The sequence below is a fragment of the Roseiflexus sp. RS-1 genome (genome assembly GCF_000016665.1).
Taxonomy (GTDB): domain Bacteria; phylum Chloroflexota; class Chloroflexia; order Chloroflexales; family Roseiflexaceae; genus Roseiflexus.
This window is the reverse complement of record NC_009523.1, coordinates 5,077,643-5,308,328: the sequence shown is the minus strand read 5'-3', so window position 1 is coordinate 5,308,328 and position 230,686 is coordinate 5,077,643. Positions and strand designations below refer to the sequence as shown.

At 58.6% G+C, this 230,686-nt stretch carries 185 protein-coding genes, 2 tRNA genes and 2 pseudogenes (2 of these 189 cut by a window edge); 74 read left to right on the top strand and 115 right to left on the bottom strand.

Translation table 11 applies throughout. The features are described from left to right. The 20 genes from ROSERS_RS21855 to ROSERS_RS21755 all read right to left on the bottom strand — a co-directional run. Positions 1-991, bottom strand: the 5' portion of a protein-coding gene (locus tag ROSERS_RS21855; RefSeq protein ID WP_011958916.1) for a BNR repeat-containing glycosyl hydrolase. Its footprint begins 722 nt before the window's first position; 991 of the gene's 1,713 nt are visible here — the first part of the coding sequence; it begins with the start codon at positions 989-991; its stop codon lies off the left edge, out of view. A 4-nt stretch (positions 992-995) separates the two neighbouring features. Then, positions 996-2,411: an O-antigen ligase family protein gene (locus ROSERS_RS21850; protein WP_332249103.1), complete on the bottom strand. Its 1,416-nt coding sequence runs from the start codon at positions 2,409-2,411 to the stop codon at positions 996-998. A 31-nt stretch (positions 2,412-2,442) separates the two neighbouring features. Beyond that, positions 2,443-3,375, bottom strand: coding sequence for a glycosyltransferase family 2 protein (locus tag ROSERS_RS21845; RefSeq protein ID WP_011958914.1), 933 nt, complete (start codon positions 3,373-3,375; stop codon positions 2,443-2,445). 33 nt (positions 3,376-3,408) lie between these two features. Continuing rightward, positions 3,409-4,626 carry a glycosyltransferase family 4 protein gene (locus tag ROSERS_RS21840; protein WP_011958913.1) on the bottom strand — a complete coding sequence of 406 codons (1,218 nt, stop codon included), beginning with the start codon at positions 4,624-4,626 and terminating at the stop codon, positions 3,409-3,411. A 10-nt stretch (positions 4,627-4,636) separates the two neighbouring features. Further along, positions 4,637-5,809 (bottom strand): glycosyltransferase family 4 protein, encoded by a 1,173-nt coding sequence (locus ROSERS_RS21835; protein ID WP_011958912.1) that lies wholly within the window; start codon positions 5,807-5,809, stop codon positions 4,637-4,639. 9 nt (positions 5,810-5,818) lie between these two features. Beyond that, positions 5,819-7,363 (bottom strand): efflux RND transporter periplasmic adaptor subunit, encoded by a 1,545-nt coding sequence (locus ROSERS_RS21830; protein WP_011958911.1) that lies wholly within the window; start codon positions 7,361-7,363, stop codon positions 5,819-5,821. 238 nt (positions 7,364-7,601) lie between these two features. Beyond that, positions 7,602-8,504: a glycosyltransferase family 2 protein gene (locus ROSERS_RS21825; protein ID WP_011958910.1), complete on the bottom strand. Its 903-nt coding sequence runs from the start codon at positions 8,502-8,504 to the stop codon at positions 7,602-7,604. After that, positions 8,504-9,841, bottom strand: coding sequence for a glycosyltransferase family 4 protein (locus ROSERS_RS21820; RefSeq protein WP_011958909.1), 1,338 nt, complete (start codon positions 9,839-9,841; stop codon positions 8,504-8,506). The genes ROSERS_RS21825 and ROSERS_RS21820 overlap by 1 nt, the downstream gene beginning before the upstream one ends. Positions 9,842-9,862: 21 nt before the next feature. After that, positions 9,863-11,323 carry a flippase gene (locus ROSERS_RS21815; protein ID WP_011958908.1) on the bottom strand — a complete coding sequence of 487 codons (1,461 nt, stop codon included), beginning with the start codon at positions 11,321-11,323 and terminating at the stop codon, positions 9,863-9,865. 29 nt (positions 11,324-11,352) lie between these two features. Beyond that, positions 11,353-12,474, bottom strand: coding sequence for a glycosyltransferase family 4 protein (locus ROSERS_RS21810; RefSeq protein WP_011958907.1), 1,122 nt, complete (start codon positions 12,472-12,474; stop codon positions 11,353-11,355). 84 nt (positions 12,475-12,558) lie between these two features. Next, a complete protein-coding gene (locus ROSERS_RS21805; RefSeq protein WP_011958906.1) occupies positions 12,559-13,728 on the bottom strand; it encodes a DUF1624 domain-containing protein in 1,170 nt (389 codons plus the stop codon). Positions 13,729-14,103: 375 nt separating this feature from the next. After that, positions 14,104-15,834, bottom strand: coding sequence for a B12-binding domain-containing radical SAM protein (locus ROSERS_RS21800; RefSeq protein ID WP_011958905.1), 1,731 nt, complete (start codon positions 15,832-15,834; stop codon positions 14,104-14,106). Positions 15,835-15,996: 162 nt separating this feature from the next. Further along, positions 15,997-18,462, bottom strand: coding sequence for a hypothetical protein (locus ROSERS_RS21795; protein WP_011958904.1), 2,466 nt, complete (start codon positions 18,460-18,462; stop codon positions 15,997-15,999). 585 nt (positions 18,463-19,047) lie between these two features. Beyond that, entirely contained in the window at positions 19,048-21,069 is a 2,022-nt protein-coding gene (locus tag ROSERS_RS21785) for a twin-arginine translocation signal domain-containing protein (protein ID WP_011958903.1), read from the bottom strand. Between the two features lie 27 nt (positions 21,070-21,096). Next, positions 21,097-22,341 carry a glycosyltransferase gene (locus ROSERS_RS21780; protein ID WP_041336022.1) on the bottom strand — a complete coding sequence of 415 codons (1,245 nt, stop codon included), beginning with the start codon at positions 22,339-22,341 and terminating at the stop codon, positions 21,097-21,099. A gap of 163 nt (positions 22,342-22,504) precedes the next feature. Continuing rightward, the gene (locus ROSERS_RS21775) at positions 22,505-24,010 is read right to left on the bottom strand and encodes an ArnT family glycosyltransferase (RefSeq protein ID WP_011958901.1); all 1,506 of its coding nucleotides are present in this window, start codon (positions 24,008-24,010) and stop codon (positions 22,505-22,507) included. A gap of 51 nt (positions 24,011-24,061) precedes the next feature. Beyond that, positions 24,062-24,787 carry an acyltransferase gene (locus ROSERS_RS21770; protein ID WP_011958900.1) on the bottom strand — a complete coding sequence of 242 codons (726 nt, stop codon included), beginning with the start codon at positions 24,785-24,787 and terminating at the stop codon, positions 24,062-24,064. Continuing rightward, positions 24,784-26,841, bottom strand: coding sequence for a CpsD/CapB family tyrosine-protein kinase (locus tag ROSERS_RS21765; protein ID WP_011958899.1), 2,058 nt, complete (start codon positions 26,839-26,841; stop codon positions 24,784-24,786). The genes ROSERS_RS21770 and ROSERS_RS21765 overlap by 4 nt, the downstream gene beginning before the upstream one ends. A gap of 136 nt (positions 26,842-26,977) precedes the next feature. After that, the gene (locus ROSERS_RS21760; protein ID WP_011958898.1) at positions 26,978-27,601 is read right to left on the bottom strand and encodes a D-glycero-alpha-D-manno-heptose-1,7-bisphosphate 7-phosphatase; all 624 of its coding nucleotides are present in this window, start codon (positions 27,599-27,601) and stop codon (positions 26,978-26,980) included. A 69-nt stretch (positions 27,602-27,670) separates the two neighbouring features. Next, complete coding sequence (locus ROSERS_RS21755; protein ID WP_011958897.1) at positions 27,671-28,714, bottom strand: GHMP family kinase ATP-binding protein; 1,044 nt, start codon at positions 28,712-28,714, stop codon at positions 27,671-27,673. Between the two features lie 228 nt (positions 28,715-28,942). Between ROSERS_RS21755 and ROSERS_RS21750 the strand changes: the two genes are divergently transcribed. Both ROSERS_RS21750 and ROSERS_RS21745 read left to right on the top strand, forming a co-directional pair. Beyond that, a complete protein-coding gene (locus ROSERS_RS21750; protein WP_041336020.1) occupies positions 28,943-29,893 on the top strand; it encodes a ParA family protein in 951 nt (316 codons plus the stop codon). A gap of 103 nt (positions 29,894-29,996) precedes the next feature. Further along, positions 29,997-30,287 carry a hypothetical protein gene (locus ROSERS_RS21745; protein ID WP_011958895.1) on the top strand — a complete coding sequence of 97 codons (291 nt, stop codon included), beginning with the start codon at positions 29,997-29,999 and terminating at the stop codon, positions 30,285-30,287. Positions 30,288-30,355: 68 nt separating this feature from the next. On the opposite strand, the gene ROSERS_RS21740 is transcribed toward ROSERS_RS21745, so the two are convergent. Next, complete coding sequence (locus ROSERS_RS21740) at positions 30,356-31,648, bottom strand: adenylosuccinate synthase (protein WP_011958894.1); 1,293 nt, start codon at positions 31,646-31,648, stop codon at positions 30,356-30,358. Positions 31,649-31,867: 219 nt separating this feature from the next. Here ROSERS_RS21740 and ROSERS_RS21735 point away from each other — a divergent pair, with 219 nt between their 5' ends. Further along, on the top strand, positions 31,868-32,725 hold the full coding sequence (locus tag ROSERS_RS21735) for a TerC family protein (RefSeq protein WP_011958893.1): 858 nt from the start codon (positions 31,868-31,870) through the stop codon (positions 32,723-32,725). Here the strand turns inward: ROSERS_RS21735 and ROSERS_RS21730 are convergent. Together ROSERS_RS21730 and ROSERS_RS21725 are read right to left on the bottom strand one after the other, a co-directional pair. Continuing rightward, entirely contained in the window at positions 32,702-34,900 is a 2,199-nt protein-coding gene (locus ROSERS_RS21730; RefSeq protein ID WP_011958892.1) for a hypothetical protein, read from the bottom strand. The two genes, ROSERS_RS21735 and ROSERS_RS21730, sit on opposite strands and share 24 nt — an antisense overlap. A gap of 145 nt (positions 34,901-35,045) precedes the next feature. Next, on the bottom strand, positions 35,046-36,194 hold the full coding sequence (locus ROSERS_RS21725) for an FAD-dependent monooxygenase (protein WP_011958891.1): 1,149 nt from the start codon (positions 36,192-36,194) through the stop codon (positions 35,046-35,048). A 362-nt stretch (positions 36,195-36,556) separates the two neighbouring features. On the opposite strand from ROSERS_RS21725, the gene ROSERS_RS21720 reads away from it, so the two are divergent. Further along, complete coding sequence (locus tag ROSERS_RS21720) at positions 36,557-36,991, top strand: ester cyclase (protein WP_011958890.1); 435 nt, start codon at positions 36,557-36,559, stop codon at positions 36,989-36,991. Positions 36,992-37,065: 74 nt separating this feature from the next. On the opposite strand, the gene ROSERS_RS21715 is transcribed toward ROSERS_RS21720, so the two are convergent. Together ROSERS_RS21715 and ROSERS_RS21710 are read right to left on the bottom strand one after the other, a co-directional pair. After that, positions 37,066-39,132: a glycosyltransferase family 87 protein gene (locus ROSERS_RS21715; protein WP_011958889.1), complete on the bottom strand. Its 2,067-nt coding sequence runs from the start codon at positions 39,130-39,132 to the stop codon at positions 37,066-37,068. Positions 39,133-39,142: 10 nt separating this feature from the next. Further along, positions 39,143-40,144 (bottom strand): fumarylacetoacetate hydrolase family protein, encoded by a 1,002-nt coding sequence (locus ROSERS_RS21710; RefSeq protein ID WP_011958888.1) that lies wholly within the window; start codon positions 40,142-40,144, stop codon positions 39,143-39,145. A 120-nt stretch (positions 40,145-40,264) separates the two neighbouring features. Here ROSERS_RS21710 and ROSERS_RS21705 point away from each other — a divergent pair, with 120 nt between their 5' ends. After that, positions 40,265-41,161, top strand: a complete 897-nt coding sequence (locus tag ROSERS_RS21705) for a gamma-glutamyl-gamma-aminobutyrate hydrolase family protein (RefSeq protein WP_011958887.1) — start codon at positions 40,265-40,267, stop codon at positions 41,159-41,161. Here ROSERS_RS21705 and ROSERS_RS21700 read toward each other — a convergent pair. Both ROSERS_RS21700 and ROSERS_RS21695 read right to left on the bottom strand, forming a co-directional pair. Beyond that, positions 41,158-42,099: a TlpA family protein disulfide reductase gene (locus ROSERS_RS21700; RefSeq protein ID WP_011958886.1), complete on the bottom strand. Its 942-nt coding sequence runs from the start codon at positions 42,097-42,099 to the stop codon at positions 41,158-41,160. The two genes, ROSERS_RS21705 and ROSERS_RS21700, sit on opposite strands and share 4 nt — an antisense overlap. Before the next feature lie 13 nt (positions 42,100-42,112). Further along, positions 42,113-42,727 (bottom strand): Uma2 family endonuclease, encoded by a 615-nt coding sequence (locus ROSERS_RS21695; RefSeq protein WP_011958885.1) that lies wholly within the window; start codon positions 42,725-42,727, stop codon positions 42,113-42,115. Between the two features lie 240 nt (positions 42,728-42,967). Between ROSERS_RS21695 and ROSERS_RS21690 the strand changes: the two genes are divergently transcribed. From ROSERS_RS21690 to ROSERS_RS21680, 3 genes are read left to right on the top strand one after another with little or no spacing between them, the layout of a single operon-like run. Continuing rightward, positions 42,968-44,008 carry an NAD(P)/FAD-dependent oxidoreductase gene (locus ROSERS_RS21690; protein ID WP_011958884.1) on the top strand — a complete coding sequence of 347 codons (1,041 nt, stop codon included), beginning with the start codon at positions 42,968-42,970 and terminating at the stop codon, positions 44,006-44,008. A gap of 20 nt (positions 44,009-44,028) precedes the next feature. Then, entirely contained in the window at positions 44,029-44,946 is a 918-nt protein-coding gene (locus ROSERS_RS21685; RefSeq protein ID WP_011958883.1) for a cytochrome c biogenesis CcdA family protein, read from the top strand. A 24-nt stretch (positions 44,947-44,970) separates the two neighbouring features. Continuing rightward, complete coding sequence (locus tag ROSERS_RS21680; RefSeq protein WP_011958882.1) at positions 44,971-45,408, top strand: NUDIX hydrolase; 438 nt, start codon at positions 44,971-44,973, stop codon at positions 45,406-45,408. A gap of 9 nt (positions 45,409-45,417) precedes the next feature. Here the strand turns inward: ROSERS_RS21680 and dcd are convergent, their stop codons facing one another. Then, positions 45,418-45,972 carry a dCTP deaminase gene (gene dcd / locus ROSERS_RS21675; RefSeq protein ID WP_041334294.1) on the bottom strand — a complete coding sequence of 185 codons (555 nt, stop codon included), beginning with the start codon at positions 45,970-45,972 and terminating at the stop codon, positions 45,418-45,420. 274 nt (positions 45,973-46,246) lie between these two features. On the opposite strand from dcd, the gene ROSERS_RS21670 reads away from it, so the two are divergent. Both ROSERS_RS21670 and ROSERS_RS21665 read left to right on the top strand, forming a co-directional pair. Then, a complete protein-coding gene (locus ROSERS_RS21670) occupies positions 46,247-46,846 on the top strand; it encodes a DICT sensory domain-containing protein (protein WP_011958880.1) in 600 nt (199 codons plus the stop codon). A gap of 339 nt (positions 46,847-47,185) precedes the next feature. Next, positions 47,186-48,874 carry a PAS domain S-box protein gene (locus tag ROSERS_RS21665; RefSeq protein ID WP_011958879.1) on the top strand — a complete coding sequence of 563 codons (1,689 nt, stop codon included), beginning with the start codon at positions 47,186-47,188 and terminating at the stop codon, positions 48,872-48,874. Between the two features lie 84 nt (positions 48,875-48,958). Here ROSERS_RS21665 and ROSERS_RS21660 read toward each other — a convergent pair whose 3' ends face one another. Next, positions 48,959-49,609 (bottom strand): hypothetical protein, encoded by a 651-nt coding sequence (locus ROSERS_RS21660; RefSeq protein WP_011958878.1) that lies wholly within the window; start codon positions 49,607-49,609, stop codon positions 48,959-48,961. 425 nt (positions 49,610-50,034) lie between these two features. Here ROSERS_RS21660 and ROSERS_RS21650 point away from each other — a divergent pair, with 425 nt between their 5' ends. From ROSERS_RS21650 to ROSERS_RS21640, 3 genes are all read left to right on the top strand, one after another. Continuing rightward, entirely contained in the window at positions 50,035-52,284 is a 2,250-nt protein-coding gene (locus tag ROSERS_RS21650) for a hypothetical protein (protein WP_011958877.1), read from the top strand. A gap of 1 nt (position 52,285) precedes the next feature. Next, complete coding sequence (locus ROSERS_RS21645; RefSeq protein WP_011958876.1) at positions 52,286-52,546, top strand: hypothetical protein; 261 nt, start codon at positions 52,286-52,288, stop codon at positions 52,544-52,546. Positions 52,547-52,816: 270 nt separating this feature from the next. Next, positions 52,817-53,533, top strand: a complete 717-nt coding sequence (locus ROSERS_RS21640; RefSeq protein WP_011958875.1) for a hypothetical protein — start codon at positions 52,817-52,819, stop codon at positions 53,531-53,533. 220 nt (positions 53,534-53,753) lie between these two features. Here the strand turns inward: ROSERS_RS21640 and ROSERS_RS21635 are convergent. Continuing rightward, positions 53,754-53,829, bottom strand: a tRNA-Arg gene (locus tag ROSERS_RS21635). Positions 53,830-53,887: 58 nt separating this feature from the next. Here ROSERS_RS21635 and ROSERS_RS21630 point away from each other — a divergent pair. Both ROSERS_RS21630 and ROSERS_RS21625 read left to right on the top strand, forming a co-directional pair. Continuing rightward, complete coding sequence (locus ROSERS_RS21630; RefSeq protein WP_011958874.1) at positions 53,888-54,433, top strand: O-acetyl-ADP-ribose deacetylase; 546 nt, start codon at positions 53,888-53,890, stop codon at positions 54,431-54,433. A gap of 188 nt (positions 54,434-54,621) precedes the next feature. Further along, complete coding sequence (locus ROSERS_RS21625) at positions 54,622-56,085, top strand: aldehyde dehydrogenase family protein (RefSeq protein WP_011958873.1); 1,464 nt, start codon at positions 54,622-54,624, stop codon at positions 56,083-56,085. A 21-nt stretch (positions 56,086-56,106) separates the two neighbouring features. On the opposite strand, the gene ROSERS_RS21620 is transcribed toward ROSERS_RS21625, so the two are convergent. The 11 genes and pseudogenes from ROSERS_RS21620 to ROSERS_RS21575 all read right to left on the bottom strand — a co-directional run bounded on the left by ROSERS_RS21620 (position 56,107) and on the right by ROSERS_RS21575 (position 69,121). After that, a complete protein-coding gene (locus ROSERS_RS21620) occupies positions 56,107-56,943 on the bottom strand; it encodes a SirB1 family protein (RefSeq protein ID WP_011958872.1) in 837 nt (278 codons plus the stop codon). A gap of 238 nt (positions 56,944-57,181) precedes the next feature. After that, positions 57,182-57,595 carry a glycerate kinase gene (locus ROSERS_RS21615; RefSeq protein ID WP_232282864.1) on the bottom strand — a complete coding sequence of 138 codons (414 nt, stop codon included), beginning with the start codon at positions 57,593-57,595 and terminating at the stop codon, positions 57,182-57,184. After that, on the bottom strand, positions 57,595-59,241 hold the full coding sequence (locus tag ROSERS_RS24490) for an IS66 family transposase (RefSeq protein ID WP_011958871.1): 1,647 nt from the start codon (positions 59,239-59,241) through the stop codon (positions 57,595-57,597). Before ROSERS_RS24490 ends, ROSERS_RS21615 begins: the two co-directional genes overlap by 1 nt. A gap of 62 nt (positions 59,242-59,303) precedes the next feature. Next, positions 59,304-59,543 (bottom strand): annotated as a pseudogene (locus ROSERS_RS27460) (glycerate kinase); the annotation flags it as partial. Between the two features lie 229 nt (positions 59,544-59,772). Next, entirely contained in the window at positions 59,773-61,059 is a 1,287-nt protein-coding gene (locus ROSERS_RS24480) for a PAS domain S-box protein (protein ID WP_011958870.1), read from the bottom strand. Positions 61,060-61,318: 259 nt separating this feature from the next. Continuing rightward, the gene (locus ROSERS_RS21600) at positions 61,319-62,725 is read right to left on the bottom strand and encodes a hypothetical protein (protein WP_011958869.1); all 1,407 of its coding nucleotides are present in this window, start codon (positions 62,723-62,725) and stop codon (positions 61,319-61,321) included. Beyond that, positions 62,722-63,717, bottom strand: coding sequence for a class II fructose-bisphosphatase (glpX, locus tag ROSERS_RS21595; protein ID WP_011958868.1), 996 nt, complete (start codon positions 63,715-63,717; stop codon positions 62,722-62,724). The genes ROSERS_RS21600 and glpX (ROSERS_RS21595) overlap by 4 nt, the downstream gene beginning before the upstream one ends. Positions 63,718-64,153: 436 nt before the next feature. Continuing rightward, positions 64,154-66,289, bottom strand: coding sequence for a SulP family inorganic anion transporter (locus ROSERS_RS21590; RefSeq protein WP_011958867.1), 2,136 nt, complete (start codon positions 66,287-66,289; stop codon positions 64,154-64,156). Between the two features lie 148 nt (positions 66,290-66,437). Next, a complete protein-coding gene (locus ROSERS_RS21585) occupies positions 66,438-67,148 on the bottom strand; it encodes a BglI family type II restriction endonuclease (RefSeq protein ID WP_011958866.1) in 711 nt (236 codons plus the stop codon). Positions 67,149-67,150: 2 nt separating this feature from the next. Next, the gene (locus ROSERS_RS21580) at positions 67,151-68,203 is read right to left on the bottom strand and encodes a DNA-methyltransferase (RefSeq protein ID WP_011958865.1); all 1,053 of its coding nucleotides are present in this window, start codon (positions 68,201-68,203) and stop codon (positions 67,151-67,153) included. 102 nt (positions 68,204-68,305) lie between these two features. Further along, positions 68,306-69,121 (bottom strand): hypothetical protein, encoded by an 816-nt coding sequence (locus tag ROSERS_RS21575; protein ID WP_011958864.1) that lies wholly within the window; start codon positions 69,119-69,121, stop codon positions 68,306-68,308. 211 nt (positions 69,122-69,332) lie between these two features. Between ROSERS_RS21575 and ROSERS_RS21570 the strand changes: the two genes are divergently transcribed. After that, positions 69,333-69,995 carry a PspA/IM30 family protein gene (locus ROSERS_RS21570; protein ID WP_011958863.1) on the top strand — a complete coding sequence of 221 codons (663 nt, stop codon included), beginning with the start codon at positions 69,333-69,335 and terminating at the stop codon, positions 69,993-69,995. 109 nt (positions 69,996-70,104) lie between these two features. Here the strand turns inward: ROSERS_RS21570 and glgP are convergent, their stop codons facing one another. The 5 genes from glgP to ROSERS_RS21545 form a co-directional block, all read right to left on the bottom strand. Beyond that, on the bottom strand, positions 70,105-72,264 hold the full coding sequence (gene glgP / locus ROSERS_RS21565) for an alpha-glucan family phosphorylase (RefSeq protein ID WP_011958862.1): 2,160 nt from the start codon (positions 72,262-72,264) through the stop codon (positions 70,105-70,107). Between the two features lie 257 nt (positions 72,265-72,521). Then, positions 72,522-73,346 (bottom strand): hypothetical protein, encoded by an 825-nt coding sequence (locus ROSERS_RS21560; RefSeq protein ID WP_011958861.1) that lies wholly within the window; start codon positions 73,344-73,346, stop codon positions 72,522-72,524. Positions 73,347-73,376: 30 nt separating this feature from the next. Further along, on the bottom strand, positions 73,377-74,924 hold the full coding sequence (locus ROSERS_RS21555) for a (Fe-S)-binding protein (protein WP_011958860.1): 1,548 nt from the start codon (positions 74,922-74,924) through the stop codon (positions 73,377-73,379). A gap of 359 nt (positions 74,925-75,283) precedes the next feature. Continuing rightward, positions 75,284-75,772, bottom strand: coding sequence for a hypothetical protein (locus ROSERS_RS21550; protein ID WP_011958859.1), 489 nt, complete (start codon positions 75,770-75,772; stop codon positions 75,284-75,286). 349 nt (positions 75,773-76,121) lie between these two features. Continuing rightward, the gene (locus tag ROSERS_RS21545; protein WP_011958858.1) at positions 76,122-76,970 is read right to left on the bottom strand and encodes a hypothetical protein; all 849 of its coding nucleotides are present in this window, start codon (positions 76,968-76,970) and stop codon (positions 76,122-76,124) included. A gap of 359 nt (positions 76,971-77,329) precedes the next feature. On the opposite strand from ROSERS_RS21545, the gene ROSERS_RS21540 reads away from it, so the two are divergent. The 6 genes from ROSERS_RS21540 (at position 77,330) to ROSERS_RS21515 (ending at position 84,441) form a co-directional block, all read left to right on the top strand. After that, positions 77,330-77,617, top strand: a complete 288-nt coding sequence (locus tag ROSERS_RS21540) for a hypothetical protein (protein ID WP_157041186.1) — start codon at positions 77,330-77,332, stop codon at positions 77,615-77,617. 595 nt (positions 77,618-78,212) lie between these two features. Further along, on the top strand, positions 78,213-79,493 hold the full coding sequence (locus tag ROSERS_RS21535) for a CaiB/BaiF CoA transferase family protein (protein WP_011958857.1): 1,281 nt from the start codon (positions 78,213-78,215) through the stop codon (positions 79,491-79,493). Positions 79,494-79,529: 36 nt separating this feature from the next. Further along, complete coding sequence (locus tag ROSERS_RS21530) at positions 79,530-80,750, top strand: CaiB/BaiF CoA transferase family protein (protein ID WP_011958856.1); 1,221 nt, start codon at positions 79,530-79,532, stop codon at positions 80,748-80,750. A 334-nt stretch (positions 80,751-81,084) separates the two neighbouring features. After that, positions 81,085-82,311 (top strand): 2-methylfumaryl-CoA isomerase, encoded by a 1,227-nt coding sequence (locus tag ROSERS_RS21525; RefSeq protein WP_011958855.1) that lies wholly within the window; start codon positions 81,085-81,087, stop codon positions 82,309-82,311. 9 nt (positions 82,312-82,320) lie between these two features. Then, positions 82,321-83,364, top strand: a complete 1,044-nt coding sequence (locus tag ROSERS_RS21520) for an HpcH/HpaI aldolase/citrate lyase family protein (RefSeq protein WP_011958854.1) — start codon at positions 82,321-82,323, stop codon at positions 83,362-83,364. A 15-nt stretch (positions 83,365-83,379) separates the two neighbouring features. Next, on the top strand, positions 83,380-84,441 hold the full coding sequence (locus ROSERS_RS21515) for a MaoC family dehydratase (protein WP_011958853.1): 1,062 nt from the start codon (positions 83,380-83,382) through the stop codon (positions 84,439-84,441). 131 nt (positions 84,442-84,572) lie between these two features. Here the strand turns inward: ROSERS_RS21515 and ROSERS_RS21510 are convergent, their stop codons facing one another. From ROSERS_RS21510 to ROSERS_RS21485, 6 genes are all read right to left on the bottom strand, one after another. Continuing rightward, positions 84,573-85,223: a flavodoxin domain-containing protein gene (locus ROSERS_RS21510; RefSeq protein ID WP_011958852.1), complete on the bottom strand. Its 651-nt coding sequence runs from the start codon at positions 85,221-85,223 to the stop codon at positions 84,573-84,575. A 493-nt stretch (positions 85,224-85,716) separates the two neighbouring features. Further along, positions 85,717-86,433 carry a sortase gene (locus ROSERS_RS21505; RefSeq protein ID WP_011958851.1) on the bottom strand — a complete coding sequence of 239 codons (717 nt, stop codon included), beginning with the start codon at positions 86,431-86,433 and terminating at the stop codon, positions 85,717-85,719. Next, a complete protein-coding gene (locus ROSERS_RS21500) occupies positions 86,430-86,978 on the bottom strand; it encodes a hypothetical protein (RefSeq protein WP_011958850.1) in 549 nt (182 codons plus the stop codon). The genes ROSERS_RS21505 and ROSERS_RS21500 overlap by 4 nt, the downstream gene beginning before the upstream one ends. Then, a complete protein-coding gene (locus ROSERS_RS21495; protein ID WP_232282702.1) occupies positions 86,975-87,943 on the bottom strand; it encodes a tetratricopeptide repeat protein in 969 nt (322 codons plus the stop codon). Before ROSERS_RS21495 ends, ROSERS_RS21500 begins: the two co-directional genes overlap by 4 nt. Positions 87,944-87,951: 8 nt before the next feature. Further along, positions 87,952-89,898 (bottom strand): nucleoside-diphosphate sugar epimerase/dehydratase, encoded by a 1,947-nt coding sequence (locus ROSERS_RS21490; RefSeq protein ID WP_011958848.1) that lies wholly within the window; start codon positions 89,896-89,898, stop codon positions 87,952-87,954. Further along, a complete protein-coding gene (locus tag ROSERS_RS21485; RefSeq protein WP_011958847.1) occupies positions 89,895-91,118 on the bottom strand; it encodes a DegT/DnrJ/EryC1/StrS family aminotransferase in 1,224 nt (407 codons plus the stop codon). The genes ROSERS_RS21490 and ROSERS_RS21485 overlap by 4 nt, the downstream gene beginning before the upstream one ends. Before the next feature lie 310 nt (positions 91,119-91,428). Here ROSERS_RS21485 and aceB point away from each other — a divergent pair, with 310 nt between their 5' ends. Continuing rightward, positions 91,429-93,000 carry a malate synthase A gene (gene aceB / locus ROSERS_RS21480; protein ID WP_011958846.1) on the top strand — a complete coding sequence of 524 codons (1,572 nt, stop codon included), beginning with the start codon at positions 91,429-91,431 and terminating at the stop codon, positions 92,998-93,000. A gap of 21 nt (positions 93,001-93,021) precedes the next feature. Beyond that, on the top strand, positions 93,022-94,308 hold the full coding sequence (aceA, locus tag ROSERS_RS21475; protein ID WP_011958845.1) for an isocitrate lyase: 1,287 nt from the start codon (positions 93,022-93,024) through the stop codon (positions 94,306-94,308). A gap of 129 nt (positions 94,309-94,437) precedes the next feature. Here the strand turns inward: aceA and ROSERS_RS21470 are convergent, their stop codons facing one another. The 6 genes from ROSERS_RS21470 to ROSERS_RS24475 form a co-directional block, all read right to left on the bottom strand. After that, positions 94,438-95,907 (bottom strand): DNRLRE domain-containing protein, encoded by a 1,470-nt coding sequence (locus ROSERS_RS21470; protein ID WP_011958844.1) that lies wholly within the window; start codon positions 95,905-95,907, stop codon positions 94,438-94,440. 503 nt (positions 95,908-96,410) lie between these two features. After that, positions 96,411-97,352: a hydroxymethylglutaryl-CoA lyase gene (locus ROSERS_RS21465; RefSeq protein WP_041334277.1), complete on the bottom strand. Its 942-nt coding sequence runs from the start codon at positions 97,350-97,352 to the stop codon at positions 96,411-96,413. Positions 97,353-97,397: 45 nt separating this feature from the next. After that, positions 97,398-98,213: a response regulator transcription factor gene (locus ROSERS_RS21460; RefSeq protein ID WP_011958842.1), complete on the bottom strand. Its 816-nt coding sequence runs from the start codon at positions 98,211-98,213 to the stop codon at positions 97,398-97,400. Next, positions 98,182-99,732: a two-component system sensor histidine kinase NtrB gene (locus ROSERS_RS21455; RefSeq protein WP_011958841.1), complete on the bottom strand. Its 1,551-nt coding sequence runs from the start codon at positions 99,730-99,732 to the stop codon at positions 98,182-98,184. Before ROSERS_RS21455 ends, ROSERS_RS21460 begins: the two co-directional genes overlap by 32 nt. A 120-nt stretch (positions 99,733-99,852) precedes the next feature. After that, a complete protein-coding gene (locus ROSERS_RS21450) occupies positions 99,853-100,191 on the bottom strand; it encodes a hypothetical protein (protein WP_157041185.1) in 339 nt (112 codons plus the stop codon). Positions 100,192-100,287: 96 nt separating this feature from the next. Further along, positions 100,288-101,958 carry an STAS domain-containing protein gene (locus ROSERS_RS24475; RefSeq protein WP_011958839.1) on the bottom strand — a complete coding sequence of 557 codons (1,671 nt, stop codon included), beginning with the start codon at positions 101,956-101,958 and terminating at the stop codon, positions 100,288-100,290. A gap of 309 nt (positions 101,959-102,267) precedes the next feature. On the opposite strand from ROSERS_RS24475, the gene ROSERS_RS21440 reads away from it, so the two are divergent. The 10 genes from ROSERS_RS21440 to pstB (ROSERS_RS21395) all read left to right on the top strand — a co-directional run bounded on the left by ROSERS_RS21440 (position 102,268) and on the right by pstB (ROSERS_RS21395) (position 113,986). Beyond that, entirely contained in the window at positions 102,268-104,268 is a 2,001-nt protein-coding gene (locus tag ROSERS_RS21440; protein WP_011958838.1) for a PstS family phosphate ABC transporter substrate-binding protein, read from the top strand. A 207-nt stretch (positions 104,269-104,475) separates the two neighbouring features. Further along, complete coding sequence (gene pstC / locus ROSERS_RS21435; protein WP_011958837.1) at positions 104,476-105,435, top strand: phosphate ABC transporter permease subunit PstC; 960 nt, start codon at positions 104,476-104,478, stop codon at positions 105,433-105,435. Next, positions 105,432-106,706: a phosphate ABC transporter permease PstA gene (gene pstA, locus ROSERS_RS21430; protein ID WP_011958836.1), complete on the top strand. Its 1,275-nt coding sequence runs from the start codon at positions 105,432-105,434 to the stop codon at positions 106,704-106,706. The genes pstC (ROSERS_RS21435) and pstA (ROSERS_RS21430) overlap by 4 nt, the downstream gene beginning before the upstream one ends. Beyond that, positions 106,706-107,524 (top strand): phosphate ABC transporter ATP-binding protein PstB, encoded by an 819-nt coding sequence (gene pstB, locus ROSERS_RS21425; protein WP_011958835.1) that lies wholly within the window; start codon positions 106,706-106,708, stop codon positions 107,522-107,524. Before pstA (ROSERS_RS21430) ends, pstB (ROSERS_RS21425) begins: the two co-directional genes overlap by 1 nt. Before the next feature lie 39 nt (positions 107,525-107,563). Next, positions 107,564-108,220 carry a phosphate signaling complex protein PhoU gene (gene phoU, locus ROSERS_RS21420; protein ID WP_232282701.1) on the top strand — a complete coding sequence of 219 codons (657 nt, stop codon included), beginning with the start codon at positions 107,564-107,566 and terminating at the stop codon, positions 108,218-108,220. Between the two features lie 689 nt (positions 108,221-108,909). Further along, on the top strand, positions 108,910-110,151 hold the full coding sequence (pstS, locus tag ROSERS_RS21415; protein ID WP_198136330.1) for a phosphate ABC transporter substrate-binding protein PstS: 1,242 nt from the start codon (positions 108,910-108,912) through the stop codon (positions 110,149-110,151). Positions 110,152-110,247: 96 nt separating this feature from the next. Next, complete coding sequence (gene pstC, locus ROSERS_RS21410) at positions 110,248-111,243, top strand: phosphate ABC transporter permease subunit PstC (protein WP_011958832.1); 996 nt, start codon at positions 110,248-110,250, stop codon at positions 111,241-111,243. Then, entirely contained in the window at positions 111,240-112,262 is a 1,023-nt protein-coding gene (pstA, locus tag ROSERS_RS21405) for a phosphate ABC transporter permease PstA (protein ID WP_011958831.1), read from the top strand. Before pstC (ROSERS_RS21410) ends, pstA (ROSERS_RS21405) begins: the two co-directional genes overlap by 4 nt. A gap of 39 nt (positions 112,263-112,301) precedes the next feature. Further along, a complete protein-coding gene (gene pstB, locus ROSERS_RS21400) occupies positions 112,302-113,105 on the top strand; it encodes a phosphate ABC transporter ATP-binding protein PstB (RefSeq protein WP_011958830.1) in 804 nt (267 codons plus the stop codon). 20 nt (positions 113,106-113,125) lie between these two features. Then, on the top strand, positions 113,126-113,986 hold the full coding sequence (pstB, locus tag ROSERS_RS21395) for a phosphate ABC transporter ATP-binding protein PstB (RefSeq protein WP_011958829.1): 861 nt from the start codon (positions 113,126-113,128) through the stop codon (positions 113,984-113,986). A gap of 817 nt (positions 113,987-114,803) precedes the next feature. On the opposite strand, the gene ROSERS_RS21385 is transcribed toward pstB (ROSERS_RS21395), so the two are convergent. Continuing rightward, on the bottom strand, positions 114,804-115,421 hold the full coding sequence (locus tag ROSERS_RS21385) for a hypothetical protein (protein ID WP_011958828.1): 618 nt from the start codon (positions 115,419-115,421) through the stop codon (positions 114,804-114,806). Positions 115,422-115,428: 7 nt separating this feature from the next. Then, entirely contained in the window at positions 115,429-116,568 is a 1,140-nt protein-coding gene (locus tag ROSERS_RS21380; RefSeq protein ID WP_041334267.1) for an acyl-CoA dehydrogenase, read from the bottom strand. Between the two features lie 237 nt (positions 116,569-116,805). Between ROSERS_RS21380 and ROSERS_RS21375 the strand changes: the two genes are divergently transcribed. Further along, positions 116,806-117,051, top strand: a complete 246-nt coding sequence (locus ROSERS_RS21375; protein ID WP_011958826.1) for a hypothetical protein — start codon at positions 116,806-116,808, stop codon at positions 117,049-117,051. 310 nt (positions 117,052-117,361) lie between these two features. On the opposite strand, the gene ROSERS_RS21365 is transcribed toward ROSERS_RS21375, so the two are convergent. The 7 genes from ROSERS_RS21365 to rocF form a co-directional block, all read right to left on the bottom strand. After that, on the bottom strand, positions 117,362-118,606 hold the full coding sequence (locus ROSERS_RS21365) for a hypothetical protein (RefSeq protein WP_011958825.1): 1,245 nt from the start codon (positions 118,604-118,606) through the stop codon (positions 117,362-117,364). A gap of 157 nt (positions 118,607-118,763) precedes the next feature. Next, entirely contained in the window at positions 118,764-119,348 is a 585-nt protein-coding gene (locus ROSERS_RS21360) for a c-type cytochrome (protein ID WP_011958824.1), read from the bottom strand. Positions 119,349-119,358: 10 nt separating this feature from the next. Beyond that, positions 119,359-119,937 carry a DUF3341 domain-containing protein gene (locus tag ROSERS_RS21355; protein WP_011958823.1) on the bottom strand — a complete coding sequence of 193 codons (579 nt, stop codon included), beginning with the start codon at positions 119,935-119,937 and terminating at the stop codon, positions 119,359-119,361. 5 nt (positions 119,938-119,942) lie between these two features. Next, positions 119,943-121,373 (bottom strand): NrfD/PsrC family molybdoenzyme membrane anchor subunit, encoded by a 1,431-nt coding sequence (gene nrfD / locus ROSERS_RS21350; protein ID WP_011958822.1) that lies wholly within the window; start codon positions 121,371-121,373, stop codon positions 119,943-119,945. A gap of 68 nt (positions 121,374-121,441) precedes the next feature. Continuing rightward, positions 121,442-124,468 (bottom strand): TAT-variant-translocated molybdopterin oxidoreductase, encoded by a 3,027-nt coding sequence (locus ROSERS_RS21345; RefSeq protein ID WP_041334260.1) that lies wholly within the window; start codon positions 124,466-124,468, stop codon positions 121,442-121,444. Between the two features lie 15 nt (positions 124,469-124,483). Next, the gene (locus tag ROSERS_RS21340) at positions 124,484-125,146 is read right to left on the bottom strand and encodes a cytochrome c3 family protein (protein WP_011958820.1); all 663 of its coding nucleotides are present in this window, start codon (positions 125,144-125,146) and stop codon (positions 124,484-124,486) included. A gap of 584 nt (positions 125,147-125,730) precedes the next feature. Beyond that, a complete protein-coding gene (gene rocF, locus ROSERS_RS21335) occupies positions 125,731-126,630 on the bottom strand; it encodes an arginase (protein WP_011958818.1) in 900 nt (299 codons plus the stop codon). A gap of 19 nt (positions 126,631-126,649) precedes the next feature. Here rocF and ROSERS_RS21330 point away from each other — a divergent pair, with 19 nt between their 5' ends. Then, entirely contained in the window at positions 126,650-127,096 is a 447-nt protein-coding gene (locus tag ROSERS_RS21330; protein WP_011958817.1) for an ABA4-like family protein, read from the top strand. A gap of 92 nt (positions 127,097-127,188) precedes the next feature. On the opposite strand, the gene ROSERS_RS21325 is transcribed toward ROSERS_RS21330, so the two are convergent. Beyond that, positions 127,189-128,058, bottom strand: coding sequence for a Uma2 family endonuclease (locus ROSERS_RS21325; protein WP_011958816.1), 870 nt, complete (start codon positions 128,056-128,058; stop codon positions 127,189-127,191). A gap of 42 nt (positions 128,059-128,100) precedes the next feature. Next, on the bottom strand, positions 128,101-129,057 hold the full coding sequence (locus ROSERS_RS21320; protein ID WP_011958815.1) for a COX15/CtaA family protein: 957 nt from the start codon (positions 129,055-129,057) through the stop codon (positions 128,101-128,103). Positions 129,058-129,246: 189 nt separating this feature from the next. Between ROSERS_RS21320 and ROSERS_RS21315 the strand changes: the two genes are divergently transcribed. Continuing rightward, on the top strand, positions 129,247-130,434 hold the full coding sequence (locus tag ROSERS_RS21315) for an aminotransferase class I/II-fold pyridoxal phosphate-dependent enzyme (protein ID WP_011958814.1): 1,188 nt from the start codon (positions 129,247-129,249) through the stop codon (positions 130,432-130,434). Between the two features lie 95 nt (positions 130,435-130,529). After that, positions 130,530-131,720, top strand: coding sequence for an MGDG synthase family glycosyltransferase (locus ROSERS_RS21310; RefSeq protein WP_011958813.1), 1,191 nt, complete (start codon positions 130,530-130,532; stop codon positions 131,718-131,720). 103 nt (positions 131,721-131,823) lie between these two features. On the opposite strand, the gene groL is transcribed toward ROSERS_RS21310, so the two are convergent. Then, positions 131,824-133,458, bottom strand: coding sequence for a chaperonin GroEL (gene groL / locus ROSERS_RS21305; RefSeq protein WP_011958812.1), 1,635 nt, complete (start codon positions 133,456-133,458; stop codon positions 131,824-131,826). A gap of 61 nt (positions 133,459-133,519) precedes the next feature. Further along, positions 133,520-133,825, bottom strand: coding sequence for a co-chaperone GroES (groES, locus tag ROSERS_RS21300; RefSeq protein ID WP_011958811.1), 306 nt, complete (start codon positions 133,823-133,825; stop codon positions 133,520-133,522). Positions 133,826-134,114: 289 nt separating this feature from the next. Between groES and glpX (ROSERS_RS21295) the strand changes: the two genes are divergently transcribed. Continuing rightward, positions 134,115-135,104: a class II fructose-bisphosphatase gene (gene glpX / locus ROSERS_RS21295; RefSeq protein ID WP_011958810.1), complete on the top strand. Its 990-nt coding sequence runs from the start codon at positions 134,115-134,117 to the stop codon at positions 135,102-135,104. Positions 135,105-135,148: 44 nt separating this feature from the next. Here the strand turns inward: glpX (ROSERS_RS21295) and ROSERS_RS21290 are convergent, their stop codons facing one another. The 12 genes from ROSERS_RS21290 to ROSERS_RS21230 form a co-directional block, all read right to left on the bottom strand. Next, positions 135,149-136,216 carry a glucose-1-phosphate thymidylyltransferase gene (locus tag ROSERS_RS21290; RefSeq protein ID WP_011958809.1) on the bottom strand — a complete coding sequence of 356 codons (1,068 nt, stop codon included), beginning with the start codon at positions 136,214-136,216 and terminating at the stop codon, positions 135,149-135,151. 219 nt (positions 136,217-136,435) lie between these two features. Further along, a complete protein-coding gene (locus tag ROSERS_RS21285; RefSeq protein WP_011958808.1) occupies positions 136,436-138,034 on the bottom strand; it encodes a C40 family peptidase in 1,599 nt (532 codons plus the stop codon). A 246-nt stretch (positions 138,035-138,280) separates the two neighbouring features. Continuing rightward, positions 138,281-138,997, bottom strand: coding sequence for a glycerophosphodiester phosphodiesterase (locus tag ROSERS_RS21280; RefSeq protein WP_011958807.1), 717 nt, complete (start codon positions 138,995-138,997; stop codon positions 138,281-138,283). A 67-nt stretch (positions 138,998-139,064) separates the two neighbouring features. Next, positions 139,065-139,607: a hypothetical protein gene (locus ROSERS_RS21275; RefSeq protein WP_011958806.1), complete on the bottom strand. Its 543-nt coding sequence runs from the start codon at positions 139,605-139,607 to the stop codon at positions 139,065-139,067. Positions 139,608-139,949: 342 nt separating this feature from the next. After that, a tRNA-Leu gene (locus ROSERS_RS21270) sits at positions 139,950-140,034 on the bottom strand. Between the two features lie 290 nt (positions 140,035-140,324). Next, a complete protein-coding gene (locus ROSERS_RS21265) occupies positions 140,325-141,671 on the bottom strand; it encodes a phosphomannomutase/phosphoglucomutase (RefSeq protein ID WP_011958805.1) in 1,347 nt (448 codons plus the stop codon). A gap of 72 nt (positions 141,672-141,743) precedes the next feature. Then, positions 141,744-142,340, bottom strand: coding sequence for a DUF305 domain-containing protein (locus ROSERS_RS21260; protein ID WP_011958804.1), 597 nt, complete (start codon positions 142,338-142,340; stop codon positions 141,744-141,746). A gap of 97 nt (positions 142,341-142,437) precedes the next feature. Beyond that, positions 142,438-144,762 (bottom strand): RelA/SpoT family protein, encoded by a 2,325-nt coding sequence (locus ROSERS_RS21255; RefSeq protein ID WP_011958803.1) that lies wholly within the window; start codon positions 144,760-144,762, stop codon positions 142,438-142,440. A 94-nt stretch (positions 144,763-144,856) separates the two neighbouring features. Further along, a complete protein-coding gene (locus tag ROSERS_RS21250; protein ID WP_157041184.1) occupies positions 144,857-146,080 on the bottom strand; it encodes a L,D-transpeptidase in 1,224 nt (407 codons plus the stop codon). A gap of 207 nt (positions 146,081-146,287) precedes the next feature. After that, the gene (locus ROSERS_RS21245) at positions 146,288-147,412 is read right to left on the bottom strand and encodes a hypothetical protein (protein WP_011958801.1); all 1,125 of its coding nucleotides are present in this window, start codon (positions 147,410-147,412) and stop codon (positions 146,288-146,290) included. 547 nt (positions 147,413-147,959) lie between these two features. Further along, entirely contained in the window at positions 147,960-149,126 is a 1,167-nt protein-coding gene (locus tag ROSERS_RS21235; RefSeq protein WP_157041183.1) for a baeRF7 domain-containing protein, read from the bottom strand. A gap of 62 nt (positions 149,127-149,188) precedes the next feature. Continuing rightward, the gene (locus ROSERS_RS21230) at positions 149,189-149,905 is read right to left on the bottom strand and encodes a phosphoribosyltransferase (RefSeq protein ID WP_011958798.1); all 717 of its coding nucleotides are present in this window, start codon (positions 149,903-149,905) and stop codon (positions 149,189-149,191) included. A gap of 459 nt (positions 149,906-150,364) precedes the next feature. On the opposite strand from ROSERS_RS21230, the gene ROSERS_RS21225 reads away from it, so the two are divergent. Both ROSERS_RS21225 and menH read left to right on the top strand, forming a co-directional pair. Beyond that, entirely contained in the window at positions 150,365-151,543 is a 1,179-nt protein-coding gene (locus ROSERS_RS21225) for a CAP domain-containing protein (protein ID WP_232282700.1), read from the top strand. Beyond that, positions 151,519-152,361: a 2-succinyl-6-hydroxy-2,4-cyclohexadiene-1-carboxylate synthase gene (gene menH / locus ROSERS_RS21220; RefSeq protein ID WP_011958796.1), complete on the top strand. Its 843-nt coding sequence runs from the start codon at positions 151,519-151,521 to the stop codon at positions 152,359-152,361. Before ROSERS_RS21225 ends, menH begins: the two co-directional genes overlap by 25 nt. Before the next feature lie 43 nt (positions 152,362-152,404). Here menH and ROSERS_RS21215 read toward each other — a convergent pair whose 3' ends face one another. From ROSERS_RS21215 to ROSERS_RS21160, 12 genes are all read right to left on the bottom strand, one after another. Then, positions 152,405-153,604 (bottom strand): hypothetical protein, encoded by a 1,200-nt coding sequence (locus ROSERS_RS21215; protein ID WP_011958795.1) that lies wholly within the window; start codon positions 153,602-153,604, stop codon positions 152,405-152,407. Between the two features lie 3 nt (positions 153,605-153,607). Continuing rightward, entirely contained in the window at positions 153,608-154,882 is a 1,275-nt protein-coding gene (locus tag ROSERS_RS21210; RefSeq protein WP_011958794.1) for a 6-phospho-beta-glucosidase, read from the bottom strand. A 56-nt stretch (positions 154,883-154,938) separates the two neighbouring features. Then, positions 154,939-155,904: an iron-containing alcohol dehydrogenase gene (locus ROSERS_RS21205; RefSeq protein ID WP_011958793.1), complete on the bottom strand. Its 966-nt coding sequence runs from the start codon at positions 155,902-155,904 to the stop codon at positions 154,939-154,941. Then, on the bottom strand, positions 155,904-156,314 hold the full coding sequence (locus ROSERS_RS21200) for a very short patch repair endonuclease (protein WP_011958792.1): 411 nt from the start codon (positions 156,312-156,314) through the stop codon (positions 155,904-155,906). Before ROSERS_RS21200 ends, ROSERS_RS21205 begins: the two co-directional genes overlap by 1 nt. Before the next feature lie 3 nt (positions 156,315-156,317). Then, positions 156,318-157,181, bottom strand: a complete 864-nt coding sequence (locus ROSERS_RS25380) for a hypothetical protein (RefSeq protein WP_011958791.1) — start codon at positions 157,179-157,181, stop codon at positions 156,318-156,320. After that, on the bottom strand, positions 157,144-158,331 hold the full coding sequence (locus ROSERS_RS21190; RefSeq protein ID WP_011958790.1) for a DNA cytosine methyltransferase: 1,188 nt from the start codon (positions 158,329-158,331) through the stop codon (positions 157,144-157,146). The genes ROSERS_RS25380 and ROSERS_RS21190 overlap by 38 nt, the downstream gene beginning before the upstream one ends. A 258-nt stretch (positions 158,332-158,589) precedes the next feature. Then, positions 158,590-159,675, bottom strand: coding sequence for a branched-chain amino acid ABC transporter permease (locus ROSERS_RS21185; protein ID WP_011958789.1), 1,086 nt, complete (start codon positions 159,673-159,675; stop codon positions 158,590-158,592). A 3-nt stretch (positions 159,676-159,678) separates the two neighbouring features. Continuing rightward, the gene (locus ROSERS_RS26530) at positions 159,679-161,238 is read right to left on the bottom strand and encodes a branched-chain amino acid ABC transporter permease (RefSeq protein WP_011958788.1); all 1,560 of its coding nucleotides are present in this window, start codon (positions 161,236-161,238) and stop codon (positions 159,679-159,681) included. Positions 161,239-161,248: 10 nt separating this feature from the next. After that, positions 161,249-161,953 (bottom strand): ABC transporter ATP-binding protein, encoded by a 705-nt coding sequence (locus ROSERS_RS21175; protein ID WP_011958787.1) that lies wholly within the window; start codon positions 161,951-161,953, stop codon positions 161,249-161,251. 9 nt (positions 161,954-161,962) lie between these two features. Beyond that, entirely contained in the window at positions 161,963-162,733 is a 771-nt protein-coding gene (locus ROSERS_RS21170; RefSeq protein WP_011958786.1) for an ABC transporter ATP-binding protein, read from the bottom strand. A 194-nt stretch (positions 162,734-162,927) separates the two neighbouring features. Beyond that, a complete protein-coding gene (locus ROSERS_RS21165; protein ID WP_011958785.1) occupies positions 162,928-164,340 on the bottom strand; it encodes a substrate-binding domain-containing protein in 1,413 nt (470 codons plus the stop codon). Between the two features lie 729 nt (positions 164,341-165,069). Next, positions 165,070-165,723, bottom strand: coding sequence for a redox-sensing transcriptional repressor Rex (locus tag ROSERS_RS21160; RefSeq protein WP_442969659.1), 654 nt, complete (start codon positions 165,721-165,723; stop codon positions 165,070-165,072). Positions 165,724-166,048: 325 nt separating this feature from the next. Here ROSERS_RS21160 and ROSERS_RS21150 point away from each other — a divergent pair, with 325 nt between their 5' ends. The 8 genes from ROSERS_RS21150 to ROSERS_RS21120 all read left to right on the top strand — a co-directional run bounded on the left by ROSERS_RS21150 (position 166,049) and on the right by ROSERS_RS21120 (position 171,280). Beyond that, a complete protein-coding gene (locus tag ROSERS_RS21150; protein ID WP_011958783.1) occupies positions 166,049-166,633 on the top strand; it encodes an ANTAR domain-containing response regulator in 585 nt (194 codons plus the stop codon). Between the two features lie 12 nt (positions 166,634-166,645). Further along, positions 166,646-167,266: a hypothetical protein gene (locus tag ROSERS_RS21145; RefSeq protein ID WP_232282699.1), complete on the top strand. Its 621-nt coding sequence runs from the start codon at positions 166,646-166,648 to the stop codon at positions 167,264-167,266. A gap of 213 nt (positions 167,267-167,479) precedes the next feature. Continuing rightward, positions 167,480-168,457 carry a GDP-mannose 4,6-dehydratase gene (locus ROSERS_RS21140; RefSeq protein ID WP_011958781.1) on the top strand — a complete coding sequence of 326 codons (978 nt, stop codon included), beginning with the start codon at positions 167,480-167,482 and terminating at the stop codon, positions 168,455-168,457. A gap of 41 nt (positions 168,458-168,498) precedes the next feature. Then, positions 168,499-168,627 carry a hypothetical protein gene (locus tag ROSERS_RS27220; RefSeq protein ID WP_269626513.1) on the top strand — a complete coding sequence of 43 codons (129 nt, stop codon included), beginning with the start codon at positions 168,499-168,501 and terminating at the stop codon, positions 168,625-168,627. A gap of 66 nt (positions 168,628-168,693) precedes the next feature. After that, the gene (locus ROSERS_RS21135; RefSeq protein WP_442969648.1) at positions 168,694-169,041 is read left to right on the top strand and encodes a nucleotidyltransferase family protein; all 348 of its coding nucleotides are present in this window, start codon (positions 168,694-168,696) and stop codon (positions 169,039-169,041) included. Further along, positions 169,031-169,438 (top strand): type VII toxin-antitoxin system HepT family RNase toxin, encoded by a 408-nt coding sequence (hepT, locus tag ROSERS_RS21130; protein ID WP_011958779.1) that lies wholly within the window; start codon positions 169,031-169,033, stop codon positions 169,436-169,438. Before ROSERS_RS21135 ends, hepT begins: the two co-directional genes overlap by 11 nt. A gap of 70 nt (positions 169,439-169,508) precedes the next feature. Next, positions 169,509-170,090 carry a dTDP-4-dehydrorhamnose 3,5-epimerase gene (gene rfbC, locus ROSERS_RS21125; RefSeq protein WP_011958778.1) on the top strand — a complete coding sequence of 194 codons (582 nt, stop codon included), beginning with the start codon at positions 169,509-169,511 and terminating at the stop codon, positions 170,088-170,090. Between the two features lie 338 nt (positions 170,091-170,428). Beyond that, positions 170,429-171,280, top strand: a complete 852-nt coding sequence (locus ROSERS_RS21120) for an ABC transporter permease (RefSeq protein WP_011958777.1) — start codon at positions 170,429-170,431, stop codon at positions 171,278-171,280. A 116-nt stretch (positions 171,281-171,396) separates the two neighbouring features. Here the strand turns inward: ROSERS_RS21120 and ROSERS_RS25375 are convergent. Further along, positions 171,397-172,454, bottom strand: a protein-coding gene (locus ROSERS_RS25375) for an IS5-like element ISRfsp3 family transposase (RefSeq protein ID WP_085979421.1) whose coding sequence is annotated in 2 segments (ribosomal slippage) — positions 171,397-171,923 and positions 171,923-172,454 — 1,059 coding nt in all. Because the reading frame shifts where the segments join, the coding sequence is not laid out codon by codon here. A gap of 184 nt (positions 172,455-172,638) precedes the next feature. On the opposite strand from ROSERS_RS25375, the gene ROSERS_RS26280 reads away from it, so the two are divergent. The 13 genes and pseudogenes from ROSERS_RS26280 (at position 172,639) to ROSERS_RS21060 (ending at position 187,558) form a co-directional block, all read left to right on the top strand. Further along, complete coding sequence (locus ROSERS_RS26280; protein ID WP_157041181.1) at positions 172,639-172,776, top strand: hypothetical protein; 138 nt, start codon at positions 172,639-172,641, stop codon at positions 172,774-172,776. Positions 172,777-172,963: 187 nt separating this feature from the next. Next, positions 172,964-174,370 (top strand): glycosyltransferase family 4 protein, encoded by a 1,407-nt coding sequence (locus ROSERS_RS21105; protein WP_011958776.1) that lies wholly within the window; start codon positions 172,964-172,966, stop codon positions 174,368-174,370. Positions 174,371-174,459: 89 nt separating this feature from the next. Next, positions 174,460-174,894, top strand: a complete 435-nt coding sequence (locus ROSERS_RS21100; protein ID WP_011958775.1) for a nucleotidyltransferase domain-containing protein — start codon at positions 174,460-174,462, stop codon at positions 174,892-174,894. Further along, positions 174,833-175,312, top strand: coding sequence for a hypothetical protein (locus tag ROSERS_RS21095; RefSeq protein ID WP_011958774.1), 480 nt, complete (start codon positions 174,833-174,835; stop codon positions 175,310-175,312). The genes ROSERS_RS21100 and ROSERS_RS21095 overlap by 62 nt, the downstream gene beginning before the upstream one ends. Before the next feature lie 623 nt (positions 175,313-175,935). Next, positions 175,936-176,301: a nucleotidyltransferase family protein gene (locus ROSERS_RS26525; protein WP_011958773.1), complete on the top strand. Its 366-nt coding sequence runs from the start codon at positions 175,936-175,938 to the stop codon at positions 176,299-176,301. Beyond that, on the top strand, positions 176,291-176,719 hold the full coding sequence (locus ROSERS_RS21085) for a HEPN domain-containing protein (RefSeq protein ID WP_011958772.1): 429 nt from the start codon (positions 176,291-176,293) through the stop codon (positions 176,717-176,719). The genes ROSERS_RS26525 and ROSERS_RS21085 overlap by 11 nt, the downstream gene beginning before the upstream one ends. A 649-nt stretch (positions 176,720-177,368) precedes the next feature. Then, positions 177,369-178,115 (top strand): annotated as a pseudogene (locus ROSERS_RS27455) (ABC transporter ATP-binding protein); the annotation flags it as partial. Beyond that, positions 178,095-179,981, top strand: a complete 1,887-nt coding sequence (locus ROSERS_RS24465) for a methyltransferase domain-containing protein (RefSeq protein ID WP_442969658.1) — start codon at positions 178,095-178,097, stop codon at positions 179,979-179,981. The pseudogene ROSERS_RS27455 and the gene ROSERS_RS24465, both read left to right, overlap by 21 nt. Positions 179,982-179,985: 4 nt before the next feature. Beyond that, positions 179,986-183,084 (top strand): glycosyltransferase, encoded by a 3,099-nt coding sequence (locus ROSERS_RS27215; RefSeq protein ID WP_011958770.1) that lies wholly within the window; start codon positions 179,986-179,988, stop codon positions 183,082-183,084. Beyond that, positions 183,081-184,091, top strand: coding sequence for a glycosyltransferase family 2 protein (locus ROSERS_RS24455; RefSeq protein ID WP_011958769.1), 1,011 nt, complete (start codon positions 183,081-183,083; stop codon positions 184,089-184,091). Before ROSERS_RS27215 ends, ROSERS_RS24455 begins: the two co-directional genes overlap by 4 nt. 38 nt (positions 184,092-184,129) lie before the next feature. Beyond that, positions 184,130-184,879 carry a class I SAM-dependent methyltransferase gene (locus ROSERS_RS25365; RefSeq protein ID WP_011958768.1) on the top strand — a complete coding sequence of 250 codons (750 nt, stop codon included), beginning with the start codon at positions 184,130-184,132 and terminating at the stop codon, positions 184,877-184,879. A gap of 15 nt (positions 184,880-184,894) precedes the next feature. Further along, a complete protein-coding gene (locus ROSERS_RS21065) occupies positions 184,895-185,668 on the top strand; it encodes a glycosyltransferase family 2 protein (protein ID WP_011958767.1) in 774 nt (257 codons plus the stop codon). 24 nt (positions 185,669-185,692) lie between these two features. Further along, positions 185,693-187,558, top strand: coding sequence for an ArnT family glycosyltransferase (locus tag ROSERS_RS21060; protein WP_011958766.1), 1,866 nt, complete (start codon positions 185,693-185,695; stop codon positions 187,556-187,558). Between the two features lie 164 nt (positions 187,559-187,722). On the opposite strand, the gene ROSERS_RS25360 is transcribed toward ROSERS_RS21060, so the two are convergent. Then, positions 187,723-188,780 (bottom strand): IS5-like element ISRfsp3 family transposase gene (locus ROSERS_RS25360; protein ID WP_085979421.1). Its coding sequence is split into 2 segments (ribosomal slippage): positions 187,723-188,249 and positions 188,249-188,780, totalling 1,059 coding nucleotides; the frame shifts between segments, so codons are not numbered across the junction. 82 nt (positions 188,781-188,862) lie between these two features. Here ROSERS_RS25360 and ROSERS_RS21045 point away from each other — a divergent pair. From ROSERS_RS21045 to ROSERS_RS20995, 10 genes are all read left to right on the top strand, one after another. After that, on the top strand, positions 188,863-191,322 hold the full coding sequence (locus ROSERS_RS21045; protein ID WP_157041180.1) for a hypothetical protein: 2,460 nt from the start codon (positions 188,863-188,865) through the stop codon (positions 191,320-191,322). Beyond that, on the top strand, positions 191,319-192,278 hold the full coding sequence (locus ROSERS_RS21040) for a glycosyltransferase family 2 protein (RefSeq protein ID WP_011958764.1): 960 nt from the start codon (positions 191,319-191,321) through the stop codon (positions 192,276-192,278). The genes ROSERS_RS21045 and ROSERS_RS21040 overlap by 4 nt, the downstream gene beginning before the upstream one ends. A gap of 35 nt (positions 192,279-192,313) precedes the next feature. Continuing rightward, complete coding sequence (locus tag ROSERS_RS25355) at positions 192,314-193,138, top strand: class I SAM-dependent methyltransferase (protein ID WP_011958763.1); 825 nt, start codon at positions 192,314-192,316, stop codon at positions 193,136-193,138. Positions 193,139-193,148: 10 nt separating this feature from the next. Beyond that, positions 193,149-194,192, top strand: a complete 1,044-nt coding sequence (locus ROSERS_RS21030) for a lysylphosphatidylglycerol synthase transmembrane domain-containing protein (RefSeq protein ID WP_011958762.1) — start codon at positions 193,149-193,151, stop codon at positions 194,190-194,192. A 51-nt stretch (positions 194,193-194,243) separates the two neighbouring features. Next, a complete protein-coding gene (locus ROSERS_RS21025) occupies positions 194,244-195,230 on the top strand; it encodes a GDP-mannose 4,6-dehydratase (protein ID WP_011958761.1) in 987 nt (328 codons plus the stop codon). A gap of 2 nt (positions 195,231-195,232) precedes the next feature. Then, positions 195,233-195,949 (top strand): nucleotidyltransferase family protein, encoded by a 717-nt coding sequence (locus tag ROSERS_RS21020; RefSeq protein WP_011958760.1) that lies wholly within the window; start codon positions 195,233-195,235, stop codon positions 195,947-195,949. Beyond that, positions 195,949-196,869 (top strand): NAD-dependent epimerase/dehydratase family protein, encoded by a 921-nt coding sequence (locus ROSERS_RS21015; protein ID WP_011958759.1) that lies wholly within the window; start codon positions 195,949-195,951, stop codon positions 196,867-196,869. Before ROSERS_RS21020 ends, ROSERS_RS21015 begins: the two co-directional genes overlap by 1 nt. 8 nt (positions 196,870-196,877) lie before the next feature. Further along, the gene (locus tag ROSERS_RS24445) at positions 196,878-199,112 is read left to right on the top strand and encodes a glycosyltransferase family 4 protein (protein WP_011958758.1); all 2,235 of its coding nucleotides are present in this window, start codon (positions 196,878-196,880) and stop codon (positions 199,110-199,112) included. Positions 199,113-199,314: 202 nt separating this feature from the next. Then, positions 199,315-201,636: a glycosyltransferase gene (locus tag ROSERS_RS21005; RefSeq protein WP_011958757.1), complete on the top strand. Its 2,322-nt coding sequence runs from the start codon at positions 199,315-199,317 to the stop codon at positions 201,634-201,636. Positions 201,637-202,047: 411 nt separating this feature from the next. Next, on the top strand, positions 202,048-203,022 hold the full coding sequence (locus ROSERS_RS20995; RefSeq protein WP_157041179.1) for a glycosyltransferase family 2 protein: 975 nt from the start codon (positions 202,048-202,050) through the stop codon (positions 203,020-203,022). 81 nt (positions 203,023-203,103) lie between these two features. Here the strand turns inward: ROSERS_RS20995 and ROSERS_RS20990 are convergent, their stop codons facing one another. From ROSERS_RS20990 to ROSERS_RS20980, 3 genes are all read right to left on the bottom strand, one after another. Next, entirely contained in the window at positions 203,104-203,916 is an 813-nt protein-coding gene (locus ROSERS_RS20990) for an alpha/beta fold hydrolase (RefSeq protein WP_011958755.1), read from the bottom strand. A gap of 75 nt (positions 203,917-203,991) precedes the next feature. Further along, positions 203,992-204,729, bottom strand: coding sequence for an SURF1 family cytochrome oxidase biogenesis protein (locus ROSERS_RS20985; protein ID WP_011958754.1), 738 nt, complete (start codon positions 204,727-204,729; stop codon positions 203,992-203,994). 517 nt (positions 204,730-205,246) lie between these two features. Further along, positions 205,247-207,724 carry an ATP-dependent Clp protease ATP-binding subunit gene (locus ROSERS_RS20980; RefSeq protein ID WP_011958753.1) on the bottom strand — a complete coding sequence of 826 codons (2,478 nt, stop codon included), beginning with the start codon at positions 207,722-207,724 and terminating at the stop codon, positions 205,247-205,249. A 1,047-nt stretch (positions 207,725-208,771) separates the two neighbouring features. On the opposite strand from ROSERS_RS20980, the gene ROSERS_RS20975 reads away from it, so the two are divergent. After that, on the top strand, positions 208,772-209,230 hold the full coding sequence (locus tag ROSERS_RS20975) for a hypothetical protein (protein WP_011958752.1): 459 nt from the start codon (positions 208,772-208,774) through the stop codon (positions 209,228-209,230). A 72-nt stretch (positions 209,231-209,302) separates the two neighbouring features. Here ROSERS_RS20975 and ROSERS_RS20970 read toward each other — a convergent pair whose 3' ends face one another. Continuing rightward, positions 209,303-210,064 carry a TIGR00266 family protein gene (locus ROSERS_RS20970; protein ID WP_011958751.1) on the bottom strand — a complete coding sequence of 254 codons (762 nt, stop codon included), beginning with the start codon at positions 210,062-210,064 and terminating at the stop codon, positions 209,303-209,305. 130 nt (positions 210,065-210,194) lie between these two features. Beyond that, complete coding sequence (locus ROSERS_RS20965; protein ID WP_011958750.1) at positions 210,195-212,060, bottom strand: efflux RND transporter periplasmic adaptor subunit; 1,866 nt, start codon at positions 212,058-212,060, stop codon at positions 210,195-210,197. Positions 212,061-212,648: 588 nt separating this feature from the next. Between ROSERS_RS20965 and ROSERS_RS20960 the strand changes: the two genes are divergently transcribed. Further along, positions 212,649-213,263: a hypothetical protein gene (locus ROSERS_RS20960; protein WP_049767554.1), complete on the top strand. Its 615-nt coding sequence runs from the start codon at positions 212,649-212,651 to the stop codon at positions 213,261-213,263. Position 213,264: 1 nt separating this feature from the next. On the opposite strand, the gene ROSERS_RS20955 is transcribed toward ROSERS_RS20960, so the two are convergent. The 13 genes from ROSERS_RS20955 to carA all read right to left on the bottom strand — a co-directional run. After that, entirely contained in the window at positions 213,265-213,954 is a 690-nt protein-coding gene (locus ROSERS_RS20955) for a DNA methyltransferase (protein ID WP_157041178.1), read from the bottom strand. Between the two features lie 365 nt (positions 213,955-214,319). Then, a complete protein-coding gene (locus ROSERS_RS20950) occupies positions 214,320-215,264 on the bottom strand; it encodes a ferrochelatase (RefSeq protein WP_011958748.1) in 945 nt (314 codons plus the stop codon). 25 nt (positions 215,265-215,289) lie between these two features. Beyond that, positions 215,290-217,134 (bottom strand): glutamine--fructose-6-phosphate transaminase (isomerizing), encoded by a 1,845-nt coding sequence (glmS, locus tag ROSERS_RS20945; RefSeq protein WP_011958747.1) that lies wholly within the window; start codon positions 217,132-217,134, stop codon positions 215,290-215,292. A 937-nt stretch (positions 217,135-218,071) separates the two neighbouring features. Continuing rightward, the gene (locus ROSERS_RS20940; RefSeq protein ID WP_011958746.1) at positions 218,072-220,216 is read right to left on the bottom strand and encodes an SHOCT-like domain-containing protein; all 2,145 of its coding nucleotides are present in this window, start codon (positions 220,214-220,216) and stop codon (positions 218,072-218,074) included. A gap of 12 nt (positions 220,217-220,228) precedes the next feature. Then, complete coding sequence (locus ROSERS_RS20935; protein WP_011958745.1) at positions 220,229-220,594, bottom strand: SHOCT-like domain-containing protein; 366 nt, start codon at positions 220,592-220,594, stop codon at positions 220,229-220,231. A 10-nt stretch (positions 220,595-220,604) separates the two neighbouring features. Next, complete coding sequence (locus ROSERS_RS20930) at positions 220,605-220,967, bottom strand: DUF2089 domain-containing protein (protein ID WP_011958744.1); 363 nt, start codon at positions 220,965-220,967, stop codon at positions 220,605-220,607. A 36-nt stretch (positions 220,968-221,003) separates the two neighbouring features. Next, positions 221,004-221,195, bottom strand: coding sequence for a hypothetical protein (locus ROSERS_RS20925; RefSeq protein WP_041334242.1), 192 nt, complete (start codon positions 221,193-221,195; stop codon positions 221,004-221,006). Positions 221,196-221,433: 238 nt separating this feature from the next. Continuing rightward, positions 221,434-223,902, bottom strand: coding sequence for a YfhO family protein (locus tag ROSERS_RS20920; RefSeq protein ID WP_011958743.1), 2,469 nt, complete (start codon positions 223,900-223,902; stop codon positions 221,434-221,436). After that, positions 223,883-225,106, bottom strand: coding sequence for a bifunctional glutamate N-acetyltransferase/amino-acid acetyltransferase ArgJ (gene argJ / locus ROSERS_RS20915; protein WP_011958742.1), 1,224 nt, complete (start codon positions 225,104-225,106; stop codon positions 223,883-223,885). Before argJ ends, ROSERS_RS20920 begins: the two co-directional genes overlap by 20 nt. 386 nt (positions 225,107-225,492) lie before the next feature. Further along, positions 225,493-226,716, bottom strand: coding sequence for an argininosuccinate synthase (locus tag ROSERS_RS20910; RefSeq protein WP_011958741.1), 1,224 nt, complete (start codon positions 226,714-226,716; stop codon positions 225,493-225,495). Beyond that, entirely contained in the window at positions 226,713-230,054 is a 3,342-nt protein-coding gene (carB, locus tag ROSERS_RS20905; RefSeq protein ID WP_011958740.1) for a carbamoyl-phosphate synthase large subunit, read from the bottom strand. The genes ROSERS_RS20910 and carB overlap by 4 nt, the downstream gene beginning before the upstream one ends. Positions 230,055-230,125: 71 nt before the next feature. Continuing rightward, on the bottom strand, positions 230,126-230,584 hold the full coding sequence (locus ROSERS_RS20900; RefSeq protein ID WP_011958739.1) for a hypothetical protein: 459 nt from the start codon (positions 230,582-230,584) through the stop codon (positions 230,126-230,128). A 42-nt stretch (positions 230,585-230,626) separates the two neighbouring features. Next, positions 230,627-230,686: the final stretch of a glutamine-hydrolyzing carbamoyl-phosphate synthase small subunit gene (gene carA / locus ROSERS_RS20895; RefSeq protein WP_011958738.1), read on the bottom strand. The gene runs 1,101 nt beyond the window's last position; only the last 60 of its 1,161 coding nucleotides appear in the window; the start codon falls outside the window, past its right edge — the gene reads right to left on this strand; its stop codon occupies positions 230,627-230,629.

The following is a 230,686-nucleotide window of genomic DNA, read 5'->3' as shown; positions in this document are numbered from 1 at the left end:
GCGCATCGCTGAGCGATTCAATGAGTGGATTCGCGGGAGTTTCTGTAGAGGGTGGAGTGACTGTTTGGGTTGGCAACGCAACTGACGTTGAAAGCAGGGTCGGCTGAAGGGAAGATTGCCCTTCGGCGAGTGTAAAACGCACTACAGTATTCCACGTGATACCGCCATCGCTTGAATAGCGATACCCGCCAGCAAGAGGGGCGCCTTTGCCAGTTATATTATCAAAGCCAATATCCCATACGACATGAATCCCATCCTGCAGATCAATAGCAATGTGCGGTTTGGTCGTTCCATCAAACGAATCCGCCAGATTGACAGGCGCCGACCAGGTCAGCCCGCCATCTTGCGAATTGCGATAGAAGAGGTTAGCGCAGTACGGGCACAAGGTATACCGTGATCGTTCTTCCGAAACTACGACCTCCGTCCATACCACGTGCAATGTTCCTTTACTATCAACCGCCAGTTCAACATAGTACGGTCCGCTCGAGCCATTTATCCTTCTCGGATCGCGCCAGGCAAACGGGCGAAATGCCTGCACAGGATCCGCGCTGCTGAAAAAGATGCGTTCGCTGCTCCGGAAAGCAACGTGGAGATTCCCATCATGACCAGTTACAATACTGTTTCGGACAGCCGCTCCGCCCAAACCGGAAAAAAGAATATCATTTGCTGGCGACCACTTGCCATTTCGATACACGGCATACATCAACAGATCCATAACATTGGCAAGATTTGAACCAGCACTAAATCCACTATCCTCGGTGAGCGGTCGACCGCTAGCCCACACGACATGCACACTGCCATCCGCCGCAACAGTCAGGCTTGGAAACCATGAGGACCTCGCCCCAACCGAAAGATCTACCGGTTGTGACCAACGTGTCGTCTGCCCATGTACAGTTGTGTGCAAGCCGATAAAAGCGCCTATCAACCCAATAAGCAGGGTTGCAGCGATCAAAAACTTACGATAGTAGCGGATAGTGTGATGTCTATTCATACCATCATCTCTGGGTATTCGAGACGTTCTCCTGTGCTTGCTGCCTGGTCAGGATCGTTCGTATGCTGATCAACATTCCTAACCATATCCATGTGTACACTGTGTATTTGAAGCCTGTAATGGTTTGATTATAGACGAACGGCAGCACCCAATCGCCGAAAAACATCGCAACCTGAGCGCAGATCCACCCGGTAGTGATCGTCACTGCGAGAACATGGAGCAATCCAGGAGGAGTTTGTTTGATAAGACGCCAACCCTCGCGAAGACCTGCCAAACTCAACCAAAACCACACGATGGCACCTAAAATACCGAACTGAGCGATAATATCTAAATGATTGTTATGAGTGGAACGAGCATCATGCGGAAAGTACGTCATGTAATATGCTGCATATCCCCCTGGACCGGTACCGAACAACCAGTGATCACCAACTACACGTAAATTTATCTCCCACATGCTAATTCGCCCATCACTACCCTCTTCAAGTTCATCATTAACAACCTGCATCACCAGTTCACTGTTGAGAACGAGAGCAATAATTACAGTCATTAGTAGAATAAAAAATGCGTGCCTTGAACGCAACCATGTCACGATGAATAAACCAATAGTTGTCGGAACCCATCCTGACTTCCAGGTTATATTAATGACAATTGCTAAGTACATTTGTATCAAAACCAATCCAATCAGAAGAATTCGCCACCGTAAACGAAGTCTTGGGTGGAATAGAGCCAGAGCATAAGCCGATATAGTCGACCATAAACCACCCAAGCCGTGTGGGTTTAAGGGAAAAGGAGATATCTTGAATATTAACAACATCGTCGAGATTCCACCAAGGACAAGAAACAATCCCAAGATAAACTTCAGACGCCCGCTCGTCTGGACAAAGTTACCGATCAACAGAGCTGATCCAATAGATCCTAGAAATGAAAGCAAAGATGCAAATTGAACGATTAGAAATCGATCACCGCCAACACGTTCCATAAGCAGAATAGGATCGCGCCAGATAATACCCCACACCAATGAGACAATACAGATGATCCCGAAAACGATCAATGGTCGATTGAGCGGCGTCGATGCCAGTCGCCACTGATGACGAATAATCATTGACGTTATCCAGATCGCGCAGAGACCAAGGGTAGCGATAAGAGAGACGGGAACTCTTGAATAGTTGCCCGCAGGTATATCATAAACTGCAATCCATGCCGTCAGTGGAATCGACAGGACAGCTATATCGAAACGCCGAAGCACAAAGATTATTGCCGCTACAATGATCGGTAAGCTTCCAATTATGAGCACACGATAATTATGGCCCAATCCAGCCATAACACCTATCGCAAGGCTTAGGGTCATCACAATCGTAATCGTGATACCAATGATCACCATCGAGCGTTGTGAAATGGTTGTTGTGAGCCGCGTAATCATGGAATACACGCAAATTCAATACTTATACAACTTAGAATACCCTTACCAGACACAGCAGCGAACCATAATCTCGTACAATATCTCGCATATCATCCCTACGCTGAAGAAAAAACAAAATCATCCCCAGAGAAATACGCATGAAAGCCGAGAAATGTAAAACGGTCTTATATCTCTTTACCACCTCTTCTCCGTAATGTTTGCGAAAAAATTTTACTCTACTTTGATAAAGTCTCAGGAACGACTCACGTCGTATTCTTCGGGAACTCCCGCCCCATAGATGTATTGCCGAAAAATGAGGAAGATAATAGTTTTTCAATCCCTCTTTCTGAATACGGTAACAAAGATCGATTTCCTCTGAATACATAAAAAATTGCTCATCAAAAAGTCCAATACGTCTGACAACATCGCTTCTTACCATCAGACATGCACCCATGAGCGAGTCAACAGCTCGTGTGTCGTTCATGTCCCAATAGGTCATCTGATATTTACCAAAATAACGACTCCTCGAAAAGAGTCGGTCGAGGAATAAAGCACTCCACAATTCTGTTACCAGCGTGGGAAACGCGAAGCATGAACGCTGCAATGTTCCATCTTCGTAGTAGAGACGACATCCAACTGACCCTGCATCCGGATGGGCATCCATAAACGCGACCATGCCATCGACTGTGCCTTCGTGAACAAATGCGTCGGTGTTCAAGAGCAGAATATAGCGTCCTTCGACCAGTTCCAGCGCCTGGTTATTCGCCCGTGCAAAGCCAACATTTTTGCTATTGACCAGCAGCGTTGTCTGAGGAAACTGCTGGCGCACCATTGCAACACTGCCATCCGAAGAGGCATTGTCAACAACGATGACCTGCATTGCCACCTTATGCGTCGTTGTAAATAAGGCGCTGAGCGCTCTCTCAAGCAGAGCGCATCCGTTCCAATTGACAAGAATGACCGATACATCCGTCTGATGACTCATAGAAACTATCTCTCAATGATCCGCAACACCTTTTCAGGCATGCGTGCTATAAACAGATCGTCTACCCGAATGCTGGCGAATGATTTCCTCGATTAACTCATTCATCTGTTGACCGATGATTCGCCAGTCGTACAACTCTGCCACGCGACGACGCCCGGCTTCCGCCAGACGCGCGCGCAATTCCGGTTGATCAAGAATGCGCAGCGTTGCGTCTACAAATTCATCGGTAGTTGGCGCAACCAGGACATGAATATCATCATCAAGCGCCAGACCCTCGATGCCTTTTGGCGTTGAAACGACCGGAACGCCGAGTGCGAGCGCTTCGAGCACCTTGAGTCGCGTCCCGCCGCCTGATCGCAGGGGCACGACTTCACACCAGGAACGCGCGATAACCGGGCGAACATCAGGAACGTAGCCGGTAAACTCGACGCCCTCTATCTGTGGCAGCGCCGTTCTGAGCGTCGGCGGGGCATTGCCGGTCACCACAAATCGCACTTCCGGTCGCTGCGCCTTTACGCGTGGAAAAATATCACGCAGAAAATAATCAACGGCATCAAAATTGGCGTCGAATGTTAGTGCACCGGGATAGATCAGCGTATCCGGTTGGGGCGCGCCCCAATCCTGATCACCGACACTCACATCGGTTCCGTTCGGCAGAACGTAAACCGTCGCACCCGGCGCGATTGCATGGGTCAATCGTTGCTCATTCACAGAAACAACAGTACAGGCATCGAAGTGACCAAGCAAACGGCGGATGTATGCCGTCTGTTTGCGCCACGTTAACCATGCGCGCAACCGATGGTGCGGCATTTTCTGAAGATGCACGTGGGTGTAGAAATTTCCAACTTCGAGTTCTTCGAGCAACCGCGGAACGCCCGGTACGCTTAGAGCATACCGCGCGACGCCGGTTTGAAAGGCGATCACCATATCAGGCGCATCGGTTGCAGCACGTCGCACACACGCATCGAATGCCGCGCTCCAGGTGGCACGAAAAGAACTTGGTTCCGGGTGCCACAGGCTCAGGATTTGTTCTCCCGGACGCGGTCGCCATACCGGTTGAGGGATTGCCTCGACTGCGGTGCATATCTCGCGCATTCTTCGGATCTGCGCTTCGGTAACCGGCTCCTGAAAGAACGAAATGAGGTGAATATCGTGGCGCTGCGCCATTGCGCGCAGTAAACTGGCAATACGCAGCCGCGAGCCGTTGTCTGCCGGTTCGGGCCACCAGGATGTGAGTGCAAGGATGCGCATCGTTGTTCCTTCAACGCCCCGCTTTCACGGCGGCAGAAGCGCGATACGCCATCTGTGCCGCCTGTTCATAACTCTCCAGAATGCGCTGTGCGGTCTTGCGCCAGCTGAACCGCGCCGCATGAGCGAAACCACGTTCGCGCCAATGGGATGCTTCCGCCGGATTGGTCAGCAATCGCTCCAGGTATCCCGCAAGGGTGGTATCGTCCTCGGCATCCATCACCAGCGCTGCTCCCCCGGAAACCTCTGGCAGTGGTCCTCGATCCGAGACAATCACCGGCGCGCCGCAGATCATTGCTTCCAGCACAGGAATGCCGAAACCCTCAAACCACGAAGGGAAGACGAACACTTCTGCCATGCTGTACAGGGCGATCAGGTCGGGGCGCGGCGGGTTGATCAGCAGTGCTGCGCCATCACGTTCGACCGCCTCGAAGACCACCGGCAGCGGCGCAGGATGGCGCGAAAAGAAGACGATCCGATGGCTCTGGCGCAGCGACGCTGGCAATCGCCGCCAGGCGCGCACCAGCACACCGGGATTCTTCAGCGCATCCGCGAGAACGAACGGCTGATCGATCCCATAACGCTGGCGGACAGCGGTAAGGACGGCTTCGTCACTCATCCGGCGCATATCCGGCGTCGGTGCGTGCGGAATGGGGATGATGCGCTGCGGATCAAATCGGCAGTACCGCAGAATATCCTGTTTCGCGTGCTCCGAAACGGTCAGGATCATATCGGCATCACGCAGCATCAACCGCGAACCGACATACAGATAGACTGTCATCGCCATTGAACGGAGTGTGCGCCGCGAACCGGAACTGAACAATGTCTCCCGGAGCGGCATGATCGTCAGCGCATCGTGGAGCGTCACCACCACCCGCGCGCCGGGAACGCGAAAACCATAGTTTGCCGGATAATGCACCACATCGAGGCGGTCACGCGCCATTGCGCGCCGCAGACCAATGTAGTCCAGATACACGCTCGATTGCGGACCTCGATACGGGAGCAATCGCAGCGTCACATGGGGCGGCAGATCGTTCAGTTCAAAAGGACGCTTGGTGTCGGCGTAGAGAACGATCTGGTGATCGGCAGCGATCGCGCACAATTCTGCGACGAAATGTTTGATATAGGTATGAACGCCGCCAACCAAACCGTGCGACAGATAGCGCACATCGATGCCGATCCGCATATCTCGCTCCTACTGCCCGATGACAACGTCGCCTTCGTTCAGACCGCTGAGGATTTCCACCTGATCCGCCGTTGTCAATCCTGTTTGAATATCGACCCGCTCCGGGCGATCCCCGCGCTGCACCAGCACGTAACTGCGCGAGTCGGCGCGAATGGCTTTTGGCGGCAACCAGAGCACGCCTTCGCGCCGCGCCAGAACGACCGTCACCGTTGCTGCGTCTCCCGTCTCGAGTTGCAGGTCGGCTGGCTCATAGGCGATGTGGTAGCCGCTCAGGGCCGCAGCGCTGTTCGAGCTGCCGCCGGGAATGCTGGTGACCGTACCCTGGTATGTCACACCCGGATAGCGGGCGAAGGAGATCGACACCGGTTGCCCGGCAACCAGCGGCGCCGAACTGCTCGTGACCAGCACTTCCAGTGCATCGGATGCGACCGACGGATCCAGCGCGATGAAGGCCGGTTCTCCGGCGCGAATGACCGATCCGGGCGCAACATTCACTGCCAGAATGCGCCCATTGAAACCGGCGACCAGTTTGAGCGCCTCGATCTGGCGCCGAATATCATCAACCCCCTGTTTCGCTTCTTCGACTGCGCGCTCAAGTTGGGGATCGACACGAATATTGCTGCGTGCCTGCTCGACCGCCAGTTCCGCCACGGCGACGGCGCGCCGCGCTTCGGCGACTTTGAGCGGGTCAGGACCTTTGAGCAACTCATCGAGCGTGGTTTGCGCCAGCATCACCTGCGCTTCGGCTGCCTGCACCGCAGCGATTTCGTTGTTGCGCGCAGTATCGTACTCGATCTGGAGCCGCGCGACTTCTTCTTCCGCCGCGCGCAGCGCATCACCCGCTCTGGCGAGACGTTCCTGCGCCCTGTTGTCGGTTTTGTCCTGCTCTGCGGCGTATGAAGCGGCGCTAAACTCCGCCTGGGCGGCGATCAGGCGTTTCTGCGCCTGCTGGAGAGCAAGTTCGGCGCGCGTTTTGACTGCCGATGCATCGTTGCGCGCACGGTCGCGCGCTGCCTCAGCCTGCTGAAGCGCGGCGCGGGCTGCGGCAATTTTGGTGGCGTCGGGCGGGGCGAGCAGTTGCGCCAGCGCCGTGCGCGCCACTTCCAGGTCGATCTCAGCGCGTCGCAGCGGAAAGCGCATCTCACCGAGCGCGCGGTCGAGTTGCTGTTGCGCCAGTGTGTATTGCTGCTTCGCCTGCGCCAGGCGATCCTCCAGTTCACCCGCCTCCAGTTCCGCCAGCACCTGACCTCTGGTGATTTCGGTATCGGGCGTCACATAGACCGCTTTGACCACGCCATCGACGGCGAAGAAGAGTTCACGCTCACCAACGGCTGCAACTCGTCCCTGCAACTCTACGCTTCGCTCGATGGTCCCGCGCTGAACGGTATACGTCGTCAACGCCGGGCGCGTTGGCGTCGGGATTGCAGTGGGGACAGGGGTCGCCGTCGCCGGAGGCGTCCAGGTCTCGGGGGTTGCCGGCGCCGATGCCAGCGGGCCGCATGCAGCCAGGACAATGCTCCCAATCAGTGCTAAGCCAACAATAATCTTCCGCATAACCGCGCTCTCCTTCCACGGATGCCGTGCCTGCATTCCCGACAGGCGAACCTGAAAAGACTATAGCACGCAGGGGTGACGGCGCACTAAATGGGCGGGGAGGATGACTAACGAAATTGTCATTGTCAGGCGTTGAACGTTAAAACGTTGAACGTTGAACGTTCCAACCTTCAACCTTCCAACCTTCAACCTTCAACCTTCCAACCTTCAACCTTCCAACCTTCAACCTTCAACACTCTCACACCATCTCCCACTTCCCAAACCGTCCACGCCAGAAGTCCATCCAGGCATGGCGCATACCGACGCGTCCGGGGCGTGTGCGCCATTTCGGGCGCACCACCAGGCTCAGGTAGGTGCGCAGATCCTGAACGAACAGCGCGTGCAGCCATGCACTGAGCGGCGCACCGGTTGCCCGCAGGAACAGGAGCCGGTTGCGGGTCATATAGTACGCCAGATACTCTTTGTCAAAACGCGCATTGAGCGGTATTTTATGCAGCACGCGCGATTGTGGGACGTGGACGATCCGGAAACCGGCGCGCCGGATGCGGACACACCATTCCGTTTCTTCGAAGTACATAAAGAAGCGTTCATCGAGTAATCCGGCGCGTTGCAGCGCGGCGCGTTTCACCAGCAGTGCGCATCCGGTCACGAAATCGACGTCGGCTGGCTCGCAGTACTGTCCGCTATCGACTTCATTCGTGCGCATTCGCGCAATACCATGTCTCCAGTCAATCATCCCGCCAGCCGACCAGATCAGGTCGGGACGTTCATAGTAGGTGATCGTCGGTCCTGCCGCGCCGATGTCCGGATCTGACCCGGCGACATCAATCAGGCGCGTCAGGAAATCAGGCGCAACTTCGGTGTCGTTGTTGAGCAGCAGCGCATAGTCGTACCCGTGACGGAGCGCATAGCGCAAACCGACGTTATTTCCTGCGGCGAATCCCAGATTCGCGCCGTTCTCTATCACCGTCACCTGTGGAAACTGCGCGCGCACCGCCTGCGGCGTGCCATCGCTCGAAGCGTTATCGACGACCAGCAGATCAAATGACGGGTACTCCACGCGCTGCAACGACTCCAGGCATGCCAGGGTGTCGGCGATTCCGTTGTAGCAGAGGATGATGATCACAACATCGGGAGACATTACACCACCTTGCTGGACGGACTGTTGCGTTGCTGACAGAGACGTTCATAGATACCGAGCAGATCCTCTGCCTCTTGATCGATGCTCCGCGGCGGTCGGACGCCTCTGCGCAACTTTGGTAAAAGGTCAGTATCATCGATTAACAACTGCATCTGTCGTGCCAGATCTCTGGCGTCTGCCGCCTTGAAGTGTAGCCCGTTCTCCGCATGGTTCACCAACTCCTTCATCCCTGCCATCGCCGCAGTTATCACCGGTTTTCCAGCAGCGTAAGACTCCAAAATCACAAGTGGATTGTTCTCGTAGCAGAGCGATGGTAGCACGGTGACATCGAAGCCAGCGAACACTTCTGCAACGCGGGATGGCTCGAAACGACCGTGGAAGTGAATGCGATCATCACCTCGCGCTTTTTGGCGTAACTCTCTGACATAAGCAGGATACGCATCAGTATTACCGTATATGTGTAACTCAACAGGTCTTTCCCGGTTATTCAACAGGCGGAACGCTTCAATAAGCAGATGCACCCCTTTATGAGGAGCAACCAGGCCAATAAATCCAAAACGCAGTATACCATCATGCTGCGCTGATAGCACTTTCTGGAAAGGAGCAAGATCGATCCCTCCGCGTAAAACGATCATTCGCCCGGCCTGGAAATATTCGGCAAAGCGACTGGCAAGATACATTGATGGCGCAATCACGATATCTGGTAAACTCAGGGACTCCATTAGAGTTGAACGGCGCTCTGCAATAGCCTCCCTTTGGGGAATAAGCATTAACAACTGCGCAAGACGACCCGCAAGACCACCGGTCAGGTGATCGGCAATGTGATAGCGTCGTTTTTCAAGGAGCATACACCATGCGCAACCGGCTGGATCGTCAGGGATCGCGGTGCAGATGCTGCCATCACCACGTTGTAGCATAATACGCGGGCAAAGAAACCAGTGGTCATGGAGTGTGAGCACTGTTGGTATACCCGCGCTGACAGCAGCGCGGAGTGGCGCTACTCCGATCAGATAGCCCGCCTGAAAGTGAACAACATCGGGATGCTCCCGCTGCACATAGTCGGCAAACCACGCTCCAAGCGGAGCATAGTCATAGAGCATGCCCAAGCCCTCGGAGACGCAGTCACGCGGCAACCTGAGGCGCCACACGGGAACATCATGGTAGAAATCTCTTTCCGCCTCGACCTGGATAGCGTGATCTCCATCTAGCGACTCGACGCATACGATTTCGACGCTATGCCCCCGAGCACGAAACAGGTTGGACAGCCTCAAGGTATAGAGTTCAGCCCCCCCAACGTGTTTCGGCAAAAAGTGGTGTACTGGCAGAACGATTTTCATCTTTCACCATAACCTTTAGCATCATATTTGCTTGACCGCCCGCCGCGCCGCCAGCATGCTCCGCACAAATGCCGCTTCATCCGGACCGACAACCCGCATTGCCAGCAGCAACCCGCCGTAGAGCGCCCCACCGACAGCAATTGTCGCCAGCACCGGCAGGTTGCGCGTCAGATAGACCAGCGCCGCCATTGCGACGACCGCCAGCGCTGAGCGCAGAAGTGCGCTCCATTGCATTCGCCCCAGCAGGTCGCGCGTCAACCAGATATACTGGAGCACCAGCACTGCCTCGGTTGCGACTGTGACGGTCGCCGCAGCCACAACACCGAACATCGGAATAAACAGAAGGTTGGCGACGACATTGAGGCTGCTGCTGACAATGATCGAGCGCGCGACCAGCGCCTCGCGCCCGGCAATGACGACCACATAACCGAGGAATTCGGAGAGGAACATCAACGGCAGCACCCAGATCAGGATGGCGAAGAGCGGAGCGGACGGTGCGTAAGCCGCACCGAACAAGAGTTCTACCAGCGGACCGGCGACGATGAAACCACCGACTGCAATCGGCAGCGCCACCACCATCAGGTAGCGCAACACACGCTCGTATACCAGCGGCAACGTCTCCGGCGCCGTTACCGACTGCCGCGAGAGCGAGGGGTAGAGCGCGGTGTTGAGAACATTCGACAGCGTCACCAGCGAGAAGATCAGATTGTATGCAGCATTGTAATAGCCGGTCGTCGTATCGCCCTCGTAAATGTTGAGCAGCACCGTATCGAAGCGGTATGAAATCCCCAGGGTCAGACCGATGACGCCGAACGGAAATGCAGCGCGTAACAGCGGCAGCCAGCGTCGCCAGGTCACGCGACCGGGACGCACCCCCAGTCGCCAGACTGCGCGAACGACCAGCGCTGTCATAAGGGTCACCCCGATCATCGTTGCGATGATCAGACCGTAGTAGCCGAACCCCAGCCAGAGCGCCAGCCCGCCGATCAGCACAAACGCGAGTTGATTGACAACCTGCATGCCTGACACCAGATCGAGGCGCTCATACCCGGAGAGCACTGCTTCGCTGCTGCCGTGGACGGCGTAGATCAGCACGGTGAACGAGTTGATCGCAATCGCTCCAATCATCAGAAGCGGTCGTCCAGTCAGGATTGCAGCGCTGACTACCAGAATCCCCGCAATGACCGACAGGATCAGGCGCATGGTCAGCACATCGGCATACAGCGCCTGAATGCGCTCTTTGCCGTCGGGCTGGTCGCGCAGGCGCGCCACTTCGCGCACCGTGTACGGGCTTAACCCAAGATCGGCAATGAACAGGAAGACGCTGCCAAAACCGAGCACGGCGGCATACTGTCCGAAATCGGTCGCGCCCAGGTTGCGGATGATCAGCACCGAGAACGCGAACGAGAGAAGTTTCATACTGATATGCGCCGCCATACCGACGATCGAGTTGCGGAGCACAGTGGTTGCGAGTTGGTTCATAGCAATGTGTGTTGCTGGCAAGAATTCGGTTATTTCGTCAATCGCTCGTGCAGCGAAGGCGCCGTTTTTGCGGATCGATTGCCAGATTCCGACTGCTCAGGATGCACCATCTGTTTAACCAGCGTCACGACCCGATCCAGCCACTGATCGAGCGAATGGCGACTTGCGATCCACTCGCGTGCATTGCGTCCCATACGCACCACCCGCTGCGGGTCGTTCCACAGCATGTCAATTGCTTCTGCCATGCCCCGGTCATCACCCGGCTCGACCAGTATGCCGGTCTCACCATCGACGAGATATTCGCTCAGACCCGGTCGGCGCGTGGCAATGACCGGTTTGCCCATCGCCTGGGCTGCCTGGACGGACGTACAACCTGCGCTCCACTGCGTCGATGCCTTAATCGGCACAACGATAAAGCGACTCTCTGCGTAGCACCGCCGCAGTTCGTTGGGATGAACGAAGGGTTGGAGCGTCACATTTGGCGGCAACGTTTCATCCTCATGACCGCCACGCCGCTGAACCCATGTGCTGCCCACCCGCAGGTGACAGGGAATGTGCGGCAGGCGCCGCATGGCGCGAATGAGTGTTGGATAGTTGCGGTACGACAACCCCAGGCTCTGGATGAACGCCTCACGCCCGGTTGATGGTTGCGCTGGCTTGTAGAAATCGACATCGACCGGCGTATGGAGCGCTACCACTTGCGACGCTCGAAGCCCAAGCGCCACCCGCATCCCTTCCGCTTCGGCGCGGCTGATGGCGGCGACAATATCCCAGCGATCCTGTAAACGCAATGCCCTGATCAACCCCAACTTGAACCGCGACATACCGTGATGAACGATCACCAGGTGACGGATGCGCCGGTCGAGCAGACGCGCAAGTGGGATGCCAACCCGCTCCGAAAGACTCATCACTGCATCATATCCGCCACGTTTCGCCAGATGCGCCACCGCCAGCGCCTGACGAATGTCAAGACGACACATGTCCTCGACCCGGCGGCACAGGCGGCGTGACGGCAGCGCGTTATAGTCGTGGTACACCGTCCTGAAGCGCTGCGCCAGTTCCAGATAATCGACACGCTGATGGCGCCCGGCGCGCACCTCATCATTGAGTCCCGACGGCGTTGCGTTGGTTGCAACTATTAGAACGCGCATTCCTGCGCTCCATCGTCTCTGATTTGCATCGTCGTGTCACAACGGCTTGCGCACTGCAATCGCAACAGGCAACACAGCCGGGCACTACAAATATCTGAGCACACTCTCCGGATATCGCTTCCGCAGCGCGCGGTAGCGCTCGCAGAGTGGAACCAGCGCCATCATTCCCAGCGCCCACACCGCATATCCGTACACAATGCCCGGCAATTCGGGCGGATCGAACAGAAAGAAGCACTGCGCCAGGGCGTGATAGATAACGATGTGCATCACGTAGAAGAACAACGAGGTCTGCCCGATAAGCGTCAATATGCGCAACAGACCGGCGTCAATCAGGGTTGGGAAGGCGACCAGCGCCGCAAAGATCAGCGCCGCGATGCCCAGTTTGAACGCCAGATAGCTCAGGCTCGGCGGCGCCTTGCTCATCACCAGAACATACTGGATCGGTTCGCCAGCCCGGTATGCTCCCAGATCACCGTAGCCGCCGATCAGCCGCAATGCCGCCCAGATCAGCAACAGTCCCCCCCCGATCACGATCCACGTGCGTGGTTGACGCAACATCGGCTGGCTCAGATTCCGCCCCAGCACAAATCCCAGCCACATCACCGGACCCCATCCCAGCACCGGGAACCCGACCGGCGGATGCGTCTCATAACTGTAGGTCAGAAAGAGCGCCTGCGCCAGGCTCTGCGGCGCTCCCGCTTCGAGTTGCGGACGAAGGACCTCGATCATGCCCTGGTGAACGAGCAATGTTGCAATCGCAACCGCCAGAATCGCGCGGGTCGGCAACAGGCGCAACCCGGACAGGATGATCATCCCCAGCCCCATGGCAGTCAGCACGTGGATGTACGGCATCTTCCCCAGCCACAACCAGGCGCAGATCGTCAGATCGAGCGCCATGATGACCCCAGCGCGCGCCAGAATGAAGCGGCTCACTGCCCACGGTGACGCGCTTTTGCGCACCCGCGACTGTTCGAGCAGCGCCAGGCTGACGCCCGCCAGGCAGAAAAAGATCGGCGATGCCAGGGTGGTGAGCAGGCCGGAGATCCAGTAGGGCGGGCTTTGCAGATACACGCGCTGCCCGCCATACGACTCGGCCTGCATGCCGACGCCGATGAAAAACGCCGCGTGGGTCAGCGCCATGAGCGCCAGCGCCACGCCGCGCAGCGCGTCGATGGCGGTGATGCGACTACCGGCGCCGACCTGCATTGTCACTTCGGTCTGCGTCAGAACACCCGCAGTACTGTGAAGCGCCATTCTTTCTCACTTCCTGGATCAACACCGGTGCAGCACCGGCGAACATGCAGGAGGCCAATACCGGCAAACGATGGGGAAACACATAAGCCTGACCTCAACGTTGCCCGGATGACTGCACTCATCATCACCTGTCGCTATGAAGGAGTGATGAACCCGCGAAACACTCCGGGATGACAATTCTGCAAGTGGAGCGGCTTTTTTGAGAACCTGTTCTCGCTGAACGTCAGGATACGGATCAACGACACACCGATAAACAGGCGCGCCAGGACGTACAGCGTCCCGGCGCACCGGATTGATCCCGCAGAAAGGTTACTCCGCCTTTCACGTGCGCCAATTGTGCAGGCGGCGCCCTTCTTGCAATGTTCGTGTGAAGCGCTATGCGCCGCTTCCCGTCAGGCTGCCGCTCATCCAGCGGATGTGGTTCGTGCCGATCTTCCACAGATGACCGAGCGTCTCGCGGTTGCTGGCTGCTTTGAGGAAGGTCATGATCGGACCAGGGCGCAGCGACCATTCGCGAGCGGCCCGCTTCGCCCAGTACTCCAGATCCTTCGAGCTCAGGTGCGGGTAGTTCAGCACGGTGTGGTTGTACATGTCGTAGTCTTCCCAGCGATCCATCTGAATCCAGCCGTTCTCGACCGCTTCGTAGTAGAAAGGCGTGCCGGGATAGGGCGTGGCGATATGGAAGAGTGCAATGTCCAGCGGCAACCGCTTCGACAACGCAATCGTCTGCTGGATGGTCTCGACCGTCTCACCGGGCAGACCGATGATGAAGTACCCCCAGTTCTTGATGCCGACTTTGCGGCTGGCGTGGATCGTTTCTTCGATGCGCTTGACCGTCGTGCCTTTGCGCGCGCGCTTCAGCACCGCCTCGCTGCCGCTCTCCAACCCCCAGGCGATCATGAAACAGCCGGCTTTCTTCATCAGCGCCAGTTCTTCTTCGTCGACGAAATCCACGCGGCTGTTGCACGACCATTGCAGTTTGATGCCGTCCTTGATGATCGCGTTGCACAGGTCGTAGACGAACTCTTTCTTGACGGTGAACAGGTCTGCCTCGAAGTGGATGTGGTGCATGCCCATCTCTTTGAGCATGTACATTTCTTCGAGCACGTGCTGCGGGCTGCGATGCCGCACACTCGCCTGATAGGTGACGTGCTTGATGCAGTAGCGGCATCCGGCCGGGCATCCGCGGCTCGTCAGCACAAACGTGTATGGTCCGCCGACAATCGGCACCTTGTACTTCTTCCAGGGGAGCATGTGGTGCAGCGGCAGCGGCAGGCTGTCCAGGTTCTCGATGAATGGGCGGTCGGGGTTGATCTGAACCTCGCCGTGCTCATTGCGAAAGGCAACGCCGCGCGTCTCGCGCAAAGCGCGGGCAATGACCTGCGGATAGACCCCCAGAAAGCGTCCGCGGGTCGTCAGGTACGACGCATCCGGGAAGGGAAGTTTGCGCCACGGCGCCGTCAGGTCGGGGTTGCCGACCGGCACGGTGTCGGTTGCTTTCTCCAGTTCCACCTGACGGTCGATGGTCTGAATGACATCCAGGATGGTCATTTCCGGTTCGCCGCGCACCACGATGTCGAGCGTCGGGTATGACTCGAGCGTCTCACGGCTCATCGGCGTGACGTGGGTGCCGATTGCCATCGTGATCGTACCAACCGACTTGCCGAGGAAGGTGGTGCGCATATCGTTGGTCAGCGTCGGCGCGGTGGCGTGGATGACCATGTAGCGCGGCTTGTGCCGGTACATGTAGCGCTCGAACTCTTCCCAGGTCATGCCCAGACCGATGGCATCGACTACATCGACGCTGTAGCCTGCCTCCTTGACCACGGCGCCGATCTGCGCCAGCGCCGTCTGGGGCCAGATGATGCCATCACGGGTGCGGCGTCCTACACGCGCAATGTCGCGCAGGAACAGGTCACCGTCAGGTGATGGCGGGTTGAGCACCAGAACGTCGAGGCGCGGCTGCTTCTCGCGCGGCATCTCGACGAACTTGATTTCGCCAGCGCGCTCATCGGCGCGGGCGGGGGCGACCAGTTTGATGCCCTGCTTTTTGTCGCCAGGGGCAAGATGCTTCCCATTCGTTGCGTTCGTCTCGTGATCCGTCATGTGTCTTCTTCCTCCCACGTGGGTCAACACGCTGCGGGCGTCGGGGGTCGCGGGGTCTGCTGCCGCGAGGTTCCCCTGCTCACGCTGCGCGCTGGACTGATAGTACACCGTTACGGTATCATTCCAGGGTGAATGGCGGCTGAACCAGGGGTTGAAGCCAGGTTACAGAGGTGACATATTGACCGCCGCCGCCGTCTGAACCGCCTCGCGCCGGTAGAGACCGGCGGCAACGAATGCTGATATCGCATAGAACAGTGCTGCGCACGCCATTGCTACCGTAAATGTGCTCGCCATGCTGATAATAATCACCAGGGTTGAGCCAACCACCGAGAACACGCCGTTCATCCCCCATGCCCATGGCACCAGGGTTGCGCCGTGCATACCAAGCTGTCGCAGTCCCGTGGGGAACGGCATCCCCATGATCAACGCCAGCGGCGCGATCATCAGAACGCTCAACGCCACGCGCACACCATCCGACAGGTGCAGGAACGATTGAAAGAGTGACGGCAACGTCACAATGTAGATGCCGATTGCAACCGCCACACCGATCAACACCGCGCGCAACCGCGCCGCGCTATCGATCAGGCGGCGGCTGAGCAGGCTTCCTGCCGCAGAGAAGATCAGCATACTGAAAATCGTCGTTGTAATGGCGCTGGTAGGATAGCCGATGAACAGGGTGAAACGCTGGATCAGCACAATCTGCACAAAAATGTAGCCGACTCCCAGCGCACTGAAATACACCAGCATCGGGCGTGCCAGCGGCAGTTGCAGACCCCGCCGGTTGTGGCGCCAGAGAGGTGCAATGATAAAAATAGCCGCGCTTGCCAGCGAAAAGCCAGCCATGGTGATCAGAATGAGATTGCCGATCGGAAAACGGTTGATCTTGCCGCTGAATGCCTGATTGAAGGCGACATGATCCCATCTGAAGTAGTTGTAAAAGAACGGATTGTCGTCTGTCACCGGAAAGATGTTGAACTGATACGCTGCTTCAAAAGCGCGCGGATCGGGCGCATGCAGGTATGCTGCATAGGTGGTGTCGAGACGTTCCAGTGGATCGTGCAGCATGATGAACGCATTGGTGCGCGCCCATGCCCGCAGTCGCTCAATCGCCTGCGGCGAAAACGGAGACGGCGAGACCAGCAGCGTCGCCTGGGTGTTGGTGTCGTTCGCAACAATTGCAATGTGCGCCGCAGGATCGGCGACGCCGCGCTGTCGCAACGCCTCCGCAGCCAGACCGGTGATCCGCAGCATTTCGCGCGGCGGCTGATCGACGTTGCGTGTCCAGGCAAACACCCCTTCCGGGTTGAGCCGGTTCAGCACCAAAGCAAACGAGTCGACAGTATAGAGGTACGACTCCGAAAGCACATACGCACCACCCGAAAGAGCAACCAGATTATCGAGACCGATCCCCTGAATGAGGTCATAGGTGCTGGTATCGCGGGTCAGGAAACTCCGTCCTTCTGCAACGATGATGCGTGTCGAGGGGTGCCCTGCGAGATTGCCGCTGAACTCGCGGTAGGGTCCTTCCAGCAACTTCACGACATCGGCGTTCAGTTCGATAGCGGTGATCTGCCTGGCGCCGTACAATCGCGCCAGCAGAATGTCAAGCCCGCCCCCAACACCGATCTTCAGCGTTGTGTCGTGTTTCAGCCCCAGATGGTACGGCGCGCTGATGATGGCGTGGTCGAGAAAGCGAAAGCGTTGCAGATCCTGGTCGGTTCCATCAAAACGGTACATGCCGGTCATTGAGGTCCCATCAAGCGTGACCAGTTTCAGGTCGTACAATGGCGCCTGCTGAAATGCGTCGCTCTCCAGATAGACCCGGCTGATGCCGCCAACGATCATCGGTTCTTTGACCTGAATGGTCGGCAGCACATCCACGCGCCCGACCGGATTCCAGCGGGTGTACTCCGGGCGAGCGTCGAAGTGTTGCTGCGCCCATCCGAGTTCCTTCGATCCCGGAACCGGCAGGTGCAGCGGCGAACCGAGGATCAACCACAGGATCAGCCCGCCCTGCCCGACGCCGAGCGCCGCTGCGCCGATGCGCCAGGGGCGCGTGAGACCGACGCCGAACAGAAGACTGCCTGCCAGCGTGAGCAGCGCCGTTGCTGCAATCGTCGCGGGACCGCCAATCGCCTGGATCACCCACACCACTGCCAGCGTCGCCGCGCCTGCGCCGAGCATATCGGCGAAGTAGAGGCGGTGCGCTTCTTTGTGCCAGATGGTGAAAACGCCGGAAACGATCACACCGCCGAGAAAAAAGGTCGTGAACAGCCCGACAAAGTAGATTGCCAGCCCGATGAGGGTTTGAACAATCTGACTGCCCCGCAGCGGATCGATAGCGATGCCGCCGATGATCGCCAGGTTGAGCAGGACCATCAGGCTATACCCAATGACAAGCCTGCCCAATCGACGTTCGAGCGTTGCAGCGCTCCAGCCGCGCACTGCCAGAAATGTGCCGGATGCGCCGCCACCCAGGAGCGCTACACCAATGATCAGGTAGGTGAAATGGTGCCAGATCATGATCGAAAACACGCGGGTGAACGTGATCTGCAACGCCAGTATGCTTGCTGTTACCAGCGCCAGCCCGACATACCTGCGCCAGGAGTGGACGTGAACGACTGCCATGATGACTCCCTGTTCTCAGTTATTCGTGCACGGAAACTCTGTCTCTGTCCTTCCGAGGCTGCAATGATGTACGTCCAGCATGCACACAGCACGCCCTGTGCCGAGGTGGGTGCTGGTGCGGGGAATAGAAACTGCGTATTCTTATTCGCTATACCCTGTGAGGATACCGACTCAAACGGCTTAAACGTAACGATACACGGTTGCTCTCTGGTTTGATGTCAAATCTGGTAGAACACGATGCGCGGTGTACTGGTGTTTGTTTACCATCTGCGCGGTTTGCCACGGAGCGAGAGCGTCCCGCTCTCGCAGGGCGACTGAGGGCAAGATGCCCTCGCTCCCGTGATGGATCACACGGCTGCATGCGGGCGCGACGCCCGCACGTGCGGAGACGCGCCCGCCGGAGGCGCGCGCACCCAGGACATCTCCACGCGACGCCTGCGCATGCGGGGACCCACCCAGACGCCATTGCAGGTTTGCCAGACCGCCGTCGCGACGCCCACGCATGCGGGGACGCGCACCGTTCCAGCGCACCAGGAACATCCCGGAACGACCAAGTGGCGCGCCGGAAGGAATGCTTCGTATCAATCAAGATTTGGCATAATACGCCCGTACCCGACGCTGCCCGCGAGCGAGCGGCACTGCGCCATAGGTCACACCACCGACCTGCCTGCGCACGGCGCTCGTTAGCATGCCATCGATCATCACCTGGCGCAGTGGGCGTTGCCGGTGTTCCACCGGCAGTAACAGCAGCAGATGATGCTGCGCTGTCCCTCCCGTCTCTGCCTCGAACGTCAGCATCCCTTCGGCGTCATTCCAGGTCAGGTCGCGCATCGCGGCGCCATGACGCATCTCTGTAAACGCCAGCCACTGTTCAGCAGACATGATGGCAACACCACGACTGGCGGCATGATGCAGGATACCATCGAGCCAGTCGCGTTCCAGGGCAGCCTTTTCGGGCGAAAATGCATATGGATCGAAGTGGCTCTGGAGGCCGAGCGCCGATGGAAACCGTTCGACCGCCTGATCGATCTGTTGTCGCGATAACGCCACAGCATCCGCCGCACTCAGATTCATCTCATATCCATGGTCGAATGCAGCAATCTGGTGCTCATCAACAATATGTGTGTGCTGCTGGTAGACGCGCAGCAGGCGACCCTGTTCGTCGACAAACGGCAACGGCAGGCCGCTGCCGGTCAGGTAACCATTGACATAACGACCATCGGGTCGGCGCATTGCCGGGCCGGCATGGTAATAATCGAGGCTCATATGAATGCCGTACTGCGCCTGCACTTTCGCGGTATCAACCCAACCCGACCAGAGCACGCGGTGGGTACGCACCGTCGGAGCTGCGGGACCGTAGCCATGTTTCACAAAATCGTTCCAGGCACGGTTATAGCCGTATGCCACACCTTCCTCAACCCATGGATGCAGGCCGAACCCATGGCCCTGTTCGCGCCAGCTTTCAACAAGGCGGGGCGTCGGGTAGCCTGAATGTTCTTCGAAAACATGCCCGACGACTGGAAGGGTTTCGGCCCACCACTGGATTCGCCGTGCCGTGCGCCGTGCGGCGCTGACCCTGGGGGTCGTGTAATAGACCGAGATCGTTCCACCATAGCGTTCGACAATTTCAAGCCCTGGTGTAATATGTCCCACCTGAATCCCGTGCGCGTCACCTGTCGCAACAAGCACCGCCGTCGCCCCTTGCGGCAGGTACCAGATTCGTGGGAGCGGCATCGCGTCAGTGAGGGCGTGGATCATGTTGGCGAGCAGGCGCTGCAGTTCATCGGCCTGCGGTACGTCTATCACCTCCGGATCGATCCAGTCGACGAACAGATCCATGGTGCGAATCCCGTCGAGTCCGTCGCGCTCCTGATTGGCGGCGCCGGGATTTCCCTGCCGTATCAGGGCGATATTGTGTGGGAGATCGAAGGACCAGAGAGCAGCAATACCTTTACCGGCGCGGTTGACCACTGCAGCCGGATAACGTGTGGCGCTTCCGTAAGGCTGACTGGCCCAGGCAATCGGTTCAGCGCCAGCCAGTTGATACTGCTCCACCGGCGTGTGAATCTGGAAGGCGTGTCGGTCAATACCTCGCGCCAGTGGATGATCGGCGGCGGAGAGGTACGCGCGCGCCAACACGCCCCCGGTATGGCGTACACCCATAAGATCGGCCAGTTGCGGATCGGGACGCATCGCAATGAGCCTGCCGCCGGATAGAACGTATGATCTGAACATCTCAGCTTCAGGCGAGGTCAACTTGCCAGCAGCCAGGATCACCAGCGGGAAACGACCGATCAATGCGCTGTCGAGATCATCGATCCGGGCTGTACGGAATGCGGCGAACCCTTCAGCGCGCAAGATGGCGCCGAGATACGCTCCAAACGACGGCATCGCCCGCTGATTGGTGACCAGCAGGATCGGCGCATCTGGTTGCGGGCGACCCGTAGCCTGCGCCAGCAACGCCGCCGACTCTGGCTGCGGCGCCGGAAGCGGCGCATTGACCGCAACATACCCGGTTGCGCCAAGCGCGCCAGCTGCGACGGTGCACGCACACGCCTGAAGGAAACGGCGACGAGTGATGATTGGGCGCTGTGCAGGCTGCTTCATACATTTAGAGTTGATGAATATCGCACCTTACGACACCACCGCCGGATGCACACTTTCGGGGTTCGTCACCGCTGATGGGATGGCATTGCCATTCAGGTCACGCGCCGCCAGCCCCTCGCGCACGCTCAGTTCCGCAAGAACACGCGCCAGGCTCCACGCACTCACCAGCTGCACCCCGGTCAGCACCATCAGCGCACTGACCACCGGCGCAAACCACGAGATCTGCAACGCAGGGTTGGTCAGGTCAAACGCGACGGCGGCGATGTACAGAACGACTCCCAGCACGATTGCCAGGATGCCCAGCCACCAGTAATGTTTTTCGATCTTGCGTCCATTGCCGCGTGGACCGAACATTCCCTGCCGGATGGGGCGCTTGTGGAACAGGGCGACGATATAACTGAACGATGTACCGGTGGTGTACAGCGTCACTCCGGCGACCGCCAGCACCAGCGCCCCGAAGAGGCGTGGGAAAGCGACGGCGCTATCGACGCCGAACGCCTGCATGCCGAACGCCAGCGCCATCACCAGCACGCTGGCGAGCAGCAGGAGCGCGCCGATGCCGCCGAAGATCCGCACCGGATTGTAGGTGAGCGCCGTCCACACAATACTCTTGAAGAAGCGCAGCCCATCGCGCACGACGCTGAGTTTGCTGCGACCCGAGCGTTCCTTGTACGGGATCGGCATCTCGACCATGCGCAGGTTTTCGTGCAGCGCGCGTGTGCTCATTGCCGGCGTGAAATCGAGCGTATCGGGGAGGGGGTAGAGGATTGGCAGCACCTCGCGGCGGATGACCCGCTGACCGCTGGCGCTATCGCTGATGCGCACTCCTGCCACCAGCGAGAGCAAACTGGCAAAAATGAAATTTCCGATACGTCGCACCAGCGGCATCTCGCTGGTTGCCCCCGCCATCCGACTGCCGATCACCAGATCGGCGCCGTCGAGCGCAATTTTGCACATCTGCGGGAAGTATTCTGGCGGATACGTGCTATCCGCATCAAGGAATCCGAGCAGTTCGCCCGTCGCTGCCTGGAACCCGGTCTTGAGCGCCCCGCCATACCCCTTGTTCGGCTGCTGGATCAGGCGCACCCGTGGCACATAGCGCCGCACAATCTCCGCCGTGCGGTCGCGTGAGCCATCATCGACTACGATACATTCCAGCGTATCGACGCCATACTTCGGCAGTTCAGACTCGATAGCCAGCACCCGTTCCACGATTGCTGCAATGCCATCTTCTTCGTTGTACGCCGGGATCACGACCGATAGTGTTGTCATACCGCTTGATTCCTCCATCTCATACGCACCTGTCGCGCAGCGCCCGTCAGGCGCCCGACGCAGGAACGGATCCGCCATATCACTGCTGGAGATCGTGGCATGGAGATATGACAATCGGATGACGTAACGGGGAATCAAGGGTGAGGGGTGCGTCAGGAGTCGGCTATTTCACGACCCGATAGAGGCTGTAGACGCCATGCCTGGCGACCAGTTGAAGATTGCGAGAGGTGATGTATCTGTCGTATATCTTTGTCCACGAGCCAAAACTGCCTATGAGGATATAATCCGGATCTGAAGGAACGACATCGCGCATATCGTCAGGCAATCGTTGGCGAAGCATAAGGTGACGAGTATAGACATTCGCCGCATGAGTAGACGGATAGGTGATGCGCCGATCAGACTCGATGCTAAACTCCCATTCCCAGGATGCAACGATTGCATCTTCAGGAACGATACGTTGTAAAACTGTCACCATGTGCCGGTAGCCGTTGTCGGAAGGATGGAGGACGTTATAGACTTTGTCTGGCAGACCCTGATACACCACATACGTACCACATAAAAGAACGACTATTGCTTTCCGGGGGATAGAGGGGATCGCAGCGTAGTTCCAGAGCGCGATGAGAGCGCCTGCGAGCGGGATCGTCGTCAGAACAAGAAAGTAAAAAGCGTACCGCGCCCACCCGATCGACAGCGCAGCAAACCATACCAGGTTGACCCCCAGAAAGATCAGCAATACGGCGTGGATAAATCCGTGAAAGGTTGGCCGGCGCGCCTGATAGACGCCCCATACGATTGCGAGGACTCCCCACAGCCACCATCCGGTTCGCCAGAGGACGCTCAAGGCATTGCGCCAGCGTTCTGGATCGAGCGCTGCGATATGGAGCCAGAATCCGTCACGCAACACCGAAGCATTGTCCTGGAATCGATCACTACCGACAAGAGCGATCTGAGCCGCATACCAGCCAGCGACACATGCCATAGCGCAGATGCCAGGAACAATCACTGCCAGCCAGCTGGCCTTACGGTAGTACAGTCTGTCCAACACCAGGATAACCCCCAGTGCGACAGGCACGAGAATGAGCACCTGCGATTTGGTGACCATGGCAATGCCCCAGGCAATCCCGCTGAATACCCAGGCGACCGGAGCATACGTTTTGCGTTCCAGCGAGCGGAACCAGATCGAAAGACCAATCAGCAGATAGGCGAGCGCAGGAACTTCGCCCAATGCCTGGCGTGCCATCGGCACAAAACTGGCATAGATATCATATGTGCCTGCCAGCAAAAAGAGGAACGCCAGACCGGCGCCGCCATCTCCGATGAGCCGTCGCGCTATGAGAATAAATCCAACACACGCCAGCACCGCAAATGGAAGGACAACCATCCGCGCCAGCCAGACGCCTGGACTGAATATGCGGTACGCAAGGGCAATCGGAACAATGACCGTTGGACCGGTCTGGATCGCTGGATCGAGAACTCGGGGCTTTTCGGGGTCTGGCAATGCATACAAGCCGCTACGAGCCAGCGTAGCGGCTGTGCCTGCGTTTAATCCTTCATCAAACCAGGGGGGAGGATACAGGGGTTGATGAGCGTACAGAAGATATCCAATCGCCAGTACGCTAACAACCAGCGCGATGAAACGATACGATGAGATGTGAAGACGAAGCGTCATTTCAGCGATAATGGGAGTAAATCATCTCATTTTACAATCCGACGAATCACATCAATACACGGTCAGGTTCACCGGTGCCATCGGTTGCTCACGCAGATTGCGCACAACGCGCGCCGGGTTGCCGACGGCGACGCAATAATCGGGTACATCACGGGTGACGACGGCGCCAGCGCCAACGACGGCATTTTTGCCGATGCGAACTCCATCGAGGATAATCGCGCCGCCCCCAATCCATGCGCCGTCCTCGACGATGATGCCCTGACAGGTGATCCCCTGCAGACTGATCGGTCTGGTCGTATCGTGATAGATATGGTTCACCGCCAGCATCTGCACCATCGGCGCGAGAAAGACGTCATCACCTATCCTGATGCCGCCCTGACCCCGCAAAATACACGCTTCGCCGATCAGCGACCGCGCGCCGATATGAATGCCAGCGTGCGGCAGATTGCGGAAATTGTAGACGTGCAGGATGGCGTTCTTCATCACATAACTTTCGCGACCGATGGAGATGCCGCCAGGACAGGCATGGAGGTAGACGCCGTGATCGAGGTACACGCCCCGTTCGAGACGCACATGATCGGCAAAACGAATGCGCACCCCGTCCTCAATCGCTGCCACGCCCTCCATGTGCAGGATCGCGCGATACGCAACCGCGCGCACGCCAATGCCGACGATACCCGGAATCCATCCGACCGCCGCCTGGACAACCTGCTCCCATACATATCGGCGTATCGACGATGACTGACGCGAGAGATAGAGGTTTACCTGGTCGATCATGGCTGTTTGCTGTGTCTGCGGTTTCTGGTGCGCCCCGGTCGATGCGCTTTTGCAGTCGAAGAAGGCGTTCTTGTTTCTCTGAGCACATTGGAGCGTTGTGATGAGCCGGGTTGCTGATCCGAAGATACCTGCGCCGGGTGCAGTGGTGCGCCAGATTCTGGCATCTCCTGGCCATTGACGCTCTCTTCTGGAACGCGAACGTCCTGGCGCTGATCGACCTGTCCGATCAGCGCTGCATCAGACGCATCCGACACATGCGCACCAGCATCTGGCGGTGGCGGTACGATCACGCGGCGCTCGTCGTTGTGGGGCATATCATCGGGAGGCGGCGTGATGATGACGTGCTCGGCTTCCGGGATCTGCGACGTATCGATATCGGAAATCACCGATGCCTGCGGCGCTGACGACCAGCCATCACCTTGCGACTCGCCGGTGTGCGCTGTCGCATCCGCGCCGTTCTCCGACAGGTCGGGGAGAGCCGGTTTACGATGCCAGGGCCACGCGCCGATCAACGGGCGGCGAGGCGACTCGAGAGCAGACGGTTCGAGCAGCACTGCACCCATCAGATGCGTGCGCTGATCCTTCTGGAGACGCTGCCTGCTCTGCGCGATCATATCCTGTTCGTCAACCGCCGGATCAATCACCACGACAACCCCGTCTACGTGCGGCGCCAGTAACGCCGCATCCGGTCCCGTCATCACTGCCGGACCATCAAAGATAACGACATCGGCGACGCTGCCGAACAGATGGGTCAATTCGTGCCAGCGACGCGAACTCAGCATCGCCGGTTGCGCATCGAGCGTCGGCGCTGCCGGGAGGAACGCCACATTCTGGATCGCGGAAGGAAGAAGACGCGCTCGCAATTCCTGACGATCCCCCGCGCCCAACTTCGTCCACGGGCGACCGGGATCAGGCTCAGCACTGAACAGGCGGGTCAGGTGCGGTTGAGTCGGCTCTGCATCCACCAGCAACACCCGGTGCCCGGAGCGGGCGAACAGATCGGCAAGATCGACGCTGACTGCGCTGCGTGCCTCGTTTGGTTGCGTTCCGGTGACCAGCAACGCACGCACACCTTCTTCACGCGCCGCCAGCATCAGATTGGTCTGCACCTGCCGCATCGCCTCCAATCGGCGCTCCGCAAGGGTTTCCGGCACAAATCGTAACGGGGGACCTTTCGGAATATTCCCAAGAACCGACAGATCGAGGCGATCACGAATATCACCCGGACCGCGCAGCCGTGGATCGATCCGATCCAGCACATACGCCGCCGCTACCGCGATGGCGAACCCGCCGAGACCGGCAAAGAGGATCGTGAGATTACGGCGCGATGGCAACGGACTGCCTGGCGGCTCCGCTGGCTCAAAGGGGGTCAGGACATTCACAACACTGCTGTTCTTGAATGACAGCAGGCGATTGTACGTCTCCTGTTCCTTGCTCAGGCTCGCTTCGAGCTGCATCAGCGTCTGGTTGATCTCCGCAAGGTCGCTGGCGGACACCACCTGCTGACGGCGAAAGGTCGTCTCCTCGATACGCGCCCGCAGATCGTTCAACCGCGCCTCACTCTCGCGCAGTTGCTGTTCGATGGTCATCTGCTCGGCAGCAATTTTGTCAGGCGATGTCGGACTATAGGCGATCAACTGATCGGCGATGGCATTGGCGATAGCGGCGGCACGCACCGGGTTCGAGTCGGTCACGTAGATTTCGAGCAGGTTTGCACTTGGCACCACCGATGTCCGCAGCATATAGGTGGCGATCACATCCCAGGAGAAGGGGAGATTCAGTTTTTCCTGCACCGGGCGAAGGATGCGCTCACGCTTCGCCAGTTCGCCATAGAAACGTCCAAGCGACGATCCCAACTGCAACTGGATCGGATCGGGGCGCTGGCTTTCGAGCGTGTTGCCGATCATGAGGGTTGCGCGCGCGACGTAATAGCGCGTTTCGGTTCGACTGATGGCGAAAGCGACGCCGGAAGAGAGCGCAACCGCAATAGGAATAATCCACCACCAGCGCACAATCGGGCGTGTCAGGCGGATCAGTTCATTCAGGGTAATCATCACTGGCGGTTTCTCCTGCAAGCCGTTCGACATCACCATCATTCATTCGTGGATCGAACTGCCGGCGCGTAAGGCGCGGCAGCCGTGGGACAGCAACATGGCGTCTTCTGGCTGATACGTCAATCGGTTGATCCTGTCACTGCCACGAGATCAATGACGCCCCGGCGTAGCGTTCATAGAGCGGATGATCCGCTTCGCGCCGCGCCAGCGCAACGTTTTCCTCGCGCATCACCCAGGCGACCGCGCCCAGGAGGTCGTTCGCAATATACGCTGGCGGATATTTCTGGATCTCCGGCAGCAGCGCATGGTGCGCTCCTCTTCCGGTACGTACCAGTATACTACGTATTCCCATCGCATGCCCGGCGGCGATGTCGGTCCAGGCGTCGCCAACCAGGTAGGCGTGCGAGAGATCGACGTTCCACCGGCGCGCAAGATCGCGCAGCATGCCGGGGTGGGGCTTGCGACAGTCACACCTGACATGGTCGTCGTGCGGGCAGTAGCGAATATCGTGGATCTGTCCGCCATACCGCGCTATCTGAACCTGCATGCGCGCATGAATGTCTTCGACAACATCCGCCGAAACGACGCCCCTGCCGACGATCGCCTGATTGGTGACCACGAAGACGCGAAACCCGGCAAGGTTGAGCCAGCGTAGCGCTGCCAGCGTACCCGGAAGGAACACGAACTCCTGCCATGATTTGACGTGATCGACACGATTTTCGTTGATCACGCCGTCGCGATCCAGAAATATCGTCCGCATCGGAGCACCTTTCCATCTGAGCGAGGTTCGGAAACGCGAACTACGGCGCTGCAACCGCAGCGGGGACGATCATTCGTTCCAGTTGTACGGCGAGTCGAGCAGGTTGGTATGCAACAGGATGCGCGCCCCCTCGAACTCGAAGGCGAAGCGCATCTGGATCAGCCCCAGGCGTGTCAGTGCGGCATGCACCGCTTCCTGCCGATCTTCGCGGCAGTAGAGCATGAGAAAACCGCCGCCGCCAGCGCCGGTAATCTTGCCACCGCCAGCGCCAGCAGCGATCGCTGCGGCATACGCTTCATCGATTGCACTGTTGGAAATGCCGCTCGCAAGTTGTTTCTTGTGCCGCCAGCTTTCATCGAGCAGCGCGCCAAAGTCATCGAGTCGCCCATCTTCGAGCGCTGCCTTGATCTGCCAGCCCAGTTCTTTGATGCGGTGCAACGATTCGACCGTTTTGCCCGCACCCTGCCCGCTGCGTTCGCGCTGCTCGCTCAGGATATCGCGCGCCTGCCGCGTGGCGCCGGTGTAGAAGAGCATCAAACGACGTTCGAGCGCACGGACGTTGCTCGCGCTCATATTGAGCGGCGTCACGCGCACGCCGTCGGCGCTGAACTCGAAACAGTTGAGACCGCCAAACGCTGCGGCGTACTGATCCTGCTTGCCGATCGGCGCTTCGAGACGCCTGGTTTCGATTTCATACGCCGTCTCAGCCAGCTGGCGCTTGTTCATCGCGTTGCCCGCCAGCGTGCTGCAAATATTGCAGAGGGTCACCGATACGGCGCTCGATGATCCCAGCCCTGTTCCGGGCGGCACTTCCGATGCGATGAAGATATTGACCGGCACACGCAGGTTGAAGTGTTCGTAGATCACCTGACCCATGCGCATTTCCAGGTTGCTGTTCACAACCCGACCATCCACCGGCACCTGAAGAATACTGCTGCGATAATCGGCGGAAATGACCTGGAAGGTCGTATCGAAATTCCTGGTCACGATGCCGTAGATGTACTTGTTGATCGACGCGCTGACGACCATGCCGCCAAAACGCTCATAGTATGCAGCGAGATCGGTTCCGCCGCCCCCAAAACTGATCCGTACCGGTGAGCGTGCAATAAGCATGCTTCATCTCCTTACGCACAGGGCGCTGGTCGCTGCCGGTGAACGTGAATGACGGCGGCACAACACCGCCGTTGTCACTGCTGACGCTACTCTAGCACGCGGCAATGAAGCGGCGGTAAACTGAGGAAGTAGCGACTATGACATTTTTCTTACGAACCGGTCGTTTGTCGCCCATCCACCGATGTGCTACACTGAATAAACAAATCGCAGATGGGTCCGGAGGGGGATGTGGCACGGGTCATTGCAGTTGCAAACCTCAAGGGCGGCATCGGCAAAACCACAACGGTGGTCAATGTGGGTGCGGGTCTGGCATTGAAGGGCGCGCGCGTTCTGCTGGTCGATACTGATGCCCAGGGGAACCTGGCAATGGCTTTGGGGATACATCCCCGCCGCACGCTCTACGATGTCCTGGTTGATGGCGCCCCTGCTGAACGTTGCATCGTCGAAGCCCGTCCCGGACTCGATCTTCTGCCGGCTGATGCAACCCTGCTCGGCGCACAACCGATCATTGCCCGCCGACCGGATTGGAGCCGCGTACTGGCGCAGGCGCTTCAGCCGGTCGCCAGCGCCTATGATTTTGTGCTGATCGACTCCGCCGGTTCGCTGACGCCCTTGAATGTCAATGCGCTGGTCTGCGCCCACGATGTGATCGCCCCCACCACGGTCGAGCATTTTTCGGTCAAAAGCCTGGAATTGCTGACGCTCCAGATCGGGCGGATCAAAGGCGCTGCCGGGCAGGTGCGCATGATTATTCCGACAATGTACGACCCGCGGGTGCGGCAGTCCGGCGAGTTGCTTGCGCAGCTCCGCACCCGCTATGGCGACCGGGTGACGCCGCCGGTGCGCGTGAATGTGCGCCTCTCCGAGGCGCCTGCGCTGGGCAAAACGATCTATGAGTACGACCCGCGCTCACGCGGTGCGATCGATTATGCCATGCTGGTTGAACACATCAGTCGATCGTTTGGTTTTACTGCGCGTCCACAACCCGCTCGCCCGCCATCGGTCGCGCCGCAACACCCGGCGCCGCCCGCTGCACCGCCCGTTCCGACACGGTCTGACGCACCGGAGACCTGCCCTCACTGCGGGCAAACGCTGCACCATACCCATCTGGCTGGTTATCGCATCAGTTATTGTGTGCAGTGTCGCTATAAGAAACAGGAACTGATCCGGGGACGATGAGCGCCGGGAATGACCCGTCGTTTTTGCGTCCTTGCGAAGGCGCAACCAATCGCCGAACCCGCTCAGTGGCATATGTGGAATGTTACGTGAACAGGAGTGATCCATGGGAGTCGATGATTTTCGCGCTGAAGCGCGCCGCCTGCTCGAGCGGATGCTTGCCGACGCGCAGCAGACCGATGAACGCGACGTGCTGATCGCGCAGTACACCGACGAATTGACAATGCTGTACGGGCGGCATGCCCATGCGCTGCTGACAGAGGTGATCGAAGACGCGCGCACACGCCTCGACGCGCGTCTCTCGCCCGATCCTATCCGCCAGACCATCGCTACCGTCCAGACAACCGTTCAGGACCTGTGGAACGCCCTGTGGGGACCCGGCGACATCCGGAGATGATACAGACTTTCAGGATGCGAGACCGTAGAAGATGCCGGTGAGCAAAGCCGTCACTCACGCACAGTGCATCACATCACCCGGTGCACCTCGATGATCTGGTCGTGCCCTGGTCCAACCGATACCATCCCCAGGCGCGCGCCGACCAACTCGCACAGTCGCGCGACATAGGCGCGCGCTTCAGCAGGAAGTTGCGCAAAATGGCGCACGCCCGACGTTGAGGTTTGCCAGCCGGGAAGTTCCTCGTAGATCGGTTCGACCTGCCCGAGAATGAACGGGTTGGCTGGCGGATAATCGAGTTCGGTGTCGTGACGCCGGTAGCCGACGCATACCTTGATACGCGGCAGTGTATCGAGCACATCGAGTTTGGTGATCGCCAGGGTATCGATACCGTTCACCCGCACAGCATACCGCACCATCACCGCATCGAACCAGCCAACCCGACGCAGGCGACCGGTCGTGGTGCCGACCTCAGCCCACGGGGTGCCGAGCTGACGCAGGACGGTCGCCGTTTCGTCCTCGATTTCGGTCGGGAAGGGACCCTCACCGACACGGGTGGCGTATGCCTTGCAGACGCCGATAACCGAAGAGAGGCGGGCAGGCGGGATCCCGCTCCCCTGACAGGCGCCAGCTGCACCGGGCGGCGACGATGTGACATACGGATAGGAGCCGTGGTCGATGTCGAGCAGCGCTCCCTGCGCCCCTTCGAGCAGGATCGGCAAATCACGATCCAACGCGCGCTGAATGATCGGATGCACGTCGGCTACATGACGCTCGAGTTTGTTGCCGTACTCCAGGTACTTCAGGAATGTTTCGTGCAGTGAAAGCGGCTGTGCGCCATACCACGCCGTCAGCATTTTATTCTTGACTTCCAGCGCCTGACGGAGGCGACGTAGCAACGTTTCCTCGTGCAGCAGATCTCCCATCCGAATGCCAATTCGCATCATTTTGTCGGCGTAAGCCGGTCCGATGCCGCGTCCGGTGGTGCCAATCTTCGCATCGCCGCGGAGCGACTCATCAAACTGATCCTGAAGCACGTGGTACGGCATAATCACGTGCGCCCGGTCGCTGACGAACAGTTTGGCTGTGGTGATGCCACGCGCTTCCAGATCGGCGACCTCCTGCAACAGCACGGCAGGATCGACAACAACACCGCTGCCGATGATATTGACAATCCCGGGATCGAAGACTCCTGACGGAACAATATGGAGTTTGAACGTCCCGTGGCGATTGACAACGGTATGACCGGCGTTGTTGCCGCCGCCATAACGAATGACCAGCCGCGACCGTTCGGCGAGCACGTCTACGATATGCCCCTTGCCTTCGTCGCCCCACTGGGCGCCAATTACTGCGACGACCGGCATATGCGGGCTCCCTTCTGCTCTGCAACCCGAAAACTGTGATATGATACGCGAGAAAGCATCTTTCTCCGTTGCGTGTGGTATTATAGCCGAGTTTCAATCCTGCGCGCATTTCTGCATCGAAAAGCTACCTTACAGATTCAACCGCCATACCACGGACGCTCATGAGCGGACGCCGCACCAGCCAGGCGCGTCTGAACACACAGAAAGCGCAAGGTGACCATGGACATCGCTGCGGTAACGATTATCATTCAGCTCATCTTTCTGGAAGGCATTCTGTCGATCGACAATGCTGCTGTGCTGGGGGCAATGGTGGCGCACCTCCCCCACGATGAGCCGATTCCCTGGCCCCAGCCGCTCCGTTTTCTGACAGAGTGGTCTCAGCATGTATTGGGGTATCAGCGGGAGGCAGCGCTCAAGGTCGGTCTGCTCGGCGCGTATATCGGGCGCGGGTTGATGCTGGCGCTGGCGAGCATCATTATCCATGTGCCCTGGTTGCGCATTATCGGTGCGGCGTACCTGGTCTACCTGGCAATTCACCATTTTGCCGAACTTTACCATGCACACCGCGCCGAAACAGGGCAGGAGGAACTGTCTCGCGTGCGTGGCGGGTTCTGGTCGACCGTGCTGGCAATCGAACTTGCCGACCTGGCATTCAGTATCGATAATGTGATTGCAGCCGTGGCGCTGTCGGACGAGTTCTGGGTGGTGATGCTGGGGGTGGCGATCGGTATTCTGGTGATGCGGTTCGCTGCCACGATCTTTACCCGTATGATCTCGTGGGAGCCGGCGTTGCAGACAGGCGCATTTCTGCTTCTCATGGCGATCGGCGCGGAGTTGCTGGCGGAAGAGGTCTGGCATATTCACATCGAAGAGATGACGCAGTTCGCCATCTCCGCCGGGGTTCTGATCCTGACGGTGATTGTAGCGCGCACACCGTTGCGCGGTCCGGCGCAACTGATGGCGCGTCCGTTTATCTGGATGTCGGCAATGGTTCAGTTGCGTCTCGAGGCGGCGACTGCGGTGGTAACCAGTCCGTTCCGCCGGAAAGAGCGCTCACCCGAGACGGATAGGCTGTAGGCTCCCGGTTGCCCACAACACCTGTACCTTCCCAAACGGCGCCGTCAGATCAAACACGACGTAGCGGCTGCCGTTCGCATCTTCAATCGCGTAGTCCTGCGGCACGGCGTTCAACATAACCAGGGATGGCGCAGTGACGTGTTCGGGAAGCGGCACACGGAGATGGATGCGCTCGCCTGACCCGGTCACGTGGATCTCGACGCCGCTCTCCAGCCGACGCCACCGGTAGGCGACATATCCGTCGGAGGCGGCATAGCGCGCCGTCACCTGCGCCTGATCCACGTCACCGGTGAAGATCCAGCGCGGGCTGAGCGTTACCTCCCGATACAGCGCGCCACGGTCTTCAATGCCTGCTGCACCCTCGATCAACGCGCCGAGCATCGCCGATGCGCCCCATCCATCGGTTGGCAGCGTGTCCTCGCCGGAGATGCCTGGATTACCGGCGGGGTAGTACCAGAGGTAGGACGCGCCGGTGGTGCTGATCAGAAAATAGTAGCGGTGCAGGATCTCGAAAGCGTAGCGCTCCGCGCCATAGCGGAACGCGCCGCGCGCCAGTTCGCCGCCGACCAGCGGCATCAATCCGCCGTTGACGTATTCGCCGGGACGCTCGCCAGGACGCCCGGCAAGCCCGAAACTGCCTGGCGGAAACGGCGGATCGATGCTGTACCATTCGGCAAACGTCTCGCCGCGCCGCAACCCGCGCCTGAAATATTCGTCAACAATCGCCCGCCCCTGGTTGCGACTCAGAACCTGACGGTTTAGCGCATATGCATTTGAAAGGCTGAGTTGAGCGGCTTCATCAACGCCAGGCACATCGAACGGTTCCAGCGGCACAAAGTGGGTGTAGAATCGTCCGTTCCAGCTCAGCGCGTTCAGGCGCTCCATGATTCCATCCGCTTCGGCACGCCACTGGTGCGCCAGCGCCGGGTCGCCGACCCGCGCTTCGATCCGCGCCAGTAATTCAAGCGCGTGCGCCAGACCGGTGTTATCGCCATGGAAAATGCCCCAGATCGTCTGATCGTCGATCCAGTGCCGCGGCGCCGGTTTTCCGGTGGTTGGATCGGTCGTGGTTGGACCGTAGGCGAAATCCCAGGTGTCAATGGTATAGGGGCGCCTGACCAATCGGTGTTGTACGTCCCATCGAAGCGGATCGTTCATGGTATAACGCACAGCCCGGCGCATAGCATCGAGATTGGTTCGCAGCCAGGCGTCATCGCCGGTTGCCTGCCAGGCTTCGTACACCGCCTGGATGAACAGGTACTCAACATCCGCCTCGACCTCTTTGCGCAGTGGATGCAGCACGCCGATTGATGGGCGCGCAAGAAAATCCGGGAAACTGCCATCGGGTCGCTGAGCGCGACGAAAGGCATCGATCAGGCTGGTGACATCCTTCTCGAAATAGCGAAATCCGCGCGCCTGGTAGGTGTGATCGCGCAACCAGAGCAACGGGTTGTCGGGCGACCGATACCCGCGCACCGGTATGCCGTCGAGGTCGTATTCGAGCACACACTGTTCCATGAAGCGACGAATCATGGGGTAGAGGGCATCAAAGCGCTCCTGACCGGTTATCAGCGTCGTTTCGGCATCGAGCGTGTAGAGATGGCTTGAACCGCCTGCAATTGCGCCATCGATGATCAGCAGGGCGCTGTGTGCGCCGGTTGCGCCGCCCGGCTGTACGGCAACTGTCCCAACTCCGTTGACGATGTCGATCGCCCGGCGTTCGATCCGGCGCGCCCGTCCATCGTAGAGATACAGAACCGCACGACCATGGTAGCCCGGCGCTGCAATCCGAATCTCGACAGGGGTCAGCGGTAGCGCACCGGCTGGCGCCGTCAGCGTTGCGCGCCATGGTGAGGCGGGCAACTGTCCGAGTTCGGCGGGAGGACCATGCGCCCAACCAGACGGCAGGGGAAGCGCAGTCAATCCATCGGGACGCACTGCGATCAAGCCGCGACGGTATACTCTTGTCGGCGTCCCGTCGAGGAAAATCGGCGCACTGACGGGTTCACCGAGGGTAGCCGCGCCATCGGAGCGCGTCCAGTAGTCGGTGAAGACATCGGCGGTGGGTGATGCAGGGATCGGCGATGGAGACCATGGCGTCGGCGGATCGACGGGTGCGGCGGAACAGGCGGCGACCACAAGCAGCGCAACGAGGAGCGAGAGATGATGTTTCACGGTGGTGGAGAACTGAGAACCGAGAACCAGGAACCGAGAACCAGGAACCGAGAACTGAGAACCGAGAACTGAGAACCTGGGTTTTTGCAGGTACAACAACAGGAGCGATTCGTTTCCAGGCATTGTACCACACTCGCCGATCATTCTATGACGCTGTGACATCGTATCCAGCCGCACGCCACAGGAGTGATTGGAACATGCTGGCTGGCAGCGACCTGACCAGCCAGTTGCGCAACAGACACAAGGCGGGATGATCTATTTGTGCGCCTCTACCGATGGACCACGATGTGTTCGTCACCCACCTCGTGCGAGCGCGGCGTTCGGCTTCATAACGATGGAGAGCGGATGGGAGACCGGGTTCTTGCGCCAATGCGCGCGCCAGTACATACGCCGACTCAATTGCCATACATGCACCCTGTCCCATATTGGGGGTCGTGGGATGTGCAGCATCCCCCAGCAGCGTAACCTGTTCCCGGCTCCACGGTGCAAAGGATCGGATATCGTAGATATCGTTGTGCAGGATCGCTGCTGCAGGGGTGGCTTCCAGCAGATGTGGAACAGGAGCGCACCAGGTTCTGAATATACTGAGCAGTTTTGCTTTGCGCTCTTCTGGAGAGGAGATTTCGCCAGCTGGCTGGTTATACGTCGCAAACCAGTAGACGCGGCTTCGGTCGACACGCACAATTCCAAAACGCGCACCCATTCCCCATATCTCAGTTGTCACACCCAGCGCGGCTTCATCGGTTGTCTCCACAACGCCGCGCCAGGCGGTATATCCCGAATAACGCAGCTGAATGTGGGGAAACATCTGCCTGCGCACAGCCGAGCGAATCCCATCTGCGCCAACAAGGAGATCTGCGCTGTCGGATGCGCCGTTTGCAAACTGAACGGTGACCGAATCGGCGTGCTGTACGACATTGACACAGGGCATCGCAAACCTGAGCATGCCGGTTTCCAATGCTTCTGCGAGGATGCGGTGCAGGGCGGCGCGATGGATTGCGACAACCGGCGTACCAACCCGGGTCTCCAGTTCGTCGAGACGCCCTTCGTAGAGCGTTTTGCCATTCGCCGTACAGAGCCGGGAGTGGATCAGTCGCGCTCCCGCTGCGATAACTGCGGCGCCTGCGCCGAGTGCAGACAAGACCTTCATTGCATTGGGCCAGAGCATCAATCCGGCGCCGACGTCGCCCGGCTCAGGGGCGCGTTCGTAGATGACCGCATCTATGCCCTGGGTTCTCATAGCCAGGGCGGTACACAACCCGCCGATGCCGCCGCCGATGATGATCACTTTCATGCTTCAGGCGCTCCTCACAGCACACGCGCTGTCGTTCTCTGGCGAGCCTCGCGTTCTGCACCACGGCAGCACGCGCTGCGTTCCCGGTTCAATATGGTTACGAAATGATTACATTCTATCATCATAACTCTACCCACGCCCCGCGATCATGCAGTATCATACAATGGTAGAGGGATGACTCCGCCCAGAATGCGGCCAGTCATCCCTCACGCATATATGCCTCTGACGTAACCCGAGATGGGTGATGCCGCAGAGTTAGAGAACACCATACTCTGGCGGTTGACAGAGTTGCAATGACGCGCCTGCGGAGCACCGGCAACGTCGCTGGTGTGCAATGTCAGCACAAAAAGGAGGCCCTGCCAATGTATGTCGAAGCCCATCGCGCGATTGCGCGATATGCCGCCGAAGCGGTGTGGAATCAGGGACGCCTGGAGGTCATCGACGACGTTTTTGATCACAACTTCATCAACCACGATCCATCGGCGCAACAGGTGCGCAGCGCGAAAGCGCTCAAGCGCTGGATCGAGCGGTTGCGCATCGCGTTCCCGGATATGCACATGACGATCGAGGACCTGATTGCTGAAGGTGATCGGGTTGTGATTCGCTGGAAATGGACGGGGACGCACACCGGGTTCTTCGGGTCGATCCCTCCCAGCTACAATGCCGTCACCCTGCACGGTATCACGATTGAGCGATTTGCCAATGGCAAGATTGCCGAGGCCTGGTGGAGTTACGATGGCTCGGCGATGATGTTGCAGATTGGGGCATTTCCGATGGCGCTGGAGGTTGGACGCTGAAGGTGGTCGGTGGAAGGTGACAGGTGGAAGGCAGCTTTCGTTCTTCCCTTTCTATTGCCCGGCGCGCCGCCGCTTCAATCGGCGGCGCGTCCCTTTCGCACCGTCATGACCGTAAGCCACGCCAGCGCCGCCAGAGCAACCGCAAACAGCACCGCCGACGGCAGGGGCCACCACGGAACCGTGTTGGGCCAGATCAGCAGATTGGCTGCCTGGGCAATGGTCAACAGCACAACAATTCCGCGCGTGTGGCGTGGCGATTGACCAACGATGGTACAGGCGATCAGCAGCGCCGCCGTGATGGTCACCATGTATTGCGGACTGAATACCCGGTTCAGCAGCAGGAATGCCGCTGGTGTCAGCGCCGCCAATGCTGCCGGACGCCATGCCAATGATGGAAAACGCAGTGCGCTCAGGGTCAGGCTCGCAAGGACAATACCCTGCACGCCAATGGCGATCCCCATCATCGTCCCGCCGGTTTCCACCGATCCCCACGGCGCCGGAAGACGCGCCCAATGATCTGGTGCAGTTATCAACACTGCCAGAAACCATACGCTTTCACCGGTAATGGCGCGCCCGCCTTGCAGGGTGTATGGCGCCAGAAAGCGATCCCAGTCGATCAGCGCAAATGGGATCGAGGTCGCTGCCACTGCCATCATACCGCCCGCTGCAAATGCCCACAACGATGCAGGAGCGCGCGAAGAACGCGAGCGGAGCATCCCCAGCGCCAGCGTTGCCGCCGCCAGCCAGGGCGTCCACTTCAGCGCGCCGCCGATACCGAGCGCCGCACCGCTCCACACCATGCGACCATACGTGTATGCCATCAGCCCAAGTGCCAGAAACGCCGTTGGCAACGGATCATATTTGCCGTGCCAGAAGGGGAGCAACAGCGGCGAGAGCGCATAGAAACATGCCAGCCCGGTATTCCCGCTGGCTGAAGAACGCCGCTCACTCATGCTCCAGATCGCCAAGACGATAACCAGGTCGGCGATTGTGTTGCAGAGCGGCAGTGCCAGGGCAAACAGTTCACGGCTCGCGGGCAGCGCCAGAATCGCCCAGGGGATCAACGCGCCGGAAGGGTACTCGACCACCGGCAGTCCCAACTCCAGTGTCGCGCGTCCGTAGTTGTAGAAAAGTTCAACATCCGGATCGCTGCCGATCTCCCCACTGAGCAACCGCGTTGTCAGCGCCGTCAGACGAACGACCAGTGCGATCCGCAGCACCCCGGAAAGCGTCAGGGTTCGTCCGATACTGTGCCACATGCCCCACACGACGCACGCCGCCTGCGCTGCAATCACTGGCACGCTCCACTCCCCCCGCGCAACGCCTGCCACCAGGAGCGCATCGAGCGCCACGCCGCCGGACGCTGCCAGGAGCGCAGGTCGAAGATCCGCCGTCGGCACATGGCGCGGTTCCCGACGTTCCAGCCAGGCAAACAGGAGCGCCACACTCCCCAACAGCACCGCATAGAACGGGAAAAACGGAACGGTGCGCGCCGGCAGCCAGACCCATAGCACGCCACACCCCCCAATGACTGTCAGCGCAACCGTGGTTCGCCCTATCAGGCTTATGGCATTGCGCCCAACCAGACTGACGCTCAGACCGATCGCCAGCAATGCGAGGATATGCTGCACCGATGGAAGCGCCAGCGACCGGGAAGATGCCACGCCAGCATGATAGACAAGCACGCCGAGATTGCGGCGGTCGTTGGGCGGTTTCCATGTATCACTCCGAATCGTGATGTGGAAGGCCTCACCCGCGAGCGGATCAGGGCGAAGCAGCAGCAGGTAACGGCGAGGGGCATCCGACGGCGTAACCGCGACCGATGTTGTGGCCACCGACAGCGTAATCGATGGGGACGGCGTTTCAGGAGGACGAGGCGCTGCCATGACGATCTCGACGATGCCCGGCGCACCATAACCAGAAGCGATCAACGTCACACGTGCATCGCCGTCTGTCCAGCGAAACGAACCGTACCCGTCGCGCTCGCGCGTCTCGAAGCCACGGGCGCACCCGACATCCTCGCCAGCGCCGACGTCGCACATTGGCGGATGGGTGATGGCGGTTGCGACGGTAGCCGTCAGCAGCGCCGCCAGGATCAGCGTAATGCCATGGAACCAGACGTATCGCTGCACGTTGTTCACAAGGGGGATCTCAGGCGACAATGCGGTTGCGGAGAATACCCAGCCCGCCAGCCTCAAGCTCGACCAGATCATCAGGTTCGAGCCAGGGTCCCTGTCCATTGGTCGCCTCGAGCAGTGAACCGCCAATCGCGCCGCAGGCGATCATGTCGCCGGGGAACAGGGTGCACCCTTCGGAAGCAATCGCAATCATTTGGGCAAAAGAGTACGTCAGATCGCGAAGGTTGCCACGCGACTGTTCGACGCCGTTGACGCGAGCGATCAGGGTCAGATTGAACTGACCATCGTCGAGGGCATATTCCTGGAGTTCGTCCGGCGTGGCAAGCCAGGGACCGATGGAGGTCGCTGCATCTTTACTCTTGCTGAAGGCGAACCCGGCGATCAGTTCCTCGCGCTGGACGTCACGCGCCGTCCAGTCGTTGAGCAGCAGATACCCGGCAATGTAATCGCCCGCCTCTTCAGGGGAAATGTCGCGTCCGCTGCGACCGATAACGCACGCCACCTCGAGTTCATAATCGAAAGCGACGGTGCGTGGGAGTGGCACATATGCTTCGGAACCATACATGGCTGCGTGATTGCCAAAGGCAAAGAGTGGTCGTTCATACCAGAAATAGGGGATCCCGCCGCCGTGCAGACGGGCAAGCGCCGCCATGTGCTGTTCGCTGGATTCAAAGCAGCGCAGGCTGGAAGGGCGCGGCAATGGCGGCAACAGGCGCGCCTCGTCGAGCGGGATAAGCATCTCGACGCCGCCGATCATCAGAGAACCGGACTGTAGAACGAGATGCTCATCATCCACACCGCCGATCTGATCGATCACCGCCGCTACGATCTCCGCCGCGCCATCGAGCCCCATACCGTCCGGCACGCCACCCAGCACATCGAGCAGACTCCAGGGCGGCTGGGGCGGATCTTCAAAGACGAGCGGCGCCGCTGCCGCCAGATCGATAACGGCACTGCCGAGCAGCACGCCAACCCGCGGCTGACGATCAACGAACTGAAAGGTGACCAGACGCATGGCTCACTCCTTCGGGTGCACTGCGCGCGGATCATAGTCGCTGCTGGCACGGGTGTCAAATCCGAATGCAGAACGAGATGGTACAATATATCTAATAAAAAACTGCTCAAGGAGTTTCACGTGTCTCACGCGCACCGCCCGATCATCGGCGTTCCATGCCTGGTTGGTATCGCCCACTTTGCCCGAGACGACGCCTGGTTTCCCAAAATCTACGGGAACGTTATTGATTATCTCCAGGCAGTCGAAGCAGCCGGAGGCGCCCCGATGCTCATCCATCTCACCACAAATGATGATGTGCTGAACACGCTCTACCAGCAGATCGACGGATTGCTCCTGGCTGGCGGTGAAGATATCGATCCCGCATCCTACGGCGCCCCGCGCCATCCGCGACTGGGCAACCCCGATCCGTTGCAGGACGATGTCGAGATCAAACTGACCCGACGTGCGCTCCAGGATGGGAAGCCGATCCTGGCGATCTGTCGCGGTATTCAACTCCTGAATGTCGCGTGTGGCGGCACGTTATACCAGGACATCCCTTCAGAAATTCCAGGCGCTCTGAACCATAATGAGTCGACCGACCGGCAGGACATGCGATACCTGGCGCATCCGGTCCTTATCGATTCCGACTCACGGCTGGCGGATCTGCTCGGTGCAACCGAAGCGATGGTCAATACGCTGCACCACCAGGCGCTGCGCGACGTCGCGTCAGCGTTGCGCGTCACTGCTCGCGCTCCGGATGGCGTCATCGAAGCGGTCGAAGCAGGATCATCGGCATGGGTCGTAGGCGTGCAATGCCACCCGGAGATGCTATGGAACGGCGCCGATCCACGCTGGTCGCGGGTGTTCCAGGCATTTGTGCAGGCAGCGGGGGGGGTGAACGTTGAACGTTCAACGTTCAACCTTCAACGTTCAACGTTCCTACCTTCAACCCTCAACCTTCAACGTTCCAACTTTCAACCTTCAACCTTACAACCTTCAACCTTACAACCTTCAACCTTACAACCTTACAACCTTTAACTCCCGCCCCGCGGCGGTCTGCCAGCGATCAGGTTCTCCAGTGCTGGGGTCATTTCCTCACGGGTGATGCCCCCCTCATACCGGGCGACAATCGTGCCATTCGCGTCGATCAGGAACAACCACGGTTCCGATTGCAATCCCCAGGCGATCATTGGATCGGAAAGCCCTACGTTGCGCTCTTCGAGTGTGGGGGCGCGCCCTTCCTGCGCCAGTTTCTGGAAGACTGCGGATTGCGCCTCGAACGACTCACGGAACGGATGGCGGAAAACCTCGACATGGATGAAGTTGATGCGATCGCCGTAGGTTTTCTGCAACTCCTGCATCACACCCAGGCTGGGAGCGCACACTGCCGTGCGACAGAACGCTGGCGTCGCAAACAGCAGCGCCGTCGGCTTGCCGTTCTGCAACGCTGCATCCAGGCTGATCTGGTACATCGAAAGATCGTCGACCCGACCAGACGAAAGATATGACGGATCGGGCACATCACGCACAGTCAACGTTTTGACAGGTATCGCCTTATCGCCGACATTCGGTACATCCGAACGTTCTTTGACTTCGAGACGCAGGCGTGCGACCGTCGGTTCTGATTGACCGCTGAGGGTTGTTTGCACCTCGATCCCCCAACTCCCCGCCCGGTCGAACGTCGGATAGGCGACGTAGATGGCTGCGGGAAGCCCCTGACCGTAGTAGATCGCATCGGTCTCGAATCTGACCGGTGAACTGGTATCGTTCAGATCGAAGAAGCGCAGGTGAATCTTCGCACCCGGATCATTGACCGGCGAACCATCGCGAATCAGACCCAGCGCAATGCGGTTCGGACCCACAACCGCTTCGGTGAAGGCAAAGACCGGCGTCACCTGACCGGAACGTGTCGGCTGCTGCGCGCATGCGACGAGGAGTAGCGCCAGCAGAAGAAATATCAGCAATCTGAAACGCATAGACATATCCTTGCTATTGTGCATCGAAAATCTCATCAACCTCGATGCCGAATCCGTCGAGCAGTTTTGAGATTGCGCGCTGACCCCGGTGAAAGATGCCATGCAGCGCATACGCCTGGTCTTCTAGCGTAAGAACCGTTACCGTCTCATCGAGCGGATTGACGATCCAGTATTCGGGAATGCCTGCTTCGGCGTAGTCGCGCACCTTTTCCTCAGTATCGCGCTCCGGTCGGTCAGGGCTGACAACCTCAATGACGAGATCGGCGCCGAGCCAGAAGGCGTCCTGATACCGGGGATCACCGGCAGAGCGCAACAAGAGAATGTCGGGTTCGCGGAACTTGCCTGGACGCAGCCGCAGACGCAGCGGCGCCACCAGCACTTTCCCGCCTGTCGGCTGCACTGCCGTCTTGAAACGTTCGTACAGCAGCAACAGAATCGTCTGATGGCGACTGGTCGGCATCGGCAGCACCTCGATGGCGCCGTCGGTAAACTCGATCAGATGGTTGGTCTGTTCGGTCAATCGCAGGTACTGCTGCTCGGTCCAGAGTCCCTGAAGCGGCACCAGATCGACTTCCAGCCCGTCGCTGCGCGTGATTTTCAATGAATTGGCGTGCGCTTCGACCGTCATGCGCCTTCCTCACATACCGACCGGATTCCTGCATCAGTATAGTACCACCTTAACGTTCAACCTTCCAACCTTCAACGTTCAACCTTCCAACCTTCAACGTTCCAACCTTCAACCTTCAACGTTCAACGTCTGCACAGCAAACATTCTTGTGGTAGGATTCTCAGAGAGCATATCACGCTTTTCGGACATCACCCGCCAGATCGATAACCCTCGGATATCCGGTTATAAGAGGAGAAGATCATGCACCTGGCAATCGTTGGCGCCGGGATGGCCGGTCTCAGCGCAGCGCGTGAGATGCGTCGGCGACGACCCGATCTGATGATCACCATCTATGAGAAGAGCCGCGGCTTCGGCGGGCGCGTTGCCACACGGCGTCGCGATGGGTTTGTCTTTGACCACGGTGCACAGGTCATCAAGGCACCGGATGCCAGTATGGAACATCTGTTGACCGCCGAACTTCCCATCGAAGAGTTGCGACGCATGGATCGCCCGGTCTATGTCTTCCACACCGATGGGACAATCGCTGAGGGCGACCTGACACTCAATGCCGAACCATCCTGGTTTTATGCCAGTGGTCTCAACCGGTTGGGAAAGTTACTCGCTGCCGACCTCGACGTGCGCCTGGACACGCGTGTTACTGCGCTGCGTCGGGAAGCGGGAAGCGCGCGTTGGATGCTGTTCGACGCGCAGGGTGCGCACGTCGGAACCGCTGATGCAGTGTTGTTGACACCGCCGGCGCCGCAGACCGCAGAAATCCTGGCGATGAGCGATTTTGACCCGCCGCTGCGCGATATGCTGGTGCGCGAACTGATTCACGTGCCGTATCGACGCTGCCTGACAATGACCCTGGCGTACAATCGACCGATCGAGCGGCCGTTTTACGCCCTGGTCAATGTTGATCGGCAGCATCCCATGGCCTGGCTGGCGCTTGAGCACACGAAAGGATCAGAGCGCTGTCCACCCGGTCACAGTCTGCTGATCGCGCAAATGGCAGGACCCTTCAGCATGCAGCAGTGGGATGCGCCTGCTGAGGAACTGGCGTCGGCGGTGATCGAGATCGTCAGTATGGCGCTTGGGGAGGATCTGCGCCAGCCGCTGTGGTATGATCGTCAGGGATGGCGCTACGCCCTGCCGGATGGAATGGCTAACCCGGCGGTGTTGAACACGACCCAAACCGGGCTATTCTTTGCTGGCGACTATACTGTTGGGCTTGGACGCATTCACCTGGCGATCAGGAGTGGGCAGGAGGTCGCCGACACAATTGCCAATTGGCTCCGATGACATAATGTAAAGGTAGAGAGATGTCTGTTCACAACACAAACCCGGCAACCACATCTTCAGAAGCGCGTTTCCCGTGGCGCGCATTGTTGATCGGTCTCGGCATTGCGCTGGCGCTGGCAGCGATTGCGCTGTTGAGCCAGGGGAGCAGCAACCCGGTTGCGCCGCGTGGCGCCAGCATGCTCATTCTGGCGCCGGCTGCATTCCTGGCGGGCGTGTTCAGTTTTCTTTCGCCCTGCACGCTGCCGATACTGCCCGCCTATTTCGCGTTCACGTTTCAGGCGCAACGCGAGCGCATTGTGATGATGACCGTCGCCTTCTTTCTGGGGCTGGCGACGACAATGGTGCTGCTGGGCGCGACGGCGACGGCGCTCAGTCAGTTGCTGTTTCGCAACCTGGAGACATTGACCTTCATCGGCGGGGTGATCATCATCATCTTCGGAGTCCTCAGCATGCTGGGCAAAGGGTTCAGCGGCGTTCAGATCCTGTCGCGTCCATCGGCGAGCATCGCCGGATCGTATCTGTACGGCGCAACCTTTGCACTGGGATGGACCGCGTGCGTCGGTCCGATCCTGGGAGCGCTGCTCACCCTGCTGGCAACACAGGGGATCGCCATCCTCCAGGGTGCGGTGCTGTCGTTCATCTATGCGCTGGGGCTGGGATCGCCATTGATCATCGTAGCGACCTTCTTCAGTCGCCTGGGGACTGGCTCGCCTGTCTGGAAAGCGCTGCGCGGGCGCGGATTCACCCTGAGCATCGGCGGGTACACCCTCCACCTGCACACCACCAGCCTGATCAGCGGGGCGCTGCTCGTTCTCATGGGGTTACTGCTGGCAACCGGGCAACTGACGGCGCTGAGCGAATGGACCCAGCGCACCCCGCTGGCGCAGTGGGCGCTCAGCCTGGAGCAGTGGGTGCAACGCATCTTCTTTGGGCAGTAGACAATCTCGCAGAAGGAACAACGCATGAACAATCATCCCGACGCGGCAGGGTGCGTCGTCTATCGCTACGATGAGCACGGTCAACTGCTCATTCTGCTGATCCACGACCAGTATGGCAAATGGACGTTGCCCAAGGGTCACCTGGAAGCAGGCGAGAGCGCCGAAGCAGCGGCAGTGCGCGAGGTGCGCGAAGAGACCGGAATGGGTGGCAAGTCAGGCGCATTTGTCGGTACGATCACCTACCCGGTGCAGAAGAAGGGGGCGTCGTACCTGAAGCGCGTCGATTTCTTTCTCCTGCACGCCGATGGCAGCGACGCCGTCCCCGAAGCCGCCGAGGGGATCACAGCCGTGGGATGGTTTCCGCCCCACGAGGCGGAAGAGCGCGTCGGTTATGAGCAAATCCGTCACATCATCGCGCGCGCCGTTGCATTGATCCCATCGCAGTCATCATCCTGCTCATAAGGAAAGTTGCTACAACCGCGGCGGCACAACCCCCGTCTGGTTCTGGTATTTGCCCGCTTTGTCGGCATACGACACGAGCGGCGGCTCGTCGCTCTCTAGAAACAGCACCTGAGCGATCCCCTCATTGGCGTAGATCCGCGCCGGCAACGGCGTTGTGTTCGAGATCTCGATGGTCACATACCCGCACCACTCCGGCTCCAGCGGCGTCACATTCACAATAATGCCGCAGCGGGCGATGGTGCTCTTTCCGAGCACGATGCAGAGCACATTGCGCGGAATGCGAAAATATTCGACCGAACGCGCCAGAGCGAACGAATTGGGCGGAATATCGCAATAATCACCGCGCACATCGACGAATGAACGCGGATCGAAATGCTTCGGGTCTACCAGCGTGTTGAAGACATTGGTGAACACTTTGAACTCATCGGCGACGCGCATATCATAGCCATAGGAGGACAGCCCATATGAAATGATGCCGCCGCGCACCTGTTCGGCAACAAATGGTTCGATCATGCCGCGCTCACGCGCCATCGCCTGTATCCAGCGGTCGGATTTAATCGTCACAGACACCTCCCGTGTCCAGCAGTCCACAGCCATATTCTGCTGATGGATGGGGCATTATACCAGAGGGGAACCGCAGCGCTGCACGACACGCGGTCGTTTCTCATCCAGGCATAATGTTTTTGGTAATGCTCCGGCGCCCCACATGGGTATAATAGATATGCAGATCAATAGCCAGCGAAGTCAATGCACAACGATGGACGTCCCGGCAAGCCCTGACGCTGCCCGGAACATCTGCACGTCCACGACCGACATCTACCCGATAGGAGACGCCTCAATGCAACCTCTCGCTCTATCAGATCGGCCACGCTCCGACGCCCTTGACCGCTTCAGTTTCGCATCGTTCGTCGAGGAACAGCGGAAGACGCTCCACAGCCGCAGCATGATGCTGGCGTTGAGTTTCCTGATCGAAGATTACGCCGCTCAATCCCCAGGGACGCACCTGATCGCGGCATTCCAGCGTTTCTCGAACTATCGCCGCCAGATCCGACGCTACCGGAACATAGCGCCGCGCCTGGCGCAGGCGTTTGTGCTGGGCTTCCCGGATGAAACACCTCCTGAATTGCCCAATGTCACCCCGGTTGCGCTGGAAGCAGAGTGGCCCCTGGTGCACGAGTGGATCGTGATCGCCTGGGGACCGACATGCGCCGCCGCGCTGGTGGCATACGATGAGGAACAGTGTGCGCCGCATCGCGTCTCACGCCGGTTCCAGGCAATCTGGACAACCAGCGTCGCGCAGATCGAACCGATGGTGACGGCATTCTACCGCACGGTCGGGCAACCGGCGCCGGTCTTCACACGCGACCTGCCCGCTATGCAGCGCACGACCGTGGCGATGCAGAAAGACCTGACCGCGCGGTTGCGCGCGATCAGGTGACCTTTGTCGCCTGACTTTCCATATCTTATAGCGATCTGCAGAATGATCGCACCACGTGCATCCTGGGTGCGCGGGCGTCCCCGCCCGCATGCAGAGACTGCGGGCTGATGAAGATTGAGCGTTTCATCCGATATACGCCGCGTGCCGTGGGGCTCATGAAGATTGAGCGTTTATAGCGGTTCTCACAAGCGAGAACACACATCACGATAGTCTCTCGTGTGCAGCGGCAGCATGCTTGCGAAACTTTCTAAAATCGATTCTATAATAATGCCGTGAATGTTCTTTCTGGCGTATGCGCCGAAGTATGACCCTGTGACGTCTGAGAGGAGAGGTTAAGGAATGAACATCGCCGATAGCGTCCCCGATCCGGCTAACCCTGTTGCTCTCACCGACTGCCTGGCGCAGATGGAACGTTTGCAGCGTATTGTGGAGACCAGTAATCAACTTATGTTCGAAGTTGATCCTGGCGGTCGCTTTACCTGCGTGAATCAGGCAGCCTCCACCTACTTTGGGGTGGCGCCAGCCGCGTGTCCTGGTCAACCGGTGACAGCGTTCGTCCATCCTGATGATCATGAAAAAGTGCGGCAATGGTTTTCGGAACGGAGCGCGAACCAACAGCGACATCTTTCGGAGGAGATTCGAGTCGTTCATCGTCACGGCGCTCTCTTCCATATGCTCTGGAGAATGACATTCCACAGGGATGATACAGGACGCCTCCAATCGATAACTGTCATCACGCACGACATCACTGAAATGAAACGGCAGGAAGAGACGCAGCGCGCTTTTCGGCTGTTCATTGAGAACTCGCCTGACGGCTTTGCGATCGTCGACCAGAATCTTCGACTGACGTATACCAATCATGCATTCAATGCCATGCTCGACGAGCCGTCGCTGGTCGGGCGGTCGGTTGTCGAACTGGTGTGCGCAGACGATCACGCGACGCTGGTAACAGCCGCCAGAACAGCAGAGCGTGGTCAGGCGGCATGGGACATTGTTCGCTACGTGCGCAGTGACGGAACGTTGATAACAGTCCATACGGGAATAATCGGGTTGTGCGATCACCAGGGCAACCTCATCGCCTATGCTCTGGTCAACCGTGATATGACTTCCCAATTGCAAGCCGAAACAGAATTGCGCCGGAGCGAGCAACGGAATCGCGCTCTGCTGGCGGCAATACCCGATCTGATGTTCGTGCTGAGCGCTGATGGCATCTTTCTTGATTACAAGGCTGATAAGCTGCTCTTGCCGCCAGAGGCGTTTCTCAACCGCCACGTCAATGAGGTGCTTCCACCGCCGCTTGCAGCCCAGGCGCTTTCCCATCTCGAGTGTCTCAAACGCACCGGCGAAATGCAGGTGTATGAGTATCAAATTGAGTTTATGGGACAGATCGAAGAGTACGAAGCGCGGATGGTACCGCTCCAGGATAGCGCCCTTGTGCTGGCTCGCGACGTCACGGCTCATCGTCGCGCCGAGCGCGAACGGGTGGCGATGCAGGAGCAGATTATTCAAGCTCAGCAGGCCGCCCTCCGCGAACTGAGCACGCCGTTGATGCCAATCGCCGACGGGGTGGTGGTGATGCCATTGATTGGGGTGATCGACTCGGCTCGTGCGCAACAGATTATGGAGAGTTTGCTGAACGGCGTGTCCGAGTATAAGGCGCACGTCGCTCTGATAGACATCACTGGCGTGAAAGTCGTTGACACCCAGGTCGCCGGAGTGCTCCTGCGCGCTGCTCAGGCAGTCCGCATGCTGGGCGCACAGGTGGTTTTGACCGGTATCAGCCCGGAGATCGCCCAGACACTGGTGCATATCGGCGCCGAGATCCGTGACGTTAAAACAAAGGCGACCCTCCAGGAGGGAATTCGCTATGCCATGACGGTCGGGAACCGAATCATGAGCGCCAGTAAGTGGTTCACCCTCCGCCATGCAGCAGCGCCCGTGCAGGCGTTTGCGTGCCAGAAGATGAACTCGTCAGAAGCGCAAGGACGGACGAAGGTGCGACCTTCGCCCGTCCAGGATGCAGGATGATCAATTGTTCCGTCAACCCGACTGTACAGCGGTGAGGTGTCTTCAGGCGACACCGATTGCCGCCAATTCGTCCACATTCAAGCGCTAGCGATAGACCTCTCGATGGCGACTGCCGTACAGCAGTGCGATGCCGATGATGATCAGCGCCAGTGGACCGAGGAAGCCGATCAGGTGTGGCGCCGGGGTCATCAGCAACACGCCCATCACGCCAAGCACTGCTGCTGGAACGAACATCCAGCGCAGGGCGGGGGTCTCACGCAGGATTGCCAGGATCGCAAAGGTCGCCGCCAGACCGAGGAACAATACACTGCCGACTGTTGCTTCGGGTAATACATCGGCGAGCGCTGCGGTTGCAGCAACACTCAGCAGCGCACCGCCGGGAATGATCGCCCACCAGCGCGACCGATTCATCAGGACGATTGCCAGGAATCCCAGACCCAGCATAGCGAGGAAGATCGACCCGACGATGCCGTCCGGGAGCCACGGCAGGAGTTTCTCTGCTCCAATCGTCATTGCGATGCCCAGCAGCGCACCCGCAGGAATGGAAGCCCACCAGTATGCGTCGCGCTTCAGGAAGAAGTAGAGGAAGACAGCGCCGCCAGCGCCGAATGCCGCTCCCCACACCAACTCTCCCACGAAACCGGCCATACCCAGGTTCTGCAGCAGGCTCAGCACACCAAAAAGCACCAGAAGAATGCCGATAATCATCGCATTCTTTGAAGATCGCGTTTCCATTGCGCACTCCTTTTCGCGTGATTTTCTTTGCCATGGCTACCATAGCACAAAGCGGCATACAGCACATCTATCGAATCGCCAGCGTTGGTTCCGACTTTTGGCAGAGGCGGAAGGATGACCTTTTGCAAGAGACGACAGTCATCCTCTTCCGAGGTGAACAATACTCAACCATCAAGGGCTTGATCCCATCCAGCGAAGTGTGATAGAGTCTCAACGCATTGCAGAAGAACATCCCGCTGCGCATCACCTGCAACCCCTGCGTTCCCTTTGGGAGTGGACGAAGTTGCAGATAATCGACAATCGAACTGACAGTATATGCTGCATTCCTGCAACGTCATTCGCTGCTTCGCCGCCCCTCTGTGCGCTGCATGCACCCATCTCGACCTCCACCCAGGCGAATGACTCACGTTTGAGGAGGTAGATGCATGAACCTGAAACGGTTCACTTCCTTTGTGATGGTTCTCCTGTTGCTTGTGACCACTGCCTGTACCAGTCTCTCTTCCCCTGACGCTCAAACTGCCACACCGCCTGTTGCAGCACTCCAGCCATCGCCATTGCCGTCTCCTGCCACGCCGCCGACCGTCATTCCCACCAGAGCGCAGCCGACGGTCGCGCCAGTTGCAGCGGAGGGGGTCTATCTCATCAACCGACGCGCCACGAGTACTCGTAGCGCATTTGAGGAAATCAATCTGGTGCTCTACCGTGCGACGCTGAGCGGTGATCGCCTGATCCTGCGTGTGGGATTCCACAACGTCAGCGACAAAAGCTTCTACCTGACGGCGGCAGTGGACGTCAGCGATCTGCGCCTGGTCGATGCCGCTGGCAATGAGTATGAGCCGGTCACATTCAGCGAGAATCTGAAACGCATCAATCCGCCGGGTGATTTCCTGCCCGGTCAGGCGAATGTCGGCGATGTCGTATTTCCTGTGCCGACAGGACCCGCGCCTTACGAACTCCGCTTCCCGACCCATAATCCGATCGCGTTTCAACTCGACCAACCGGCGCCATCGGCGACACAATCGGTTCCTGAGGGAACATATCCGCTTGCTGTCGAACTGTACAGCGGACGGAGCGCGCTCGTGCCGATCCGTCTACGCCTGGATTCCATCACGGTGACGCAGCAGGAGGTGATCGTTCAAGTCGCTTTTGTGAACACCCTGCGTCGGGGGTACGATCTGGGCAAGGGTCTGAAAGGAAGCGATGCGCGCCTGCTCGATGCCGAGTTTGCGGCGTATGAGCCGATCAGGGTGAGCGATACCCTGGCGGAGAACATTGCGCCGCCGAAAGGATGGCTGCCAGGACAGGCGTATGTTGGGGAGGTGACATTCCCTCGACCGGAACGTATGGAAGAGGTGCGGTTCTTCTTCCCTGAGTATGCCGCTGCCACGCTGCGCTTCAATGCGACCGGGCTTGCGAGCGCTGAGGTCACCTCGGCAACCGGCGGTGCGCCGCCGCCAACCGCGACGCCGACGGCGGAACAGGCAGCGCTGCGTGAACTGGAGAACCTGCTGGAACGGCAGGCGAAGGCGCTGGTAACCGGCGACCTGACCGCATACCTGGCAACATTCGCGGAAGGGTTGCGTCAGGAACAGCAGACGATCTTCGAGCGCAGTCGCATGCTGCCGTTGAGCGACTATCAACTGAGCGTCTCGCCCTCAGCGGTGCTGGTGCTTTCCGATCTGGAACGAGGACGTGTCAGCAACATCGCCGTCCTCATACGGTATCGGTTGCGTGGCGCTCCGGAGGACAACCCATTCGAGCATACGGTGCGCGCTACCTTCGAGCGACAGAACGCAGAATGGATGGTCAGCGCATATGAACCGGAAAAACCGCCGCCGTTCTGGTGGTCTGGCGATATTGTTGTGCAGGAAACGCCGCACTTCCTGATCATCACGCGACCGGATGCTGGCGATATGTTGACGAAAGTGGCGCAGGAATGCGAACAGGCGTACCGCGACATTCAGGCTGCCGGGCTTGAACCGGAGGAGCGGTTTGTTGCCTACCTCACGACCACCCAGGAGGATTTCACGGCGCAGACCGGCATGGGATCGCGCACCCTCGGCGCTGCCCTGTCGCTGTACGAACTTGCCAGCGAGGAGATACAGACGCTGGGACGGGCATTCTACATCAACGGCGAGGCGTTCAAGGATCAACCCGATGACGGCGGACCCCTCGGACGACTGGCGACGATCAGGCACGAACTGGTGCACCTGGCGCTGGCGCGCGAGAGTCGACCATTCACACCGATCTGGCTCGTCGAGGGTGCGGCAATGTACTACGCCGGGCAACTCCCGCCCGAGTTCCGGCGTCGCCTGGTTGCAGATGGAAGACTGGACTCCCTGAGCCTGGAGCGACTCACCGGCGCCGAGAGCCTTGGCGCTTACGACATGCTCGGTCAGAGCGTCGGGTACGAATATATCTTCTCAGGCGAAACGGTGCGCTACCTGATCGACACCTATGGCGCCGATTCGTTCCGGGAGTTCTACCGGTCTTTCAGTCGCGTACCGCTGGAAAAAGTGATCGAAGAGATGCCGCTTTTTTCGGTTGGCTTCGGCTCGCGGTTTGGCAACCTCAGCCGGAAAGTGACGCCTGAAGCGCTCGCGAGCGTCTACGGAGTGACCATTGCCGACCTCGATGCAGCGGTCAAACAGCGGTTACGGGAACAGAAGCCATGATGTGAAGCACACCTCCAATAATCAGGACTGGCGGCGTGAATTCATCACGCTCGCCAGCCTCCTCATCATGACACGAGTGCTGGATGGGTTGATCACCTATGCCATCACGCCCGATCTGAGCCGGGAGACAAATCCTCTGGTGAGCATCTTCGGCTTGGGATGGGCGGGGCCGATCACGATGACCGCTATTCTGCCCGGCGCCGTGATCTGGCTGAACTATCAGAGTCTCAGCAGTCCCTGCGACAATTTTCCGCACACCTGAGCAGGTTATGATTGACGTGTGACCAGACTCTGGCAAGAAACCATCACATTGAGCGAGGAGTTCTTCCCGCACACGGCGACCTGATCGAGGTATAATAGGGGGACATAACACGCAGGGAGGACTGCAACGGCGCAGGACATTCCTCCACATTGTGGCGTACCCGGCAGGTCCCCATCGTTCCAGCCCGCACGGTTTTGCTGCACCACCCGGATACACCACCCTGAGCACGATTGCCGCAGTTGCGGTCTGCCTCGAAGGAGGTGGCGATCTATGGCAACCTGGCTCGAACGATACCGCAGAGGCGAGCACGAACGGGTATGGGCGGAGATGATGGCTGCAGGCGAGCATATTCGCTATGAGCCGCTCTTCTCTGACGCACTGGCAGTTGCGCGTGAAACGATGAGTCGCGCCAGAGAGAACATCGCAGTGCTGCACGCTCGTCTGGAACGCATCGGATACCGGTTTGCTTATCCCGATGAGGCAGTTCAACCGCCGCGACCGGATGTTCAGCATTGCATCGAAGAACTCGAGCGTCGCGTCGGACCAATGCCACTTGCGCTGCGCGCCTGGTACGAAATTGTCGGGTCGGTCAACTTCATCGGCTATCATCCAAAGTGGAACAACAGCGCGTACAGCGATCCGCTGGTCGTTGATCCGATCGATATGGCGCTCGAAGAGTACAGCATATGGCGCGAGGAATGCCGGAAATACGGTAGCGAGGCGATGGGACCGTACCAGGCACCGCTTGCACCAGATTACTACCACAAAACGGACATCGCCAGCGCCCCCCATCGCGCAGTTGTCGTGTATCGCATTGTGTTGCCGAACCCGGCAGCCGATGCACCGGTGCGCGATGAACCACACCAGACCACGTTTGTCAACTATCTGCGCACCTGCTTCCGTTGGGGCGGCTTCCCGGGTTTCGAGTATGCTGAAGAGCGCCCCGCCGAGCTTGCGCACCTGGTGAGAGGATTGAAGGCGATCTGATCGGTGAGGTTGTGGGGCGGGAGAGAGATGAACGGCAGTGCGCCGTGATATCCGTTCCGCCCCCGGCGCCTCTGTAATGCACACCCGCTGCGGGGCGCGATGCACGTCACAACCGGAAAGACAAAAGGCAACCCCGCTGCGTTCTCCGCACTCTGGCGGTGAACATCCGCAGCGGGGCATAATGTTGCGACCGGAAAGATGGAAGGCAACTACCGCAATCTGGCGCGGGCGGGGCGACTCGAACGCCCGACCAACGGTTTAGAAGACCGCTGCTCTATCCACTGAGCTACGCCCGCATCACTATCACTATAGCACACGTCCGATATGGCGACAAGCGTCAAAGGAGTGAGAACAATGCGCTTTGCTATCGGCAATGCTGTACTGGAACTGATCCGCGGCAATATCGTCGAACAGGACGTTGACGCCATCGTCAATGCCGCAAACGAAACACTGGCGCCCGGCGGCGGCGTGTCAGGGGCGATCCATCGCGCGGCTGGACCAGAACTGGCAGACGAATGCGCACGTATCGGCGGTTGCCCCACGGGAGAGGCGCGCATCACTGCGGGCTACCGTCTCAAGGCGCGCCACGTCATTCACGCTGTGGGACCGCGCTACAGCGGCAACCCGCGTGACGCGGAATTGCTCGCGTCAGCCTACCGCTCGGCGCTGATGCTGGCAGCCAGCCACGGCTTGCAGAGCATTGCCTTTCCATCGATCAGCACCGGCATCTACGGTTACCCGCTCGATCAGGCAGCGCCGATTGCCCTGGCGACCTGCCGTGATGTGCTGCTGAATCACCCCGGCGTCGCGCTGGTGCGATTCGTGCTTTTCGACGAGGAAACGTACCGCGCATACGAGCAGGCAGCGCAGACGATCGGGTTGACCTCCATTGAAACATGATCTCCTGAACGATAGCGCGCCGATCATCGCGGTCCGCCTTCACGTTCGCGCTTAGCCCGGCGCAACGATTGGTAAAACAGCGCCTGTCGTGGTATCATCCCTGAGGAACAGCGCTACGACCTGAATTAACGACGGAGCAGCTATTGCATCATCGTGAATATGCTGCTCACGTATTCACCAGAGTATCTATGTCTGAAAGCAGCGCCCGAATCTACCGCAACTATATCGGGGGTGCATGGTTAGCATCGCTGGCGCGTCGCCACGCACCAAATATCAATCCAGCCAATGCTGAAGACTACATCGGTGACGTGCCGCTCTCGATTAACGATGAAGCCATCGCCGCCGCCGAAGTCGCCGCGCACGCCCTCCGTTCCTGGCGTCGCACTCCTGCACCGGCACGGGGTGCGCTGGTGCTTCGCGCCGCGCAGCTGCTGGCGGAACGGGCGGAACCGATCGCGCGCGCGATCGTTCGTGAGCAGGGGAAGACGCTTGCTGAGGCGCGCGCGGAAGTGCGGCACGCCATCGCCTATGCAGAGTTCTGTGGCGCTGCCGCTGCCATGCCCGAAGGCGCAACCGTGCCGTTGTCCAGCGCCGGACGCTTCGGCTACACGCGCCGTCGTCCGCTGGGAGTGGTTGCACTGCTGACACCGGACTGGTCGCCGCTGGCGTTGCCGCTCGAACGCCTGGCGCAGGCGCTCATCACCGGCAATACTGTTGTTGTGAAACCAGCCCTGGCAACGCCGGAAACCGCAGAGTGGCTGGTTCGCTGCTTCGCCGATGCTGGCGCACCCTCCGGCGTGGTGAACCTGGTTCACGGCGCCAGCGACGAAACCGGCGCAACCCTGATCGATCATCCAGCAGTTCGCGCCGTATGGATCGGTGGTCCGCATGCCGATATTGCTGGCGTGCGTCGTCAGGCGGATATGCGCGACATTCGCTTCATGGGCGAACACCGTGATGTCAATCCGGTCATCGTCCTGGAGGACGCCGACCTCGATCTGGCGCTATCGGGTGTCATCGCTGGCGCGTTTGGCAACGCCGGTCAGACGCACACTGCCACCAAACGGGTCGTGCTGGTGCATCCCGTCGCCGATGCGTTTCTGGAAGCGCTGGTTGCGCGCGTCTGTGCGATGCGCCTGGGCAACGGTCTTAACGAGCAGGTTTCGCTGGGACCATGCACCGACGAGGCGCAGATTCAGCAGGCGCTCGACCTGATCGAGCAGGCGCGGGCGGAAGGCGCTGAGGTGCTGTGTGGCGGCGTGCGCGCCCACGACGGAGAACTGGCGCACGGTTTCTTTCTCCGCCCGACGATTGTTGATCGGGTGCGTCCAGATATGCGCATTGCCCAGGAAGCGGCGCCAGGACCGGTGCTGGCGGTCACCCGCGTCGAGAGTTTTGCAGAGGCGCTAACGCTTGTCCATCAACCGCAGCAACTCGTTGCGGCGAGCCTCTACACCCGCGACGGCGCACGTATGCTGCGGTTCACCGACGACATTCGCGCCCGGTCGATCCACATTAATGCGCCGACGACCGGCAATGAGCCACATCTGCCGGTTCACCACAACACACTGCTTGACTTCTTCACGGAAACGAGTGCGGTTTACATCGAGTACGGCGCAGAGCGCGGCAGATTGCAGGACGAGGGAATATAGTCATCCGCTGCAGAACAGCCGCTAGTTCAGCGGTATCATTGCTTCTGCCAGCGCCCGCACCTGACGGCGGATGGTCTCCAGATCGCTCGCCTGTGGCGCCATATGCGCATACCGTTCAAGGTCCGCCAGCGCGCCTGACCAGTGCCCCAGGCGCGCGCGTAGCAACCCGCGGTCGCGCAATTCGGCGGCATCGAACGAGAGCAGCAGCATCCGATCAACCGCCGCCAGCGCGCGTTCGAACTGCTCGCGCTGAATATAGGCGCCTTTCAGATTACGCAATATGCGCAGCAGAATTGAGCGCGGCGACGGCGGCGCCATGATCTGCTGCACCAGGGCTGGATTGATTGTGCCCGCAAACGAGGCGATCTGTCGCTCACATTCCGCCAGTGACCACAATCTTCCGCGATTGAAAGGATCGATGTAGAGGTCGCCGTTCTGCTGATCAACATAACGCACCAGAAAATGTCCCGGCAGTGCCAGACCCACTACCGGCAGATGCAACCGCCAGCCGATCTCCAGATAGAGCACCGACAGCAGAATAGGCAGACCGACACGTCGCGCGATCACCTGATCGAGGAAACTGTTGCCGGGATCACTGTAATCCCAGAAGTTGCCGCGAAAGCCAAGTTCATCGAACAGGTAGACATTCAGTGCTGCCACAATTGCGCGCGAACCACGCCTTCCTGCGATACGCTCCTGCGCAGTTGCCGCCAGCGCATCAATGCGTCGCAACGAAGCAGACGGATTGCCCTCACCCTGATCTTCCCAGGCAATACAGAGCGCCGCCTCCGCCAGATTGATCTGGTCGTCAGGCAGTTGGGCTATGGCGCGGAAACGACGGCGTGCAGGCGACGTCATGGGTCACCGTATGCGGTACGCAGGTGTAAGCAATCGGGTCCTCCCCGATGATACCACATAACGCCGATCGAATTGCACAACGAGTGTTGACCTGTTGAGCAACTCGTCGCGCAGTTGCTCCAATATCAATACTTGAGAGGTCGGGGGATGAGGGGCAAAAGCGCGCGGGAATGCAGAAAACTGCCTGCAGGAAGCAGAGGCGCCTGCGATTGAATCGGCTGTCCTGAGCATGCGAACATCAGAGCACAAGCGTTGTTTGCATGCGCTCACGCTTTCGCTGACCAGGCAGATACTGGCGGTTCGCCAGTTTTTGCCCGATCTGGATCAGGTGCATGATCCCCTCTGCGCATGCTGCGGTAAGCGCATCGGCATCGCGGATCGCATCTTCGATTGGGCACGGGCCTCGCACAATGCTCTGGAAAGCCGTGATCCCGTATTGATAGTTCGCATCCGCGTCGGCGCCAATTGCGCCCGCCAGTACGACAACCGGTATTCCATAGCGTTGATCGCGACGCGTCATTGCAGCCGGTATTTTGCCGTATGGCGTCTGACCATCGATAGTTCCCTCGGCAGTGATGACCAGATCGGCGGATGCAAGCTGGCGATCCAGATCAAGATACTGCATGACGTATCCTCTCCAAAAGCGCTGGATCAGGCCGATGAAGGCACAGCGATACCCGCCCGTTGCGCTACCCGTTCGGCTAAGGTGAGGGTGGTCTCCGGCGTGACGATGCGGTCGCGGAGATAGTGAAAGAACCCCACGCCGAGTTTGGCGGCGGTGGCGGCCAGGGTTTGGAAGGTATCCCACGCCCGTGCCCCGTCTCGGGATTGAGGGCCGAAACTGATATCGCGTTTGCGCACGCGGCGTCGCGCCGCCAGTTCCATATCATTATTGTGCAGGGGAATGTCGGGATGTTTCAGCACCGCCAACAACTGGGTCCGTTTGTCGGCGGTTTTGCTGATCCGGTCATCCAACGCCGCATAGCCGGTCTCTTTTTCCACCAAGGCGTCAAACGCATCCGCCAACCGTGCGCGTTCCGCCGCAGTGGGCGCCTGTTGATAGGCCAGCAGGTCGCGATAGAACGTCCAATAGCGTTCCCCAAACGCGGCGAGTTCGGCCTGATGATGGGGCGCCCGTGGGGCAAGCTTGGCGTAATGCCGCCAATCATGCACCCAACACAGGGCGTGGGTGGTCGTGAGGTGGTCATACACGGGGGCATCATCGCTCAGCAACCAGCGCAGGACGGGCGCCTGGGTTTGGGCGTGATAGGCGGCAAGCGCCAGCGCATCGCCGACCGGCTGTACCTGCTGCGGGGTGAGCGTGATCCCGGCGTTGGTCAGGTGCTGCTGGAGTTCCGCCGCCGTCATGTCCGTGCCGCGGGGCAGGGCCTCCCGCAGCCGGCGGAGCAGGGTGTGCGGCAGGCTGCGAGCCTGCAGCCACGCCAGCGACTCGTCATTGAGGCGATAGCGGAGTTCCTGGCCCCAGATGACCGCCAGGACATCCTGGCGCGTGCCGCCGGGACGGGTATGATAGCTCGTGAACCAGGCATTGCCCACAACGTGGCAGACCTCGTTCTGCCCATCCACGCGGGTACTGGTCTGGTCGGTGGCGACCCACGACCCGGTGGCGAGGCCGGTTTGATGAATCGCGGCGGCTTCGTCCGCCCAGCGTCCCTTCGGATCCAGCAGCATGCGCGCCACCGTGCCCGTGCCAATCTTCAGACCGACATCCCGCAGAAAGCGCAGCAGCGCGGGCTGACTGACGTTTGCCCCGTGACCGAGTGCGGGAACGATGGTATGGGTCGTGGGGCAAAACCCACCCCGGTAGCCGGGCGGCAACGGTGCGGTGATGAGCGTGTTGGTGCTGGGGACGTACCACCGCTCCCGCACGAAGCGGACCACCTCCACGTCGATGCGCAGGCGCTGCACGATGGAATCGGTTGTCCCATGGCGCACCGCATCGGGGGGCAGGGTCGCCGGATCCACCCCGCAGCGCTCCTCGTGCGTGACAATCAGGGTCGCGTTCTTTTTCGGCTTGCCCCGTGGCGTGCGCGTGCGGCGCTCGGCCTCCGAGGAATGATCCGCAGGCGGCGGGCTGGGCGGCGGCGTGGGTGGTTTGATGTCGGGCTTACCCGAGCGTCCCTTCAGCCGTGCCACCTCATCCCGCAGATTCTGGTTTTCAACCCGCAGGGCGGCGTTCTCAGCCGCCAGCGTCTCGATGACGTTCAGCAACTGGATCACGATCTGGCGGGTTGCCAGATCGGCAATGCTGTCGGGGTTGAGGTCAGGTATCTGCATATGTTGGTAGTCTACCAGATCTTGGCTCCGCCGTCACCCGCTGCCCAGCAGTTTTGGAGAGGATACTGCATGACAATAGCGTAGCGATTGTGCAGCGTTGCGCCGAGCAAGGCATGCAGACCGGCGCCTAAACCGCCCGAAGCGCCGCTGCCCGGACTGAGACGCACATCCAGTCCAATGTCGCGCTGGATGACGCTGGCGTAGTGTTCCAACCCCTGCTCCAGCATCGCCACCTGTTCCGGAGTCGCTCCCTTTTGCGGTCCGAAAACGCGCGCCACGCCCCGCTCACCGCAGAGTGAACTGTGAATGCCGTGCAGCGGTTCGCTTAACCAGAGCGCTATCATTGCCAGAACAATCACGCCAACCCTGCGTTCCGCAGAAGTGAAGCGAGCGTTGTCATTGGAAAGGGTTGTCACCCAAACCGGCATACGGCGCTCACCACATGAGAGGAAGTCATTGTTCGCAAAACCAATCGAGGCGCGGCTTGCCGCGCCTCGACCGTCACGAAATACGCTGCCTTCCGGCATGCGTCTATGGTTTGCCATTCCGGTGTTTCGTCGCATCCCCGGTCAACGCCAGGCGCACGCCGGTCTGGAGTGACCCGGTGGTGCGGATGCCTTCCAGGCTGACCCCCAGCTGCACCAGCGTCTGCGCCACCTGCGGCTTGATGCCGGTCAGGATCACCTGCGCCCCCAGCAGCCGCACCGCCTGCGCGGCGCGCACCAGCGCATTGGCGACCTGCGTATCGACCACCTGCACCCCGGTGATGTCAACAATCGCCATCTCCGCGCGATGAGCGGCGACCCCTTCGAGCAGGGTGTCGATGATCTGCTGCGCCCGCGCGCTGTCGATGGCGCCGACCAGCGGCATAATCACCGCCGTCTCGCTGATCGGAATGAGCGGGGTGGAGAGTTCGCGGATGGCGGCGCGCTGCGCCTCGATTACCTGCTGCTGGAGCGCGAAGCGTTCCGCCTCGGCGCGCTTCTGGTCACTGATGTCGCGCAGGAAGCCAATGATCCGCAGCTCGCCGCCCGGCGCGGGTTGCGCATACATCGTCGATGCCACCGGCACAATGCTGCCATCTTTGCGCCGGATGTGCGTCTCGAGAAACGCTGCTTTCCCCTCGGCGAGGCGTGCCAGTGCGATCTGCGCTGAACGATGATCCTCTTCAACAATATAGTCGAAGCCATTCATTCCGATCAGTTGCTCGCCGTAGCCGGTCAACGCCTGATACGCAGCGTTGGCGTAGATGATGTTGCCCTTGAAATCGGCGACACCGATGGCATCGGGGGCGTTTTCGACCAGCGCCTCGAACAGGCGGAGCCGCTCCTCGCGCCGGAGTTCTTCGGTGAGGTCTTCGAACATGCCGGTCATTGCCATTGGCTGCCCATCGTCGTCGCGGATGACGAAGGCGTTGATCCGCACCGGAATGGCGCTGCCGTCGCGTCGGCGCAGGCGCGCGACGCCGCGCCAGACGCCGTGGTGCATCACGTCCTGCAGACTTGCCTGCAATACTGGCAGATCTTCCTCGAAGTGCAACATCGTCATATGTGCGCCAATCAGCGTGTCGTAGCCGATCAGTGAGCAGAATGCAGCATTCGCATAGGTGATGACGCCATCGAGGGTGATGATGCCGATGGCTTGCGGCGCCGTTTCGATGAGCGTGCGAAAACCGCGAAATTCCTCGATCTCTTGATGGTTGGACGGGGCGATATGGTCGTTGCGGGAGGTCAGTTGGGCTTCCAACTCGCTGATGCGCTGACGCAGCATGGCGTTTTCGGCTTCAATCGCGGCGATTTTCCCGTTTGTCATGGTCATTGCGGTCTACTCCTTGCATGTCGTTGTGTGTTGATGATCTGGTATCTCTCAGATGCCTGTTGCTCTCCCATCCATTCGGAGTGATAAGGATGGTCGGCTCCGCAGTGCGCTGGCGTGGCGCCGGTTCGTGCTGATATGGCAATGACAGTGCACTGAAATACGTTTATTTGAATGATACACACAGGGGTGTACCAGATCATTACCGGGCAGGTGGAAGGGCGCAGGTTGAAGGTGAGGTGCGAGCGCCCTGCGATCATCTCTACAGGATCGCCATCAGATCGTTGCAGAGACGAATGAGCCTCTGGCGCTGCGGTTCGGCGAGCGGGTCGAGCGCCGGGCGCATTTGCCGCTCCAGAATCTGCCGCGCTTCGCCGGTGTGCTGTGCATCGATGGCGATGCGCACGGTTTCCATCACCTGCGTCAGGTTGGACGGCGCTGCACCTTCGTTGATCAGCGGGCGCAGCGAGTCGTCGAGCGCCTGGCACAACTCCCACGGTCGCCACAGTCCCAGGGTGCGTTCGTTGAACCCATAGCCGGTTATCCTTTTGCCCTCCATCGTTCCTTCCAGGAGGGTTGGTCCGGTGAGGTAATCAACCGGCATACGATGGGCTGGCGCAGGCGCCAGGGGAGTGCTGACAACAACCAGGTTGAGTATTGGAACGTGCAATCGGTAGGCGTCGAGAAAATAGCGCACGTCGCCACGCACGCCGAAGGCGCGCTGAATCGGTGCGTAGAGCGGCGTGACATACCCTTCGTCGCGACAGTAACTGAGCGGTTCGATATGGTACTCATCGGTAAACAGCGTCTGCCCCGCCGGATCGGTGATGGTCAAGCCGCTGAACGGAATCTCACGGTTGCGTTCGTGACGCGCAAAGTGCCGCCACAGGCTGAGTTCCCATTCGTTGTCGAGCGACATCTGCGCCCATTGATGACTGTAACGGTCGGCGAGTATGCCGGAGTATGCGCCGACATACTCCGGGAACCATTGCCGGTCGAGCCATCCAATCTCGCCGTGAACCGGTTCTTCCACTCCGCGCCAGCGCAGTATTCCGCGATAGCGCAGGCTCTGGAAGTAGGATCGGGTCTGCGGTTGCCCCATAACCGTGATTGCGCCCCGGTGAACCGGACCGCCGACCGGTTGCGGCGGTTTGGCGGCGTCTACGATCAGATCGAGCGCCAGTGGATCGCCCCGACTGTCGCGCCCGTACACATCGAGTGTGTAGCCGAAGGGGATGGGCGCGCCAGCGGCATCATAGCGCGCCCAGAAACGACTCTTCCAGTTCGGCGAATCCCAGGCGACGCCGAGTGCACCGCGGGTGATGGTCAGGCGCTTGCGCACCCAGCGCTGCGGCGGCAGGTCATAAGATGCAAATGTGGTATATCCGCCGCTCGCCAGATCGAAGATCGCTCCCAGATGCATATCGATGCCGAGGGCGCTCGAAAAACCGGAGAGTCGGGCGAAGATGACGAAGAACGCATACCCTTTGCCGGTGCGTTCGCCATGCACGACGCCGGAGGCGTAGTAGGTGTCGCTCGCCATATCCTGATACCCTTCCGCCTGCGGGAAATGCAGTTGCGGATCGTCGGGCACGAGACGATAGGGGTAAGAACGCCACGTTTGCATCGATGCGATCATCGTGTCTGGTTGATTCGCCTGGGTGGTCATCGCGGTTCTCGCTCCTTTCCTACAACGGCATGCACATCATGAAGCAGGTGTTCAGCATGAATGATACGGCGTGTGCGCGTTTCACAGCGGAGAATAAGCGAATTCGTCTCGGCGCGGTCGCGCTGATAGCGCACGCCGTGCAACAATAATCCGTCGGTGATGCCGGTGGCGACGAAGAAGACTTCGTTGGTGGCTACCATATCTTCGCAGGTCAGCACCCGGCGTATGTCGAGACCGCTCCGCTCGACCGCTTCACGTTCGGCGGCGCTCTGGGGCGCAAGACGGGCAAGCATCGCACCTCCCAGCGAACGCACCGCACAGGCGGCAATAATGCCTTCAGCGGCGCCGCCAATTCCCATCAGGAGATCGACCGGTCCGCCCGGCATTGCGGCGAGCACCGCTCCCGCAATATCGCCATCGTCCGCCAGCATCACGCGCGCACCGGCTGCGCGAATTTCATTCACCAGGTCGGTGTGGCGTGGTCGATCAAGCACAAAAACCACCAGGTCGCGGATTTCTTTGCCGAGGGTGCGCGCAATCAGCGCCAGCGTCCATCCGGCGGGCGCGCCAAGACATTCCGGCACCAGCGCGTGCGCCGTTTCACGGCTGACGACCAGTTTATCCATATATGCTGCCGGTGCGGGCGACCAGAGGGCGCCACGCGGCGCCACAGCTGCGACCGAAATGGCGCCGGAGCGTCCCTGCGCCAGGAGACGCAACCCATCGACGGGATCGACAACGACATCAACTGGCGGACCGCCACGCCCCACCCGCCGACCGCTGACCAGACCGGATTTTGCCTTTGAGCGCGCTTCCTCACCGATAACGATGTGTCCGTCGATGTCGAGCAGATCGAGCGTCGCCGCCATTGCCTGCTCAGCCGCGTCGTTTGCTTCATCACGACGTCCAAGCCCCATCCATCGCCCGGCGCTGATGGCAGCGGCTTCCGTTGCGCGGACCAGGTCGAGTCCAGTATTGCGGCTCAGGATCATCGACGCGCCTCCATTTTTCTGACGTTCTACCGTTCAATATTCAACGTTCAACATCCTAATCCGTTCAACGCTCAACGCCTCAACGCTCAACGCCCCAACCTGCAACGTTCAACGTTCCAACCTTCAACGTCCCAACCTGCAACCTGCCACGTTCAACGTTCAACGCTCCAACGTCCCAACCTGCCACGTTCAACGTTCAACGTTCAACGCTCAACGTCCCAACCTTCAACGCTTCAACCTGCAACGCTCCAACCTTCAACGCTCAACGTCCCAACCTTCAACGCTTCAACCTGCAACCTGCAACCTTCAACCTTCCACCTTCAACGTTCAACGTCCCAACGTTCCACGTTCCACGTCCCAACCTTCCACGTTCAACGTTCAACGCTCAACGTCCCAACCTTCAACGCTTCAACCTGCAACCTTCAACCTTCAACCTTCAACGTTCCCCCCCAAACTCCACCGCCATCAGCAGATCACTGGCTTCCCACGCCAGCATACCGCCGCTCAGAATGGTCACTCGACCAAACCCGCGACTCAGCAGCGCGGCTGCGGCGCGTTCGCTTCGGTGCCCACTCCGGCAAACCAGGACGACAGGTCGGTCACGGCTTACCTGATCGGGATTGGTCAGCAGTTCGTAGAGCGGCAGCAACTCCGCGCCTGGAATGTGCCCCTGACGGTACTCACGCGGCTCGCGCACATCGATGACGCGCGGCGGGGATGCACTGCGGATCTGACGCCACAATTCGCGCGGCTCAATGGTTGAACCCGGCGCCGGGGCGACGTTTGTCGGCAGGAGCGGAATGGCTTCGGCGGGCAACGGACGCTTCGGCAGGTTCTGACATTCGCGGAACGCCTTCACTTCACACTCATAAATGCAGACTGCCGGATCGAGCACGCGATGGAAGAGATAGTCGATGGCATGGTCTTCGTCCAGAAAATGGTCTTCCCCCACGTACTGCGTAAAACCGGAGACGTCCATGATCTGACGCACCGGCGGGCGCACACGCACAAAATAGACGCCGCCGCCGCGGTCACGGTACTGGCGCACAATCATCTGGAGCATTTTGATGCCGCTGATGTCGCAACGCTGGACGCTGTGCATCCGCAACAGGAGAAACCGCTGCGACGGATTTTGGGTCATCAATGCGTTCATCTGCTCTTCGACGTGGTTGACGGCGCCGAAGTAGAGATCGCCAAGCACATCGACAACCGCCAGTTGCGGGCACATCGGCAGATGCGGTTGATACTCCCAGTGGCGAAAGTCGGCATCTGGCAGCACGCTCTGCACCCGCGGCGCGCTGGTGCGCCACAGATATGCGCCGAGCGACATGAGGACGCCGCTGATGATGGCAAACTGGAGTGGAACGAGAAGGGTCGCCGCCAGGGTGATGAGCGAAATCGCCCCATCGGTGCGATCAGCGCGCCAGATGCGAGCAATTGCCCGGTAATCGACCATGCTCCAGGCGGTGATTGCCAGCGCGCCTGCCAGCACCGGACGCGGCAAGTGCGCTACGAGCGGCGCGAGCGGGAATATTGCCAGGAGGACGAAGATTCCGGAAAATGCATTGCCCATACCGGTGCGCGCACCTGCCTGAAGACTGAGCGCCGACCGGTTGAACGACCCGGAGCACGGATATCCCGAAAACAGACCGGCACAGATGTTTGCCAGCCCCTGTCCGATAAACTCCTGATTACTGTCGAGGCGTTGTTGCGAGTGGGTCGCTATCGCGCGAGCAATTGCCGATGCTTCCACCAACCCGATGATGGCGACCGCCAGCGCACCATTTGCCAGTGCGCCAATCAGATTCAGATCGAAGAGCGGCAGATTGGCGAACGGAGGGAGCGACTGCGGCAGCGCCCCCAGGGTGCGCACACCGGCTTCCTCCAGGCGCAGCATCCAGGCGACCAGGGACACGATGATCAGCGCGATGAGCAAGGTCGGCAGGCGACGCTGAACCCGTTGAAGCGCCGCAATGAGAACGATGGTTGCGACACCCAGGATGAGACTCGGCAGGTGGGTGCGTTCGATAGAGGCTGCACTCAGAACAAACGTATCGACCAGACTTGCACCCATCGGAAGATCGATTCGCAGGATCGGCGCAATTTGATTGGACATAATGAGAATGCCGGCGCCTGCTGTGAACCCAACGGCGACCGAGTCGGAAACGAAGTTGACCAGCAGTCCCAGGCGCGCCAGACCGAAGGCAAGGCGCAGCGCACCGGCGAGGATCGCAAGCATGCCAGCTGCGGCAATAAACTCAGGCGTGCCAGGCGTGGCGAGCGGCAGGATGACCGAGAGGGTGAGCAGGGATGCCGTATTCGTCGGACCGGTGTGCAGATGGCTCGATGATCCCCAGAGCGCGCCAACGATTGAAGCGACGATAGCGGAGTACAACCCCATTTCCGGCGGCAGACCCGCCAGGAGCGAAAATGCCAGCGCCTGTGGCAGCAGCACAAGCCCGACGGTTATGCCTGCTACCAGGTCGGCGCGCAGAGTCTCGAGAGAATAGCCGCGCACGACCTCTACAGGACGCGCGATTGTTGCGGGGAATTTCTGCAAGGCAGCAAGCATGAGGTGTGAGAACTGAGAACCAAGAACCGAGAACCAAGAACTGAGAACTGAGAACTGAGAACTGAGAACCGAGAACCGGGAACTGAGAACCAGGAACCAAGAACTGAGAACTGAGAACCGGGAACCGGGAACTGGGAACCAGGGTTTACTATGCGTTCCAATGAAAGTCATCAGGAGGCATTGGAATAACCTGAACGCGCCACGCAGCCTTTTTTTTGAGACGATCGAAACTCAAACGAACTCTGAACTTCTCCTTTCGTGTGGGGGCATCCCGCCCGGCAAGCCAGATAGTATCGTTATCATCAGGATTATATGTATCCTGTAAAATTCCATTAGGAACAGCCGTAACGAGGATGCTAGTTAACTCTTTCCTTGACTGAACGACCCTATAATTGTACTTAACGAATATGGTCGTTGTCAGATAATGATTATCATTTATTTTTATTAGCGGCTCTATTTCTCCTGAAATATCAATGGATTTGCCGGAACGTTTTTGCCTGACTCGCATCGAAATTTGAGACATTTGCAGAGTCGCAGTTTGTGAACCGCCTTCCTCTGCTTTTGAGTCAACAAAAAGAGCCTGCCTTACCGCGTAGTCTGGATGAAACAAATAACAAGCACACTTATAGTCGATTTTTCCGAACAGTCTTTGGTCGATTCTGTGCATACCCAGACGCTCTAGAGCTTCTCTGGTTATGTCTTCGCCAATATCAGATACAAGGTCAACCTCCTTCTCGAATATCTCTTGAGCTTTGGATCGATAGTCGTAAATGGCCTGAACTACCATCCTTAAGGTTGATTTTTCAATCTCTTCTACCTTTTCCGGGTTTTCTTTCAGATATTTCTCATCCAAAAACATAATTATATCTCCATACTAATTTGCTGTAACTCCCTCCTGATATTATTTCTTGCCAGATCAACATACTTCTGGAGAATATCGATGCCTATATACCGACGACCAGCACGGATCGCTGCTATTGCTGTTGTACCGCTTCCAATAAAACAATCCAGCACAATATCACCCGGATCGGTAAGAAGTTTGATGGCTCTGGAAGGCAATTCGACCGGAAATTTTGCCTCGTGATCATCGTTTGACCGGACCGAGGGAATGCGCCATACTCCTCTCGATCCCCAATCTCGCCATTCATCAGAAGATAATCTTCTCCGGTCAAACTTAGTAACACCAGGTTTCCAGAAAAAGAAAATATATTCAAACTCGTCAACAGAGCGATAGGAAAGACTTGCCCAGCGAGAGTTTTCCCATGCGGCATCCTTGACCCATATCCGCCGGTCGTAAGTGAAAAAGCCTGCATCCAGCGCCCATTCTTCAACAAGACCCCCCACGATCTTGACCCGGGTTTGGATGTCATATTTACCGCCGCGGATATTGTTGCCGTTGAGTCGTCTGTCTATTGTCTGCTCGCTGCAACCTAAAAGTTCTGCGAGCTGATAACGATTAAAGTCAGGGTGTTGTTCAATTGCTCGCAGAATATCTTCCCTGGTAACGGGAGATCGCTTCCTGTTGACTGCCTCTGCCTGGATGCGAGGCATGTGGGGATCCTTAAACACCAGTATATCTGCAATGTTGATGACCAGAAAACCACCGGGCTTGATAATTGGAAAGTGTAAATGTATCACAGTACGAAGAAGATCTTTCCACTCATCGAAGGAAAGATGCTCTTCATACTCTTTCCCGACGAAGTATGGCGGCGACCATACACTCAAGGCAATGCTGTTCGGCTCTATTTGGGGCAAAAGTTGGCGGGCATCGCCACAGTAGATGTTGTCTGGCTCAAGGAAATACATGCCGCCATTTTCTGGATGATCTGCGCTATAGAGTTTGAGAAATGTCGGTTGTAAATGTTTGGGAAGCCGTTCGATTTCAACAGGGATAGGTGGATGGTGACGGTTCATCGATAGCCTCCAACAAAATTGCGAACTGATGTTCCGATTATACCATAGTAATCTCTGGATAGTGAGAGTATACTACCGCTTCTGCGCGGTCGCAAAACGTATCTATTGCCCGGCGCGTTCCGATATGATGATATGGGCGCGCCGTCCGTCACTCACCCACTCGATGTCGCCGTCCACCCGTTCGTGGTACAGGCGTGCGCCGCCAACTGCACGTTCGTGGTAGGTCTGCTGCGGCGGATGCCGGGACTGGCGCCCGTCGCTGAAGATGATTGCCGTCGGATGGAGGGACTCCACCAGCGGAGTATGCGGGTCGTACTGCCAGGGGTAGACCAGGAGCGAGGCGCGACGGGTAAAGCGATGTTCGAGCATAGCGGGGGTGACATTGTGCGCGAAAACAACGCTGGTGGCGCCATAATCCAGGCGAATTAACGCCCCGGCATCGTCGCAGTCCAGCGTCTGAATCGTTACTCCGTCGATCTCCAGGCGCTGCCCGACGCGAAGTGCGCGCACCGGCGTTGCGTCCCGCGCCAGCAAACGTCGCCAGGTGTCGCGCGTCGCATTTGGTGCGCTGGAGGGCAGCGCCAGCGCCCGATGCGCACGGTAACGCTCCAGTGCGGCGACCTGCCCCGCATCTCCCGGTGATGTGAGGATCACCAGCGCCAGGTCGCGCCGCCAGAACGGCATGCGACGCCCCAGCGCCGTCACCAGCGCGTCCGGGTCGTTGCCGCCGTCGATCAGCAGATACAAGCCGTTTGGGGTCTGCACCAGCGCGGCATCGCCGCGCAACGCAGGAAAGAAGACGTGGAGCCGGGCATCAGGACGCTGTATCCAGGCAAGCGTCAGAAGCGCGGCAAGCATCAACCCGATGCGCGGAGCGAAACGACGCAACAGCGATGGTTCGGCAGACGATGCAGCCATACGACCCTCCGTAGGCGCGCAGGTCGCAGGCTGCCTGCCGGTAATGATTATATCCGTGCAACATTACCCCGACAATAACGTACATACAGGGTGTACAGCACCGATCTGCTGTGCTAGAATGAACAGGCGATACGTCCGCTCTCCGCTGGACAGCAGCATCGCGCCTGTTCAGGAAAAACAAAAACGTACAAGTTCAAGGGAGGTTGGAGACATGTCGATCTTCGTTCGCATCCGAGACATTCTGAGCGCCAACATCAACGCCCTGCTCGACAATGCGGAGGACCCGGAGAAAATGGCGAATGAGTATCTGCGCCAGCTGGCCAACCAGGAATATGAGGTGAAAACCAGCGTTGCGGCGGCAATGGCGGACCTGGCGCGGCTGAACCGTATGGAGGCGCAATATCTGGCAGAGACGGAAAGTTGGGACCGCAAAGCAGAGGCAGCGCTGCGCGCCGGTGATGAAGCGCTGGCAAAAGCCGCTTTGGCGCGCAAAGTGCAGGCCAGCAAACTCTACGAGCAGTACCGCGATCAGTCGGATGCGCAGGAAAAGCAGGTCGAACAACTGGAGCAGGCGCTGGTGCAGTTGCAGACACGCATCGCCGAAGTGCAGGCCAAGCGCGATATGATCATTGCGAAGAAGAACCGTGCGCAGACCCACGAAGCCATTCAGCGCACCGTGCGTCAGGCGACGCGTATCTCGGCGATGGATAAACTGGATCAACTGGAGAGCCGCGTCGATGAGCGCCTCGATCGGGCTGAGGCGATGACGAAACTCGAAGGGGATACGCTGGAGAACAAGTTCCGCAATCTGGAGCGCGACACTGCTGTGGACGCGGAATTTGAGGAGTTGAAGCGACGGTTGGGTCAGGGTTGAGCGGTTTCTGATCCTGAAGCAATCGGGGGTGAACGTGGATCGTTGCCACGTCTCTACCCCCGATTTTTCATAGATCTTCTCTGCACATTCCCCTGCTGGCAGTGAACAACTATGCCTGCATTTCCGCCACCGGCAGGTACAACCGGGTCACATACTCCTTGACCATACGGCGGGTGCTGAACACCGGTGCGATGGTGGCGATGGACTCTTTGCTGATCGCCAGCCAGCGGTGTGGAATCCCGTCGGAACCGCGGTCGTAGTAGGTTGGGATCACTTCCTGCTCCAGGATGCGGTACAGATGCTGTGCGTCGTTCCAGTCCTGCTCGTCTTGACTGCTGTACTCGCGCGCTTCGCCGACAGCCCAGCCGTTAGCGCCGTTATACGCTTCGGGCCACCAGCCATCGAGGACGCTGACATTGACAACGCCGTTCAGCGCCGCTTTCTGACCGCTGGTGCCGCTTGCTTCGTAGGGACGACGCGGCGTATTGAGCCAGACATCAACCCCCTGCACCAGTGCGCGCGCCAGCGCCATGTCGTACTCTTCGAGGAACAGGATGCGCCCAAGGAACCCCGGTTGCTGCGACATCTGGTAAACCTGCTGGATGAACAATTTTCCCGGATCGTCAGCCGGATGGGCTTTACCGGCAAAAATGATCTGCACCGGACGGTCACGACGGTTGAGCAGCGCCTTGAGCCGTTCGGGTTCGCGGAACAGCAGCGTTGCGCGCTTGTACGTGGCGAACCGGCGTGCAAAGCCGATTGTGAAAATCTCCGGTTCAAGCACGGGCCAGACCTGCGGTGGCGATCCCAGGCGCAAATGACGCTGACGAACGCGCTCGCGCGCAATTGCCACGAGATCACCTTTGAGCGCCTGACGCACTTCCCACAACCGCTCGTCGGGAATGTCTCGCACCTTCGCCCAGAGCGCAACATTGTCAAGGTCCTCTTCCCAATCAGGACCAAGCACTTCATCATACAGGCGACGCATGGCCGGCGCCAGCCATGTGCTGCTGTGAATACCGTTCGTCACCGACGTGATCGGCACTTCGTCCTGCGGCACGTTCGGGTAGAGCCAGTGCCACATGCCACGCGCCACGTGACCGTGCAGTTTGCTGACACCATTGTGCGCGTGCGACCCCTTCAGCGCCAGCACCGTCATGGCGAAGGTCGGTCCCCAACTCTGCTGTTGCAGCGCCAGGTCGAAGAATTGTTCGCGGGTCAATCCGAGATGGGGCCAGAAATGGTTGAAATACTTCTCCATCAGGTGGAGCGGGAAAGCGTCGTTGCCGGCGGGAACCGGCGTGTGCGTGGTAAAGACCGATTGCGCGCGCACCTCGCGCCATGCTTCATCGAACGGCATGCCCTGAGCAACCTTCTCACGCACCAGTTCGAGCACCAGGAACGCAGAATGCCCCTCGTTCATATGCCAGACCGTCGGGTGAATGCCGAGTTGACGCAGCGCCCGCACACCGCCGATGCCCAGCACGATCTCCTGCGCAATCCGCATCTCCTGGTCGCCGCCGTACAACCGCGCCGATAACTCGCGATCCTGCGGACTGTTTGGATGAATGTCCGTATCCATCAGGAACAGCGATACCCGGCCCACCTGAATGCGGTAGACCTTGGCGTAGATGGTGCGACCCGGCAGATCGACCTCGACGACCACCTCACGCCCGTCGGCAGTCAACGCCTGCGTGGCTGCGATGTCGGCGAAGTTCAACTTGGAATAGATCGCCTCCTGCCAGCCGCTCTGGTCCAGACGCTGCCGGAAATACCCCTGCGGGTAGATGAAGCCGACCGCAACAAACGGCAAGCCCAGATCGCTCGCCTCTTTCACGTGGTCACCCGCCAGCACGCCAAGACCGCCCGAATAGATCGGCAGCGACTCGTGCAGACCGAATTCTGCCGAGAAGTAGGCAATCGTCACGTCGTTGGCGTTGCCAAACGTGCGCCGATACCAGGTGTCTTCAGCAGCCATGTACCGGTCGAACGCGGCCATGACCCGGTCGTATTCAGCCAGATATTCCGGGTTGGCTGCCGCTTCCTCCAGTTTGCGCTGCCGCACGTCGCGCAAAAAGTCGACCGGATTGTGGTAGTCCTCTTCCCACAGATCAGCGTCGATATGACGGTAGAGATCCTGGGCTTCTGGATGCCAGGTCCACCACAGGTTGTACGCCAGATCGCGGAGACGGGCGATCCGCTCAGGAATCGGTGTAAAGAGTAAATCGGCGCTTCTGATGTTCAAGGACGCCTCCTCTGCTTCAGCCATCGCCGGTGACCATCGTCGTCATGGAGATGGGTAAGGGTACAGGCGGAGAATAGCGCCACAGCGCGCTATGCGTACTATACACGCTTCTTTTCAGAGATGCAAATCAATGCTGTAACCAGATTATAACGCTTTTTGCACATGAATGCAGCGTGGGTTGTCTGCATGACGCTTGCTTTTCTCATTTTCCCAACCCCCTTCTCCCACGCCGGGAGAAGGGAGGTTGTCCATTCCAGAGTCCCGACATGCCGCTCCAATATTCAGGCGATCGTGCGCGCCATACGTCGCTGCACAGCATAGTAGACAGCAAGAAAATTGTAGACCATGTGGAACAGGTAGGTAAACGGCAGCAGCGTGAAGAGGGTCATCCCCAGCAGTGCGTGAACGTAGACGACGCCGGGAAACAGGTGCAGACGCGCAAACAGTTCCGTCCAGATGATGCAGAAAATGATTGTGCGCACCAGCACCCTATCCCACGGAAGGCGTCCTGGTGTGCGCAAACCGTGCGCTGGCGGGTCGATATCGGCTACGACCGCGCCGCTCCGCTTTCGCAGCAGGGTGATCATCAGGTGCAGGTTGCCGACAACCGCAAATCCGACGGCGATCCAGGTGATGCCCACGAAATACGGAGCAAAGTCGCCGAAGAGAAAGTGCGCCTGAAGCGGCTCACCATTGCCGAAGATGATCGCCAACAGATTTGCCGGCGTGTAGTTGAAACTCCCCTCCAGGTGATGCGCCACATCCGGCACCGGTCGCCCGAACAGGATGTGCGCGAATACGATGATCGCTGAGAGCGTGTAGCCGATCACTTCGGTAATGATAGCGACGTGGTAGAAGAGATAGCCGCGTCCCCAGGTTGGGTTGGCGCGCCTGTAAAAATGACGGTACGGTCCGAACAGCACGGCGTGGAGCGCCTCGAAGAACCCCAGGCGGCGTGGCGCACGCTCGAATGTCGGCGTCACGCCGCGAAACCGACGCCGCGTCACCAGCGCCAGCGCGAAGCGCCCCATGCGCACGCCAACGCCGATCAGAAAAACCGCCAGTGCAACCGGTGCAACGATATTGAGCACATCGATGATCATCATGGCACACCTCCCTTTGTTTCACACGAAGCGCTACTGACCTGCCACTGCACGCGCACGCATCGCCGGCATCGACGGCGTTGTCATTTCACGCAGTGAGCGCAAATGCTCATACACCTGCGGATGGGTCGTGCTGAAGCGTTTGACGATCTCATCACGCTCCAGCCAGTCGAGCAGCGCCGGGAACTCCGGTGATTGCATCAGCGCCGCCATCCGCCCTTCGATGCTGTGCGCCAGGAAGAAGTCGTGGTCACGGTTCCGCAGTTCTGCCGGGACATACATACGATCCAGTTCGCCGCGCTTCGCCAGTGCCGGTTCCATCGCATCGTAGACCACCTCGAACAGCACCAGCGCCATGCGTTCGCCGGGTTGCGCCAGTCCATAGGTGTGGCAGGTGTCTTCCAGCGAGAGGGTGCAGACGACGCACGGCGAGGTGACATACTCCGCGCCGGTTGCACGGATCTGATTGGCTTTCAGCACCGAGATCTTGCGGCGCAGTTCGGTGTTTTCCGGCAGACGCATGCCGCCTGCGCCGCCGTTGCAGCAGTAGTTGTGCTCGCGGTTGGGGGTCATTTCGATGAAATTGTTGGAGACCAGGTTCAACAGTTCGCGGAAGGTGTCGCCGAGACCGGAGAGACGGGTGGCGTAACATGGGTCGTGCAGGGTGATCTTGGTGTCGATCTTCTCTACCGGCAGGCGCCCCTGTTTGATCAGATCGAGCATCAACGTATCGACACTGATGATCGGGTAGCGGAATGGACGTCCCAGCGTCTCCGACGCCTCGGCGTAGAGCGTGCGCGCATCGCAGCCACATTCCACCAGCAGGATCTTCTCGACACCCAACCGATCCGCCTCCTGTTCCCACTCCTCCAGCATTTGCCGCGAAAGATTGTGGTGGACGGCAATATGATCGATCTCGGTGCCGGTGTCGATCACATACGGTGAGACCGTGTAACTGACCCCGGCAGCATTGAGGATCTTGATCAATTTGATGCCGTAATCGGGGATTTTGGTGTTACCGGCTGCCGGGCAGACGAAGAGCATCTCGGCGCCGTGCACATCGACCGGTACTTCGATTCCTTCGCTGCGCAGGAAAAGCCCGACTCGCCCGATCACCTGGGGGACGGTCAAGCCGAAACTGTGGCGGTAGCGCTCGGTGTTTTCGACAATCGATCGGATGGTAGGGTTGGCATGGCTCAATCCGGAGTCGGAGTAGGCTGCCCTTGCCAGGCGCACAATCCGGCGGATGCTGATGCCCGTCGGACAGGCGAGGGTGCAGCGTCCGCAGGCGGTGCATGCCCAGAAATAGCGCATGTTCTCCTGAAGATCGGCGACCGTGGGTGTGGGAACCAGTCCGAGCGCGCCTCCAACCTGTCCCTCGACCGTCATGTAGCGCTGGTAAATCTGGCGTATAAAACCGGTTTTGTGGGTTGGATGCAGTTTTTCGTCGCCGGTGACCAGATACCAGGCGCATGCTTCACCACACATCTTGCAGTTCAGACACGCTTCGAGATTGACGACATCCTCGGCAGTGATGTTCTTGCGCAATGAGTCGACAAAGGCGCGCATTTCCGCTTCCATGATGATCTCCCTCCACTAACATTCGGATAGCGACGGATGGGTTGGGTACGTGGAACCTGGAAAGGATGCAGGTCAGCAGCCTTCTCTCTACCGACATGTTCCTTCCGACTGAATGTGACGTTCAGAGAAGCGTGAAGCGGTCACTTCCGCCGGAAACGCCAACTGTGATCGCAGCTGTCGCCGCTGCAATCGCCTCGTCATTGATCCGTGATTTTTGTAGACCGGGATCTTGTGCAGAGAAGAGGTCCGCTGTTGTGGTTGAGAGTGTAGCAGATGAGCGGCTGTTTATGCGTGGAGAGATTGTTACCGAAAATTGCGATGTGATCAAGTTTATACTTTTTGTGCATCCCACGCCGCTACTACCGGTCGCGTCGGCGCCGCAGGTAGCGGATCGAGCGACGCGGGCGATAGCCGAGTGCGCGCATGCGGGCGGCGATGGTTTGCAGCGAGGGGAGAATACTGTCGGAGTACCCCTTCTGTTCGATCAGCGCGCGCCGCACATCTTCCGCGCTCATGCAGGGTGCGCGGGCATCGTTGCGACATTCGGGATGGGCGCGGCGCCAGGTTTCGATGAGGTCGCGGAGATCGTGGAGCAGATTGGGCAGGCGCGCCTCGACCGGTTTGCGCCCGCGAAGGCGAGTTCCGTCAAGACAGGTCACCCCGCGCTCCAGTTCGCGCATGCCTTTGCGAATGGTGGCGCGGTTCCAGCCGAGTTCGCGTTCGGCAAGGCGCTGCCCGCCAGGACCGAGCATTTTGACCGTGCGCGCCATAAACATCCGGCGCTCACTGCCTTTCAGTGATCGAGCGGTTGCAATCAACTCCGCTTTGAGTTTGTCATCGAGTTCCATAGATGAAGATTGAGAATTAAATCCGGTATACCGAACTGGCCGTGGGGCTAAAGCCCTCGGCTATAGAGTGCGAAGCCCGCCTGCGCGGGCTGTAGCGGATTATTTCTTCAAAGACCATAAGCCCTCGGCTATAGAGTGCGAAGCCCGCCTGCGCGGGCTATAGCGGAATAATTGCTCAACAACCATAGCAGGAGTCAGGGGTTTGATCGCTTGCCTTCTCCTTTACCCTGCTCCTCACTACCTCGCTCCTACAGCGTTGAACGTTCAACGTTCAACATTCAACGTCCAACCCTCAACCTTCAACCTTCAACCTTCAACCTTCAACCCTCAACCTTCAACCTTACAACCCTCAACTCTCCCCCAGTTCCACCACAGCGCTGAGCGCCGTTGCGCCGTCGGGTCCCTGCGCCTCCAGTTCGACGCGATCCCCATCGGGGCGGGCGATCAACCGAAATGGCGCCAGGTCGAACAGTGGCGCCTGGCTGCGAAAACTGAAGCCGACAATCGGGCGAGCGGTGTTGTGGCGCACCAGTTCCATGAGCATGACAGCGGTCAACGGTCCGTGGACGACCAACCCCGGATACCCTTCTTCATGGCGGGCGTAGGGTCGGTCGTAATGGATGCGATGGGCATTGAACGTCAGCGCCGAGAAGCGGAAAAGAAGGCGCGTATCCGGCGTAACGGTACGGACCCATGCACCCTCCGGCGGCGGCGGCAGGTCGATCGGCACAGGCGCAGGCACGGCAGCGCCCGGCTCGCGGTACACAATATCCTGTTCCTCTTCAATGCACAGCGTGTTCTCCTGGTAGATATCGTAGCCGACCGTGACGAATGCGAGTGGACCGCTGCGTCCCGATTTCAGGGTGACATTGCGGATAACCCCCTCGCGTCGGGCAGGTTGCCCGATGATGAGCGGATGGTGAAAGCGGATGCGCGCGCCGGCAAACATGCGACGCGGGTAAGGGATAGGGGGGATGAAACCGCCACGTTGCGGATGCCCGTCTATGCCGAGTTGTGACTGCGGTGCACGAGGCAGGAAGTAGAACCAGTGCCAGAGCGGTGGCAGCGCCGAGCCTTTCATTGGTAACGGCGGGGGTGGTTCAAGCGTTGCCGCCGCCGCTGCCGCCTGCGCCGGGCTGATGTCGTCCTCAACCTGCTCCGTCCGACCGATCCAGGCTGTCCAGTCTTCTGATGTCATAGCGCCTCCTTCCGTGCTCTGATGTACGCTGATGCAACCCTGGCGCGTGTATTTGCGCGCATGGTGCAGCGCCCTATCCATGAGCCACACGGTTGCTGTCACCTGGTGATGAAAACGAGCATGCTTGTGGAAAAGTATCGTACAGAAATGCCGGGGGGATGGTTAACAATTCTATACCTGATGTTACCCGTCTTTTCCTCATATGGTACACTATTCTTCGTATCTTGCGAACATGATCCCACGACTTTCCTGCACAGCGCTGCACGTCCGCCAGGCATACCCGATACCATGGGGCATCGCGCACATCGTATGCACGAAGAGATGCGCTTCTTTTTGCGTGACAGCGAGCTTCAGGATGGATGATGGAGATTGAGCACTTAATCCGGTATACGCCTTGTGCCGTGGGGCTGATGGAGATTGAGCACTTAATCCGGTATACGCCTTGTGCCGTGGGGCTGATGGAGATTGAGAATATAATCCGCTCTACCGAACGAGACGTGGGGCTGATGGAGATGAAGAATATAAACCGGTATGCGCCCTTTGCCGTCGGGCTGATGGAGATTGAGAATTTATTCCGCTATCCCGCGCTAGCCGTGGGGCTGAAGCCCTCGGCTAGCCAAGGCGAAGCCCGCCTGCGCGGGCTGTAGCGGATTATTTACTCAAAGACCATAAGCCCTCGGCTAGACAAGGCAAAGCCCGCCTGCGCGGGCTCTACCGGACTTAATTCTTAAAGATCATAAGCCCTCGGCTAGACAAGGCAAAGCCCGCCTGCGCGGGCTCTACCGGATTATTTATGAGTCCACTGCACAAAGGGGATGTCACCGCAGCGACGCAGCGTTCGCAGGGGTGATTCCATAGCGAGTCACGCACCCGTATGCTGCGCCGTACATCTATCATGGTTCGTTTTTTTGACTCTCTGTGCGCTCGGCGTCTCAGCGGTGCGTTTTTGCAGCGAAGTCATTTATTCAAAGACCATTATCCGTCCGACGACGATCAGTGCATACCTGCAGCAAGCCGTAGATTTCGTAATGATGCGGAGGGAGGCTCATGACAAAAGGAACACGTTCGGCAAAACCGGTGAATCAGACCAAACCTGAGACGGATCACACAGAAGGATCAGGCGAAACGCCTCCGACGCCAGCGGCGGATTCAAGCAGCATGGGCGAGATGGGGCAAGAACAGTCCTCAGGATCAGGCGAAACGCCTCCGACGCCAGCGGCGGATTCAAGCAGCATGGGCGAGATGGGACAAGAACAGTCCTCCCCCTTTCCGGCGGCGTCGTTTGCAGAAGCGCCATTCGCGGAACGATCGTTGGAGAATCCTGATCGCATGCCGCTAAGCGGTATTCGGGTTATCGACGTGGGCAACTTTCTTGCCGGTCCGTATGCAGCGTCGATCCTGGGGGAGTTCGGCGCGGAGGTGCTCAAAGTCGAACACCCGATTGGCGGCGACCCGATGCGGCGTTTTGGCACCCCCACCACACGTCACGACGCAACGCTTGCGTGGCTCAGCGAAGCACGGAATCGCAAGTCAGTGACCATCGATCTGCGTCAGCGGGAAGGGGTCGAACTGTTCCTCAAACTGGTGGCGAAGTCGGACGTGCTGATCGAAAACTTTCGCCCCGGTACGATGGAGGAGTGGGGGCTGGGATGGGATGTGCTGTGCAAAGCCAATCCGGGTCTGGTGATGCTGCGTGTGTCGGGGTACGGGCAGACCGGTCCATACCGCCGTCGATCCGGTTTTGCGCATATCGCGCACGCATTTGGCGGTTTGTCGTATCTGGCCGGCTTCCCCGGCGAAACGCCGGTGTTGCCCGGCACGGCGCCGCTTGGTGACTATATGGCGAGTCTGTTCGGGGCGATCGGCATTCTGCTGGCGTTGCGCCACAAAGAGAAAACCGGGCGCGGTCAGGTGATCGATGTGGGGATTTACGAGGCGGTGTTTCGTCTGCTCGACGAAATTGCCCCCGCTTACGGATTGTTCGGCAAGATTCGCGAACGTGAAGGCTCCGGGAGTTTTATCGCCGTACCCCACGGGCACTTCCGCACCAAAGACGACAAGTGGGTGGCGATCGCCTGTACGACCGATAAGATGTTCGAGCGTCTGGCGGAAGCGATGGAACGTCCTGAACTCGCCTCTCCCGAACTGTACGGCGATCAGCGTAAGCGTCTGGCAGCCCGCGATACGGTCAATCAGATCACGATCGAGTGGGTCGGCTCGTTGACGCGCGAGGAAGTCATGCGGCGCTGTCTCGAAAAGGAGGTGCCCGTCGGTCCGCTGAACAGCATCGCCGATATTTTTGAAGATGAGCACTTTCGCGCCCGTGGCAACCTTGCCTGCGTCGAGGCGGAAGGGGTCGGCGGGGTGGTGGTGCCCAATGTCGTGCCCACCCTCTCTGAAACGCCGGGACGTATCACCAATCTGGGTCCGCCGCTCGGCAATGCCACGTATGAGGTCTTTCGCGAACTGTTGAACATTTCCGCCGACGAGATCAAGCGCCTGCGCAGTCGCAAGATTATCTGATGCGTCGCAGAGCGATGTGGAATGAGGTGATCTGGTATGGATGGACACGAAAGCAACCTGCCGCTGGCAGGCATTCGCGTGATCGATGCGGCGACGGTGGTCGCTGCACCCTTCTGCGCCACGCTGCTGGGCGAGTTTGGCGCCGATGTGTTGAAGGTCGAACATCCGCTCGGTGGTGACGCGCTGCGTCGCTTCGGCACTCCCACCTTCCGCGACGGCGATACGCTGACGTGGCTCAGCGAGGCGCGCAATAAGCGCTCGGTGACCCTCAACCTTCAGCATCCCGATGGTGCGCGGATTTTCAAGGAACTGGCTGCAAAATCTGACGTGCTGTGCGAGAACTTTCGCCCCGGCACACTGGAAAAGTGGGGGTTGGGGTGGGATGTCCTGAGTCAGATCAATCCGCGGCTGATCATGCTGCGGGTGACCGGCTATGGTCAGACGGGACCGTACAAAGATCGACCGGGATTCGCCCGCATCGCTCACGCGGTGGGCGGCATCTCGTATCTGGCGGGCATGCCGAAGGGAACGCCGGTGACGCCGGGTTCGACGACGCTGGGCGACTATATGACCGGGCTGTACGGGTGCATCGGCGTGCTGATCGCGTTGCACTACCGCGAGAAGACCGGGCGCGGGCAGTATATCGATGCGGCGCTCTACGAATCGGTATTCCGTTGCAGCGACGAACTGGTGCCGGCGTATGGCATGTACAAAAAAGTGCGCGAACGGCATGGTCCGCACCACAACGACTTTGCCTGCCCACACGGGCATTTTCAGACGAAAGATGGCAAGTGGGTCGCCATCTCGTGCGCGACTGACAAACTCTTTGCGCGCCTGGCGAAGGCGATGGGACGCCCCGAACTGGCGTCGTCGAGCATTTACGGCGATCAGAAGGTGCGCCTCCAGCACGCGAATGATGTGAACGAAATCGTGCGCGACTGGTGCAGTTCGTTGACCCGCGCCGAGGTGCTGGAGCGCTGCTATGCAACGGCGACGCCGGCTGCGCCGCTCAACGATATTGCCGACATTTTCGGCGATCGTCAGTTCCATGCACGCCGCAACCTGGTCGCCATCGACGTTGACAATACCGGCGAAACGATCATCGTGCCGAACGTTGTGCCCAAACTGTCGGAAACGCCTGGACGGATCAAGAGCCTGGGACCCCGGCTTGGCGAACATACCGAGGAGGTGCTCAAGGATCTGCTCGGTATGAGCGATGCCGAGATCGGCGAACTGCGCGCCAGACGGGTGATCTGACCGAACCCGGCGTGGGGTTGCGGGTTGCGGGTTGCAGGTTGCAGGTTGCAGGTTGAACGTCGCGCGTTGCAGGTGGCTGGTTGCGCGTTGCAGGTGGCGCGTTGCAGGTTGCAGGTGGAACGTGGGAGGGTGTTGAACGTCTCACTCTTTGAGAACGTTGAACATGGGAAGGTTCCCTGACCCCTCACCCGGTTCCTGGTTCTCAGTTCTCGGTTCCTGGTTCCTGGTTCTCAGTTCTCGGTTCCTGGTTCCTGGTTCTCAGTTCTCGGTTCCTGGTTCCTGGTTCTCAGTTCTCGGTTCCCGGTTCTCGGTTCTCGGCTCGGAGAAACGTACAATGAACGGTATTCTCAGCGGAATGCGCGTTGTCGAAGGTTCGGCGTTTGTGGCGGCGCCGCTCGGCGGCATGACCCTGGCGCAACTTGGCGCCGATGTCATTCGCTTCGATCCCATCGGCGGCGGACTCGACTACAAGCGCTGGCCCGTGACGCTGGACGGCAGGCATAGCCTGTTCTGGGCTGGTCTCAACAAAGGGAAACGATCAATCGCCGTCGATATTCGTCACCCGCGTGGGCAGGAGATACTGACGCACCTGATCTGCGCGCCCGGCGACAATGCAGGGCTGTTCATCACGAACTTCCCGGCGCGCGGCTGGCTCAGTTACGACGCGCTGAAAGCGCATCGCGCCGACCTGATCATGGTCAATCTGCTGGGGCGACGGGATGGCGGCTCAGAAGTCGATTACACCGTCAATCCGCAGTTGGGACTCCCGTTCATGACCGGTCCGTTCTCATCGCCTGAAGTGGTCAACCACGTGTTGCCAGCATGGGACATCGTCACCGGTCAGATGATTGCACTCGGTTTGCTGGCGGCGGAACGCCACCGGCGGCTCACCGGCGAGGGGCAACTGGTCAAACTGGCGTTGAAGGATGTCGGGCTGGCGATGATCGGCAATCTCGGCATGATCGCCGAAGTGATGGTCAACGACACCGATCGCCCCAAACAGGGAAATTACCTGTATGGCGCATTTGGGCGCGATTTCGAGACCCTCGATGGCAAACGGGTGATGGTGGTGGGATTGACCGACCTGCAATGGAAGGCGCTGGGCAAGGCGACGGGGCTGACCGATGCCTTCAATGCGCTCGGTGAGCGTCTGGGTCTCAACATGGACGATGAGGGAGACCGTTTCCGCGCGCGACGTGAGATCGCCGCACTGCTGGAACCGTGGTTCCACGCACGCACCTTCGCCGACGTGCAGCGCATCTTCGAGCAGCATCGCGTGACGTGGGGACCCTACCGCACCGTGCGCGAAGCCATCGCCCATGACCCTGATTGTTCGACGGACAACCCGATGTTCGCGCTGGTGGATCAACCCGGCATCGGCGCCTACCTGATGCCGGGTTCGCCGCTCGATTTCAGCACTGTGCCGCGGTTGCCGCCGCAACCGGCGCCCCGCCTCGGCGCGCACACCGACGAGATCCTGCTAGAGGTGCTCGGCTTGAGCGAAGGCGAAGTCGGGAAACTGCACGATGAAGGGATTGTCGCCGGACCTGAAGAAGCATAAGGAGGACCAATGAAACTCCCCATTCACTTTTACAAGCCGCTAGCGGTTGGCGCACCGCAACCGATCCGCGAACTGCCGGTGCGTCCTGAGCGGGTGATCCATTTCTTTCCGCCGCATGTCGAAAAAATTCGTGCCCGCATTCCCGATGTGGCAAAGCAGGTCGATGTTCTGTGCGGCAACCTGGAAGATGCCATTCCAATGGATGCCAAAGAAGCGGCGCGCGCCGGTTTCATCGAGGTCGCCCGCGCGACCGATTTTGGCGACACCGCGCTGTGGGTGCGGGTCAACGCCCTCAACAGCCCCTGGGTGCTCGACGACATTGCCGAAATTGTCGCGGCTGTCGGCAACAAACTCGATGTCATGATGATCCCGAAGGTGGAAGGACCATGGGACATCCACTTCGTCGATCAGTATCTGGCGCTGCTGGAGGCGAAACACCAGATTCAGAAGCCGATCCTGATCCACGCCCTGCTGGAGACTGCCCAGGGTATGATGAATCTGGAGGCGATTGCCGGCGCCAGCCCGCGCATGCACGGGTTCAGCCTGGGACCGGCGGACCTGGCGGCGTCGCGCGGGATGAAGACCACCCGCGTCGGCGGCGGGCATCCGTTCTACGGCGTGCTTGCCGACCCGCAGGAAGGTCAGGAGCATCGCCCGTTCTACCAGCAAGACCTGTGGCATTACACGATTGCGCGCATGGTGGATGTCGCCGTGGCGCACGGGTTGCGCGCCTTCTACGGTCCGTTCGGCGATCTGAAGGATGAAGCGGCGTGTGAAGCGCAGTTCCGCAATGCGTTCCTGCTGGGATGCACCGGCGCGTGGTCGCTGGCGCCGAACCAGATTCCGATTGCCAAGCGCGTCTTCAGCCCCGATGTCAACGAGGTATTGTTCGCCAAACGCATCCTCGACGCCATGCCCGACGGCTCCGGCGTCGCTATGATCGACGGGAAGATGCAGGACGACGCGACCTGGAAGCAGGCGAAAGTGATTGTCGATCTGGCGCGCATGATTGCGAAGAAGGACCCCGACCTGGCGCAGGCGTATGGCTTCTGAATGCGGGAGGAAGGCATGAGTGTCAAGACGAATCCCGGCAATTTCTTCGAGGATTTTCGTTTGGGGCAGGAGATCGTGCATGCCACGCCGCGCACCGTCACCGAGGGTGATGTGGCGCTGTACACATCACTCTACGGCACACGCTTTGCGCTGAACTCGTCGACTCCTTTTGCTCAAACGCTGGGGCTGGAGCGCGCGCCGCTCGACAGTCTGCTCGTGTTCCATATCGTCTTCGGCAAAACGGTGCCCGATATTTCACTCAATGCGATTGCCAACCTTGGCTATGCGGGCGGACGTTTCGGGGCGATTGTCTATCCCGGCGACACCCTTTCAACAACATCGACCGTCATCGGGTTGCGGCAGAACAAAGACGGCAAGACCGGCGTGGTCTATGTGCATTCGGTAGGGGTCAATCAGCGCAACGAGATGGTGCTTGAGTACACCCGCTGGGTTATGGTGCGCAAACGAGACCCGAACGCGCCGGCGCCGGAGACGGTTGTGCCAACGCTCCCCGAATCGGTCGCGGTCGAGGACCTGGTTGCACCCTACCGGGTGCAGCCGGGCGCATACAACCTGGCGTATGCGGGAAGTCCCTATCTTTGGGACGATTATGAGGTGGGCGAGAAGATCGACCACGTTGATGGCGTGACTATCGAAGAAGCCGAGCACATGCAGGCGACGCGCCTCTACCAGAACACGGCGCGGGTGCATTTCAACCAGCATGTCGAGAAGGAAGGGCGGTTCGGGCGGCGGATTGTGTACGGCGGGCATATCATCAGTCTGGCGCGTGCGCTTTCGTTCAACGGACTGGCAAATGCGCTGAGCATTGCTGCAATCAACAGTGGTCGTCACACCAACCCGAGTTTCGCCGGCGACACGATCTACGCCTGGTCGGAAATTCTGGCGAAAATGGAAATTCCCGGTCGTACCGATATTGGCGCGCTGCGGGTGCGCACCGTCGCCGCCAAGGATCGCCCGTGCCACGATTTTCCCTACCAGAATCCTGACGGCGCCTACGATCCGTCGGTGGTGCTCGACTTCGATTACACAGTGCTGATGCCGCGGCGAATGGGGTAGCCGGAGGGAAGGCGCATTGTCCCCTCATCCCCCCAACCCCCTTCTCCCCTTGTGGGAGAAGGGGGAGTGTGGGTGTCCTGAAGCCCAAGATGAGATTGCCCATGCTCTGGCGCTCCGGTCGGGTGAGTGCATCATCCCACCTCGACGGTGCGGGCCCACTGTTTGATCGCACCCCAATCGCGCCGGTCTTCTTCGATCGCTCCGACCATCTTCGCAATCAGGCGATCGAGGAACGACAGGCGCTTGAAATCCATCGCACCTGTGAAGTAGACCTCTCCCGCGCCGGGCAGCAGCGGTCGAATGTCGTTCAGGTATGCCAGGCGTCCCGTCCGACTGGATTCATCATCGCCGGTGTTGAGCATATGGACGGTAAACAGCGCAACCGGCACGGCGTTGAGGGAGTCCCGATGCGCTTTGACAAAATCTACCGCTTCGGGCAGCCAGCGTCCCATACGGATGGCACTACCGAGCACCACGGCGGCATAACCGCTCAGGTCGGGCTTCTCGTTCACCGGTTTGAGATCGATAGAATACCCACGGGCTGCCAGGGTCTCGGCGATGGCGGTCGCGATCTCGGCGGTTGAACCGGCGCGGGTGGCGTAGGTCACGAGGATACGGTTGTTCACGGCTTGTTCTCCTTCCAGCGTTCTGTCGGGCAACTCGACGGCAGGCGGACGAGTCGCGGCAACACCGAGACCGGCGCAGGTCAATGTCGCGCCGGCAATCGTCAGTCCGGCAGCCTTGAGAAAACGGCGGCGGGACGGAGAGTTTGTGGTGGTCATGGCAACTCCTTTCGTTTGCCCGCAGTGTATCTCCGGGCAGGCGAAAACGGACCACATCACGATGTAGTCGGTTGGGGAGCGATTGAGGCGTTTCCTGCGCTGCCGACCCACCAGGGTTGAACCTGTCGGGCAAGGTTCAACACTTCTGGGAATGACGCACCCCACACGGTGACCGAAATACATTCCGGTCTACGCTCCGTGTGCTCCGCGTCTCCGCATGCATCGAACCGGCTCACGCCGAGACGCGGAGATAAGGAGCGCCATGCTCATAAGGTCTGTTGGCCGCATGCATTGAACCGGCTCACGCGGAGACGCGGAGATAAGGAGCACCGTGCTCATAAGGTCTGTTGGACGGGGCTGCACACGCCGCCGGAAGCGGGCGCCTCACGCAACACGGCAGACGCGAAGATAGTCAACGTATCCGAGAAATGTCTCAGTTCTTGAAACTCATCGCCATCAGGCAGAGGCAAGGAACCGGCGCACTTCGCACGTTTCAGCCCCCAGCGCCTTCGCGTGCCATCCCCTCATACGCCGCCACAACGATCAGTCGTCGCGCGTTCGTCTGGCGTTCTGGAATCCAGTCGCCGCTACAGGTGATGAGCGTGGCAATCGTCTTATCGCTGGGCGCCATCGCCAGAACGTCGTCCGGGGTTGTTTCGTAGATCGTCTGGACGCGGTAGCGATGCGTGGCTGTCTCTGTTTGCACCAGAATGTCATCGCCCGGTTGCACCTCGTGGAGGCGCGTCAGCGTCGCGTATGGTCCGCCAGCATGCCCGGTCAGCACCATATTGCCGGGCATGCCGGGGAAAGCGCTGCCAAATATCCATCCAACGCCGCGGAACTTCGGCAGGTGATCAACATCCGCAGGTGTGATGGGCCAGTCGACATTAATACGCGGAATGATCAGGCGCTCTGGCGGCAACACTTCCGGCGTGGCGGATGGCGCTGGCGTACTCTCCGGGTTGGTTGCTGCAACAGGAATGGCTTGTGCAGTTGGAACCGGCGTGGGGTCTGGTTGCGCCAGAGGAATGCGTTGACCGTCGCTGACCTCCAGCAGGCGTTCGGTGGAAGGGTTGAGCCGTTCCTGATCGCGCAGCATATTCAACCATACCATGTACGCTGCACCGATCCCAAGCAGAATCAGCGCGATTGCAAGTCCAACCATAACGAACGGGTGATGCCACAATGTCGAAATTTTCCCACTCTTCATGGCTGCTGTGCTCCTTCCCGATCGGGCGATCCCGCTGTATTCGGCAATTCAGTAATGACGCGTGCACCGCGACCGGCATTGGTCACCACCAGCACCGGCGAACTGCCCGCTGTCGGCGCTTTGAATTCACCCTTGACCGCCAGCGGCACGCCGGCGATCACGATCAACCCATCCCACCCCGGCATCAGAGTTATGCGACGCGCAGGCAGTTGATCGAGTGTGAAATCAGGATAATTGAACTGCGTCAACTCGACCGTCACGCTGCCATCGAGCGACCAGCGCTCGAACGCTTCGCCATCGACCTCTTCGAACTCCCCGTCGAGCATGCCGCGAAATCTCCAGAATACCCTGCCGCTGCCATCGGTTGCGCGGCGGATGACATAAGCCCCGGTTATACGATGACCCAACCCTTCGACATCTGCCAGTACGGTTAGCGGTTCGGTTGACGGCGGCGCAGTTGTCGGGCGGTCTTCCGCCATTGCGCTGCTGAAGAGCAGGCAGAGTATCAGAAACAGCCCGACATGCACCGCTGAGATGCGTTTCATGGTTCCCTCCGCAACAGATTCATCCAGCGCGCGCCGCCGCGCTGCCGACGATTCACCTGCACCGCAACCGTTGCGCTGACCGGACGGCGATCCCCTGAATGTTCACGATAGAGCGCGGCGGCGCGCTCGAGACAGTACTGTGCGCTCTCGTCGTCACCAAGATCCGCCAGCACCCGACTGAGCGCCTCCAGGCTTTGCGCCGTCGCCAGATGGGTGCGCCCCAACCGATCCTCGCGGATCGCCAGCGCCTGCGCCAGGCATACCCGCGCACTCCGCAGATCACCAAGCGCCGCCAGCGTGACGCCGAGGTTATGCAGACTCTGGGCAGTTGCCGGATCGCGCGGTCCCAGGGTCGCTTCGCGGATTGCCAGCGCTTCCTGGAAGTGAAACCGCGCCGTGGCGTAGCGTTGCTGCTCGAACCAGAGCGCGCCGAGACGGGTGTGCGTCTGCGCGGTTGCGGGGTGGACGCCGTGCGCTTCGGATTGACGCCGCAGCGCTCGTTGCAGGCATATCAGCGCTGTAACGTATTTGCGTTCGGTGCGCAGCACATCTCCCAGACCGCTGAGAGCGCGGGCGATGGCGTCGCTATCGCCAAACACACTGGGACGGTGCGCTGCCAGAACGATTTCGTACTGCTGCCGCGCCTGTTCCAGGCGTCGCTCCGCCAGCAACAGATCACCCAACCGGCAGCGCAGCGCGCCCGTCGCCGGATGGGTTTCGCCCAGCGTTCCGGCGCACACGTCCGTTACCCGCATCAGAAGTTCGATGGCAGTCTCCGGATCGGCTGACAGTTGAACGGCATCAACCGCGTTGACACACTGTTGCGCCAGTTCCGCCGCTGCTGCCGGCGACGCGGCAGCCAGCGTCAGCAGCGATTCAATCGACAGCGATGCACCCTGGGGCAGACATTCGCTGCGCATCAGATGGACGCTGGCGTTATCCGGCGCGGGTGTATTGACCATCATATCGCTCATCATCGTCCACCCCCGATCAGCGGTTGCAATGGACGCACCAGCACAGGATAGGGCGTATTTTCAGCGACAGGTATCGGCGGGGCAGGCAACGGCGGGCAGTACTCCGGGACGATGTGGCGCAGCATGCGTCGTGCGGCGGCATCGTCGTTCGCGCGCGCAACCTGTTCGAGCAGCGCTACATCCGTGCGCAAGTCGGGCGGAATATTGTTGCTGGCGCCAGCGGCGATGAAGATTTTGCTGTGCGCTGTTGGCTGATATTCTTCACCGTGGGCGAACAATTCTTCAAATAATTTCTCACCCGGACGTATGCCGGTGAAGCAGATATCAATATCACGCCCGACCTCCAATCCCGACAGACGGATCATGTCGCGCGCCAGATCGACCACCTTCACCGGTTCCCCCATGTCCAGCATAAAAATCTCGCCGGCGCGCCCCAGTACCGACGCCTGGAGCACCAGTTGCACCGCTTCTGGAATGGTCATGAAGTAGCGACGCATCTCCGGATGCGTGACCGTTACCGGTCCACCGGCGGCAATCTGCCGTTTGAAGGTCAGCACGACACTGCCACGACTGCCCAGCACATTCCCAAAACGCACCGCCACGTAGGGTCGTCCGCTGATCCGCGCAGCGTTGAGCACCAGCATCTCGGCAATGCGCTTGGTTGCGCCCATCACGCTCGTCGGATTGACCGCCTTATCCGATGAGATCATCACAAACCGTTCGACGCCGGTTTCGAGCGATACGTCGAGCAGGTTGCGCGTGCCGATGACATTGTTGCTGATGGCTTCGACCGGATGTTCCTCCATCAGTGGAACATGTTTGTGTGCGGCTGCGTGAAAAACGAGTTCCGGCGCATGCATTTCGAACACCGCGCGCAGGCGTTCCAGATCACGAATATCGGCGATCACCGGCACAATGTGCGGCGATTGACCGGCGTGCGCTTCTGCCAGACGCTGAAGTTCGTTGCAGATCTCGAACACACTGTTTTCGCCGTGACCAAGCACAATCAGGTGCGATGGACCGCAGCGGATCAACTGGCGGCACAGTTCGCTGCCGATGGAACCGCCGCCGCCGGTTACCAGGACCCGTCGGTTGGCGATCAGCGCGCGCACTGCCGCGGTATCGGTTTGCACCGGCGCACGGCGCAGCAGGTCCTCAATCTGGATGTTGCGCAGTTTGCTGACGCTGATCGTTCCGTCGATCAGTTCGTGAACCCCGGGCATGATGCGCACTGTCACACCAACAGACTCGCAAATATGCATAATCTCGCGTACTGCCTTACCAGGCGCGCCTGGCATCGCAATGATTACCTGACGCACCTTGTGGCGGGCTACCAGTGTCGGAATAGCGTGGCGGTCACCCATCACTTCGACGCCGTGCAACCGCAGCCCACGCTTCGCCGGATCGTCGTCCAGCAGCCCGACAACCTCCATGCCGAGTTTTGGATTGCGTTGAATCTCACGCACAATAATCGACGCAGCATCGCCAGCGCCCATGATCAACACCGGCGCCGGTCGGTCAGTTGCACGACGCCGACGCTCGCGCGCTGCACCGATGCGCACCAGCAACCGTGGCACACTGATAAGCGTGGCTGCGATGGGCGGAACGATAAAAGGAATGGAGCGCGGCATCGTTGCGACCACCGGCAAGAGCGCATCGATCAGAGTAAACACAAGCGTGGCAAGCGCCAGCGCAATCGACGTTGCACTACAGAGCAGCAGCAGTTCTTCAAACGAAGCGTAGCGCCAGTAGCGACGGTAGATCCCCAGCGCGCGAAACACCAGGGGGGTGGTCACGACCGCCGTCAGGCAGAACTGCATGCATACCAGCCAGTAACTGCCGAGATTGAACATTTCCAGCCGCAGGACGAAACTCAGGTAGATCGCAAGCGGCACGAGCAGGATATCGAAAAGGAGAAAATGCCGGTTTTGAAGTCGCTGCATCATCGTGACACTCCTCTGGTCGCTGGCAGTGCGATGCTGCGCTCGACAGCATCGCGCAGCGTCTCACACACCTCATCGACCTGTGTTTCGGTCATCACTCCCGAGAATGGCAGCGCGAGCGACACTGCACCCAGATGCTCGGTGACCGGAAACTCACCGCCGCGATAGCCAAACCGCTCGCGGTAGAACGGTTGCAGGTGAATGGGAGTGAAATACGGGCGGCTGGGAATGCCGCGCTCTGCAAGCAGGTGCACCACTGTATCGCGCCGGGCAGGCGGCACAATGCGCACCACGTAGACAAACCACGACATATGGGTGGTCGTCGGCACATTACGTGGCGTCTCGATCAACTCCAGGCTCGCCAGTCGTTCGTTGTACCAGGCGGCGACGCGCGCACGTTTCGCCAGTAATTGTTCCAGGCGACTCACCTGCACCAGACCAAGGGCGGCGCTCAGTTCATCCAGGCGATAGTTGTACCCCAGGCGCGTATGGTTGAGCCAGCCATCGAAGACATCACGCCCCTGATTGCGCAGACTGCGCAACAGATGCGCCCATGGTTCGCGGTTGGTCACGACCATGCCTCCCTCGCCGGTGGTGACCTGCTTGTTCGGATAAAAGGCAAAGACGGCTGCATCGCCGAGTGATCCGGCGGGTCGCTCTTTGTATGCCGCGCCAATCGCCTCACAGGCATCTTCAATCACCACCAGATCGGCATTGCGGGCAGTGTCGAGCAATGGATCCATATCGGCGGGTTGACCAAAGGCATGCACCGGCAGCAACGCGCGCAACCGTCCGGCGGGTCGGCGGATGCCGCGCAGGGCGGGCGGCAACCAGCGATCAGCGCTCACACCGCCGCGTGTCAGATCGGCAACAGCAGATGAAACCAGGTGCGGGTCGATATTCCCCGTCGCCGGGTCAACGTCCACGAACACCGGCACACCGCGCTCATACAGAATGCAGTTCGCCGAGGCGATGAACGAGAACGGCGTGGTAATGACCATATCGCCATCACCAACCCCCGCAGCGATGATGCACAGGTGCAGCCCGCTCGTGCCGGAATTGACGCCAATGCCCCACTCAACGCCAGCGACAGCAGCGGCAGCGCGTTCAAACGCCTCGAGGCGCGGACCGATGCTCAACGTTGGGGTGCGCAGCGTCTCAACGACAGCCTGCACTTCTGCATCGCTGATATCGGGGGAAGCCATCGGGACACGAATTGCCATACTATGCTCCTCCTTTTGGCGGCGCTTTTCGCCGCTGCTGCTGCGAGTGTAGCGCGACGCACAGCCGTGTGCGTCTGCCTGTCGGCTATGCCGGGATACGCCGCATGGCGGATTTCGGAGTGTGGGGTGAAGGTTGAAGGTTGAAGGTTGAAGGTTGTGCACGTGGTGCAAGGGAACATCGGGTATACTGAAGGAACCCTCGCCTTGAGGAGCGGCGTCGTTACAGCAGCGTCCCGGACATGCACGGCAAGATTGTAACTGGCGTCACTAATATAAGAAGGACTGCCTGTTCACTTCAAGGAGGAAAGTAGTGGACACACCGTATCGTGTCGAACTTCTTGGTCCGACCAGGCCGGAATGGTCAGAGATCCTCACGGCTGAAGCGCTCGATTTTGTTGCCTCACTGGCGCGTCAGTTCGAGCATCGCCGGCGCGCGCTGCTGGCTGCACGTGATCAGCGATGGGCGGACATCAAATCCGGCGCACTGCCCGATTTCCTGCCTGAGACGGTTGACATTCGCGGCGGCGATTGGAGGGTGGCTTCCATTCCCGCTGACTTTTCCAATCGGCGGGTTGAGATTACCGGTCCTACTGATCGGCGTATGGTGATCAATGCGCTCAACTCTGGCGCACAGGTCTTTATGGCGGATTTTGAGGATGCCAACGCCCCAACCTGGGAAAACATCGTTCAGGGGCAACTCAACCTGCGTGATGCCGTTCGCCGGACGATCACCTTCGTCAGCCCGGAGGGGCGTGAGTATCGCCTGAATGACACAACCGCCACCCTGGCGGTGCGACCGCGCGGCTGGCACCTTGTCGAGAAGCATGTCCACGTTGATGATGAGCCAGTGGCTGGCGCTTTCTTCGATTTCGGGTTGTACTTTTTCCACAATGCGCACGAGTTGATCCGACGCGGTAGCGGTCCGTATTTCTACCTGCCGAAGATGCAGAGCCACCTGGAAGCGCGGCTCTGGAACGACGTGTTCAACTTTGCGCAGGATCGGCTCGGCATCCCGCACGGTACGATCCGCGCCACCGTACTGATCGAGCACATTCTGGCGGCGTTCGAGATGGAAGAGATTCTGTACGAGTTGCGCGAACACAGCAGCGGTTTGAACCTGGGTCGCTGGGATTATATCTACAGTTTCATCAAGACGTTCAGCCACCGCGACGACTGGATCTTCCCCGATCGCGCACAGGTGACGATGACGACCCACTTCCTGCGTTCAGCGGCGGAACTCGTGGTCTATGCGTGCCACAAGCACGGCGCCCACGCGCTCGGCGGCATGTCGGCGTTCATTCCGAACCGCCGCGAACCGGAGATTACCGAACGCGCCCTGGCGCAGGTGCGCGCCGATAAAGAGCGCGAGGCGAAGCAAGGGTTCGATGGCGCCTGGGTGGCGCATCCCGACCTGGTGCCGACGGTGCTCGAAGTCTTCAACACGGCGTTTCCGGGTGATCATCAGATCCACTATGTGCCCGAGGTGCACGTCACCGCTGCCGATCTGCTGACCATCCCGCAGGGAACCATCACCGAAGCCGGGTTGCGCAACAATATCAATGTGGCGCTGCAATACCTCGAGGCGTGGCTTGGCGGTCGCGGCGCGGTTGCGATTTTCAATCTGATGGAAGATGTGGCGACTGCTGAGATTGCGCGTTCGCAGATCTGGCAGTGGGTGCGCTACAACGCGAAACTGAACGATGGTCGCACGGTCGATGAGACCATGTACAAGACGATCCGTGATGAAGAATTGCACGCACTCGTCACTGCCCGCACCGGCGATCATCACTTCGCGCAGGCTGCCGAACTCCTCGATGAACTGACACTGTCGCATGATTTTGTCGAGTTCCTGACCATCCCCGGCTACCGTCGTCTGGATTGAAACCACAAGGGAGTGTGTGTTATGTCCGCTGTCAATCGTGACCAGGAGATCGCTGAGCTGGAACGGCGCTGGGCGACCGACCCGCGCTGGCAGGGCATCCGACGCGACTACAGCGCCGCCGATGTGGTGCGGTTGCGCGGCACCCTCAAGATCGAGTACACGCTGGCGAATGTGGGCGCCCGGCGGTTGTGGGATCTGTTGCAGACCGAACCGTATGTGGCGACGTTTGGCGCACTGACCGGCGCACAGGCAACCCAGATGGTGCGCGCCGGGATCAAGGCGATCTATATGAGCGGCTGGCAGGTGGCTGCCGACGCGAACCTGGCGGGACAGACCTACCCCGACCAGAGCCTCTATCCGTCGAACAGCGTCCCGGCGCTGGTGCGTCGGATCAATAACGCGCTCATGCGCGCCGACCAGATCCACGCATCGGAAGGGCATAACGATATTTACTGGTATGCGCCGATTGTCGCTGATGCCGAGGCAGGGTTTGGCGGTCCGCTGCATGCGTTCGAGTTGACGAAGGCGATGATCGAGGCTGGCGCGTCGGGAGTTCACTTCGAGGATCAACTGGCGTCGGAGAAGAAGTGTGGGCACCTGGGTGGGAAGGTACTGGTGCCGACATCGCAGTTTATCCGCACGCTCACGGCGGCGCGCCTGGCGGCTGATGTGCTGGACGTGCCGACGGTGCTGATCGCCCGCACCGATGCGCAGGCAGCGACGCTGCTCCTGTCTGATGCCGATGAGTACGACCGCCCCTTTATCACCGGTGAACGCACACCGGAGGGCTTTTACCGGGTGAAGAGCGGGCTGGATGCGGCAATCGCCCGTGGTCTGGCGTATGCGCCCTATGCCGACCTGATCTGGTGTGAGACGGCGCATCCCGATCTGGACGAGGCACGGCGGTTCGCCGAGGGAATCCACGCGAAATTCCCCGGCAAGATGCTGGCGTATAACTGCTCGCCGTCGTTCAACTGGAAACGCTACCTGGATGAAGCGACCATCGCAACGTTCCAGCGCGAACTTGCAGCAATGGGGTACAAGTTCCAGTTCATCACGCTGGCTGGCTGGCATATGATCAACTACTACGCCTTCGAACTTGCAAAAGCGTATGCTGCCGAGGGAATGACCGCGTATGTGCGATTGCAGCAGGCGGAGTTTGCGGCTGAGCAGCATGGGTATACCGCAACGCGCCATCAGCGCGAGGTGGGAACCGGCTATTTCGATGAGGTGTCCACCATCATTTCTGGCGGTCTCTCCTCAACAACGGCGCTCGCCGGTTCGACCGAAGAAGAGCAGTTTCATTGATGCACTGGCTTTCGGTTGAGGCAACGGGGCAGGTGAAGGCAATACCTTCACCTGCCCCGAATGTTGTCGTGGAGACGTTGCGCTGCGACATCGCTGCCACTGCGAACCTGCTTGCTGCCAACTACAACCCTACCGCGCCTCGCCCCACCGCACGTCAAGGCGCGGTCGCCCTGCGATATTCCAGTCGCCGGTGTCGGAAGAGACGAAATACTTTCCACTGTGATAGTCCGAGTCGGCGGAGTAGAGAATGAGACGCAACGGCTCACCCCGCGCATATGCCCGCGCCACGGCATACGACACATCCCAGGTACGCGGAGTGCCAGGCCAGCCGGTCAGGGTGGTGGGATTGACCCAACTTCCGCCAACATTCTCATAGGCAATTGGCGCGTTGTTCCAGGTAATGGTATCCTCGCTCCAGTCTCCCGCAGCCGTCAGCACCTGAATCCACGAAGGTTTCGCAACATCCATCCCGCCAGAGTTCCCGAACTGATGGAGCGTCAGCGTGGCTGAAACGATCACCTTGCCGGGCGGTATGCTGTCGAGGGGAAAGGTGACGTAATACTTCGCAAAACAGGGCCAGTCGGCTATGTCAGACTGGTTCTGGATGTTGAAATCGGGGGCGCGCCCATAATTGCGATTACCCCACTCATTCCAGATATGGTTCTCGTCACCCGGGCACTGATTGGTGATCGCCCCGCCCACATCGGCATCCGGGACGAGCGGACTGCGCTCGGTGGGACGCCGGATGGTCACCGATCCGGTTGGCGTTACATTGCTCTGGTACGAGGGCAACCCGAAGTTCAACACGCCCCAGCAACCGGGAGAGTCGAGCGAACCCTGCGGGGGCCAGAACTGATCCCCAATTGGCGGACCGGCGCGCGTGTCGCGGTCATGAACGATCACTGCCATACGCCAGGACGTTCCATCAAGTGGGGCGGATGAAAGCCCCAGACTGCTGAACGGAATGGTGAACCCCATTGCCCATCCCCGGTCGGTGTCGCTGTTATCGTTCAGCGCATTGCCGCGCCAGCCTGGGACGGCGTTGAAGGAGATGCTGGTCGCCTGCCAGCCTGTTGCGCTGCCACGATAGACGGCGCGACGTTGTGGACTCGGATCGCCGTACAACTGCGCCACGATCTTCCAGGAAGCAGGTGAAAGTACAGCGCCGCCAGAGGTGTCCAGCAGCAGCGTCACTGCATCCCACTGAGTCAGAGTCTGTGGTGTGGGATTATCGTCGTACCAGAGGTGGCGATCGAAAATTGCCAGGTACACGTAGAGTTCATTCGCGTTGTACCCTACCCGGATGTCGGTGTAGTTCTGTGTTGGTGAAACTTTGCCAAACCAGGCGATAGCGGTCTGCGCGAAAGGAATGGCGCCGCTGAATCGAGGCGCGTTGATGCGCGGGAGATCCGCCGAGCAACTCGCTTTGGCCACCAGCGGAAGGTAGATCGTTGTACCTGCGCTGGTGTCGCCCTGTTCGGCGTATCCCGCCAACGGCGAGAGACTGGCAGTTGTGACCATCGCCAGGATGACAATTCCGATCAGTCTGGCGATCCGACGGATGATGCCGGTCGTTCGGGTGCGTGGTTGGTTGAACATGCACACCTCCTCCCAATGTCTGTTTTCTTCACCTATCGTAGCACCGGCATGGAATGCGTGATCTTACACGTTGATCACAACAAGCGCTGCACTTTGCGCGTCTCTCGTGGAGCGACGTGACCGTTTCAGGCATCAGGACGCCCAACCTTCCCCTTCTCCCAGTTTGGGAGAAGGGGGGCGGGGGGATGAAGGGGCGCACGCGCACGGGAATTCCCGCGCATCTCTCCCAGGAACGCTCCCCTTAAGAGGTGCGCGCGCCTCCGGCGCGCACGCGGGCGGGACGCCCGCACCCCCGACCCGGCGCAAACCTCAGGTGCGCGCGCCCTTGCAGGGGCAGGTTTGTTGGCAAGCCCTAGCGTACCATCTCCCGTTTCAGGCATCAGGACGCCCAACCTCCCCCTTCTCCCAGTTTGGGAGAAGGGAGCAAGGGGGGATGAGGGGCAAAAGTGCGGAGAAGATAGCGGGATGCTGGCAAACCGGTCGTCGGGATACCCCGCACGCAGTCACCGACGCGGTGCGCCATCCGGCGGCAAATGCTTGCAGATGCCAGCTTTGATCGTCTGCCCCGGCACCGTGCGCCCCAGCATCCCTTCGAGCATACGCGCAACGTCGAGCAGCGCTGGCAGGCGAATACCGGTCGAGATACCCATCTCGTGGAGCATGTGCACCAGGTCTTCGGTGCAGATATTGCCGGGTGCGCCCGGTGCAAACGGGCAACCGCCGATCCCGCCGACACTGGCATCGAACCGGTCTACTCCAAGCGACAGCGCCATGAGCACATTTGCCAATCCTGCACCGCGAGCGCTATGGAGATGCAGACGAGGATGCGCCTGCGGGAAGCGCTCATAGAACGCCAGAACCAGATCGCGCACCAGCGCCGGATGCCCCATGCCGGTCGTATCGCCGAACGTCACCTGTTCGGCGCCCAGATCAAACAGGCGCGCTGTCAGATCCATGACTCGATCCAGCGGCACATCCCCCTCGAACGGGCACCCGAATGCAACCGACACTACCGCCTCGAAACACACGCCTGCTTCACGGGCGATAGCCGCGATGTCGGCAGCCTGTGCCAGCGATTGCTCAATCGACATATTGACATTGCTGCGGTTATGGCTTTCACTGGCGCTGAGAAAGACCTGGAGCGCATCCGCCTGCGCTGCAACAGCCCGTCGCGCACCGATGGCATTGGGAACGATAGCGCTGTAAACAACGCCGGGACGACGGGAGATCGCCGCGAAGACATCCGCCGTATCCGCCATCTGCGGCACGTTGGCGGGACGAACAAATGCGCCGACTTCGATCAGGGTCAACCCCGTGTCGGCGAGACGGTCGATCAACTGAACTTTCTGGGTAGTGGTGAGGATGACATCCTCATTTTGCAGGCCATCGCGCGGACCGACTTCGCGGATGGATACATGATCGGGAAAGCGAGGAAGAGCGTTCATCGTCACCTCCTTGTGTCCGCGCGTGTGGCTCTCGCCTTTCCCCATTCAGAGCGCCGATCCGGGTGCTGGCGCATCCTCCGTTTGCAGCATGTACCCCATGCTGCGAATGCTGACCAGCGCAATGCCCGGCGTTCTGGTTGCATCGAGTTTCTGCCGGAGCCGTGCAATATGCGGGCGGAGCAGCGAACGCGCCTCTTCTTCCGCCTGTGCGCGTCCATACACCGCCTCGGAGAGGGTCGTGTAACTGAGCGCCGTATCGGGATTCTGCGCCAGCGCCGTCAGCAATGCAAACTCTGTGCGGGTGAGCGTGAGCGTATGTTCGCCAAGATACGCAGCGTGACGCCGCAAGTCGAGCACCAGCGGACCCACGGTCAGATAATCGTTCGAAGCGGTCGGCGCAGGAACCGGATTGCCGCCGCCCTCGATCAAACCGAGCGCGCGGGCGCTCTCACTGATGCGCTGGAGCAGTTCCGTGCGCTGGAGATTGACCCGACGATGGTGCAGCGCGCGTTCAACCCGTTCACGAATCTCCGTGATCTGCGCCGGCTTGAGCAGATAATCAAAAGCGCCATAGCGTAGTGCTGCTATCGCACTATTGATCGAACCATGCGCTGTCAGAAGGATAACCTCGGTTGCAGGCGACTGTTCCTTCACTTCACGCAGGATCTCAATGCCATCGACATCGCCTAATTGCAGATCAAGCAACAGCAGATCGAACTCTTCTCCGCCAAGGCGCATGCGGGCAGTAGCGCCGTTCTCCGCCGTCTCAACCCGATATCCATGGGCGCGGAGCGCCGTTTCGAGCATGATACGCACCGAACGTTCATCGTCAACGACCAGGATTTTCGCCGGTTGCTTCATGGCGGCTCTCCTTATGCCTGATCGGTACCATAATCTCGAAGGTTGTTCCCTCGCCGGGAATGCTCTGCACGCTGATACTCCCCAGATGACGTTCCACAATCGCCTTGCTGGTATACAACCCCAATCCCATGCCACGCTCTTTCGTGGTATGCAACCCATCGAAAATGCGGGTCAACTGCTCCGGCGGAATGCCAACCCCGGTATCGGTGATCGCAATGGCGATTGCCTCCTGACCCGACGCCAGATGAGCGCGGTGCGTTTGCACGTGCAATATGCCGCCGTTGGGCATGGCTTCTGCAGCGTTCAGCACCAGATTGAGCAGCACCTGCTTCAGTTGATCGGCGACACCCTGGATCGTGGGGAGGTTGGGGGTCAGTTCGCGCACCACCCGGATGCGCGAACGCTCGAGTTGCTTACCGGTCAGCAACAGAACACTCTCGATCAACTCATTGACATCGACGTTCGTGAAAACATCGGCGCGCGGACGGTACAGGTCGCGCAACCGTTCCAGCACCCGCACGATCCGTTCGATCTCTTCTTCCGCGAGGCGCAGGAAGTGCTGATTGGGCGTTTCGGGAGCGCACTGTTCCAGGAACAACGCCAGAAATCCCTGAATAGCCTGGAGCGGATTGCCGACTTCGTGCGCAATACTGGCGGCGAGATGACCGATCGCCGCCAGTTTTTCGGCACGTACGAGTTGGGTTTGCAGCGCCACGCGCTCGGTGATGTCTTCCCATACTTCGACCACCTGATACACTGCTCCGGCTGCGTCGAAGAGCGGGAAACTCGCAATCTCGATCAGCGCATCACTGCTGCCGGGACGCTGAAGCGTGCGGCGCAGGCGTTGCGGTTGGCGTTCAACAAAGGTGCGTGATGCAGCCGACTCACTCCATGCTCCGAGCACATCATCGTAGAACCTGCCGACCAGCATCGCCGGCTCAAGCCCAAAACGCCCTGCGAGCGCACGGTTTGCCGCCAGCACATACCCGGTTGGATCGATCAGCACCAGTCCCATCGGCACACTGTCGATAACCCCACGGATCAGGTTGCGGCTCAACTGAATCTCGCGCAGGCGGGTGCGCTCGGCGATCTGCTCCGCCTGATCGTGCAGCATGGCGAGTTGCCATGACGCATCGATCGCCTGCGCTGCCAGGCGCGCTGCGGCGACCATCGTATCTGATACCGACGGCGGTTCGCCATCGAACAGCAGAATGGCGACACCGACATCGCGCCCGCCGGAAGAAAGCGACAGCGCCATTGCCGATGTCATACAATCCGGCATGACCATCGTCCCGCCATACCCGATCTGCCGCAGGATGTGGGCGCCGCCGATGTCGTTCCAATCGGGAGGATCGCCGTGCACACCGGCAGCGCCGATAAAACGGGGATAGGCGCCGGGTCGTTCACGCAACGTCAGGTAGCATGCTTTTGCACCGGTCGCTGCGCACAGGTTCAGCGCAATGTCACGAATGCTTGCGTTCAAGTTATTCTGGATCGCCAGTTGTACAGAAGCGCCCATAAATGACTGCGCCTGCGCTGAAGAGCAAACAACCCAACCCGAAAGTGCCGAAAGGACACGTGCACATTTTGGCGTAACCCGCCATATATCACACTATTCTTACATCGAGGAGAAGGGTTGTCAAGCGCGACTCTGCGCAGTTCTGTCGTGCTGGACGCTTTTTGCACGCTCCCGGTGATAGGTGCGCCACGCTGTCCACGCCAGCAACGGCAGAACCAGGGGCCACCAGAAGCGCACCTCACGCAGATTGTACCAGAAGAGGCGCACGAGCAGGAACGGCAGACCTCCAATGGTCAGGAGACGCTCAAACGTTGGAGACGGCGGAGGGGGTGGCGGAGTCAGACGTTTTATCCGCTCGGTGCGACCACGCAGGGCTTCTTCGGCGACGCCGGCAGAACCGCGAATGCGCCCGATAGCGCCACGGGGAGCAGCGGATGCACGTGAACCTTTCGCCGGCATGGTCATGATGACCTTTTTGCAGGAGACCCGATACTGGCAATCGTCACAGACGGCGCATGTCGCCGATGGGGATTGTACCTGCTCGATGACGGACTGTCAATCGCGGCTGCTGAACAGATCGAAGAACGCATGGTTCTGTGCGATGCCGCCGTTCGCGGCGCCATTGCGCGTTGCACGACCCTGATCCCGGCGGGTGATCTCACCCAGTATCGTCTGCAGGTCGGCGGCGGTTCGCAGCGACGACAGGTTCATCCCCAGGCCCACAATTGTCTGCGCCACTTCGGGGCGAATGCCGATCAACACCATTTCGGCGCCCAGCAACCGACACATGGCGTTGATCGCAAGCAAACCTTGCGCAACCTGACTATCGACCACCGGCACGCCGGTGATATCGACGAGCAGATAGCGTGCGTGCGACCGCTGCAATGCGTGCAGCGCCCGATCCTGAATATCCGCCAGCCGCTCGGTATCAATCGCGCCGACCAGCGGCATCACCAGCGCCTGATCGGTCACCGGCAGCACCGGAACGCTCAATTCTCGAATCGCCTGGCGCTGCTGCGCGATTTCTTCGAGCAACCGCGCCTGCTCCTGCGCCTGCGCCTCAACCCTGGCAAGCGCTGCTTGCAGATCGGCAGTTCGCTCCGCAACCCGATGTTCCAGCGTCTCCAGGTTCTGTTCGAGTTGCGTGGTCATGGTATCGAACGCGCGCGCAAGTATCTCCACCTCACGCGGACCGCGCACAGCAACCCGCAGATCGCGCTCACCCGCTGCGATACGCTCCGCCAGGCGGGTCAGACGGTGCAACGGCGCCGACAACCAGCGCGCCAGGTAGACGCCAATACCGCCGGACACGACTGCCGCGCTCAGGAGAATAAGCGCTGAAACGCCAATATCGTTCACAATATCACGATAGGCGACGGTGCGTGGCACTTCGACCACTACTGCCCACGCTGGCTCTCGGAGCGCTTCGTAACTGCCAACAACCTCGATGCCGGTGAGACCGGTATAGTGCAGGGTCTGGAACGAGCCGGAGCGGTCATGGGCAAATGCTGCCTGCACCACAGGGATATCAACGGCGGTGTCGCCGCGTAGCACGCGCGCAGTGTCGGTGCAGGCCAGCAGATCGCCATCCCGGTTGACAATATATGCGATCCCTTCACGGAAGGGCAACTGCCGCTTAAGGGCATCCCACAGAAATCTGGCGTTGACCGTCGCTATCAGCGCGCCCTGATCGTTTTCAAATGAATCGACCAGTGGCAACGCCAGGATGATACCCGGTTCACCTGTCGCACCATCGATCCGCAGTGAACTGACATAGCGATTCCGCAGCGTTGTCTGGTGCATGATCTCCTCGACCAGCGCTGTATCGAGGAAGTTGGGCGTCCTCTGGCGATTCTGACTGACCGCCGCGACGACAAAGCGTCTATCATCCAGGATCGTCAACTGTTCAAACGACGGATCGAGGGCGAGCAGGCGTTGCAGCGCCTCGATACGATGCGCCACCGGCGCAGTCGCCAGATTGGACATCCTGATAGCTGTGTTCAACATATTCCAGCGTGCATCGAGGAACGTTTGCGTCTCGACGGCTACCCCGTGAGCAAGCGACTGCTGCTGAGCAGCAAGCGCACGCTGATGCACCCGCCAGTTCGAGGCGACCTGCAACGCATTGCTGATCGAGAGCGACAGCACACTCAGGCTGATCAGCGCAAGAGCGAGCAACAGCGAGAGGCTGCGTGATGAGTGCCTGGATGCAGATGTGATGTTCATACGCACGTGATATGCTCCGCTGCATGACCTGCCGGATACGCAACATGGCGCCGGCAAAGATGACGTTATTCTTCACTATACCACGCCTGTTGATCACCAAAGACAACAATTCAGGATCGGGATCGATACAGTTCAGTAACGGTTAACCTAAACTTAACACAACGACCCTTTGCCCTTAACTTTGTGCAGGTATACTCTACCCTGCCCATGTACAGAGGTTCTCAGCGTATGTTTGTCCGCCGGATTGCGAGCAATTCATGCCTGGGAACTTCGGAAAAGAAGCAGTAGATTGTCAGGAGGGAGAAACGTATGCACATCATCAGGAAACGGTTTTTCGCGTCGCTGCTGATGCTGGCGCTGATCGCGCCAATCATCGCAGCCTGTGGCGGTCAGACCGCGCAACCGACCGCCGCGCCCGCGCAACCGACCGCCGCGCCCGCGGAAGCAACCCCGGCGCCAGGACAACCGACCGCCGCGCCCGCGCAACCGACCGCCGCGCCCACGCAACCGACTGCCGAACCGGCGGCGGAGATCGATTACGATGGTCTTCCCGACGTCGATCCGGGAGCAGTAACGGGGAATATCGTCACCGCCGGGTCATCGACGGTCTTCCCGCTGACCCAGCGGATGGCGGAGCGCTTCAAGGACGAGGGGTACACTGGCAACATCACGATCGACTCGATCGGCACCGGCGCCGGGTTCGAGCGCTTCTGCAAGGCGGGCGAAACCGACATCTCCAACGCCAGCCGCCCCATCAAAGCCGCTGAAGTCGAGAACTGCCGCGCCATCGGTCGCGAGCCGGTCGAGTTCCGCGTCGGCACCGACGCCCTGGCAGTGGTCGTCAACCCGGCCAACACCTTCGTCGACAGCCTGACCAAGGCGCAACTCGCCGATATCTTCTCCGGCAAAGCCAAGACCTGGAAGGACGTCAACCCCGACTGGCCCGCCAATCCGATCAAACTCTTCAGCCCCGGCTCCGACTCCGGCACCTTCGACTTCTTCGTCGAAGTGGTGATGGACCCGGCGTTTGAGAAGAAGGGGAAGGAAGCCATCCTGAACGCTCCCGGCATTCAGTTGAGCGAGAACGACAACGTGCTGGTGCAGGGCGTGGAAGGCGACCCCAACGCCATCGGCTACTTCGGCTACGCCTACTTCGTTCCCGAGAAGGATCGCCTCAAAGCGGTGAAGGTCGAAGGCGTCGAGCCTACTGAGAAGACCGCCGAAACCGGCGAGTATCCGCTGGCGCGACCGCTCTTCATCTACTCCGACGCGAAGATTATGAAGGAGAAGCCGCAGGTCGCCGCGTTCATCAACTTCTATCTGACCTTCGTCAACGATGAGGTACTCGACGTCGGCTACTTCCCCGCCTCCCAGCAGGCGATCAACGTCGCCAAAGCAAACTGGCTGGCAGCGATGGGAATGGAAGTCAAGATGCCTGAGGTCGATCCGGGAGCAGTAACGGGGAATATCGTCACCGCCGGGTCATCGACGGTCTTCCCGCTGACCCAGCGGATGGCGGAGCGCTTCAAGGACGAGGGGTACACTGGCAACATCACGATCGACTCGATCGGCACCGGCGCCGGGTTCGAGCGCTTCTGCAAGGCGGGCGAAACCGACATCTCCAACGCCAGCCGCCCCATCAAAGCCGCTGAAGTCGAGAACTGCCGCGCCATCGGTCGCGAGCCGGTCGAGTTCCGCGTCGGCACCGACGCCCTGGCAGTGGTCGTCAACCCGGCCAACACCTTCGTCGACAGCCTGACCAAGGCGCAACTCGCCGATATCTTCTCCGGCAAAGCCAAGACCTGGAAGGACGTCAACCCCGACTGGCCCGCCAATCCGATCAAACTCTTCAGCCCCGGCACCGACTCCGGCACCTTCGACTTCTTCGTCGAAGTGGTGATGGACCCGGCGTTTGAGAAGAAGGGGAAGGAAGCCATCCTGAACGCTCCCGGCATTCAGTTGAGCGAGAACGACAACGTGCTGGTGCAGGGCGTGGAAGGCGACCCCAACGCCATCGGCTACTTCGGCTACGCCTACTTCATCGCCGAGAAGGATCGCCTCAAAGCGGTGAAGGTCGAAGGCGTCGAGCCGAATGACCAGACGGCGGAGAGCGGGCAGTATCCGCTGGCGCGCCCGCTCTTCATCTACTCCGACGCCAAGATTATGAAGGAGAAGCCGCAGGTCGCCGCCTTCATCAACTTCTATCTGACCTTCGTCAACGATGAGGTGCTCGACGTCGGCTACTTCCCTGCCTCTCAGCAGGCGATCAACGTCGCCAAACTGAATTGGCTGGCAGCGATGAAGCCATAACGCTTCGGTAACAGGAGCAGACCTGCATTCGTGCACGATCGACGGCAGGTCTGCTCGGTCTCCATTGTCTTATGACGAGGTGTTGTACGCAAGCGACGGGCGGATTGGCGTCACGAACGCCCTGGCATTATCGACAGGAGAATTATGCTATACTGCACTGCCGAAAACGACATTTATTCAGTGCCATAATCGAGGAGATTGCATCTCATGGAACAGGAAGCGCGTGTTGCCGTTGAACGCTCCACACCATTGAGCATCAGTCCGATCAATCTGCGCGGCAAGCCACGGTTCGGCGAAAACGTTATAGAGATCATCGTCTTTATTTGTGGCGCGATTTCTATTTTTACAACCACAGCAATCGTTATCGTTCTGTTCCAGGAAGCCTGGATGTTCTTTGGTTCGCCAGAGGTTGATCTGGTAGAGTTTTTCGGCACAACCACCTGGCAGCCGGAAACCGGTCGCTTCGGTATCTGGCCATTGATGACATCGACGCTGATTACAAGTATCATTGCGCTGATGGTGGCCGTGCCGCTGGGATTGGGCGCTGCGATCTATTTGAGTGAATATGCATCTCCCCAGGCGCGTGGCTACCTCAAGCCGATCCTCGAAGTGCTGGCGGGAGTGCCAACCGTGGTTTACGGCTACTTTGCACTGACATTCGTGACGCCGGTGATCCTTCAGGGGTTGCTGGGCAAGGGGAATGTCGAGATCTACAATATGCTGTCGGCAGGGTTGACAATGGGTATCATGATCCTGCCGCTGGTCGCATCGATGAGCGAGGACGCTCTGAGCGCCGTACCGCGTGCATTGCGTGAAGGTGCATATGGTCTTGGCGCAACCCGCCTCGAGACATCGCTGCGTATCGTGGTTCCGGCGGCGCTGTCGGGCATCCTGGCAGCGGTGATTGTGGCAATGTCGCGCGCGGTCGGTGAAACGATGATCGTTGCACTGGCAGCCGGCGCCGGACCCCGCTTTACCTTCAATCCGTTGCAGGCAGCCGAAACCATGACCGGGCATATCGCGCGTATCAGCGGCGGCGACATCAGTTACGCCAGCATTCAGTACACCAGCATTTTCGCCATCGCTCTGGTGCTCTTCTTCATGACGCTGCTGCTCAACCTGTTGAGCGGATGGGTTGTGAGTCGCTTCCGGGAGGTGTATGAATGAGCGCACAATCGATGGATCAGCGCGATAGGCCAACCGGTTATCTGCCGGAAGGTGCGGATATTAATCGCAATATCGCGGCGCGCCGTCTCCGCGGCGCTATCTGGCAGGCAATCTTCGTTTCATCGTTGATTATCGGCTTGCTGGCGCTGGCGACGTTGATCTATACCATCGTGGACGAAACGTTTGGCTATATTGCAGTGCAAACAAAGATCGACCCTGAGGAATTGGAGGAATTGACGGACGGTAGACCGCTCGAAGAGTTGTCAAAGGAAGAGTTGATCGAAATCCTGCGCGCGAATGTTTCCGCCGGACTGTTCCGACGCTTCGACCGTGATGAGCCGTTCAGTGAACGTTCGAAAGAGAGCGTTCTGCAACTGGTCGAAGAGCGCGTGGTTGGTCGTGAGGTGGTCGCTGCGTATAAACTGACCGAGTCGTTGCTCGAACGCGAGCGGATCGAAGCGACTGTTCGCGAGCGCTTCCCGCGCGCTAAACTGGAGTTCCATTCGTGGATCAACCGCGAATTTCTCACCCGCCCGATGAGCAGTGTTCCCCTTCTGGCGGGTGTCGGCAATGCGATCCTGGGATCGCTCTGGGTGATTGCAATCACGATGCTGCTCGCCATTCCCATCGGCATTCTTGGCGGCGTCTATCTGGAAGAGTATGCCAGCGATACCTGGTACTACCGTTTGATCGAGACCAACATCAATAACCTTGCGGGTGTGCCTTCGATCATCTACGGCATTCTGGGGCTGGCAGTCTTTGTGCGCGCACTCGAAGCATTGACCAGCGGCGCGATGTTTGGCGTCACCGACTCGAACGGACGAACCATCCTGTCCGCCGGGCTGACCATGGCGCTGCTGGTTCTCCCGCTGATGATCATTAATGCCCGCGAAGCGATCCGCGCCGTGCCGCAGTCACTCCGTCAGGCATCGTATGGTCTGGGAGCGACAAAGTGGCAGACGGTCTGGCATCACGTACTGCCAAATGCGCTTCCCGGCATTCTGACCGGCACGATCCTCAGCGTCTCGCGCGCGATGGGTGAAACGGCGCCACTGATTGTTATCGGCGCATCAACGTTCGTTGTGTTCTTTCCCGATAGCGTCTTCGATAAATTTACGGTGATCCCGATCCAGATCTATAACTGGACCTCGCAACCCGGTGCGCAATTCCGCAGCATCGCGGCAGCGGCAATTATCGTGCTGCTCGTCACGCTGCTGGCGCTTAACGCAACTGCAATTCTGCTGCGCAATCGTCTCAGGAGGAATTACTGATGGCAACCGCCGAGTTCTCTTCAGTCAATACGCTGCAATCAAACGGCAAGTATGCCGTTGAACTGAAAAATACCCACATCTACTACGGCGCCTTTCGCGCGGTCAACAACGTCAGTCTCCAGATCGAGCGACAGCGAATAACCGCCTTCATCGGACCGTCGGGGTGTGGGAAGAGTACGGTGTTGCGCGCAATCAACCGTATGAACGACCTGATCCCCGGTTCGCGTCTCGAGGGACAGATCCTGTTTCACGGCAAGAATATCTATGACCCGGACGTCGATCCGGTCGAGGTGCGGCGGCGGATTGGCATGGTGTTCCAGAAGCCGAATCCTTTCCCCAAGAGTATCTACGAAAACATCATGTTCGGTCCGCGCATCAATGGCTGGCGCGGCACGAAGCAGCAGGCTGACGAACTGGTGGAGCGCGCGCTGCGCGGCGCCGCGATCTGGGACGAGGTCAAGGATAAACTGCACCAACCCGGTACCGCACTCTCCGGCGGTCAGCAGCAACGGCTCTGCATCGCTCGCGCGCTCGCCGTGCAACCCGAAGTCATTCTGATGGACGAGCCATGCTCGGCGCTCGACCCGATTTCGACCCTCAAGATTGAAGAATTGATGTTCGAACTGCGCCAGAACTACACAATTGTGATTGTGACTCACAATATGCAACAGGCGGCGCGCGTTTCGGATTATACCGCCTTCTTTCTCATGAACGAATCACGTGCTGGCGAATTGATCGAGTACGGACCGACCACGCAGATCTTTCAGAACCCTCACGACGAACGCACCGAGAATTATATCTCCGGTCGGTTCGGCTAGTCGTTCGGCTGCCAGGCGTTGGTGGAAGAGAGCAGGCGCGTGCTGCACGGTATAAAGCACGATTATGATCGTCTGCGCCACGCACTCGACGGTATGGCGCAGCGCGTCAAGGAGGCGATGCACGAGGCGCTTCAGGCGTTGCGTCGCTTCGATGCCATCGGTGCGTCACAGATCATTCATGACGATCCCGATATCAACGCCCTTCAGCAGGATATCGAAGACCTTACAGCCCGTTTCATCAGTCGCTGGCAGCCACTTTTGCGCGATCTACGTCGTGTGCTTACCCTGCTGATGGTTGCTGGCGAACTTGAACGCATCGGCGATTACGCCAAACAGATCGCCCTCCAGGTGCGTCGCGCCAGGGAAGCCGGGTACACCCCGCTGCTCACGACCGATCTCCAGGAGTTGGGGGCGCTGACCGAACATATCCTGACTGCCAGTATTGCGGCATTCCTCTCGGAAGATGCCACAACAGCGCGCGCAATCGCCACCCTCGATGATCAGGTCGATGCACGTCGCCGTGCTATTCTCGAGGCGGTGCGCCAGATGGCGCTCAATGACGCCGCCCTCTTTGATGCAGCGCTTGCATCGCTCGAAATCACCCGTGCGCTCGAGCGTGTCGCCGATCGAGCGACAAATATCGCCGAACGCACCGTCTACCTGGCTACCGCAGCGCACGAGTCGCTCAACGCGTAATGTGAGCGTTCCTTTCCCCAACTATCCTCGATTGCCGTGCGCCTCTTATAGCATTGCCCGGATACATTGACCATTGTTCCTATCCGCCGTGTCGTGCGAAGCGCCCGCTGCTGGCGAAGTGTAGACCAAAATTATGGTCTTTGAGTAATTATTCCGCTCTCGCCCGCGCAAGCGGACTTCGCCTCGCATAGCCGGGAGGTTGCCCCGACGGCGCCAGGCGCATACCGGATTTATTTCTCAATCTCCATCATTTCGGTCGCTGCGTGGGGAGCGATTCCGGGAGTATTCAACCTCGTCAATTGGGTTCAACCTCGGTGAGAATTGCAATCAAACCGGGGTTATTGCGGTTTTCCAACTGCGCTGTGGGGCGACTCATCGCGCTGAACGATCACCTGTCCAGATAATACGCGATTTAAGATTTATTAAGAAGTCTATATTTATGGACAAAATTCCCTTAAGACGGCACGAGTTGATCCTTAATGATCGTTTGATAGACTCAGTATCACGGGACGCAGATTTGCCTAAACCATATTGGCGCAAGCCGACCCCGGTTGCCGGACGTGATGCGCTGACACATGCGCAGCATATCTGGAGCATGGCTAGCATTGTCTCTGACAAAGATACGGCTGATGGGTCAATATGCGTCAAGTGGAAGGGGCAGACAGAAGAGGAGAGGAAGGAGTCACTGTATGCAACGGCATCTTGTCCGCCCGGTTCTGTTGATGATAGCATTCGTCCTGTTCATGTCGACGTTCGTGATCACGGCGCAGACCCAGGCGCAAACTCAGCCGACGCCGACTCCACGACCACAGGCTACGCCAACGCGCCCCCGCGCAACGCCAACCCCGCGCCCCCGACGGACACCGACTCCACGACCACAGGCGGCTACTCCAACCGCTCAACCGACTGCTCCTGCGGCGTGGGCGCCACGTCAGATTAGCGGCGTCGTGTTGCAGGGATCAGGAGCGACTTTCCCGAACCCCCTCTATCAGGCATGGATCAGCGTGTACAAGAATGTTGTTCCTGGGGTGACCATCAGTTATCAGGCAGTGGGGTCTGGTCAGGGTCAGCGCGACTTCATCCGCTATCTGACCGATTTTGGCGGCACCGACTCGGCGCTACCGGCGGATCGCATCGCTGCCGAAGCGCCGGACGCGCTGCACGTGCCGATGGTTATCGGCGCAGTCGTGCCGACCTACAACCTGCCTGGCTTGCCCGCCGGTACAGTGCTGCGCTTCTCGCCAGAAACGCTGAGCGGCATCTATCTGGGTGAAATTACACGCTGGAATGATCCGCGGATCGCTGCTGACAACCCTGGCGTTGCGCTTCCAGACCTGCCAATCACGGTTGTCTATCGCTCGGATAGCTCAGGTACAACGTCGATCTGGACTGATTACCTGTCGAAGGTGAGTGAAACCTGGCGCACTCGCGTCGGCGCCGGTACGACCGTCCGCTGGCCCGCCGGTATTGGAGCACCGGGCAATGCAGGCGTCGCCGGCACGGTGGTTCGCACAGAGGGCGCCATCGGGTATGTTGAACAGGCGTTTGCAATCGGCAACCGTTTGCCGGTGCCGGCCGTGAAAAACGCAGCGGGCAACTATGTCCTGCCTACACCAGAAACCGTCTCTGCGGCAGCGGCCGGTGTGACTATTCCCGAAGACCTGCGGTTCTCAATCACTAACCCGCAGGGTGCAAACTCGTACCCGATTGCCGGGTTGACCTGGATCCTGATCCGCTCACAGACCTACACAGACGTTCCAAAGGCGCAGGCGCTCACCGACTTTCTCTACTGGTGTCTCACCGAAGGGCAGGGGGCTGCCATCCGTCTCGGTTATGTCCAACTGCCGACAGAAGTGCGCCTGAAGGCAATGGCGCAACTGAACAAAGTGCGTGTCCGTGGCGAGCAGGTGTTTACGACACCGCCGCGCTAATCCTGATCCACCGATTTCAGAGAACGATGCTGTAGCAGGGACCGATCTCCCTGCTACAGCATTATGTGTGGTACGAAACACTATGGAGAAATGAGTATGGCACAGGCACAGGCAGCTCGTGAAACGTTTCGAGAACGCATTGCGAAACGCACACAGCACGGGGATGGTATTTTCTGGGGATTGACACTCTTTTTTGCGCTGCTCGTTATTGCACTGGTGTTTGCTATTCTGTGGGTCACATGGAGCGATTCTCAACTGGCGCGTGAGCGATTTGGGTTGGCGTTTTTTACATCGGGAGAATGGAATCCGGTTGAAACGGAGGTCAACCCGGTCAGTTTCGGAGCAATGCCGGCCATCGTCGGTACGTTGATCTCTTCGGCGATTGCACTGATACTGGCAGCGCCAGTAGCGATTGGCATTGGGATTTTTCTGGCAGAATTGTGTCCGCCTGCTATCCGTACCCCGCTTTCATTCATGGTCGAATTGCTGGCCGCCATTCCGAGCGTTATTTATGGCGTTTGGGGCGTGATGGTCTTTGCACCGTTCTTTACTCAGAACATCGCACGACCGATGTCTGAAACCATAGGACAGATCGTCCCGTGGCTCGGTGGAAACGTTGCGTCTGGTCGCGGTTTGCTTATTGCCGGGATTATTCTGTCGATCATGATCCTGCCGACGATTGCGGCTATTACCCGTGATGTGCTGACCCTGGTGCCGAATACGCAACGCGAGGTGATGCTGGCGTTAGGCGCAACCAGATGGGAGGTTATCTGGCTATCGGTCGTGCCCTATGCACGCGCCGGTATCATCGGTGCAGTGATGCTCGGTCTGGGGCGTGCGCTGGGAGAGACTATGGCCGCCACCATGCTGGTCGGTAATCGTCCGCAGGTGCCGGAAACGCTGTTCGAGCCGGCCACAACTGCGGCTGCTCTGGTCGCCAGTGAACTGGTCAACTCGCAGACACTGATCCACGAGAGTGCGCTGGTGCTGATTGCACTGGCGCTCTTTGCGATTACCCTGCTGTTGAATCTGTCTGCACGTCTGCTGATCTGGTATATGAACCGCGGACCCGTCGGGAGGACACGCGCATGAGCCTGAAATCGAGTGCATCGCCCAACTACTCCCGTCGCAAAGCCATCGACGTGATGATGCGCAGTCTGGTCTTCGTGGCAACAGGACTTGCAATCGTGCCGCTTGTGCTGATCATCGGGTACGTTATCGTCATCGGCGGCGGAGCTTTGAACTGGGAGTTCTTCACCGATATCTATCAGCCGCCGATGCAAGTGTCAATGCCTGATCTTGGTCCTATCGACCCGAATGATCCGTTTGCCAATCTCGACCTGGGATCACTCGTCGGCGGCGAACCCGGAACTGGACAGGAGGGGGCAAACGATGAAAAAGGGGCTGATATTCTCGAAGCGCCCGCTCGTGGCGGCGTCTTTCACGGGATTGTCGGTACGTTGCTCATTACGACAGTGGCGCTGATCATTGCCACGCCGATCGGTATCATGGCGGGAATCTTCCTGTCTGAGTTCCCCGACAACTCAGTTGCGACAACCGTGCGCTTCGCCTCCGATGTATTGTCTGGCGCTCCTTCGATCATCGTTGGCGTTACAGCGTACATTCTGATTGTGAACGCAAAAGGCGCCGATGGTCAACCGCTTGGTTTCGCCGGGATCGCCGGTTCGATTGCGCTCACGTTTCTTATGGTGCCGACCATTACCCGCACAACGGAAGAAGTGTTGAAACTGGTGCCAGAGGCGACCCGCGAAGCGGCGCTGGCAATGGGCGCCACGACCTGGTACTCGACATTTACCGTCGTTATCCCAACCGCACTCTCCGGCATCGTCACCGGCGTGATGCTCGCGTTTGCTCGTGGCGCGGGTGAAACCGCTCCGCTCATTATGACGGTGCTCGGCAGCAACGTTTTGATGACCAATCTCTTCGAGCCAATGGCAGCGTTGCCGCTGATTACGTATCGCTACACCGAGTCGCCGTTCCCGAGCGAAAACACGCTCGCCTGGGGCAGCGCCTTTGTGCTGATGATGCTGGTGTTGCTGGTCAATATCCTGGTGCGCATCGCCACACGCAATCGCCTGCGCATGCGCTAAGCAGCGGATGATGTTCACACTCAGGAAAAGGCGCCATCAATGACAATACCCGTTATGACGTCACAATCCACAATTCAGATCCGCGACCTGAAGCCATACTACGGTAAACGTCTTGCCGTCAGGCCCGTGACCATGACGATCAAGCCGAACAAAATTACTGCAATCATCGGACCCTCCGGATGCGGCAAGAGCACTGTGCTGCGTTGCCTGAACCGGATGCACGAGACGATCCTCGGTGCGCGCGCTGAAGGTCAGGTGTTGCTGAACGATGAGAATATCTACGCACCGGACGTCGATCCAATCCTGGTGCGACGCAAAATCGGCATGGTGTTTCAGCAGCCTATCGCGCTGCGCACCCGTTCGATCTTCGAGAACGTCGCCATCGGTCTGCGCCTGGCAGGGATCAACGACAAACGAGTGCTGGCGGAGAAGGTCGAAGCGAGCCTGCGCGCGGCCGTCCTGTGGGACGAAGTGAAGGATAAGTTGAACCAGGCGGGAACGGCGCTCTCTGGCGGGCAACAGCAGCGTCTGAGCATTGCCCGCACGATTGCCGTCGAACCGGAGGTCATTCTGTTCGATGAGCCATGTTCCGCGCTCGACCCGATTTCGACGATGAAGATCGAGGATTTGCTCCTCGATCTGCGTAAGAAGTATACGATTGTCATCGTCACGCACAATATGCAGCAGGCAGCGCGCATTTCCGACGAGACCGCCGTGTTCATGGTCGATACCGATGACGGCGTCCCAACTGGCGTGCTGGTGGAGTACAATCCAACATCAAAGGTTTTTACCCAACCGGACGATCCGCGGACCGAAGACTATATCAGCGGTCGGGTAGGATAGCACCTGATATCGAGGAATCTATGGACGAAACAGTGCGACAAACAGGATTGTCCGGCAGGTTTGCTGAGACCGTTGCACGTGCAAAAGAGCATACAACATCCACAACGCAGGAAACGAAGATTGAAGCGATCAACTTCAACTTCTTCTATGGGACGTTTCAGGCGTTGCGCAACATCAACATTCGCATCCCGCAGAACCAGGTGACTGCAATTATCGGTCCTTCAGGATGCGGTAAATCCACCTTCCTGCGCGCTATCAATCGCATGCATGATCGTACTCCGGGCGCGCGCGGCGAAGGGCAACTCATCCTGGATGGTCTCAATATCTACGGCGATCTCGATCCGGTCAAACTGCGGCGCCGGGTTGGCATGGTGTTCCAGCGACCAAACCCGTTCGTCAAATCGATCTACGAAAACGTTGCTTACGGTCTACGGGTACAGGGCGTCAGAGACCGACGCGTGCTTGATGAGAAGGTTGAAATGGCGCTTAGACGCGCAGCGCTCTGGGATGAGGTGAAAGATCGCCTCCATAAGTCATCCGGCACAGCGCTTTCTGGAGGTCAACAGCAACGTCTCTGCATCGCTCGTGCAATTGCAGTGGAGCCGGAAGTGGTGCTCATGGATGAGCCATGTTCCGCCCTCGACCCGATTGCGACAATGAAAATCGAGGATTTGATCCACGAACTGAGCAGGAATTTTACCATTGTGATCGTCACCCACAACATGCAGCAAGCGATGCGCGTCTCTGATATGACCGCTTTTATGCTGATGGATCGCGAAACGCGCGCAGGCGAACTGGTTGAGTTCGGACCGACTGATGCAATCTTTACCAATCCGAAGGATAAGCGAACTGAAGACTATGTGACCGGTCGGTTCGGATAACAGTGAACCTTCAAAGGGTGTCCGCCGGTTCGCCCAGGGCATCTCATATCACGTCTGGTAACGCCCTGTGCGATTCACCAGAGTTCGTTCCCAATCCACGCTGTTTGTTGCAGATCAACCTCTTGCTGTGGGGCTGATGAAGGTTGAGAATATAAACCGGTATTCACCCCTGCCGTCGGGCTAATGGAGATTGAAAATTAAATCCGCTATACTGCGCTAGCCGTGGGGCTGAAGCCCTCGGCTAACCAGGGCAAAGCCCGCCTGCGCGGGCTATGGCGGATTATGTACTCAAAGACCATAAGCCCTCGGCTAACCAGGGCAAAGCCCGCCTGCGCGGGCTATGGCGGATTATGTACTCAAAGACTATAAGCCCTCGGCTATGGAATGCGAAGCCCGCCTGCGCGGGCTATACCAGATTATTTATTCAAAGACCATCTATAATTCTAAGACTGACGATAATTCTAAGACTGACGATGCCCTCGTTGCTGTGATAGTCACATTGCTGCGTATCGGGTGTGACGACCACGCATCCGCTTACAGGAGCGGGTTTTTTTGGAAGCCCCTGCATTCCTTCTCTCGTTCTGGGCTTCAGAACGATCAAACTCCCCCTTCTCCTCTTGTGGGAGAAAGGGGCAGGGGGAATGAGGGGCGAAAGCGCACCGGAACGCAGAAGATCACTGATCTCTCCCAATAACGCTACCCTTGAGAGGTGGGGAATGAGGGGCGAAAGCGCACCGGAACGCAGAAGATCACTGATCTCTCCCAATAACGCTACCCTTGAGAGCCATACATCCGGGCAGTGGCATGAGCAATTCTCTTACTGCACCTGCTTGAACTCTGCTGTCTGCACCGGACTCTCTGGCGGCAATGGCGTAAGCGCCAGCACCTGTACGGTAAAGCGGCGTCGCGCCGGTTGACACGCCGGCAGGTTGCCCTCCGTCCAGAGATACTCCCAGAAATCACGCCGCATCGGATGGAACTGCACCTCAGAGCGCGCAATGATTGCGCTGGGGAAGCCGTACTCCGCATCATACTCAACGCGGCGCAGGGTAAAGACGCGTTGGCAGGGGCAGTCGTGCGGCGACGGCACGCAGCGCGAGGCAGGGATGCTCTCAATATCGCTGCTGAGCGCAAACAACTGATCGACAGTCAGCGGATCGACCCAGAGCGTATCGCAGGTATTTTCGAGCACCCGACGCACCCACCCGCCGCGCACTTCGAGGCGCTGAGCACACACCCGCCCTAACGCCTCGATACGCACTGCGATGTAGTAGGAGTCGGGCGCCCGCGCACTCCACCGGGCACGCGCTTCCGCCCAACGCGCGCCCTGCGGCGGATCGACCGACGCCAGTCCCATCAGCTGCAGACTCAGCAGGCATGCCAGCGCGCCGCAGAGCAGTGCACCCATTCTGGTCAGACGTGCTCTATGATGCATAGCCCTGCTACCGTGCGATCTCGCGTGCAATGACCAGGCGCTGGATTTCGCTGGTTCCTTCGTAGATCTCGGTGATCTTCGCGTCGCGGAAGTAGCGTTCGACCGGGTATTCCTTCGAGTAGCCATTCGAGCCAAAAACCTGAACCGCTTTGGTCGCCGTCCACATAGCGGTTTCCGAGGCGTACAGTTTCGCCATCGACGCCGCGCTGACAAAATCGAGATGCTGATCCTTGCGCCAGGCCGCTTCATACGTGAGCAGTCGCGCCGCCTTGATCCGCGTCGCCATATCTGCCAGGGTGAACCCGATCGCCTGATTCTCGATGATCGGCTTGCCAAACTGTTCGCGGATTTTAGCGTACTCCAGCGCCGCCTCATACGCACCCTGCGCAATGCCGACCGCCTGCGCTGCGATCCCGATCCGTCCGGCGTTCAGGATGGTCATTGCAATCTTGAATCCCTGCCCCTCTTCGCCCAACCTTCGCCACGCTGGCACGCGGTAATTGTCATACGCCATCTGGCACGAATGGGCGCTGCGGATGCCCAGTTTGTGCTCGACCTTGACAATGCTGCACCCCGGCGCATGCGGATCGACCAGAAAGGCGGTGATCCCCCGATGCCCCCTGGATGGATCGGTCATTGCCATCAAAATGATCGTATCGGCATAGTCACCGTTCGTCACCCAGTTTTTGATGCCATTGATAACGTATTCATCCCCATCGCGCACTGCGGTTGTCTTTTGAGCGGCGGCATCCGAACCGGCGCCCGGCTCGGAGAGCGAGAACGCGCCAAGCATTCGTCCTGAAGCCAGGGGCGTCAACAGTTCACGCTTCTGCTCTTCGGTGCCGAACGTCTCGATGCCGTAACACACCAGCGAATTGTTGACCGACGCAATAACGCCCAGCGATGCATCTACCCGTGACAGTTCTTCGATGACAATCGCATACGAGATGTAATCAAGCCCGGCGCCACCGTACTGTTCGCTCACGGCGACACCCATCAAGCCAAGTTGCCCCATTTTCTTTACGAGGTCAACCGGGAACTCCATTGCCTCGTCACGCGCTGCCGCCGTCGGACGAATCTCCTGCTCAGCAAATGCGCGCACCGTCTGGCGCAACATCTCGTGCTGATCGCTGAGGGCGAAATCCATGCCATTGCCTCCTTTGTGTGACGCGCCTGATTCTCTTCCCATCATACCATATTCCCCGCTTCGCCCTTCAAATTTGTGCAAAATAACCAAATAGAAAACCCTTGCATTTGTTGAAAATGACCATATTGTATGGTATACTGAAGTCACTGAACCGCAGAGACGCGGGACAACCTGAGAGAGGCAAAACGCGACGCCCTCCAGGCAGTTATGGCAGTGAAGCATATGAGGAGGAGAACCATGCAGCCCAGGAACTACGAAGAGCAGACCATCAATGAAGTTGCCGGTCGTGTGCCGGAGGCGCGCCACGTGTTGCGAGCGTATCACATCAGTGCGTCCAACACGATGCCGCTGGATATTGCCGCCGCTGAGGCATCGGTGACGCCGGACGAGTTGCTGGCGGTTGTCGAATATCGCGCGCGCCGACGGGCGCGGCAGGCGCCGGCAGTACGCGAGTACGCTACGGAAGAGGAACTGGTTGCCTGATCATTGGGGGACGGTTGAACGGCGTCGTGCAGGTGATCTCACCCGCACGGCGCTTTTTTTTCAGAAGGGGTGGGTTTTTTGGGAAGCCCCTGCGTGTCATCTTCCGTTTCAGGCATCAGGACGCCCAAAATCCCCCCCTTCTCCCACAAGGGGAGAAGGGGGCAGGGGGGATGAGGGGGCAAAAGCGCACCGGAATGCAGAAAATCATTCATCCCTCCCAAGAAATCTCCTGAGAGGGAAACCGGGGGGCGGTGTGACGAGGGTGCAACCGCGTCACGACGCGGAAACGAACTACGTCTCCTGATGATCCTCAGTGATGCTCCACTGCTGCCTTCCCGTGGTGGCCGTGCCCATGACCACCCGCTTCCTGGCGACGCAACAACGGCACGCGGTAATCGTTCGGTGCAAGCAACGGCGCCCGCTGCAGATGCCACGCAAACGTTCCAAGCCACAGTCCGCCAATCGCAATCAGGGTCACCAGATCGAGCCAGTGGATATGGAACCCGTCTGGATGAAACGCTGGCATAATCTTCCAGAAGTACCAGACAATTTCAATCACAAACATATACGCCGCAATCGCCGTCAGATTTGCGATCCGACGCTTGGCAAAGCGGCTCAGCAGGAGCATAAACGGGAGCAGGAAGTGGCCGAAGATCATTGCGATCCCCAGGATCTCCCACCCGCCTGCCGAGCGATGCCCATGCCACGGCGTCAGTTCCGGCACATTTCCCGACCAGATGATCAGATATTCCGAGAAGTTGACATACGCCCAGACAGCCACGAAGGCAAACAGAAACTTGCCCAGATCGTGCAGGCGGTCGGTTGGGATGCCAAACGGCAACAAATTGCGCGCTTTGAGCGCCGCCAGCGCAATAATCCCGCCGCCAAACGTCAGGATCAGCATGCTGGCGATATAGGTCACCGGGTACATCGACGAGAACCATTCCGGCTCCAGCGACATCCCCCAGTCGGTTGCGGCGAGCGTCCACGCCAGCACCAGCACAACAATGCCGGGACCGCTCAGACGCTGGAAGCGACCGCGCAAATCCTCGCTGAACCCTTTCGCATCCTCCTCCAGCGACCATTGACGCAGCAGATACGCCATACCAACGAACAGCACAAAGTAGATCACTGCGCGCGCCAGGAAGAACGGCACATTCAGGTACGGCGTCTTCAGCGCCACCACTTCATCGTTTGCGACCACTTCCGGATTCGTCCACGGGAACAGATAGTGGGTTCCGGTCAGTGTTTCGATAGCAATTGGCAGGAACAGGATCGCCATCAACGGCAGGGTCATCGCCGCCGCTTCCAGCAGGCGCCGCAGCATCAACCCCCACACACCCTGCGTCAGATGGTTGATCATAAGCACCAGCAACCCGCCGAGCGACAGGGCAAACCAGAAGAAATAGGCAAAGATGTACGAATGAAAGAACTGCGCTGCTCCTAAAAACGCCCCCGCCACTGCCAGCAGCATCGCAACACTACCGACAATGAGAGCGACTTGCTGAAAACGCCCCAGTGCAGGACGAAGCGCAGCCGGTTCTTGTGCGATCATGGTCATCCCTTTCGGAGGTGAGACATTCCTCGATTATGATCGGCGCGATTCCTGAACATCCAATCGCGTGCTGTGAACGCCAGCCAGCGATAACCTTACGCTCGCTTCTCAATCCCCGATTCCCGGTTCTCAGTTCTCAGTTCCTGGTTCCTGGTTCTCAGTTCTGCTGCGGCGGATTCTTCTGCAACTCGCGGATGTGCGCAACGATTGCCCAGCGATCGCTGATGCTCTGGATGCGATAGCCATAGGCATACATGGTTCCCCTGCCATTGACAATCACATCGTAGTACTCACCATCAGGCATCTCGAGCAACCGCTGGTCGTAAAACGACGGTGGGCGCGGGTTGAGCAGCAGACCGACCTGACCGCGACCGTTCCCATTGGCGCCGTGGCAGACTGCGCAGTAGATGCGATAGCGCTCTGCACCGCGAGCAAGCAATTCCGGCGAAACCTGAATCGGAATGGTCGTCAGATACGCACCGTTCGGGTCACCAGCGACGCGCCCGGTACTGGTTGCATCGATGCGCAACCGACCGCGCGCTACCGTATGCTCCACCAGCGGGCGCGCTGCCGCGCCATCGGCAAAGAGATCATTTGCCGCTTGCTGCGGATTGAACTTCGCCTGATCGTACATCTCGAGGTGGCAGGCAGTCATCAGCAACGCCGCAGCGATTAGCCAGCCTGCCCGGAGAATCCGCCCAAACCACGCGCTCTGGCGGCGGCATTGTCGTTCGTTCAGCATCGCAATTCCCCTAGTTATCTACGGTAGAGACCGCCAGCGGCTCCAGGCTCTCCAGAAACTGGCGCGTCCGCTTGAGTTCGAACTTGGGGTCGGCAGCCTCGATACACAGGAAAAACCGGTCAACTGACGCTCGCTCGAAGTTGGGCGCGTTGAAGACCGGATGGTATGGACGCGGCAGACCGCATGCCGCAATCAGCCCAAACACGGCGGCGAACGCCGACAGCAGCACCATCCCTTCGAACGTAGCCGGGATGAAAGCGGGCCAGCTGAACAGCGGTCGTCCACCAACATTCATCGGATACTCCACCACATTGATCCACGTTTGCAGAGCAAACATCCCGCTCGCACCGAGCAGCCCCGCGCCAAAAATAACCCATGGCAGGCGCGTGCCCCGGTAGCCGACCGCTTCATCCAGTCCATGGATCGGGATCGGCGTATACGCTTCGAACTTTTTATACCCGGCATCACGGGTTTTTTCAGCTGCCGCCAGCAACGCATCCGCGCTGTCGAACTCAGCTATCAACCCATACAGACCCGGTTCGGTTGAAACCTTTGGCGCCTTCGCGCGCATCGCATTTCGCTTCAGCATCGTCGCTACGCCTCCCTGACGTGTCCGGCGCCGCCGACCTGGACCGGCGCGTGCTGTTCTGCCTCGATCTTATGCACCAGGTCGCGCACCTCGAAGATCGAGATCGCCGGCAACAAGCGGATGAACAGGAAGAACAGGAAGAAGAACCATCCGAACGAACCGGCGTACAGTGAGATATCCCACACACTCGGCGTGTAGTAGCCCCACGACGCTGGCATAAAGTCGCGGTGCAGGCTAAGCACGATGATCACCCAGCGCTCGAACCACATCCCGATATTGATACAGATCGAGATGAAGAAGAGCCAGGGCAGGCTGACGCGGAAGCGCTTGAACCACAACAGTTGCGGAATGGCGACATTCAGCACGATCAGCGCCCAGTAACTCCAGGCGTACGGACCCATCGTGCGGTTCGTGATCAGGAAGTACTCGTAGATATTGGCGCTGTACCAGGCATAGAACATTTCACCGAAATAGCCATACGCCACCACCAGACCTGACGCCAGCATCACCTTGCCCATCAGGTCGAAGTGCTTCATCGTGATCAGATCGTGCAGTTTGTACCAACGGCGCATTGGTATCAGCAGCAGGATCACCATTGCGAAGCCGCAGTAGACTGCACCGGCAACGAAGTAGGGCGGGAAGACCGTCACGTGCCAGCCGGGCAACTGTGAGATGGCGAAGTCCAGGCTGATGATACTGTGCACCGACAGCACCAGCGGTGTCGAAAGCCCTGCCAGAATGAGCGACGCCATCTCATAGCGATGCCAGTCGCGGGCGCCGCCGCGCCAGCCGAGCGCCAGGAAGCCATAGAAGATCTTGACCCACTTATTCGTCGCCCGATCGCGCAGCGAAGCAAGGTCGGGAATGAGACCGACATACCAGAACAGGATTGAGACCGTGGCATACGTCGAGATCGCAAACACGTCCCATTCCAGAGCGCTGCGGAACTGCGGCCACATACCGAGCGTGCCAGGATAGGGGAGCATCCAGTAATCGAGCCAGGGGCGGCCCGTATGCACCAGCGGGTAGATACCGGCGCACGCAACGGCGAAGATCGTCATCGCCTCGGCAGCACGGTTGATCGAGGTGCGCCAGTCCTGCCGGAAGAGGAGCAGAATCGCCGAGATGAGCGTCCCGGCGTGCCCGATGCCGATCCACCAGACGAAGTTGATAATATCGAAGCCCCAGGCAACCGGGATATTAATCCCCCAGATGCCAACGCCGACGGTAAACAGCACCGCCAGCGAGTAGAGGTACATCAGCAATCCCAGGGCTGCAAGGACGAACCCCAACGCCCAACCCCACGGGGTTCGCTTGAGCGGCGTCAGCACAATGTCGCCAATGGTTCTGGTGACCGATTCATAACTCTGCTTCGGTCCCAGCAACTCCTCAAGCATCTTGCCATACGCCGATTTCTGTGCGGGTTGTGAAGCCATGTGCTACTCCGTGTGTCCTAGACGGGAGACGTCAGCAGACCACCCCCCGTATCTCGACATTGCCGCGCCTATGCCTTCTTTTCCTCTGCGAGGTCGGGGTTCAGATTCTTGATCTTTGCCAGATAACTCACACGCGGTTTTGTATTGAGTTTATCGAGCGATGTGTACTTCAGCGGTTGATCCTTCAAGGTCACAACCCGCGCCTGCGGATCATTCAGGTCGCCAAAGACGATCGCCTGTGTCGGGCAGACCTGCTGGCATGCCGTCACAACCTCGCCGTCGGTGATGCGTCGATTCTCCTTGCGCGCCTCGATGCGCGCTTCGTTGATGCGCTGGACGCAGAACGAGCATTTTTCCATCACACCACGCGCACGCACGGTCACATCCGGGTTGCGCATCATCTTGAGCACCGGAATGCTGTCGTTCTCGGTCGACGCATCGATTGGCGAGCGGTACGGCACATCCTGATATTGCAGGAAGTTGAACCGGCGCACTTTGTACGGGCAGTTGTTCGAGCAGTACTTGGTGCCGACGCAGCGGTTGTACACCATGTTGTTCAACCCTTCGGCATCGTGAACTGTGGCAGCGACGGGGCAGACGATCTCGCACGGCGCATGTTCACACTGCTGGCACAGCATGACCATGTTGTAGACGTTTGGCGTGTGCTCGTCGCCGACGTAGTACTGGTCGATCCGGATCCAGTGCATTTCGCGCCCAAGCCAGACTTCGTCCTTGCCGACGACCGGAATGTTGTTCTCCGACTGGCAGGCAACGACACAGGCATTGCACGAGTTGCACACATTCAGGTCGATCGACATACCCCACTTGTAGCCGTTGTACTCATACTCGCCGATGAGCGAGATTGGCTCCTTCTTTTCGACCTGCAGGAACTTCTCGTTTTCCACATACTCAGCGAGCGTCCCGTACCGCACCAGGTCTTTCTTGCGTCCCTCCATCAGGAAGTGACCCTGGGTGCTCGCCAGCTTGTAGTTTTCACCCACCTTCGCCACTTCCAGACCGACGCCGAACCAGGGCGTCGCGCTGGTACGCAGGCGATAGGCGTTGAACCCGACATTATTGCCGACCCGCCCGGCAGCCGTGCGCCCGAAGCCGAGATGCACCGTCACCGAGTCGTCGGCGTGGCCCGGTTGCACCCACACCGGCGCATCCACCGAGCGCCCCTGGTACGTCAACCGCACGACATCGCCATTCTTGAGGCGTAGCGCATTCGCGGTGCGCGCACTCATCATAGCGACATTATCCCACGTCAGTTTGGTATATGGCTTGGGGACTTCCTGCAACCAGGCATTGTTGGCAAACGCACCGTCCCATATCGACGGATCGGGGCGGAACACGATTTCCAGCCCCTGCGCTGGCGCTGATGGCGCAGCGCTGGCAAACCCGCGCTGGAGCGTCACCTGGCGTGCCTGCGCCTGGGTGCCGGGAATAATGCCATCATGCAACGCCTGATTCCAGAAGACGCGGAAATTGCCGCTCGAATCCTGCGTCTGCCAGTACGCGGTCAGCGTCTGGTAGCCGGTCTCCTGCGGCTTGCCGAGCAGCACATTGAGCGTCTCAATCGCCGACTTTCCGTTGTACAGCGGGGCAATCAGCGGTTGAACAATTGTCACCGTGCCGTCGAAGGCGCGCACATCCCCCCACGCTTCGAGGAAGTGCGTTCCATTGATATGCCAGGTGCTCTGCTGCGCGGTCTCATCGCGGTACAGTCCAACGTGAACGCTCAACGGCACTTTTGCCAGCGCCTCGGCGAACGGAATATCGGCTGGCGCATTGTAGACCGGGTTGCTGTCGAGCATTACCAGCATCTCGACCGTACCGGCGTTCATTTCCTGGGTGAGCGCGCCGAGGGCGGCAATACCGCCCGACGGATCGCTCTCCACCGGATCAGTGTAGACCACCGTGCTCCCAACATTGCCGAGTTGCGCGTTGATCGCGTGACCGAGCGCATGAACGACCGGTGGTTGATTTTCGCCGACCAGCACGACGCACGCTCCGCGGTGCGCCTGTACATCTTTTGCAACCGCCTCGATCCATTTCTTCTCCGCCTCGTTGAGAGCAGCGCCCGCAGCCACATCAGGGACACCGACGAGGATCGCCAGCGCGCGCACCAGATGTTCGATCTGCGACGAGCGCACCGGCAAACGATGGTCGGCAAGCAAACCGGTGATCGATGGCGTGCTTTCCGCCAGGTACAACCGGTTGACCTCCTTCGTCCCCTTGCGGATGCGACGTCCATCGGCGAGTTGACGCGCCATGCGCACGCCGGTCGGCGACGGCGCCGTAAAGTCGGAGTCGAAACCGACGATCACCTTCGCCGCATCGAGGCGATAGATCGTCTGCACATCCTCGCCGAACGCCAGGCGTGCGCCGGCGTTGACATTCTCACGACCGACCGGTTCGTACTGATACCACTTCGCCTGCGGGAATTGCGTCAGCAGTTGCTGCTTTTGCGCAATCAGCGTCGGTGAGGTGATCGCCCCGGAGAGGATGCGCAACCCGGCGCCCTGTTTCGCCGCCTGCGCCTGAATCGCAGCAGTTGCAGCAGCAACAAACGACTCCCACGTCGCCTCCTGCCCGGCATTTGTCGGCACCTGCGACCGATCCGGATCGTACATGGTCAGAATCATCGCCTGCGTGATCAGGTCAGTCGCCCCAAGCGACGCAGGATGGTCGGGATTCCCCTCAATCTTAGTCGGGCGCCCCTCGTGGCTTTCGACCAGCACCCCCGTGCCAAAGCCAGCGAACGTCGCCGCGGTGGCAAAAAACAGCGGTTTGCCGTGAATAATCTCCTCCGGCTGGCGCACATAGGGAACGATCTTTTCCTGCGGTTGCTTCAGCGCGAACTGACACCCCGACAGACCCGCGAGCGCCAGCGACGCACCCATCAACTTGAGAAAATTGCGCCGGCTCACCGGGTCGCGCCATTCAGCGGCGCCGTGCGGGAACTCACGCTTCAGCAGTTCGTTGAACTCCGGCGTATCAGCCAGTTCATCGAGGCTGCGCCAGAACTCGCGCCCCTCGGCATTCGCAAGGCGCGCACGCAATGCGTTCACATCCTGGGACTTGGTGTTCATAGTCACGCTCAATTCCTAGCGGTGGCAAATGGCGCAATTCGTCAATTCCCACGACGAGCGGATATTGTACTCCTGCACCAGACGTCGTCCGACTTCGAGTTGGTTGGCCGGCGGCGTCCACGCCATGTTATAGATTTCTTCGCGTGGACGGACATATTTCTCCGGGTTACGATGGCAATCCAGACACCATGACATGAACAGCGGCTGCGTCTTGTAGACGACGCGCATCTGGTCGATGCGCCCGTGGCATGTCGAGCAGCCGACGCCCTTGGCGACATGGATGCTGTGGTTGAAGTAGACAAAATCGGGAACATCGTGAACCTTGTTCCACTGGATCGCGTTCCCGGTTTCCCAACTCTGCCAGAGGAATGCGACTTTCTCGCTGCGGCTGATAATCTGTGAGTGACATCCCATGCACGTTTCGGTCGGGGGAATGTTGGCATGGGCGGCGACTTCGACCGCCGTGTGGCAGTAGCGACAATCCATCCCCAGGGCAACGTGCAACTGGTGATTGAACCCACCCCCCGGTTGTTCGACAGGCACCCCGACATCCCGGTGCCAGTCCGACCAACCAAACAGCCACCAGACTCCCCCGAGGATGGCAAGCACCAGCGGAATACCGGCAAAGATACTCACCCTGGCGAGCGTATTGGCTCTCCGATCGAATATCTGGGCCATGTGGCGCCTTTCTAGAAGTCAGAACGTTCTTGACAACCGGACGCTTATCAGCAGGACATCGCCAGAACAACGCGCAAGAGCGACTTACCAGCGCAACTCACCACACCAGACAGTTATCACGCTCCGCGAAAACAGGCACGCCAAACACTGCGCGCAGCCATCGACCTGCACGGCTTACGGTCACCACGGACCTGATTGAAATGACGACCGGATAGCGTGCTCCAGCCAGCACATACATCGACGTGGGTTTCCAGGAGGGGCGAGATTGCCTGGTTGCACCCTCTCTTCCAGTTCTGCTTTCGGATCTGTGAGATGCGGCAGCGAGACGAACTGCAATAGTGCGTCTGACACGTTGTCGGTGTAGCTGAACGGCATCATGCAACCTTGGTTAATAATATCACAACTGGTTACAGTCAGTTTCATGATGAACCCGCCGAAACAGTGAAGAAATCTTAACTGAAGGACATTTTATCTACATTCATTAGACAAAACCTGCACAACGACCATTGTGTACTTATTTGAGCGACAATGTCTTAATCCCGGTCAGTCCTTACACAACCGAACGTCTGCGCCGTCGAGCGACGTCAGTAGATCGTCTTGCCAAGCGCCGAGAGCGCGAACTCGACCGCCAGCAGCGCCGTCATGTTGCGGGTATCGAGAATGGGATTGACCTCCACCAGATCGAGGCTGATCAACCGCCCCGACGCTGCGATCAGTTCCATCGCCAGGTGCGCCTCCCGGTAGGTGATGCCGCCCAGCACCGGCGTTCCAACCCCCGGCGCTTCGTGCGGGTCGAGCACGTCGAGATCGAAACTGAGATGAAAACCGCTCGTGCCAGCGCTAACGTGCAGGATCGCTTCTTCCATTACTGCCGCCATGCCACGCCGGTCAATATCGTGCATGGTAAAGACACGCACACCGGAGGTGCGCAGCAGTTCACGTTCGCCGTCATCGAGGTTCCGTACTCCAACCAGCGCTGCATCTCCCGGACGAAGAACCGGGATCCGTCCGATCAGTCCGGTCAACATTGGATGCCCGCGTCCGGTCAGAACTGCCAGACCCATGCCGTGAATATTTCCCGAAGGGGTCGTCTCTGGTGTATTATAATCGCCGTGGGCGTCGAGCCAGATAACGCCGATGCGCCGGTTGTGCGCCACACCCGCAACCGAACCGATCGACAGACTGTGATCGCCGCCGAGTATGATCGGCAGCGTATTGCTGGAGATGACGTCGCGCACCTGTTGCGCCAGGTCGCGCACAACGCCGACGATCGGTTGCAGGTAGCGCAGCGGTTCATCCGCAACCGGAGGTTCGATCTGCTCTGCCAGCGGCACGGCGAGGTTGCCAAGGTCGCGCACCCGGTAGCCCAGCGCTGCGATCCGCTCACGCAGACCTGCATACCGCATGGCGCTTGGTCCCATATCGACGCCGCGCCGTCCTGCGCCAAGGTCGAGCGGCACGCCAATGATTGCAATATCGCGCATACGTGTGGAGGAAGAGTTGATGGAGCGTTTCTTTCAGTATCTGAACATCTTTCCCATGCCACTCTGGCTGGCAATGATGTTTGCCCCCAATCATCCATTGACCGAGCGGATGAGTCGTCCTGGTGCGCTGTTTATTGCTGGCTTGAACTATGTTGTGGCGCTGGCGCTGGCGGTGCGACGCGGGCAACGCGAGGGCGCTTCGCTTGATTTTACATCACTTGAGGGAATTCGCAAGGGCTTGAGTTCGCCGGAAGGTGCGGCAGCAGCCTGGGCGCACATGCTCGCGCTCGATCTGTTCAGCGGTGCGTGGATTTATCGTGAGTGCCGCCGCCTGAACGCGCCAGCCCGGGTGCGCATTCCCTCCCTCTTTGCCACCCTGATGGCCGGTCCGGCCGGATTGATGGGGTTTTTGATCTGGCGCCTGCGTTTGCCTGCCTATCACCCGCCAACCGATAATAATCCATAGTATCAGGAGCCAGGTGACATCGCGCACATGCCCGGTCTTCGAGCAACGCGGCCAGCAGTGCGCATGACACATTCCTTCGTCAGGAAGACGCCCTACTGCCCGCGTGAGACATCATCGGGATCGATTCCCATGTCTCGCAGACGCTTACGCAGTGCATGCAGGCGTTCTTCGGCTTGTGCCCGCGCCGCTGCTTCGCGACGCGCCTGTTCCTCCGCCGCTTCGCGCGCCGCTGCTGCCCGCCGGGCGCGCTCCTCCGCCGCTGCTGCCTGGCGCATCACCGTCACATAGTCTCCAATTTCCCCGCTGTGCCTGTCGTAGCATACCACGCCGTCGCCCCGCACCCCCAGCCACAGGTCGGCAATCTCCAGATGCACCCGCCCACTCGCGTCCGGTTCCCGCAACCGGTACGCCCCCGCTTCCAGACGATAGTCGAGCAGGTGCAGTCGTCGCTCCTCGCCCTGCCCTACATCGTCCACGATCACGTACTGCGCCACTCCCGCCCGTGCGTAATGGTTCACCTTGATCACCACATCATTCTCGCGCGTCTCCGGCGAAACGATCTCGATGATCAGCGCCGGACGCGCCCCTTCGACCGCAACCTCGAACGTGCTCCAGTCTTGCCGCTCTGCAATACCGGGGATAACCATGATATCCGGTCCGTGGGGACGTAGATTGGGGATGTCCCACGCGATCCGTATATTGCTGAGGACGATAGCGCGACCAGATGGCTCCAGTCGAGCGCGCAGCACGGAAGCGAGATACATCCGGTCAGTGGTGTGGCGATCGCTGCGCACGATGAAGTCGCCCACCTTCGGGTGCAGGACATCCTCCAGCGTGAGCGGCGCCTGTTCCAGGTTGTGAGGATCGTCGGAGGTCGGGCGCGGCACGAAGCGCCAGCCATAGCGGAACGGGTCAGCGTCAGCATCGGTAGGAGGAACCGGTTGTGTCGGTACGTTTGTCATAGGGCGTCCATAGAATTCGGCACGAAAGCGACACGCCGCCGGTTATGCCCGCGCCATCGACGGTGCAGGCTGCGCTTCGGATGAATGAGCGCTCACACGCAGCGCCGACGCAGCCAGCAGGATCAGCGCAATCCAGACTGCATCCGCCAGGAACAGGTGCACCAGTTGCATCCAGACGGGCGCCTGCAACGCAACGTTGACATACCCTGCAACCAGTTGCACCGCGTACAGCACGGTCAGCACAATCGCCAGGCGGCGCGTCGTTGCGCCCGGTCGCGCTGTGCTCGTGTACCATGCCGCCACCACGACGAACGCGCCAACGCCGATGGCGAGTGCAGGGTGCATCATGCGGATCGAGACGATTGCCGCCACCAGCGGCGCCAGGGCTTCCTCACTGCCGCCAGCGCGGGTGTGGGCAAAGAAGAGGGTGTCCCCCAGAGCGATGACTGCGCCGCTCATGCCGACCAGGATCAACCCGACCATACCGGTGATCAGCCAGGATGCGACGGCGCCCTGACCGCGCAGACGGATCGGTTCGCCGCCCGACGCCCACCATCCGGTCAGCGCAATACAGGCGATCAGAATAAATGTGTTCAACAGGTGTGCCGCCATCGAAACGGCGCGCGTCAGCGACGCATTGTGCGCCACCAGTTCGAACAGCACCAGCCCGGCGCCCAGCAGCGCTTCGGTGATGATGAACACCATCGATAGTTGCGCGCCGCGCCGGACGATATGACCTCGCGGGTATGCGCGATACGCCCACACGAGCATTCCAATCACCATCAGTAATGCGACGCCGCTGGTCAATCGATGGGTGAACTCGACGATGGTTTCAACTGCCGGGGCGCGTGGAATGACTTCGCCGTTGCACAGGGGCCAGTGACTGCCGCACCCTGCGCCCGACCCCGTTGCCCGCACAAACGCACCCCAGAGAATGACTAGCAGGTTGTAGATCAACACTCCCCACACATAGGTTGCAAAGCGATTGCGTGCCAGCATGACCGCTTCCTTTCCAGGCGCTTCGACTGTGCCTCGATAGTGCGGGCATTGTATACCCGAAGTAAGCGGATGGTCAAATATGTCATTCAAGACTGCCCACTGACCGCTTCCGCACGAGGACGTCAGGTATGGTACGATACAGTATCGGCGAAGCAGAAGACGTGGAAACAGCACTCAGGGAGTGAACGCATGACCGGCAGGCTTGCCCGCCGTGTGGCGGGTTTCGGCACAACCATCTTCACCGAAATGAGCGCGCTGGCGCTGGAGCGCGGCGCGATCAACCTGGGACAGGGCTTTCCTGATTTTCCAGGTCCGGCATTCATCAAGGAAGCGGCGGCAGCCGCGATTGCCGCCGACATCAACCAGTACGCCCCGATGCCCGGATTGCCTCGCCTGCGTCTGGCGGTCGCTGCGCAGTGGGAGCGTGACTACGGGCGTGCAGTGGACTGGCAGCGTGAAGTCACAATCACCAGCGGCGCAACCGAGGCGTTGTGCGATGCGCTGCTGGCGCTGATCGAGCCGGGCGATGCGGTCATCATTTTCGAGCCAGCGTATGATGCCTACGTACCCGACATTACCCTGGCAGGCGGCATTCCTCTACCAGTGCGTCTCTACCCGCCAGATCCCACCCACGCCACGTGGTGGTTCGACGAGGCGGAACTGCGCGCCGCGTTCAGGCGCAATCCGACGCTCATCATCGTCAACACGCCGCACAACCCGACCGGCAAGGTCTTCACCCGCGCCGAATTACGCCTCATCGCCGAACTCTGTCAGGATCACAACACCCTTGCGATCACCGACGAAGTGTATGACCGGCTGGTCTTCGACGGTGGCGCCCATGTGCCGCTGGCGACGCTCCCCGGCATGTGGGAGCGCACGCTCACCATCAACAGTGCTGGAAAAACCTTTAGCGTCACCGGATGGAAGATCGGCTACGCGGTTGGACCGGCGCATCTGAACCAGGCGTTGCGCCAGGCGCACCAGTGGGTGACGTTCGCCACATCGTCGCCATTGCAGGAAGCAGTTGCCGTCGCGCTGGAACAGGCGTCGGTCAACGGATACTACTGCGACCTGTTGCGCGACTATAGCGAACGGCGCACGCGGTTGCAGCAGGCGCTCGAGTCAGCTGGATTACCGACGCTTCCGGTTGAAGGCGCCTATTTCATCTCTGCCGACATCGGCGCACTGGGGTATGCCGACGACCGCGCCTTCTGCCGGTGGCTAACAACCGACATTGGCGTGGCAGCCATTCCCACCTCAGCGTTCTACAGTGACCCGACGGGCGCGCCCAACCTGGCGCGTTTCTGCTTCGCCAAGCGCCTGGAAACCATCGATGCGGCTGCCGAGCGCCTGGCAGCATTGCATACCCGTCTGTGACATCGATGCACTGGCAGTGGAACGGCTGGGTGAAACAGTTAACCTTTCATCAACGTCTAACCAACTGCCAGGAACACACAGGAGGAGAAACGCTTATGCGCAATGTGCGCATCCTGATACTGACAACCGACGCGGGGAGCGGACACCGGAGCGCCGCGCAGGCGATCGAGGCGGCGCTGTTGCACAACTACAGCCAGAGCGTGCAGGTTACCATCGCCAACCCGTTGCATGAACCATCGAGTCCCTCGCTGCTCCGGCATGCAGAAACATTCTACCTTTCAACTATCCAGCACGCGCCGGAACGGTATGACCGCGCGCACGCGCTCACCGATGCAGCGGCATATGCCGTGCTGTTGCGCAGCGCGATGGGGCTGGCTATCGGCGATGCGCTGCGACGACTGCTCGTGCGTCATGCGCCCGATGTCGTCATCAGCGTGTATCCGCTCTTTACTGCACTGGTCGCCGATGCCTATCGCGGGGTGCGGGGTCGTCCCGGATTGATCACGGTTGTGACCGATCTGGGGCATGTGCACCACACCTGGTTTTCGCCAGTCGACGACCTGTGCATCGTTCCAAATGCGCAGGTGCGCACACGCGCGCTGGGATGTGGTCTTGAGCCGCACCAGGTACGGATTGTCGGCATTCCAGTCCACCCGCGGTTTGCAGCGCCGCGCGCTGCGCCGGAGGATGTGCGGCGCGATCTGGGCTGGCGCACCGATCTGGTCACCGTGCTCATCTCCGGCGGCGGCGCCGGGGTCGGTCCACTGGCGGAACTGTCGATTGCTGCCGATGAGGCAAATGAACACATCCAGCTTGCCATCGTTACAGGTCACAACCGCGAACTTGCTGCGACGTTGCGCGCGCGCACCTGGAAGAATCCAACCCACATCTATGGCTTTGTTCCCATGGCGGACATGATGTATGCCGCCGACATCGTCGCCACCAAAGCTGGCGGTTTGAGCATTAGCGAAGCGCTGGCGGTGGGACGTCCCCTTCTGATCTATGGCGCTGCACCCGGACAGGAAGCCGGCAATCTGGAGTATGTCGTGCGCCGTGGCGCCGCGCAGTACACACCGGATGCGACACAGTTCGTCGCCGGAATACAGCGCTGGATCGAACGACCGGAAGCCCGGCGGGCAGCAGCCGATGCCGCGCGTGCCGCCGGAAATCCACTGGCAGCGTTTGAAATCGCCCGAATTGTACGCGACCTGGCGCTGTCCCGTGACGCTGCACCGCGTCTGGCGCCGCGCGTGTCACTGAGCGAGTGGTTGAGTTCGTGGCGATAAAACGAGAGAGGCGCCACCGTCGCCGCAATGACGCGGACGAAAAAAGGGGAGGCGCTGCCAGACAACGCCTCCCCTTCCTTTTGCGGAAAACCCACCGACGGGTTTAGAAGTCCATTCCGCCGCCGCCGGGGGTTGGCGTCGCCGGCTTCTCTTCCGGAATATCGGCGATCAGCGCCTCGGTGGTCAACAGCAGACCGGCAATCGACACCGCATTCTGCACCGCCGAGCGGGTCACCTTCACCGGGTCGATGATACCCATCTCGATCATGCTGCCAAACTCACCGGTCAGCACATTGTAGCCGATATTCTTGTCATTCTTTTCCTTCTGCAAGCGGCGCACCGTATCAATGATCACCGCGCCGTCCTCGCCAGCGTTACGCGCCAGCTGGCGCATCGGCTCCTCGAGCGCGCGGCGCAGGATCTGCACGCCATACTTCTCGTCCTCATACGTCACCTGGACGCGGTCGAGCGCCGGGATGGCATTGAGCAGCGCCACGCCGCCACCAGGCACGATGCCTTCCTCCACCGCCGAGCGCGCCGTCGAGAGCGCATCCTCAACGCGGTGCTTCTTCTCCTTCAACTCCGGCTCGGTTGCCGCGCCGACCTTCAACACCGCCACGCCACCTGCCAGTTTCGCCAGACGCTCCTGCAACTTCTCGCGGTCGAAGTCGCTGGTGGTCGTCTCGATCTGAGCGCGGATCTGCTCAATGCGGGCGCGGATTGCACGCTCATCGCCGCGACCCTCGATGATCGTCGTGTTGTCCTTATCCGACACCACGCGGCGCGCGCGACCCAGGTCTTCGACCGTTGCGCTATCCAGTTTGCGACCGATCTCTTCCGAAATCAGGGTGCCGCCAGTCAGAATCGCAATATCCTGGAGCATTGCCTTGCGGCGATCACCGAAGCCGGGCGCCTTCACCGCCAGGGCGTTGATCGTGCCACGCAGTTTGTTAACCACCAGGGTCGCCAGCGCCTCACCATCGACATCCTCGGCGATGATCACCAGGTTCTTGGTCACCTGCAACGCCTTCTCCAGCACCGGCAGAATGTCCTGGATGCTGCTGATCTTCTTATCGGTAATCAGAATGTAGGGATCCTCGAGCTCGGCTTCCATGCGCTCGGGGTTGGTGACGAAGTAGGGCGAGATGTAGCCGCGGTCGATCTGCATACCTTCGGTGTATTCCTTCTCGAAGGCGATTCCCTTGCTCTCCTCGACCGTAATCACGCCATCCTTGCCGACCTTCTCCATCACCTCAGCGATCAGATCGCCGATCTCGCTATCGGCAGCCGAAATCGCGGCCACGTGCGCAATATCGGCGCGGTCGCGCACCGGGATAGCGACACTCTTCAACTCGGCGACAACCGCTTCGACCGCTTTATCGAGACCACGCTTGATCAGCATGGGGTTGGCGCCGGCAGCAACCATCTTCAACCCCTCGTTGACAATCGACTGCGCCAGCACTGTCGCCGTCGTCGTACCGTCACCAACGACATCGTTCGTCTTGGTGGCGACTTCGACGAGCAGGCGCGCGCCCATGTTCTCGAAGGGGTCCTTCAGTTCAATCTCCTTGGCAACCGTCACACCGTCGTGGGTCACGGTCGGCGCGCCGAACTTCTTATCGATTGAGACATTGCGCCCGCGAGGACCGAGGGTCGTCTTGACCGCATCAGCGACGATATCGACGCCCCGTTTGAGCGCACGGCGCGCATCTTCGTTGAAATACAACTGCTTTGGCATGGGAGTTCTATCCTCCTGATCAGACTGATGATCGCCTGACGACTATACGATACAACCAGCGTTACTCTTGAATGATACCCAGGATGTCCTTCTCTGAAAGAATGAGGTACTCGACATCATCGACCTTGAATTCGGTGCCGCTGTACTTGGCGAAAATCACGCGGTCACCGGGCTTGACATTCATCGGGATGCGCTTGCCGTTGTCATCGATGCGCCCCTCGCCGACCGCCAGCACCGTGCCTTCCATCGGGCGCTCTTTGCTGGCCGTATCCGGCAGATAAATGCCGCCCTTGGTCTTCTCTTCGCGCTCGACCGGCTTGACAACAACACGGTCTGCGAGCGGCCGGATGCGGAAATCCGTGCCCATATCTGTGCAACCTCCTTCACTATCGATCAGGTGAGACAGTTGAAGCGGTTAGCACTCTCGACGGAAGAGTGCTAACCGCTCTCTATACTACCGAAAGCGTTTGTTTTTGTCAAGTCCCATTTTAGCACTCAAAAGGGAAGAGTGCCAGTAGACATAATGAGACCATCGAGACGCATTGCGTCACCGAAGCGCTAGGCAGAGTGGTGCAGTCATGCTACAATCATAGACAACTTCCTCTCCACGTACAATGCGCGGTTTTCCGGGATCTCACTGCACAAGGAGGCTGCGGATGCGTCTCGAACGAAATCTGGGAATGGATCTGGTACGCTGCACCGAAGCGGCGGCGTTACGCGCCGCTCGCCTCATGGGACGCGGCGACAAGAACGCCGCCGATCAGGCTGCCGTCGATGCCATGCGTTTTGCGCTCGACGCTGTGCCGATGGATGGTGTGGTGGTCATTGGCGAGGGGGAAAAGGATGAAGCGCCGATGCTCTACATCGGCGAGAAGGTTGGCACTGGCGATCCGCCCGAGGTCGATGTCGCCGTCGATCCGGTGGAAGGAACGACGCTCCTCGCCGAAGGGATGCCCGGTGCAATCGCCGTTGTCGCCGTTGCCGAGCGCGGATCCCTGTATCACTGGGCGGGCATCGCCTACATGGACAAACTGGCAGTCGGACCGCAGGCGCGCGGCGCGATCGATATCAATGCGCCGGTCTCAGAAAACATCCGCAACGTTGCACGCGCGCTCAAGAAGGAAGTCGAGGATATCACCGTCGTTGTGCTTGATCGACCGCGTCACAAGGAACTCATCCGCCAGATCCGCGAGACTGGCGCACGCATCAAACTCATTCTCCACGGCGATGTCTCCGCCGGTATTATGACCGCTATCGAAGATCCGCCCGCCGATATGCTGATGGGGATCGGCGGCGCGCCGGAAGCGGTGATCACCGCCTGCGCGATGAAATGCCTGGGTGGCGAGATCCAGTGCAAACTCTGGCCCCGCAACGACGACGAACGCGCACTTGCTGCTGCCAGTGGCATTGATCTCGAACGGGTCTATCGCACATCCGACCTGGTGCGCAGCGAGAATGTCTTCTTCGCCGCTACCGGAATCACCGACGGCGAGTTTCTCCGTGGCGTGCGGTATTTCGGCGGCGGCGCACGCACCTACTCGGTTGTGATGCGCGCTGTCTCCGGCACGGTGCGCTTCATCGAGTCACGCCACGACTGGACGAAACTTATGCGCATCTCCGGCGTCGATTATGTTCACGCCCGGTAGGAACAGGTTGAACGTTGAACGTTCAACGTTCAACGTTCAGCCCTTTACAGCACCCCGACGTTCGAGTGATCTCCAAGCACCAGGCGGTAGGCTTTCGGTTTGCGCGGCGATCGGGTAATCTCGACATACCGCCCGATCAGGCTGTCTTCCAGGCGGTGGGGGAGATCACGAATGGTGCAGTGTTCCAGCACGATCGAGTGCTCAATTTCGGCGCTTTCGATCAGGCAGTGGTGGTAGATCGAGGTAAAGGGACCAACATAGGCATTGATGATGCGCGTATGCTCACCGATGATTGCTGGTCCGCGAATGGTGCTGTTGATGATTTCCGCCCCCTTCTCGATGATCACCTTCCCGATCAGGTGCGAATCGCGGTCGACGAACCCTTCGACCGATACCGGCATTTCTTCCAGCACCAACCGATTCGCCTCCAGCATATCATCCTTCTTGCCGGTATCGATCCACCATCCGTGGTGGATGTAGGGAAAGACGCGCCGACCATGCTCCACCAGCCACTGGATCGCATCGGTGATTTCCAGTTCGCCACGCCACGATGGGCGAATCGCCTCGACCGCTTCCCAGATGCTCTTGTCGAACATATAGATGCCGACGAGCGCCAGGTCTGAGGGAGGTTGACGCGGTTTTTCGATCAGGCGCACGATCTGCCCCCGCTCGTCGAGCACGGCAACGCCGTACTGTTCGGGTGTGGAGACCTGTTTGAGAACGATCTGCGCGTTGAAGTCGCTTGCGCCAAATTGCTCCAACAGTGGCGCAATCCCCCCCTGAATGCAGTTGTCCCCCAGGAACATGACAAAACGTTCATCCCCCAGGAAATCGCGCGAGATTTTGACAGCGTGCGCCAGACCCAGCGGCTCGTCCTGTTCGATATAGGTGATGCGCACTCCCCAGCGACTGCCATCGCCGACGGCTGCGCGCACTTCTGGTCCGGTGCTGCCGATCACGACACCGATCTCTTCGACTCCGGCGTCGCGGATCGTCTCGATGACCCGGAAGAGCACCGGTTTATTGGCGACCGGAACGAGTTGCTTGGCGCTGGTGTAGGTGATAGGGCGCAGACGTGTGCCTTTGCCGCCGCTGAGTATCAATCCTTTCATACGTTTGTTTCCTCGTGTGTGGAATAATGTGGGCGTGGTGCGCCAGATCGCCACAGCATCGCCCAACAATACAAGCGTGCGAGCGAATGCAGCACACAGCATGCTGCGAGCCACCGTCACGCATTGTACCGCAGCGATGTGATCAACGAGTGACAACGCTCATGAAAACGCCCGTGCAACAGGTGCACGGGCGTCGATCACACTATCGCAATGGGAATGTTACCGGCGCACCCGGATGGCGCCATAGTAGCGCGATGTCCAGTACGATCCCCAGATGCCCGACACCTGCACGCCGTAGCGGGGTGTCATGGCATGAACCATACGCCCGCCGCCGATGTAGATAGCAACGTGACTGATGCCGCGTCGCCCGCCGGTATTGCGGAAGAACATCAGATCGCCCGGCGCCAGATTTTCCATCGAGCCGACCGATGCGCCATACGCGGTGTTGAACTGTGCAGCGGCGCTGCGCGGCAGGTTCACGCCGAACTGACGATAGACATAACTGGTGAAACCGCTGCAATCGAAGCCGGTCGATGGGCTTGAGCCGCCCCAGCGGTAGCGTGCTCCGACAAACTGCACTGCAAAACTGGCGACATCACCGCTGGCGGCAATGTTTGCCAGACCCGGACTGGCGCCAGGGCGCCCGCCACTCACCGGCAGCGCCGGGAAGTCACGGCTGACCGGCACCCGCCGCAGCACGTGCGCTGTTGTGGTGATCAGATCGCGGAAGACCCAGGCTTTCGTGCCGTCGGGCAACCGCACCCGCAACCAGTCCTTATACTTTCCGATCAGATCGACCTGCACGCCGGCATCGATCCGACCAACCCGGTCATAGCGCGAGTCGGGACCTTTGCGAAGGTTGACGCTATTCTCGGCGATCACACCCACCAGCGCCGGATTCGGATCCGGGATCGTTTCAGCAACAAGCAGACGCTTGACGACCGACGGTTCGACATTCAGGAATTCCGCCTTGACCCATCCATCCAACCCGCCGGGGGCGCCAACGTGGAACCAGTCCTGATAGATCTCGTACAGTTCGATCTGCGTGTTCTGTTTCAGACTGGTGATCGGCACATAATGCGTCCCAGGACCATCGCGCAGTTGCAGACCGTCTTCGCGCACGGTTGCAATCTTGGGCGGCGGCGGCGGCGGAATGGCGCTCTCCTGCACCTCGAACAGCGTGAATGACGCCGCTTCCGAGATAGCGAGCACTTCACCCGAAATCCAGTAGATCGGACCATCAACCCGTTCGCGGACCTGGAACCAGTCGCCGTAGCGACCGATGACCTGCACCGGCGTTGCACCCGAAATACGTCCGACTGCATCGTAGTTGGTTCCGGGACCGTTGCGCAGAAATGCGCGCTCAACCGCAATCGTTGCCGGGACGACGATCGGCGCCAGCGCCTCGCTGCGCGAAATCAGCGACAGCGGCACCGGGAGATCGGCAGTCTCTTCGAGCGGCGGATCGCCAATCGCAGCGTCGAGATCGACCGGCGCAAGCGGTACGGTCAACTCGCTCCCCTCCTGTGACCCAACTGGCGCAGAAACCGCTGGCGTCAGCACGCCGGGGCGAAGTTGCGACAGCAGCATCGCCACGGGAAGGAGCAGAGCAACCAGCGCATGCAGCGCAACACGAGAGGGAAGCCGTGCGAGGAGAGAAGCGGGATGAGCGAATCGGGTAGACCGAACTGTTTGCCATCGAGTTGCAAAGATGCTGGTGAACGATGTTCGTTGTCGCCGTCTGGCGAGCGCTCGTCGTTGCAGCGACTCAAGGCTGTACGGGTCCGACGTCATACCCCGATGACTTTGCTCAATCATGGAGCATCTCCTGGCGGTATGCCCTGCACCATGCGCCAGAAGCAACCTGGTCCTGAAGGACCGGTTGAACCACGCACAAAACAGAGCATATCGTTAGCGGATGGCACGATGGGGCGAGTGTACCATAAGGCGTTAAAAATTGCAAACGAATGGTGCGCCATTGGTTACTACGTCGTTACAGAAATGATACCAATCAGCGAACATACACTCGCCGTTTACCGAATATAAACGATAACGTCAATTACGTCAAGTCTGTTTCAGGACGCACCGCAGCACATCCGGCACGTCGGTGATGATTCCATCGGCGCCGAGCATCACAAAGCGCCGCATCTCTTCCGGGTCGTTGACCGTCCAGACATTGACGCGATACCCCGCACGACGCACGAGCGGCAGGATGTGATCAAGCAATGGAATCTGATACGCAGGGTGCCATGCCACAACCCCGGCTTTTTTGAGGTCGAGGAAGGGCCAGCTTTCACGCAGGCGCACATCAGGGCGAAAGGTGGGGATGCCCATCAAACAGGCGCGCGGCAGATCGGGCGCAACCGCAGCCACTTCAGCCAGCGCTGCGGGCCAGAATGATGAAATCAGCACCTGGTCGATCACCCGTTCGTTGCGCAACAGACGCACGACCTCGCCGCCAATGCCGACGCCTTTGATCTCGACATTCAACTGTATACCACGTTCCCGGGCGAATGCGCACACCTCAGCCAGGGTTGCGACACGTTCGCCGCCAATATTGAGTCGCCGCAGATCGGCGAGGGTGCAGTGCGCTACCGGTCGTCCCTGCGCCTCCCAGCGGTCTGTTGTATCATCATGAAACACCACCAGCACGCCGTCCGCCGTCCGCTGCACATCGAGTTCGCACATATCGGCGCCCTGACGCACGGCAAGTTCAAATGCGCGCAGTGTATTCTCCGGCGCGTAAGCTGATGCGCCGCGATGAGCGATAACCAGGGTCATTCGTGCTCCTTTCACAACAAAATCCCCGCCCGGTATGGGCGGGGATGACATCACCGGCTTCGCGTCGTCAACTTAAGGCGCTGACCAGATGTTCTTCGACGACAACCGTGCCCGGCTCACGGGCGATGGCAGGCAGCATTGGCGCAAGAATACGCTGAAGCGCCATGACGTGCGCACAGGTGTTCCACACACGGAACGTTGAACAATCGCACGACCAGCCGGCGTCGGTCAACATCAGCACGTGGTCGTTGTTATTACCACGGAAGCGCGCGCGCAGTGACAGAATCTCGATACGATTCAGTTCATGCAGGTAGCGGCGCGACTTCTCGATCATGCTGATCAATTCAGAATGGATAATCACAGGACCCGGCTCGCGCGCTTCAGCCGACAGCATCGGCGCCAGCGCCTTTTGCAGGGTCATAACGTGAGCGCACACACCGCGCAAACGAAACACATCACAGTCGCAAGCCCAACGTCCATTCGCAAGTTGAACGATGTGATCGTTGTTGCCGCCGTGGAAACGAACGGTCAATTCGTCAAGTGCGATGCGCTCCGGTTCCTGCGCGTAACGCCGGGCTTTTTCGATCTTCCCGATCAGGTCCGAATGCATATCCGCCTCCTCATCTAGTACAGGCAGGCGCACCCATACTGCAGCGCCTGGCATCCGCATCTATCGAACATAACAAATGAAAGCGGCACAGCGTGATACATTGCTGTGCCGCTTACGCTTTCATATTCAACTGGCGTTTCGATTCGCATGGCTGATAACCCTCACCGAACGCCGCGACGTTTTTCACAATCTTAACTGGTCGTTAGCATTATAGAGAGTTCAACAGGGCGAGTCAAGCGCGAACGTCAGGCTGCCGCTTTGACATATAACGCATTTCAATGCAGAAAAACGCGAATTCACGCCAACGAGGATGCATTCCGGTTGTCGAATCTCAACGGAGCCTGGTGGGGACGGAGGGACTCGAACCCTCACGGATTGCTCCACAAGTTCCTAAGACTTGCGCGTCTGCCGGTTCCGCCACGTCCCCATGAAGCAAAGAGCGCCCTTCTCAATTGTAGCAATCATTGGCGTGCGATGCAACCGGATTAGAACGTTGAACGTTGGAACGCTCAACCTTCAACCTTCAACCCTCGGTTCGCTTGTTTTCATGCAAGGCTTCCTGATGCCATAAAACGGGAGCGTCCTCGCAGCCAGGTCGTTATTTGTCAAGTCGCAGATCGCATCAGGAAGCCATCCGTCAAAAAAATAAGCGAACGGTACGTTCAACGCTCAACCTTCAACCTTCAACCTTCAACCTTCAACGCTCAACACCCCTGCTCATCCCCGAAGAATCGCCAGCACCTCGTCGCGGCGGCGTTCCATCTCCTCGCGTGTGGTGGCTTCCAGATTCAGACGAATGAGCGGCTCGGTGTTCGATGCGCGCACGTTCATGTGCCACGTCGGGTATGTGACCGAGATGCCGTCGATCCATTCGATGACGCCGTCGGCGTATGCGTCTGCCAGCGCTTCAAGGCGCTCCTTCGGACTGGCGACCGTCGAGTTGATCTCGCCGGAAATGAAATACTTCTCTTCCAGCGGCGCCAGCATCGCCGAGAGTGACTGATCGCTGCCAGCCAGCATTTCCATGACCAGCAGCGATGGAATGATGCCCGAATCGGCGAAATTGAAATCACGGAAGTAGTAGTGCCCGGATACTTCGCCGCCGAAGAGGGCGTTCTCGTTCGCCATGCGGCGCTTGATGAACGCATGCCCGACACGCTCAATCAGCGGTACACCGCCAGCAGCGCTGATCAGGTCGCGCACTGCCCACGATGCGCGCACATCGTAGACGATCTTGCTGCCGGGTGCGCGTCGGAGCAGGTAGCGCCCCAGGAGTGCGGTCAGAAAGTCGCCCGAAATGAAACGCCCGCGGTCGTCGATGACAAAGAAACGATCGCCATCGCCATCGAAGGCAAACCCGGCATCCGCCCCCTCTTCAACGACGCGCCGCTCGAGTTCGGCGCGATTCTCCGGCATCAGCGGGTCGAGACCGTGATTCGGCAGGTTGCCGTCCGGTTCCAGATACATTCCGATAAAATCGATCGGCAGGCGCCCGTACACGCGCTGGAGGATGGGTCCAACTGTGCCATTGCCGGTATCGGCGATGACTTTGAGTCGTCGGCGTTCCAGAATGTCGCTATCGATCAATCCGAGAACGAATGTCACGAACTCGTCTGACAGATCGAGGGCGCGCATGCTGCCGGTGCGCGTCGTCGGCGCGTAAGCATCGTTCTCAACAATGCGCCGCAGATCCTGGATGCCTTCGGCGCCGCTGAGCAGATACGGCATCTGGCGCACCATCTTGAAGCCGTTGTACTGCTTCGGATTGTGCGACGCCGTGACCATCATTCCCGGCAAGCCGAGCCTGGTGCAGGCGAAATAGTACTGGTCGGTGCTGACCAACCCAATGTTCACCACGTCGGCGCCCTGATCCATAATGCCGCGCGTGACTGCGTCGAAGATGGCCGGTCCTGACAGGCGCATATCGTGACCAACGATCACCTCGCGCGCCTGGAGGAATGTCACAAACGCGCGACCAATCGCATACGCGCCCTCTTCGTTCAATTCCGTCGGATAGATCCCGCGAATATCATACGCCTTGAAAATGCCAGGCGCGATCTGCATGCTTCCCTCCTTTCCAACCGCACGCTTCGCGGCAAGACCCAGAGGGATTATACCAGCAATCCGGTCAAAGGCTCACGGTTCGACGCCATACCATTCTTTGAGCCACTGACGCATCTGGGTAATCTCGGCTTCCTGCGTTGCAATGATAGCAGTCGCCAGTTCGCCGATCTCGCGGTGCTCCGCCTTCTGCAATGCATCGCGCGCCATCGCAACCGCGCCTTCGTGATGCGGGATCATTGCTTCCAGGAACCGCCGGTCGAACGGGGTCTCGCCGGGCGCAACCTCCATCGGTCCCATATCCATGGTCATGCCTGCGGTGGGCGGCAGGTCGGGGTACCATGCGGCGCGCCAGGCGCGCATGCGTTCAATTTCCGCCTGTTGCGCGGCAATGATCTCCTCCGCCATGCGTCTGATCTCCGGTCGATCGGCGGATTGCAGCGCCAGGCGCGCCATCGTAATCGCGCCTTCGTGATGCACGATCATGCTGTCGATGAACAAAGCGTCATACGGTTGCGACGCGGTCGCCCCGCCGTGATCGCCGTGGTTCATTCCTGCTGCTGTGGGGGCGGAAGGGAGCGACGTCGGCGCCACGATTGGCGCAGTACCGCATGCCGCTGCGGTAAGCATGAAGCAGAGGATGATTGCATTCTGGAACGAGATGATACGCATGAACAACTCCTTTTCTGATGTCGCCGAGACAGGTGCGCAACGTACACGCACATTCGCGCGAGACTGCACTTCACACTTCGAACGTCAACATTATTCTTCAGGGCGTTTCAGCAGTCGGGGCGGCATTTTGCTCACGACGCGCTTCGATCACATCGGAGAGACGGTTGAGTTTGTCGAGGATGGCGGTCAGCTGCGCAATGCTCTGGATGCGGAGGGTGACGGTCAGCACCGCGCGACCGGGGCGGCGGGTTGGCACCTGCTCGACCGCGTCGATGTTAATGCCCGCATCGGCGATAACGCCTGAGACATCACGCCACAGCCCAACGCGATCCCAGGCTTCGATCCGTACCGGCACCGGGTATCCCTGCTTTGGTACGCCGGCGCCCCAGGTCACCTCCACCAGGCGCGCGCGGTCGCGTTCGTTCAGGATGGTGCGGCAGTCGGCGCGATGCACCGTAATTCCCTTGCCACGAGTCACAAAGCCGACAATCGGTTCGCCCGCCACCGGATTGCAACAGCGCGCCAGGCGGGTCGGCACCTGCGTGTTTTCGATGCCGCGTACACGGATGATGCTGGTATCGTTGGGGCGTTCAGTTGTCGGAGCGACCTGCGGGATGTCTGCCAGGTCGTCTGCACCGACCGGTGTGCGGTGGCTGAGAATCTTTTGCGCAACCTGACGCGCTGTGATATCGCCGCTGCCGATTTGGGCGAACACATCATCGATCGACTTGAGACCGGTGATGGCGACAATCTCCTCGAAGGGCACCGACAGACCGAGGCGTTTGAGTTCTTTTTCCAGCAATTCGCGCCCGGCAGCGATATTTTCGGTACGGTCGAGACGCTTGAAGTAGCGGCGAATATGGTTGCGCGCGCCGCTCGTCTTGACGAAGTTGAGCCAGTCGCGGCTCGGACCGCGCGGCGTCTTCGAGGTCATAATATGGACGATTTCGCCGTTGCGCAACTGGTAATCGAGCGGAACAATCCGGTTGTTCACCTTTGCGCCGACGCAACTGTGCCCGACATCGGAGTGAATGCGGTAGGCGAAGTCAACCGGCGTCGCTCCAACCGGCAGGTCGATGATTTTGCCCTTGGGAGTGAACACATACACCTGCTCTTCGAGCACATCGGTCTTGAACGAATCGACGAACTCGCGGGCATCGGTGAGATCGCGCCGCCATTCGATCAAGCCGCGCAACCATGCCAGTTTGCTCTCGAACGATGCGTCGATGCGTCCAAACCCTTCTTTGTAGCGCCAGTGCGCCGCAATACCGCGTTCAGCGACTTCGTGCATCTCGTGGGTGCGGATCTGGATCTCGCAGGGTTGACCACCAGGTATCAGCACGGTTGTGTGCAGTGACTGGTACATGCTTTCCTTCGGCATGGCGATATAATCGTCGAACTCGCCGGGCACGGGGGGCCAGGTTGCATGCACCAGACCGAGCACGCGGTAACAGTCGGCAACCGTATCGACAATCACGCGCACCGCGAGCTGGTCGTAGATCTGGTCGAGGCTGACGCCCTTGCGTTCCATCTTGCGATAGATCGAATAGATGTGCTTGGGTCGCCCCGTAATATCCGCTTTGATCCCTTCTTTTTCGAGCACCTGGCGCAGACGCTGGATCACGCGGTGGACGAGGCGCTCGCGCGCATCGCGCCGCAATGACAGCTGACGACTGATCTCCTGATATTTTTCAGGGTTGAGGACGGCAAAGGCGCGGTCTTCGAGTTCCCACTTGATCTGCCAGATGCCGAGGCGATGCGCCAGCGGGGCGTAGATTTCGAGCGTCTCGAGCGCCATGCGTTTCTGGCGCTCTTCGGAGAGCGAGCCGATAGTGCGCATGTTGTGCAGGCGGTCTGCCAGTTTGACCAGCACCACACGCGGATCGTCCGCCATTGCAATGAACATTTTGCGATACGTGCCGACCTGCGCTTCTTCGCGGGTGCGCGCTTCCAGCGCCGAAAGTTTGGTGACGCTATCGACGAGATTGGCGATCTCGGCGCCGAACAACGCTGTCAGTTGTTCTTTGGAGACGAGGGTATCTTCCAGGACATCGTGGAGCAGTGCGGCAGCAACTGACGCTGCATCGAGCTGCAGGTCGATCAGAATATGCGCAACGGCAACCGGATGATCGATATACGGCTCACCCGAGTCGCGCTTCTGTTTGCCGTGCGCTTCACAGGCGACGGCATACGCATTGCGCACCAGTTCCTCGCTGCGTGCCATCCGATCGGTACTGCCGTTCGGCTGGCGCTGGTAGAGTTTCAGACGCGCAACCAGCTCATCGGCGACCGGGCTATGGGTAAACTCGGGATTTGGACGCAGCGGCGGCTGCGGCGCGGCACTAGTACGGCGCGTTGAACGAACAGAGGAGTCGGTGGCGACATCGCCACTGCTCACCGCGAGTGTTGCTGGTGAGTCCATAGTGCTGCCCTGCGACGCGGCGGCAGAGGGCCGACGGGATAGTGGCAGTCAGAGTAGCACGAAGGAGAAGGGTTGTCAAGGCAGCGATCGTGCGTCAATACACGACATCCACGCGCGTCCCAATGTCCGCCCAGTGATAGAGCCATTCCGCATCATCGATATTCAGATTGATACACCCATGCGACATGCGCACTCCGGTGCCCCAGGCATCGTGCCAGTAGGTGCCGTGGAGCGCCACGCCGCCAACGACATACTGAACCCATGGCACATCAGGGACATACCACGACTCGCCGCCAGCCGAACCGGTCATCGTTTGCCTCGGCAGTTTGTAGTAAATGGCAAACGATCCGGCTGGCGTGTTGAAGCCATCGCGACCGGTTGCGACGGGAGCGCGATAGACCGGCACATCCCCCTCGAAAGCGGTCAGCATCTGTTGCGTCAGATTAACTTCGATCCGGCGCTCGAACAGTTTGGGCGACCAGGCGGGCGCACCGGGCATGGGACCGACCGCATGCGGGGTATGGCCACGGCGCTGCATCGCCTGGCGTCCCAGATCGCCCAGCTGCACTTCGTGAAGCCCGGATAATATGATCCCGTTCGCCCGTTCCATCTGACGGTAGAACGCGGGCAACTGTTCGGGATGATATTCAAAACGGGCGCGCTCAAAATACTGGGTGATACGCACCTGACCGTCGATCGGGCTGATTTCCTCGAACGGCTCGCTGATCGGGTAGCCGAAGATGCGCAGACCGCCGCGTTTCTGCCAGAACCTGAGAAACTTCCCGCCAAGCGTCTGGCGGGTTTCGGGGAAGTAGAGCCGCCCCTGCGTCGGTTGACCGTCGGGGAAATCGTACCCCTGGGTGATCTCGTTGCCGAGGAGCGACAACATCACCTGATACTCGGTGCCCAGGTTTTCTGGATGGTACTCGAAGCGTGCACGCTCGAAGTACTGCACGATCCGCCCGTCTTCAATCAGTTCGCCGCTGATCGGGTAGCCGAAGATCAGTTCACCGCCGTTCCTGCGCCAGAAACTCAGGAAACCGGTGCGATCACTGATGTGAAAGCCGGAGGACGCGAAGTACATATTTTGTACTGCCGGCAGCGGAACTGCTTCCGCTGCGCTTTGCTGCTGCATCCGTTCGGCGGCGCGCGCGGCAGCGACGACTGCCTGCGCCTCGGAAGCCGGGAGCGGCGGGGCGAAATCGGCGACTGCGGGACGTTGCCGCGCGCGCAGTTCGATCGGCGCGGCAATGGCTGTTGCGATCAGGATTGCGATGCCGGTCATGATCAGGTGCGGGTGGTGCAGTCGCCGGTTCATAACGCTCTTCGCCCTTCGTTCAGCGCCAGGACGTTGTATCACTTCAATTATACATCTTTCAGGCTGCGTATGAGGTTACGGTATGGTGAATGCGCAATGCACCGCTACCACTGCGTAACGAGTATGGACGCTCCGTCTGCATGAGAACAGAGGGGGCGAGCATCACGTCGGACGCCCACCCCCCCGCCGATTCCTGACTACTCCCGCTCAGCGAATGCGCTGAATGTCCTCTGCCGTGTTATCCGGCTTCATAATGTAGATCCGGTCAGTATTCATGCGATAGATGGCGAACGCTCCGCCCCGGAAGTACTGCTCCACAGCTTTGTCGGCGCTTTCCGGTTCAACCGCCCAACCGAGCGTCTCGCGGACGAACTGGTTCTCGCGCCACAGTTTGCCGAACCCGCGGATCGGCTCGAACAGACCCGGCGGAGGCGTCATCCCGCCGCTCACCGGCTCCCCTTCACGCCAGTAATCGGGGTGGAGTTGCCAGACAAGCGAGCCGCGCGCGTTGTCGTAGAAGACCACCCAGATATTGCCAGCCTGCCAGGACGCAATGTCACCCGTGTTGGCAACCCAGTACATGGCGCCGCGCTCGAAGCGCTGCGATGCTGCCGGAACCGCCAGTTTCGGGAATGGCGATGGACACCCAAGAATGTTCGGATATGCGCGGGTGGTAGGACCGAGGAACGGCGCCGGTGGAGCGCAGCGGTCGCTAACGGCGGTGTATATATCGCGCCCCAGCAACCCAAGCAGCACCTCGTAGCGCGTTCCTGCCAGTTCGGGATGGTACTCCATCCGTCGTCGCTCGAAGTACTGCACCGTGCCGGTCCAGAGTTCATCACCATTCGCCAGCGTTTCGGTCATCGGTTCGCTGATCGGATAACCGAAGCGCATCAAGCCGCCGTTGCGCTGCCAGTACTCAAGGAACTTGCCGCAGAGCGAGTGTCCGGTCTCCGGGAAGAACCGGCATTCCTTCGGGATCGATGTCGGGCGCGGCAACGATTGCCAGTAACGTCCCTGGTATTCGAGCGCCTGGGCGCCCAACCGACCGGCGAGGACGCCGATCGAGCCGTGATCCTCGAGACGGTCACGCTCGAACCACTGCACCGGTCCGCTCCAGTTCTCGACCTGCTCGATCCGCAGTTCGCTGATCGGGTAGCCGAATACGGGCAGACCGCCGTTGCGCTCCCAGTAGCGCAGGATCGCGCCGGAGACGCAGTAGCCGGTTTCCGGGAAACATCGCTGCCGTTCCGCCGCACTTGCTGGCGCTGCTGCAACAAGCGCACCGGTAATTGCCAGCAGAAGGGTGACCAGAAGGATCCCGCGTTTCATGGTTTTCTCCTTTCTTCAGCGGCGTCAATATGCCGCTGTTCACCTCGAGTCTACGCCTGTGCGCGCATACGAGGAATGGAAGATGCGTGGTAGAACGCTGGCAGGATGCGTCGAAGATGAAAAGATGATGAGAGCAGTGCTTCGCACTTCTCTGTCGGCGCTGGCGCGCGCCCCCGTGGGCGCTCAACGAACTCCACCGATGCAGAGCATTCTGCTGAACCGGGGGTGAAGAGGATAAGGTTCTGTCCTGTAGCAGCGCTCGTTTGGCGACTCGCCGATGACATCACATCTGGTAGAACACGACGCGCGATACGGTGATGTTCGTTCCCAATCTGCGCTGTTTGCCACAGAGCGAGGGCGTCCCGCATTCGTGGAGTGGTGAGGGCACGATGCCCTCGCTCCCGTGACGGGTCGTATCGCTGCGTGCAGGCGAGATGCCCGCGCATGCGGGGACGCACACCGTTCCAGCGCGCCAGGAACACCCCAGAACGACCTGTGTCTCTCACTATCTTTCTTTCGACCTGGCGTGCGCTGGTATCCGGTTTCATCAATAGCGGAAGACCGCTGCGATCCCGTTGCTGCCGGGAATTTCGGCAGCCGCCACTGCAATCGCCTCGCCGCTATGCAGGATCGTCTGGTGAGCGGCGACATCCAGCAGGTCTTCGTCGCCGGGCAGTGGCTCGTCGTGCAGTGAGACGGTCTCCTCATCAGGGTTATAGCGCCCCCAGACCTGCCGGTCGCTGGCGATGAGGAGGCGCTCTACACGCCCGATGTGCGCTGCGGGCAGGATGGTGCGCAAATTCGTGCTGGCACGCGGCGGATTGGACTGAAGCAGCGCTTCGAAGCGGTCACGCTCATCGGTGGCGCGACGACTCAGGTCATCCATCAGGACACCTGCGCCACGTTCACATAACGCTTCGTCGCTCAGGTGATCCGGGCTGCCGCTGATATGACCATCGACAATGTGCGCATATCCGTTCAGCGAGCGATACATCGAGACCATATACTCCACACCCGCCAGCACCAGCGGATCACGGGTGCGATTCATGGCGCGTTCGACAGCATTGCTTACTGCCTGGAGATAGCGATGCACCTCCGCTTTTTCGTCAAAAATGTTGCCGCCATGTCCCGGATACATGGCGCCGCTTGCACCGCCACGCATCAAACGGGTGACGTGGCGTTGCGCCTGACGACCAGTCGGGTCGGTTTGCGGCAGATCCTCAAGTCCTTCGGGGGCGTCGGGCAGCGGAACTGTCGTGATGCCGGACGGTGTGGCGTGCAGCAACCGCACGCGGCTTTTGCTCAGTGCCAGCACATAGAACGAGTCGGTTGCCGGGCGCGGGATGAGCAACGGTTTGATGTATGGACGCTGCCCCACCATCACCGCATCGCTGACACGATGCGGCAACTGGTAGAGGTGAACCTGACCAGGAGCGACATAGATCGCCAGACCCGCATCCTGGTATGCTTCGAGTGCTCGCGCATCGGTCATGTCCCACACCGGCGCCAGCATCGCACGCATATCATCGCGTTCATATCCACCGGATTCCAGTTCCGCTTCGGCGCGCCGCAACAGATTTTCGAGTTGAACTGCACGCTGAAGCGTTTCACCCGGCGGATAGGGCGCCAGGAAGAACGAGACCCACGGCGTCCCACCCTGCTCGATCAGTTCTCGTACTTCTTCGCGTGATACTCCTTTGAGCAGAACATTCATACGTTCCTCCTGAATTCCACGATGACGCATGATTTCGAGCCATTCAGCCATCATGGATCGCATCAGGTGGCGCCTCGTTCCAGCGCTTCATCGGAACGAGGCGCCGGTGCATAGCCGCAAAACGCCTCGGCGAGGAGCGCGCGCACCTCCTCATCACTGGTTGGCGTGAAGTCGCTGTACCACATGCCAATTGCGTAGAGCAATTCAGGTGTCGCCAGCGCAACAACCTCATCCACCAGCGGTTCGATTTCCGCGACACTCTCAGGAGCAGCAACCGGCGTTGCCACAATGATCCCGGCCGGACTACCCCGCCGAACCGCTTCGATCGCAGCCTGCATGGTCATCCCGGTCGCCAGACCATCGTCGATGAGAATGACACGCGCGCCTTCAACCGTCGGCGGACGCCGATCGCCGCGGTAGAGGCGTCTGCGTTGTTCGAGAATACGTTGTTCTTCAGTGGTGATATGCTCGATGATGTCTGACGGTATGCCAAGTTCTCTGATGACTGCGTGGTTCAGGACGCGCACACCGCCTTCCGCGATGGCGCCCATCGCCAGTTCGGCATGTCCGGGGACGCCGAGTTTACGCACGAGGACAATATCGAGCGGCGCGTGAAGCGCACGCGCGACCTCATACGCAATCGGTACGCCGCCACGCGGCAGCGCCAGCACCAGCAGATCGGGAGTGTTGGCTAATGCCGCGAGCCGACGCGCCAGCAACATACCTGCCTCGCGTCGGTCGCGGAACAGCGGAGGAAACTCTTTAACCCTGATACGCATTGCAGGCGCCTCCGCACGCCACCGGAATGGCGGCGATTGGCGCCGGGAGGGCGCAGCGCCGCTGCACCCATGCTGTGGAGAACAACGACGCTCTCATCCGCCGCGACATTGCGGTGGCGCATAGTGTGTTTGTTATTTTCTTATTGTAGCGCGTCCTGCGCAATTTGGGGTAGTCGTTGCTTCACGCAGCGTGAGCGTCGGGATACAGGGCTTCGGCAGTTGATTTCGCAGTGATATAATGCGCACAGAAAGGGAGGTATACATCTGCGTATGCGATATTTTCTGCTCCTTCTCATGACGGGAATGGCGTTTTTCTCGACGGTCCCTCACGCAACGGGTCGGAGTGCTGAACGCTGCTTCTCTGAAACCGGCTTTTGCATCTCAGGACGCATACGATCATTCTGGGAACAGAACGGCGGATTACCGGTGTTTGGTTTTCCCACAGGACCTGAGCAAGGCATGGCTATTGAAGGGCGTATAGTGCGCGCGCAGCAATTTGAGCGCAATCGCCTCGAACTGCATCCAGGCAATCGTCCGCCCTACGATGTCTTACTGGGAAGACTGGGCGCCGAGCGTCTCTCTCAAATGGGACGCGACTGGCAATCCTTTCCGCAGAGTCAGCCACAACCAGGATGCCGTTTCTTTCCAGAGACAGGTCACAATGTGTGTGGGGATATTCTTGCTGCATGGCGGGCGAATGGACTTGAACTCGATGGTCGGCGTGGTACGACCGAGGCTGAGAGTCTGGCGCTCTTCGGTTTGCCGTTGAGCGATCTTGTTTCAGAAACACTGAGCGATGGCAAAACGTATCAGGTGCAGTGGTTCGAGCGTGCGCGATTCGAGTTGCATCCGGAACTTGCTCCTCCTTACCATGTCTTGTTGGGGTTGCTGGGCAATGAAACTCGGCACAGTGGGCAGGCATCGCAACAACCATCCCTCCCATCGAATGACTGGCTCGCACAGGTCAATGCATATCGCGCCCGTGCTGGTGTTCCGCCGGTCACTGCCGATCCGACTTTGAATGACAATTGTGTTCAACATGCGCGCTATATGGCGGAAAACGGAGTGCTGACCCATGACCAGAATCCGTCGCTTCCCTGGGCTTCTGGAGCAGGGCAGACATGTGCCCAGAAAGGAAATGTCTGGCTGGGTTCGGGCAACGTCTGGAAACCGCTGGACGCGATAGATGGCTGGATGATGTCGGTTGGACATCGGGCCTGGTTGCTGTATCCAACGACTCCGACCTTTGGGTTCGGATTTTACCAAACGAGAGGGGTCAGCGCTGCCGGGTTGGATGTTCTGACACATGCTCGATTGGATCAGGATACGACCTTCCCCGGTTGGCCAGTACGGTATCCTGGAGGCGATCAGCAGGATGTCCCTCCGATACAGTTGCCAATTACCCTGTTCTGGCCATACTTTGGTCCGACGCCTGTTATCAGCAGTGTAAGCCTGCGCACAGGGTCAGGAATGTCACTGCCCCATTCTGCAACAACGAACCTTCCTGCCGGTCACAAAGGCGTGGCTATCATACCCGCTCAGGCGCTGCCGCCATTTACGACCATTGAAGCAACGGTCACCGGAACCTATGATGGTCGACCTTTCAACGTCACATGGCAATTCACAACCCGCAGATGAGCAGCACAATCGAAACCTCACCCGCGACCGATATTTCCTATCACGTCACTGAGACCGGCGCTGGCGATCCGCTGGTGCTGCTCCACGGTTTTACCGGCAGCAGCGAGAGTTGGGCGGAGGTGACCGATCAATTATCACACCGGTTTCGGGTGATCCGGATCGATCTGCCGGGACACGGACGCACGCCTGCGCCGCCGGACCCGGCACGCTGCACGTTGCCGCTGGTCGCTGGCGATATTGTCGCCCGGCTGCGCGACCTCGGAGCCACGCCAGCGCATCTGGTCGGGTATTCGATGGGTGCGCGCCTGGCGCTGGGGATTGCGTTGCTGTACCCGTATGCGGTGCGGACGTTGATCCTGGAAAGCGGATCGCCGGGATTGGCGACTGAAGTGGAACGCGCCACGCGGCGTGCGCTTGACGAGGCGCTGGCGACTCGCATTGAGCAGAACGGAATCGTTGCATTTGTGGAAGAATGGGAGCGACTGCCGCTGTGGGAGAGTCAACGGCGCCTGCCGGAAGCGGTACAGCAGCGGCTACGCGCACAGCGCCTGCGCAACACTCCGGCAGGGCTGGCAGCCAGTCTCCGCAGCATGGGGACGGGCGCGCAACCGTCGTTTTGGGACGACCTGCCGTGCCTTTCGATACCGACCCTGCTGATCACCGGTGCGCTGGATGAGAAGTTTACGGTAATCGCACGCGACATGTGCACGCGCTGCCCGGTGATGACCCATCATGTCATCGAGGGCGCCGGGCACGCGCCGCACCTCGAATGCCCGTCAGAGTTCGTGAAGCGGGTGGTTGAGTTCATCGACTGCTGAGATGTTGCCCGTCAACCGCGGGCGCGTCCCCCGGCAGACGCGCTCACGGATGATCTCCGATCAACTCCCGCGCCGCTGCCAGGATGCGTGAGCCAGTGGTCGGTCCGACTGACATGCTCTCTTCATACTGCCTGCCAGGGTTCAGGTAATCGGCGGGGGGCACGAATTCGTCATCGGGCAGGATGTAGCCGATTTCATCGTCCGCCAGACCGACGAGAATCTTGCAGGGACCGGGCATTGCGGCTTTGATTGCGAACCCCAGCCGTGGCAGCAGTTCGCCGGGAACGGTAATGATCTGCGCTGCACCGAGATCGATGAAGGTGCACGAGGTTGTAATCGCACCGTTCACCGGTTGGCGCACCCGCAATACTCCCATCTGCTGCGCCATGAGCAGCAGCGGATTGACCAGCGGCAGGTCGAATTCGGTGCGCCGCACTTCCAGGCGATCAGCATTGATCACCGCCGACGCCTCCAGTGCCGCCAGTGCTGCATCGGCATAGGCGCGCCCCATGCGCTCCGCCCAGGCAGGGGTGCGGTCGCGCGTGTCGGGGGATAGCATTCCGCCCAGCGCGCCAGAAACATGCAACGCCACTCCGCCGACCCGCGTTTCCACTTCTCGACACGCATACCCGGCATAGTCCGCCGAGATCAGCGTGCTGTCGCCGTCCAGCACTTCTGGATGGCACGCCAGGTTCAGCAGAGTGGCGATCACTTCGCCATCCAGTTTCACAAACTGGAGCGCCGCCACGTCATCATCAACAATGCCCGGATCACGGAAGTTGGCGATATATCCCGGCAGACGGGTCATTGCGCAGCGCATGCGCGCCGGGCAGCAGAATGTCAGCGCTTCTATTGCCGCATCGACGATTGCCTGTTTGACCGCTGCCAGGTAGAGCGGATCCACCCCGCTGACGTACCGGTCTGGTCCCCACAATCCCAGCGTATCCGGTCCGCTGTGGGTATGGGTGCAGGCGACAACCAGACCGGACGGATCGATGCCGCGCGCATCGAGCGCAGTGCGCACATCGAGCACATCGCTGCGGTCGAGACCGATCAGGTCACACACGGCAATTACCGCAATCCGCTCATCGAGGCGCAGCGCAAGCGCGCGCACATACAGGTCGGTGTCAATCGCTGTAGCGCGACGGTTATTCTGAAATCCCGCCAGAAAAACCGGACGGGCATCGAGTTGTGGAGTAATCCGGCGCATCGCGGCGCCAGCGAGCAGGGCAGACGCATTCATACGTTACCTCTCGAAGGTCGGAAGCAAACCCCGGTTCGTTCGTTTGATATCCTCCCACACCGTCTCAACGCGCGCTGCATCCGGTCCGAGCGGGTTGGTGAGCAGCGCCAGCATTGCTGCATCCTCGTCGCCCTCGACCGCCGCTTTCACGGTCAGCAGTTCATACGCTTTCACCTGACAGGTCAGACCATGGAAGATCGGCTCTAGTGGCGCAACGGGGATAGGCGTTGCGCCATGCTTCCCGACCGTGCATGGCATCTCGACGACCACATCATCGTCCAGGTTGGGGATAGCGCCGTTGTTGCGCGTATTCACAACATGAATGGCGTTGTCGCCGGTGTGGAGCGATTCGATCAGCGCCGCAGCCGCTGTGGAGTAGTACGCTCCGCCGCGCTCCATCAGTTCCGGCGGCATCTCGCGCAGCGTCGGGTCGGCGTAGCGCGCGAGCAACCGTCGCTCGACATCCATCACCACGTCGGCGCGGGTTGGCGCACCGCTCTCCTGCTGCGCAATGATCTGCGGGGTAAGGTAGAAATAGCGCAGGTACGACGAAGGAATGGCGCGCAGCATCTGGATCAATCGGGGTGGGAAATGGATCGGATCCTCGTCGTGGCGCAGATGCTCGACATATGCCTCGAGTACGGCATCAGTCGCATCGTCGCCGTTGATCGTCACGCGACGGATCCAGTTCAGATGATTCAGCCCGACCTGCTCGATGAACACCTGTTCGGGTGGAACATTGACCATGCGGGCAATCGCGCGCTGCGCATTGATCGCATTGTTGCACAACCCGATCACCGGCACGCCGCCATGACGCGCCACCGCCTCGGTGACAAGACCTGCCGGGTTTGTGAAATTGAGCAGGATCGCCTGCGGTGCGATTGCGCGCATATCGCGCGCAATGTCGAGCGCCACCGGAATGGTGCGCAGCGCCTTGGCAAACCCGCCGACGCCGGTCGTCTCCTGCCCGACAAGACGATGCCGTCGTCCAAGCAGTTCGTCATTGCGACGCGCCTGCTGCCCGCCAACACGAAACTGAGTCACCACATAATCGGCGTCTTCCAGCGCCAGCTGCCGGTCGGCGGTCAACTCGACGCGAAATCCGGCGTTTGCATGGCTGACCATGCGTTGTGCGAACGAACCGACAATCCGCAGGCGTTCCTCATCAGGATCGACCAACCACACTTCGTGCAGATTCAGGATGGGACTCCGGGCGATCAGACCTTTGATCAGTTCAGGGGTGTAGGTGCTGCCGCCGCCGATGACAACGATCTTCATATTTCACCTCGCATCCAGAGGACTGCCCCGCATTGTACCACCGGGCAGCGCGCAGGTTACAGGTCGTGAGCGGTACTGAAGGCGAGATGGTGGCGTCGAACATACGACGGCAACTCCCGGATCACCTCTTGCATGACCGTTTCCGGCACGCGATCAAGCGGTACGCCAGCCTGGATCAGCGCCTGCTCCAGCGGAGCGACATGCTGCCCCTGCCAGGCGGCAGCGCGCAGGATTGCCGGTCCCACCAGGTCGCCGTGGGCGTGACCGCTGCCGATCGACGGATGCGCTTCCAGCGCATACGCCAGATAGTGTTCTGAACCTTCCTCCGGTCGGCTATGCCCGATCAGATTGCACAGCTGCACTTCGAGCGCCAGGAGCCGCAACAATTCACGGATGCCCTCCGGGTCGCCGCGCCCTGCGGCTTCGGCAACAGTGATCGCGCCATTGAGGATCGCCTGCGCTGCCATGGCAACCCACGGCGTATACCGTTGCTCTGGCGGATTCATGCCGCGCTCTTCCGCGTACCGCCAGTCGTGGAGCGCCGTAGCGATGGAGAGCAGGTCACACACGCCTGCGGCGCGAAGATGGGGCGGCGCGTGCGCCAGAAACCCGTCATCGGCGTACACAACCTGCGCCGGACCGGTGTCGAGATACGCCACACATCCGTTGCGTCGGACGCCGCTGACCCAGGTGAAGTGGGCATCAACCGAGAGGGCGGTCGGAATCAACGCCAGCGGGAGACTGCGGCGCCAGGCGACGTACTTCGCCGCATCCGCCGCCAGACCGCCGCCGATGCCGTAGATCACCTCAGTTTCGGCGGGCACGGTGCGCGCCAGTTCCTCGAAGTGCATCTCGCTGGCTTCGCGCGGCTCGGCGCTCCAGACGACCGGCAGATGCAACCCGGCATGCACGGCGGCGGCAAGCGCCGGTCCACTGGCAATCCGGGCAATGCGCCGCTGATCGACCAGCGCGTGCAACGGCGCCTCGACAATTGCGGGAATGGGATGCAGGCGGTGAGACATCAGGAGGTCAGGAAGCCTTTCAGTTTGTCGACCAGTTTTTCGCGATCTCTTGTTTCACATTCCCACACGATCAGCACATTCCAGCCCAGATATTCCAGTTTGTGCATATGTTCCCGGTCACGAAGCATATTCCGATCCAGTTTTTTATTCCAGTATTCGGTATTGCTCGATGGTCGCGCAGCATGGGGACACCCTTCGTGCTGATGCCAGAAACACCCATGCACAAATATAACTTTCTTATGCTTCTTAAGGACAATATCAGGTTTTCCAGGTAAATCTTTGACATTCAATCGAAATCGATACCCCATTTTATGAATTAACGATCGCACAAGACGTTCTGGCGATGTATTCTCGCCACGAACTTTTGCCATAATGCGGCTGCGTTCTTCAGGATTGAATACATCTGGCATAACTTAGCGCTTTATCTTCGTCCAATCTGAAGAAGCAATTTCTATTCCATTACGAGCAAAAATTGTGCGCCTTTCTACATAATTTTCGTTCTGTCTCACTTCTATACTCAACCCCACCACATCATCAGGTTGGCAAGAAAATGTATCGTAAAGAACCTTAAGAAACGCAACTTCCTCAATCTTCCAAACGTTTGGACGAGGATTTGTGCGAACCTCTGGTACAGTTCTAGGGAAGAGATACAAACACGGTGGTGGAACATAAAAACTATCGCCTATATTAGTTACTTTCGCACGATTTTGAGACAACTTCGGGCAGATGCGACCTTTTGTTCCACAGAGCATATCCCATATAATCAATCCATCCACACGCTTTTCTTCTTTAATAATTTCTGCACTTAGCCGGGTATGTATGCCTGACCAGGCATTGTGACGCGGATCTGCGCCGGGATTCTGGCAGAGTGACCAGAGAATGAATTCGTCTGCATTCGCGGGTCTTTCGAAGATATTTGTGTTATTGCCATCAAGACATCCTTTTGCTTCAAAAACACAAATACGACCGTCGATGTGAACTTCATAATCGTGGCGCTCTCTAGTGCCCCTGAAATCCCATCTCTCTATTCTTTTGTTCTGTTTCAGGTATTCAAGAACTCGTTCGATGAATCGACGCTTCTGAGCCATGCTAGCCGCCTGTTGTCCGCGAAGACGCTCGATAGCGCCACGAAAAAGTCCCGAAGCCCAAAACTCCTCCTCGCTCAAACCATGATCGCCGATCATATGCGCTTGATTCTTGAGCGCTTGCGCATACGCATCGATCAAACGCCTTGTCTCATCAGATAAGACACAAGGTATGATTTCTTTTGTCGACATATCTATCACTCTCTGCGCTCTCAACACGTCCTGTTGCAAGCGGACGCAGAATATGCGTCTCCAGCCAGGAAACAACCGGCACCGCAACGGCGTCGCCCATCACGTGATACCCATCATTATACCGTTCCGGCAGCCAGTAGCTGTCGGGTAATCCCATAAGCCGCGCCGCTTCGCGCACGGAAAGCAGGCGGGAGCGAATGGTATCACCCTCGACGACCAGGATGGTCTGTCGGCTGGAACCGCCAGCAGGCGTGCGTAAACAACCGCTGATGCCATCAAACCGAACTTCTGCGCGCTGGCGCTTGACGCCATTCTGGGTGCGCGTTCGCTTGTACACCGTGCCGATGTGCAGGCGACCGGTTGCCTGAGCGTGACGTACTTTGGCGATATTGACCGGGGACATCAGTGTCAGAAGACGGAGCGTTTCTTCCTGGCTATGCCAGGACACGCCGATCGGCTCTGGATCGATCACGTCCTGCAGCCGCAGCCGCGCATGATCGGGAACAGGGAGATTCCACCAGATCCACCCTTCGCGCATCGACGGCGACAGGCGACGATACGCGCGAACGACCGGAATCGGATGCCAGATGGGGTGCGGCGTGCACATGGTGAGTTCATCCGGTATCGGCAGATGGTCTTTGACGGCGATGATGAAAAGCCTTGGTCGCGATTGGGGAACGAAATGAACCGCATCGACAACCATCGCGCCCAGGCGGTATCCTTCCGTAGTAATAACAGTTATCAACTCCTGGAAATCGTGACCGTTATTTGAGGTAAGGAGACCAACAACATTCTCGATGGCAATGATAGGAACGCCTCGTCCTTCCCGGTTGAGCGCCGTGATCAGGTTCCAGAAGGGCCAGAATGTGCCGCTGCGTTCGGCGCGAAGCCCCCCGCCCTTCCCCGCAAGCGACAGATCCTGACAGGGGAATGATGCCCATGCCAGCGTGGCGCGACCGGGAAGCATCGCAGTCGTGATGTGACGAATATCCTCGACAACCATCTCTGGAGCGCCGGAAAAGTTGCGCTGGTAGACCTCCGCTTTCTTCTCATCGATGTCATTGGCAAACAGGCATGTCCACTGCCGGCCCAAACCAAAGCGGGCAAGACCGCCGCCAGCAAAGAACTCGTAGAAGGTCAGATTGGTCATGGTCGGACTCAAGATAGAACACGAAAACGTGTAAACATTCTACCACACATGCCTGTTTTCTGCACCCTATTACGATAGCCCATTTGTATCACGTTCGAGAATAGTCGTCAAGGTTGCCGGTTGCAGTAGGGTGGCGCGACATCGTCTGTCGTCACAGGCAAGCACAGGCATGAGCATGCTGATGTCGCAGGATCATTCGCCTTCTTGCTCTCTTATGCTCTCTCATTCGGATGTTGACCGGATGGCTTTATCATGCCGCTACTCTCTGGATGCGCGACGTTCGACGTTTACACCGACCATTTCCAGTAAGCGCTGCCAACCCTGGCGCATGCGCGCTATGGAGAGAGACGCCTTGAGTTGCCACGTTCCGACAATTCCATAGGGAAGAAAGAGCACAATCAGCACATAGATCGCGCCGTTGACAAAACTGGCGCTCTCTCCCAGGTAGCGCCGCAGTCCGAAGTCGAGCAGGCGGAAGATCGCTGCGCCTGCCAGCGCGCCGTGGAGTGTGCCCACGCCTCCGATCAGGATCATCAGCAGGGCAGTGACGGTGAAACCCAACCCGGCGATGTCGGGACTGACGATCGGTTGATAGATGGTATGCAGCGCACCAGCTATTGCAGCGGTGAGAGACGAGAGGATCAGCGCCGCCAGTTTGAACAGGAACGTGTTATACCCCAGCATCTGCGCGCGCCCTTCGTTCTCGCGGATCGCTTTGCATACCCGCCCCAGGGGCGAATCCACGAATCGGCGGTAGATCAGGTAGAACACGACCAGTATCGTGAGCGTCACAAAATACAGACGGAGACGTTCCGTAGCCGGGCTGATGAAATCAGGGATGATGACCCCCTGCAACCCCACGTCTGCACCGGTGTAATCGCCCAGTTCACGCGACATGACCACAATATGGAACACGCTCGACAGACCCAGCGTGACCAGCGCAAAGGTGATCCCCTTCACGCGCGGCAGCACAATGCCGAACAACAGCGCCTGCGCGAGAGCTGCCAGCATCAATACGCCAAAGGTTTGCCACAGGTTCAGCCCGAAACTCTTAAGCGCGATACCGGTCAGGTAGGCGCCAACCGCAAAGAACATACTGTGCCCAAACGACAGCAGGCCTGTAAAACCGAAGATCAGGTCATAACTCAGGGCATACAGCGCCAGAATGAAGATCTCGATTGCCAATCCCTGAATAAATCTGGACATACCGCTCTGGTTCGACCACACCTCGAAGGGTGACGCGCCCTCGAACAGCCCGATAACAAATGGCAGGAGAACCAACGCCAGCAGCGTTAGCAGTGCAATGCGATACCGTTGCACGAAGGAAGAACCGGACGTTGTCATCGCTTATTCCTTCCTGCCAAGCAGACCGTTGGGCAAAATGAGCAAAATGATCACCATGAGCAGAATAGTCGATGCGGGCACCAGCGGCGGCGAAGGTTTGAAAACAATCCCGGTCAACGGGATGGCAATGCCAATCTGACCGTACTTGATGATGAACTGCTGAAGCATTCCGACCAACAACGAACCGATTGCCGCGCCGGGGTAACTGGTTAATCCGCCGATAGCCAGCGCAATAAGCGCATTGAGCAGAAAACTTTCGCCCATCGTGTTGGAAAGCCCGATCGACGGCGCCGCCAGCACACCCCCCAACGCCGCCAACCCCACGCCCAGCGCAAACACCATTGTGAACACCCGTCGCACATTGATCCCCAGCGCCTCGACCATCTCACGATCCTGCACGCCAGCGCGAATGATCATGCCAAGGCGAGTGCGCCTGAGCAACAGCCACACGGCAATCAACACAATCAGCCCGACCAGGGGGATAAACATCTCATTGTAGATGCGAATGCGCCCACCCTGGAACAGCATCGTCGAACAACTATTCTGCAGCGCCAGCCAGAGCGACTCTGCCGGACATCCCTCGCCGCTTCCGGCGAACAGCGCCGGTTTGGGCATGGTGAACTCGGGACGCCCCCAGATCGCGCGCACTATCTCAATCCCGATTGCGCTCAGCCCCAGAGTGAGCATCAACTGATAGATCGGGCGCACATACAGCGGTCGGATCAATGTCGACTCCATCAGTGCACCAAGCCCCATACCGCTCAACACTGCCGCCAGCACTGCGATCAGGAACAACCAGTTGGTATCCAGTGCAAACAACCACGCGGTGAGCGGCTCATTGACGATAAACACAACCAGCCCTCCCGCAATAAGACTGGCAAAGGGCACACCATGACGCCACGATACATGTGCTGCTGTATGGATGTGGCTCTGCCCTGGCAGCGTCAGTCCAAACGCTACCAGCATACTTGCCAGGATCAACCCGCCGAATGCTATCAGCGGAGAGCCATCACCAAAGGTGGCAGGCGCAGGGATCACGCGCTGCCCCTGACTGGCGAGAAATGAAAACGTGACGGGACTTTCAGCATAATTCTCAAGACTCCAGGACGCAATCGGGTAGCCACGCATGACCCCAAAGCCGATCAGCACACCGGGCATGATCGCCACCCACGGCAACACCCGCCTCCACACGCCCGACTGCGGTACGCGCCGCGCCAGCAGTCTCCATACGTCCCCCAGCGTGAATCCACTGATGATCAGCGCAAGCGGCGTCAGAATATCCACAAATGTATCAGGACGTACATACACTGTCCAGCCAATGTACGCGCCAACCATGAAAAGTGTGCCGTGCGCCAGATTGAGCACGTCGAGCAACCCAAAGATAAGCGAAAAACCGGACGCCACCAGGAATGTCAACGCTCCCACTGCCAGACCACGCAACAGGGTTATGACGAAATCCTGCCAGCTCATACCGCTTGCGGCTGCAACAAAGAGCATGAGCATGACTGCCAGGGTGATGATCAACACCAGGTTTTTGCGCATGATCGCCGGTATCTGTTCCATGAGCCGCCTCTTACGCTGCCCCTAAATAACGGTGAATCGCCGCTTTATCGTTCACCAACTCCTGCATACGGCCACTCTGCACCGATCGCCCTTCTTCGATGATGACATAATACTCCGCCAGTTGACTGGCGACCAGAAAGTTCTGTTCGACCAGGACAACAGTGCTGTCGGCAGCCAGATGGCGAATGGCGCCGATCAGTCCTTCGATGACGACCGGCGCTAACCCTTCGCTTGGTTCGTCGATCAACAGCAAACGGTTATCGGCGACCAGTGCACGCGCGATCGCCAGCATTTGCTGCTGCCCGCCCGACAAATTGGCGCCACGCAGATGGATCAGGCGCTTGAGATCGGGGAAAAGGGAGAAGATCATCTCCTGTTTGCGCACATAATCGCCTTTTTTGCGTTCGGCAATTTTCAAATTCTCCTCGACGGTCAGATCGCGGAAAATAGCGCGATGCTCCGGCACAAAACCAATCCCTAGCGAAGCAATCTCGAAGGGGCGCATGCCGTTGATTCTGCGACCTTCAAAACGAATCTCGCCGATACGCGGTGGCGTCAATCCCATTATCGTCTTGAGCGTGGTGGTTTTGCCCGCCCCGTTACGCCCGAGTAACGCAGTGATTGATCCCACGGGAACGGTGAAGCTCACTCCCTGCAAAATATGGTATTGCCCGATAAAGGTATGAATGTCGTGAAGTTCCAGAATCTGCGTCATGAGTTCAGGTTACATGCTCAACTGATACAGTCCACCCAGATAGGCAGTTTGCACTTCTTCATTCGCCGCGATTTCAGCAGGCGTTCCTTCGGCAAGCACGCGCCCCTGATGCATCACCGTAATGGTATCGGAAACGCTCATCACCACGTTCATGTTGTGTTCCACCAGCATGACGGTTTTCTCGCCACTGCGCTGAATGTCCTGGATGAGCGCAATCAGTTCGGGCACCTGTTCGGCGGCCATTCCGGCGGTCGGTTCGTCGAGCAGCAGCACCTCCGGATCAGGCGCCAGGATCATGCCCAGTTCCAGTTTGCGCTGATCGCCATGCGGCAGGGTGCGCGCCGGTGCGAATGCGCGTTCTTTCAGCCCCACCTTCTCGATCACCTCCCAGGCGCGCGCTTCATACCTTTTGAAATGCGCTGCTGGACGCCAGAACTTGAAGTTGTCGCCGCCCGTCGCCTGCGCTGCCAGACGGATGTTCTCGAAAACGGTGAGATTGGGAAAGATGTTGGTAATCTGGAAAGAACGACCGATGCCCAGATGAATGGTTCGGTGGACTGGCTGACGGGTGATGTCGCGCCCCTTGAACAGAACCTGTCCGCTGGTCGGTTCCAGGTTGCCGCTCAACAGGTTGAACAGCGTGGTTTTCCCCGCGCCGTTGGGACCGATAATGGCATGCAGCGAACGTCTGCGAACCCTGATACTCACACGATCCACCGCTACCAGCGCACCAAAGGCTTTGGTCAGGCTGCGAGTTTCGAGAACAATATCGGTATCCATGCCGGAGTCCGGCGTATGATGCGTTTCACCAATCTCTGAAGGAATTGTACTGCAACCTGTAGCGCCTGCTGCGAGACCTCGCGCTGCTCACATGTGCAGGGGCGGGATATGAACCCGCCCCTGCGAGCGTTCCGCTCTCCTCCGGTTTACCTTCGCAGGGAGTGTCGAACAGTCCGGCGCCTGTCCCAACCTGGTTACTGACCGCTCAGGCTGCCATAGGGAAGGCTGCCGCATCGTTCCTTGAGATTTTCGGGCAGCAGACAGGGCGGCTCCGGGCGAGTTGTGGCGACATACTCATAGAACTTCGCGTCCGGATCGGTCAGGTTGGTCAGTTTGAGGATGTACATGTCCTGAATGGCCACATGGTCTTCGGGACGGATGTAAACCGTTCCCTTCGGTCCTTCAAACGACATGCCTTCCATCGCTTTGATGAGCGCTTCGCTGCCGACATCGCTACCCGTCTTGCGTAAAGCTTCGACCAGCAAGATGGCGGCATTCATGCCGTCGGCGTCGAAAATGTCGGGGTTGACGCCATAGCGTGGTTTGGTATTGGCGACGAGGAAATCATTCGCCGGATTCTTCGGCGCGGTGTAGTGGTAAACAATGCCGCTGGTCGAGCCAACCGCCCCGCCGTAGAAGACCGGCATCAGGGCATTATCGATGAAAGCGGATGCCAGACTCATCTTATCGTTCACACCGAGATCGTTCGCAGCCTGGAAGAGCGGTACAAAGCCAGAACCAGCCCAGGTGACGATGTACGCCTCCGCGCCTGAGTTCAGAATCCGCTCCATATAAGGCGTAAAGTCGGTGGTATCCGCCGGTGCAAAAATATCGTCGGCAACGAACTCACCGCCGAGTTTGCCGCACGCATCGCGGAAAGCTGCCGCTGATCCGCGACCAAAGGCGTAATCCGGCGCAATCTGCACGAATTTCTTGTACTTCTGGGTGAGATACGTGCAGACGTTCATTGCATCCTGATAGTTGTTGCGACTCACGCGGAAGGTATAGATATTGAAATCCTTGCCGGTAATGTCATTGGCGGCAGCCGGAGCAACAATGAGCGGGATCTTGTTCTCGAAGGCGATTCCCTGAAGCGTTGCCGTCGCACCTGACGAAACAGTGCCGACCAGGATGTTGACCTTGTTCACATCGATCAGTTCACGTGCGATAGTGGCAGTATTCTGCGGGTTGCTGGCATCGTCGCGCACAAAGACCTGAATCTCGCAGTCATCCACCTTGAAGGTATTCTCTTTGGCAGTATTGAAATCGAACTTCTCGCCTGCTGCGCCTGGTGCGCCAGCCATATACTCCATGCCGAGCATGAACGAACGCAGAATATGCGCGCCATAGATGGCAAGAGTCCCAGAGACATCTGTAATCAATCCCACCTTCACCGGTTCAGTGCACGTCAGGCGTGCCGCTGCCGTTGCTTCGGTCGGCGCTGGAGTTGGCGCAGGTGGTTGCGTCGGCGCAGGTGGTTGCGTCGGCGCAGGCGGTTGCGTCGGCGCAGGCGGTTGCGTCGGCGGCGTAGCCGCCGGAGCGCCGCAGGCTGCGAGGATTATCGCTGCCAGCAGCATGAGAACCGTAAGCAGACGAACATGGTTCATACTGGCCTCCTTCGAAAACATCTTCCTCCTATCAAGGAAAGCGGAACACAGAACCTGACCTCGTGCATTCCGCAGTTCCTTCGAGAATCGCTCATCCCGGCGCGAAGGGAAGAGTGGCACGGTTACAACTCGATCCACACCTGTGCCCGGAATCGGGTAACTGACCGTTCGCTCCAGCGGGAGCGCTGGTCTTGCCGGAGTGGACAGACACCATCGTGCCAGTGTTCAAACGACCGGGACATCATCGTGGGTTGCGGCGAATCGTCATCCCAGTCACTACCGCCGCGCGCTTTCGAGGAACGGGAACGACAGGTAACGCCCGCCTGCACGCAGAATAGACTCGACGCATACCCGGTGCACACAGGCGCAGGGCATCCGGCGAAGGATCTACCGGCATGCATATGTTCAAAGATGAGAGATTCAGACGCTGGATGGGTGTACCTGGTGAGCAGAAACCGCACCATAGCGATGTCGCATCATAGCGAATCGAGGGGAGCGTAGCGCACCGTAGTTACAGGGCAGTTACAGGATTGGAGGTTAGAGCAACCCGTGGAGTCTATTCACCGGTGCTGCGTTCAGGCAATGCTCCTGCGCACTATCCCGCGTCGCATTGAGGACGCCGGTGAAACGAACACTCCGCGCCCGCGCCCGCATCGGCGCGGCGATTGCCGGTTTGCCTGTCGTTGTCGCGCGCTGCCAGGCGACGGCGCGCCGGAGCAACGATCCCACCTAACTTTCGGGACTGTTGTGCCGCGCACTGTTAATGTCGCGTGCGAGATAGTAGGTCATACTATGGAGAATTGCGACCGGATCGATGTAGCGTACCCAGACCCCATCCGGCACTTGAAGTACCGTTGGCGCATAACTCAGGATGGCGCGCACCCCCGCCATAACCAGGCGATCGGTCACTTCCTGCGCGCTGCGTGCTGGAACCGCGATGATCGCCAGGCGAATACCCTGCTCCCTGATAATGCGATCGGCTTCCTCGATACTCTGAACCGTCATGCCATCAATGACCGTGCCGATCTTCGAGGGGTTGCTATCGAACAGCCCAGCGATACGGATGCCTTGCTGGCGAAACCCTTCATAGCGGGCAATCGCTTCGCCAAGGTGACCGATGCCTACCACTGCTACGGGCCACTCGCGCGTCAGACCAAGAATGTCTTCGATCTGCTGGAGAAGTTTCCGAACGTTGTAACCAATGCCCTGCTTGCCAAATTCGCCGAAGTACGAGAGATCTTTGCGGATCTGCGCAGCGGTGACATTGATCCGGTCCCCGAGTTCCTGCGAGGAAACAGACTCAACTCCTTCCTGGAGCAGATAACGAAGACTGCGTGCATACAACGGCAATCGCCGGATGACAACGTCAGGGGGTTCTTCCATCCGATCCACGTAGACCTCCGTGCAGGGTGATTCGCCATGGCGTCAGCATTTCATATGCGCCATTGTCAGTGAATATATTCGGGCGCATCCATGCCCATGTGTACGACATCGCCTTCAATGATCCGCCACATTGGGATACTGTAGAAGTATGTGAAGTGTAGCACTATGTTTATCGGATTGTCAAGATACTTTGACCGTTCTTGACCGTCGCTCTGGCAGTATGTTATACTCAGACACTGTACAAGCATCCTGTGGTGAGCGATCAACATGCTGTTCACCCTTATCAAAAGGGGTGCAACGGCTATGGATATAGAGGAGATATCCTATGTCCCAGCAACTACGCCTGGTCATCGCGGATGATGAGTCGATCATCCGTATGAACCTGAAAGAGACGCTGGTCGATCTGGGCTATCTGGTCGTTGGTGAAGCAGGTGATGGTGTCAGCGTCATCAATCTGGCGCGTGAACTACGCCCGGATCTGGTGATTATGGATATCCGGATGCCAAAACTCGACGGCATTCAGGCAGCCAAAGTATTGACCGAAGAGAAGATCGCGCCGGTGCTGTTGTTGACCGCATACTCGGATCGTGAACTGGTTGATCGGGCGCGCGAAGCTGGCGTGGTCAACTACGTCGTCAAACCATTTCACGAGGGGGAACTGCTCCCTGCCATCGAAATCGCCCTGGCGCGCTACAATGAGTTTCGCGAGATGGATAAGCAGATCAATGATCTGAAAGAGACGCTGGAGACGCGCAAACTGGTCGAACGCGCCAAAGGCGTTTTGATGGATACGCAGGGTCTCAAGGAGCACGAAGCCTTCCGCAAGATCCAGCAACTCTCGATGAATACGCGCAAGTCGATGCGTGAAATTGCACAGGCTATTCTGCTGACAGCGCAGATCGAGAAGTAGTTCTGGTCATTCGTGGCTGAACCTGTGATAAGTTCCGGGTCGGGCGAATCTCCCCCGCCGGGCGCACATCAGTCGGGCGCGGCGCGTCTGTTGCGCGCCGCGCTGCCACATGCACTAACCGCACTCGTCGCTGTTGCGCTGACGTTGAGTATTCAACGCCTCTTGTTGCCAGCAGCATCCGGGCAACCTCTGGTGACGCCCCAGGTTGCGTCGATCATGCCGGTCTCTTCCCCAATGCCAACGTCCACTGTCAGCGCTACTCCGTCACCGCAATCGACCGAAGCGCCGCTCGCTGCAGCCCTGACGCGCCAGGAACTGATTGACCTGCGCGCTCAGGACGAGCGGTTGTGGGCGGCAATGTACCTGATGCGCGCGCTCCATCATCTTGACGACGCCGAAAGGTCGCTGCGGGCGAATGATTTTGCGCGTGTCGAGCAAACGCTGGCGGCGATCGACGAGGCGCTGGCGCAGGCGTATGTGCGTGCTGCTGAAGCCGATCGCGATCCGATTTCACAGATTCGCTCCGATGTCGGCGGCATTCGTGAAGATCTCTACCTGCGCCCGGAGGGAATGGATATCCGTCTGGCGCGGGTGCGTCAGGCGATTATGACCCTGATCGAAGCGCGTCGGTGAGGGTGGGTTGCACGTTGCAGGGTTGCACGTTGCAGGTGGATATACTGAGTGGTCTTCGCCGCCAACCTCGCTCTGCGGTGGACTATCGGCAGCGGGGCGACTCTCGTGTGCTGCACACACGTCGTCTACCTTCACGGGTCTTGGGAGCATGAACGTCAAATGTGGGAAGGTTGCGGGTGGGAAGCGTACATCTAACCCCTACAGGTGAGGAACATGGCACAGCGCAGCATTCTGATCACTGGCGGCGCAGGGTTCATCGGTTCGCACCTGGCGGATGCCCTGATCGAGCGCGGCGACCGGGTGGCGATCATCGATGATCTCTCCACCGGCGCGGTTGCGAATATTCGCCACCTCAAAGGACATCCGAACTTCAGTTATACGCTCGATACCATCGCCAATGAAGCGGTGCTGGCGGAACTGATCGACGAGAGTGATGCGGTGGTGCATCTGGCGGCGGCGGTCGGCGTGCAACTGATTGTGCAAAGCCCCGTGCGCACCATCGAAACCAATGTCAACGGCACTGAACTGGTGTTGCGCTGGGCGGCGAAGAAGGGAAAGACTGTGTTGATTGCCAGCACGTCCGAGGTGTACGGCAAAAGTGAGCGCGCCCCCTTCCGCGAAGACGATGACCTGGTGCTTGGTCCTTCCACAATAAACCGCTGGAGTTATGCCTGCTCCAAACTGCTCGATGAGTTTCTGGCGCTGGCGTACCACAAAGAGCGCGACCTGCCTGTGATCATTGCGCGCCTGTTCAACACGGTCGGTCCGCGTCAGACGGGGCGCTACGGGATGGTCGTGCCGCGCTTTGTTCGGGCTGCACTCCGTAATGTGCCGTTGCGTGTGTATGGCGATGGGCAGCAAACGCGCTGCTTCTGCTACGTCGGCGATACAGTGCGCGCATTGATCGCCCTGCTCGACCATCCAGACGCGGTTGGGAAGGTTTTCAACGTTGGCAATCCGCAGGAAGTGAGCATTCTCGAACTGGCGCAGCGTGTGGTGCGCCTGGCGCAGAGTTCATCACCGATCGTGCTGGTGCCCTACGAGCATGCCTACGAAGCCGGGTTTGAAGATATGCGCCGGCGCGTGCCGGATATTTCGCGTCTCACAGCGCTGACCGGCTTCCGCCCGACGCTCGATCTCGATGATATTATCCGCACGGTCATCGAGTACGAACAGGCGCACGGCGCGTGACCGCCGACACTCGTCGCCTGCACTCGTGATATACTGAGGCTATGACGACCGACGCCATCCAGACCAGTCTTATGACAGCATCGGACGCCGACCCGTTCCGTGCTGAAGCTGAATCGCGTGTGCGCGCGCTGGAAGCGGAACTGCGCCGTCTGCGCGGCGAGGAAGAATGACTGTGAAAACAGTGCCACAGTTCGATGCGCTCGTTGCCTGGTGCAAAACACACGACATTGCGCTCTGTGTGCTGTTTGGCTCACGCGCGCGGTCAGGCGCGCCCCAATAGCGACTACGATCTGGCGCTCAAACCCGGTCATCCGCCGGCGCCGCTCGACCGCGTCGCATGGCAGGTCGAGATTGAGAACCTGTTAGGTGCAGATGTCAGCCTGGTGCTGCTCACGCCAACGACCGACCCGGTGCTGGGGTGGGAGATTGCGCGCGACGGAAAACTTCTGTACGAGCGCGATCGCGGGTTGTGGATGAGTGAGCGGGCGCGTCTGTGGCATCTCTACAATGATGCATTGCCCTTTCGCCGCGCTCTTGCCGAGTCGTTGCGGTCCTATGCTGAAGAGGTGCGCCATGGCGCGTGACGTGCTCTTACGCAAACTGGCGTACCTGCGGCGATTGTTGCGCGATCTTGCGCCATTTGCGCAGATGAGTCGCGATGAGATAGAGAAGCAGCACTATACGGTTGAGCGTATTCTGGAATTGCTGGTTGGCGCCGCAGCAGATCTAACCTTTCACATCCTGGCTGAACGCGGTCTGACGCCGACATCGGATCGAGAGTCGTTTCGTCTGGCAGCGCAGGAAGGGTTGCTTCCAGGCGATCTGGCGGAACGGTTACAGCAGGCGGCGGGGATGCGCAATATTCTGGTACATCTGTACGAAACAATCGATTATGCCGTCCTTCATGCCAGTATTGCGCCAGCGCTTCACGATTTCGCGCTGTTTGTCGCCGTAGCGGAACAGTGGGAAACATCGGAGTAGCATGAACGCAGTGCGGAGGATATGACCCAGGCTCAAGCATTTTGCACAAGAGGTTGCAATCAACACGATTATGCAATTCACGCTTCACACAACACCGCTCCCCGGTGCGATCATCATCGAACCGGCGTGCTTCCGCGATGAACGCGGTTTTTTTCTGGAATCCTGGAACCGGCGCGATTTTGCAGCGCACGGCATTACCATCGACTTTGTGCAGGATAACCACTCGCGCTCGGTGAAGCATGTCCTGCGCGGTTTTCACTACCAGGATATGACCGCACCCATGGTCAAGCTGGTGCGCTGCACGCTCGGCAGCGTTCTCGACGTTATTGTCGATCTCCGGGTTGGTTCACCCACGTTTGGGCGCTGGCATGCGGTCGAATTGACGGCGGAGAATATGTTGCAGTTGCTGGTTCCGGTCGGTTTTGGTCATGCCTTTCTCACCCTCTCCGATGTTGCTGAGATTCAGTATAAATGCAGTGCCTACTATACGCCTTCCGCCGAAGGAGTCATCACCTGGAACGATCCTGATATTGGGGTCGACTGGCCCGTGACCGAACCGATTCTCTCGCAGCGCGACCGACGAGGGATGCGGTTGGCGGAGTATCTGGAACGTCCGGCGTTCAGGTTTGAGGAGGGGAACGTTGGGCGTTGAAGGTTGAACGTTGGAAGGTTGAACGTTGAGCGTTGGAAGGTTGAACGTTGAACGTTGGAACGTTGAACGTTGGTAAAGTTGAAGGTTGGGTGTTGAACGTTGAACGTTGAACGTTGGAACGTTGAACGTTAGTAAGGTTGAAGGTTGAAGGTTGAAGGTTGGGTGTTGAACGTTGAACGTTGAACGTTGGAACGTTGAACGTTAGTAAGGTTGAAGGTTGAAGGTTGGGTGTTGAACGTTGAACGTTGAGCGTTGGGCGTTGGAACGTTGAACGTTGAACGTTGAACGTGGGAACGTTGAACGTTGGAGCGTTGGAACGTTGAGCGAGGTACACGGCTATGGCAGTTCTGGTCTCTACACGAACCGAGGGCATTTTTGCGCTTTTGAATCCGCTGCATCTGGCGCGCACGCTGTGGCGACATCGCGACCTGATCGTGCAGTTGACCCGCCGTGAGATCGAGGGGCGTTATCGCGGCGCATACCTTGGCATCCTCTGGTTGCTGGCGCACCCGCTGCTTATGCTGACCGTCTACACGCTGGTGTTCGGCGTCATTTTTCAGAGTCGCTGGCCCCAGGCGCGCAGCGACAGCCTGGCAGATTTTGCGCTGATTCTGTTTGCCGGGTTGTCGGCGTACTCCTGTTTCAGCGAAACGGTCAGTCGTGCCGCCGGGTCAATCGTGAGCGTACCAAACTATGTGAAGAAGGTGATCTTTCCGCTGGAAGTGTTGCCGGTCAGCATTCTCGGTGCGGCGCTGTTCCATATGCTGGTGAGCATCGGCGTGCTGCTGGTCGCACACCTGGCACTTGGCGGCGGCATGCCGTGGACGGTCATTCTTCTGCCGCTCGTCAGCCTGCCGCTCATCTTTCTTGCCCTGGGCATCGCCTGGTTTGTCGCCAGCCTGGGGGTCTACATTCGCGATGTGGGGCAGGCAATCGGGATCGTGTTGCAGGTGATGTTTTTCCTGACGCCGATCTTCTATTCGATCGAGATAATCCCGGAGCCATTTCGCACGCTGGTGCTGCTCAACCCGATGGCGCCGGTGACCGAAAATTTCCGCCGGGTGCTGCTGTGGGGGCAGTTGCCCAGCTTCCCCGGCACGCTCTGGTGGATCCTGGGAACCGGCGTGGTGATGATGTTGGGGTATGCGTGGTTTATGAAAACACGAAAAGGGTTTGCGGATGTGTTGTGAGGGGGGAAGGGTTGAAGGTTGAAGGTTGAAGGTTGAAGGTTGAAGGTTGAAGGTTGAAGGTTGAAGGTTGAAGGTTGAAGGTTGAAGGTTGTGCGTCCAACGAATAATAGACTTCATCAAGATTCGTTTTGATTTTTGGACTGCTTTTTGCGTTTCAGCCAAATTCGGAAGTTATGCAGCCCGCAACATGTTTCCATGACCATATCCCGAAATTCGGAACAACTGAAGCGGATAATGTCGTGAATGATTCGATACCGCTTGATATCGCCGATAACATGTTCAATACGAACGCGAACGGATGAGATACGCCGGTTTTCCTCCTTTTCCTGCGGCGTGAGGGTTCCATTGCGCGGCTTCTTCTTTGGCTGCATAATCTGGACGCCAGGCAGGGTAAATCCTTGAAATCCGGCGTCTTGATAGAGAATGCTCGCGTTTGGAAGGGTGTATCCCGCTTCATCCGCAATACATTTATCGTGGACCCTTCCTTCGTAGGTGTCACTCAAAAAGTGAATAGAGCCAAACTCATCAATGATGAGAACGTTCTTAAGCGTATGTCGTTTCTTCTTACCGCTGTAATACAACTCCCGGTCGACTTTGTCGCTTGGACGGCGAATGGGACGTTCTACGCCGTCATGGATAAAAAGGGGGGCGCTTTTGTCGCATGCGACGGTTCTTCACACGACGGTTCTTCACACGACGGTTCTTCACACGACGGTTCTTCACACGACGGTTCTTCACACGACGGTTCTTCACACGACGGTTCTTCACACGACGGTTCTTCCTGCAATCGCCTCGCCAGGTCGTCGGCAGTGCGCGCAGGCAGGAGATTTTGCTGTGAAAGCGCATAGTTCAGCGCTCCGTGCAAAAGATGCACCCATTTGCTTACGTTTGATTGGCTCATTTGAAAGAGGTGTCCGTGCATCACTTGCGTTGGGTTTTGTTTTAAGTAGGTCAAAATAAAGAGCAATTTATCTTCTGTTGTCGGAAGCGGCGAGTTTGCATACGAGACGTAGCGACGACAATATCGGACGCGGCCATCAATCGTGCGACGTTTCATATACGCTTCAAATGCGGCGTGGAAGATCGGAACCAGCGCGTGGAACTCTTCAACGGTCAGTCCGGTCATAGAGCGTAATTTCTCCGGATTTTCGATAATGGATCGATACTTACACATCGTTTTTCTCCATTTTCAGATTGTACAAAAATAGTATATCACTAAATCTTGATGATGTCTAATGTTGCGGGCAAAGGCGTTGTGAGGCACACAAAGGGTCGGATGCGCAGAGATGTGGAGAAGGGATCAATTATGCTCATTGTAGTCTCTCCATCGACACACAAGTTATTGTCGTGAGGTGCTCATGAAATCGAAGTTCCTCAACTGGCGCATGTTCCTCTTGCTCTCGATCATGGCTGGTATTTCAGGTGCGGCTTCGCTGTCGCCCTTAACTGCATTCGCTTCCGGTTCTGTTGTGCACGTCGTGCCTTATGGTCTTTGAGTAATTATTCCGCTCCAGCCCGCGCAGGCGGGCTTCGCCTTGCCTAGCCGAGAGCTTCAGCTCCAGGGCTAGTTCGGTATAGCGGATTTAATTCTCAATCTCCATCATTTCGGTCACCCATTATCGCTATCGGGCATACGACCCGTGCCGAAACACACGTCGGCAAACCGTTGTATAAGGACATAGCATGCGCATCCTGTTGATGACCCCGTTTCTCACTATTGGCGGGGCTGACCGGTTGAATCTCGATGTGGTGCGGCAACTCACCGGGCGCAGGTTCCGGTTCAGCGTTGTTGCGACCCTGCCGCATGCGCACGAGTGGCGTCCGCTGTTCGAGTCGATCACTCCCGATGTTGTGACGCTCCATCCCATGATTGCGCCTGAGCAGCAACCTGCATTTGTGCGTGATCTGATCCGTTCGCGCGACATCCAGGCGCTGCTGATCAGCAACAGTCAGTTCGGCTATGTGCTGCTGCCCTACCTGCGCCGTCACTGTCCTGATGTTGTTGTCCTCGATCTGCTGCATGCAGTGGAACCGCACTGGCTCGATGGCGGATATCCGCAACTCTCGCTCCAGCAACGCGCCTGGATCGACCTCAGTATCACGGTATCGGGCGATCTGCACGACTGGATGATTGCGCGTGGCGGCGATCCGGAGCGGATCGTTGTCAGCCCGGCAGCCATTGATGTGAACGTGTGGAATCCGGCGCACTTTGACCGGGCGACCATTCGCCAGGCGTCTGGCATGCCTCTCGATCTGCCCCTGATCCTCTCCGTCGGGCGTCTCGCACCAGAAAAGCGACCGCGCCTGGCGATGCGAATCCTGCGCGATGTTGCGCAGCGCGGTGTTCCGTTCAGTGCGCTGATCATCGGCGAAGGTCCTGAACGTCCGGTGCTGGAACGCATGCTGCACGATCCGGTGCTGCGCAACGTTCGACTGACCGGGGCGCTTCCCCCGGAGCGGGTGCGCGAGGCGCTGGCAGCCGCCGATCTCCTGCTCCTGCCCTCCGCGCGTGAAGGAATCGCAATAGTGCTCTACGAAGCCATGGCAATGGGAGTCGTCCCTGTTGCAGCCGATGTTGGCGGGCAACGCGAACTCGTCACCCCCGACTGCGGCATCCTTGTCCCGCCGTCGGGCGATGAAACCACCGCGTATGCCGCCGCGATCATCGGTTTGCTGACCGATCCAACGCAGCGTGCCGCGATGGGGGCGCGTGCACGCCAACGGATCGTCGATCATTTCCGGCTCGATCTGATGGGGGACCGGATGGAAGCCTTCATGCGGCATGCAGTCGAGCATTCAGCGCGCGCGGGTCGCACCATCCCTACGCCGGAAGAAGCTGAGCGGAGCGCGATCGAAGCGATCCAGCTTGCGCGCCAGGCGCGCAATGTTGCGCGTTTGTGGGAGACCGGCGGGTATGCCGGTGACATTGATCTGTCACCAGCGCGTCGTGCTGCGCTGCGGATTGTGCGCAGCGCGCGGAAGCATCTGCGACCGTGGTACCGGCGACTCGCCGCGCACGACGACAGTCGGTTGCGGCGCGGCGTCCTGACCGTGCGCGATTGGGTGGTGCGATGGGTGTATCGCGCGTAGGGGCGCAGCGCCCCTGCGCCTGTACTGATTGTCAATCGCGCCTGCGCGTGGTACGATCAAACAGGAAATGCTTCTTGTAGAGGCGCAGCATGAGCGGTCAATTCGCGTTCGATCTGGCAGCCAGTCGAGCGTATCTCATATCCCGCCAGCAACGAGCATATCAGGTTGCGGAGCAGTTGCGGCAGGCGGCGCTGCACGCGGTGTATCGTGCTGCCCGCCTGGTTTTGCCGCGCTTCCCCGGCGTTGAGCGAGCGTATGTTTTTGGCTCAGTGCTGCGATCCGGCGCGATGCATGCCGGGTCGGACATCGACATTGCTCTTGAAGGGAGACTGAGCGCCGAAGAGTATTTCGCCCTCTGGCGAGCGCTGGAAAACGAGCTGAGCGAATGGACGGTCGATCTGGTGGAGTTGGATCAGGAGGTGCGCTTCGCAGACTTTGTACGCGAACAGGGAGCGCTGATCTATGAACGTTCAGATTCAGACGTTGAAAGCCGAAATTGCTGCCGACCTGAAGGCGATCGCTGAGATCTACGATGCACTTACTGAATACGACACCAGGCTGACCGGCGATGAGCGCGTCATTGTTCTGGCGTACTACCTGCACAATCTGTATTGCGCCTTCGAGAGCATCTTTCAGCGTGTCGCCAGTGTCTTTGGCAATCAGATTGCCGACCGGAGCGGGTGGCATGCCGGGCTGTTACGACGGATGACGCTCGATATCGATGGGGTGCGTCCCCGGTTGCTGAGCGATCAGTCGTATGATTGCCTGGATGAACTGCGTCGTTTTCGGCATCTTTTCCGCAGCGCCTACCGGATGCGTCTGGATGCTGAGCGGTTAGCGCTGGCGTATCGAAGAGCACGGGTGTTAGAGCGCATCTATCGGGCTGACATTGAGCAGTTTCTGGCATTCCTGGATGGTCTGATCCGGGTTGAGGGCGAGTAGGGATGCTATTTGTCGTGTCGCATGAAGCGCTTGCTTCCGGCGGCATGGAGACCGAAATTATGGAGATTGAGAATATAATCCGGTATACGCCTCGTGCCGTCGAGCTAATGGAGATTGAGAAATAAATCCGGTATGCGTCGCGTGCCGTCGGGCTAATGGAGATTGAGAATTAAATCCGCTCTCCCGCGCTAGCCGTCGGGCTGAAGCCCTCGGCTAGGCAAGGCGAAGCCCGCCTGCGCGGGCTGTAGCGGATTATTTACTCAAAGACCATAAGCCCTCGGCTACACGAGACGAAGCCCGCCTGCGCGGGCTAGAGCGGAATATTTCTTCAAAGACCATAAGCCCTCGGCTATGGAAGGCGAAGCCCGCCTGCGCGGGGTATGACGGATTATTACTTCAAAGACCATCATTTCGGTCACCACGTGGTGAGTGCGATTCCGAGGAGTGTTCAACCTTGTCCATCGGGTTCAACCTCTGGGAGAACTGCTACAATCCAGTATGCCGAACTGGCCGGGGGACTAAAGCCCTCGGCTATGGAAGACGAAGCCCGCCTGCACGGGCTGGAGTGGAGTAATTGTTCAAAGACCATCATAGCAGTCTTTTCAGCACGGAGTGCAGCGAGTATGGATCAGGGCGATGTGTTGCGGATTCGGCGATTGTTGCGGCAGCGACGAGAAACGCACCGGGCACATCTTCGGCAGGAAGTCGAGCGGTTGACGGGGTGCGCTGCCGCGCTGGGCGTTCAGCGCGTGATCCTGTTCGGTTCCCTGGCGCGGGATGAGGACGGTCTGACCAGCGATCTGGATTTGCTGATCGTGTGGGATACGCCGCTCGATTTTCTGGAACGCACAGTGGAATTGTATCGCCGTTTTCAACCCCGCGTCGCAACCGATCTGCTGGTTTATACTCCAGTCGAGATGACGTGGATGTCCCAAACCCCGCTGGTGCGGCTGGCTCTACAGGAAGGACGGGTGCTATATGAAGCGTGATGCCCGACAGGAAGGGTTGCGCTGGCTGGAACAGGCGGAGGCGGATCGGTACGGCGCTCAGTTGCTCTTTGACGGCGCAAGTTATCATCTGGCCTGTTTTGTAGCTCAGCAGATTGCCGAGAAGGCGCTCAAAGCCTTTATTTACACCCAGGGCGAGGAACTGGTGATCGGACATTCTGTGGAAGCGCTGTGCCGTTGGGCTGCCGAATTTGACGCTGATTTCGAGCAATTGCGGGAAGAGGTAGCCTCGCTGGACGGCTACTATATTCCTACTCGCTATCCCAATGGGCTGCCAGACAGCATCCCCGCACGGGTGTATACGCAAGCGTCGGCAGAGGAAGCATTGCGGCTGGCGGATCAAACTCTGCGCCTGGTTCAAACGAAAGTGCGCACGCAGTCGCCAGGCAACGGGGATTGATGGTCTGGTTGTATTCTGGGCGCGTTTGCCCCCTCATCCCCCCTGCCCCCTTCTCCCACACGGGGCGAAGGGGGAGGTTGGGCGTGTTTGCCCCCTCATCCCCCCGCCCCCCTTCTCCCACACGGGGCGAAGGGGGAGGTTGGGCGTGTTTGCCCTCTCATCCCCCCGACCCCCTTCTCCCACACGGGGAGAAGGGGGAGTTTGGGCGTCCTGAAGCCCAAAACGAGAGAAGGAATGCAGGGGCTTCCAAAAAACCACCCTGTAAAGAGTGGGGCATCCTGATGCCTTGAACCAGAGATGGGACGCCAGGGCATGCCGGAAAAACGCATCGCCGGGAAGCGCTCCGTCAGCCAGCAGGGCTTTCATCCGCCATTCCATTGCTCTTCATGGAACTGTTCACCCCTGGGGTAACACACGCACACGGAGCGAGGGCGTCACGCCCTCGTCGCGTCTCCGAGGGCAAGATGCTCTCGCTCCCGGGAGAAATGTGAGCGCGTACCTCTTCATCATATCTTGACATCTGACCTGAGTCGTGCTACTATCGCGCACGCTGAAGAAACCAAACATAACACACGTGCACATGATGGGTATCTGACCAGACGCAGGCAGCATGACAGTTTCTGCTCCAGAGATTGCATTTCAGGAAACGATGCCGATTTCCCCTCCGACCGACGATGTCGTCATCAGTGTGCGCAACGTCGGTAAGATGTACCGCATCTACGACCATCCGCAGGACCGACTCAAGCACATGCTGCTGTGGCGTTTCGGGCGGCATTACGGGCGCGAATTCTGGGCGCTGCGCAATGTCAGTTTCGAGGTGCGGCGCGGTGAGATGGTGGGGATCATCGGGCGGAACGGGAGCGGCAAGAGCACGCTGTTGCAGATCATCGCCGGCACGCTGGCGCCGACTGAAGGCGAGGTGCAGGTGAAGGGGCGGGTGGCGGCGCTGCTGGAGTTGGGGAGCGGCTTCAACCCGGAGTTCACGGGGCGCGAGAATGTGTATCTCAACGGTGCGATCCTGGGGTTGAGCCGGGAGGAGATCGATGCACGCTTCGATGACATTGCCGCATTCGCGGACATCGGCGAGTTTATCGATCAGCCGGTGAAGTTCTACTCCAGCGGCATGGTGGTGCGGCTGGCGTTTGCAGTGCAGGTGCATGTCTCTCCCGATATCCTGATCGTCGATGAAGCGCTGGCTGTGGGGGATATTGCGTTTCAGTCGCGCTGTCTTGACAAGATCAAGCAACTGACCGATTGTGGTGTTACGATTGTATTTGTTACGCATGACATCGGGACATTTCAGAACCTGTGCACTTATGGATATCTACTTCACCATGGAATGCTGTTTAGCAGCGGTCGACCTGCCCAGGTTGCGATGCAGTACTACGAACTGATGCGAGAGAGTGAGCATGCCCGCCAGCGCCTGATGGCGTCACCTGGCGACGCCGAAGAGGTGCAGCATGAACTGCGTCGCCGCGAGGAGGAGATCAAACGAAAGACTGGTGCAGGCGAGTACCGGTTTGGTACGGGCGCAGCACGAATTGTGGACTATTGTGTGCTGGATACGGAAGGTCGCGAGACGGCCTCTCTTTTTGTCGGCAAACCTTTTCGGGTGGTGACGACGATTGAGTTTTATGATCATGTCGAGAATATTGCGATTGGTATTATGTTTCGTAACGCGCAGGGGCAGAACCTTATGGGGATGCACTCCTATATAGAGCACCGTGTTAATTTCGGTCCGCACGATGCCGGTGAGCGTCTGGAGATCGGTTGTGAACAGATCATGCTCCTCAATCCCGGAGACTATCTTCTCAATATCGGTATTGCTGATTTCCGCAGCGATTATGACTTTACCAACCTTGACTCTCGCAATAACCTGATGAAGGTGACGGTGGCTGGCAAGCCGCTCGGATACGGGTTGATCCATACACGTCCGCTATTCTGGAGTGGTGGCAGAACGCCAGTTCAATCCTGGCAGAGTATGGCGTGGAAGTCGTGGGAGGAGTGGACGCTGGAGCGTTGTGAAAAATATGCGCCCGATGCGCGTCGTATTCTGGAGATCGGTGGTCAGGGCGCGGAACTGGCGCGGTTTCTTGCTCAACGGGATCGTCAGTTGACGACGCTGAATTTTCCAACCGGCGATATTTGCCGTCCGACGCCTTATGTCGATAGCGCATTCGATCTGATTGTATGTAAAATGACATTCGAGCATCTGTACGATCCGTTCGCCGCTGCCGCCGAAATAACCCGATTGCTGGCGCCGGGCGGTATCTTGTTACTCTCAACCGTATGGTCCTGGCGGTATCACACGGCGTCGGGCTTTGATGATTACTGGCGCTTTTCGACTGCGGGGCTTATGCAACTCTTTCCGCGCCTTACAATCGTTGAAACAGGATATGATCTGGACGATCGGCGCAAAGATTGTCGCTTTGATGGGGTGCCGGTAGATGAACTTGGCGGGTGGCGTGAGCACTGGTACGTGTACCTTGTCGCAAAAAAGCCGGACATTTCAGAATCCTTGTCAGATCAGGTCATGCCATACCGTTTTCCGCGTCACGTTCTCAATTACACCCTCAATGACATCAAAACGATATACGAATCGATTCTCGCAGATCCTGTTATCCAACCTGTTATCGACGAGATTATGAGTCATACGAATGAATCAGTGCGAGAAAGGGGTATTGCGAGTGGTGCAACTGAAGAGCGCGCTTTGCCCGGCGATCCACAATTCGTATCGACAGGCTATTATCGAATGATGCTCGGTCGGTATGCGTTCGCGGGTGCAATGTTTTGTCGTGGCGCCGAAGTTCTTGACGCAGGAAGCGGGTTGGGATGGGGCGCATTTCTGGTGTCGCATTTCGCGCGAAGGGTAACTGCTTTTGATAGAGAGCCGGAACTTGTTGCTTTTTGCCGGGAAATCTGGCGTGCGCAAAACATTCTCTGGTCTGTCGGTGATATGTGTGACCTCTCGTTTTTGACCGACATGCGCTATGATGTTGTGCTTGGTATGGAAGTTATTGAGCACCTTTCCCGTGATGATGGCGAGCGGTATATTGCTGAAGCGGCGCGCGTGGTGCGTCCTGGAGGTGTTTTTATCGGCACTTCATATTTTCCTGTGAGTCGTGATGAGGCGCTGGCTGCGCAGGCTAACAATCCTGCGCATCTGCATATTTTTACGTCTGATGAGATGCTGATGCTTCTTCGCCGGTACTTCAGTAATGCGGTCATTATCGGTTCCTGGATGTTTATTGCAGTGAGGTGATGGCATGGCTGAGCGCGCTCATCCTGACGATCCAGCCTTTCGTGGAACGATCTACGAAGCGTGTCTTCGTGAGCGTTATGCCTTTTGCTTGCCGTTTGTCCATGGTCGAGATGTGCTTGATGTTCCTTGCGGGACAGGATGGGGCAGTTCACTGCTGTCCGGCTATGTTTCTCTCACCGGTCTTGATATTGATCACGACGCTATTGACTACGCGAGAAAGCATTATGCCGGTATTCGCTTTATTGAAGGTTCGATGTGCCAGTTGCCTTTTGAGGATGCCAGTTTTGATACGGTTGTGTGCCTTGAGGGGTTAGAGCATGTCTATCTGAGCGATGCACAGCGCTTCTTGCATGAAGCGCACCGGGTTCTACGCGAGCATGGCATCCTGGTAGTAACGGCGCCATTGCTCAACAATGGCAGGCATTCATCGAACCCTTACCATCTGTACGAATTTGTCGCTGCTGAGCTGAAATCGTTGCTTTCGCGTTATTTCATCCCCATCCACTGGGAGATTATCCAGGGAGGCGATGGACCGGAAGCGCGTTTTGTCGGTCAGCGTAAGGCGGTTATTAATGCTGGAGCATTCAGGATGGCTTCATCGTTGATGTTCGATCGCGTCTACGACTGGGTGCTATCGCTCACCGGAGAGCGCGGAGTGCGTTTTACCGCCGGTGGCGAAGAAAGTATTATTGCGACCAGTTGCGCAGTGCTGATACTTGAAGGAATAGATCGCTTGCAGGATGTGTCGTCCTCCCTGCGCAACCAGTGGATCGCCTATCTCCAGAGTTGTCAGCGCCCCACCGATGGTTTATTCGTTGATCCGTTGCTGGAACGTTTCCCGATCGAGAGCGCAATCCACGATCAGGCGTATGTGCTCGATCAGACAACCTATCTTGCTTTGCAGGCGCTTGATGCGCTGGGTAGCGCCCCGATTCATCCGGTATCGGTTCAAGAGCGCTGGCCCAATCCACAGGCATTTATCGCCTGGATGGAACGTCTGGACTGGTCGAATGCCTGGTTGCAGAGCAATCGGGTGATGTTTGCGCTGGCGTTCCTGGTGCATGCCGTCGAACAGTGCAATCAACGGGAAGCAGCGTCAATCTATCACGCCGCACTCGACTGGCTTGATGCAACACAGGACCGCGAAACTGGCGTGTGGGGAACACGTCATGGTGCGTCATTGCTCAACGGGATGGCAGCCGCTTACCATTTTCTGCCATTTTATGAGTATGTGTGTCGTCCGATTCAGTGTATCAATCAACTGATTGATACAACACTTGCGTTGCAGCAATCGGATGGCTTGTTTGGTTCAGGACTGGGGGGTGGAGCATGTGAAGACCTCGATGCCATCGTAGTGCTCGCGGTTGCGGCACGTTACAGCCGCTACCGGGCTGAGGAGGTGAAGCGAGCAGCCATACGCGCTTTCTGGGCGTTGTGGAATGCGCAAAACGAAGATGGAGGATTCGGGTACGCAATTCGTAGCGATGATCAGGTCTATCGCTTCAGTAGCTGGGGCGCAGCAGAGAGCCGTGTGTGTTCGAGCGATGTCTGGTCGTCCTTGGCGCGGCTCGTTGCCCTGGGTACGATCCGGCACTGGTTTCCCGATGATACGCCTTCTTTGCCTTTGTGGCGTTTTCGGCGTTGGCCGGCTTTGGGATATCATCGATCAACCGATAGACTGGACGATAATGAGCGGGCACGCTTGAAGATATGGATGCGTCCGCTCCCTGCACCCGAACGCCATACCGGGACTGAACCAGGGGTAAGTGTTATCATTCCCTGCTACAACCTGGGGCGCTATCTCTACGAGGCGCTGGCTTCGGCTTTGCAACAAACATTGCAACCGCTGGAAGTTATCGTTGTCGATGATGGCTCGACCGACGACTACACCCGTCTGGTTCTTGACACGATCGACCATCCGCAGGTGCGCGTCATCCGCCAGGAGAACTGCGGGCTGCCCGCTGCGCGCAATGCGGGTATTCGCATGGCTCGCAGTCCATTCATTTGCTGTCTTGACGCCGATGATCGCTTGCTTCCCACGTATTTTGAGCGAGTATTGCCATTACTGGAGTCTGATCCGCAGGTGGGATTTGTCACCGGTCACTACCGTGAATTCGATGGACGATCAGGAGTGGTGGCGCCTTCAACCTGCGCGTTACCCGATATGCTGGTCGTCAATCGAGCGATAGTCACGTCACTGTTCCGTCGGGAAGCATGGGAGCGTGCTGGCGGGTACTGCGAAGAATTGAGCGGAATGCACGACTGGGATCTCTGGATTGGCATCCTCGAAGCAGGATACCGTGCAGAGGTCGTGCCTGAGATACTGTTCGAGTATCGGGTACGTCCCGGCTCTATGTATGCCACGACCAGCCAGCCAGAGAACTATGCCCGCCTTGTCGGGCAAATAGTTGAGCGTCATGCGTCCCTCTACCAGCATTGGTGGCGTGATGTGGTCGTTCTGTACGCTCGTGAACACGCCAGTCTTGCTGCATATGCTGAAGGACAGGGACGGTTGTCGTCGCAGATCAGGAGCAACAGTGCGCAGCAGGCGGCGAACTGGAAGCGTGCGGCGGAAGAGCGCGCGGCGTGGATGGCGGAACTGGAAGCGGCGCGCGATTACCACGCGCAGCAGGCGGCGAACTGGAAGCGTGCGGCGGAAGAGCGCGCGGCGTGGATGGCGGAACTGGAAGCGGCGCGCGATTACCACGCGCAGCAGGCGGCGAACTGGAAGCGCCTGGCGGAAGAGCGCGCGGCGTGGATGGCGGAACTGGAAGCGGCGCGCGATTACCACGCGCAGCAGGCGGCGAACTGGAAGCATGTGGCGGAAGAGCGCGCGGCGTGGATGGCGGAACTGGAAGCGGCGCGCGATTACCACGCGCAGCAGGCGGTGAACTGGAAGCGTGCGGCGGAAGAGCGCGCGGCGTGGATGGCGGAACTGGAAGCGGCGCGCGACTACCACGCGCAGCAGGCGGCGAACTGGAAGCATGTGGCGGAAGAGCGTGGGGCGTGGATAGCGGAATTGGAGCGCGGCTACATCCGTGTGCCGCGCAGTCGTGCCGTATGGCGCCGGTTGATGCAACGCAAACGAGTAAGATCCACATGACTCGCGTCAGTATTGTTATTCCATGCTACAACCTTGGCGAGTATCTGCAGGAAGCGCTCGATAGCGCACTGCAACAAACGCATGCCGATCTTGAGGTGATTCTGGTTGACGATGGTTCAACCGATCCCGCAACCATACGAACCATCGATCAACTTGCACCTCACCCGCAGCTGCGTGTTTTTCGCACGCCTAATCAGGGAGTGGCGCGCGCCCGGAACTATGGCATTTCCCTGGCGACAGGGGCGTATGTCCTGCCGCTTGACGCCGATGATCGTATTCTGCCGGAGTATGTTGCGCGTGCGGCTGCAATTCTCGACGCCAATCCCGGAGTTGCGTTCGTCGGGTGTCACTATCGAACGTTTGGCTTGCGTCAGTCCGAGTATCGGCCAGCAGCGTATCGCTTACCGGACATGCTGGTTGAGAATGTCGCGCCGGTGACATCCCTGTTTCGTCGTTGCGTATGGGAAGAGGTGGGCGGCTACTGCCCGGAGTTGAATAGTATTGAAGATTGGGACTTATGGATCGGTATGTTGGAGCGAGGGTATCGGGGTGAAGTCGTGCCCGATATTCTCTTCGAGTATCGTGTGCGCTCGAACTCTAATCTTTCGCAGATTCGTCAACCAGAGTTATACCAGAAGCGTCTCCAGTTGCTCTACGCACGCCACGCCGGGTTGTATGAACAGTATCGCGCAGAGGTGCTGGCGTTGAAGGATCTGCTCTTTGCCCATCAACTTGCCTATACCCACTGGCTCGAAGAGCAACGCTGCGCCTGGGAGCAGGTGGCACAGGAGCGGTTGGAAATGATCACGCGATACGACCGGAATTGGGCCGTCCGGGAGCAGCGTCGCCAATGGTGGAGATATCAGATCGGGCGCGTGCAGCGAGTCCTGGCGCAACATCCCGATCCCATACATCGGATGCAGGCGCTGACAAAAGGAGGGCTGCGAGTTCTGCGGCGAAAACTGTCGCCATACCTGCAGCGCGTATCGTGGAGAAAGGTCCTCTAGGAACAGGTGTGTGTTGGTGATAATGACAGGGTATCGTTATGTTTCTGATCACAAGAAACGGTGTGGATAGTCGTCGTTTGACTCAAAACGCAGAACACTTTGATGCCATTGCCGGCAGTGTCTACGATGAGAGCATCCCGGAGCACATCATGCGGCATTTGACTAGGCGTCGTGTCAATCTTGTACGACGGGTGTTGCCTGCTGGTGGTGTATTGGATGTTGGTTGCGGCACGGGACGCTTTTTGAGCGCTCTCCCCTCGGATGTGTATCAGCGGTTTGGTATAGATGTATCGCCTGGCATGATTCGGACTGCTTATCATAGGGACGCTTCGTTACGGTGTTGTGTCGCCAGTGGTACTGCTCTTCCTTATGCAGATGAGAGTTTTGACGTTGTGTTCTGTGCAGCAGTACTGCATCATATTGCTGATCCTGTGGCAGTAAAGCAGACGATTGTGGAGATCATACGAGTTCTTCGAAGAGGCGGCTTTGCTGTTATTTGGGACCACAATCCGTTGAACCCATACTGGCCCCTACTTATGCGCCGTGTACCGCAGGATACTGGTGATGAACGCCTTATACCGCGGCGTGAAATAGCAGCAGCACTCAGTGATATCAGTGGAATGTATCCTCTCAACGTCCGATGGCGTTGCATGACCTTCATCCCCGATTTTGCCCCAGAGTGGGGTTTGCCAGTGTGGAGATGGATGGAACAGATTCTTGAACAGATACCTCTCATTCGCAATCTTGCGGCTCACAATGTCGCTCTGGTATATCGACTACCGACTTAGTGAAAGGAAGAGTCCATGTGGGAAGGTAAGACGGTCTCAGTTATCTTGCCGACGTACAACGAGAAGGACTCAATTCGTAAGTGTGTTGAGGATTTTTTTGCTACAGGTTTCGTTGATGAGGTGGTGGTTGTGAACAATAACGCCGTTCCGGGAACAGCGGAAGAAGTGATGAATACTAAAGCACGGCAGGTATTCGAGAAACGGCAGGGATATGGTTATGCCATTCAACGCGGTCTTGAAGAGTCAAGAGGAGATATACTGGTAATCTGTGAACCTGATGGTACATTTCGGCCTAAAGATATTCTTCGCTTCTTATCATACGCTGATGAATTTGATGTTGTTCTTGGCACCAGAACAACACGAGAGCTTATTGGTGAACGCGCTAATATGGGCTTTTTCTTGCGATGGGGAAATTGGGCGGTTGCAAAAATGATCATGCTTCTCTTTAATACGACGAGCCTGAGTGACGTTGGGTGTACGTTTCGACTGCTTCATCGCCACGTTTACCAGCAAATACGACCATATTTTTCAGTAGGGACATCCCACTTTGGGGTGGAGATGATGCTTATCATTTTTATGCAGAAATTTCGCACTATTGAGATCAGCGTTAATTATTTAGAGCGAGTGGGTGTTTCATCTGTCACCGGGGATATTAAAAAAGCAGTAGTACTGGGTGTGACGATGATAGCTTTTACGCTTCGTTTTTACCTGCTTCATGTCATACTACGTCGAGAAATTCCCAAAAGTGTGGAACTTGATACAAGTCATGATCCGTATATCGGTTCTTAAGAGAGGGGTCACGGAACGGAGCATATGAATAGCGTTCTTGAAGAAAGTTATGTCAAGCAGCGCTCTTATGCGTGGCTTGTATCTTCTTTACTCTTTTTTCTGGCATCGATGCTCATGATCTTTTTTGCTGTCCCATCTCTCGGTAAACCATATATTATGGACGAAATGGAGTATCCTTCCGTCGCTCAAGCGATTTTAGAAACTGGGAAGCCTGTTTATTACCGTGGTGAATTGACGCCCGAGAATATTGGTCTTTGGCACCCTCCTCTATATATAGCATGGTATGCATTCTGGTTCAATATTTTCGGTTCTTCTGTGCAGTCCGCCCGATTTTTTGGCGCATTTAACGCTATCATCTTATTTTTTATTATGTTTGTGTTTACATTGAGAAGATGGGAATTTCAAAGAAACTCTTCTCCATTTTTTGTGTGGCCATTAGCGCTATTTCTTGCTATTGTCGCTGCCGCGACATCTCCGTTATTTGTTCAAGGATCTACTCTTCCTGATATCGACACGCAAGTTCTTCCTCTGGTTTTGGTGGGTTTTCTTTTGTTTGTCTTTGAAATGCGCCGTACTAGGCATTTCGATTGGGTTTATCTGGTTTTTCTCGTGTTTGGCGTAGTAATTCAAATCTATGCAAAAATTTCCACCTTGCTTTTGTTGATTCCAACACTTATCGTTTTTGAGATCATGAATGTAATAGGCGAAAAAAGATTGTTCAATTTTCGATTTCGTCGTTTAAAACGGATGAATGGACATCTCTTTGCATTCCTTTTCTTGGTCAATTCGGGCTGGTATAGCGTCTTATTAAGAGTTCTCTGGGTAATTGTTGCCATATTTGTTTCGTTTACCCTTTTTGTTGCAAGCTGGTTTGTTATTGCGAATATCTGGGGTGTTGATTATAGAAATCCCTTTTTCTATCTCAGTTATTCTTCAAATAATCCCTTGAATTTCGCTGGATCAAGTGGACTGGGTTCGGTCGTTTTTACGATTATTAGTGATATGAGATCTCATTTCAGTTATGCTGTAACATGGATAGGAATTCCCGTACTGTTATTTGTCTTTATCGTGACGGTTATTGAACTGCGCAATTCACAGAAGGGGCTTTTTTGTCGATCCGAGCGTTTTGCTCTATTAGTGTTCTTTACTTCCTTACTCCTCTTGTATCTTATTCTCCGTCCGGCGCCCTTTGTATTCCCGAAATACTGGCCACCGCTGATTCCGGTTATTTCTCTTCTTATCGCCGACTTTTTGATGTCTTTCGATAACAGGCGACGCTTTTTTGTTGTCTTGTTGCTATTATTCGTAGGAACTATAGTACATCAGGTGTATATTCAGATTAATCCAGTAACAAGCGGTCGGGACTTTATTCTCACCTTATACACTGAATGGCCCAAAGAGCCGCTTGTGTATCAATGGCAAATATTACCTCTGATAGTTGCCTTGATCGTATCAGTTATCGTTGCACTTTTTATGAAGGATGATATTCTCGGTTTTCTGGCTGTCGGTGCGCTTGTTGTTGTATTGGGATGGCAGATCAATGTAGTGACACATCAGATGCGAGTTTCTTATTCGACAACGTATATGTACGGCGAACAATCTATTGATGATGTAACTGACTACTTAAGACGAAGTTTGCCCGACGGTGCGATCGTGATCGCCCCGAAAGATGTAGGTTACAGGTTGCAGGATCGATGGCGGTATATCGAACTGTACGCCGATCCCAGACCTTATCTTGATCGTCCGGGTGTGCAAGTGCTGGTCATGCGGACGAATGACTACTATGGTAATACTATTCGTGATACGCCGGAAATAGCCTCAGAAGTAGCGAGTCGATTCGATCTTGATGCAACTATCGGGAGTTTTTCCGTATTTTTGCGGAAACCGTGATAGTACTATGAGTGGCGATAGCACCAACCACACACCGATTCTGTGGCAGGCGATGAGTGCTGCCTGGATCAGAATCTTGCTACTATTCCCGTCACTGCTTGTGAGCGGCGTTGTGGTTGCAGCAGCGCTCCAGCACATTGTGTTTCTCGACACATTAGACTTCATCAAGATTCGTTTTGATTTTTGGACTGCTTTTTGCGTTTCAGCCAAATTCGGAAGTTATGCAGCCCGCAACATGTTTCCATGACCATATCCCGAAATTCGGAACAACTGAAGCGGATAATGTCGTGAATGATTCGATACCGCTTGATATCGCCGATAACATGTTCAATACGAACGCGAACGGATGAGATACGCCGGTTTTCCTCCTTTTCCTGCGGCGTGAGGGTTCCATTGCGCGGCTTCTTCTTTGGCTGCATAATCTGGACGCCAGGCAGGGTAAATCCTTGAAATCCGGCGTCTTGATAGAGAATGCTCGCGTTTGGAAGGGTGTATCCCGCTTCATCCGCAATACATTTATCGTGGACCCTTCCTTCGTAGGTGTCACTCAAAAAGTGAATAGAGCCAAACTCATCAATGATGAGAACGTTCTTAAGCGTATGTCGTTTCTTCTTACCGCTGTAATACAACTCCCGGTCGACTTTGTCGCTTGGACGGCGAATGGGACGTTCTACGCCGTCATGGATAAAAAGGGGGGCGCTTTTGTCGCATGCGACGGTTCTTCACACGACGGTTCTTCACACGACGGTTCTTCACACGACGGTTCTTCACACGACGGTTCTTCACACGACGGTTCTTCACACGACGGTTCTTCACACGACGGTTCTTCCTGCAATCGCCTCGCCAGGTCGTCGGCAGTGCGCGCAGGCAGGAGATTTTGCTGTGAAAGCGCATAGTTCAGCGCTCCGTGCAAAAGATGCACCCATTTGCTTACGTTTGATTGGCTCATTTGAAAGAGGTGTCCGTGCATCACTTGCGTTGGGTTTTGTTTTAAGTAGGTCAAAATAAAGAGCAATTTATCTTCTGTTGTCGGAAGCGGCGAGTTTGCATACGAGACGTAGCGACGACAATATCGGACGCGGCCATCAATCGTGCGACGTTTCATATACGCTTCAAATGCGGCGTGGAAGATCGGAACCAGCGCGTGGAACTCTTCAACGGTCAGTCCGGTCATAGAGCGTAATTTCTCCGGATTTTCGATAATGGATCGATACTTACACATCGTTTTTCTCCATTTTCAGATTGTACAAAAATAGTATATCACTAAATCTTGATGATGTCTATTGCATGCGCTATTGCCGGGCTTGATCGCAACCGCTCTGCTATCCGGCGTTTTGGTGTTTATCCTTCCCAGGTTGGCGCAGGAACTGCAAGTCTGCGATCCATCTCTGCGTCATATTATCATTGGCTTGATAGCAGGCGGCATGGTTGTTGTGTTCTTTTCCACGCCCGCTCCGGCGCCGCATACACTCACGTGGCACTGGGATGCTGGTCAGCAGGCTGGCGCTCCGGCGCCGGTGTTTTCCGGCGCCAGTTGGGATGGGGTCAATCGCTCAGTCATTGAGCTGCACGCAACCGATGATTCCAATGCAACGCTGTATGGCGTCTGGCGGGCTGAAGCGGCGCTGGATGAGATCGCAGGCATGCGACCGGCGCGAGTGGAACTCTGGTTGACACAGCCATCCTGGGCGGTGATCGACCCGGCGACCGGCAATCCGGGGCCGAATGTCGACGGCGTTGATGTGACAATCAGCGTACAGCGCGAGCAGGAAACGCTCCTGGAGCGCCACATTGCGCTCGATCCACCGGCAATCCCTGAGCAACGGGCCTGGCACAATGTCGTGCTGAATCTTCCGCCAGACTCAGAGCGCCTTGTGGTGGATGTACAGACGCGTAAAACATTCGATAGCGACCGGGTATGGGTCACAGAAGCGGTTGTCAGGCCGGCATGGAACAGTATGCTCGATCGAGTTGCGCTTGCGTTGATCGTGGTGTTCGCTGTGTCAACCCTGGCGTTTGCGGGGCGTCTGCCACAGATCGTCAGCGCGTCTCGCCGCGTATCGGTGTTCTTTTCGAACTATGGATATCTGCTGGTTGGAGTGGCGTGTCTCTGGCTGGGTTATCTGCTGGTGTGGCAACGGGGGTTGTATGTTGATGACTATAGTCTCAAGAATTTAGCTGTGGATCTGATCACAGGTGATCGCAGACCCATATTTGATTGGAAATCGAATCCTAATTTTCCAGCGCGTCTTCTAACCTGGATTGTCTTACCACAGATAGCAGCTCTCGTTCCAGATCATGAGTTGATTGTACGAATACTTATGGCGCTAATCACCGGGATCAATGCATTTTTGCTTGGTTTTCTCGTATACAAAATGACCACCTCATGGATTGGGGGCACCATAGCAGGATGGGGATTCCTGGTGCATCCACATAACGAAGTGCCTTTCTGGATTGGTACAGGGGGTTATCTACTTGCGACAATGTTTATAATGATATCATTAATTGCGCTATGGCTCAGCCTGGAGCAATCTAGTCATCCTTATTTATGGATCGCAATCAGCGTTATATCGCTACTATCTTCATACATGTTTAGCGAGAATGGTGGCTATATTCTGATATTGCTGCCAATATTTGTATTGATTGCCATACTACGGCAATCAGCGTATTTATGTGCAGTTAAACGCGCTATCGTCGTGTTTATGGGATTTGTAGTCATAACTGTTTTCTATGTCACCTTTGTTGCGTCATCATCAGCAGTTGTTCAAAATCGAGGAGGATTGGATATTAATCCAGGACGCATACTTCAGCGCGTCATTGGATATATCCCGTCCATCTACTGGATCTTTATAACGTTTGGTCTATATGGCGAGGCGTTCTCGCTGGGTATTACAGAGATTAGTAACTCATGGTTTGCTACTTTGGCTCTAGGCTGTATTGTTGGACTTGTTTTCCTGAGCATCTTGACCTGGAAAAGCAAACAATATCACGATAGAAATATCGTTATCCCTGCAATCATATTAGTTTTATTGGGGGTAGTGTGGACTCTGAGTAGTCTCAGTCTTCCATATGCACTTGCCCCAAATCAAGTATACGAACGCCGCTTTTTTTACCAACCGACTGCCGGTGTAGCAACCACTTTATCTGGTGTAACTGTTCTTTTAATTAGTATGATACGAAAAAGATTCCTGGAACAAGTAGTAGTTGCCGGAGGTGCCCTGACGCTACTTTTGGCTTCAATCTGTACCTTGGGATTCGCAAGAACCTACGCGGAACGTAACCGACTTGATGAACTGCAGCTTGAGACGCTTCGACGTACTGCTCCTTCCGAAATGCTGCCTTTGGGCACCTTTATTGTTCCTTATCTTAGTGATGAGCGTCTTTTTGGACGTAATGATGGTCTTTCGATGTATGTCTTTGGAGTGATGGAGACTCCGTGGAGTGCATATCAAGCCTTGCGAATGATCTATAAACGTAACGATCTAATGCCGTTGGTTGCAAATCGGTGGGCTCCAATGCGATTTTCTGTTGATCTTGAGGCCGATCCGGATCATCGGTTACGAATACAAGGTCGACCAGTTCCAGTTAATAATCTTCTGATGTATCAGTATAGGGATGGTAAGGTGTACATTATTACACGTGTGACTCTCCAAACATTAAGTGGTAAGCATTATGTGTTTGATCTGCCGTTAGCGCAAAAGATATCAGAAATGGGATCTCCAGCAATTCATGATCTGGTCATACGCATTGATGATACTCTATGAGACGAACAATCACCATTGTCAGTCCCGTTTATAACGAGTGCGAGATAATTACCACCTTCTACGCCGAATTGAAGAAGGTGCTTGATGCAATCGCAGATTCGTATGAATCGACCATCTGTTTTGTGGTTGATCGCAGCACTGATGGGACGCTCGATATATTGCGGGACATCGCAAGAGTTGATCGAAGTGTGCGTGTAATAGCAATGACGGGTCGGTTTGGACATCAAATGTGCCTGCTAGCTGGCATAGATTATAGTGACAGCGACGTTCTTATTATGCTTGACAGTGATTTACAGCATCCGCCAGATCTCATTCCAATTATGCTACGCTATTACGAAGAGGGCTACGATGTTGTCTACACCATACGTGAAGATACGAATGATGTTCATTTTGCTAAACGTGTAGCTTCTAAATTATTCTACCGCCTCTTAAATCAGATATCTCAGGTTCCTATCAACGAAAATGCTGCTGATTTTCGGTTGATATCCCGACGCGTAGTCAAGGTGTTTCAAAAACGTATCCGCGAGAGAAATCTGTTCTTGCGTGGTTTTTTTGAATGGATGGGCTTTCGAAGCATCGCAGTGCCGTTCAAAGTTCGTAAACGAGCCGGAGGGTTCAGTAAGTATTCTTTCACTCGCATGTTTCGTTTTGCGCTTGATGGTGTAATATCGTTCAGTAAGCAACCGCTACGAGCTGCAACAGTTTTTGGTCTTTTGATTGCTTTGTTCGGTTTCCTTCTGTCTTTCGTTACCGCTGTTCAATATTTCATATTCAGTTCGTTTCCATCTGGATGGACGACTCTTGTAGTACTAATGTCGATATTTAGCGGTACTCAGCTTGTCTTTCTGGGCGTTATTGGCGAGTACATAGGTGCAATTTTCGATGAAGTCAAAGCGAGACCGCACTACATTATCGACGAATTGATAAACTTCAACGAAAACACCGAGGAAAACTGAGATAATTACACTCTATTTTCAGGAAGATTTATATCATGCCTACTTGCATAGTTTGTCGTTCAACACAGCACCTTCTGTTCTATGAAGGAATTCTCCGTTGTTCAGAGTGTGGTCATGTTTTTGCTGATGTTACTTTGGACGATGAACGTCTGTGGAGTATTTATCGAAGAGATTATTTTTTTGGTGAGGAATATAGTGATTATGTTGCGGACCAGCGAGTTATTCAAAAGAATTTCCGAAAAAGACTTTCAGTTTTGCGGAGATTTATCAATCCAGAGAAGCATAGTCGCTTGCTTGAAATAGGCTGTGCTTATGGATTCTTTCTCGATCTGGTTCGAAAACAATTCAAAATTGCCGTTGGACTGGATATATCTGAAGATGGTGTTCGTTATGCACGTGAAGAACTTGGGGTTGATGCTTATCAGGTCGACTTTTTGCATTACGATTGCTCCCCTCAGATATTTGATGTTATCTGCATGTGGGATACAATAGAGCATATTCGTGATCCACATCTATATATCGAAAAGGCATCCTCAGTCATGTCTTCAGGTGGTCTGCTGGCTCTAACTACAGGAGATATTGAGAGTCTGTTATCAAGGCTTCAGCGGGAGCGCTGGCGCATGATTCACCCGCCAACTCACATACACTATTTCTCAAGGCGTACAATTGAACGTTTATTGCGTCAATATGGCTTTGAAATCGTTTATAACCGTTATTGTGGTTTCTTTAGGAGTATTGATAATATATTCTATAACTTGTTTATACTTCGCCAAAAAAACCATATATTTATAATATTATCAGAAAATCCGGTCTTAGTCGATTTGATTTCTATATTAACTTATATGATATTATGTTTGTGATTGCTCGGAGATGCTGAATTCCAATTTTATGCGAAATATTTTATTTCATCGTTCCTGGTGGTTGTCGCTAGCGTTCATTATCTCATCAGCTACACTCGTTCTGGCGCTAAGAGATGTCGATCTTTGCAGATCGTTTACCATAGTGCAGCACGCGAATCCAGGTTTGCTCGCTTTGGCAGGAATAGTATTTAGCGGATCATATGTGGTGCGTGCATTGCGATGGTATATGCTCCTCGAAAATGAGTGTAACATGAAACCGCGAGTCGTGTTCTGGGCTACGACTATTGGATATCTTTACAATAGCCTGCTACCAGCTCGAGCCGGAGATGTTATTCGAGCACTTGCTGTTAGCTATTGGACGGGTGTTAGTAAGAGCTTCGTCCTTGCCTCCGTGTTTGTTGAGCGCATTGCCGAGGTTACAGGGATTGCTCTGGTCAGTCTATTAGTGCTAAGCGTAACAGAGGGAGCGCCTGATTGGATCAATATGGCTGCACGCTTAATGACAATCCTGTCTGGTGTTGGCATTGCGATACTGTTTTTAGTACCGGATGTGGGAAAAAGGATTGGAAGGAGCCTTTCTATCACACCTGTACATCACCCTCGTTGTGAACGTGTTATCCAGACTTTCCAGCAAGTGTTGCGTGGTTTTCGCACATTACGGGATGCTATGCAAGTTGCACGACTCGCGGTTGTTACGATGATGATATGGTTTTTAGAGACATGGTTCACCATTTTGATAGCACAGGCACTAGGTCTCCCCATCGGGGGCGCAATAGGTTTGCTGCTGCTATGCGCTCTCAGTCTTGCAAGTGTTGTTCCATCCACTCCTGGCTCTATCGGTGTCTTTCAATTTGTCGCAGTTACAATGCTTACTCCCTTTGGCTTCTCACCAGACGATGCGATTGCGTATATTGTTATGTTTCAACTGGTTCAGTATTTGATGGTTATGATATGGGGAGGTTTCGGTCTATGGCGTCTTGCTGCTTCGGGTTTGTCGCTCCGTCGTCTTCGTGAGGAGACGACCACTATACGGCAGGAGGTTAATCATGACTGATCGAGTATAATTGCGAAGCCAGTAGACAAGCGCTGGATCGGAGTATTCATCATGGTATCAACAGACACTGTCCTCGTTACCGGCGCAGGCGGGTTCATCGGCAGTCATCTGGTCGAAGCTCTTGTTGCTCGTGGTTTCCGTGTGCGTGCGTTTGTGCGCTACAATGGGCGCGGTGATCCAGGGTTGTTACGCGACCTGCCATCCGACATGCGCGCGCAGATCGAGATCATTTTCGGCGATCTGCGCGACAGTCATGCGGTTCATGAAGCAACACGCGGCGTCGATACGATTTTTCATCTGGGAGCGCTCATCGCCATCCCTTATTCATATGTGCATCCGCGGGAAACTGTCGAAACCAATATCATCGGCACGCTGAACGTCCTGGAGGCAGCGCGCGCTCACGGGGTTCGTCGTGTGGTGCATACGTCGACCAGCGAGGTGTATGGCACGGCACGTTTCGTCCCGATTACCGAGGAGCATCCATTGCAGGGTCAATCGCCCTACTCAGCCAGTAAAATTGGCGCAGACAAACTTGTTGAGAGTTTTCATCTATCGTTTGGCGTGCCAACGGTCACGGTACGTCCGTTCAACACGTATGGTCCGCGTCAATCAGCGCGGGCGGTCATTCCGACCATTATCACTCAGGCGTTGACCCGTTCGGTTGTTCGTCTGGGTGATCTGCGTCCAACCCGTGATCTCAACTATGTGAGCGATACGGTCGCCGGTTTTCTGGCGGCTGCAGAACGAGACCAGGCGATAGGTCAGGCCATTAATCTGGCGAGTAATGATGAGATCAGTATTGGCGAGCTGGCAGAAAAGATTATTGCACTGGTCGGTCGTCAGGTTACAATTGACGTTGATGAGTCCCGGTTGCGTCCGGAGACCAGCGAAGTGTTTCGTTTGCACGGCGACAATCGTCTGGCGCACGAGTTGCTCGGATGGAAGCCACTGGTGAGTCTTGACGAAGGGTTGCGACGCACAATCGACTGGATTGCGCAGCATATCGACCGGTACGATCCATTGCATTACCAGGTGTAGCGATGAAAGCAGTCATTCTGGCAGGTGGACGTGGTACACGCCTTGCGCCATATACAACCATTCTTCCCAAGCCGTTGATGCCGATTGGTGACAAGCCGATTCTGGATATTGTCATTCGCCAATTGCGCTACTATGGGTTCACCGATATTACACTTGCAGTCGGTTATCTTGCCGAGTTGCTTGTGGCATATTTCGGTGACGGTGATCGTTTTGGGGTTACTATTCGATACTCGCGTGAAGAGCAACCGCTTGGCACCGCCGGACCGATTGCACTGGTTGATGGACTGGATGAACCGTTTCTTGTAATGAATGGCGATGTGCTGACAACCCTGAACTTTAGTGAACTCATGGCATTTCATCGATCAAGCGGTGCAATCGCCACAATTGCCACCTATCCGCGAAGTGTCAAGATCGATCTTGGGGTCATTGAGCATAATGAGCATGGTTTGCTGACTCGCTATATTGAGAAGCCAACACATTATTACCGGGTCAGCATGGGGATCTATATTTTCGATCCACGCGCCTGTACGTACATTCCGCGCGGTCATCGTCTCGATCTTCCCGATCTTTTGATCGACATGATGCAGAAAGGGGAAAAAATCCAGTGCTATCTCCACGACGGTTACTGGCTGGATATTGGACGGGTCGATGATTACCAGCAGGCGGTTGAGGATTTTGAGCAGCGCCGCGAGCGTTTTTTGCCATTTGAGTTAGAGTAATGCGTTTGTTGATCACCGGCATCGGCGGTTTTGTTGGACGCCATATGGCAGTTTATGCCGTTACCCGGGGTGCAACTGTGGTTGGCATTAACCGGACGATGCGCCCGGTACCCGGTGCTGAATTGTTTGTGGCGGATCTGGATAGCGCCAGCGCAACGGCAGATGCAGTAAAGGCAGCAGCAGCTGAAGCCGTCATCCACCTTGCTGCGCATACTCCAGCCAATTGCCCGCAGTTGCCACTGCAGGAATGGCTGACCGGCACGCCGGTCGCTACGCTTAATCTGCTCGAAGCAGTACGTATTCATTGCCCGCGGGCGAAGGTGCTGATCGTCAGTTCATCGGCAGTGTATGGTCAGGTTCCCCTTGATCGCCTGCCAGTCACTGAAGATCATCCTGTACAGCCTGCGACGATGTATGGGGTCAGTAAGGCAATACAGGAACTTCTGGCAATCCGCTATGTTTCTGAGTACGGGTTGCAGGTGATTCGTGCTCGACCGTTCAATCTCGTCGGTCCCGGCGAACCACGAGGCATGCTGACCAGTACGCTTGCAGCACAGATTACCGCCATTGCTGCAGGGAAACAACCACCGGTTGTGCGTATGCGACACCGTGCTACAAGTCGCGATTTTACCGATGTGCGTGACGCTGTTGCGGCGTATTGGGCGCTGCTGGAGCGCGGCGAACCCGGCGGAGTATACAATGTCTGCTCTGGCACAGCGACTCCTGTTGGTGATATTGTTGAACGATTATTACGGTTAGCCGGGATCGATGCCGCTGTCGAGGAAACAGGAGCACATACTTCTGGCGATATCCTGATTCAGGCTGGCAGTGCGGCACGACTGACGGCGGCAACAGGATGGCGACCTCGTTTTGATCTCGATGCAAGTCTGCGCGATTTGCTGGCAACGTTTGCATCCTGAGCGTGTCAATGAACGCCGATTATCAATCACGCTATAGCTACGCCCCTGCCGATCCGTCCGCTGATCCCGATGTGCTGGTGGTTACACTGGTTGTATCGGTCACAGATCTTGCGCGCCAGGAAATGGCGTTACGCGCTCAGTCACTGCAATCCTGGCAGTGGGTCATTGTCTGTTTGCCTGCCCTGGCGGAGGGATTGCTGCATCTCGCAACCGATCCGCGTGTGCGGGTTATTCCAGAGATGCACCCTGCTTCAGCGTCGCGTCATCTCGTGCAATCGTCATCGTGCCGGTTTGTCTGTACCTTGAGCGCCGATACTGCTCTTGATCCTACGTTCCTGGAGAAAGCGGCGTGGTTCCTGGCGACGAACCCCCACGTGGCGTGTTGTAACGCATATACCCGCGATGAGAGCGGCGCTCTCTGGTCATATGGTTTCGAGCAGGGAGATCGGTTCCTTGATACGAACTATGCTGGGGCAACTGCATTGTTCTTCAAGGAAGATCTGCTGGCGACAGGATTGCCGCTCCCAATCAATAACGATGACGCGTGGGAAATATGGTTGCAACTCGCCGATCAGGGAAAGTGGGGCTTTACTATTCCCCAGCCGCTTATTCTCTCTCTCTATCCACTTTCGATGCCCCCTTTTCAATCAAGAGATCCTTCACACCATACGATACAGCGTGACCGATTGCGGGCGCGGTATGGTACGTTGCATGGTCGCTTTCCACATGTCGGATTGACTGATGCCACGCCATTTGAAGCAATCAGTGATGCGCCGGTTCTTGCGAATCACCTGGCAAAAAGCACGACAACGAAGCGTATCTTGATGATCGTGCCCTGGCTTATAGTTGGTGGTGCAGAGCGAGTTAACCTCAACCTGATATCGTATCTGACGCAGAAAGGGTTCGAAGTTAGTATTGTAACGACCCTGATCAGACAGCAACATCCCTGGTTGTCTGAGTTTGAGCGTTTCACACCCGATATTTTCATCCTTGATCTCTTTCTTCGTCTCCCTGAATTTCCGCGATTCATCGTTTATTTGATCCGCTCGCGCGGCATTGATACCGTCATTGTTGCTAACAGTTATCTTGGATATCAATTGCTTCCTTTTTTACGTTCGCACTTCCCGGAAACGGTATTTGTCGATCTTTTGCACAGTTACGAAGAAATGTGGAAAAATGGAGGTTATCCACGCGCCAGCGTCGGTTATCAATCCCAACTCGATCTGACCATTGTAACCGGTGGTCATGTCAAGCGTTGGATGGTGGCTCGTGGCGCCGATCCAGAACGAATTCACATATGTTATACCAATGTGGATGTTGATCGTTGGCGCCCTGATCCGCAACGTCGTGCAGAAATGCGGATAAGTCTTGGTCTTGAGGAAGATGATCTGTTGATTGTGCTGATTGGTCGGTTGACAAGCGAAAAACGCCCTCTCCTTTTTGCGCCGATTATTGCGGCATTACGAAAAAAAACAGCTTCTCGTTTTCTGACGCTGGTGTTAGGTGACGGTCCGTTGCGAGGCCAGGTTGAACGTCAGATACGAGAGTTGCGCCTCAGTGATGTTATGCGCGCGTTGGGACGTGTCAATGACGATGAAGTGTTTGGTTATCTTGCAGCTGCTGATGTGTTCCTGATCCCGTCACAGACTGAGGGCGTTTCGGTGGCGACGATGGAAGCTATGGCGATGGGGGTCGTACCGGTAAGCGCTGATGTTGGCGGTCAGGGCGAATTGATTACGGCAGACTGTGGTGTTCTCATTCCTCATGGACCTCATGAGGTTGATGAGTATGCACGAGTGCTCGCACGTTTCGCCGACGATCCGGACATGCGACGACGTATGGGGCAGGCAGCTCGCAAACGAGTCGAGCGGCACTTTGCGTTACGTGATTTTGGACCTCGTATGGAGGCGCTATTAGAGCAGGCGTGGGAGTTGCACCATACGGCGCCGCGTGTTGTGATACCTATCGAATTGGCGCGTGAGTGGGCAGCTCAAATCATTGAATATACCCGTCAGGAGATGTCGCTTGATGAAATATGGGCGGAGCGAGAAAGCTGGCGTTCCAATCCGCGTCCCCATCCATCGCTGGCAATCCCTCTGCGTCAATCTTTTCGCCGCAGGGTGCTGCGATTTGTCTGGGCTCAGGTTGCACATCTCTACCGCTGGGGCGTGAGTCGCAATATGAGATGGCTCGTGCCCCTCAAGGAACGACTGGTATCAGAAGTTTACCGCCGTGGCTGGTAGGATATCCCTGACATATTCGATCGAGTGAGTATTTTGTGCATAAGACGAGAGAATGAAAATTAGTCATGCCCTTGTTCCCCCCCTCTCAAGGGTAGAGTTTTTGGGAGAGATGAGCGACGTTCTGCATTCCCGCGCGCCTTTGCCCCTCATCCCCCCTGCCCCCTTCTCCCACAAGGGGAGAAGGGGGAGTTGGGGCGTCCTGATGGCTGAAACGGAAGATGGCACGCAGGGGCTTGCCAAAAAACCTACCCCTGTGAGGTTCCCCCCCCACCCCCTCGATCCGGCACGCCCGGTCTATGGCTACGCACCTGCCGATCCATCGGCGCAGCCGGTGGTCAGCATTGTGACCCCCTGCTACAACGCAGGGGCAATGTTCCTCGATACCATCGCCTCGGTGCTGCGCCAGTCGTTGCAGCAGTGGGAGTGGATCATCGTCAACGATGGGTCGGATGATGCGGCGACGCTGCGGGTGCTGGGTGCGCTGCGCGCCTCGCCTGACCCGCGGATTCGGGTGGTCGATCAGCCGAACTACGGTCCGGCGGCAGCGCGCAATGCTGGCGTCGCAGTCAGTCGCGCGCCGCTGCTCTTCTTCCTCGACAGCGACGATCTGCTGGCGCCGACGGCGCTGGAGCAACTCGCCTGGGCGCTGACGGCGCACCCGGAGGTTGCCGCAGTCACAACCTGGTACGTGCTCTTTGGCGCGATGCAGGGCCTGTTACGGCGTGGGTTTGCGTCGCGCCATACGTTTCCCCACGACAATCCGCTGACGGTCAGTGTGATGCTGCGCCGCACGGCGTTCGAGCGCATCGGCGGGTTCGATGAGAGTCTGCGCCATGGGCTGGAAGATTATGAGTTCTGGGTGCGCCTGGCGGACGCCGGGATGTGGGGATGCAACATCCACGAGGCGCTGGTCTGGATCCGTCGCAAGTCGGCAGACATGTATCGCGGGTATCGCTGGAACTTTCAGACTGATCGCGCGGCGCTGGCACGTATGCGCCGTGCCCTGCGCGCGCGCTATCCGCGTGTGTTCCGCGACGGTCCGCCGCGTCCGCCGGGTGAGCCGTCGCCGATCCTGCAACCGCATCCGTTGATCATGCCCGACCCGCCGTTCGAGAATCGTCTGGCGCCACGGGGTGAGCGTCGGGTGTTGCTGCTGCTGCCCTGGGTCGAGGTAGGGGGAGCGGATCGCTTCAGCATCGATCTGGCGGATGGGTTGCGCGCGCGGAATTGCCGCGTGACGGCGTGCCTGTTGCGCCCGTCGGCGAATCCGTGGAAGCATGAACTGATCATGGCGGCGCACGAGGTCTTCGATCTGCCGCTGTTTCTGGCGTTTGCCGATTATCCGCGCTTTCTGCGGTACCTGGTCGAGTCGCGCGGCATCACGACGGTGGTGGTGCATAACGATCTGTTCGCCTATCGTTTGTTGCCATTCCTGCGCGCCTGGTGTCCACAGGTGACGGTGATCGATTTTCTGCATATTGTGCAGGATCATTACCACGGCGGCGTCCCGCGCGCGGCGCTGGAGTACCGTTCACTGATCGATCTGCACGTTGCGGCGTCGCATCAGGTGCGCGAGTGGATGGTTGCACACGGCGCCGATCCAGAACGGGTCGATGTCTGTTCGATCAATGTGGATACGCAGCGCTGGAAGCCCGATCCTGCGCTGCGCGACCGGGTGCGCGCGGAGTTGGGGTTGCGCGTCGATGAACCGGTCGTGTTGTTTGTCGGGCGCCTGGTTCCGCAGAAACGCCCGCGCCTGGTTGTGGAGATTGCGCGCGCGCTGGTGGAGCGTGGCGTCCACTGCACCTTCCTGGTGATCGGGGATGGTCCCGACAGGGGATGGATGCAGCGCTTCGTGCGCCGACACCGGCTTGAAGGTCGTGTGCGCCTGTTGGGTTCGGTGTCGTCGACGCGGGTGCGTGAGATGATGGCTGCTGGCGACCTGCTGGTGCTGCCGTCGGAGAGTGAAGGAATCGCATTTGTGCTATTTGAAGCGATGGCGATGGCGCTTGTGCCGGTCGCTGCCGATGTTGGCGGGCAGCGCGAATTGGTGACGCCGGAGTGCGGCGTGCTGATCCCGCCGGGAGGCGATCAGGTTGCACAGTATGTCACTGCGCTGGAGCGTCTGATCGCCGATCCGTCGCAACGTGCGGCGATGGCGATGGCGGCGCGCACACGGGTGGTGGAACGGTTCGACCGGCGGCAGATGATTGATTGCATGCTGGCGCGGATCGAGCGGGCGGAGACGCTGGCGCGCACCGCGCCGCGCCCGCTGGTTGATCGCGATCTGGGGCTGGCGAGCGCGTCGCTGGCGATCGAGTATCTCCAGTTCCGTGAGGCATTGCTGCGGCTTGCGCCGGTGCGCCGGGCGCGTGCAGTGCGCTGGTCGTCCGCCTGGCTCCGGCTGGCGCGTCTAATGCGGATGCGGGCGTGGGTTGACCGTTTTGATCGGCGGATCTATGTGCTGCGCCGGGAGGTTATGTGGCGGATCAAGCGCGCGCTGGGGAGAGCGTATAATCGGTGAGGTGAGGAGGGATGAGGCACGAGGCGACAGAGGGGCGCAGCGCGGCTGCGCCCGCACAGGGCGGCAGGGCGTGTCGGGGCGCAGCGCGGCTGCGCCCGCACAGGGGGCGAGGCGGCAGGGCACGGAGGGGCGCAGCGCGGCTGCGCCCGTACAGGGGGGGGCAGGGCAGCAGGCACGGAGGGGCGCAGCGCGGCTGCGCCCGTACAGGGGGGCAGGGCAGCAGGCACGGAGGGGCGCAGCGCGGCTGCGCCCGTACAGGGGGGGCAGGGCAGCAGGCACGGAGGGGCGCAGCGCGGCTGCGCCCGTACAGGGGGGCAGGGCAGCAGGCACGGAGGGGCGCAGCGCGGCTGCGCCCGCACAGGAGGGCGGTGGGGCGAGGGAATGAGGCGTGGTTTACGAAAGGCGTCGTTAATGTCCCATCCGCAAACACAACCAGAGAACGCAACAGTTAACGCTGCCGACACACTGCGGGTGAGCGTTGTTATTCCGTGCTACCGGCAGGCGCAGTTTCTGCCCGAGGCGGTTGCCAGCGTGGTGGCGCAGACCTTCACCGACTGGGAGATTATCATTGTTGATGATGGCAGCCCCGACGATACGGCAGCGGTTGCGCAGCGCCTGATCGCCGCGCACCCTGATCGCCGCATCCGGTTGATCCGCCAGGAGAATCGTGGTCTGGCGGAGGCGCGCAATGCCGGTATCCGGGTTGCGCGCGCACCCTACATCCTGCCGCTCGATGCAGACGATATGCTTGAACCGGAGATGCTGGCGCAGACGGTCGCGGCGCTCGATGCGCATCCGGAAGTCGGTTTTGTCTATACTGATGTGCGGCGTTTCGGCGCTGAGAACAACATCCTGCGTACACGACCGTACAGCCTGGACCATCTGCGTTTCGAGAACCTGATGATGCCAGCGACCCTGTTTCGGCGTGAGGCGTGGGAACAGGTCGGCGGTTTTCGCACGTTCAAGCCTGTGCAGGGATACGAAGATCGGGATTTCTGGGTCAGTCTGGCGGAAGCCGGTTGGGAGGGGTTGCATATCGCGCAACCATTGCTGCGCTACCGACGCACTGCCGGGAGTATGCTCTCGACTGCCCGGCGCTACGATCTGGAACTGCGCGCGCGGATTTTTCTCGATCACTGGCGCCTGTATGAGCCGGATGCGCTTGCCTGGGCGCGACGAGTCACGTCACCGGCGTGGAGCGTTGATGGGAAATTGCGGTCGCCGTGGCACTGGTTGCTGGCGTATCTGGGGTACCTGGCGCTCATCCGCCGGTATTATCCGTCGCTGTTGCTGTCGTCGCTGGTGCATCCGCTCTTCTGGCGTCTGCCGATTTCGTGGCAGGGGCGTCTGCGTGCGCTGGCGCGTCTGGCGAGGTTGCAGCGGTAGTGTCATTCCTGATCCGCGTCGAATGACACCGTGTGATACGCGATCATATAATCATATACTTCTCTGGCAACCGCGCTAATGTCACGCCGCATCCTTCAAAAAACGCTTCACGGCATTGAGATACGCAACAAACCCTTCCCGGCGCACCTGATGTCCTGCACCAGGGATGCGTACGACCTGTACATCAGGACGCACCTGCCGGACGATCTGTTCGGCGCCGGGGTCAAAAAGCGCCCCCCGTTCTGGCTCACCGGTCAGGATCAGCAGCGGACAGTCGATCCGGCGCACATCTTCGGGCCACAAACGCACAAACGATGGAAGAACGTCAAGCGCATCGGGGTTGACGGCTTTCTTCGACTCCATCCACAGTGCGTAGTCTTCGTCGCTCCACCCCGGCGACTCGGCGCGACACCGCGCCAGCAGCGCTGCATCGTCCATCGTTTTCATCGCCAGCAGGTCTTCTCGCCACGTGGCGCGCGTCGTCGTCACGTCCGGCATATCGGCAGGCAATGCGCTGCGCCAGGGCGGGTCTTCCAGAATGACGCAGCGGAACATGCCGGGATGGGTTGCTGCGGCAATCGCCGCTGTCGATGCGCCCATCGAATGCCCGATAACTGCCGGTCGCATCAATCCCAGGGCTTCGACCAGCGCAGCCAGATCGGCGGCGAGCAGGTCGAGGTGATAGCCGTTGGGCGAAGGATCGGACAACCCATGCCCGCGCGCATCGTAGGCGATCACGTCGTACTCGCCAGCCAGTGCGCGCGCCAGCGGCGCCCAGTAGCGCGCATGGTCGGTCAACCCGTGCACCAGCACGACTGCGGGACCATGCCCGCCACGGTAGAGATGCAACCGTACATCGCTGAGGTGGAGATCATGCGAAGTGAAGTGTTCCATCGTGATATGTCCTGTGGTGCATAATACACCTTCCACACCTGTCGGGCGCCTGCGTCGATACCCGACGCGCAGCGTTCACCCTTCGCCCCGTAACGTATTCCGCTGCAACACAACATAGCCGACCACCAGAATGCCGGCGAATGCGAACCACTGAATGGCATATCCCAGGTGCGGTCCCTGGTCGAGTTCAGGCAGCGGAACCGGCTGCGGCAGCGTCGGTTCTGCGCCGGGGATCGGCTGCACCTCGATGAACAGCGGCAGCAGCGGATAAGGCGTCTGTTCCTGAATCCGCGCAACATCGACGCGAAACCAGGCATCGAGGCGTGGTCGCTCCGGACTCAACGGAGGATCCTGCGGTCCGCCGACATACGTTTCAGGCTGTCTGGCAATGCCGGTCACGACCATCTCGCCGGCAGGGGGAGCAAATTTGCGCCGCGCCTCTGGAGACGCTTCGGTCAACGGAATCCATCCCCGATCAACGAGCACCGCTTCATTTCGACCGCTCAGGCGCAGCGGCGTAATCACGTGATAGCCGGTCACCCCATTGAACGAACGGTTTCGCAGCAGCACTTCGTGCGTCGGGTCGAACGCGCCGCGCGCAGTAACGGGGCGGTAGTCGAGCGACTGGAGATCGTCCACCGTTTCCAGCGCCACCGGGGGTTGCGCCAGCCCTGCGGCAATGCGCGCATTCAATGCAGCACGCTGAGAGTGACGGTCAAGCTGCCACATCCCCAATCCACACAGCGCCACTGCGCCGATCAGAACGAGGAAGGTGGCAATCAGACGCTTTCCGGTGAAGATATATCGCACCATAGGTCAGGTTACAGGCGAGGGTGCTGATGATAGAGATGGGAGCATTAAATCCGCTATACCGAACGAGCCGTGGGGCTGATGGAGATTGAGAATTTAATCCGCTATCCCGCGCTAGCCGTGGGGCTGAAGCCCTCGGCTAGCCGGGGCGAAGCCCGCCTGCGCGGGCTATACCGGATTATTTATTCAAAGACCATAAGCCCTCGGCTCTCCAGAGCGAAGCCCGCCTGCGCGGGCTATACGGAATTATTTATTCAAAGACCATAAGCATGACATTCGATCAGGATTTACAGCATTTCTCAGATACGTGGACTATCGTTCACCTCTGTTGTGTCGCACGAGACATTCGCTTCCAGCGGAGTGTAGACCGAAATTCATTTCGGTCACCGCGTGCGGCGCACGATCGTGGTTGCGGTTATCGGTGGAATGTTCAATTTGTGAGAACTGCCATAGTATAGCAGTGGCACAGTGAAACAATTCACTATGCCACCAACCAGCGCACCACACGATGCACAACTATTTACCCGCTCACCGGCTCGACCGGCTTCTTCACCTCCAGATCGAGCGTCTCGCGTCGCGTGAAGGTCAACGCATCGGTCTGCGGATCGACATCGACGAGGATGGTATCGCCGGGTTTGAACAAACCGCGCAGCAGGTTGCGCGACAGCGGCGTTTCGACCAGGCGTTGCACCGTGCGACGGAGCGGGCGCGCCCCGTAAGCCGGGTTGTACCCTTCGCGCACCAGCAACTTCTTCGCTGTCGGGGTCAGTTCGAGTGTCAACCCCTGCTCACGCAGACGCTCATCGACCTCGCGCACCAGCAGATCGACGATCTGCATCAACTCCTGTTCGGTGAGAGCGTGGAAGACGATAATCTCGTCGATACGGTTGAGGAACTCGGGGCGGAACGCCTGTCGAAGCGCCTCAAACACCCGCTCGCGCGCGGCCTCCTCGGCATTTCGGTCGTGGGTGCGCACCAGACCGAGGCTCTGCTGACGCACATGTTCCGTGCCGACATTCGAGGTCATGATGATGACTGTATTGCGGAAATCAACCGTATGCCCCTGCGCATCGGTCAGGCGACCATCGTCGAGCAGTTGCAGCAGCGTATTGAACACGTCCGGGTGCGCCTTTTCGATCTCATCGAACAGCACCACCTGGTAGGGGCGGCGGCGAATACTTTCGGTCAACTGACCCGCCTCCTCGTATCCCACATAGCCAGGCGGCGCGCCGATCAAACGCGACACGGTGTGCCGTTCCTGGAACTCCGACATATCGACGCGCGTCATTGCGTCTTCGCTGTCGAAGAGGAACTCGGCGAGCGCTTTGGCGAGTTCTGTCTTACCGACGCCGGTTGGACCGACGAAGATAAAACTGCCGATCGGTCGCCGCGGGTCCTTCAGACCGCTGCGAGCGCGCCGAATCGCATCGGAAAGCGCAACAATCGCCTCATGCTGACCGATCACCCGTTCGTGGAGGCGCGCCTCCATGTCGATCAACTTCTCGCGCTCGGTCTCCAGCATGCGATTGACCGGAATGCCCGTCCAGGTCGAGACGATGGCGGCGACATCTTCCTCATCGACCACCTCATCGAGGTTCGAACTCTTGAGCCATTCGCTGCGCGCGTGCTCGAACTCGGTTTCGAGTTGCAGATAGCGTGCCCGCAACATGGCAGCGCGTTCATACTCACGGCGCGCGCCCGCCTCTTCTTCTTCACGACGCAGGCGGTTCAGTTCGGCTTCCTGTTCGCGCAGCGCCTTGGGCATGGAATAAATGTCGATGCGCAGTTTGGCGGACGCCTCATCGATCAGGTCAATCGCCTTGTCGGGCAGGAAACGATCGGTAATGTAGCGACTCGACAGGCGCGCGGCAGCCTGCAACGCCTCATCGCTGATCGTCAGTTGATGGTGCTCTTCATAGCGTTTGCGCAGACCGCGCAGCATCTCGACGGTTGTTTCAACGTCGGGTTCTTCCACGAACACCGGGCTGAAGCGCCGTTCAAGCGCCGCATCCTTTTCAACGTGCTTGCGATACTCATCGATGGTGGTGGCGCCGATCACCTGAACTTCGCCGCGCGAGAGCGCCGGCTTCAGCATATTCGAGGCATCGATCGATCCGACCGCAGCGCCTGCGCCGACCACGGTGTGCAGTTCGTCGATGAACAGGATGATCTGTCCCTCGCTGCTGCGCACCTCGTCCATCACCGCCTTGAGGCGCTCCTCGAACTCGCCGCGGAACTTCGAGCCGGCAACCATCCCTGCCAGATCGAGCGCCAGCAACCTGCGGTTCTTCAACGGCAGCGGCACATCGCCGCTGGCGATACGCTGCGCCAGACCCTCGGCAATCGCCGTTTTGCCGACGCCGGTTTCGCCGACGAGGACAGGATTATTCTTCGTGCGACGGCAGAGAATGCGGATAACGCGCGTGATTTCGGCATCGCGACCGATCACCGGATCGAGTTTCCCCTGCGCCGCGAGGTCGGTCAGGTCGATGGAGTATTTCGAGAGCGCCTCATAACGCGCCTCAGCGCTGGGGTTATCGGCACGCTGATGCCCGCGAATATCCATCAGCGCCTGATAAATGCGTTCCTGATCGATGCCGAAACTGTTCAGAATGCGCGATGACGCCCCTTCGCGCTCGCCGCTGATCGCAATCAGCAGATGTTCAATGCCGACATACTGGTCATTCAGACGATTGGCTTCTTCCTCGGCGCGCTTGACCAGGCGTTGCGTGCGCGGCGTAATGTATACCTGATTGCCATACCCGTACTGACCGTACACTTTGGGCGATTTTTCAAGCTCGTGCTCGACGCGCCGCGCGACCATGTCGGCATCCACGCCAAGACGCGCGATTGCACGCGCGGTCAGCCCGTCGCGCTGCCGCAACATCGCCAGGAAAATATGCTCAACGTCCAGCTGGGTGTGGTGCTGATCGTGCATGATTTCCTGCGCATCCTGAAACGCTTCCTGCGCCTTCTCGGTAAACCGTTCGAGTCTCATGTGCTCTGTCCTCGGGGAATGCTTCCTCTGGCAAATGCCATTGCGTGTTAAGTATAGCACAGAGGCTCGCTATCTGCTGATGGTTATGCACAGCAACTGTCCCGGGTTCGGTGAAGCCGTTGAGTTTTCAGAAATTCGTCAGGACAGCGCGTGCCTTATGCAGGCTCATGGTTGTTGAGCAATTACTCCGCTCTCGCCCGCGCAGGCGGGCTTTGCCTCATCTGGCCGAGGGCTTATGGTCTTAAATAATCTGCCATAGCCCGCGCAGGCGGGCTTCGCCTCGTCTGGCCGAGGGCTTATGGTCTTTGAATAAATAATCCGGTATAGCCCGCGCAGGCGGGCTTCGCCCTGGCTAGCCGAGGGCTTATGGTCTTTGAATAAATAAATCCGATATAGCCCGCGCAGGCGGGCTTCGCCCTGGCTAGCCGAGGGCTTCAGCCCCACGGCTAGCGCAGTAGAGCGGATTTAATTTTCAATCTCCATCAGCCCCACGGCTAGCGCGGGATAGCGGAATAAATTCTCAATCTTCATTAGCCCGACGGCTCGTGCGGTAGAGCGAATTTAGAGCAGTTCTCACAAAGGTTGAACCTGTTGGACAGGGTTGAACACTCCTCGGAATCGCGCCCCCACGCGGCGACCGAAATGAATTTCGGTCTACACTCCGCCGGAAGCGGGCGTCTCGCGCGACACGGCAGACCCGGACGAGGGTCAACGTATTTGAGAACTGCTATAATGCTCAATCTTCATCAGCCCCACGGCGCGAGGCGCATACCGGTTTATATTCTCAATCTCCATCAGCTCCACGGCCAGTTCTCTACACCGGATTTAATGCTCAATCTTTATCAGCCCGCACTCACCTCGATCCTGGAAGCATTCCATCCCAGAATCGGCTACATGATGGGCAGATTCTCCTGTTTATTCACCAGTGACCGTAGACACTCCGCTTCAACGTGCGGTTAGCACTATGACGTCGGCGCACCGCACCTCGCATGCAGCAATGCATCCAACGACCCGGAAAGCATTCTTGTTCACATAAGGAGTACGACAATGCTGGTACTGTCAATTCTCGGCGTTATCGCGTGCATTCTTTTTATCATTGCAATTATTCTGCTGATTGTATTCCTCATTCTGAAATTTGCGGCGCATCTGGATGAAAGATTTTATTATAATTTTTTCAGAACCTCCCTTGTTATGCTGGCAGCCGTTCTGCTTGTTTTTGGCGGATCATACTGGTACGACGAGGCAACGAAAAGCGGTGGAGATATGCTGAACGGGCTGATTTTGATGATGACAGGTGGGATCATCTTCGTTGGACTGATAGCATACACCATCTGGAAAACCAACCTGTTCTACGCCATACTCATAACGCTGGTACAGATCGGAGTTGCTGCGCTTCTCGCCTTCTTCGGGATGATTGCGCTCATTATCGCGGCAGGATTGCTCTTTCTTTACATCCTGTTTGAACTGGGAAGCACCCAAACCGTCCACGTGGTCAATGAAGATTGACCCGGTTAAGCACAAAGACGATGCTTCTCTCGCCAGAAGCATCGCCCAATGGTTCCCCGGTTTTCCTTACCTTTATGATGAACTCGTCACGATGTACGGCGCAATCGCCTTGGCGAGATTGGCGGTCGGCATCGTCTGCAACCAGACGCGCCCCGGTCCGCGCAGCGTCGTCAGGAACAACCCTTCGCCGCCCAGCAGAATGTTCTTGAACCCCTTCACCATCTCGATGTCGAACTCCACCGTCGGCTCATACATCGCCACGTGCCCGGTGTCCACCTTCAGCACCTGCCCCGCGTCCAGCGTATACTCGACGATCTCGCCGTCCAGACAGACGAATGCTATCCCTGGGCCGGTCAACTTCTGCATGATGAACCCTTCGCCGCCGAAGAACCCCGCGCCCAGGCGCTTGCGGAAGTGAATGTCCAGCCCGACGGTCTTCTCGGCGCAGAGGAACGCCTGCTTCTGGACGATCATCATCTGCCCTTCGGCAAGCGCGACCGGCACGATCTTGCCGGGGAAATCGGATGCGAAGGCGACGATGCCCTTGCCGCCGACCGAGGTGAACTCGTTGAGGAACAGGCTCTCGCCGGAGATGGCGCGCTTGAACATCCCGCCAAGCCCGCCGCCGCGGGTGTTGGTCGCCATCTGGATGTTGCCCGACATCCAGGACATCGCGCCTGACTCGGAGTAGACCGTCTCGCCGGGGTCAAGTTCGAGGATGACTGCCTGCATGGTCGTGCCGATGATCTGATACTCCATCCCGGTCACGCCACGTCCCCGCGCTGTTACGACCGGATCGGGAAGGTCTAGACGGTTGCTCTCATACGAAGTCATGGAAGGAAACGCTCCTTTCGTGATATGACACCGACGACCGCCGATGCCTGCCTGTCATAGTGTATGCCAGCAACCAGAGGTACGTCAAGATGGGCAATAAAGTTGCACACCGGTCAACGACGAATGATCGTCAGCGCGTGCGCGGCGGTCCGGTAAAGAATGTGAAGCGCTGATCCACCCCTTCGACATAGACACAGGCTTGCGGATCGAGACCGCTGACGATTTCGATAACCTGGTCGTTGCTCAAGCCGACCGTCACCTCACGCGCTTCAAGATCCGGACGCGCCGGACGTTGCTCCGGCGGCAGCGCACACAATCCAGGATCACGCACCACATCAACCAGCAGACGACCGCGGTCGCTGCGCACGGCGCGGCGCGGCACAAGCAGCACATTGTCGCGCTCCGCAACGACGATATCCGCCCCCACCGACATCCCGGCGCGCACGCGCGGATCGGTGTTGGGAATCCCGATCCGCACCTGGTACGATGTTACCGCAGCCTGCGGCAGCGCCAGCGGTCCAATCGTCTCGACCGTCGCCGCAAGGGTCACTTCCGGCAGCGCATCGAGTGTCAGCGTCACCGGTTGACCGACGCTCACCCGGATGATATCGATCTCGTCCACCGTTACGTCCACGTAGAAGCGTTCCAGGTTTGCCAGGACGATGGCAGGGCGTCCCGGCGACGGCGCTTCGCCGACTTTCAGGTTCACCTCGGCAACGACGCCGTTGAACGGCGCTTTGAGCACTGCTTCGTCGAGCGTCAGTCGCGCCAGATCGCGCGCCGCTCGCGCAGCGTCCACCTGAGCGCGGGCTGCCGCCAGGTCTGCCGGGCGTGGATCGGCGCGCAACCGTTCCAGATTCGCCTTTGCGGCTTCGAAGGCGGCGCGCGCGGCTTCAAGCTGACCGCCGCGCTGATCGCCGCGCATCCGGTCGAGTGCAGCCCGCGCGCTGGCGACCTGCGCACGCGCCGCAGCCAGCACATCCGGCTCAGGAGTGGCAAAGAGGAGATCACGATTGGCGCGCGCAACCGCGAGTTGCCCCTCGGCGAGTTCGACGCCGTTCGCCTCTGCCAGACGCGCATTGTCGTAGTTCACCTGCGCCTGAGCAACGGCATTTTCAGCACTGCGTAACGTTGCCTCCGCCTGGACAAAGGCATCGTAGTATTGCTGGCGCTGTGAGTCGTTCAGAATATTCGGGCGCGTTTGCCCCGGTCGGTTCGGATCGGCGACAGTGCGCACAATCGGGTCGGCGCCGGTTTCACGCACATACTCCCAGTTTTGCTTTGCCGTCGAATAGCGCGATTGCGCCTGAGTCAACTGATTGACCGCCTGTTCGAGTTGAATCTGGGCATTGGTTTTCGCGGTGGACAGCTGCGTGCGCTGACGTTCGAGGTTCAATTCCGCTTCGCGGATGCGGGCTTCGGCGGTCTGCACGTCCGACTCGCGCGGACCGTTGAGCAACTGGTTGAGACGCGCCTCCGCCTGTCGCAGTTGTTCCTCGGCAGCGCGCATATCCGCAACCGTCACGCTTCCTTCGACCTGCCGCAGTTGCCCGGCAGCCTGGGCGAGTTGCGCTTCGGCAGCGGCGATCTCCGCAGACAACGGACCGGCGAGCAACCGGTCGAGATTTGCCTGCGCCTGGGCGAGTTGCGCTTCCGCCTGCGCCAGGCGCAATTCCAGTTCGCGGGTATCGAGCCGGGCGAGCGGTTGCCCCTTTTCTACAGGATCGCCGGGACGCACCAGCACCTCAGCGACCCGCCCGGTGACCGCAAAACTGAGATTGACTGTCTGAACGGGGGCGATCTGCCCGGTGGCATTCACCGTTGCGATCAGTCTGTCAAACCGCGGGTTGACCAATCCGTAGGAGCGCACGGGCGTTTGTTGCCCGCCACGAAGGAAAAACACGCCTGCGGCGCACGCTGCCACGATGAGCACCAGTCCAACAGCAGTGACGAGAGCGCGCCGACCGGGCCATCGACGCGCAGTGGTTGTAGCCATTCTTTTCCTCTATAGTTCCGGCGCATTGCATCATAGAAATCACTGTGAAACGCCGTCACCGGCGTTGTTCTCCTCAATTATAGCAGTTCTCAGATACGTTGACTCCTGTCCAGGTCTGCCGTGTCACGCGAGGCGCCCGCGTCCGGCGGAGTGTAGACCGAAATTATGGTCTTTGAAGAAATAACCCGCTCTAGCCCGCGCAGGCGGGCTTCGCCCTGGATAGCCGAGGGCTTATGGTCTTTGAAGAAATAATCCGCTCTAGCCCGCGCAGGCGGGCTTCGCCCTGGATAGCCGGGGGCTTTAGCCCCACGGCTAGTTCAGTATAGCGGGTTATATTCTCAATCTCCATCAGCCCGACGGCAAAAGGCGCATACCGGATTTATTTCTCAATCTCCATGTTCACCAGGTGCGTCTCCGAGGAAGATCGCGTCTCCTGAAGCACCAGTGCATCTTGCCGGATGACAACCTGCCTTCATCGAACACATCGAACGTGGCGAAACGAATATAATCTTGCAGCATACCGTCGCAATGCTGTGGCGCCAGAGCGATCACACGCTAACTTCTTTGCAACATCCCAGGAGGTGAAACGTGACACGTGAAGAGGTTCTTGCAAATGTGCTCGACCCTGTTCGTTGGGCCACTCCTGAAGTGCTGATGGAAATCATCAAGACGCCGAGTCTTCGGGGCATTGTTTATGGCTATGTGGCAGAATACGAATTTATGCGCTACCTGCGAGAAGACTTAAGGATAAAGGACTATCACCGTGATGATGATCACAAAAAGACAAAATCCGACCTGAACTTTACATATCACGGCAGAAGGTATAGTGTTCAGATCAAATGCTTACAAACCAATTCGATAAAACTCGTTAACGGCATATTTCACGCCGTTGTTCAAAACGACGCCAGTGATCGTCGTAAGGTAAAGTTGCCAAACGGTGAAGAGATAGAGACCACTTGCTATGTTGCTGGAGAGTATGATATTCTTGTGTCAACCGTGCAACCTTTTACAGGAAGCTGGAAATTTGTCTTTAAGAAGAACAAAGACCTTAGTAAATCGAAATATCATCGCTACACTGAAGAACAAAGGAAGTATCTTCTTGCGACGCAAGAACCTATAACTTACCCTGTTGAGGTCAGCGGATGGACATACGACTTATTAAGCCTGCTCTCAGATTCAGACCTTGGGCAGAGCAAGACTTGAATCATCGCTTTATGAAAACGAGAAAATACGAATGATTTTTTCGCGCATGGAGCTGCCTTACGATACGACTCACAGATGCGCTGTTTTTGCGCACAACAACGAACAAGTCTTTAACCACAAATCCTTTGCGTTCGTACTCGTTAATGATTTCAACATGGGTCAGTCGCTGTTTTCCGGCACTCACCTCATCCTGACACTTAACAATAAGAATGCCTCTTTTTCGCAAGACGCGATAAGCCTCGTCCGCAGCTTTGTAGTATAAATCCAGAACGGCGTCATGCCATTTTGCTTCACTATCCCCGACAACCTTACCATTGGAATAAGAATCTCTGAAAGCAGCGTATGTTCCTGAACCACCGAAGTGATCGACATTTTTTCGCAGCAAACTCTCCATATACGGCGGATCCAGGACAACACAATCAATCTCACCGTCCCGGTACGGCAGATTTCGACAATCGACACCCATCTTAATGTCGGTCGCTCGAACGTCGTAATCATCTTTTGGGACATTCTTCCAGAAAACACCCTTTCCCCATGTAACATCAGCAACGATCGATCCCCTGGGAACGTGTAGTTGAAGAATGAGCGGAAACACATCCTCATTTCCACCGACATGCGCTGATTGGATAACGTTAGAGGTGGCAACCCCATTTCGAACCACCCGCTTCTTTTTTATCCTGGTGTCCGACATTGTGCATACTCCACGTGCTGACAGGCGTTTGGCAGCGGACATTATATCATACCTGCCGCGAGCGCTCTGATTTAAACCCGTTACCGTGTAATATAGCACATGTGTTGCTAAAATGCAAGCGAGTAATTCCTGGCTTGCCAGGATGCTCCAGATCATCGTACTGCACTGTAATTCCAGCGCCGCCTGGCGAGTCGTGCATGCAGGAAGTATGCCACAAGCGCCCTGGTAAGTGTTCGCATTTCTCCTGGGAGCGAGGGCATCTTGCTCTCATAGAAGCGACGAGGACGGGACGTCCTCACTCACAGGCGCGTGTGTTACCCCGGATGTGAACAGTTTCGCACCCTTGCCTTGCCGGATCGCCCGGATCAGTTCTGGAAAACGGCAGCCGTCTGCGCGACGAGCGTGGCGAGGTCGGCGATGAGCGCTGGCACAGCATTCGGGATGGCAGCGCGAACGTACCCCAACCCAAGCGCGGCGGCGCGCTCCGCCATACGCACATCGAGTTCGTAACACACTTCGACGTTGTCGTAGACAGTATTGATGGGAACCGCCAGCACATGCCGAAGCCCTGCACGGGCAATCTCATCCAGCGCCGACAGCACATCGGGACCAAGCCACTGACCGGGACCCCCGGCGCCGTAGTACGCCAGATATCCGGCGCCGCAGCCGAGCGTGGATACCAGGCGTTGCATCGTCTGCCGCAGCCGCCACTGGTATTCCGTTTCCGGTTTGCGCGCGCTTTCGGCGACACTGTGAGCAATCGCAAGCAGGGCAGTTCGACTGCGATCACAATCCGGCAGACGTTCCAGCGCAAGGGTCGCATTGATCGTCAGCGCCGAACGATAGCCGGGGAGATCGGGCCAGTCGGGGATCAGGTGCAGGCGCACCGGTTGGGCGACTTCGGTTTGCGCGTGTTCGAGCGTTTCCTGGTAACTGCGCAGACTCATCTGTGAGGCGACGGGGCTGAGGGGCAATACAAGCACGTACTGGATGCCGGTTTGGACGAGGTGCGCCAGCGCATCAGCCACCGTCGGATGCCAGTGACGGGCGCCCAGAACGACCTGAAAGCGCGATCCGTACCGCTGGCGCAGTTCGTCATCGAGTGCGGCGGCAAGTCGCCGGGCAGCGGAGTCGCCGCTTGTTCCGCTCCACACGCGCTGGCACCGTTCGCGCATATATGCAATATCTTCCGGGGACGGCGGATGCCCGTGGTAGTGCGCCGTCAGGTAAGGGACAATATCGTCGAGCGTCGCCGGTTCGCCATACTCCAGAACCAGGACGCCGGTCTGCAGGATGTCTTCATGGTTCATTGTCAACCTCGCTCCGTTGCCCCCATCATTCCACCGTCACACTCTTCGCCAGATTGCGCGGCTGATCCACATCGCAACCACGACGCACGGCGACATGGTACGCCAGCAGTTGCATCGGCACACTGGTGAGCACCGGGGTCAACAGTGGCAATGTCTGCGGCACTTCGATCACATAATCCGCTTTCGATGCGATCAAAGCATCACCTTCGGCGGCAATGGCGATCACATGCCCGCCGCGCGCCCGAACCTGTTCAACGTTCGAGATCATTTTCTCGTAGACGCTGTCGCGCATAGCGATGCACACCACCGGCAGATCGCGGTCGATCAGGGCGATTGGACCGTGTTTCATTTCGCCAGCCGGATACCCCTCGGCGTGGATGTAACTGATCTCCTTCAGCTTCAGCGCCCCTTCCAGCGCCACGGGATAGTTCACCTGCCTGCCGAGATAGAGTGCATCACGCGCGTTGTGGTAGCGTTCGGCAAGTTCCTCGTAGATCTCCTGGCGCTCCAGAATACGCTCGACCTTGCCGGGAAGTTCGATCAGCGCCTGAATGTAACGACGCACCTCGTCGGTAGCGATCACGCTCCGTGCTGCACCCAGCCGCAGCGCCAGCAGGTAGGACGCCACCAGCATCGTAGTGAATGCCTTGGTCGAAGCGACGCCGATTTCAGGACCGGCGTGCAGGTAGATCGCTCCGCCATCCGCCAGCCGCGCCGCCTGACTGCCGACCGCGTTGACGATGGCGATGCTCTTTGCCCGCTGCCGCCGCGCCTCTTCCATCGCCGCCAGCGTATCGACGGTCTCTCCGCTCTGGGTGATCGCCAGAACGGCGGCGCGCTCACCGATCAGCGGGTCGCGGTAGCGGAACTCGGAGCCGTAATCCACCTCAACGCGCAATCGCGCCAGCGTTTCGATGGCGAACTTCGCCACCAGCGCCGCGTGCCACGCCGTCCCGCACCCTACCGCGTAGATCCGTTCCAGTTGCCGCAGTTCCTGCTCATCGAAGGCAAGTTCATCGAGCAGAACGGCGCCGTGGTCGAGATCGATCCGCCCGCGCAACACATCGGTCAGCGCACGCGGTTGCTCGAAGATCTCCTTCTGCATGAAATGCTTGTAGTCGCCTTTGGCGGCGGAGACCGGATCCCACGGGATGGTCACAGGAGGGCGGGCAACCGGCGTTCCATCGAGCCGTGAGATCGTTGCGCCACCGGCGTCGATCACCGCGATCTCACGGTCGTCGAGAAAGATGACGCGCCGGGTATAATCGAGGATCGCCGGTACGTCGGACGCAACGAACATTTCATCATCGCCCACGCCAATAACGATCCCGCCCGCATGCCCCAGGCGCGCGGCGATGATGCGCCCCGGCTCACGACGCGTCATCGCCACCACCGCATTCCCGCCGCGCAACTCGCCGAGCGTGCGTCGCATCGCCTGTTCGAGCGACCCGGTTTCGTCGTAGTATTCGCCCAGGAGACGGGCGATGACTTCGGTATCCGTCTGCGATGCAAACTGATGACCGTGCGCGATCAGGCGCTCCTTCAGTTCAAGATAGTTTTCGACGATGCCGTTCTGGATCACGACAATCTCGCCTGAGGCGTCGCGGTGCGGGTGCGCATTTTCCTCGGTAACGCCGCCGTGCGTCGCCCAGCGGGTATGCCCGATGCCGCAACGCCCGGCGACCGGTTGTTCGCGCAACTGTGCCGCCAGGTTTGCCAGTTTGCCAACACTGCGCCGTAATTGCAACTGTCGCCCGTCATCAACGGCAATGCCCGCCGAGTCATACCCGCGATATTCGAGCCGCCCCAGACCGTGGAGCAGAACCTCACCGGCTTCACGCGGTCCAATATAGCCAACAATCCCACACATGCGCGTTTCCTTTCTGCACGCACGAAGAGTCGCTGCGCTGCGCGACACGCCGCGCAACCGGTTCCGAACCAGCTCGTGAAATGGGCATGACGCCTGACTGCGCGGGGCATCCACAGTCTTCGATGCGTCTTGCAGGAAGGGGTGCTGACTGCAAGGCGCTTTGTTTCCATCCGTCGCCGGATGGGTTTCCCGGAGCGCTTACAGGCGGCAGCACGCCTGGGAGGCATCCGCTGATCTCTCGATGTTCCGCCGGTAACGCCGACGTTAGCCCTGTCGCGCGACAGGGAACCTCCACCTCGTCAACTGCGGGGAAGGACCCGCAGCCCATGCGCTTCCTTCTGACCGTTGCGTGTGCGTCTCACCTCCCACAGCCCCTGCTTATTCCCCACTGCTGTTTAGCATACGTCATGCCGCACTTCTGGTCAAGATCAGGCGTGGTTGTGATAGGGCCTTTCCACAATGACTCTGCGGCAACAACGCCCCGCCGCAACGCCGGGCACGCAGAGGTTTCCACGACCGGCTTTCGCATCTCGGACGAGGAGTCTTCCTCGATCTGCTGATCCCGTTGTGCCCAATCACGCTCCGGGAATCACCGACGAAACTTGCGATATTCCTCGGCTGTCAGGGAGATTACTGCGTGCCCTCTATCGTCGGTCGGGCGATGGTGGAGCGCCAGGCTCACAGATAGAGCGTTTTCTGGCGCCTTCTGGTCTCGCACTCCTTATGTGGAGCATCAGGAAGCCCAATTCCCCCCCTTCTCCCGCGCGCGGGAGGAAGGGGGTCGGGGGATCTCTCAGGGGTAGATGTTTTGGCAAGCCCCTGCGCGCTATCTCCCGTTTCAGCCATCAGAACGCCCAAACTCCCCCTTCTCCCCGTGTGGGAGCAGGGGGTAGGGAGGATGAGGGAAAAAGGGCGTCGGGATGTGGCAGCATGCTCCTTACATGCCAGTGCGATCATCATTGCGGAACGGGCGCTCCTGATCCGTCCCCAGCGCTTCGAGCAGCAGATCGGCTTCCTCAGGCGTGATCCGCCCATCGGCGACCATGCGCAGGATGGCGGCGCGTTGCTCTTCGAGTGTTGCACCGGAAGGTGACGCAGCCTGCTCAGGCGCCTTCGCCTGCGCCGGTTCATCGGCGGGTGCAGAGGCATCGGGCGCCTGCGTGACGTTGATCCGGATCGTTGCGCCGGTCGCCGCTTCGGGCGGGTGCGGCGGTCCGGGCGGATGGGGTGGATGCGGCGGCTGGGACGGGTGTGGCGGTCCGGGCGGATGGGGTGGATGGGGCGGGTGCGGCGGCTGGGACGGGTGTGGTGGTCCGGGTGGATGGGGTGGATGGGGCGGGTGCGGCGGACGGGATCGCGGGATGCCCAGACTTTCGAGAGCGCGTTCGACCGCTTCGATTGCGCCAATGATTCCCGCCTGGGCAGCGGCTGCCGCTTCACGCTTCATGCGTTCCAGACGCTCTTCATCAAACCGCCACTCGCGATCATTGATGCGCACATGCACTTCGCGCGGATGCCCCTCGCGCTGTGCACGCTCGCGGGCGCGTTCCGCCGCCTCGCGCATGTCGCGCTCGATCCGCTGACGCAGACGCTCAGCCTTGCGTTGAGAGCGGCGCGCCCACTCGTCGCCACGTCCCCCCATTTCCCGGCTGAATTCTTCAGCCCAGCGGCTCATATCTCGCCCGAACTGCTCGCCCCAGCGTCCCATTTCTTCGGCAAACCGCTCCGCCCAGCGCCCAATATCGTCGTCGGGCGGTTGTCCAGCGCTGGCGGATTGGGATGCGCCTTCACCCATCGCGCTCATCCGCCGCGGCGCCGGGCCACGCAACGACAGGTCGCCGCCGACGAGCAGTTCGAGGAGTGCAGCGCCTTCACCGTACACTGCGCTGAACATGCCACCGCTGGCTGCCACGCCGGGACCGCGCACCGTTCCACCGACGGTCGCTCGCAGGGTCAGGCTGGCGTCAGGGAGAAGTTCCACCCGCGCATCGCCGCCGACATTCAATTTCATCGTACTGTCGGGTGCAAAGCGCATCGCCAGCGTCAGGTCGCCGCCGATATTCCCGATATGGGTGGCGCTGCTCACGCTGCGGAGCGTCAGGTCGCCGCCGATGCTGCCCGCATTGAGCACACCGCCGATGTCGATGCATGTTGCGTCGCCCCCAACGCTGCCAATGCTGACATTGCCGCTGATAGCGCGCATATCCGCATTATCACCGACAGACCCGAGCATCACCGCGCGCGTCTGTTCGATACGCACATCGCCACTGACGCTGCCCCCTTCGACGGCAGCGCGCTCGCTGCGCCGCAGGCGCAGGTCGCCGTCCAGATCACGGAAGCGCACCACTTCCGCCACGCCATCGGCGTGCAGCGTTCCAGAGATTGCGCCGACCGTCAGACTTTGCACCTCATCAACGCCGACATCACCGGCGACATCGTTCAGCACGATCACGCCCGACCGGTTGATCCTCACATCACCGTCGATGGTGTCAGTCACGCGCAACCGTTCGACACGTTCAATCGTGGCATCGCCGTCAATGCGCTCGAAGAGTGCATCATCGCGCACGCCGGAAAGGTGCAGGTCGCCATCGACATACTGAACTTCGACAGAGCCAGCGTCGTTGATGGTAAGATCGTCCTCGACGCGGCGCACGACGACCGCCCCTTCCACAGCGGTGATCTGCGCGCTCCCCTCCACATTGCCGACGCGCAGTGTTGCGGCGCGGGTAACGACCAGATCCCCTTCGACGTGACCAATGGTGACCGTTCCGCTGACTCCCTCGATCCGCACATCATCCCCGGCGGAGTTCAGGGAAAATGAGATCATTCCCGCGACAAAGACACCATCCTCCACGACTTCGCCGGAAACGGTTGCAGCCGATGGCGCGCGCAACCGACAATCTCCGGTGATCATCCCCTGAATGACGACACCCTGGTCGTCACGTTCCAGCACAACCCCCTCGTCCGCTTCGGTCCAGACCTCGACGATGCCGGTTTCGCCGGGTTCGACACGCAACGAACCGGCACAACGACCAAAGCGCACGTGGGGCGTTTCACCGACAGATACCTGTTGAACTGGCATTGCAGCAGACTCCTATTCTACGAAAATCTCGATACGCTCCCCTTCTTCGAGATCCTGCAACTCGAAGATGCGTCCTGGCGTGTCGCGCGCGATAGCGCGCAACACATCGTCGTTCGTCACACCGGCGTTGCGCGGAAAGAGGCGCGCGCCAAGTTTGAGACCGACGGAGACCAGGCTGGCGGGGATGGTGACGTTAATCTTCTGCCTGCGCGAGTTGAGATCGGTGACAACAATGCGGAGCGAACGCGAGCGTGCCTCGGCGCGGATGCGGGCGGCATCGTCGGTGATGGCGTCGAGCAACCGGGCGCCCTCCTCGGCGGAGATCTGCCCCTTTTCGACCATGCGCAGGATCCGCAGGCGGTCATCGGTCATCGCCATACGTCACTCCTTACGATTTGAGCAACCGCAGCGCTTCCTCGACGGAAATCTCCTTCGCTGCCAGGCGATCAAGGATGGCGCGCCGGTCGGGACGCGCATCTGCAGCTGGCGGCCCGTACCCGAGCGCGGCGACGATCTCATCGAGGCGGCTGCGGGCAGTGTTGTACGCCACTTTCAGGTCGCCAGCGACGCCATTGATGTTGCCGCGGTTTTTCAGCAGCAGTTCAACGAACTCCAGTTGCTCGCGCGATAGACGTCCGAGGCGTCCCAGGGTGAAGCGCCCTTCGATAGCGGTGTGGCATGCGTCGCACTCCAGCCGGATGACGTGCAGCGCCTCGCCGCAAACCGGGCATGTGGTGAGGAGTGGATTCATAAGCGCGTCCCTCGTTGATTCAGGTGCGTCTGACCATCAGGCAGTGCGCAGATGCGCGTTTGTTCTCGATGTCAGGAGCGTGCCACTTCCGCTGCCCCCTGGTATGCCTGTGGCCGTGTTGATCGCATCGCGTGCACGCCGTATCAGACGCTCGGTCGCGACTTCGGTCAGGAGTGTCTGGTAACGCTCCTGCGCCATCATGATCAGGCAATCGAGTGAGTGCAGCATGGAGGTCACCTCCTTTCAATCGCTTTGTTACTATATGCCTGTTTGCTACAAGATAATACCACATTGGATATAGAAAATCAATAGTTATTGGTGGATTGTGGTGATAAGTTGATCATATTCACCAGATAAACTGAAGGCACTGACGCCGGGGTGAGAGATGGGGTGCAGGAGCGGCAACATGTCGTAGCGGCTGTTTCCAACAGAAGGAATGTGTCTGACCGTGTGCGCACGTGAAGGCTCAGCGGCGTTCGCGCTGTCGTCCGATGCCGCCGATGATCATCAGGATAAGCAGCGTTGCCATGCTGATCAGTCCACCGATCAGGAATGGGCGCGGGCGGTAGACGAATTCGATGGTATGCGATCCAGGGGGCAACCAGACGCCGCGCAGGGCATAGTTGACCCGGAGAATCGGCGCGGGTTCGCCGTTGACCATCACGTCCCATCCCTCATACCAGGCGTCTGCCAGGACCAGGATGGCTGGCGCTGAGGGCGCGGCAATGACGGTGACGGTGTCTGGCGTGTACGTCACGATGGGTGTTGGATCCGGAACAGCTGGCGGGGGACCGGTTGTGGGAACTGGCGTCGGCACGACAACGACGGTTGCGGGATCGAAATCGGGGCGCGCCATATAGTCGAGCTGTGCGTCATCGTCGGGGATGATTGCGACACGGTAGACAAACCAGGCGCGTGGAAGTGCATTCGGGTTGCGGTAGATACGTCCTTCGTCGCTTTCGTGCACCAGTTCGAGTCCCGGATAGCGCGCAGCAGTCGTGCTCCCTGGCGGGAACACGAGGTACCTGACGTTGAGCATATCGAGCAAGCGGGGACGTGTATACGCCGATGTCAGAAATGCGCGCAGGCTGACATTGCCCTCGCTCGTGCGGCGATAGTCCTTACCGTCGATCAGCCGCGCCAGGCGGTTGTAGCGCGCCGGATAGAGCGAATGGTAGCCGCGCACATCTTCAAGACCGTAGGCGCTCGCTATATTGGGCGGGAGCGCGTCGTAGTCGCCACCATGGATGCGGAACGGTCGCGGTTGCGATTGCAGGAACGCAATCTGGCGGGTTGGCGGGTAGAGGACCTGGAAGAGTTGCAGATCGGACGAATAGGTTGCCAGTTCACGGGTCAGGTCGGTCGTTGGTCGCGCAATAGACGGTGAGACCGAGGTGTTGAATCCTGCGCCGTACCACCACATATCCAGCGCAGCAACGGCAATCACCGGCGCGAAGGCGATGGCTGCATTGCGCCGGTAGAACCGCAGCAATGCCAGGCTTATCAGCCCGATGCCGCCAAAGACGAGCAGCGGAAGCAGTTGCTGGGTGCGGATCATGGTGAAATAATGACCAAACCGCGACTGCGGCGTGAAGAGCGCCAGATGATGGAGCGACCACCCGACGATGAACACCCCAACGATGAGGATCAGGAGGCGAGCGGCTGGCAGGCGGGCGCGCCAGTCTGCCCTGGAAGGCGTGTTCTCCCAGGCGCTGACGTTGGCAGGCGCATACAGCCGCTGCGCCGCGATTGCCGCCAGGATCGCTATCGCAAAGCCCCACACCATGTACCAGCGGGTGTGGTCCTCGAACTGACGGTACGGCGGGATCAGGGCGATGAAGACCTGGAGCAGCGGTGTGCGCACTGCCAGTGCGAACGATGCTACGGCGACAATGCCGAAGAACGCCGCCAGACGATGACGCGCAATCGCCAGACCGATGATCGCCAGCGCCAGCGGTGTCACCCCGACGTAGGGGTAAGGCACCTGGAAAGTTGGCGGTCCCCATGCGGGTGGCGGTCCTATCCGCTCGAAGCCGCCGAGCGCAGGAAAGACAAGCCGCAGCATACTGCCGAAATATTCTTCCGGCGGCGCCAGCGAGAACCCGATGTCGCTCCGCTGCCCCTGCGCCGACAGCGCCATTGCAGGCAACAGTTGCACGGCGCTCAATCCGAGACCCAGCGCATATGCCAGCGCCAGACCGGTCAGCATGCGCCAGCGCGCTGCCGTGCGCCCTTCATCGTGCTGCATGATGCGAAACAGCGCGTAGCATCCGGTTGCCACGTATGTGTAAAACGCCAGTTGTATCTGCGCCAGCACAACGAGTCCCAGCATCGCGGCTGCGACTGCCCAACTCCGCCAGGCGCCGCTGCTCAACGCCCGCTCGACGCCCCAGAAGCACCATGGCAGCATGGCGGTCGCGCCCGACAATTCCGGGAAGGGCAGGTAGGTGAGCATATGCCCGGTGAACATGTAGCAGACCCCTGCCAGGAGCGCTGGTCCCATATCCAGCCCGATCCGTCGCGCAAATGAATAACTTCCCAGTCCGGCGATGATCAGCTGAACCCAGGCATAGATGCCAAACGCCTTATCGAGCGGCATGATGAGAAAGATCAGGTTCGGCGGATAGAAGAAGGCGATCTGCCCGTCATCGAACAGCGGAACACCGCTCAGAATCGTTGGGTTCCAGAGGGGCCACGCTCCCTGGCGAACGATCGCGTTCGTCAGCAGGCGTCGGGGGTAGATCTGACGGATCGGGTCAGTCCAGACGTGGTTGTTGACCGGCACACGTTCATACGAATAGCGCCAGGGATGCAGGTGCAACAGGGCATCAAGCGGCAGGAAGACCTCGCCGCCAATGAGTGGACGCCAGAGGAAGATCGTCGCACTCAGACTGAGGAGAAGAACTGCTATTCCCCTACGTTGTATAGTGGGCATTAATTTCGACGTACTCTTTGCTGAAATCGCACGTCCAGACAGTGGTTCGTGCGTCGCCCAGCCCCAGGTCGAGCGTAATGAAGACCGGGTCCTGGCGCAGCAGCGCCGATGCTGCCGCCAGGTCGGCGTCGAGCGGCAACCCATGCGCCACAAGCTGGATCGACGCTTCTGGCGGACCAAACCAGAGTGCCAGGCGGTCGGGGTCGATGGCAGCGCCGCTGTACCCGGCGGCGCACAGGATCCGTCCCCAATTCGGGTCGCCGCCGTGGATCGCGGTTTTGACCAGCGGGGATCGCGCGATGGCATTTGCCACCTGGTGCGCCTGTTGCTCGTCCTGCGCGCCGCTGACCGTGATTTCGACCAGGCGTGTGGCGCCTTCGCCATCGCGCGCAATCTGTTTCGCCAGGTCGATGCACACATCCGTGAGCGTTGCAGTGAAGTCGTCGAATGCAAGCCCATCCGTGAGCGGAGTGTCGCTCACGGGGACGCCAGACGCACCAGACGCCAGGAGGAGCAGGGTATCGTTGGTGCTGGTGTCGCCATCAACGCTGACACGGTTGAAACTGCGATTGGCGGCAATGCGCAGGGCGCGGTCGAGTTGTGCAGGATGCGCGTGCGCATCGGTGGTCACAATCGCCAGCATCGTCGCCATGTTGGGATGAATCATGCCGGCGCCTTTGCACATCCCGGCAATCGTGACCGTGCGTTCGGCAACGGTGATGGTGCGTGAAGCGACTTTTGGGTGTGTGTCGGTGGTCATCATAGCGCGCGCGGCGGCGCCGGCGCCCGAATGAGCAGTCGGTCCGGTCAGACTGGCAATGCCCTGCGCCACTTTTGTCATGTCGAGTTGCCGACCGATGACGCCGGTTGAGAGCACCAGTACCTGATCGGCGCGGCACCCGAGCCGTTCGGCGGTCAGTTCCGCCATCGCGCGACAGCTCGCAGCGCCCTGCGGTCCGGTGCAGGCGTTGGCATTCCCCGCATTGACGATCACGGCGCGAATGGCGCTGGCATTCGTCGCCAGAATCTCCTGGTCGTAGATCACCGGCGCTGCCTTGACGCGGTTGGTCGTGAAGAGACCGGCGGCGCTGCATGGAACATCGGCGGTGATCAGCGCCATATCAAGCGCACCGTTCGGTTTCAGTCCGCAGGCGGTTGCAGTGGCAGTAAAACCACGCGCAAGTGAGAATGTGTCTGTCTGCATATGCTGTGAGAACTGAGAACCAGGAACCGAGAACCAAGAACCAAGAACCAGGAACCAGGAACCGAGAACCAAGAACCAGGAACCAGGAACCAAGAACCGAGAACCAGGAACCAAGAACCAGGAACTGAGAACCGGGAACCGGGAACCAGGAACTGAGAACTGAGAACCGAGAACTGAGAACTGAGAACTGAGAACCCGGAACCAAGAACCAGGAACTGAGAACCAGGAACCGGGAACCAGGAACTGACAGAAAATGTAGTGTAACGTTCAACGTTCAACGTGCAACGTGCCACGCGCAACGCGCAACCTTCAACGTGCAACGTGCCACGCGCAACGTGCAACGTGCCACGCGCAACGTGCAACCTTCAACCTTCAACCTTCAACCTTCAACGTTCACCCCTTGACCGCCCCTCCAGCAGCGCCTGCACCTTCACCGGCAGCCCAAAAATCTTGATGAACCCTTCGGCGTCCTTCTGGTTATAACTGTCACTCATCGTGAAACTGGCGATGTCGGGGTTGTAGAGGCTCTTCGCTGCGCGCCGCCCGACCAGGGTTGCATTCCCCTTATACAGTTTCAGGCGCGCCTCGCCGGTGACGTTACGCTGGGTGACGCGCACAAATGCATCGAGCGCCTCGCGCAGCGGTGTGTACCACTGCCCATAGTAAACCAGTTCGGCGTAGCGATGGGCGATCACGTCTTTGTAGTGCAGCGTATCACGGTCGAGCGTCAGTTGCTCAAGCCCCTGGTGCGCCACTCGCAGAATCGTCCCGCCAGGAGTTTCATAGACGCCATGGCTTTTCATGCCGACCAGCCGGTTTTCCACCAGATCGACGCGTCCGATGCCATGCTTTGCGCCGATGTCGTTCAGGGTCAGCAGCAGTTCGACCGGTCCCAGGCGCTTACCGTTGACGCTCACCGGCGTTCCCTGCTCGAACCCGATCACAACATACTCCGGTTCGTCTGGCGCTGCTTCGGGGTCCGTCGTCAGGGTGTACATCGCTTCTTCCGGTTCGTTCCACGGGTCCTCCAGGATGCCACCCTCGTGCGACATATGCCAGATGTTGCGGTCACGGCTGTAGATCGATTTGAGCGTGGCGGTGACCGGAACGTTATGTTCGGCGGCGTAGTCGAGCGCGTCCTCGCGGCTACGGATATTCCACTCGCGCCAGGGGGCGATCACTTTCAGGTGCGGCGCGAATGCCATGTAGGTCAATTCGAAGCGCACCTGATCATTTCCTTTGCCGGTGCAGCCGTGCGCGAGGGCGTCGGCGCCTTCCTGGAGCGCGATTTCCGCCTGGCGACGGGCGATCAGTGGGCGCGCTACCGATGTGCCGAGCAGATAGGTGCGCTCGTACACGGCGCCAGATTGGAGCAGCGGGAAGAGAAAATCGCGCACAAACTCTTCGCGCAGGTCTTCGACGTAGCACTTCGAGGCGCCGGTGGCGATGGCTTTCTCCTCCAGACCGCTCAATTCATCGTCCTGACCGATATTGGCGCAGTAGCAGATGACTTCGGGATTGCCGTAGTTCTGCTTCAGCCATGGAACGATGATGCTGGTGTCGAGACCGCCGGAGTATGCCAGAACGACTTTGTTGACTTTTGCGCTCATAATACGCCCTCATTATCAGTTGCAGATAGACCGGTGGGTATGTTCTGTGCCGATGTCCGTGTCATGCGGTAGTGATCTTGCAATGAGCGGACGCGCAATTCCTTCTGGCGCAGCGCTTTGATGGCGCTGATGGTCGCCGCTGCGCCGGTGAGGGTTGTGACGAGCATAACGCCGTAGCGGATGGCTGCCGATCGCAGCGCCTGACCGTCGGCGTAAGCGCGCGATCCGAGCGGCGTGCTGATCACCAGCCCCACCTTGCCCGATGCGATCAGATCGACGGTATGGGGTGAGCCTTCGGACACTTTGTTGACGACAATCGCCGGCAATCCGAGTTGATGCAGCCAGCTGGCGGTGCCGCGGGTAGCGTAAATCGTAAAGCCGAGTTTCACCAGGTCGCGCGCGATACGCCCAATGGCGCCCTTGTCGTAGTCGTTGACCGTCAGCAGCGCCCCGCCGCTGGTGGGAATGCGCTGGTTGGCGCCCATTTCGGCTTTGGCGAAAGCGTGCCCGAATGTCGAGGCATGCCCCATCACCTCGCCGGTGGAGCGCATTTCGGGGCTGAGAAAGACCGCCGCGCCAGGGAACTTGTCGAACGGCAGCACCGCTTCTTTGACGAAGAAGCCGTTGAGCGGCGGTTCCTTTGTGAATCCCAGTTCGCTCAGTTTCTTCCCGGCTGCCGCCTGCGCCGCGATGCGCGCAAGCGGGACGCCGGAGGCTTTGGCGACGAACGGAACGGTGCGTGAAGCGCGCGGGTTGACTTCAAGAACGTAGACCTCATCGTCTTTGATGGCGAACTGGATATTCATCAACCCTTTCACGCGCAGCGCCTCACCAATCCGGATCGTCTCATCGCGGATGATGGCAAGATGATAGGCGCTCACCTTGTAGGGCGGCATAACCATCGCCGAGTCGCCGGAATGAACCCCTGCTTCCTCAACGTGCTCCATGATGCCGCCGATCACCACGCGCTCGCCATCGCCGACGGCATCGACATCCAGTTCGAAGGCGTCTTCCAGATAACGGTCGATCAGAACCGGCTGCCCGGCACTGATCCGGGTCGCTTCCTGGATGTACTGCGCCAGCCCTTCATCATCATAGGCAATTGCCATCGCCCGCCCGCCGAGCACATAACTGGGGCGCACCAGCACGGGGTATCCGATCCGCTGCGCCACCTTGCGCGCCGCCTGGAGGTCGGCAGCCATGCCGCTCTCCGGTTGCATAATGTCGAGCCGACGCAACAGTTCACTGAAGCGACCGCGATCCTCCGCCAGGTCGATTGAGTCCTGAGAGGTGCCCCAGATCGGCACACCGGCAGCTGTGAGTCCCTTCGCCAGGTTGAGCGGCGTCTGACCGCCGAACTGAACCAGCATCGGCACTGGTGTTTCTTCGCCGTCGCCTCTCCTTCCCGACTCGTTCTCCCAGACGTTCAGCACGTCTTCCAGGGTCAACGGCTCGAAATAGAGGCGGTCGCTGGTATCGTAGTCGGTCGAGACGGTCTCCGGGTTGCAGTTGATCATGATCGTCTCATAACCGAGGTCGCGCAGCGCAAAACTGGCATGGACGCAGCAATAGTCGAACTCGATCCCCTGCCCGATGCGGTTCGGTCCGCCGCCAAGAATGATCGCTTTGGGGCGGTCGGTCACCGCCGATTCGTCAGCAGTCGCATAGGTACTGTAGAGGTAGGGGGTGTAGGCTTCGAACTCGGCGGCGCAGGTATCGATACGATGGTAGACCGGCAGAATGCCGAGGGCTTTGCGGCGAGCGCGCACGTCCATTTCGGTTGGATAGTGGGGTGCGGCATCGCGCGCAGCGGGCTGAAGGATGAGCGCGATCTGCGCGTCGGAGAAGCCGTGTTCCTTCGCTTCGCGCAGCAGGTCAGCAGGGAGCGTATCGAGCGAATGACGCGCCAGCGCCGCTTCAAGATCGATAATTGCTCGCATTTGCGCAACAAACCACGGATCGTAGCCGGTCAGCGCAGCGATCCGTTCGATGTCCCAGCCAGCGCGCAGGGCATCGGCGACGTGGAAGATGCGTTGCGCCGTCGGAATGCGCAGGTCATCGTCCGATGGCTCGCGTTGTTCCTGCGTATTCAGGCGCCTTCCGGCAAACGCGCCAAACCCCACAGCGCCGATCTCCAATCCGCGGATCGCCTTCTGCAATGCCTCGTTGAACGTTGCACCGATCGCCATCACCTCGCCGACGCTCTTCATCTGCGGTCCCAGGGTTGGATCGACGCCGGGAAACTTCTCGAATGCCCAGCGGGGGATCTTAACGACGACATAATCCAGGCTTGGTTCGAATGAGGCGGGGGTCACTCTGGTAATGTCGTTGGGGATCTCGTCGAGCGTATAGCCGACGGCGAGCAGCGCGGCGATCTTGGCGATGGGGAAACCCGTGGCTTTGGACGCCAGCGCCGATGAGCGGCTGACGCGCGGATTCATCTCAATCACCAGCGGTGTGCCGTCACGCGGATTGACAGCGAACTGAATATTCGATCCGCCGGTTTCAACGCCCACGGTGCGGATGATGATCTTCGCCATTTCGCGCAACCGCTGATACTCGCGGTCGGTAAGGGTCATGGCGGGAGCGATGGTGATCGAGTCGCCGGTGTGGACGCCCATCGGGTCGAGGTTTTCAATCGAACAGACCACGACGAAATTGTCCGCCCGGTCGCGCATCACTTCAAGTTCGTACTCCTTCCAACCAAGCACCGATTGTTCGATGAGCACCTGGGTGACCGGTGAGGCGCGCAAGCCGCGATCCGCAATCTCGCGCAGTTGCGCCTCATTGTACGCCACGCCGCCGCCGCTGCCGCCGAGGGTGAACGAAGGGCGCACCAGCACCGGGTACCCGATCCGCGCTGCCACGTCTAGCGCCTGATCGACGGTCGAGACCGTTTCGCCCAGCGGCACGCGCAACCCGGCGTTGATCATGGCGCGCTTGAACAGTTCGCGATCCTCGGCAAGGGCGATGGCTCTGGGAGAAGCGCCGATCAACTGAACGCCGTACCGGTCAAGCACCCCGCTCTCCGCCAGTTTCATCGCCAGGTTGAGACCGGTCTGCCCGCCAACCGTCGGCAGCAGGGCATCCGGTTTCTCGCGTTCGATAATTTTTTCGACGATCTCCGGGGTGAGTGGTTCGATGTAGGTGGCATCCGCCATCTGTGGATCGGTCATGATCGTCGCCGGGTTGGAATTGACGAGCACAACGCGGAACCCCTCGCGGCGTAGCACTTTGCATGCCTGAACACCCGAGTAATCGAACTCGCATGCCTGACCGATGACGATGGGACCGGAGCCAATGATCAGAATGGTATGAATATCAGTTCGTCGCGGCATTGATCGTTCAACTCTCTCTTCTCGGCGTCTCTTTGATGTCTCTCCGGGCGATTGGTCGGAATTGCTGCATCTTATTCTGTTCGCTCCTGTGATGCCGTCAGCGCATCGATGACATCGAGCACGTCGCGGGAGGCATCGTCCAGATCACGGGTCACCTGCGTGAAACCGGGCGGCAGGTCAGGTGAATTGATACGGACCAGCAGGCGGGCGACACCACGCACATTGCCGAGCGGGGTCAGCAGATCGTGTCGATACACGTGCAGGTCGCGGTCGCTTATGCTGCCGTCTGCGCGTGCGCTTCCTTCAGCGACGAGCGTTTCGAGGCGTGCCATCGAATCACGCAGCACGTCGAGCAGTTCATCGTATCGTCCCCGCATCAATGGTGCTGTCTGTTCCGCGTCCAGTTGCAGCAATCGGTCAAGGGCGCGACGTGTGGCATCGAGCGGTGCAGCAAGTTCCGCCTGCATCACCTGAATACGCTCTTGCGGTGATCGGTGGTACAGGGGACGCAGGCGCTGATAGAGTGACATAGCGTTTTCCTCAGGCGCTTATGGTTTGTTTCCGTCATTTATTCAACCGCTCGATGCCTGATGACGGTTCCGCGCCTGCGCCATCAGTTCGACAAACTGGCG

Excerpts from the sequence above, each read along its gene's own strand:
- ROSERS_RS21850 (WP_332249103.1), bottom strand. The coding sequence starts at position 2,411 with ATGATTACGCGGCTCACAACAACCATTTCACAACGCTCGATGGTGATC.
- ROSERS_RS21845 (WP_011958914.1), bottom strand. The coding sequence starts at position 3,375 with ATGAGTCATCAGACGGATGTATCGGTCATTCTTGTCAATTGGAACGGA.
- ROSERS_RS21840 (WP_011958913.1), bottom strand. The coding sequence starts at position 4,626 with ATGCGCATCCTTGCACTCACATCCTGGTGGCCCGAACCGGCAGACAAC.
- ROSERS_RS21835 (WP_011958912.1), bottom strand. The coding sequence starts at position 5,809 with ATGCGGATCGGCATCGATGTGCGCTATCTGTCGCACGGTTTGGTTGGC.
- ROSERS_RS21830 (WP_011958911.1), bottom strand. The coding sequence starts at position 7,363 with ATGCGGAAGATTATTGTTGGCTTAGCACTGATTGGGAGCATTGTCCTG.
- ROSERS_RS21825 (WP_011958910.1), bottom strand. The coding sequence starts at position 8,504 with ATGTCTCCCGATGTTGTGATCATCATCCTCTGCTACAACGGAATCGCC.
- ROSERS_RS21820 (WP_011958909.1), bottom strand. The coding sequence starts at position 9,841 with ATGAAAATCGTTCTGCCAGTACACCACTTTTTGCCGAAACACGTTGGG.
- ROSERS_RS21815 (WP_011958908.1), bottom strand. The coding sequence starts at position 11,323 with ATGAACCAACTCGCAACCACTGTGCTCCGCAACTCGATCGTCGGTATG.
- ROSERS_RS21810 (WP_011958907.1), bottom strand. The coding sequence starts at position 12,474 with ATGCGCGTTCTAATAGTTGCAACCAACGCAACGCCGTCGGGACTCAAT.
- ROSERS_RS21805 (WP_011958906.1), bottom strand. The coding sequence starts at position 13,728 with ATGGCGCTTCACAGTACTGCGGGTGTTCTGACGCAGACCGAAGTGACA.
- ROSERS_RS21800 (WP_011958905.1), bottom strand. The coding sequence starts at position 15,834 with ATGACGGATCACGAGACGAACGCAACGAATGGGAAGCATCTTGCCCCT.
- ROSERS_RS21795 (WP_011958904.1), bottom strand. The coding sequence starts at position 18,462 with ATGGCAGTCGTTCACGTCCACTCCTGGCGCAGGTATGTCGGGCTGGCG.
- ROSERS_RS21785 (WP_011958903.1), bottom strand. The coding sequence starts at position 21,069 with ATGAAGCAGCCTGCACAGCGCCCAATCATCACTCGTCGCCGTTTCCTT.
- ROSERS_RS21780 (WP_041336022.1), bottom strand. The coding sequence starts at position 22,341 with ATGACAACACTATCGGTCGTGATCCCGGCGTACAACGAAGAAGATGGC.
- ROSERS_RS21775 (WP_011958901.1), bottom strand. The coding sequence starts at position 24,010 with ATGACGCTTCGTCTTCACATCTCATCGTATCGTTTCATCGCGCTGGTT.
- ROSERS_RS21770 (WP_011958900.1), bottom strand. The coding sequence starts at position 24,787 with ATGATCGACCAGGTAAACCTCTATCTCTCGCGTCAGTCATCGTCGATA.
- ROSERS_RS21765 (WP_011958899.1), bottom strand. The coding sequence starts at position 26,841 with ATGATTACCCTGAATGAACTGATCCGCCTGACACGCCCGATTGTGCGC.
- ROSERS_RS21760 (WP_011958898.1), bottom strand. The coding sequence starts at position 27,601 with ATGCGGACGATATTTCTGGATCGCGACGGCGTGATCAACGAAAATCGT.
- ROSERS_RS21755 (WP_011958897.1), bottom strand. The coding sequence starts at position 28,714 with ATGCTTATTGCACGCTCACCGGTACGGATCAGTTTTGGGGGCGGCGGA.
- ROSERS_RS21745 (WP_011958895.1), top strand. The coding sequence starts at position 29,997 with ATGGGAGTCGATGATTTTCGCGCTGAAGCGCGCCGCCTGCTCGAGCGG.
- ROSERS_RS21740 (WP_011958894.1), bottom strand. The coding sequence starts at position 31,648 with ATGCCGGTCGTCGCAGTAATTGGCGCCCAGTGGGGCGACGAAGGCAAG.
- ROSERS_RS21735 (WP_011958893.1), top strand. The coding sequence starts at position 31,868 with ATGGACATCGCTGCGGTAACGATTATCATTCAGCTCATCTTTCTGGAA.
- ROSERS_RS21725 (WP_011958891.1), bottom strand. The coding sequence starts at position 36,194 with ATGAAAGTGATCATCATCGGCGGCGGCATCGGCGGGTTGTGTACCGCC.
- ROSERS_RS21720 (WP_011958890.1), top strand. The coding sequence starts at position 36,557 with ATGTATGTCGAAGCCCATCGCGCGATTGCGCGATATGCCGCCGAAGCG.
- ROSERS_RS21710 (WP_011958888.1), bottom strand. The coding sequence starts at position 40,144 with ATGCGTCTGGTCACCTTTCAGTTCGTTGATCGTCAGCCGCGGGTTGGC.
- ROSERS_RS21700 (WP_011958886.1), bottom strand. The coding sequence starts at position 42,099 with ATGCGTTTCAGATTGCTGATATTTCTTCTGCTGGCGCTACTCCTCGTC.
- ROSERS_RS21695 (WP_011958885.1), bottom strand. The coding sequence starts at position 42,727 with ATGACGGTCGAAGCGCACGCCAATTCATTGAAAATCACGCGCAGCGAC.
- ROSERS_RS21690 (WP_011958884.1), top strand. The coding sequence starts at position 42,968 with ATGCACCTGGCAATCGTTGGCGCCGGGATGGCCGGTCTCAGCGCAGCG.
- ROSERS_RS21685 (WP_011958883.1), top strand. The coding sequence starts at position 44,029 with ATGTCTGTTCACAACACAAACCCGGCAACCACATCTTCAGAAGCGCGT.
- ROSERS_RS21680 (WP_011958882.1), top strand. The coding sequence starts at position 44,971 with ATGAACAATCATCCCGACGCGGCAGGGTGCGTCGTCTATCGCTACGAT.
- ROSERS_RS21670 (WP_011958880.1), top strand. The coding sequence starts at position 46,247 with ATGCAACCTCTCGCTCTATCAGATCGGCCACGCTCCGACGCCCTTGAC.
- ROSERS_RS21665 (WP_011958879.1), top strand. The coding sequence starts at position 47,186 with ATGAACATCGCCGATAGCGTCCCCGATCCGGCTAACCCTGTTGCTCTC.
- ROSERS_RS21660 (WP_011958878.1), bottom strand. The coding sequence starts at position 49,609 with ATGGAAACGCGATCTTCAAAGAATGCGATGATTATCGGCATTCTTCTG.
- ROSERS_RS21650 (WP_011958877.1), top strand. The coding sequence starts at position 50,035 with ATGAACCTGAAACGGTTCACTTCCTTTGTGATGGTTCTCCTGTTGCTT.
- ROSERS_RS21640 (WP_011958875.1), top strand. The coding sequence starts at position 52,817 with ATGGCAACCTGGCTCGAACGATACCGCAGAGGCGAGCACGAACGGGTA.
- ROSERS_RS21630 (WP_011958874.1), top strand. The coding sequence starts at position 53,888 with ATGCGCTTTGCTATCGGCAATGCTGTACTGGAACTGATCCGCGGCAAT.
- ROSERS_RS21625 (WP_011958873.1), top strand. The coding sequence starts at position 54,622 with ATGTCTGAAAGCAGCGCCCGAATCTACCGCAACTATATCGGGGGTGCA.
- ROSERS_RS21620 (WP_011958872.1), bottom strand. The coding sequence starts at position 56,943 with ATGACGTCGCCTGCACGCCGTCGTTTCCGCGCCATAGCCCAACTGCCT.
- ROSERS_RS24490 (WP_011958871.1), bottom strand. The coding sequence starts at position 59,241 with ATGCAGATACCTGACCTCAACCCCGACAGCATTGCCGATCTGGCAACC.
- ROSERS_RS24480 (WP_011958870.1), bottom strand. The coding sequence starts at position 61,059 with ATGACCATGACAAACGGGAAAATCGCCGCGATTGAAGCCGAAAACGCC.
- ROSERS_RS21600 (WP_011958869.1), bottom strand. The coding sequence starts at position 62,725 with ATGACCACCCAGGCGAATCAACCAGACACGATGATCGCATCGATGCAA.
- glpX (WP_011958868.1), bottom strand. The coding sequence starts at position 63,717 with ATGATCCTGAGCCGCAATACTGGACTCGACCTGGTCCGCGCAACGGAA.
- ROSERS_RS21590 (WP_011958867.1), bottom strand. The coding sequence starts at position 66,289 with ATGCTTGCTGCCTTGCAGAAATTCCCCGCAACAATCGCGCGTCCTGTA.
- ROSERS_RS21585 (WP_011958866.1), bottom strand. The coding sequence starts at position 67,148 with ATGTTTTTGGATGAGAAATATCTGAAAGAAAACCCGGAAAAGGTAGAA.
- ROSERS_RS21580 (WP_011958865.1), bottom strand. The coding sequence starts at position 68,203 with ATGAACCGTCACCATCCACCTATCCCTGTTGAAATCGAACGGCTTCCC.
- ROSERS_RS21575 (WP_011958864.1), bottom strand. The coding sequence starts at position 69,121 with ATGGCTGCATCGTCTGCCGAACCATCGCTGTTGCGTCGTTTCGCTCCG.
- ROSERS_RS21570 (WP_011958863.1), top strand. The coding sequence starts at position 69,333 with ATGTCGATCTTCGTTCGCATCCGAGACATTCTGAGCGCCAACATCAAC.
- glgP (WP_011958862.1), bottom strand. The coding sequence starts at position 72,264 with ATGGCTGAAGCAGAGGAGGCGTCCTTGAACATCAGAAGCGCCGATTTA.
- ROSERS_RS21560 (WP_011958861.1), bottom strand. The coding sequence starts at position 73,346 with ATGATGATCATCGATGTGCTCAATATCGTTGCACCGGTTGCACTGGCG.
- ROSERS_RS21555 (WP_011958860.1), bottom strand. The coding sequence starts at position 74,924 with ATGGAAGCGGAAATGCGCGCCTTTGTCGACTCATTGCGCAAGAACATC.
- ROSERS_RS21550 (WP_011958859.1), bottom strand. The coding sequence starts at position 75,772 with ATGGAACTCGATGACAAACTCAAAGCGGAGTTGATTGCAACCGCTCGA.
- ROSERS_RS21545 (WP_011958858.1), bottom strand. The coding sequence starts at position 76,970 with ATGACATCAGAAGACTGGACAGCCTGGATCGGTCGGACGGAGCAGGTT.
- ROSERS_RS21540 (WP_157041186.1), top strand. The coding sequence starts at position 77,330 with ATGATGGAGATTGAGCACTTAATCCGGTATACGCCTTGTGCCGTGGGG.
- ROSERS_RS21535 (WP_011958857.1), top strand. The coding sequence starts at position 78,213 with ATGGGACAAGAACAGTCCTCCCCCTTTCCGGCGGCGTCGTTTGCAGAA.
- ROSERS_RS21530 (WP_011958856.1), top strand. The coding sequence starts at position 79,530 with ATGGATGGACACGAAAGCAACCTGCCGCTGGCAGGCATTCGCGTGATC.
- ROSERS_RS21525 (WP_011958855.1), top strand. The coding sequence starts at position 81,085 with ATGAACGGTATTCTCAGCGGAATGCGCGTTGTCGAAGGTTCGGCGTTT.
- ROSERS_RS21520 (WP_011958854.1), top strand. The coding sequence starts at position 82,321 with ATGAAACTCCCCATTCACTTTTACAAGCCGCTAGCGGTTGGCGCACCG.
- ROSERS_RS21515 (WP_011958853.1), top strand. The coding sequence starts at position 83,380 with ATGAGTGTCAAGACGAATCCCGGCAATTTCTTCGAGGATTTTCGTTTG.
- ROSERS_RS21510 (WP_011958852.1), bottom strand. The coding sequence starts at position 85,223 with ATGACCACCACAAACTCTCCGTCCCGCCGCCGTTTTCTCAAGGCTGCC.
- ROSERS_RS21505 (WP_011958851.1), bottom strand. The coding sequence starts at position 86,433 with ATGAAGAGTGGGAAAATTTCGACATTGTGGCATCACCCGTTCGTTATG.
- ROSERS_RS21500 (WP_011958850.1), bottom strand. The coding sequence starts at position 86,978 with ATGAAACGCATCTCAGCGGTGCATGTCGGGCTGTTTCTGATACTCTGC.
- ROSERS_RS21495 (WP_232282702.1), bottom strand. The coding sequence starts at position 87,943 with ATGATGGTCAATACACCCGCGCCGGATAACGCCAGCGTCCATCTGATG.
- ROSERS_RS21490 (WP_011958848.1), bottom strand. The coding sequence starts at position 89,898 with ATGATGCAGCGACTTCAAAACCGGCATTTTCTCCTTTTCGATATCCTG.
- ROSERS_RS21485 (WP_011958847.1), bottom strand. The coding sequence starts at position 91,118 with ATGGCAATTCGTGTCCCGATGGCTTCCCCCGATATCAGCGATGCAGAA.
- aceA (WP_011958845.1), top strand. The coding sequence starts at position 93,022 with ATGTCCGCTGTCAATCGTGACCAGGAGATCGCTGAGCTGGAACGGCGC.
- ROSERS_RS21470 (WP_011958844.1), bottom strand. The coding sequence starts at position 95,907 with ATGTTCAACCAACCACGCACCCGAACGACCGGCATCATCCGTCGGATC.
- ROSERS_RS21465 (WP_041334277.1), bottom strand. The coding sequence starts at position 97,352 with ATGAACGCTCTTCCTCGCTTTCCCGATCATGTATCCATCCGCGAAGTC.
- ROSERS_RS21460 (WP_011958842.1), bottom strand. The coding sequence starts at position 98,213 with ATGAAGCAACCGGCGAAAATCCTGGTCGTTGACGATGAACGTTCGGTG.
- ROSERS_RS21455 (WP_011958841.1), bottom strand. The coding sequence starts at position 99,732 with ATGGGCGCTTCTGTACAACTGGCGATCCAGAATAACTTGAACGCAAGC.
- ROSERS_RS21450 (WP_157041185.1), bottom strand. The coding sequence starts at position 100,191 with ATGCCGGCGAAAGGTTCACGTGCATCCGCTGCTCCCCGTGGCGCTATC.
- ROSERS_RS24475 (WP_011958839.1), bottom strand. The coding sequence starts at position 101,958 with ATGAACATCACATCTGCATCCAGGCACTCATCACGCAGCCTCTCGCTG.
- ROSERS_RS21440 (WP_011958838.1), top strand. The coding sequence starts at position 102,268 with ATGCACATCATCAGGAAACGGTTTTTCGCGTCGCTGCTGATGCTGGCG.
- pstC (WP_011958837.1), top strand. The coding sequence starts at position 104,476 with ATGGAACAGGAAGCGCGTGTTGCCGTTGAACGCTCCACACCATTGAGC.
- pstA (WP_011958836.1), top strand. The coding sequence starts at position 105,432 with ATGAGCGCACAATCGATGGATCAGCGCGATAGGCCAACCGGTTATCTG.
- pstB (WP_011958835.1), top strand. The coding sequence starts at position 106,706 with ATGGCAACCGCCGAGTTCTCTTCAGTCAATACGCTGCAATCAAACGGC.
- pstS (WP_198136330.1), top strand. The coding sequence starts at position 108,910 with ATGCAACGGCATCTTGTCCGCCCGGTTCTGTTGATGATAGCATTCGTC.
- pstC (WP_011958832.1), top strand. The coding sequence starts at position 110,248 with ATGGCACAGGCACAGGCAGCTCGTGAAACGTTTCGAGAACGCATTGCG.
- pstA (WP_011958831.1), top strand. The coding sequence starts at position 111,240 with ATGAGCCTGAAATCGAGTGCATCGCCCAACTACTCCCGTCGCAAAGCC.
- pstB (WP_011958830.1), top strand. The coding sequence starts at position 112,302 with ATGACAATACCCGTTATGACGTCACAATCCACAATTCAGATCCGCGAC.
- pstB (WP_011958829.1), top strand. The coding sequence starts at position 113,126 with ATGGACGAAACAGTGCGACAAACAGGATTGTCCGGCAGGTTTGCTGAG.
- ROSERS_RS21385 (WP_011958828.1), bottom strand. The coding sequence starts at position 115,421 with ATGCATCATAGAGCACGTCTGACCAGAATGGGTGCACTGCTCTGCGGC.
- ROSERS_RS21380 (WP_041334267.1), bottom strand. The coding sequence starts at position 116,568 with ATGGATTTCGCCCTCAGCGATCAGCACGAGATGTTGCGCCAGACGGTG.
- ROSERS_RS21375 (WP_011958826.1), top strand. The coding sequence starts at position 116,806 with ATGCAGCCCAGGAACTACGAAGAGCAGACCATCAATGAAGTTGCCGGT.
- ROSERS_RS21365 (WP_011958825.1), bottom strand. The coding sequence starts at position 118,606 with ATGATCGCACAAGAACCGGCTGCGCTTCGTCCTGCACTGGGGCGTTTT.
- ROSERS_RS21360 (WP_011958824.1), bottom strand. The coding sequence starts at position 119,348 with ATGCTGAACGAACGACAATGCCGCCGCCAGAGCGCGTGGTTTGGGCGG.
- ROSERS_RS21355 (WP_011958823.1), bottom strand. The coding sequence starts at position 119,937 with ATGCTGAAGCGAAATGCGATGCGCGCGAAGGCGCCAAAGGTTTCAACC.
- nrfD (WP_011958822.1), bottom strand. The coding sequence starts at position 121,373 with ATGGCTTCACAACCCGCACAGAAATCGGCGTATGGCAAGATGCTTGAG.
- ROSERS_RS21345 (WP_041334260.1), bottom strand. The coding sequence starts at position 124,468 with ATGAACACCAAGTCCCAGGATGTGAACGCATTGCGTGCGCGCCTTGCG.
- ROSERS_RS21340 (WP_011958820.1), bottom strand. The coding sequence starts at position 125,146 with ATGGCCCAGATATTCGATCGGAGAGCCAATACGCTCGCCAGGGTGAGT.
- rocF (WP_011958818.1), bottom strand. The coding sequence starts at position 126,630 with ATGCGCGATATTGCAATCATTGGCGTGCCGCTCGACCTTGGCGCAGGA.
- ROSERS_RS21330 (WP_011958817.1), top strand. The coding sequence starts at position 126,650 with ATGGAGCGTTTCTTTCAGTATCTGAACATCTTTCCCATGCCACTCTGG.
- ROSERS_RS21325 (WP_011958816.1), bottom strand. The coding sequence starts at position 128,058 with ATGACAAACGTACCGACACAACCGGTTCCTCCTACCGATGCTGACGCT.
- ROSERS_RS21320 (WP_011958815.1), bottom strand. The coding sequence starts at position 129,057 with ATGCTGGCACGCAATCGCTTTGCAACCTATGTGTGGGGAGTGTTGATC.
- ROSERS_RS21315 (WP_011958814.1), top strand. The coding sequence starts at position 129,247 with ATGACCGGCAGGCTTGCCCGCCGTGTGGCGGGTTTCGGCACAACCATC.
- ROSERS_RS21310 (WP_011958813.1), top strand. The coding sequence starts at position 130,530 with ATGCGCAATGTGCGCATCCTGATACTGACAACCGACGCGGGGAGCGGA.
- groL (WP_011958812.1), bottom strand. The coding sequence starts at position 133,458 with ATGCCAAAGCAGTTGTATTTCAACGAAGATGCGCGCCGTGCGCTCAAA.
- groES (WP_011958811.1), bottom strand. The coding sequence starts at position 133,825 with ATGGGCACGGATTTCCGCATCCGGCCGCTCGCAGACCGTGTTGTTGTC.
- glpX (WP_011958810.1), top strand. The coding sequence starts at position 134,115 with ATGCGTCTCGAACGAAATCTGGGAATGGATCTGGTACGCTGCACCGAA.
- ROSERS_RS21290 (WP_011958809.1), bottom strand. The coding sequence starts at position 136,216 with ATGAAAGGATTGATACTCAGCGGCGGCAAAGGCACACGTCTGCGCCCT.
- ROSERS_RS21285 (WP_011958808.1), bottom strand. The coding sequence starts at position 138,034 with ATGATTGAGCAAAGTCATCGGGGTATGACGTCGGACCCGTACAGCCTT.
- ROSERS_RS21280 (WP_011958807.1), bottom strand. The coding sequence starts at position 138,997 with ATGACCCTGGTTATCGCTCATCGCGGCGCATCAGCTTACGCGCCGGAG.
- ROSERS_RS21275 (WP_011958806.1), bottom strand. The coding sequence starts at position 139,607 with ATGCATTCGGACCTGATCGGGAAGATCGAAAAAGCCCGGCGTTACGCG.
- ROSERS_RS21265 (WP_011958805.1), bottom strand. The coding sequence starts at position 141,671 with ATGCAGATCGCGCCTGGCATTTTCAAGGCGTATGATATTCGCGGGATC.
- ROSERS_RS21260 (WP_011958804.1), bottom strand. The coding sequence starts at position 142,340 with ATGCGTATCATCTCGTTCCAGAATGCAATCATCCTCTGCTTCATGCTT.
- ROSERS_RS21255 (WP_011958803.1), bottom strand. The coding sequence starts at position 144,762 with ATGGACTCACCAGCAACACTCGCGGTGAGCAGTGGCGATGTCGCCACC.
- ROSERS_RS21250 (WP_157041184.1), bottom strand. The coding sequence starts at position 146,080 with ATGAACCGGCGACTGCACCACCCGCACCTGATCATGACCGGCATCGCA.
- ROSERS_RS21245 (WP_011958801.1), bottom strand. The coding sequence starts at position 147,412 with ATGAAACGCGGGATCCTTCTGGTCACCCTTCTGCTGGCAATTACCGGT.
- ROSERS_RS21235 (WP_157041183.1), bottom strand. The coding sequence starts at position 149,126 with ATGAATGTTCTGCTCAAAGGAGTATCACGCGAAGAAGTACGAGAACTG.
- ROSERS_RS21230 (WP_011958798.1), bottom strand. The coding sequence starts at position 149,905 with ATGCGTATCAGGGTTAAAGAGTTTCCTCCGCTGTTCCGCGACCGACGC.
- ROSERS_RS21225 (WP_232282700.1), top strand. The coding sequence starts at position 150,365 with ATGGCTATTGAAGGGCGTATAGTGCGCGCGCAGCAATTTGAGCGCAAT.
- menH (WP_011958796.1), top strand. The coding sequence starts at position 151,519 with ATGGCAATTCACAACCCGCAGATGAGCAGCACAATCGAAACCTCACCC.
- ROSERS_RS21215 (WP_011958795.1), bottom strand. The coding sequence starts at position 153,604 with ATGAATGCGTCTGCCCTGCTCGCTGGCGCCGCGATGCGCCGGATTACT.
- ROSERS_RS21210 (WP_011958794.1), bottom strand. The coding sequence starts at position 154,882 with ATGAAGATCGTTGTCATCGGCGGCGGCAGCACCTACACCCCTGAACTG.
- ROSERS_RS21205 (WP_011958793.1), bottom strand. The coding sequence starts at position 155,904 with ATGTCTCACCGCCTGCATCCCATTCCCGCAATTGTCGAGGCGCCGTTG.
- ROSERS_RS21200 (WP_011958792.1), bottom strand. The coding sequence starts at position 156,314 with ATGCCAGATGTATTCAATCCTGAAGAACGCAGCCGCATTATGGCAAAA.
- ROSERS_RS25380 (WP_011958791.1), bottom strand. The coding sequence starts at position 157,181 with ATGTCGACAAAAGAAATCATACCTTGTGTCTTATCTGATGAGACAAGG.
- ROSERS_RS21190 (WP_011958790.1), bottom strand. The coding sequence starts at position 158,331 with ATGACCAATCTGACCTTCTACGAGTTCTTTGCTGGCGGCGGTCTTGCC.
- ROSERS_RS21185 (WP_011958789.1), bottom strand. The coding sequence starts at position 159,675 with ATGACAACGTCCGGTTCTTCCTTCGTGCAACGGTATCGCATTGCACTG.
- ROSERS_RS26530 (WP_011958788.1), bottom strand. The coding sequence starts at position 161,238 with ATGGAACAGATACCGGCGATCATGCGCAAAAACCTGGTGTTGATCATC.
- ROSERS_RS21175 (WP_011958787.1), bottom strand. The coding sequence starts at position 161,953 with ATGACGCAGATTCTGGAACTTCACGACATTCATACCTTTATCGGGCAA.
- ROSERS_RS21170 (WP_011958786.1), bottom strand. The coding sequence starts at position 162,733 with ATGGATACCGATATTGTTCTCGAAACTCGCAGCCTGACCAAAGCCTTT.
- ROSERS_RS21165 (WP_011958785.1), bottom strand. The coding sequence starts at position 164,340 with ATGAACCATGTTCGTCTGCTTACGGTTCTCATGCTGCTGGCAGCGATA.
- ROSERS_RS21160 (WP_442969659.1), bottom strand. The coding sequence starts at position 165,723 with ATGGAAGAACCCCCTGACGTTGTCATCCGGCGATTGCCGTTGTATGCA.
- ROSERS_RS21150 (WP_011958783.1), top strand. The coding sequence starts at position 166,049 with ATGTCCCAGCAACTACGCCTGGTCATCGCGGATGATGAGTCGATCATC.
- ROSERS_RS21140 (WP_011958781.1), top strand. The coding sequence starts at position 167,480 with ATGGCACAGCGCAGCATTCTGATCACTGGCGGCGCAGGGTTCATCGGT.
- ROSERS_RS27220 (WP_269626513.1), top strand. The coding sequence starts at position 168,499 with ATGACGACCGACGCCATCCAGACCAGTCTTATGACAGCATCGGACGCC.
- hepT (WP_011958779.1), top strand. The coding sequence starts at position 169,031 with ATGGCGCGTGACGTGCTCTTACGCAAACTGGCGTACCTGCGGCGATTG.
- rfbC (WP_011958778.1), top strand. The coding sequence starts at position 169,509 with ATGCAATTCACGCTTCACACAACACCGCTCCCCGGTGCGATCATCATC.
- ROSERS_RS21120 (WP_011958777.1), top strand. The coding sequence starts at position 170,429 with ATGGCAGTTCTGGTCTCTACACGAACCGAGGGCATTTTTGCGCTTTTG.
- ROSERS_RS26280 (WP_157041181.1), top strand. The coding sequence starts at position 172,639 with ATGAAATCGAAGTTCCTCAACTGGCGCATGTTCCTCTTGCTCTCGATC.
- ROSERS_RS21105 (WP_011958776.1), top strand. The coding sequence starts at position 172,964 with ATGCGCATCCTGTTGATGACCCCGTTTCTCACTATTGGCGGGGCTGAC.
- ROSERS_RS21100 (WP_011958775.1), top strand. The coding sequence starts at position 174,460 with ATGAGCGGTCAATTCGCGTTCGATCTGGCAGCCAGTCGAGCGTATCTC.
- ROSERS_RS21095 (WP_011958774.1), top strand. The coding sequence starts at position 174,833 with ATGAACGTTCAGATTCAGACGTTGAAAGCCGAAATTGCTGCCGACCTG.
- ROSERS_RS26525 (WP_011958773.1), top strand. The coding sequence starts at position 175,936 with ATGGATCAGGGCGATGTGTTGCGGATTCGGCGATTGTTGCGGCAGCGA.
- ROSERS_RS21085 (WP_011958772.1), top strand. The coding sequence starts at position 176,291 with ATGAAGCGTGATGCCCGACAGGAAGGGTTGCGCTGGCTGGAACAGGCG.
- ROSERS_RS24465 (WP_442969658.1), top strand. The coding sequence starts at position 178,095 with ATGCAGTACTACGAACTGATGCGAGAGAGTGAGCATGCCCGCCAGCGC.
- ROSERS_RS27215 (WP_011958770.1), top strand. The coding sequence starts at position 179,986 with ATGGCTGAGCGCGCTCATCCTGACGATCCAGCCTTTCGTGGAACGATC.
- ROSERS_RS24455 (WP_011958769.1), top strand. The coding sequence starts at position 183,081 with ATGACTCGCGTCAGTATTGTTATTCCATGCTACAACCTTGGCGAGTAT.
- ROSERS_RS25365 (WP_011958768.1), top strand. The coding sequence starts at position 184,130 with ATGTTTCTGATCACAAGAAACGGTGTGGATAGTCGTCGTTTGACTCAA.
- ROSERS_RS21065 (WP_011958767.1), top strand. The coding sequence starts at position 184,895 with ATGTGGGAAGGTAAGACGGTCTCAGTTATCTTGCCGACGTACAACGAG.
- ROSERS_RS21060 (WP_011958766.1), top strand. The coding sequence starts at position 185,693 with ATGAATAGCGTTCTTGAAGAAAGTTATGTCAAGCAGCGCTCTTATGCG.
- ROSERS_RS21040 (WP_011958764.1), top strand. The coding sequence starts at position 191,319 with ATGAGACGAACAATCACCATTGTCAGTCCCGTTTATAACGAGTGCGAG.
- ROSERS_RS25355 (WP_011958763.1), top strand. The coding sequence starts at position 192,314 with ATGCCTACTTGCATAGTTTGTCGTTCAACACAGCACCTTCTGTTCTAT.
- ROSERS_RS21030 (WP_011958762.1), top strand. The coding sequence starts at position 193,149 with ATGCTGAATTCCAATTTTATGCGAAATATTTTATTTCATCGTTCCTGG.
- ROSERS_RS21025 (WP_011958761.1), top strand. The coding sequence starts at position 194,244 with ATGGTATCAACAGACACTGTCCTCGTTACCGGCGCAGGCGGGTTCATC.
- ROSERS_RS21020 (WP_011958760.1), top strand. The coding sequence starts at position 195,233 with ATGAAAGCAGTCATTCTGGCAGGTGGACGTGGTACACGCCTTGCGCCA.
- ROSERS_RS21015 (WP_011958759.1), top strand. The coding sequence starts at position 195,949 with ATGCGTTTGTTGATCACCGGCATCGGCGGTTTTGTTGGACGCCATATG.
- ROSERS_RS24445 (WP_011958758.1), top strand. The coding sequence starts at position 196,878 with ATGAACGCCGATTATCAATCACGCTATAGCTACGCCCCTGCCGATCCG.
- ROSERS_RS21005 (WP_011958757.1), top strand. The coding sequence starts at position 199,315 with ATGGCTGAAACGGAAGATGGCACGCAGGGGCTTGCCAAAAAACCTACC.
- ROSERS_RS20995 (WP_157041179.1), top strand. The coding sequence starts at position 202,048 with ATGTCCCATCCGCAAACACAACCAGAGAACGCAACAGTTAACGCTGCC.
- ROSERS_RS20990 (WP_011958755.1), bottom strand. The coding sequence starts at position 203,916 with ATGGAACACTTCACTTCGCATGATCTCCACCTCAGCGATGTACGGTTG.
- ROSERS_RS20985 (WP_011958754.1), bottom strand. The coding sequence starts at position 204,729 with ATGGTGCGATATATCTTCACCGGAAAGCGTCTGATTGCCACCTTCCTC.
- ROSERS_RS20980 (WP_011958753.1), bottom strand. The coding sequence starts at position 207,724 with ATGAGACTCGAACGGTTTACCGAGAAGGCGCAGGAAGCGTTTCAGGAT.
- ROSERS_RS20975 (WP_011958752.1), top strand. The coding sequence starts at position 208,772 with ATGCTGGTACTGTCAATTCTCGGCGTTATCGCGTGCATTCTTTTTATC.
- ROSERS_RS20970 (WP_011958751.1), bottom strand. The coding sequence starts at position 210,064 with ATGACTTCGTATGAGAGCAACCGTCTAGACCTTCCCGATCCGGTCGTA.
- ROSERS_RS20965 (WP_011958750.1), bottom strand. The coding sequence starts at position 212,060 with ATGGCTACAACCACTGCGCGTCGATGGCCCGGTCGGCGCGCTCTCGTC.
- ROSERS_RS20955 (WP_157041178.1), bottom strand. The coding sequence starts at position 213,954 with ATGTCGGACACCAGGATAAAAAAGAAGCGGGTGGTTCGAAATGGGGTT.
- ROSERS_RS20950 (WP_011958748.1), bottom strand. The coding sequence starts at position 215,264 with ATGAACCATGAAGACATCCTGCAGACCGGCGTCCTGGTTCTGGAGTAT.
- glmS (WP_011958747.1), bottom strand. The coding sequence starts at position 217,134 with ATGTGTGGGATTGTTGGCTATATTGGACCGCGTGAAGCCGGTGAGGTT.
- ROSERS_RS20940 (WP_011958746.1), bottom strand. The coding sequence starts at position 220,216 with ATGCCAGTTCAACAGGTATCTGTCGGTGAAACGCCCCACGTGCGCTTT.
- ROSERS_RS20935 (WP_011958745.1), bottom strand. The coding sequence starts at position 220,594 with ATGGCGATGACCGATGACCGCCTGCGGATCCTGCGCATGGTCGAAAAG.
- ROSERS_RS20930 (WP_011958744.1), bottom strand. The coding sequence starts at position 220,967 with ATGAATCCACTCCTCACCACATGCCCGGTTTGCGGCGAGGCGCTGCAC.
- ROSERS_RS20925 (WP_041334242.1), bottom strand. The coding sequence starts at position 221,195 with ATGCTGCACTCACTCGATTGCCTGATCATGATGGCGCAGGAGCGTTAC.
- ROSERS_RS20920 (WP_011958743.1), bottom strand. The coding sequence starts at position 223,902 with ATGCCCACTATACAACGTAGGGGAATAGCAGTTCTTCTCCTCAGTCTG.
- argJ (WP_011958742.1), bottom strand. The coding sequence starts at position 225,106 with ATGCAGACAGACACATTCTCACTTGCGCGTGGTTTTACTGCCACTGCA.
- ROSERS_RS20910 (WP_011958741.1), bottom strand. The coding sequence starts at position 226,716 with ATGAGCGCAAAAGTCAACAAAGTCGTTCTGGCATACTCCGGCGGTCTC.
- carB (WP_011958740.1), bottom strand. The coding sequence starts at position 230,054 with ATGCCGCGACGAACTGATATTCATACCATTCTGATCATTGGCTCCGGT.
- ROSERS_RS20900 (WP_011958739.1), bottom strand. The coding sequence starts at position 230,584 with ATGTCACTCTATCAGCGCCTGCGTCCCCTGTACCACCGATCACCGCAA.